Origin of the sequence: Escherichia sp. MOD1-EC6842 (assembly GCF_002965705.1) — a bacterium.
In the GTDB taxonomy this organism is placed as follows: Bacteria; Pseudomonadota; Gammaproteobacteria; order Enterobacterales; family Enterobacteriaceae; genus Escherichia; species Escherichia ruysiae.
In genome coordinates this window covers 286,512-517,197 of sequence record NZ_PTRF01000001.1, presented here as the reverse complement: position 1 = coordinate 517,197, position 230,686 = coordinate 286,512, and the positions used below count along the sequence as shown (strand labels likewise).

The 230,686-nt window shown below is 50.1% G+C and carries 225 protein-coding genes, 2 tRNA genes, 1 other RNA gene, 2 pseudogenes and 1 other annotated feature (1 of these 231 running past the window's edge); of the genes and pseudogenes, 118 read left to right on the top strand and 112 right to left on the bottom strand.

Annotation, left to right across the window (positions count from 1 at the left end; genetic code table 11):
- Both pntB and pntA read right to left on the bottom strand, forming a co-directional pair.
- Window positions 1-549 carry the beginning of a Re/Si-specific NAD(P)(+) transhydrogenase subunit beta gene (pntB, locus tag A7Z29_RS02735; protein ID WP_000014065.1) on the bottom strand. Its footprint begins 840 nt before the window's first position, so the window shows 549 of its 1,389 coding nt (coding positions 1-549); the start codon lies at window positions 547-549; its stop codon lies off the left edge, out of view.
- Window positions 550-559: 10 nt separating this feature from the next.
- Window positions 560-2,092: a Re/Si-specific NAD(P)(+) transhydrogenase subunit alpha gene (pntA, locus tag A7Z29_RS02730; RefSeq protein WP_001219379.1), complete on the bottom strand. Its 1,533-nt coding sequence runs from the start codon at window positions 2,090-2,092 to the stop codon at window positions 560-562.
- A gap of 511 nt (window positions 2,093-2,603) precedes the next feature.
- Here pntA and ydgH point away from each other — a divergent pair.
- The 3 genes from ydgH (at window position 2,604) to folM (ending at window position 5,874) form a co-directional block, all read left to right on the top strand.
- Window positions 2,604-3,548: a DUF1471 family protein YdgH gene (gene ydgH / locus A7Z29_RS02725; RefSeq protein ID WP_085460704.1), complete on the top strand. Its 945-nt coding sequence runs from the start codon at window positions 2,604-2,606 to the stop codon at window positions 3,546-3,548.
- Between the two features lie 184 nt (window positions 3,549-3,732).
- Window positions 3,733-5,115, top strand: a complete 1,383-nt coding sequence (locus tag A7Z29_RS02715; protein WP_000412364.1) for an amino acid permease — start codon at window positions 3,733-3,735, stop codon at window positions 5,113-5,115.
- A gap of 36 nt (window positions 5,116-5,151) precedes the next feature.
- Complete coding sequence (folM, locus tag A7Z29_RS02710; RefSeq protein WP_105289749.1) at window positions 5,152-5,874, top strand: dihydromonapterin reductase; 723 nt, start codon at window positions 5,152-5,154, stop codon at window positions 5,872-5,874.
- Here folM and A7Z29_RS02705 read toward each other — a convergent pair.
- Window positions 5,871-6,206 carry a GlpM family protein gene (locus A7Z29_RS02705; RefSeq protein ID WP_000524882.1) on the bottom strand — a complete coding sequence of 112 codons (336 nt, stop codon included), beginning with the start codon at window positions 6,204-6,206 and terminating at the stop codon, window positions 5,871-5,873. The genes folM and A7Z29_RS02705 overlap by 4 nt on opposite strands.
- 128 nt (window positions 6,207-6,334) lie before the next feature.
- Between A7Z29_RS02705 and rstA the strand changes: the two genes are divergently transcribed.
- The 3 genes from rstA to tus all read left to right on the top strand — a co-directional run bounded on the left by rstA (window position 6,335) and on the right by tus (window position 9,363).
- Window positions 6,335-7,054 carry a two-component system response regulator RstA gene (gene rstA / locus A7Z29_RS02700; RefSeq protein ID WP_001092492.1) on the top strand — a complete coding sequence of 240 codons (720 nt, stop codon included), beginning with the start codon at window positions 6,335-6,337 and terminating at the stop codon, window positions 7,052-7,054.
- A gap of 3 nt (window positions 7,055-7,057) precedes the next feature.
- Complete coding sequence (rstB, locus tag A7Z29_RS02695) at window positions 7,058-8,359, top strand: two-component system sensor histidine kinase RstB (RefSeq protein WP_000732532.1); 1,302 nt, start codon at window positions 7,058-7,060, stop codon at window positions 8,357-8,359.
- Between the two features lie 74 nt (window positions 8,360-8,433).
- Window positions 8,434-9,363 (top strand): DNA replication terminus site-binding protein, encoded by a 930-nt coding sequence (tus, locus tag A7Z29_RS02690; RefSeq protein WP_105289748.1) that lies wholly within the window; start codon window positions 8,434-8,436, stop codon window positions 9,361-9,363.
- On the opposite strand, the gene fumC is transcribed toward tus, so the two are convergent.
- A complete protein-coding gene (gene fumC, locus A7Z29_RS02685) occupies window positions 9,360-10,763 on the bottom strand; it encodes a class II fumarate hydratase (RefSeq protein WP_105279402.1) in 1,404 nt (467 codons plus the stop codon). The genes tus and fumC overlap by 4 nt on opposite strands.
- A gap of 142 nt (window positions 10,764-10,905) precedes the next feature.
- Window positions 10,906-12,552, bottom strand: coding sequence for a class I fumarate hydratase (gene fumB / locus A7Z29_RS02680; RefSeq protein WP_000066634.1), 1,647 nt, complete (start codon window positions 12,550-12,552; stop codon window positions 10,906-10,908).
- A gap of 198 nt (window positions 12,553-12,750) precedes the next feature.
- On the opposite strand from fumB, the gene manA reads away from it, so the two are divergent.
- Both manA and A7Z29_RS02670 read left to right on the top strand, forming a co-directional pair.
- A complete protein-coding gene (gene manA, locus A7Z29_RS02675; RefSeq protein WP_105289747.1) occupies window positions 12,751-13,926 on the top strand; it encodes a mannose-6-phosphate isomerase in 1,176 nt (391 codons plus the stop codon).
- Window positions 13,927-14,025: 99 nt separating this feature from the next.
- Entirely contained in the window at window positions 14,026-15,534 is a 1,509-nt protein-coding gene (locus A7Z29_RS02670) for a YdgA family protein (protein ID WP_001043388.1), read from the top strand.
- 44 nt (window positions 15,535-15,578) lie between these two features.
- On the opposite strand, the gene uidC is transcribed toward A7Z29_RS02670, so the two are convergent.
- The 6 genes from uidC to malI all read right to left on the bottom strand — a co-directional run bounded on the left by uidC (window position 15,579) and on the right by malI (window position 23,166).
- Window positions 15,579-16,844, bottom strand: coding sequence for a glucuronide uptake porin UidC (uidC, locus tag A7Z29_RS02665; RefSeq protein ID WP_001227039.1), 1,266 nt, complete (start codon window positions 16,842-16,844; stop codon window positions 15,579-15,581).
- 38 nt (window positions 16,845-16,882) lie between these two features.
- A complete protein-coding gene (gene uidB, locus A7Z29_RS02660) occupies window positions 16,883-18,256 on the bottom strand; it encodes a glucuronide transporter (protein WP_105289746.1) in 1,374 nt (457 codons plus the stop codon).
- Complete coding sequence (gene uidA, locus A7Z29_RS02655) at window positions 18,253-20,064, bottom strand: beta-glucuronidase (RefSeq protein ID WP_105289745.1); 1,812 nt, start codon at window positions 20,062-20,064, stop codon at window positions 18,253-18,255. The genes uidB and uidA overlap by 4 nt, the downstream gene beginning before the upstream one ends.
- Window positions 20,065-20,439: 375 nt before the next feature.
- Complete coding sequence (gene uidR, locus A7Z29_RS02650) at window positions 20,440-21,027, bottom strand: DNA-binding transcriptional regulator UidR (RefSeq protein ID WP_000369705.1); 588 nt, start codon at window positions 21,025-21,027, stop codon at window positions 20,440-20,442.
- Between the two features lie 231 nt (window positions 21,028-21,258).
- Window positions 21,259-22,026, bottom strand: coding sequence for a 7-alpha-hydroxysteroid dehydrogenase (gene hdhA, locus A7Z29_RS02645; RefSeq protein WP_000483367.1), 768 nt, complete (start codon window positions 22,024-22,026; stop codon window positions 21,259-21,261).
- Between the two features lie 111 nt (window positions 22,027-22,137).
- Complete coding sequence (gene malI / locus A7Z29_RS02640; protein WP_000179525.1) at window positions 22,138-23,166, bottom strand: mal regulon transcriptional regulator MalI; 1,029 nt, start codon at window positions 23,164-23,166, stop codon at window positions 22,138-22,140.
- Window positions 23,167-23,341: 175 nt separating this feature from the next.
- On the opposite strand from malI, the gene malX reads away from it, so the two are divergent.
- From malX to add, 3 genes are all read left to right on the top strand, one after another.
- Complete coding sequence (gene malX / locus A7Z29_RS02635) at window positions 23,342-24,934, top strand: PTS maltose transporter subunit IICB (RefSeq protein WP_105289744.1); 1,593 nt, start codon at window positions 23,342-23,344, stop codon at window positions 24,932-24,934.
- A 9-nt stretch (window positions 24,935-24,943) separates the two neighbouring features.
- Complete coding sequence (gene malY, locus A7Z29_RS02630; RefSeq protein ID WP_105289743.1) at window positions 24,944-26,116, top strand: bifunctional maltose regulon transcriptional repressor/cystathionine beta-lyase MalY; 1,173 nt, start codon at window positions 24,944-24,946, stop codon at window positions 26,114-26,116.
- A gap of 83 nt (window positions 26,117-26,199) precedes the next feature.
- Complete coding sequence (gene add, locus A7Z29_RS02625; protein WP_105289742.1) at window positions 26,200-27,201, top strand: adenosine deaminase; 1,002 nt, start codon at window positions 26,200-26,202, stop codon at window positions 27,199-27,201.
- A 67-nt stretch (window positions 27,202-27,268) separates the two neighbouring features.
- Here add and A7Z29_RS02620 read toward each other — a convergent pair whose 3' ends face one another.
- Window positions 27,269-28,309, bottom strand: a complete 1,041-nt coding sequence (locus tag A7Z29_RS02620) for an oxidoreductase (RefSeq protein WP_001282509.1) — start codon at window positions 28,307-28,309, stop codon at window positions 27,269-27,271.
- Window positions 28,310-28,546: 237 nt separating this feature from the next.
- On the opposite strand from A7Z29_RS02620, the gene blr reads away from it, so the two are divergent.
- From blr to gstA, 12 genes are all read left to right on the top strand, one after another.
- A complete protein-coding gene (blr, locus tag A7Z29_RS02615; protein ID WP_032155957.1) occupies window positions 28,547-28,672 on the top strand; it encodes a division septum protein Blr in 126 nt (41 codons plus the stop codon).
- 272 nt (window positions 28,673-28,944) lie between these two features.
- On the top strand, window positions 28,945-29,160 hold the full coding sequence (gene ydgT / locus A7Z29_RS02605; protein WP_000126621.1) for a transcription modulator YdgT: 216 nt from the start codon (window positions 28,945-28,947) through the stop codon (window positions 29,158-29,160).
- A gap of 86 nt (window positions 29,161-29,246) precedes the next feature.
- On the top strand, window positions 29,247-29,687 hold the full coding sequence (locus tag A7Z29_RS02600) for a DUF2569 domain-containing protein (protein ID WP_105289741.1): 441 nt from the start codon (window positions 29,247-29,249) through the stop codon (window positions 29,685-29,687).
- A gap of 76 nt (window positions 29,688-29,763) precedes the next feature.
- On the top strand, window positions 29,764-30,345 hold the full coding sequence (gene rsxA / locus A7Z29_RS02595) for an electron transport complex subunit RsxA (protein WP_000133182.1): 582 nt from the start codon (window positions 29,764-29,766) through the stop codon (window positions 30,343-30,345).
- Entirely contained in the window at window positions 30,345-30,923 is a 579-nt protein-coding gene (gene rsxB / locus A7Z29_RS02590; RefSeq protein ID WP_000991800.1) for an electron transport complex subunit RsxB, read from the top strand. Before rsxA ends, rsxB begins: the two co-directional genes overlap by 1 nt.
- Entirely contained in the window at window positions 30,916-33,042 is a 2,127-nt protein-coding gene (rsxC, locus tag A7Z29_RS02585; protein WP_105289740.1) for an electron transport complex subunit RsxC, read from the top strand. Before rsxB ends, rsxC begins: the two co-directional genes overlap by 8 nt.
- Window positions 33,043-34,101 carry an electron transport complex subunit RsxD gene (gene rsxD, locus A7Z29_RS02580; RefSeq protein WP_032225245.1) on the top strand — a complete coding sequence of 353 codons (1,059 nt, stop codon included), beginning with the start codon at window positions 33,043-33,045 and terminating at the stop codon, window positions 34,099-34,101.
- Between the two features lie 3 nt (window positions 34,102-34,104).
- A complete protein-coding gene (rsxG, locus tag A7Z29_RS02575) occupies window positions 34,105-34,725 on the top strand; it encodes an electron transport complex subunit RsxG (RefSeq protein WP_000920784.1) in 621 nt (206 codons plus the stop codon).
- A 3-nt stretch (window positions 34,726-34,728) separates the two neighbouring features.
- Window positions 34,729-35,424 (top strand): electron transport complex subunit RsxE, encoded by a 696-nt coding sequence (gene rsxE / locus A7Z29_RS02570; protein ID WP_001289640.1) that lies wholly within the window; start codon window positions 34,729-34,731, stop codon window positions 35,422-35,424.
- Window positions 35,424-36,059 carry an endonuclease III gene (nth, locus tag A7Z29_RS02565; RefSeq protein WP_001030339.1) on the top strand — a complete coding sequence of 212 codons (636 nt, stop codon included), beginning with the start codon at window positions 35,424-35,426 and terminating at the stop codon, window positions 36,057-36,059. Before rsxE ends, nth begins: the two co-directional genes overlap by 1 nt.
- 609 nt (window positions 36,060-36,668) lie before the next feature.
- Entirely contained in the window at window positions 36,669-38,171 is a 1,503-nt protein-coding gene (gene dtpA, locus A7Z29_RS02555) for a dipeptide/tripeptide permease DtpA (RefSeq protein WP_000100947.1), read from the top strand.
- 105 nt (window positions 38,172-38,276) lie between these two features.
- The gene (gstA, locus tag A7Z29_RS02550) at window positions 38,277-38,882 is read left to right on the top strand and encodes a glutathione transferase GstA (protein WP_000765735.1); all 606 of its coding nucleotides are present in this window, start codon (window positions 38,277-38,279) and stop codon (window positions 38,880-38,882) included.
- A gap of 38 nt (window positions 38,883-38,920) precedes the next feature.
- On the opposite strand, the gene pdxY is transcribed toward gstA, so the two are convergent.
- From pdxY to anmK, 5 genes are all read right to left on the bottom strand, one after another.
- Window positions 38,921-39,781 carry a pyridoxal kinase PdxY gene (gene pdxY, locus A7Z29_RS02545; protein ID WP_000789746.1) on the bottom strand — a complete coding sequence of 287 codons (861 nt, stop codon included), beginning with the start codon at window positions 39,779-39,781 and terminating at the stop codon, window positions 38,921-38,923.
- 60 nt (window positions 39,782-39,841) lie between these two features.
- Complete coding sequence (gene tyrS, locus A7Z29_RS02540) at window positions 39,842-41,116, bottom strand: tyrosine--tRNA ligase (protein ID WP_001516333.1); 1,275 nt, start codon at window positions 41,114-41,116, stop codon at window positions 39,842-39,844.
- A gap of 128 nt (window positions 41,117-41,244) precedes the next feature.
- Window positions 41,245-41,901 (bottom strand): pyridoxamine 5'-phosphate oxidase, encoded by a 657-nt coding sequence (gene pdxH, locus A7Z29_RS02535; RefSeq protein WP_001282324.1) that lies wholly within the window; start codon window positions 41,899-41,901, stop codon window positions 41,245-41,247.
- Between the two features lie 58 nt (window positions 41,902-41,959).
- Window positions 41,960-42,283, bottom strand: a complete 324-nt coding sequence (gene mliC / locus A7Z29_RS02530; RefSeq protein ID WP_000734947.1) for a C-type lysozyme inhibitor — start codon at window positions 42,281-42,283, stop codon at window positions 41,960-41,962.
- 90 nt (window positions 42,284-42,373) lie between these two features.
- Window positions 42,374-43,495, bottom strand: coding sequence for an anhydro-N-acetylmuramic acid kinase (gene anmK / locus A7Z29_RS02525; RefSeq protein ID WP_105289739.1), 1,122 nt, complete (start codon window positions 43,493-43,495; stop codon window positions 42,374-42,376).
- 274 nt (window positions 43,496-43,769) lie between these two features.
- On the opposite strand from anmK, the gene slyB reads away from it, so the two are divergent.
- Window positions 43,770-44,237 (top strand): outer membrane lipoprotein SlyB, encoded by a 468-nt coding sequence (gene slyB / locus A7Z29_RS02520; RefSeq protein ID WP_000597203.1) that lies wholly within the window; start codon window positions 43,770-43,772, stop codon window positions 44,235-44,237.
- 46 nt (window positions 44,238-44,283) lie between these two features.
- On the opposite strand, the gene slyA is transcribed toward slyB, so the two are convergent.
- On the bottom strand, window positions 44,284-44,718 hold the full coding sequence (gene slyA / locus A7Z29_RS02515) for a transcriptional regulator SlyA (protein ID WP_016158207.1): 435 nt from the start codon (window positions 44,716-44,718) through the stop codon (window positions 44,284-44,286).
- Window positions 44,719-44,918: 200 nt separating this feature from the next.
- Here slyA and A7Z29_RS02510 point away from each other — a divergent pair, with 200 nt between their 5' ends.
- Genes A7Z29_RS02510 through A7Z29_RS02500 form a run of 3 tightly spaced genes read left to right on the top strand, consistent with a single transcriptional unit; the run spans window position 44,919 to window position 48,027 of the window.
- Window positions 44,919-45,155, top strand: coding sequence for a DUF1656 domain-containing protein (locus A7Z29_RS02510; protein ID WP_000671001.1), 237 nt, complete (start codon window positions 44,919-44,921; stop codon window positions 45,153-45,155).
- A gap of 2 nt (window positions 45,156-45,157) precedes the next feature.
- The gene (locus A7Z29_RS02505) at window positions 45,158-46,015 is read left to right on the top strand and encodes an efflux RND transporter periplasmic adaptor subunit (RefSeq protein ID WP_032225250.1); all 858 of its coding nucleotides are present in this window, start codon (window positions 45,158-45,160) and stop codon (window positions 46,013-46,015) included.
- Window positions 46,015-48,027, top strand: a complete 2,013-nt coding sequence (locus tag A7Z29_RS02500) for an FUSC family protein (protein WP_105289738.1) — start codon at window positions 46,015-46,017, stop codon at window positions 48,025-48,027. Before A7Z29_RS02505 ends, A7Z29_RS02500 begins: the two co-directional genes overlap by 1 nt.
- On the opposite strand, the gene sodC is transcribed toward A7Z29_RS02500, so the two are convergent.
- The 3 genes from sodC to A7Z29_RS02485 all read right to left on the bottom strand — a co-directional run bounded on the left by sodC (window position 48,028) and on the right by A7Z29_RS02485 (window position 49,813).
- Complete coding sequence (sodC, locus tag A7Z29_RS02495; RefSeq protein WP_000819796.1) at window positions 48,028-48,549, bottom strand: superoxide dismutase [Cu-Zn] SodC; 522 nt, start codon at window positions 48,547-48,549, stop codon at window positions 48,028-48,030.
- Between the two features lie 79 nt (window positions 48,550-48,628).
- Window positions 48,629-49,525, bottom strand: coding sequence for an aldo/keto reductase (locus tag A7Z29_RS02490; protein ID WP_000250650.1), 897 nt, complete (start codon window positions 49,523-49,525; stop codon window positions 48,629-48,631).
- A gap of 48 nt (window positions 49,526-49,573) precedes the next feature.
- Window positions 49,574-49,813, bottom strand: a complete 240-nt coding sequence (locus A7Z29_RS02485; protein ID WP_032225257.1) for a DUF1289 domain-containing protein — start codon at window positions 49,811-49,813, stop codon at window positions 49,574-49,576.
- A gap of 102 nt (window positions 49,814-49,915) precedes the next feature.
- Here A7Z29_RS02485 and nemR point away from each other — a divergent pair, with 102 nt between their 5' ends.
- The 5 genes from nemR to A7Z29_RS02460 all read left to right on the top strand — a co-directional run bounded on the left by nemR (window position 49,916) and on the right by A7Z29_RS02460 (window position 57,598).
- Window positions 49,916-50,515: a DNA-binding transcriptional regulator NemR gene (gene nemR, locus A7Z29_RS02480; RefSeq protein ID WP_032225259.1), complete on the top strand. Its 600-nt coding sequence runs from the start codon at window positions 49,916-49,918 to the stop codon at window positions 50,513-50,515.
- 38 nt (window positions 50,516-50,553) lie between these two features.
- Window positions 50,554-51,651: an N-ethylmaleimide reductase gene (nemA, locus tag A7Z29_RS02475; RefSeq protein WP_000093630.1), complete on the top strand. Its 1,098-nt coding sequence runs from the start codon at window positions 50,554-50,556 to the stop codon at window positions 51,649-51,651.
- 80 nt (window positions 51,652-51,731) lie between these two features.
- Window positions 51,732-52,139: a lactoylglutathione lyase gene (gene gloA, locus A7Z29_RS02470; RefSeq protein WP_001237802.1), complete on the top strand. Its 408-nt coding sequence runs from the start codon at window positions 51,732-51,734 to the stop codon at window positions 52,137-52,139.
- Between the two features lie 102 nt (window positions 52,140-52,241).
- Window positions 52,242-52,889, top strand: coding sequence for a ribonuclease T (rnt, locus tag A7Z29_RS02465; protein WP_001282285.1), 648 nt, complete (start codon window positions 52,242-52,244; stop codon window positions 52,887-52,889).
- Window positions 52,890-52,981: 92 nt separating this feature from the next.
- The gene (locus A7Z29_RS02460; RefSeq protein ID WP_105289737.1) at window positions 52,982-57,598 is read left to right on the top strand and encodes an ATP-dependent helicase; all 4,617 of its coding nucleotides are present in this window, start codon (window positions 52,982-52,984) and stop codon (window positions 57,596-57,598) included.
- 50 nt (window positions 57,599-57,648) lie between these two features.
- On the opposite strand, the gene grxD is transcribed toward A7Z29_RS02460, so the two are convergent.
- Window positions 57,649-57,996, bottom strand: a complete 348-nt coding sequence (gene grxD / locus A7Z29_RS02455; RefSeq protein WP_000108172.1) for a monothiol glutaredoxin 4 — start codon at window positions 57,994-57,996, stop codon at window positions 57,649-57,651.
- Window positions 57,997-58,330: 334 nt separating this feature from the next.
- Here grxD and mepH point away from each other — a divergent pair, with 334 nt between their 5' ends.
- Both mepH and sodB read left to right on the top strand, forming a co-directional pair.
- The gene (mepH, locus tag A7Z29_RS02450; RefSeq protein ID WP_000101173.1) at window positions 58,331-59,158 is read left to right on the top strand and encodes a peptidoglycan DD-endopeptidase MepH; all 828 of its coding nucleotides are present in this window, start codon (window positions 58,331-58,333) and stop codon (window positions 59,156-59,158) included.
- 127 nt (window positions 59,159-59,285) lie between these two features.
- Window positions 59,286-59,867 (top strand): superoxide dismutase [Fe], encoded by a 582-nt coding sequence (gene sodB / locus A7Z29_RS02445; RefSeq protein ID WP_000007278.1) that lies wholly within the window; start codon window positions 59,286-59,288, stop codon window positions 59,865-59,867.
- Between the two features lie 145 nt (window positions 59,868-60,012).
- On the opposite strand, the gene A7Z29_RS02440 is transcribed toward sodB, so the two are convergent.
- Together A7Z29_RS02440 and cydH are read right to left on the bottom strand one after the other, a co-directional pair.
- Window positions 60,013-61,182, bottom strand: a complete 1,170-nt coding sequence (locus A7Z29_RS02440; RefSeq protein ID WP_000701028.1) for an MFS transporter — start codon at window positions 61,180-61,182, stop codon at window positions 60,013-60,015.
- 165 nt (window positions 61,183-61,347) lie between these two features.
- Window positions 61,348-61,437, bottom strand: a complete 90-nt coding sequence (cydH, locus tag A7Z29_RS02435; RefSeq protein WP_000102278.1) for a cytochrome bd-I accessory subunit CydH — start codon at window positions 61,435-61,437, stop codon at window positions 61,348-61,350.
- A gap of 297 nt (window positions 61,438-61,734) precedes the next feature.
- Here cydH and purR point away from each other — a divergent pair, with 297 nt between their 5' ends.
- A complete protein-coding gene (gene purR, locus A7Z29_RS02425) occupies window positions 61,735-62,760 on the top strand; it encodes an HTH-type transcriptional repressor PurR (protein WP_000190978.1) in 1,026 nt (341 codons plus the stop codon).
- On the opposite strand, the gene punR is transcribed toward purR, so the two are convergent.
- Window positions 62,757-63,689: a DNA-binding transcriptional activator PunR gene (gene punR, locus A7Z29_RS02420; RefSeq protein WP_000269487.1), complete on the bottom strand. Its 933-nt coding sequence runs from the start codon at window positions 63,687-63,689 to the stop codon at window positions 62,757-62,759. The two genes, purR and punR, sit on opposite strands and share 4 nt — an antisense overlap.
- Window positions 63,690-63,801: 112 nt before the next feature.
- Here punR and punC point away from each other — a divergent pair, with 112 nt between their 5' ends.
- Both punC and cfa read left to right on the top strand, forming a co-directional pair.
- The gene (gene punC, locus A7Z29_RS02415) at window positions 63,802-65,013 is read left to right on the top strand and encodes a purine nucleoside transporter PunC (protein ID WP_105289736.1); all 1,212 of its coding nucleotides are present in this window, start codon (window positions 63,802-63,804) and stop codon (window positions 65,011-65,013) included.
- Between the two features lie 289 nt (window positions 65,014-65,302).
- Window positions 65,303-66,451, top strand: a complete 1,149-nt coding sequence (gene cfa, locus A7Z29_RS02410) for a cyclopropane fatty acyl phospholipid synthase (RefSeq protein WP_000098889.1) — start codon at window positions 65,303-65,305, stop codon at window positions 66,449-66,451.
- A gap of 48 nt (window positions 66,452-66,499) precedes the next feature.
- Here cfa and A7Z29_RS02405 read toward each other — a convergent pair whose 3' ends face one another.
- Window positions 66,500-67,126 carry a riboflavin synthase gene (locus A7Z29_RS02405; RefSeq protein WP_000493959.1) on the bottom strand — a complete coding sequence of 209 codons (627 nt, stop codon included), beginning with the start codon at window positions 67,124-67,126 and terminating at the stop codon, window positions 66,500-66,502.
- Window positions 67,127-67,341: 215 nt separating this feature from the next.
- Here A7Z29_RS02405 and mdtK point away from each other — a divergent pair, with 215 nt between their 5' ends.
- Window positions 67,342-68,715 (top strand): multidrug efflux MATE transporter MdtK, encoded by a 1,374-nt coding sequence (mdtK, locus tag A7Z29_RS02400; RefSeq protein WP_085460687.1) that lies wholly within the window; start codon window positions 67,342-67,344, stop codon window positions 68,713-68,715.
- A gap of 38 nt (window positions 68,716-68,753) precedes the next feature.
- Here mdtK and A7Z29_RS02395 read toward each other — a convergent pair whose 3' ends face one another.
- On the bottom strand, window positions 68,754-70,010 hold the full coding sequence (locus A7Z29_RS02395; RefSeq protein WP_105289735.1) for an AIDA repeat-containing protein: 1,257 nt from the start codon (window positions 70,008-70,010) through the stop codon (window positions 68,754-68,756).
- A gap of 307 nt (window positions 70,011-70,317) precedes the next feature.
- Here A7Z29_RS02395 and A7Z29_RS02390 point away from each other — a divergent pair.
- From A7Z29_RS02390 to A7Z29_RS02375, 4 genes are all read left to right on the top strand, one after another.
- A tRNA-Val gene (locus A7Z29_RS02390) sits at window positions 70,318-70,394 on the top strand.
- A 4-nt stretch (window positions 70,395-70,398) separates the two neighbouring features.
- Window positions 70,399-70,475 (top strand) — tRNA-Val (locus A7Z29_RS02385).
- A 106-nt stretch (window positions 70,476-70,581) separates the two neighbouring features.
- The gene (locus tag A7Z29_RS02380; RefSeq protein WP_085460685.1) at window positions 70,582-70,887 is read left to right on the top strand and encodes a monooxygenase; all 306 of its coding nucleotides are present in this window, start codon (window positions 70,582-70,584) and stop codon (window positions 70,885-70,887) included.
- Between the two features lie 125 nt (window positions 70,888-71,012).
- Window positions 71,013-72,617 carry an FAD-NAD(P)-binding protein gene (locus A7Z29_RS02375; RefSeq protein WP_105289734.1) on the top strand — a complete coding sequence of 535 codons (1,605 nt, stop codon included), beginning with the start codon at window positions 71,013-71,015 and terminating at the stop codon, window positions 72,615-72,617.
- Here the strand turns inward: A7Z29_RS02375 and ydhT are convergent, their stop codons facing one another.
- The 7 genes from ydhT to fumD form a co-directional block, all read right to left on the bottom strand.
- Window positions 72,618-73,430 (bottom strand): protein YdhT, encoded by an 813-nt coding sequence (gene ydhT, locus A7Z29_RS02370; protein WP_105289733.1) that lies wholly within the window; start codon window positions 73,428-73,430, stop codon window positions 72,618-72,620. It abuts the gene before it with no gap.
- A 3-nt stretch (window positions 73,431-73,433) separates the two neighbouring features.
- Window positions 73,434-74,219 (bottom strand): thiosulfate reductase cytochrome B subunit, encoded by a 786-nt coding sequence (phsC, locus tag A7Z29_RS02365; protein WP_105289732.1) that lies wholly within the window; start codon window positions 74,217-74,219, stop codon window positions 73,434-73,436.
- Window positions 74,216-74,884 carry a 4Fe-4S dicluster domain-containing protein gene (locus tag A7Z29_RS02360; RefSeq protein ID WP_001602609.1) on the bottom strand — a complete coding sequence of 223 codons (669 nt, stop codon included), beginning with the start codon at window positions 74,882-74,884 and terminating at the stop codon, window positions 74,216-74,218. The genes phsC and A7Z29_RS02360 overlap by 4 nt, the downstream gene beginning before the upstream one ends.
- Before the next feature lie 63 nt (window positions 74,885-74,947).
- Entirely contained in the window at window positions 74,948-75,598 is a 651-nt protein-coding gene (locus tag A7Z29_RS02355; protein ID WP_123058396.1) for a YdhW family putative oxidoreductase system protein, read from the bottom strand.
- A gap of 12 nt (window positions 75,599-75,610) precedes the next feature.
- Window positions 75,611-77,713: an aldehyde ferredoxin oxidoreductase gene (locus tag A7Z29_RS02350; protein ID WP_001273487.1), complete on the bottom strand. Its 2,103-nt coding sequence runs from the start codon at window positions 77,711-77,713 to the stop codon at window positions 75,611-75,613.
- 20 nt (window positions 77,714-77,733) lie between these two features.
- Complete coding sequence (locus tag A7Z29_RS02345; RefSeq protein WP_001070270.1) at window positions 77,734-78,360, bottom strand: ferredoxin-like protein; 627 nt, start codon at window positions 78,358-78,360, stop codon at window positions 77,734-77,736.
- Between the two features lie 456 nt (window positions 78,361-78,816).
- Complete coding sequence (gene fumD, locus A7Z29_RS02340) at window positions 78,817-79,026, bottom strand: fumarate hydratase FumD (protein ID WP_000528337.1); 210 nt, start codon at window positions 79,024-79,026, stop codon at window positions 78,817-78,819.
- A gap of 354 nt (window positions 79,027-79,380) precedes the next feature.
- Here fumD and ynhH point away from each other — a divergent pair, with 354 nt between their 5' ends.
- The 3 genes from ynhH (at window position 79,381) to lpp (ending at window position 81,542) form a co-directional block, all read left to right on the top strand.
- Window positions 79,381-79,575, top strand: coding sequence for a protein YnhH (gene ynhH / locus A7Z29_RS23565; protein ID WP_242664678.1), 195 nt, complete (start codon window positions 79,381-79,383; stop codon window positions 79,573-79,575).
- Window positions 79,576-79,582: 7 nt separating this feature from the next.
- A complete protein-coding gene (gene pykF, locus A7Z29_RS02335) occupies window positions 79,583-80,995 on the top strand; it encodes a pyruvate kinase PykF (RefSeq protein WP_010346010.1) in 1,413 nt (470 codons plus the stop codon).
- Between the two features lie 310 nt (window positions 80,996-81,305).
- Window positions 81,306-81,542 carry a murein lipoprotein Lpp gene (lpp, locus tag A7Z29_RS02330; protein WP_000648420.1) on the top strand — a complete coding sequence of 79 codons (237 nt, stop codon included), beginning with the start codon at window positions 81,306-81,308 and terminating at the stop codon, window positions 81,540-81,542.
- A 63-nt stretch (window positions 81,543-81,605) separates the two neighbouring features.
- Here lpp and ldtE read toward each other — a convergent pair whose 3' ends face one another.
- The 10 genes from ldtE to ydiJ all read right to left on the bottom strand — a co-directional run bounded on the left by ldtE (window position 81,606) and on the right by ydiJ (window position 92,572).
- Entirely contained in the window at window positions 81,606-82,607 is a 1,002-nt protein-coding gene (gene ldtE, locus A7Z29_RS02325) for a L,D-transpeptidase LdtE (protein ID WP_105289730.1), read from the bottom strand.
- Window positions 82,608-82,755: 148 nt separating this feature from the next.
- The gene (sufE, locus tag A7Z29_RS02320) at window positions 82,756-83,172 is read right to left on the bottom strand and encodes a cysteine desulfuration protein SufE (protein WP_000279732.1); all 417 of its coding nucleotides are present in this window, start codon (window positions 83,170-83,172) and stop codon (window positions 82,756-82,758) included.
- Window positions 83,173-83,184: 12 nt separating this feature from the next.
- Window positions 83,185-84,405, bottom strand: a complete 1,221-nt coding sequence (gene sufS / locus A7Z29_RS02315; protein WP_105289729.1) for a cysteine desulfurase SufS — start codon at window positions 84,403-84,405, stop codon at window positions 83,185-83,187.
- A complete protein-coding gene (gene sufD, locus A7Z29_RS02310) occupies window positions 84,402-85,673 on the bottom strand; it encodes a Fe-S cluster assembly protein SufD (RefSeq protein ID WP_000908092.1) in 1,272 nt (423 codons plus the stop codon). The genes sufS and sufD overlap by 4 nt, the downstream gene beginning before the upstream one ends.
- Window positions 85,648-86,394: a Fe-S cluster assembly ATPase SufC gene (gene sufC, locus A7Z29_RS02305; RefSeq protein ID WP_000948879.1), complete on the bottom strand. Its 747-nt coding sequence runs from the start codon at window positions 86,392-86,394 to the stop codon at window positions 85,648-85,650. The genes sufD and sufC overlap by 26 nt, the downstream gene beginning before the upstream one ends.
- A 9-nt stretch (window positions 86,395-86,403) precedes the next feature.
- On the bottom strand, window positions 86,404-87,891 hold the full coding sequence (gene sufB, locus A7Z29_RS02300) for a Fe-S cluster assembly protein SufB (RefSeq protein WP_024212343.1): 1,488 nt from the start codon (window positions 87,889-87,891) through the stop codon (window positions 86,404-86,406).
- Window positions 87,892-87,899: 8 nt separating this feature from the next.
- Window positions 87,900-88,268 (bottom strand): Fe-S cluster assembly scaffold SufA, encoded by a 369-nt coding sequence (gene sufA, locus A7Z29_RS02295; RefSeq protein WP_000367172.1) that lies wholly within the window; start codon window positions 88,266-88,268, stop codon window positions 87,900-87,902.
- A gap of 552 nt (window positions 88,269-88,820) precedes the next feature.
- Entirely contained in the window at window positions 88,821-89,009 is a 189-nt protein-coding gene (locus tag A7Z29_RS02290) for a YdiH family protein (protein WP_001296104.1), read from the bottom strand.
- 99 nt (window positions 89,010-89,108) lie between these two features.
- Complete coding sequence (gene menI / locus A7Z29_RS02285) at window positions 89,109-89,519, bottom strand: 1,4-dihydroxy-2-naphthoyl-CoA hydrolase (protein ID WP_000637977.1); 411 nt, start codon at window positions 89,517-89,519, stop codon at window positions 89,109-89,111.
- Window positions 89,516-92,572, bottom strand: coding sequence for a D-2-hydroxyglutarate dehydrogenase YdiJ (gene ydiJ, locus A7Z29_RS02280; protein WP_105289728.1), 3,057 nt, complete (start codon window positions 92,570-92,572; stop codon window positions 89,516-89,518). The genes menI and ydiJ overlap by 4 nt, the downstream gene beginning before the upstream one ends.
- 388 nt (window positions 92,573-92,960) lie before the next feature.
- On the opposite strand from ydiJ, the gene ydiK reads away from it, so the two are divergent.
- The 9 genes and pseudogenes from ydiK (at window position 92,961) to A7Z29_RS02235 (ending at window position 102,226) form a co-directional block, all read left to right on the top strand.
- Window positions 92,961-94,073 carry an AI-2E family transporter YdiK gene (gene ydiK / locus A7Z29_RS02275; protein WP_085460676.1) on the top strand — a complete coding sequence of 371 codons (1,113 nt, stop codon included), beginning with the start codon at window positions 92,961-92,963 and terminating at the stop codon, window positions 94,071-94,073.
- A gap of 186 nt (window positions 94,074-94,259) precedes the next feature.
- Window positions 94,260-94,367: antisense sRNA RprA (gene rprA / locus A7Z29_RS02270), an RNA gene on the top strand.
- Window positions 94,368-94,501: 134 nt separating this feature from the next.
- Window positions 94,502-94,858 (top strand): YdiL family protein, encoded by a 357-nt coding sequence (locus A7Z29_RS02265; RefSeq protein WP_105289766.1) that lies wholly within the window; start codon window positions 94,502-94,504, stop codon window positions 94,856-94,858.
- Window positions 94,859-94,957: 99 nt separating this feature from the next.
- A complete protein-coding gene (locus tag A7Z29_RS02260) occupies window positions 94,958-96,172 on the top strand; it encodes an MFS transporter (RefSeq protein WP_105289727.1) in 1,215 nt (404 codons plus the stop codon).
- 226 nt (window positions 96,173-96,398) lie between these two features.
- A pseudogene (locus tag A7Z29_RS02255) lies at window positions 96,399-97,653 on the top strand (MFS transporter).
- A gap of 11 nt (window positions 97,654-97,664) precedes the next feature.
- A complete protein-coding gene (gene ydiB, locus A7Z29_RS02250) occupies window positions 97,665-98,531 on the top strand; it encodes a quinate/shikimate dehydrogenase (RefSeq protein WP_105289725.1) in 867 nt (288 codons plus the stop codon).
- 30 nt (window positions 98,532-98,561) lie between these two features.
- Window positions 98,562-99,320, top strand: a complete 759-nt coding sequence (aroD, locus tag A7Z29_RS02245; protein WP_105289724.1) for a type I 3-dehydroquinate dehydratase — start codon at window positions 98,562-98,564, stop codon at window positions 99,318-99,320.
- Between the two features lie 145 nt (window positions 99,321-99,465).
- A complete protein-coding gene (locus A7Z29_RS02240) occupies window positions 99,466-101,061 on the top strand; it encodes an acyl CoA:acetate/3-ketoacid CoA transferase (protein ID WP_105289723.1) in 1,596 nt (531 codons plus the stop codon).
- A gap of 13 nt (window positions 101,062-101,074) precedes the next feature.
- Window positions 101,075-102,226 (top strand): acyl-CoA dehydrogenase, encoded by a 1,152-nt coding sequence (locus tag A7Z29_RS02235; RefSeq protein ID WP_000347836.1) that lies wholly within the window; start codon window positions 101,075-101,077, stop codon window positions 102,224-102,226.
- A gap of 42 nt (window positions 102,227-102,268) precedes the next feature.
- Here the strand turns inward: A7Z29_RS02235 and A7Z29_RS02230 are convergent, their stop codons facing one another.
- On the bottom strand, window positions 102,269-103,180 hold the full coding sequence (locus A7Z29_RS02230; RefSeq protein WP_105289722.1) for an AraC family transcriptional regulator: 912 nt from the start codon (window positions 103,178-103,180) through the stop codon (window positions 102,269-102,271).
- Between the two features lie 315 nt (window positions 103,181-103,495).
- Here A7Z29_RS02230 and A7Z29_RS02220 point away from each other — a divergent pair, with 315 nt between their 5' ends.
- Genes A7Z29_RS02220 through fadK form a run of 5 tightly spaced genes read left to right on the top strand, consistent with a single transcriptional unit; the run spans window position 103,496 to window position 108,556 of the window.
- Window positions 103,496-104,260 carry an electron transfer flavoprotein gene (locus A7Z29_RS02220; RefSeq protein ID WP_000692164.1) on the top strand — a complete coding sequence of 255 codons (765 nt, stop codon included), beginning with the start codon at window positions 103,496-103,498 and terminating at the stop codon, window positions 104,258-104,260.
- Window positions 104,261-104,279: 19 nt separating this feature from the next.
- Window positions 104,280-105,218: an electron transfer flavoprotein subunit alpha gene (locus tag A7Z29_RS02215; protein ID WP_105289721.1), complete on the top strand. Its 939-nt coding sequence runs from the start codon at window positions 104,280-104,282 to the stop codon at window positions 105,216-105,218.
- Between the two features lie 55 nt (window positions 105,219-105,273).
- Window positions 105,274-106,563 (top strand): FAD-dependent oxidoreductase, encoded by a 1,290-nt coding sequence (locus tag A7Z29_RS02210; protein WP_001278489.1) that lies wholly within the window; start codon window positions 105,274-105,276, stop codon window positions 106,561-106,563.
- A complete protein-coding gene (locus tag A7Z29_RS02205; protein WP_085460667.1) occupies window positions 106,560-106,853 on the top strand; it encodes a ferredoxin family protein in 294 nt (97 codons plus the stop codon). The genes A7Z29_RS02210 and A7Z29_RS02205 overlap by 4 nt, the downstream gene beginning before the upstream one ends.
- A gap of 56 nt (window positions 106,854-106,909) precedes the next feature.
- Window positions 106,910-108,556 (top strand): medium-chain fatty-acid--CoA ligase, encoded by a 1,647-nt coding sequence (fadK, locus tag A7Z29_RS02200; protein ID WP_105289720.1) that lies wholly within the window; start codon window positions 106,910-106,912, stop codon window positions 108,554-108,556.
- Window positions 108,557-108,611: 55 nt separating this feature from the next.
- Here the strand turns inward: fadK and ppsA are convergent, their stop codons facing one another.
- Window positions 108,612-110,990, bottom strand: a complete 2,379-nt coding sequence (gene ppsA, locus A7Z29_RS02195; protein WP_105289719.1) for a phosphoenolpyruvate synthase — start codon at window positions 110,988-110,990, stop codon at window positions 108,612-108,614.
- 331 nt (window positions 110,991-111,321) lie between these two features.
- On the opposite strand from ppsA, the gene ppsR reads away from it, so the two are divergent.
- The 3 genes from ppsR to hemP all read left to right on the top strand — a co-directional run bounded on the left by ppsR (window position 111,322) and on the right by hemP (window position 113,681).
- Window positions 111,322-112,155 (top strand): posphoenolpyruvate synthetase regulatory kinase/phosphorylase PpsR, encoded by an 834-nt coding sequence (ppsR, locus tag A7Z29_RS02185; protein WP_000368057.1) that lies wholly within the window; start codon window positions 111,322-111,324, stop codon window positions 112,153-112,155.
- Window positions 112,156-112,311: 156 nt separating this feature from the next.
- Window positions 112,312-113,358 (top strand): 3-deoxy-7-phosphoheptulonate synthase AroH, encoded by a 1,047-nt coding sequence (gene aroH / locus A7Z29_RS02180; RefSeq protein WP_085460665.1) that lies wholly within the window; start codon window positions 112,312-112,314, stop codon window positions 113,356-113,358.
- Window positions 113,359-113,489: 131 nt separating this feature from the next.
- Window positions 113,490-113,681, top strand: coding sequence for a hemin uptake protein HemP (gene hemP / locus A7Z29_RS02175; RefSeq protein WP_085460664.1), 192 nt, complete (start codon window positions 113,490-113,492; stop codon window positions 113,679-113,681).
- A 3-nt stretch (window positions 113,682-113,684) separates the two neighbouring features.
- Here the strand turns inward: hemP and selO are convergent, their stop codons facing one another.
- From selO to thrS, 14 genes are all read right to left on the bottom strand, one after another.
- Window positions 113,685-115,121, bottom strand: coding sequence for a protein adenylyltransferase SelO (gene selO / locus A7Z29_RS02170; protein ID WP_085460663.1), 1,437 nt, complete (start codon window positions 115,119-115,121; stop codon window positions 113,685-113,687).
- Window positions 115,122-115,183: 62 nt separating this feature from the next.
- The gene (locus A7Z29_RS02165) at window positions 115,184-115,897 is read right to left on the bottom strand and encodes an EAL domain-containing protein (protein ID WP_024165138.1); all 714 of its coding nucleotides are present in this window, start codon (window positions 115,895-115,897) and stop codon (window positions 115,184-115,186) included.
- Between the two features lie 243 nt (window positions 115,898-116,140).
- Window positions 116,141-116,605: a C40 family peptidase gene (locus A7Z29_RS02160; RefSeq protein ID WP_001209788.1), complete on the bottom strand. Its 465-nt coding sequence runs from the start codon at window positions 116,603-116,605 to the stop codon at window positions 116,141-116,143.
- Between the two features lie 77 nt (window positions 116,606-116,682).
- Window positions 116,683-117,432 (bottom strand): vitamin B12 ABC transporter ATP-binding protein BtuD, encoded by a 750-nt coding sequence (gene btuD, locus A7Z29_RS02155; protein ID WP_000029447.1) that lies wholly within the window; start codon window positions 117,430-117,432, stop codon window positions 116,683-116,685.
- Window positions 117,432-117,983: a bifunctional thioredoxin/glutathione peroxidase gene (btuE, locus tag A7Z29_RS02150; RefSeq protein WP_001154183.1), complete on the bottom strand. Its 552-nt coding sequence runs from the start codon at window positions 117,981-117,983 to the stop codon at window positions 117,432-117,434. The genes btuD and btuE overlap by 1 nt, the downstream gene beginning before the upstream one ends.
- Before the next feature lie 62 nt (window positions 117,984-118,045).
- Complete coding sequence (btuC, locus tag A7Z29_RS02145) at window positions 118,046-119,026, bottom strand: vitamin B12 ABC transporter permease BtuC (protein ID WP_000956541.1); 981 nt, start codon at window positions 119,024-119,026, stop codon at window positions 118,046-118,048.
- 100 nt (window positions 119,027-119,126) lie between these two features.
- Window positions 119,127-119,426 (bottom strand): integration host factor subunit alpha, encoded by a 300-nt coding sequence (gene ihfA, locus A7Z29_RS02140; RefSeq protein ID WP_001229265.1) that lies wholly within the window; start codon window positions 119,424-119,426, stop codon window positions 119,127-119,129.
- A gap of 4 nt (window positions 119,427-119,430) precedes the next feature.
- Window positions 119,431-121,818, bottom strand: a complete 2,388-nt coding sequence (gene pheT / locus A7Z29_RS02135; protein WP_000672315.1) for a phenylalanine--tRNA ligase subunit beta — start codon at window positions 121,816-121,818, stop codon at window positions 119,431-119,433.
- Between the two features lie 14 nt (window positions 121,819-121,832).
- Entirely contained in the window at window positions 121,833-122,816 is a 984-nt protein-coding gene (gene pheS / locus A7Z29_RS02130; protein WP_000018588.1) for a phenylalanine--tRNA ligase subunit alpha, read from the bottom strand.
- A gap of 210 nt (window positions 122,817-123,026) precedes the next feature.
- Window positions 123,027-123,151, bottom strand: a sequence feature (Phe leader region).
- Window positions 123,101-123,145, bottom strand: coding sequence for a pheST operon leader peptide PheM (pheM, locus tag A7Z29_RS23360; RefSeq protein WP_001386830.1), 45 nt, complete (start codon window positions 123,143-123,145; stop codon window positions 123,101-123,103). It overlaps the preceding feature by 45 nt.
- Before the next feature lie 116 nt (window positions 123,152-123,267).
- Window positions 123,268-123,624, bottom strand: a complete 357-nt coding sequence (rplT, locus tag A7Z29_RS02120; protein WP_000124850.1) for a 50S ribosomal protein L20 — start codon at window positions 123,622-123,624, stop codon at window positions 123,268-123,270.
- A gap of 52 nt (window positions 123,625-123,676) precedes the next feature.
- Entirely contained in the window at window positions 123,677-123,874 is a 198-nt protein-coding gene (rpmI, locus tag A7Z29_RS02115) for a 50S ribosomal protein L35 (protein ID WP_001124225.1), read from the bottom strand.
- Window positions 123,875-123,966: 92 nt separating this feature from the next.
- Complete coding sequence (infC, locus tag A7Z29_RS02110) at window positions 123,967-124,509, bottom strand: translation initiation factor IF-3 (RefSeq protein WP_001700733.1); 543 nt, start codon at window positions 124,507-124,509, stop codon at window positions 123,967-123,969.
- A gap of 3 nt (window positions 124,510-124,512) precedes the next feature.
- On the bottom strand, window positions 124,513-126,441 hold the full coding sequence (gene thrS / locus A7Z29_RS02105) for a threonine--tRNA ligase (RefSeq protein WP_001144207.1): 1,929 nt from the start codon (window positions 126,439-126,441) through the stop codon (window positions 124,513-124,515).
- A gap of 300 nt (window positions 126,442-126,741) precedes the next feature.
- On the opposite strand from thrS, the gene yniD reads away from it, so the two are divergent.
- Window positions 126,742-126,849, top strand: a complete 108-nt coding sequence (gene yniD, locus A7Z29_RS02100) for a small membrane protein YniD (RefSeq protein ID WP_001142445.1) — start codon at window positions 126,742-126,744, stop codon at window positions 126,847-126,849.
- 59 nt (window positions 126,850-126,908) lie between these two features.
- Here yniD and A7Z29_RS02095 read toward each other — a convergent pair whose 3' ends face one another.
- On the bottom strand, window positions 126,909-127,667 hold the full coding sequence (locus A7Z29_RS02095) for a DUF481 domain-containing protein (protein ID WP_085460662.1): 759 nt from the start codon (window positions 127,665-127,667) through the stop codon (window positions 126,909-126,911).
- Window positions 127,668-127,953: 286 nt separating this feature from the next.
- Between A7Z29_RS02095 and pfkB the strand changes: the two genes are divergently transcribed.
- The 3 genes from pfkB (at window position 127,954) to A7Z29_RS02080 (ending at window position 130,241) form a co-directional block, all read left to right on the top strand.
- On the top strand, window positions 127,954-128,886 hold the full coding sequence (pfkB, locus tag A7Z29_RS02090) for a 6-phosphofructokinase II (RefSeq protein WP_085460661.1): 933 nt from the start codon (window positions 127,954-127,956) through the stop codon (window positions 128,884-128,886).
- A gap of 98 nt (window positions 128,887-128,984) precedes the next feature.
- Window positions 128,985-129,275 (top strand): type V toxin-antitoxin system endoribonuclease antitoxin GhoS, encoded by a 291-nt coding sequence (gene ghoS / locus A7Z29_RS02085; RefSeq protein ID WP_000896963.1) that lies wholly within the window; start codon window positions 128,985-128,987, stop codon window positions 129,273-129,275.
- Window positions 129,276-129,380: 105 nt separating this feature from the next.
- Complete coding sequence (locus A7Z29_RS02080; protein ID WP_000267674.1) at window positions 129,381-130,241, top strand: fructosamine kinase family protein; 861 nt, start codon at window positions 129,381-129,383, stop codon at window positions 130,239-130,241.
- A gap of 40 nt (window positions 130,242-130,281) precedes the next feature.
- On the opposite strand, the gene A7Z29_RS02075 is transcribed toward A7Z29_RS02080, so the two are convergent.
- Window positions 130,282-130,818: a YniB family protein gene (locus tag A7Z29_RS02075; protein ID WP_000222184.1), complete on the bottom strand. Its 537-nt coding sequence runs from the start codon at window positions 130,816-130,818 to the stop codon at window positions 130,282-130,284.
- 146 nt (window positions 130,819-130,964) lie between these two features.
- Here A7Z29_RS02075 and hxpB point away from each other — a divergent pair, with 146 nt between their 5' ends.
- The 3 genes from hxpB to tcyP all read left to right on the top strand — a co-directional run bounded on the left by hxpB (window position 130,965) and on the right by tcyP (window position 133,910).
- On the top strand, window positions 130,965-131,633 hold the full coding sequence (hxpB, locus tag A7Z29_RS02070; protein ID WP_000106829.1) for a hexitol phosphatase HxpB: 669 nt from the start codon (window positions 130,965-130,967) through the stop codon (window positions 131,631-131,633).
- A gap of 162 nt (window positions 131,634-131,795) precedes the next feature.
- Window positions 131,796-132,386, top strand: coding sequence for a metal-dependent hydrolase (locus tag A7Z29_RS02065; RefSeq protein WP_010345892.1), 591 nt, complete (start codon window positions 131,796-131,798; stop codon window positions 132,384-132,386).
- Window positions 132,387-132,518: 132 nt separating this feature from the next.
- Window positions 132,519-133,910: a cystine/sulfocysteine:cation symporter gene (tcyP, locus tag A7Z29_RS02060; protein WP_001010734.1), complete on the top strand. Its 1,392-nt coding sequence runs from the start codon at window positions 132,519-132,521 to the stop codon at window positions 133,908-133,910.
- Between the two features lie 45 nt (window positions 133,911-133,955).
- Here the strand turns inward: tcyP and cedA are convergent, their stop codons facing one another.
- Entirely contained in the window at window positions 133,956-134,219 is a 264-nt protein-coding gene (cedA, locus tag A7Z29_RS02055; protein ID WP_001241547.1) for a cell division activator CedA, read from the bottom strand.
- Window positions 134,220-134,401: 182 nt separating this feature from the next.
- On the opposite strand from cedA, the gene katE reads away from it, so the two are divergent.
- Window positions 134,402-136,663 (top strand): catalase HPII, encoded by a 2,262-nt coding sequence (gene katE, locus A7Z29_RS02050; protein WP_085460660.1) that lies wholly within the window; start codon window positions 134,402-134,404, stop codon window positions 136,661-136,663.
- A gap of 46 nt (window positions 136,664-136,709) precedes the next feature.
- On the opposite strand, the gene chbG is transcribed toward katE, so the two are convergent.
- From chbG to osmE, 7 genes and pseudogenes are all read right to left on the bottom strand, one after another.
- Window positions 136,710-137,468: a chitin disaccharide deacetylase gene (gene chbG / locus A7Z29_RS02045; RefSeq protein WP_105289718.1), complete on the bottom strand. Its 759-nt coding sequence runs from the start codon at window positions 137,466-137,468 to the stop codon at window positions 136,710-136,712.
- Between the two features lie 12 nt (window positions 137,469-137,480).
- Window positions 137,481-138,833 (bottom strand): 6-phospho-beta-glucosidase, encoded by a 1,353-nt coding sequence (gene celF, locus A7Z29_RS02040; protein ID WP_105289717.1) that lies wholly within the window; start codon window positions 138,831-138,833, stop codon window positions 137,481-137,483.
- 119 nt (window positions 138,834-138,952) lie between these two features.
- Entirely contained in the window at window positions 138,953-139,795 is an 843-nt protein-coding gene (chbR, locus tag A7Z29_RS02035) for a transcriptional regulator ChbR (protein ID WP_000983663.1), read from the bottom strand.
- Between the two features lie 7 nt (window positions 139,796-139,802).
- Window positions 139,803-140,149 (bottom strand): annotated as a pseudogene (gene chbA, locus A7Z29_RS02030) (PTS N,N'-diacetylchitobiose transporter subunit IIA).
- A 50-nt stretch (window positions 140,150-140,199) separates the two neighbouring features.
- Window positions 140,200-141,558 carry a PTS N,N'-diacetylchitobiose transporter subunit IIC gene (gene chbC, locus A7Z29_RS02025; protein ID WP_105289716.1) on the bottom strand — a complete coding sequence of 453 codons (1,359 nt, stop codon included), beginning with the start codon at window positions 141,556-141,558 and terminating at the stop codon, window positions 140,200-140,202.
- A gap of 81 nt (window positions 141,559-141,639) precedes the next feature.
- A complete protein-coding gene (gene chbB / locus A7Z29_RS02020) occupies window positions 141,640-141,960 on the bottom strand; it encodes a PTS N,N'-diacetylchitobiose transporter subunit IIB (protein ID WP_000412169.1) in 321 nt (106 codons plus the stop codon).
- A gap of 300 nt (window positions 141,961-142,260) precedes the next feature.
- Entirely contained in the window at window positions 142,261-142,599 is a 339-nt protein-coding gene (osmE, locus tag A7Z29_RS02005; RefSeq protein WP_001039038.1) for an osmotically-inducible lipoprotein OsmE, read from the bottom strand.
- 200 nt (window positions 142,600-142,799) lie between these two features.
- On the opposite strand from osmE, the gene nadE reads away from it, so the two are divergent.
- Window positions 142,800-143,627 (top strand): ammonia-dependent NAD(+) synthetase, encoded by an 828-nt coding sequence (nadE, locus tag A7Z29_RS02000; protein WP_000175015.1) that lies wholly within the window; start codon window positions 142,800-142,802, stop codon window positions 143,625-143,627.
- Window positions 143,628-143,856: 229 nt separating this feature from the next.
- Window positions 143,857-144,744, top strand: a complete 888-nt coding sequence (cho, locus tag A7Z29_RS01995; RefSeq protein ID WP_085460658.1) for an excinuclease Cho — start codon at window positions 143,857-143,859, stop codon at window positions 144,742-144,744.
- On the opposite strand, the gene ves is transcribed toward cho, so the two are convergent.
- The 7 genes from ves to astC form a co-directional block, all read right to left on the bottom strand.
- Entirely contained in the window at window positions 144,704-145,279 is a 576-nt protein-coding gene (ves, locus tag A7Z29_RS01990; protein ID WP_010345878.1) for an environmental stress-induced protein Ves, read from the bottom strand. The genes cho and ves overlap by 41 nt on opposite strands.
- A gap of 202 nt (window positions 145,280-145,481) precedes the next feature.
- Complete coding sequence (gene spy / locus A7Z29_RS01985) at window positions 145,482-145,967, bottom strand: ATP-independent periplasmic protein-refolding chaperone Spy (RefSeq protein WP_001228965.1); 486 nt, start codon at window positions 145,965-145,967, stop codon at window positions 145,482-145,484.
- Window positions 145,968-146,296: 329 nt separating this feature from the next.
- Window positions 146,297-147,265 carry a succinylglutamate desuccinylase gene (gene astE / locus A7Z29_RS01980; protein ID WP_000368470.1) on the bottom strand — a complete coding sequence of 323 codons (969 nt, stop codon included), beginning with the start codon at window positions 147,263-147,265 and terminating at the stop codon, window positions 146,297-146,299.
- Window positions 147,258-148,601 carry an N-succinylarginine dihydrolase gene (gene astB, locus A7Z29_RS01975; protein ID WP_085460657.1) on the bottom strand — a complete coding sequence of 448 codons (1,344 nt, stop codon included), beginning with the start codon at window positions 148,599-148,601 and terminating at the stop codon, window positions 147,258-147,260. The genes astE and astB overlap by 8 nt, the downstream gene beginning before the upstream one ends.
- Window positions 148,598-150,076, bottom strand: a complete 1,479-nt coding sequence (gene astD / locus A7Z29_RS01970; protein ID WP_000177302.1) for a succinylglutamate-semialdehyde dehydrogenase — start codon at window positions 150,074-150,076, stop codon at window positions 148,598-148,600. Before astD ends, astB begins: the two co-directional genes overlap by 4 nt.
- Window positions 150,073-151,107, bottom strand: a complete 1,035-nt coding sequence (astA, locus tag A7Z29_RS01965; RefSeq protein WP_000989448.1) for an arginine N-succinyltransferase — start codon at window positions 151,105-151,107, stop codon at window positions 150,073-150,075. The genes astD and astA overlap by 4 nt, the downstream gene beginning before the upstream one ends.
- Window positions 151,104-152,324 carry a succinylornithine/acetylornithine transaminase gene (gene astC / locus A7Z29_RS01960; RefSeq protein ID WP_000082024.1) on the bottom strand — a complete coding sequence of 407 codons (1,221 nt, stop codon included), beginning with the start codon at window positions 152,322-152,324 and terminating at the stop codon, window positions 151,104-151,106. Before astC ends, astA begins: the two co-directional genes overlap by 4 nt.
- A 444-nt stretch (window positions 152,325-152,768) precedes the next feature.
- On the opposite strand from astC, the gene xthA reads away from it, so the two are divergent.
- The 9 genes from xthA (at window position 152,769) to ynjE (ending at window position 161,115) form a co-directional block, all read left to right on the top strand.
- Window positions 152,769-153,575 (top strand): exodeoxyribonuclease III, encoded by an 807-nt coding sequence (xthA, locus tag A7Z29_RS01955; protein ID WP_000673949.1) that lies wholly within the window; start codon window positions 152,769-152,771, stop codon window positions 153,573-153,575.
- Between the two features lie 166 nt (window positions 153,576-153,741).
- Window positions 153,742-154,452 carry a TVP38/TMEM64 family protein gene (locus A7Z29_RS01950; protein WP_010345873.1) on the top strand — a complete coding sequence of 237 codons (711 nt, stop codon included), beginning with the start codon at window positions 153,742-153,744 and terminating at the stop codon, window positions 154,450-154,452.
- A 4-nt stretch (window positions 154,453-154,456) separates the two neighbouring features.
- Entirely contained in the window at window positions 154,457-155,134 is a 678-nt protein-coding gene (ydjY, locus tag A7Z29_RS01945; RefSeq protein WP_085460656.1) for a lipoprotein YdjY, read from the top strand.
- A gap of 14 nt (window positions 155,135-155,148) precedes the next feature.
- On the top strand, window positions 155,149-155,856 hold the full coding sequence (locus A7Z29_RS01940) for a TVP38/TMEM64 family protein (protein ID WP_085460655.1): 708 nt from the start codon (window positions 155,149-155,151) through the stop codon (window positions 155,854-155,856).
- Window positions 155,856-156,404 (top strand): carboxymuconolactone decarboxylase family protein, encoded by a 549-nt coding sequence (locus A7Z29_RS01935; protein ID WP_000524100.1) that lies wholly within the window; start codon window positions 155,856-155,858, stop codon window positions 156,402-156,404. The genes A7Z29_RS01940 and A7Z29_RS01935 overlap by 1 nt, the downstream gene beginning before the upstream one ends.
- A gap of 9 nt (window positions 156,405-156,413) precedes the next feature.
- A complete protein-coding gene (locus A7Z29_RS01930) occupies window positions 156,414-157,580 on the top strand; it encodes an ABC transporter substrate-binding protein (protein ID WP_085460654.1) in 1,167 nt (388 codons plus the stop codon).
- Entirely contained in the window at window positions 157,553-159,088 is a 1,536-nt protein-coding gene (locus tag A7Z29_RS01925) for an ABC transporter permease family protein (protein ID WP_000224949.1), read from the top strand. The genes A7Z29_RS01930 and A7Z29_RS01925 overlap by 28 nt, the downstream gene beginning before the upstream one ends.
- The gene (locus A7Z29_RS01920) at window positions 159,088-159,741 is read left to right on the top strand and encodes an ATP-binding cassette domain-containing protein (RefSeq protein ID WP_085460653.1); all 654 of its coding nucleotides are present in this window, start codon (window positions 159,088-159,090) and stop codon (window positions 159,739-159,741) included. The genes A7Z29_RS01925 and A7Z29_RS01920 overlap by 1 nt, the downstream gene beginning before the upstream one ends.
- Window positions 159,742-159,807: 66 nt before the next feature.
- Window positions 159,808-161,115: a thiosulfate sulfurtransferase YnjE gene (gene ynjE / locus A7Z29_RS01915; protein WP_085460652.1), complete on the top strand. Its 1,308-nt coding sequence runs from the start codon at window positions 159,808-159,810 to the stop codon at window positions 161,113-161,115.
- An 8-nt stretch (window positions 161,116-161,123) separates the two neighbouring features.
- Here the strand turns inward: ynjE and A7Z29_RS01910 are convergent, their stop codons facing one another.
- Window positions 161,124-161,744: a CDP-alcohol phosphatidyltransferase family protein gene (locus A7Z29_RS01910; protein ID WP_000886996.1), complete on the bottom strand. Its 621-nt coding sequence runs from the start codon at window positions 161,742-161,744 to the stop codon at window positions 161,124-161,126.
- An 86-nt stretch (window positions 161,745-161,830) separates the two neighbouring features.
- Here A7Z29_RS01910 and nudG point away from each other — a divergent pair, with 86 nt between their 5' ends.
- A complete protein-coding gene (gene nudG, locus A7Z29_RS01905; RefSeq protein WP_000781860.1) occupies window positions 161,831-162,244 on the top strand; it encodes a CTP pyrophosphohydrolase in 414 nt (137 codons plus the stop codon).
- Here nudG and A7Z29_RS01900 read toward each other — a convergent pair.
- A complete protein-coding gene (locus A7Z29_RS01900; RefSeq protein WP_000091758.1) occupies window positions 162,204-162,476 on the bottom strand; it encodes a YnjH family protein in 273 nt (90 codons plus the stop codon). The two genes, nudG and A7Z29_RS01900, sit on opposite strands and share 41 nt — an antisense overlap.
- A gap of 322 nt (window positions 162,477-162,798) precedes the next feature.
- Here A7Z29_RS01900 and gdhA point away from each other — a divergent pair, with 322 nt between their 5' ends.
- The gene (gene gdhA, locus A7Z29_RS01895) at window positions 162,799-164,142 is read left to right on the top strand and encodes an NADP-specific glutamate dehydrogenase (protein WP_000373051.1); all 1,344 of its coding nucleotides are present in this window, start codon (window positions 162,799-162,801) and stop codon (window positions 164,140-164,142) included.
- A gap of 72 nt (window positions 164,143-164,214) precedes the next feature.
- On the opposite strand, the gene topB is transcribed toward gdhA, so the two are convergent.
- The 3 genes from topB to A7Z29_RS01875 form a co-directional block, all read right to left on the bottom strand.
- Window positions 164,215-166,170 carry a DNA topoisomerase III gene (gene topB / locus A7Z29_RS01890; protein ID WP_105289715.1) on the bottom strand — a complete coding sequence of 652 codons (1,956 nt, stop codon included), beginning with the start codon at window positions 166,168-166,170 and terminating at the stop codon, window positions 164,215-164,217.
- Between the two features lie 4 nt (window positions 166,171-166,174).
- Window positions 166,175-167,218 (bottom strand): selenide, water dikinase SelD, encoded by a 1,044-nt coding sequence (gene selD / locus A7Z29_RS01885; protein WP_010345861.1) that lies wholly within the window; start codon window positions 167,216-167,218, stop codon window positions 166,175-166,177.
- Window positions 167,219-167,334: 116 nt separating this feature from the next.
- A complete protein-coding gene (locus tag A7Z29_RS01875; RefSeq protein WP_000339273.1) occupies window positions 167,335-167,886 on the bottom strand; it encodes an NAD(P)H nitroreductase in 552 nt (183 codons plus the stop codon).
- 161 nt (window positions 167,887-168,047) lie between these two features.
- Between A7Z29_RS01875 and sppA the strand changes: the two genes are divergently transcribed.
- From sppA to pncA, 3 genes are all read left to right on the top strand, one after another.
- Entirely contained in the window at window positions 168,048-169,904 is a 1,857-nt protein-coding gene (gene sppA / locus A7Z29_RS01865) for a signal peptide peptidase SppA (RefSeq protein ID WP_001259799.1), read from the top strand.
- A 166-nt stretch (window positions 169,905-170,070) separates the two neighbouring features.
- Entirely contained in the window at window positions 170,071-171,087 is a 1,017-nt protein-coding gene (ansA, locus tag A7Z29_RS01860; protein ID WP_001170164.1) for an asparaginase, read from the top strand.
- Window positions 171,088-171,097: 10 nt separating this feature from the next.
- On the top strand, window positions 171,098-171,739 hold the full coding sequence (pncA, locus tag A7Z29_RS01855; RefSeq protein WP_085460649.1) for a bifunctional nicotinamidase/pyrazinamidase: 642 nt from the start codon (window positions 171,098-171,100) through the stop codon (window positions 171,737-171,739).
- A gap of 156 nt (window positions 171,740-171,895) precedes the next feature.
- Here pncA and A7Z29_RS01850 read toward each other — a convergent pair whose 3' ends face one another.
- Both A7Z29_RS01850 and msrB read right to left on the bottom strand, forming a co-directional pair.
- Window positions 171,896-172,168, bottom strand: coding sequence for a YeaC family protein (locus A7Z29_RS01850; RefSeq protein ID WP_010345857.1), 273 nt, complete (start codon window positions 172,166-172,168; stop codon window positions 171,896-171,898).
- Window positions 172,169-172,209: 41 nt separating this feature from the next.
- Window positions 172,210-172,623, bottom strand: a complete 414-nt coding sequence (gene msrB / locus A7Z29_RS01845; RefSeq protein ID WP_001284610.1) for a peptide-methionine (R)-S-oxide reductase MsrB — start codon at window positions 172,621-172,623, stop codon at window positions 172,210-172,212.
- A 341-nt stretch (window positions 172,624-172,964) separates the two neighbouring features.
- On the opposite strand from msrB, the gene gapA reads away from it, so the two are divergent.
- Together gapA and A7Z29_RS01835 are read left to right on the top strand one after the other, a co-directional pair.
- Complete coding sequence (gene gapA, locus A7Z29_RS01840; protein ID WP_000153502.1) at window positions 172,965-173,960, top strand: glyceraldehyde-3-phosphate dehydrogenase; 996 nt, start codon at window positions 172,965-172,967, stop codon at window positions 173,958-173,960.
- An 83-nt stretch (window positions 173,961-174,043) separates the two neighbouring features.
- On the top strand, window positions 174,044-174,928 hold the full coding sequence (locus A7Z29_RS01835; protein WP_010345855.1) for a D-hexose-6-phosphate mutarotase: 885 nt from the start codon (window positions 174,044-174,046) through the stop codon (window positions 174,926-174,928).
- 49 nt (window positions 174,929-174,977) lie between these two features.
- On the opposite strand, the gene yeaE is transcribed toward A7Z29_RS01835, so the two are convergent.
- Window positions 174,978-175,832: a methylglyoxal reductase YeaE gene (yeaE, locus tag A7Z29_RS01830; protein ID WP_105280390.1), complete on the bottom strand. Its 855-nt coding sequence runs from the start codon at window positions 175,830-175,832 to the stop codon at window positions 174,978-174,980.
- An 89-nt stretch (window positions 175,833-175,921) separates the two neighbouring features.
- Complete coding sequence (mipA, locus tag A7Z29_RS01825; protein WP_000163784.1) at window positions 175,922-176,668, bottom strand: scaffolding protein MipA; 747 nt, start codon at window positions 176,666-176,668, stop codon at window positions 175,922-175,924.
- 435 nt (window positions 176,669-177,103) lie between these two features.
- Here mipA and yeaG point away from each other — a divergent pair, with 435 nt between their 5' ends.
- The 5 genes from yeaG to yeaK all read left to right on the top strand — a co-directional run bounded on the left by yeaG (window position 177,104) and on the right by yeaK (window position 184,285).
- Window positions 177,104-179,038: a protein kinase YeaG gene (yeaG, locus tag A7Z29_RS01820; RefSeq protein ID WP_001019882.1), complete on the top strand. Its 1,935-nt coding sequence runs from the start codon at window positions 177,104-177,106 to the stop codon at window positions 179,036-179,038.
- Window positions 179,039-179,160: 122 nt separating this feature from the next.
- Window positions 179,161-180,444, top strand: coding sequence for a YeaH/YhbH family protein (locus A7Z29_RS01815; RefSeq protein ID WP_000219690.1), 1,284 nt, complete (start codon window positions 179,161-179,163; stop codon window positions 180,442-180,444).
- 280 nt (window positions 180,445-180,724) lie between these two features.
- Complete coding sequence (locus A7Z29_RS01810) at window positions 180,725-182,068, top strand: sensor domain-containing diguanylate cyclase (protein ID WP_105289714.1); 1,344 nt, start codon at window positions 180,725-180,727, stop codon at window positions 182,066-182,068.
- Window positions 182,069-182,248: 180 nt separating this feature from the next.
- Window positions 182,249-183,739: a diguanylate cyclase DgcJ gene (gene dgcJ / locus A7Z29_RS01805; protein WP_010345844.1), complete on the top strand. Its 1,491-nt coding sequence runs from the start codon at window positions 182,249-182,251 to the stop codon at window positions 183,737-183,739.
- 42 nt (window positions 183,740-183,781) lie between these two features.
- Window positions 183,782-184,285: a mischarged aminoacyl-tRNA deacylase gene (yeaK, locus tag A7Z29_RS01800; RefSeq protein WP_000138047.1), complete on the top strand. Its 504-nt coding sequence runs from the start codon at window positions 183,782-183,784 to the stop codon at window positions 184,283-184,285.
- Here the strand turns inward: yeaK and yoaI are convergent, their stop codons facing one another.
- Window positions 184,286-184,390, bottom strand: a complete 105-nt coding sequence (gene yoaI, locus A7Z29_RS01795) for a small membrane protein YoaI (RefSeq protein ID WP_077629632.1) — start codon at window positions 184,388-184,390, stop codon at window positions 184,286-184,288.
- A 169-nt stretch (window positions 184,391-184,559) separates the two neighbouring features.
- On the opposite strand from yoaI, the gene A7Z29_RS01785 reads away from it, so the two are divergent.
- The gene (locus tag A7Z29_RS01785) at window positions 184,560-185,006 is read left to right on the top strand and encodes a DUF441 domain-containing protein (RefSeq protein WP_000460713.1); all 447 of its coding nucleotides are present in this window, start codon (window positions 184,560-184,562) and stop codon (window positions 185,004-185,006) included.
- On the opposite strand, the gene A7Z29_RS01780 is transcribed toward A7Z29_RS01785, so the two are convergent.
- Window positions 184,990-185,784 carry an AraC family transcriptional regulator gene (locus A7Z29_RS01780; protein ID WP_105284788.1) on the bottom strand — a complete coding sequence of 265 codons (795 nt, stop codon included), beginning with the start codon at window positions 185,782-185,784 and terminating at the stop codon, window positions 184,990-184,992. The two genes, A7Z29_RS01785 and A7Z29_RS01780, sit on opposite strands and share 17 nt — an antisense overlap.
- Window positions 185,785-185,880: 96 nt before the next feature.
- On the opposite strand from A7Z29_RS01780, the gene nimT reads away from it, so the two are divergent.
- On the top strand, window positions 185,881-187,062 hold the full coding sequence (nimT, locus tag A7Z29_RS01775; protein ID WP_032225336.1) for a 2-nitroimidazole transporter: 1,182 nt from the start codon (window positions 185,881-185,883) through the stop codon (window positions 187,060-187,062).
- A gap of 54 nt (window positions 187,063-187,116) precedes the next feature.
- Entirely contained in the window at window positions 187,117-187,464 is a 348-nt protein-coding gene (locus tag A7Z29_RS01770; protein WP_010345838.1) for a DUF488 domain-containing protein, read from the top strand.
- Window positions 187,465-187,485: 21 nt separating this feature from the next.
- Here the strand turns inward: A7Z29_RS01770 and A7Z29_RS01765 are convergent, their stop codons facing one another.
- Window positions 187,486-187,740 carry a putative hemolysin gene (locus A7Z29_RS01765; protein ID WP_032225338.1) on the bottom strand — a complete coding sequence of 85 codons (255 nt, stop codon included), beginning with the start codon at window positions 187,738-187,740 and terminating at the stop codon, window positions 187,486-187,488.
- Between the two features lie 184 nt (window positions 187,741-187,924).
- Between A7Z29_RS01765 and A7Z29_RS01760 the strand changes: the two genes are divergently transcribed.
- The 3 genes from A7Z29_RS01760 to yoaJ are packed head-to-tail and all read left to right on the top strand — an operon-like array spanning window position 187,925 to window position 189,158.
- On the top strand, window positions 187,925-188,950 hold the full coding sequence (locus A7Z29_RS01760; RefSeq protein WP_105289712.1) for a sensor domain-containing diguanylate cyclase: 1,026 nt from the start codon (window positions 187,925-187,927) through the stop codon (window positions 188,948-188,950).
- A gap of 32 nt (window positions 188,951-188,982) precedes the next feature.
- Window positions 188,983-189,081 (top strand): YoaK family small membrane protein, encoded by a 99-nt coding sequence (locus tag A7Z29_RS01755; RefSeq protein WP_032225340.1) that lies wholly within the window; start codon window positions 188,983-188,985, stop codon window positions 189,079-189,081.
- Between the two features lie 2 nt (window positions 189,082-189,083).
- Window positions 189,084-189,158: a protein YoaJ gene (gene yoaJ / locus A7Z29_RS01750; protein ID WP_001386836.1), complete on the top strand. Its 75-nt coding sequence runs from the start codon at window positions 189,084-189,086 to the stop codon at window positions 189,156-189,158.
- 57 nt (window positions 189,159-189,215) lie between these two features.
- On the opposite strand, the gene A7Z29_RS01745 is transcribed toward yoaJ, so the two are convergent.
- From A7Z29_RS01745 to dmlR, 5 genes are all read right to left on the bottom strand, one after another.
- Window positions 189,216-189,464, bottom strand: coding sequence for a GlsB/YeaQ/YmgE family stress response membrane protein (locus tag A7Z29_RS01745; RefSeq protein ID WP_000512152.1), 249 nt, complete (start codon window positions 189,462-189,464; stop codon window positions 189,216-189,218).
- A gap of 147 nt (window positions 189,465-189,611) precedes the next feature.
- Entirely contained in the window at window positions 189,612-189,794 is a 183-nt protein-coding gene (locus A7Z29_RS01740; protein ID WP_000513737.1) for a DUF1869 domain-containing protein, read from the bottom strand.
- Between the two features lie 3 nt (window positions 189,795-189,797).
- Window positions 189,798-190,157 carry a DUF1971 domain-containing protein YeaR gene (gene yeaR / locus A7Z29_RS01735; RefSeq protein WP_000939314.1) on the bottom strand — a complete coding sequence of 120 codons (360 nt, stop codon included), beginning with the start codon at window positions 190,155-190,157 and terminating at the stop codon, window positions 189,798-189,800.
- 172 nt (window positions 190,158-190,329) lie between these two features.
- A complete protein-coding gene (gene leuE / locus A7Z29_RS01730) occupies window positions 190,330-190,968 on the bottom strand; it encodes a leucine efflux protein LeuE (protein WP_000457214.1) in 639 nt (212 codons plus the stop codon).
- Between the two features lie 132 nt (window positions 190,969-191,100).
- Window positions 191,101-192,018 carry a DNA-binding transcriptional regulator DmlR gene (dmlR, locus tag A7Z29_RS01725; protein ID WP_032225515.1) on the bottom strand — a complete coding sequence of 306 codons (918 nt, stop codon included), beginning with the start codon at window positions 192,016-192,018 and terminating at the stop codon, window positions 191,101-191,103.
- Window positions 192,019-192,120: 102 nt separating this feature from the next.
- Between dmlR and dmlA the strand changes: the two genes are divergently transcribed.
- The 4 genes from dmlA to yeaX all read left to right on the top strand — a co-directional run bounded on the left by dmlA (window position 192,121) and on the right by yeaX (window position 197,243).
- Window positions 192,121-193,206 (top strand): multifunctional D-malate/3-isopropylmalate/tartarate dehydrogenase, encoded by a 1,086-nt coding sequence (gene dmlA, locus A7Z29_RS01720; protein WP_105289711.1) that lies wholly within the window; start codon window positions 192,121-192,123, stop codon window positions 193,204-193,206.
- A gap of 249 nt (window positions 193,207-193,455) precedes the next feature.
- Complete coding sequence (yeaV, locus tag A7Z29_RS01715; protein WP_000987501.1) at window positions 193,456-195,066, top strand: BCCT family transporter YeaV; 1,611 nt, start codon at window positions 193,456-193,458, stop codon at window positions 195,064-195,066.
- Window positions 195,067-195,097: 31 nt separating this feature from the next.
- A complete protein-coding gene (gene yeaW / locus A7Z29_RS01710) occupies window positions 195,098-196,222 on the top strand; it encodes a carnitine monooxygenase, oxygenase subunit YeaW (RefSeq protein WP_000067839.1) in 1,125 nt (374 codons plus the stop codon).
- A gap of 55 nt (window positions 196,223-196,277) precedes the next feature.
- Window positions 196,278-197,243 (top strand): carnitine monooxygenase reductase subunit YeaX, encoded by a 966-nt coding sequence (yeaX, locus tag A7Z29_RS01705; RefSeq protein ID WP_105289710.1) that lies wholly within the window; start codon window positions 196,278-196,280, stop codon window positions 197,241-197,243.
- Between the two features lie 54 nt (window positions 197,244-197,297).
- Here yeaX and rnd read toward each other — a convergent pair whose 3' ends face one another.
- The 5 genes from rnd to A7Z29_RS01680 form a co-directional block, all read right to left on the bottom strand.
- The gene (gene rnd / locus A7Z29_RS01700; RefSeq protein WP_123058395.1) at window positions 197,298-198,413 is read right to left on the bottom strand and encodes a ribonuclease D; all 1,116 of its coding nucleotides are present in this window, start codon (window positions 198,411-198,413) and stop codon (window positions 197,298-197,300) included.
- A gap of 81 nt (window positions 198,414-198,494) precedes the next feature.
- Window positions 198,495-200,180 (bottom strand): long-chain-fatty-acid--CoA ligase FadD, encoded by a 1,686-nt coding sequence (gene fadD / locus A7Z29_RS01695; RefSeq protein ID WP_010345823.1) that lies wholly within the window; start codon window positions 200,178-200,180, stop codon window positions 198,495-198,497.
- 204 nt (window positions 200,181-200,384) lie between these two features.
- The gene (gene yeaY / locus A7Z29_RS01690; RefSeq protein ID WP_105289708.1) at window positions 200,385-200,966 is read right to left on the bottom strand and encodes a Slp family lipoprotein YeaY; all 582 of its coding nucleotides are present in this window, start codon (window positions 200,964-200,966) and stop codon (window positions 200,385-200,387) included.
- Between the two features lie 39 nt (window positions 200,967-201,005).
- On the bottom strand, window positions 201,006-201,701 hold the full coding sequence (gene tsaB / locus A7Z29_RS01685) for a tRNA (adenosine(37)-N6)-threonylcarbamoyltransferase complex dimerization subunit type 1 TsaB (protein ID WP_001220989.1): 696 nt from the start codon (window positions 201,699-201,701) through the stop codon (window positions 201,006-201,008).
- Between the two features lie 57 nt (window positions 201,702-201,758).
- The gene (locus tag A7Z29_RS01680; protein WP_105289707.1) at window positions 201,759-203,669 is read right to left on the bottom strand and encodes an ATP-dependent DNA helicase; all 1,911 of its coding nucleotides are present in this window, start codon (window positions 203,667-203,669) and stop codon (window positions 201,759-201,761) included.
- A gap of 131 nt (window positions 203,670-203,800) precedes the next feature.
- Between A7Z29_RS01680 and A7Z29_RS01675 the strand changes: the two genes are divergently transcribed.
- Window positions 203,801-204,145, top strand: a complete 345-nt coding sequence (locus A7Z29_RS01675; RefSeq protein WP_024165131.1) for a RidA family protein — start codon at window positions 203,801-203,803, stop codon at window positions 204,143-204,145.
- 441 nt (window positions 204,146-204,586) lie between these two features.
- Complete coding sequence (locus A7Z29_RS01670) at window positions 204,587-204,886, top strand: DUF1889 family protein (protein WP_001111983.1); 300 nt, start codon at window positions 204,587-204,589, stop codon at window positions 204,884-204,886.
- Window positions 204,887-205,072: 186 nt separating this feature from the next.
- Here A7Z29_RS01670 and A7Z29_RS01665 read toward each other — a convergent pair whose 3' ends face one another.
- The gene (locus tag A7Z29_RS01665; protein WP_000457334.1) at window positions 205,073-205,252 is read right to left on the bottom strand and encodes a YoaH family protein; all 180 of its coding nucleotides are present in this window, start codon (window positions 205,250-205,252) and stop codon (window positions 205,073-205,075) included.
- Between the two features lie 73 nt (window positions 205,253-205,325).
- On the opposite strand from A7Z29_RS01665, the gene pabB reads away from it, so the two are divergent.
- The 4 genes from pabB to A7Z29_RS01645 all read left to right on the top strand — a co-directional run bounded on the left by pabB (window position 205,326) and on the right by A7Z29_RS01645 (window position 210,545).
- The gene (gene pabB, locus A7Z29_RS01660) at window positions 205,326-206,687 is read left to right on the top strand and encodes an aminodeoxychorismate synthase component 1 (RefSeq protein WP_105289706.1); all 1,362 of its coding nucleotides are present in this window, start codon (window positions 205,326-205,328) and stop codon (window positions 206,685-206,687) included.
- Window positions 206,688-206,690: 3 nt separating this feature from the next.
- The gene (locus A7Z29_RS01655) at window positions 206,691-207,269 is read left to right on the top strand and encodes a CoA pyrophosphatase (RefSeq protein WP_032225358.1); all 579 of its coding nucleotides are present in this window, start codon (window positions 206,691-206,693) and stop codon (window positions 207,267-207,269) included.
- A gap of 183 nt (window positions 207,270-207,452) precedes the next feature.
- Window positions 207,453-208,817 (top strand): L-serine ammonia-lyase, encoded by a 1,365-nt coding sequence (gene sdaA / locus A7Z29_RS01650; RefSeq protein ID WP_105289705.1) that lies wholly within the window; start codon window positions 207,453-207,455, stop codon window positions 208,815-208,817.
- Window positions 208,818-208,946: 129 nt separating this feature from the next.
- The gene (locus A7Z29_RS01645; protein WP_010345817.1) at window positions 208,947-210,545 is read left to right on the top strand and encodes an EAL domain-containing protein; all 1,599 of its coding nucleotides are present in this window, start codon (window positions 208,947-208,949) and stop codon (window positions 210,543-210,545) included.
- Between the two features lie 3 nt (window positions 210,546-210,548).
- On the opposite strand, the gene yoaE is transcribed toward A7Z29_RS01645, so the two are convergent.
- The gene (gene yoaE / locus A7Z29_RS01640) at window positions 210,549-212,105 is read right to left on the bottom strand and encodes a CNNM family cation transport protein YoaE (RefSeq protein ID WP_105280380.1); all 1,557 of its coding nucleotides are present in this window, start codon (window positions 212,103-212,105) and stop codon (window positions 210,549-210,551) included.
- On the bottom strand, window positions 212,093-212,251 hold the full coding sequence (locus A7Z29_RS23560; RefSeq protein WP_272941839.1) for a protein YoaL: 159 nt from the start codon (window positions 212,249-212,251) through the stop codon (window positions 212,093-212,095). Before A7Z29_RS23560 ends, yoaE begins: the two co-directional genes overlap by 13 nt.
- 317 nt (window positions 212,252-212,568) lie before the next feature.
- Between A7Z29_RS23560 and manX the strand changes: the two genes are divergently transcribed.
- From manX to mntP, 5 genes are all read left to right on the top strand, one after another.
- Window positions 212,569-213,540 carry a PTS mannose transporter subunit IIAB gene (gene manX, locus A7Z29_RS01625; protein ID WP_000150530.1) on the top strand — a complete coding sequence of 324 codons (972 nt, stop codon included), beginning with the start codon at window positions 212,569-212,571 and terminating at the stop codon, window positions 213,538-213,540.
- A 62-nt stretch (window positions 213,541-213,602) separates the two neighbouring features.
- A complete protein-coding gene (manY, locus tag A7Z29_RS01620; protein ID WP_000406930.1) occupies window positions 213,603-214,403 on the top strand; it encodes a PTS mannose transporter subunit IIC in 801 nt (266 codons plus the stop codon).
- Window positions 214,404-214,415: 12 nt separating this feature from the next.
- On the top strand, window positions 214,416-215,267 hold the full coding sequence (gene manZ / locus A7Z29_RS01615) for a PTS mannose transporter subunit IID (protein ID WP_024165130.1): 852 nt from the start codon (window positions 214,416-214,418) through the stop codon (window positions 215,265-215,267).
- A gap of 54 nt (window positions 215,268-215,321) precedes the next feature.
- On the top strand, window positions 215,322-215,780 hold the full coding sequence (locus A7Z29_RS01610) for a DUF986 family protein (RefSeq protein WP_000156263.1): 459 nt from the start codon (window positions 215,322-215,324) through the stop codon (window positions 215,778-215,780).
- Between the two features lie 416 nt (window positions 215,781-216,196).
- Complete coding sequence (gene mntP, locus A7Z29_RS01600; RefSeq protein ID WP_024165129.1) at window positions 216,197-216,763, top strand: manganese efflux pump MntP; 567 nt, start codon at window positions 216,197-216,199, stop codon at window positions 216,761-216,763.
- Here mntP and rlmA read toward each other — a convergent pair.
- The 5 genes from rlmA to mgrB form a co-directional block, all read right to left on the bottom strand.
- Entirely contained in the window at window positions 216,760-217,569 is an 810-nt protein-coding gene (gene rlmA / locus A7Z29_RS01595) for a 23S rRNA (guanine(745)-N(1))-methyltransferase (protein ID WP_105289704.1), read from the bottom strand. The genes mntP and rlmA overlap by 4 nt on opposite strands.
- Before the next feature lie 165 nt (window positions 217,570-217,734).
- Window positions 217,735-217,944, bottom strand: coding sequence for a transcription antiterminator/RNA stability regulator CspE (gene cspE, locus A7Z29_RS01590; RefSeq protein ID WP_001062678.1), 210 nt, complete (start codon window positions 217,942-217,944; stop codon window positions 217,735-217,737).
- A 39-nt stretch (window positions 217,945-217,983) separates the two neighbouring features.
- Window positions 217,984-218,100 (bottom strand): DUF2627 domain-containing protein, encoded by a 117-nt coding sequence (locus A7Z29_RS01585; RefSeq protein WP_032141266.1) that lies wholly within the window; start codon window positions 218,098-218,100, stop codon window positions 217,984-217,986.
- Between the two features lie 666 nt (window positions 218,101-218,766).
- On the bottom strand, window positions 218,767-219,054 hold the full coding sequence (locus tag A7Z29_RS01575; protein WP_001006853.1) for a YebO family protein: 288 nt from the start codon (window positions 219,052-219,054) through the stop codon (window positions 218,767-218,769).
- A 74-nt stretch (window positions 219,055-219,128) separates the two neighbouring features.
- A complete protein-coding gene (gene mgrB / locus A7Z29_RS01570; RefSeq protein WP_000714530.1) occupies window positions 219,129-219,272 on the bottom strand; it encodes a PhoP/PhoQ regulatory lipoprotein MgrB in 144 nt (47 codons plus the stop codon).
- Window positions 219,273-219,429: 157 nt separating this feature from the next.
- On the opposite strand from mgrB, the gene A7Z29_RS01565 reads away from it, so the two are divergent.
- Window positions 219,430-219,669: a YobH family protein gene (locus A7Z29_RS01565; protein WP_001211004.1), complete on the top strand. Its 240-nt coding sequence runs from the start codon at window positions 219,430-219,432 to the stop codon at window positions 219,667-219,669.
- Between the two features lie 141 nt (window positions 219,670-219,810).
- On the opposite strand, the gene kdgR is transcribed toward A7Z29_RS01565, so the two are convergent.
- Entirely contained in the window at window positions 219,811-220,602 is a 792-nt protein-coding gene (kdgR, locus tag A7Z29_RS01560; RefSeq protein WP_001262205.1) for a DNA-binding transcriptional regulator KdgR, read from the bottom strand.
- 176 nt (window positions 220,603-220,778) lie between these two features.
- Between kdgR and A7Z29_RS01555 the strand changes: the two genes are divergently transcribed.
- Entirely contained in the window at window positions 220,779-222,152 is a 1,374-nt protein-coding gene (locus A7Z29_RS01555; protein WP_024212376.1) for an MFS transporter, read from the top strand.
- 45 nt (window positions 222,153-222,197) lie between these two features.
- Here A7Z29_RS01555 and htpX read toward each other — a convergent pair whose 3' ends face one another.
- From htpX to msrC, 4 genes are all read right to left on the bottom strand, one after another.
- Window positions 222,198-223,079, bottom strand: coding sequence for a protease HtpX (gene htpX / locus A7Z29_RS01550; RefSeq protein WP_000984500.1), 882 nt, complete (start codon window positions 223,077-223,079; stop codon window positions 222,198-222,200).
- Between the two features lie 191 nt (window positions 223,080-223,270).
- Window positions 223,271-225,319: a carboxy terminal-processing peptidase gene (gene prc, locus A7Z29_RS01545; protein ID WP_105280378.1), complete on the bottom strand. Its 2,049-nt coding sequence runs from the start codon at window positions 225,317-225,319 to the stop codon at window positions 223,271-223,273.
- A 19-nt stretch (window positions 225,320-225,338) separates the two neighbouring features.
- The gene (gene proQ / locus A7Z29_RS01540) at window positions 225,339-226,037 is read right to left on the bottom strand and encodes an RNA chaperone ProQ (RefSeq protein WP_000431365.1); all 699 of its coding nucleotides are present in this window, start codon (window positions 226,035-226,037) and stop codon (window positions 225,339-225,341) included.
- Window positions 226,038-226,133: 96 nt separating this feature from the next.
- On the bottom strand, window positions 226,134-226,631 hold the full coding sequence (gene msrC, locus A7Z29_RS01535) for an L-methionine (R)-S-oxide reductase (protein ID WP_001043872.1): 498 nt from the start codon (window positions 226,629-226,631) through the stop codon (window positions 226,134-226,136).
- A gap of 129 nt (window positions 226,632-226,760) precedes the next feature.
- Between msrC and yebS the strand changes: the two genes are divergently transcribed.
- Entirely contained in the window at window positions 226,761-228,044 is a 1,284-nt protein-coding gene (gene yebS, locus A7Z29_RS01530) for a membrane integrity lipid transport subunit YebS (RefSeq protein ID WP_001207287.1), read from the top strand.
- Window positions 228,013-230,646, top strand: a complete 2,634-nt coding sequence (yebT, locus tag A7Z29_RS01525; protein ID WP_105289703.1) for a lipid-binding membrane homeostasis protein YebT — start codon at window positions 228,013-228,015, stop codon at window positions 230,644-230,646. The genes yebS and yebT overlap by 32 nt, the downstream gene beginning before the upstream one ends.
- Window positions 230,647-230,686: the final 40 nt, after the last annotated feature.

Here is a 230,686-nt window from a genome sequence, read left to right as displayed (position 1 = left end):
GCTTTCAGTGCGAACAAACACAATCAGCAGCAGGAAGGAAACAACCAGTGCCGCCAGGTTCATTTTGTGACGGTTTGGCAGCATCAGCGGTTTAGACGAAATTTTACCGCACAGCTTACCGAACGCCACGACTGACCCCGTGAAGGTTACCGCACCGATGAAGATGCCGAGGAACACTTCCGTCAGGTGAATATTCACCAGAATCGGCGCCATTTCCGCGTCGTGATGCAGATAGCTGTTAAAACCAACCAACACCGCCGCCAGACCAACGAAGCTATGCAGGATCGCCACCAGTTCCGGCATTTCGGTCATTTCAACCTTCTTCGCCAGACGGATACCAATCGCCCCACCGATGACCATTGCCAGTAAGATCCAGCCAACGTTGCCAGTATCCGGTCCAAAGATAGTTGCAATTAAAGCAATCGCCATCCCGGCGATACCGAGGTTGTTACCCCGGCGAGACGTTTCATGTTTTGAAAGCCCGGCCAGACTGAAGATAAACAGGATCGCGGCAACAATGTATGCAGCTGTAACTAATCCTCCAGACATATGTTACCCCTTAGTTTTTGCGAAACATTTTCAGCATACGCTGAGTCACGGTGAAGCCACCGAAAATATTAATGCTGGCTATAAGCACCGCGATAAAACTAAGGAAGCTAACCCAGCCGCCCTGGCCAATCTGTAAAAGTGCTCCGACAACAATAATCCCTGAAATCGCATTGGTGACCGACATCAATGGCGTATGTAGCGCGTGCGAAACATTCCACACCACGTAATAGCCCACAACGCACGCCAGCGCGAACACGGTGAAGTGTCCGAGGAACTCTTTCGGTGCAACATTCGCCAGCCAACCGAAAAGGATAATTGCCAGCGCCATCAAGGCGTATTTACGCCACGGCGAACAGGCACATTTTTCCTCGGTTTTGACTTCCGGTGCTGCTTTTTGTGCCGCCTGCGGCTGAGCTGATACCTGAATCGGCGGTGCCGGCCAGGTAATTTCGCCCGCACGGATCACGGTCACGCCGCGAATCACCACATCATCAAAATCAACAGTAATGTTGCCGTCTTTCTCTTTGCACAACAGTTTCAGCAGATTGACGAGGTTGGTGCCATAAAGCTGTGAGGATTGCGTCGGCAGACGCCCCGGAAGATCGGTATAACCAATGACTTTGACGCCATTTTCCGTAGTGAATATTTGCCCCGGCACGGTGTATTCACAGTTACCGCCGTTTTGTGCTGCCAGATCGACAATCACACTGCCCGACTTCATGGAGTCCACCATTTCACGGGTAATCAGTTTCGGTGCCGGTTTGCCTGGAATAAGCGCAGTGGTAACAATGATATCGACGTCTTTTGCCTGCGCGGCAAAAAGCTCCATTTCCGCTTTGATGAACGCTTCCGACATCACTTTGGCATAGCCATCGCCGCTGCCTGCTTCCTCTTTAAAATCCAGTTCAAGGAATTCCGCGCCCATACTCTGAACTTGTTCTTTCACTTCCGGACGAGTATCGAACGCACGCACAATTGCGCCGAGGCTGTTTGCTGCACCAATGGCCGCCAGACCAGCAACACCCGCACCAATCACCATGACTTTTGCCGGCGGCACTTTACCTGCCGCAGTGATTTGTCCGGTAAAAAAGCGACCAAACTCATGAGCTGCTTCGACAATAGCGCGATAACCTGCGATATTCGCCATCGAACTTAACGCGTCCAGCGACTGGGCGCGAGAAATACGCGGTACGGAGTCCATCGCCATCACGGTGACGTTACGTTCCGCAAGTTTTTGCATTAGCTCCGGATTCTGCGCAGGCCAGATAAAACTTACCAGCGTTGTACCTGGATTCAGTAGTGCAATTTCATCATCTAACGGTGCATTGACCTTCAGAATGATCTCTGACTGCCAGACGTTATTCCCTTCTACTATTTCAGCGCCCGCTTGCACAAACGCTTTATCGTCAAAACTCGCCAGTTGACCCGCGCCGCTCTCTACCGCGACGGTAAAACCTAGTTTCAGCAACTGTTCCACTGTTTTTGGCGTTGCTGCAACACGGGTTTCATTGGTTAACCGTTCTCTTGGTATGCCAATTCGCATGATATTCCCTTCCATCGGTTTTATTGATGATGGTTTGCCTGTGTTTCAAGTACACAAGCCGCTCATGAACGAGCTAAATGTTACTCCGTTAAAATAAATTAGTAACAAACGTCTATAACGTACTGAAAATAATGCCTGTGATCTAGCGCCAAAAATCAGTATCTCGGCGTTAACTCGAAAAATATTAACGATTCAGCCTTGATAGTGGGATAAACACCATAGAACACAGGATAAGGGGCGATAATTGTCTTCGATAGCCAGGTAAAACATGAGATCACCCCGTCGCAAGCCGCCAGTTAACATTAAATTAACTTATACAATTCAGCCATTTTATGTTACTGCGGTTACTTTTTAATCACAGATGGTTATTCGAACAGGTTTAAAATCAAATCAAGAAGTCTGATATGAAAAATCACGCAGACAGTTACACCGTTTAAATGCAATAATCAGCCACGTTTCTCGTTAATAACAATACCAGTACCTGGTTTGCGCAAGGCGAAGGATTATTTTTATGAAGCTTAAGAACACCCTCCTGGCGTCGGCACTGCTTTCTGCTACGGCATTCTCCGTTAACGCAGCAACAGAACTGACACCGGAGCAAGCGGCAGCGGTTAAACCTTTTGACCGTGTAGTGGTTACCGGACGTTTCAATGCCATTGGCGAGGCGGTCAAAGCCGTATCCCGCCGCGCTGATAAAGAAGGCGCAGCCTCTTTTTATGTTGTCGATACGTCAGATTTCGGTAACAGCGGTAACTGGCGTGTGGTCGCTGACCTCTATAAAGCCGATGCTGAAAAAGCAGAAGAAACAAGTAATCGCGTAATTAACGGTGTTGTCGAACTGCCGAAAGATCAGGCTGTTCTGATAGAACCCTTTGACACGGTCACTGTCCAGGGCTTCTATCGTAGCCAGCCAGAAGTCAATGACGCCATCACCAAAGCGGCGAAAGCAAAAGGCGCATACTCTTTCTATATTGTTCGTCAAATCGATGCCAACCAGGGCGGTAACCAGCGCATTACGGCCTTCATCTATAAAAAAGATGCTAAGAAACGCGTAGTACAAAGCCCGGATGTGATCCCGGCGGATTCCGACGCGGGACGTGCAGCCCTGGCGGCCGGTGGCGAAGCTGCGAAGAAAGTTGAAATCCCAGGCGTTGCCACTACTGCATCACCAAGTTCCGAAGTCGGTCGCTTCTTTGAAACCCAGTCATCAAAAGGCGGGCGTTACACTGTCACGCTACCTGACGGCACTAAAGTAGAAGAACTGAACAAAGCGACCGCAGCGATGATGGTGCCGTTCGACAGCATTAAGTTCTCAGGTAACTACGGCAACATGACCGAAGTCTCCTACCAGGTTGCTAAACGTGCCGCGAAGAAAGGGGCTAAGTATTACCACATCACCCGCCAGTGGCAGGAACGTGGCAATAACCTGACCATCAGCGCAGACCTGTATAAATAACTATTCAGTATCACGATAAGGCGGCTTTATGCCGCCTTTAGCATTTTTAGCCACAAATTTTCCCCTAACCATTGCATGACGATACATCTCTTCGTAAAATCCCGCGCCTTAGTGACAAACACCATTTTTATGCGTTTTGTCCTAATATTTATTCTTCCAAACACGTTTTGATCACTGGATACAGATGGAAAAGAAACTGGGACTGAGCGCGCTCACTGCGCTGGTATTAAGCTCAATGCTGGGCGCAGGTGTTTTCAGTCTGCCGCAAAATATGGCGGCGGTAGCCAGCCCGGCAGCATTATTGATCGGCTGGGGTATCACCGGCGCAGGGATTTTATTACTGGCCTTCGCTATGCTGATCCTGACGCGTATTCGTCCCGATCTTGACGGCGGTATCTTTACCTATGCCCGTGAAGGGTTTGGCGAACTGATTGGTTTCTGCTCCGCATGGGGATACTGGCTGTGCGCAGTTATCGCCAACGTCTCCTATCTGGTGATCGTCTTTTCCGCATTGAGTTTCTTCACCGATACGCCGGAATTGCGCCTGTTTGGCGATGGCAATACCTGGCAATCGATTGTCGGTGCATCCGCCTTATTATGGATTGTTCACTTTTTGATCCTGCGCGGTGTGCAGACCGCTGCCAGTATTAACCTGGTGGCGACGCTGGCAAAATTATTACCGCTAGGTCTGTTTATTGTTCTGGCGATGATGATGTTCAAACTGGACACCTTCAAACTCGACTTCACTGGCCTTGCACTTGGTATACCGGTATGGGAACAGGTGAAAAACACAATGTTGATCACACTGTGGGTATTCATTGGCGTGGAAGGTGCAGTGGTGGTTTCTGCGCGAGCGCGTAATAAACATGATGTCGGCAAAGCAACACTTCTGGCGGTACTTTCCGCGCTGGGCGTTTATTTACTGGTAACTCTGCTTTCGCTGGGGGTGGTAGCACGCCCTGAACTGGCTGAAATCCGTAATCCCTCTATGGCCGGCCTGATGGTGAAAATGATGGGGCCGTGGGGTGAGATTATCATCGCTGCCGGACTGATCGTTTCCGTTTGCGGCGCGTACTTAAGCTGGACCATTATGGCGGCAGAAGTCCCCTTCCTGGCTGCCACTCATAAAGCATTCCCGCGCATTTTTGCTCGCCAGAATGCGCAAGCTGCGCCGTCTGCCTCACTGTGGCTGACCAACATCTGCGTGCAAATTTGCCTGGTACTCATCTGGCTAACCGGTTCCGATTACAACACATTGCTCACCATCGCCTCAGAAATGATTCTGGTGCCCTATTTCCTGGTTGGCGCGTTCCTGCTGAAAATCGCTACCCGTCCACTGCATAAAGCAGTAGGTATCGGTGCCTGCATTTATGGCTTATGGTTATTGTACGCCTCTGGCCCAATGCACCTGCTGTTGTCCGTCGTTCTGTATGCACCTGGGCTTCTGGTGTTCCTGTACGCGCGTAAAACGCATACACATGATAATGTACTGAATCGTCAGGAAATGGTGTTAATTAGCATGTTGTTAATTGCCGCAGTTCCGGCGACCTGGATGCTGGTGGGATAACGTTCGTCCCATCGTTGGATAGCAAAGGAGATAACGATGGGTAAAACCCACCCCTTGCCAATATTAATTACTGGCGGAGGCCGTCGCATTGGCCTCGCCCTCGCCTGGCATTTCATTAATCAAAAGCAACCGGTGATTGTCAGCTATCGGACGCGCTATCCTGCCATTGATGGACTGATTAATGCGGGTGCGCAATGTATTCAGGCTGATTTTTCAACCAACGACGGTGTGATGGCGTTTGCCGATGAGGTACTAAAAAGCACCCATGGCCTGCGTGCTATTTTGCACAACGCCAGCGCGTGGATGGCTGAAAAACCAGGTACGCCACTGACTGACGTGCTGGCCTGCATGATGCAAATCCACGTTAATACCCCATACCTTCTTAACCACGCTCTGGAAAGATTACTGCGTGGGCACGGACACGCCGCCAGCGATATCATTCACTTTACCGATTATGTGGTGGAGCGCGGAAGCGACAAACATATTGCCTATGCTGCGAGCAAAGCGGCGCTGGATAATATGACACGCTCGTTTGCCCGCAAGCTGGCACCGGAAGTGAAAGTGAATTCTATCGCGCCATCGCTGATCCTGTTTAATGAGCATGATGATGCTGAATATCGTCAACAGGCGCTGAATAAATCACTGATGAAAACCGCACCAGGCGAGAAAGAAGTGAGCGACCTGGTCGATTATTTACTCACCAGTTGCTTTGTTACCGGACGCAGTTTTCCGCTTGATGGCGGTCGACATCTGCGTTAATGCAGCTTCATCCAGCATATAATCAACACCCATGCGCTTATTCCCCAGCACGCAACGGAACCCACAAAAGCGGCGGGCAAGCGCATTATTCCGGTGAAATACCACAGCGACGCCAGGTAAATAAAATAGGGAATAATCGACCACATGCTGAAAATGATAGTTGCGCGTAAGGCTTCAATGCCGCGTTCGCTGGCAACAATATAATGCGCAATAAGCGCAAAGGTCGGAAAAAGCGGAATCAGCCCGGCGATATAGTAATTTTTCGTTTTTGCTAATACACCAATTAACACCACCACCAGCGCACCAAGCGCGGCTTTGATTACCAGCCCCATCTTTTTACCTTAACACTTCCATAACAAGTCATCCGTAGAATACCTGATGAAAACTTGTTTAGGAACGATTGATAGTAAGTAAAAACAACGCGGTGTATTGTGACGTTTTTATATCTACCGTGAATAATATGAACACTATCGTATTTGTGGAAGATGACGCGGAAGTCGGTTCACTGATTGCCGCGTATTTGGCGAAACATGATATACAGGTAACCATTGAACCTCGCGGCGACCATGCAGAAGAAACAATTCTGCGGGAAAATCCGGATTTGGTGCTCCTCGATATCATGCTACCAGGCAAGGACGGCATGACTGTCTGTCGTGATTTACGCACTAAATGGAGCGGGCCTATAGTTCTGCTGACATCTCTCGATAGTGATATGAACCACATTCTGGCTCTGGAAATGGGCGCCTGCGACTATATTCTCAAAACAACGCCCCCCGCAGTCCTGCTGGCGCGGTTACGTTTACATTTGCGTCAGAACGAGCAAACCACGCTGACCAAAGGTATACAAGAAGCACCTCTTACTCCTTATAAGGCATTGCATTTCGGCACGTTAACCATCGATCCCATTAACCGTGTAGTTACGCTTGCTGACTGCGAAATTTCACTCTCTACCGCCGATTTTGAACTGCTCTGGGAATTAGCCACCCACGCGGGGCAAATTATGGACAGAGATGCGTTGTTGAAAAATTTACGCGGCGTCAGTTACGACGGTCTGGATCGTAGCGTGGACGTGGCTATTTCGCGGTTAAGAAAAAAACTGCGCGATAACGCTGCCGAACCTTATCGCATTAAAACCGTGCGAAACAAAGGCTATCTGTTTGCGCCTCATGCGTGGGAATAAGCGATGAAAAAACTGTTTATCCAGTTTTATCTTCTACTGTTTGTCTGCTTTCTGGTGATGTCCCTACTGGTTGGGCTGGTGTACAAATTTACCGCCGAACGCGCGGGCAAACAGTCGCTGGATGATTTGATGAACAGTTCTCTATACCTGATGCGTAGCGAATTGCGCGAGATCCCCCCACACGACTGGGGAAAAACGCTGAAAGAGATGGATTTAAATCTCTCTTTTGATCTGCGCGTCGAACCGTTGAGTAAATATCATCTCGATGAAATCTCCATGCATCGACTGCGTGGCGGCGAAATTGTCGCCCTGGACGATCAGTACACATTCTTACAGCGTATACCGCGCAGCCACTACGTGCTGGCAGTCGGTCCCGTGCCTTATCTTTATTACCTCCATCAAATGCGATTACTGGATATCGCGCTGATCGCTTTTATTGCCATCTCCCTCGCCTTTCCCGTGTTTATCTGGATGCGTCCGCACTGGCAGGACATGTTAAAACTGGAAGCAGCGGCGCAACGATTTGGCGATGGGCATCTCAATGAACGTATTCACTTTGATGAAGGTTCGAGTTTTGAACGGCTTGGCGTGGCGTTTAACCAGATGGCGGATAATATCAACGCCTTGATTGCCAGTAAAAAACAGCTTATTGACGGTATCGCCCACGAACTGCGAACGCCGTTAGTGCGCCTGCGTTATCGACTGGAGATGAGCGAAAATCTGAGCGCAACAGAATCTCAGGCGTTGAATCGCGATATCAGCCAACTGGAAGCCTTAATTGAAGAGTTGCTGACTTATGCCCGACTCGATCGCCCGCAAAATGAGCTCCATCTTAGCGAACCAGACCTGCCGTTGTGGCTGTCAACGCATTTGGCCGACATTCAGGCACTAACTCCCGATAAAACGGTACGGATAAAAACCATCATGCAAGGTCATTATGCGGCGTTGGATATGCGCTTGATGGAGCGCGTGCTGGATAACTTGCTCAATAATGCCCTGCGCTACTGCCATTCAACAGTCGAAACCAGCCTGCTACTGGCAGGAAACAAAGCGACATTAATTGTTGAAGATGATGGTGCAGGGATTGCACCACAGGATCGAGAGCATATCTTTGAACCCTTTGTTCGCCTCGACCCCAGCCGTGACCGTGCAACCGGCGGCTGCGGGCTGGGACTGGCAATTGTCCACTCAATTGCACTGGCAATGGGCGGCACGGTTAATTGTGACACCAGCGAACTGGGCGGCGCCCGCTTCTCGTTTAGCTGGCCGTTATGGCACAACATTGCGCAATTTACCTCTGCCTGACGCTACGCGCACGGTGGTCAAGTCGTCGCCACTGTGCTATAACATAAGTATGTTGTAACTAAAGTGGTGATTTTATGGCTCGTTACGATCTCGTAGATCGACTCAATACTACCTTTCGCCAGATGGAGCAAGAACTGGCCGCATTTGCCGCTGAGCTTGAACAGCACAAGTTGCTGGTTGCCCGGGTATTCTCTTTACCGGAAGTCAAAAAAGAGGATGAGCATAATCCGCTGAATTGCATTGAAGTTAAGCAACATCTCGGCAAAGAGGCGCAGGCGCTCGCGCTACGTCATTTCCGCCATTTGTTTATTCAGCAACAGTCTGAAAATCGCAGCAGCAAGGCCGCTGTTCGTCTGCCCGGCGTGTTGTGTTATCAGGTTGATAACTTTTCACAAGCGGCGCTGGTAAGTCATATCCAGCGCATCAATCAACTTAAAACCACTTTCGAGCATATCGTCACGGTTGAGTCAGAACTTCCTACGGCGGCGCGTTTTGAATGGGTGCATCGCCATTTGCCGGGGCTGATCACACTGAACGCTTACCGCACCCTCACCGTTCTGCATGACCCCGCAACTTTACGTTTTGGCTGGGCGAATAAACATATCATTAAGAATTTGCATCGTGATGAAGTGCTGGCGCAGCTGGAAAAAAGTCTGAAATCACCCCGCAGCGTCGCACCGTGGACGCGTGAGGAGTGGCAGGGAAAACTGGAGCGTGAATATCAGGATATTGCTGCCCTGCCACAGGACGTGAAGTTAAAAATCAAACGTCCGGTAAAGGTGCAGCCGATTGCCCGCGTCTGGTACAAGGGAGATCAAAAACAGGTACAACACGCCTGCCCTACGCCGCTTATTGCACTGATTAATCGGGATAATGGCGCGGGCGTACCGGACGTTGGCGAGTTGTTGAATTACGATGCCGACAATGTGCAGCACCGTTATAAACCGCAGGCGCAGCCGCTTCGTTTGATCATTCCACGGCTGCACCTGTATGTTGCAGATTAACGCCCGGATTTCATGCTGCCGACCATCTGTTCTGGTCGTACCCAGCTGTCAAACTCGGCTTCGCTAAGATAGCCCAGCGCAAGGGCTGCAGCTTTTAAGGTCAGCCCTTCTTTATGCGCTTTTTTTGCAATCTCGGCGGCTCTGTCATAGCCAATGTGGGTGTTGAGTGCGGTCACCAGCATCAGCGATTCATTGAGTAATTGATTGATTCGCTCACGATTCGGCTCAATCCCCACCGCACAGTGTTTGTTAAAACTTTCCATGCCATCTGCCAGCAAGCGTACCGATTGCAGGAAATTGTGGATAACCATCGGGCGGAAGACGTTCAGTTCAAAGTTTCCGGAAGCGCCACCCATGTTGATAGCCACGTCGTTCCCCATCACCTGACAGCAAAGCATGGTTAACGCTTCACACTGCGTTGGGTTCACTTTCCCAGGCATGATTGAACTGCCCGGCTCGTTTTCCGGGATTGAGATTTCACCAATTCCGCAGCGAGGGCCAGATGCCAGCCAACGAACGTCATTGGCAATTTTCATCAGTGACGCAGCCAACCCTTTCAAGGCGCCGTGCGCCTGAACCAGCGCATCACAGGTCGCCAGAGCTTCAAATTTGTTCGGCGCGGTAACAAACGGCGCGCAGGTAATTACCGAAAGTTCATCCGCAACGCGACGCGCATATTCCGGATGAGTGTTCAGCCCCGTCCCTACTGCTGTACCACCCAGCGCCAGTTCCGCCACGTGCGGCAGACTGTACTCGATATGTTTGAGATTATGCTCCAGCATCGCTACCCAGCCAGAAATCTCCTGCCCCAGCGTCAGCGGCGTGGCGTCCTGCAAGTGGGTACGACCAATTTTGACGATATCGGCAAATGCACGCGATTTTTCACTCAGCGTCTGTGTCAGGGTTTTAAGCTGCGGAATGAGTTGCTTGCGCAGCGCCAGCAGCGCCGCAACGTGCATCGCCGTCGGAAAGACATCGTTGGAACTTTGGCTTTTGTTCACGTCGTCATTAGGGTGAACTTTACGTTCCATCCCGCGCACGCCGCCGAGCAATTCGCTCGCGCGGTTAGCCAGCACTTCGTTCATATTCATATTGCTTTGCGTACCGGAACCGGTCTGCCAGATAGCCAGCGGAAATTCATCGTCATGCTGTCCCGCCAGCACTTCATCTGCCGCCTGACGAATGGCACTCGCTTTCTCTTCAGACAGCAAGCCTAAATCTTCATTAACTTTTGCCGCTGCGCGCTTGGTTAGCGCCAGCGCATGAATCAGTGAGGTTGGCATTTTCTCCGTCGAAATGCGGAAATGCTCCAGCGAGCGTTGAGTTTGTGCGCCCCACAGCTTATCTGCCGGGACATCGATCGCACCCATCGAATCTTTTTCGCTGCGTACTGTTTTCATGGACTGCTCCTCACCTGATTAATTTTTTCTTTCTGTTTTGCTTACGTTAAGCAACTTTTAGCTCACTCATTATTTACTATTTGATAACAAATGTTTGGTCTTTCGTGCCATGTAAAAAAGCCGCCCCGAAGGGCGGCTCTGTTTATTTCACGCAGCGGGTGCACTGCGTGAGCTGTATCTGCTGGAAGAAGTCATTTCCTTTATCATCCACAAGAATAAACGCCGGGAAATCTTCCACTTCAATTTTCCAGATCGCTTCCATTCCCAGTTCAGGATACTCAACACATTCCAGACTCTTAATACTGCCCTGCGCCAGCACTGCCGCCGGGCCGCCAATACTGCCGAGGTAGAAGCCACCGTGTTTTTTACAGGCATCCGTCACCTGCTGGCTGCGGTTGCCTTTCGCCAGCATGATCATACTTCCGCCCTGCGCTTGCAGTTGATCGACATAAGAATCCATCCGTCCGGCGGTCGTTGGGCCAAGAGAACCGGAAGCATAACCTTCTGGCGTTTTTGCCGGACCCGCGTAGTAAATCGGGTGATCTTTGATGTATTGCGGTAGCCCTTCGCCGTTGTCCATGCGCTCTTTCAGTTTGGCGTGGGCAATATCACGACCGACGATAATCGTGCCGTTAAGCGATAAGCGCGTAGAAACGGGATACTGCGACAACTGTGCGAGGATCTCTTTCATCGGACGGTTAAGGTCAACGCGCACCGCTTCGCCTTCTCCCGCTTTGCGCAGCTCTTCCGGGATATATTTGCCTGGATTATGTTCCAGTTTTTCGATCCAGATCCCCTGACGGTTGATCTTCGCTTTGATATTACGGTCAGCAGAACAGGAGACGCCCATTCCGACCGGGCAGGATGCACCATGACGCGGCAGGCGAATCACGCGGATGTCGTGAGCGAAGTATTTACCACCAAACTGCGCGCCCAGTCCAAGATTTTGCGCTTCGATCAGCAATTCTTTTTCCAGCGCCACATCGCGGAACGCCTGACCGTGCTCATTCCCTTCCGTTGGCAGTTCGTCATAGTATTTAGCGGAAGCCAGTTTCACCGTTTTAAGGTTAGTTTCCGCAGACGTTCCGCCAATAACGAACGCAATATGATACGGAGGACACGCCGCCGTACCCAGCGTGCGCATTTTCTCAACCAGGTAATTTTTCAGTTTCCCCGGCGTCAATAACGCTTTGGTTTCCTGATAGAGATACGTCTTGTTTGCCGAACCGCCACCTTTGGCGATACAGAGGAATTTGTACTCGTCGCCATCAACAGCATAAAGATCGATCTGCGCTGGCAGATTGGTGCCGGTATTCACCTCTTTATACATATCCAGCGGCGCATTTTGCGAGTAGCGCAGGTTATCTTCGATATAGGTGTTATAGACACCGCGCGCCAGCGCCGCTTCGTCACCGCCACCGGTCCATACGCGCTGCCCTTTTTTACCAACGATAATCGCGGTGCCAGTGTCCTGACAGGTTGGCAGAACGCCTTTTGCCGCGATATCGGAGTTACGCAGGAATTGAAGCGCCACATATTTATCGTTTTCGCTGGCTTCCGGGTCACGCAAAATGTCGGCCACCTGCTGTTGGTGAGCCGGTCGCAGCATAAATGACGCATCATGAAACGCCTGACGCGCCAGCAGAGTTAACGCTTCGGGTGCGACTTTCAAAATCTCCTGCCCTTCAAATTCAGATACGCTAACGTGTTCGCTGGTCAGCAGGTAATACTCGGTATCATCTTTTTTGAGTGGGAAAGGAGCCTGATAATGAAAGGGTTTGTTTGACATTGTTCTCTCACTTACTGCCTGGTTTGGTTATGCTCTGGGCGGGTGTTCCGTTGCCCTGTTAAAAGCGAGTAACAATATCCTACACACTTTTTTAACAAAAACTGAGACAAGTACGACTTTTTGCGGCTCCAGGTTACTTCCCGTAGGATTCTTGCTTTAATAGCGGGATTAATTTCCACATTTAAACAGGGATTGATCATGCAAAAACTCATTAACTCAGTGCAAAACTATGCCTGGGGCAGCAAAACGGCGTTGACTGAACTTTATGGTATGGAAAATCCGTCCAGCCAACCGATGGCCGAGCTGTGGATGGGGGCACATCCGAAAAGCAGTTCCCGTGTGCACAATGCTGCCGGAGATATCGTTTCACTGCGTGATGTGATTGAGAGTGACAAATCGACTCTGCTTGGAGAGGCCGTTGCCAAACGCTTTGGCGAACTGCCTTTCCTGTTCAAAGTATTATGCGCAGCTCAGCCGCTCTCCATTCAGGTTCATCCGAACAAACGCAATTCTGAAATCGGTTTTGCTAAAGAAAATGCCGCAGGTATTCCGATGGATGCCGCCGAGCGTAACTATAAAGATCCTAACCACAAGCCGGAGCTGGTTTTTGCCCTAACACCATTTCTCGCGATGAACGCGTTTCGTGAGTTCTCCGAGATTGTCTCCCTGCTCCAGCCTGTCGCGGGCGCGCATCCGGCGATTGCTCACTTTTTACAGCAGCCCAGTGCCGAACGTTTAAGCGACCTGTTCGCCAGCCTGTTGAATATGCAGGGTGAAGAAAAATCCCTCGCGCTGGCGATTTTAAAATCGGCCCTCGGCAGCCAGCAGGGTGAACCGTGGCAAACGATTCGTTTAATTTCTGAATTTTACCCGGATGACAGCGGTCTGTTCTCCCCGCTATTGCTGAATGTGGTGAAACTGAACCCTGGCGAAGCGATGTTCCTGTTCGCTGAAACACCGCACGCCTACCTGCAAGGCGTGGCGCTGGAAGTGATGGCGAACTCTGATAACGTGCTGCGTGCGGGTCTGACGCCAAAATATATTGATATTCCTGAGCTGGTTGCCAACGTGAAGTTCGAAGCCAAACCAGCTAACCAGTTGTTGACCCAGCCGGTGAAGCAAGGTGCAGAACTGGACTTCCCGATTCCAGTGGATGATTTTGCCTTCTCGCTGCATGATCTTAGTGATAAAGAAACCACTATCAGCCAGCAAAGTGCCGCCATTTTGTTCTGCGTTGAAGGTGAAGCAACTCTGTGTAAAGGTTCTCAGCAGTTACCGCTTAAACCGGGTGAATCAGCGTTTATTGCCGCCAACGAGTCACCGGTGACAGTGAAAGGCCACGGACGTTTAGCCCGTGTTTACAACAAGCTGTAAGAGCTTACTGAAAAAATTAACATCTCTTGCTAAGCTTATTAAAGGCTTATAACACTTCAGGCGGCCAGTCCGCCTGATTTCATTTTATGGATAATCACTATGAATAAATCGCTGGTAGCGGTAGGCGTCATTGTTGCGCTCGGCGTAGTCTGGACAGGCGGCGCATGGTACACAGGCAAGAAAATAGAAACCCATCTCGAGGACATGGTCGCGCAGGCGAATGCGCAACTTAAACTGACGGCTCCTGAATCCAACCTGGAAGTGAGTTATCAAAACTATCATCGCGGCGTGTTCAGCAGCCAGTTACAGCTGGTGGTGAAGCCCGTTGCCGGGAAAGAAAATCCGTGGATTAAAAGTGGTCAGAGCGTCATCTTCAACGAATCGGTTGATCATGGTCCCTTCCCCCTGGCCCAGCTTAAAAAACTGAACCTGATCCCGTCGATGGCGTCGATTCAAACCACGCTTGTCAACAACAATGTGAGCAAGCCACTGTTTGATATGGCAAAAGGAGAAACACCTTTTGAGATTAACTCCCGCATTGGTTACAGCGGTGATTCCAGCTCAGATATCTCTCTCAAGCCACTGAATTACGAACAAAAAGATGAAAAAGTCGCCTTTAGCGGCGGCGAGTTCCAGTTAAATGCTGACAGAGACGGCAAAGCTATCTCCCTTTCCGGGGAGGCACAAAGCGGCCGGGTGGATGCGGTTAACGAATACAACCAGAAAGTGCAGTTGACCTTTAATAATCTGAAAACCGACGGTTCCAGCACACTGGCAAGTTTTGGTGAGCGCGTGGGTAACCAAAAACTGTCACTGGAAAAAATGACCATTTCGGTAGAAGGCAAAGAACTGGCACTGCTGGAAGGCATGGAGATCAGCGGTAAATCAGACCTGGTCAATGACGGTAAAACGATCAATAGCCAACTGGATTACTCGCTAAACAGCCTGAAAGTACAGAATCAGGATCTGGGCAGCGGCAAGCTGACTTTAAAAGTTGGTCAGATTGATGGCGAAGCCTGGCACCAGTTTAGCCAGCAATATAACGCGCAAACCCAGGCTCTGCTGGCACAGCCAGAGATTGCCAACAATCCCGAACTTTATCAGGAGAAAGTGACGGAAGCCTTCTTTAGCGCCCTGCCGCTGATGTTGAAAGGCGATCCGGTGATAACTGTCGCTCCGTTAAGCTGGAAAAACAGTCAGGGTGAAAGTGCGCTGAATCTGTCGCTGTTCCTGAAAGATCCGGCAACGACTAAAGAAGCGCCGCAGACACTGGCTCAGGAAGTTGATCGCTCGGTTAAGTCTCTGGAGGCAAAACTAACCATTCCGGTCGATATGGCAACTGAGCTGATGACCCAGGTAGCGAAGCTGGAAGGTTATCAGGAAGATCAAGCGAAAAAACTGGCAAAACAGCAAGTTGAAGGCGCGTCAGCAATGGGTCAAATGTTTCGTCTGACCACCTTGCAGGACAATACCATCACCACCAGCCTGCAATATGCTAACGGTCAGATCACGTTAAACGGGCAGAAAATGCCGCTGGAAGATTTTGTTGGTATGTTTGCGATGCCGGCATTAAACGTTCCGGCTGTACCGGCAATACCGCAGCAGTAATTCACAGCCCAAACGCCGGAGATTTTTCTCTCCGGCGTTATTTCTTACTTCAACATAAAGTCATACTGAATACTCATTTTCACATCCCAGTAATTCAGGCGATCGCCCAGATTACTGCCATCGCGCTTTTCCCGCCCTTTATCGGCAGCAAGAAAGAAATTCATCCCTTGTAACGGCCCTTCGCTGACCCGATAGTTCATACCACCTAAGATACCCGCGCCTTCAATCCGCACATCTCGTTTACTGGATTCATAGCCGCGAGTCACAATCGGTGCAAATGTCAGCGTAAATTGCGGAGTTACACGGTAGTTGACACCTAATTGCCAGGACTGCATTCCTTCACGGTTACGATCAAGACTTAATGAAAAGGGATAGCCAATGTCGGTATCCACCACGGCACCATTCATTGCATGGCGCAAATAACCACCACTGCCAAATACGCTTCCCCACGGCGCATTCCAGGTCAATTGTCCACTAACCAACGCCGTTTCATTGGGCTGGCTGGTATTACGACTTAAACCTTCGAGCTGCGCGTAAAAGCCGAGCAACTCCCCTTTCAACGTATAATTCGGGTCGAGCGGTATGCTTTTCTCAAGAATACTTTGTATCTGATTGGAAACATCTTTCTGTACCGATGCCCCCAGAGAATAGCGACTGGTATTATCATGCCAACTGGCGGCTAAAAAAGAACGTGCGCGATGTTTATCGTATTTTCCCGTCTGGCTGTTATACACCCCTTCATCACGAATACCGGTTGTTGAATCAGTCCATAAAAATACTCGTGAACGCCACATTCCCCACAGATCAATATTTGGCGTTAAAGCCCAATAACCTAATGCTCCTTCAGAAACAGTCGGTAATGTACGTTGCGAACTGCCAGCCATTAACGGAATACGATAAGGTAAGCTACCATAACTATAATCCGTCCCGAAGCGACCTAATTTAAGCAGGCTATTTTCACTGGGTTTTATTTTTACTGCCCCCAGGGCAAAGCCAAAACTTTTATCACCATCAAGATACCACCGGGTACTCATATCAGCACGAGCACCTAATTTATAAACATAATACGCCCCGCCTTCAACGCCAATAATATTGGAATAATAACCACTATTGAAATCGAGCAATCCTCCCTGTACCCATGCGTAAATGTCTCTTCCCGCGCCAGCACTGGGCTTATCAGCCCTGCGCAATTCGTTTTTCAGTCTGATGCGTAGTCCCGCTTCATCGTCAGCCAGTTGCGCCGCGTAAGCAGAGGTAAGGCCAGAGGCAGCCGTCAGGCAAATAACGGCCATGGCCACTATTTTTCTCATAGTTGCACCTTTGATGTTCTGATTATTTTTATTGAATATTAATTAGTGATATCGCTGATTAATTGCTGCTGCACTTTTTTACGATTATCAATTTCAACCACGATTTCTTTGAATTTTTTATCCGTGAGCGGATAAAACCAGATAATGACGAATGCCAGTAGCATAAATCCGCAAGGTATTAAGGCTATTGATGTGCGGATGCCCATAATAACTTCCGGCGTTTGCGCCTGATTGGCGATATATCCGCTTAATCCCAAAATAAAGGCGGGAATTGAACCGCCTATTGCCTGGCCGCATTTGCGGGTAAATGAGAATAGCGAATAGGTAAGCCCTTCAATTCGCACGCCGGTCAGGTATTCACCGTATTCTACGGTATCAGCTTCCAGCGCCCACATCACGGTCATGGTAACGCCCTGACCAATTGAAGCGATGGCTAACGCGACCAACGCCACTGGCAGCGACCAGACGGAAACCCAGAAGAACAGCAAATAACCGCAGGTCCCCAGCAGAGCGCCAATCAGGAAAGTATTCTTTTTACCGATCCTGGCGACCATTCCTGGCACCAGCGGTGCCGACGCCACTGTACCGACCAGGTTTTGCACCAGTACCAGTACAGTAAACAGACCGGTGTCATTCAGCACATAGCGAACATAGAACAACGACGATGCGCTGACCGCGAAGGTCGAAATCAGCACACACAGTGCACCGATGCACAACATAAACAGCGGACGATTCCGTTTCAGCGTTTGCAGACTGATCTTCAAGGACGGCTGCGCCACGATACGTACCACATTCTCACGCGTCGATTTGAAGCAGATGAAGTAAAGCACCATACCGGCAATTGCCAGTACAATCGTCCAGAAATGGTACACCGACACCATCTCCTCCGGGCTGGAGTTTTTAATGCTCGGTCCTATCAGAAAAGCCAGACAGACAAATGTCAGCGAAGCGGCAATTCCTCGAGCCGCGCCCAGACGGGCGCGGGACTGCGGTTGTTGGGTCATCGCGGTAGCAAGTGAACCATAAGGAATATTCACCAGGCTGTAGCAAAGCCCGAGACCCATGTAGGTCAAATATGCATACACAACTTTGCTGCTATGACTCCAGTCGGTCGGCACCCAGAATACCAGCACGCTGAAGATCATTAACGGCGCAGTACCGAAGAGTAAAAACGGGCGGAATTTTCCCCAGCGGGTATTCATACTGTCCACCACTCGTCCGGCAAAGACGTCGGCGAAGGCATCGAATACCCGCACCAGTAACAGCATGGTGCCCGCCGCAGCGGCACCGACGCCAGCGACGTCGGTGTAGTAACTCAACAGGAAGAGCGCCCCCATTGCGAAGGCGAAGTTATTGGCGACGTCACCGAGGCTGTAGCCGACGATGGTGCGCCAGGAGAGTTGTTGATTCATTGTTTGCCTCCCTGCTGCGGTTTTTCACCGAAGTTCATGCCAGTCCAGCGTTTTTGCAGCAAGAAAGCCGCCGACTTCGGTTTGCTGTCGCGGGTGAAGATCCCTTTCTTGTTACCGCCAACGCGCAAAATGCCCTGCGAGGTTGCAAAATCGGCGAAATTCCATACCTGTTCACCGACGACGGCGCTGACGCGATCAAAGACGCGGTGATACATATCCAGCCATGCACACTGATACTCTTCACTCCACATGTCGGTGTACATCGAGTGCAGACCGGCTAACGTATCCACGCCGTATTCGGTGATGATAATCGGCTGATGCAGTTTCTCCTGCCAGGCCAGAAGTTCTTTTTCCAGTACCTTCTCTGCCGTTTCCAAATCGCCGCTTTGTACATACCAACCGTAATAACGGTTAAGACACAGCACATCGAAGAGATCGCTGATGGTATCGGTGTGAGCGTCACAGAACATCACATTGACGCAAGTGATCGGACGCGTTGGGTCGAGTTTACGCGTTGCTTCCGCCAGTGGCGCGAAATATTCCCGTGCACCTTGCGGGCGGGTATCCGGTTCATTGGCAATGCTCCACATCACCACGCTAGGATGGTTTTTGTCACGCGCAATCAGTTCTTTAATCGCCTGTAAGTGCGCCTGCTGGGTTTCCCCGTTGACCGCCTCTTCGCTGTAGAGTTCTTTCGGCTTGTTGCCCGCTTCGAAACCAATGCCTAAAGAGAGGTTAAAGCCGACAGCTGCAGTTTCATCAATCACCACAATGCCATGTTCGTCTGCCCAGTCGAGCATCTCTTCAGCGTAAGGGTAATGCGAGGTACGGTAAGAGTTGGCTCCAATCCAGTCCATTAATGCGTGGTCGTGCACCATCAGCACGTTATCGAATCCTTTGCCGCGTAAATCTGCATCTTCATGGCGACCAAAACCAGTGAAGTAAAACGGTTTGTGGTTGATCAGGAACTGTTCGCCACTCACTGCCACTGACCGGATACCGACGCGCAGTGGATAGATGTCGCACTCTGTCTGGCTTTTGGCTGTGACGTACAGTTCATAGAGATAACCTTCACCCGGTTGCCAGAGGTGCGGATTCACCACTTGCAAGGTTCCGTTGTTGCCTTGTCCTGTTGCAACAACCTGTTGATCCGCATCACGCAGTTCAACGCTGACATCACCATTTGCCACCACCTGCCAGTCAATAGACGCATGGTTACAGGCTTGCGCTACATGCGTCACCACGGTGATATCGTCTACCCAGGTGTTCGGCGTGGTGTAGAGCATTACGCTGCGATGGATCCCGGCGTAGTTAAAGAAATCATGGAAGTAAGACTGCTTTTTCTTACCGTTTTCGTCGGTAATCACCATTCCCGGCGGGATAGTCTGCCAGTTCAGTTCGTTGTTCACACAAACGGTGATACGTACACTTTTCCCGGCAATAACATATGGCGTGACATCGGCTTCAAACGGCGTATATCCCCCCTGATGCTCCATCACTTCCTGATTGTTTACCCACACTTTGCCGTAATGAGTGACCGCATCGAAACGCAGCACGATACGCTGGCCCGCCCAACCTTTAGGTATAAAGACTTCGCGCTGATACCAGACGTTACCCACATAATTACGAATATCCGCATCGGCGAACTGATCGTTAAAACTGCCCGGCACAGCAATTGCCCGGCTCTCTTGTAATGCGCTTTCCCACCAACGCTGATCAATTCCACTGTTTTCGCGATCCAGACTGAATGCCCACAGGCCGTCGAGTTTTTTGATTTCACGGGTTGGGGTTTCTACAGGACGTAACATAAGGGACTCCTCATTAAGATAAAAATACTGGTCAACCTTTAATCTGATTAGTTAACCAATTTTGAGATGTACACAGTTATCTGTGAGAAACCCATGGAAGAGAAATGGAAATAAAAAGAACTGACACCGCGATCAAAAAACCAAAAACTGCAATACCCACAGCGTGATACGGATCGATCGCATTAATCTTTAAAACAGCGTTGACAGAAGCCACAAAATAAGCAATCGAACGTTCATTCGAATGAGTTTTAAATGATAAATTCACGTGCCATATGGCTACTGTGTATGTGTTAACGGTGGTTTGGTGACGAAACGGAAAGAGTTTCTATGCAGGATTAAGCGGGCCAGTCTTCACCGACCCGCGAAAAGACAGAATCAGGATGCAGTTAAAATACCACCAATCATCGCGCGTAATCCCCGGGCGAATGACGCTTCACACGCCAGGTCTTCGGCTTCGATATCGGCCAGTACGCCATAGGTCAAATCCAGCAGTAAGCGAGAGGTCATTGCCGTGTTGATGTCAGGGTTTATCTCACCTTTTTGCTGGGCATCACGCATACGCTGGGCGATAAACTCCGTAATCGTCAGATGCTTATTCTTAAGCATGGCGGCGACCTGTGGATTGCGCATCCCTTCCGCCATAATCTCGACCACCAGCGCCCGCTGTCCAAAGGCTTCATGAGTGAGAGAAACTATCGACTCGACCATATAGTCAACGAAATGAATCCCTTCGATAGGTTCGCGGAAGCGGATCACCGCTCTCTCCTGATCCTGAAGGATAATCGCCTGAATTAAGGCTTCTTTAGAAATGAAATGGTGATAGAGCGTTCCTGGGCTTATGCCGCAAGATTTACAGATGGCTTTCATCGAGGCACTGTGAAATCCATTTTCTGAAAAAATCTCTCTGGCAGCATTGAGGATCCGGGTCCGTGTCGGTTGTGCTTCAGTCTGCATGTTATCCATCGTTAAACCATTATAGTTAGCGTGAATAAGTAGTTTACTGCTTTGCCATGCAAGCGCCTAACATTGCAGGTCAAATGTGCGAAGCCCCCCGCATTCGAGTATTATTCACACGATAATTGGTCAACCAGCAATCAAAATATGGCAACCAGTAGCGAGATGGATGCACTTTTCTGATAACCCATCAGCATCAGAAAACAACGCTGAGTTGCGTTGTTTTCTGGTTTATTTGAATTAATTGAGTTCCTGTACCCCACCGCCAGAGACAGTGAGAATTTGTCCACTTATCCAGCCGGCTGCGGGTGAACACAAGAACAACGCCGCATTAGCAATATCTTGCGGTTGGCCCAGACGTCTGATTGGCGTGTGTTGCAACATTTTTTGTTCGATTTCTGGTGTAATAACGGATTTGAGGGCATCCGTTAATATTGCTCCCGGCGCAATACCATTCACCCGAATATTTTTTTCACCCAGGTCAAACGCCATATTCCTGACCAGATGACTGGCCGCAGCTTTAGATGACGCATACGAGGTCATGTTTTTATTTTTATTTTCTGCCGCCATGGAAGTGATAGTCAGAATAACGCCACCGCCATTTTTTTCCATTTCTGGCGCAATGAGTTGTGAAAGATGGAAAAAAGAAAAGACATTCAGTTCATAAGCGCGGCGAAAATCCGCCATTGGCATATCAAATGGCTTAGGACCACCGCCACCGGCGTTGTTAACCAGAATATCAACTTTACCCAGTTTACTGATGGCAAAGTCTGCCAGAGCGGATAATTCCTGTTCGGACGTAATATCACAGCGCCACGCAAATGCCTGACCACCCAGTTGTTGAATTTCATCTACAACATGATTAGCTGCATCGGCGTTAATATCGCTGACAACTACAGATGCACCTGCTGTCGCGAATGTAATGGCGATTTCTTTACCAATACCTGCACCCGCACCGGTGATGATGGCACATTTTCCGTCGAGTCTCAGGTTGTCAGAATTAAACACATAAACCTCCTGTGAACTTCAGTAAAAATAAAAGGCACCGCCTGTGTGCCACATTTTTTATCATTAACCTTGAGGAAAGGACACTACCAGGTATAGCAGATAAAGAGAGGATTATTTCGCCGCAATGAGCCGGGCGGGGATAATAAGATTACGTGAATGCGTCTCTTCATGGGTGATTTTTTGCATCATGCGATCTGCAAGTGTTGTACCAAGTTCCCGCGCAGGTGTACTTGCCCAGGTAACGGGTATGTCATCAAGTGTGGTTTGCGTCGCATCGGTAAATGCCGCCAGCGAAACCTGTTGCTCAAAGTAACGATCGACTCCGCTCTCCCCGCTTTGCCGCCCTGCTTTCAGCAAACCAAACCATGCCCCCATCGCAATAGTTTCGTTATAGCAAACCACGGCGCTGATAGTCGGGTTACGGCGCAAAAGTGCTGTGATAGCTTCCGCAGCTTGTTTCTGGCTGGAAGTGCACTCCAGTACCCAATCGCTGTGAAACGGCAGGCCAAATTTTAATAATGTCGCGCAATATCCCCCCACCCGCTCCGCGCGGGTTAATGAGGAACTTTGCCCTCCCAACCAGGCGATACGCTGATGTCCATTGCGAATGAGATGCTCCGTCAATAACTGCGCAGCCTGCATGTTGTCCGGGCGAACAGTATCGACATCATCAAGATAACTGGCACGGGAAGCGAAAATCACCGGGATACCTTTTTCTTCTGCCATCCGCCGCAGGCCATCGCTGCTTCCCGCCGCACCGGCAATCACTACACCATCGACGCCCTGGTTGAGCAACAGTGAGAACCGCTGTGCCAACTGCTCGCCGTCTTTACCGCCGTGAAGCAAAAAAACCATCCGCCCCTGCGCCTCCAGAGCTTCCGTCAATCCGGCCGTTAATTCAGCGTAAAATGACGTAGATAAATCACGGACGATCAAACCAATGACGCCGCTTTGCCCGCCGCGCAGTGCCGACGCCTGGCGATTGCGCACAAATCCCAGCTCTTCAATCGCTGCGTTAACCCGTTCCCCCGTAGCGGTAGATATTCGTCCTTTCCCGCTAAGTACCAGCGAAACGGTACTGACCGACACGCCCGCAGCCAGCGCAACATCATGAATGGTGATTTTTTTGGCGGTAGCCATACAGATGACCTACTCCCTGATTTTTGTGACAGATAAAACGTTTTACCTTTAATTTATCTTATACCCGCTATTATCGTCGCGTAATGTGATTTATGCCTCACTAAAGTTTGATAAAACGTTTTATCTTCTCGCGCAATTTATTGAATCCAGACTGTTCTTAACAAGGAGTCGTTTTATGACGGCGAAAACAGCACCGAAAGTCACGCTGTGGGAATTTTTCCAGCAGTTAGGCAAAACCTTTATGTTACCCGTCGCATTACTGTCGTTCTGCGGCATTATGTTAGGGATTGGTAGTTCCCTTAGTAGCCATGATGTCATCACCCTCATCCCGGCATTGGGTAACCCCGTGTTGCAGGCTATATTTACCTGGATGAGTAAAATTGGCTCGTTCGCTTTTAGCTTTCTGCCGGTGATGTTCTGTATTGCGATCCCGCTAGGGCTGGCGCGCGAGAACAAAGGCGTAGCGGCGTTCGCTGGTTTCGTGGGTTATACGGTAATGAACCTGGCGGTTAACTTCTGGTTGACCAATAAAGGCATTCTGCCAACCACCGATGCAGCTGTTCTGAAAGCCAATAACATCCAGAGCATTCTTGGGATCCAGTCGATCGACACCGGGATCCTCGGTGCGGTGATCGCCGGTATTATCGTCTGGATGCTGCATGAGCGTTTTCATAATATCCGCCTGCCGGATGCGCTGGCATTCTTCGGCGGTACGCGCTTCGTGCCAATTATCTCCTCGCTGGTGATGGGGCTTGTCGGTCTGGTGATTCCATTAGTCTGGCCGATTTTTGCCATGGGTATTAGCGGCTTAGGTCATATGATCAACAGCGCGGGTGATTTCGGACCTATGCTGTTTGGTACGGGTGAACGTCTGCTATTGCCGTTTGGTCTGCATCACATTCTGGTGGCATTAATTCGCTTTACTGACGCGGGCGGCACGCAGGAAGTCTGTGGACAAACCGTCAGCGGCGCACTCACCATCTTCCAGGCGCAATTAAGCTGCCCGACCACTCACGGTTTCTCTGAAAGCGCCACGCGTTTCCTCTCCCAAGGTAAAATGCCTGCGTTCCTCGGCGGTCTGCCAGGTGCTGCATTAGCCATGTATCACTGTGCTCGCCCGGAAAACCGTCATAAAATTAAAGGCCTACTGATTTCTGGCCTGATCGCCTGTGTTGTTGGCGGCACCACCGAACCGCTGGAGTTCTTGTTCCTGTTCGTAGCGCCAGTTCTCTACGTCATCCACGCGCTGTTAACCGGCCTCGGCTTCACCGTCATGTCTGTGCTCGGCGTCACCATCGGTAATACCGATGGCAATATCATCGATTTTGTGGTGTTCGGTATTTTGCATGGCCTGTCGACTAAGTGGTACATGGTGCCAGTGGTGGCGGCAATCTGGTTTGTCGTTTACTACGTCATCTTCCGTTTCGCTATCACCCGCTTCAATCTGAAAACACCGGGTCGCGACAGTGAAATCGCCAGCTCAATCGAAAAAGCCGTTACCGGTGCGCCGGGTAAATCGGGTTACAACGTTCCGGCAATCCTCGAAGCCTTAGGCGGTGCCGACAATATTGTCAACCTGGATAACTGCATTACCCGTCTGCGTTTGTCTGTGAAAGATATGTCGCTTGTTAATGTGCAGGCGCTAAAGGACAATCGGGCAATTGGCGTAGTACAACTTAATCAACATAACCTGCAGGTTGTTATCGGGCCGCAAGTTCAGTCAGTAAAAGACGAAATGGCTGGTCTGATGCGTACTGTTCAGGCATAAGGATAAAATATGTTCGATTTTTCAAAGGTCGTGGATCGTCATGGGACATGGTGTACACAGTGGGACTATGTCGCTGACCGTTTCGGCACTGCTGACCTGTTACCGTTCACGATTTCAGACATGGATTTTGCCACCGCCCCCTGCATTATCGAGGCGCTTAATCAACGTCTGATGCACGGTGTATTTGGCTACAGCCGCTGGAAAAACGATGAGTTTCTCGCGGCTATTGCCCACTGGTTCTCCACCCAGCATAACACCGCCATTGATACGCAGTCGGTGGTTTATGGTCCTTCTGTTATCTATATGGTGTCGGAATTGATTCGCCAGTGGTCTGCTGTCGGTGAAGGTGTAGTGATCCATACCCCAGCTTACGACGCATTTTACAAAGCCATCGAAGGTAATCAGCGCACCGTGATGCCCGTTGCTTTAGAGAAACGAGCAGACGGCTGGTTTTGCGATATGACCAAACTGGAAGCGGTGTTGGCAAAACCGGAGTGTAAAATTATGCTCCTGTGTAGCCCACAGAACCCCACCGGTAAGGTCTGGAGTTATGACGAACTGGAGATAATGGCAGACCTGTGCGAGCGGCATGATGTGCGTGTTATCTCCGATGAAATCCATATGGATATGGTATGGGGCGAGCAACCGCATATTCCCTGGAGTAACGTGGCGCGCGGAAACTGGGCGCTGCTGACCTCTGGCTCAAAAAGCTTCAACATACCCGCTCTGACCGGAGCCTACGGCATCATTGAAAATAGCGATAGTCGCGAGACGTATTTATCGGCACTGAAAGGTCGTGATGGATTGTCCTCACCAGCCGTACTGGCGCTTACCGCCCATATTGCCGCCTATCAACAAGGCGCGCCGTGGCTGGATGCCTTACGTGTCTATCTGCAAGACAATCTGACATATATCGCAAATACGATGAATGCAGCGTTCCCGGAACTCAACTGGCAGCTCCCACAATCCACTTATCTGGCCTGGCTTGATCTACGTCCGTTGAATATCGACGACAACGCATTGCAAAAAGCCCTGATTGAGCAAGAAAAAGTAGCGATCATGCCGGGATATACCTACGGTGAAGAGGGTCGTGGCTTTGTTCGTCTCAATGCCGGATGCCCGCGTTCAAAACTGGAAAAAGGTATTGCCGGTTTGATTAACGCCATCCGAACTGTACGCTGATTACGATTGCGCAATCGTAGATTTTTACCCAGTTTTGTTTTTATAATGGTGCGCACTTTTATATACAGAAAAAGAGTGCGACCATGATTGATACCACCCTGCCATTAACCGATATCCATCGCCACCTTGATGGCAACATTCGTCCCCAGACCATTCTTGAACTTGGCCGCCAGTATAATATCTCGCTTCCTGCACAGTCCCTGGACACGTTGATCCCTCACGTTCAGGTCATCGCCAACGAACCCGATCTGGTTAGCTTTCTGACCAAACTTGACTGGGGCGTTAAAGTTCTTGCCACGCTCGACGCCTGCCGTCGCGTGGCGTTTGAAAATATAGAAGATGCTGCCCGTAATGGCCTGCACTATGTTGAACTGCGTTTTTCGCCGGGTTATATGGCGATGGCGCATCAGTTGCCTGTCGTAGGCGTCGTTGAAGCAGTCATTGATGGCGTACGTGAAGGTTGCCGCACCTTTGGCGTGCAGGCGAAACTTATCGGAATTATGAGCCGAACCTTTGGCGAAGCCGCCTGTCAGCAAGAGCTGGAAGCATTTTTAGCTCATCGCGATCAGATTACCGCACTGGATTTAGCCGGTGATGAGCTTGGTTTCCCGGGGAGTCTGTTCCTTTCTCACTTCAATCGCGCGCGTGATGCAGGCTGGCATATTACTGTCCATGCGGGCGAAGCCGCCGGGCCAGAAAGCATCTGGCAGGCTATTCGTGAACTGGGGGCGCAGCGTATTGGACATGGCGTAAAAGCCATTGAAGATCGGGCGCTGATGGATTTCCTCGCTGAACAGCAAATTGGTATTGAATCTTGTCTGACCTCAAATATTCAGACCAGCACCGTAGCGTCTCTGGCGGCACATCCGCTGAAAACGTTCCTTGAGCATGGTATTTGTGCCAGCATTAACACTGACGATCCAGGCGTACAGGGCGTGGATATCATTCACGAATATACCGTTGCCGCGCCGGCTGCTGGGTTATCCCGCGAGCAAATCCGCCAGGCGCAGATTAATGGTCTGGAAATGGCTTTCCTCAGTGCAGAGGAAAAACGCGCACTGAAAGAAAAAGTAGCGGGGAAATAAGAACATGCCTGATAAGACGCGTAAGCGTCGTATCAGGCATTAAACTCATCAAGAATGTCTACATTATTTACGCCAGACACAGCGTCGCGCGATGTTTGGCGGATTCAATGCCCAGCTCAATCAGCTCCATCACCTGGATTGCCTGACTTGCCGGAACCGGATTTTCTCCATCGCCATTCAACGCATCTCGAATAGCAGCATAGTAAGCCGGATAATTTCCCGGCACCGTCAGCAGTGTTTCTTCGACACGTTCTTCACCTTCAACGCGGGTAAGTACGCCGTCACGCATATCGTAGCCCCAATCCTCTTGTGGCAGACGCTCGCCATTTTTCAAGCGTTCTTCCTGTGGATCGAGGCCATATTTAATATAGCTGCCGCGAGAGCCATGAACGATATAACGCGCCGACTCTGCCGCCGCCAGCATAGTGCCGTGTAAAATAACCCGCCGTTGTGGATAGGACAAAATGGCGTGGAAATAATCGGTCGACTGCGCTCCTGGACGTAACTGTGCTAAATCCACGGTCATGCTGACAGGTAAGCCAAACAACGTAATGGCCTGATCGAGCAGATGCGGTGCCAGATCGTACCAGATACCGCTGCCAGGACCGCCCTGTTCACGCCAGCGATCGCGTACCTGCGGACGGAAACGATCAAAATGTGACTCAAAGTAAGCAACCTCACCCAGCACACCTTCCGCAAGTAATCCTTTCAGCGTCAGAAAATCACTGTCCCAGCGACGGTTATGAAACACGGACAACACGCGTCCAAGGCTTTTTGCCAGCGCATCCAGTTCTCGCGCTTGTGACAGTGTCACGGTAAAGGGCTTATCAACGACTACGTGTTTACCCGCTTCCAGCGCCGCTTTTGCTAACGGAAAATGAGTATCGTTGGGCGTAGGAATGACAATCAGGTCAATATTGGGATCATTAAAGAGATGCTTCGGTTCAGAGACAACCGTAACCGTTGGCCAGTCGGCCTTTACTTTTGTTTCGTCACTGCTGGAGATAACTGCCAGCTCCAGCCCGGGCGTGCCCGCAATCAGGGGCGCATGGAAGGTTTTACTCGCATAACCGTACCCAATCAACCCAACACGGATGTTGTCGCTCATGTCATTGCCTCTCATTGAAGTATGATTGCTATTTGACACTATCCTTTACCCTCTCTCAACAGTTTAATAACCTGCCAGCAATAAGGGATGTTATTTAACTTAAGTCAAAAAAATAGCTAATTTTCCGAAGGAAAAAGATAAATATCGCAAAAACATCAGTAAAAATCTTGCTGGCGCAATTATTGCTAAGTAACATTTACGGCCTTAGTTAATGGATCAACATAGATGTGGGCAGTAATGAATCGTCTTATTGAATTAACAGGTTGGATCGTTCTTGTTGTTTCAGTCATTCTTCTTGGCGTGGCGAGTCACATTGACAACTACCAGCCGCCAGAACAGAGTACCCAGGTGCAACACAAGTAATCTCTGCGTTTGCAAGACAACATGCAGCCATTCGGGTGCATGTTTTAACTTGACAGGTATTTAAACCAGGAATTTATTATCTTGCTCGATGGAGTTGACGATTGTCAGGAATAGTAAAGCGCGTTACTCTTTTATTAGCAGTATTTCATCCCTGAATATTTGCCATCAGCACATTCTTATTATTGTTATTGCAAAAGCGTTCACCGCTGGTGAAATTTTATCATAACATATAATACCTACCACTTTGGTATTAGTTATTTTATGGATCTTTTATGACTGCTCAGGAATACTTATTAAAGTTTCGTAAAATCAATTCTCTCGAAAGTCTGGAAAAACTCTACGACCACCTTAATTACACCCTGACGGACGATCAGGATATTATCAATATGTATCGCGCAGCCGATCACCGCCGTGCTGAACTGGTCTCTGGCGGTCGATTGTTTGACCTTGGCCAGGTTCCAAAGTCCGTCTGGCACTATGTTCAATAAAGAAAGTAGCGATTGGTTATAAAAGCCTTATAATAACGCCCCTAAAATTAGATTTGCCTGTTTGCTGTCGCTATTCTGGAGAACGTATGATCACCACAACGCCACAACGTATTGGAGGCTGGTTGCTTGGGCCATTGGCCTGGCTGTTAGTCGCCCTATTGAGTACGACGCTGGCGTTGTTGCTGTACTATGCAGCGTTATCCTCTCCTCAAACATTTAAAACGCTCGGCGAACAAACACTGACGACGCAAATCTTATGGGGCGTTTCGTTTATTACCGCTATTGCCATGTGGTATTACACCTTGTGGTTAACTATCGCGTTCTTTAAACGCCGGCGTTGTGTTCCTAAACACTATATTATCTGGTTACTGATTTCCGTATTACTGGCGGTTAAAGCCTTTGCGTTTTCGCCAGTTGAAGATGGTGTCGCCGTTCGCCAGTTGCTGTTTACTTTGCTGGCAACCGCATTGATCGTCCCCTATTTCAAACGCTCGTCGCGGGTGAAAGCGACGTTTGTGAATCCGTAATAACCTTACAGTTAACCTGTTGTCGCCTGCTCTGGATTAACGGATAATAGGCGGCTTTTTTATTTCAGGCCGAAAAATGACTGACTACCTGTTACTGTTTGTCGGAACTGTACTGGTCAATAACTTTGTACTGGTCAAGTTTCTGGGGCTTTGCCCGTTTATGGGCGTTTCCAAAAAGCTGGAAACCGCAATGGGCATGGGGCTGGCAACAACATTTGTGATGACGCTGGCGTCTATTTGCGCCTGGCTTATCGACACGTGGATTTTGATCCCGCTCGATCTGATTTACCTGCGCACCCTGGCCTTTATTCTGGTGATTGCTGTAGTCGTGCAGTTCACCGAGATGGTGGTACGTAAAACCAGCCCGGTGCTTTACCGACTGCTGGGGATTTTTCTACCGCTTATCACCACCAACTGTGCGGTGCTCGGCGTGGCATTGCTGAATATCAATCTCGGACACAATTTCTTGCAGTCGGCACTGTACGGTTTTTCTGCTGCTGTCGGCTTCTCGCTGGTGATGGTGCTTTTCGCCGCCATTCGCGAACGCCTTGCTGTGGCTAATGTCCCGGCACCTTTTCGCGGTAATGCCATTGCTCTCATTACCGCAGGTCTTATGTCTCTGGCCTTTATGGGCTTTAGTGGTTTGGTGAAGTTGTAATGAATGCTATCTGGATTGCCGTTGCCGCCGTGAGCCTGCTGGGTCTGGCGTTTGGCGCCATTCTGGGTTATGCCTCCCGCCGTTTTGCGGTGGAAGACGATCCGGTCGTTGAGAAAATTGACGAAATCTTACCGCAGAGCCAGTGTGGGCAGTGCGGTTATCCTGGCTGTCGCCCCTATGCCGAAGCCATCAGCTGCAATGGTGAAAAAATCAACCGCTGCGCCCCTGGCGGCGAAGCTGTAATGCTAAAAATTGCCGAACTGCTTAATGTCGAGCCGCAGCCGCTGGATGGCGATGCGCAAGAGTTGACGCCTGCGCGGATGGTGGCGGTTATTGATGAAAATAACTGTATTGGCTGCACCAAGTGCATTCAGGCGTGTCCGGTAGACGCCATCGTTGGCGCTACCCGTGCCATGCATACGGTAATGAGTGAGCTCTGTACGGGCTGCAATTTATGCGTTGACCCGTGCCCGACGCACTGCATCTCGTTGCAACCGGTCGCAGAAACGCCTGACTCCTGGAAATGGGATCTGAACACCATTCCCGTGCGCATTATTCCCGTGGAACACCATGCTTAAGTTATTCTCTGCATTCAAAAAAAATAAAATCTGGGATTTCAACGGCGGCATCCATCCACCGGAGATGAAAACCCAGTCCAACGGTACTCCCCTGCGCCAGGTTCCACTGGCGCAGCGTTTTGTCATTCCACTGAAACAGCATATTGGCGCTGAAGGTGAGCTGTGCGTTAGCGTCGGCGATAAAGTATTGCGCGGCCAGCCGCTTACCCGTGGTCGCGGTAAAATGCTGCCAGTTCACGCGCCAACGTCTGGCATTGTTACGGCTATTGCGCCCCATTCTACGGCTCATCCTTCAGCCTTAGCTGAATTAAGCGTGATTATTGATGCCGATGGTGAAGATTGCTGGTTCCCACGTGACGGCTGGATCGATTACCGCTCACGCAGTCGGGAAGAATTAATTGAACGCATTCATCAGTTTGGCGTCGCAGGGCTGGGTGGTGCGGGCTTCCCGACAGGCGTTAAATTGCAGGGCGGCGGCGATAAAATCGAAACCTTGATTATTAATGCAGCCGAGTGCGAACCGTATATTACCGCCGATGACCGTCTGATGCAGGATTGCGCAGCTCAGGTGGTGGAAGGCATTCGCATTCTTGCGCATATCTTACAGCCGCGCGAAATTCTTATCGGTATTGAAGATAACAAACCGCAGGCGATTTCCATGCTTCGCGCGGTGCTGGCGGACTCCCACGATATTTCTCTGCGGGTGATTCCAACCAAATATCCTTCCGGCGGCGCCAAACAGTTAACGTACATCCTGACCGGGAAACAAGTGCCGCACGGCGGTCGCTCGTCGGATATCGGCGTGTTAATGCAAAACGTTGGCACGGCTTACGCAGTAAAACGCGCAGTAATCGATGGTGAACCGATTACCGAGCGCGTGGTGACGCTGACCGGAGAAGCGATTGCACGTCCAGGCAACGTCTGGGCGCGTCTGGGTACGCCGGTGCGTCATTTATTGAACGATGCCGGATTCTGCCCTTCTGCCGATCAAATGGTGATAATGGGCGGCCCACTGATGGGCTTTACCTTACCGTGGCTGGATGTACCGGTAGTTAAAATCACCAACTGCCTGTTAGCTCCGTCCGCCAGTGAACTGGGCGAACCGCAGGAAGAACAAAGCTGCATCCGCTGTAGCGCCTGTGCCGATGCCTGCCCTGCGGATCTTTTGCCGCAGCAGTTGTACTGGTTCAGCAAAGGTCAACAGCACGACAAAGCCACCACGCATAACATTGCCGACTGCATTGAATGCGGTGCCTGCGCGTGGGTTTGCCCGAGTAATATTCCCCTGGTGCAATATTTCCGTCAGGAAAAAGCCGAGATTGCCGCCATTCGTCAGGAAGAGAAACGCGCCGCAGAAGCTAAAGCGCGTTTTGAAGCTCGTCAGGCACGCCTGGAACGCGAAAAAGCGGCGCGTCTTGAACGACATAAGAGCGCAGCAGTCCAACCGGCAGCCAAAGACAAAGATGCGATTGCTGCCGCACTGGCACGTGTGAAAGAAAAACAAACTCAGGCCACGCAACCGATTGTGATTAAAGCGGGTGAACGCCCGGATAACAGCGCGATTATTGCGGCACGGGAAGCCCGTAAAGCACAAGCCAGAGCAAAACAGGCAGAATTGCAGCAAACTAACGACACCGCAACCGTTGCTGATCCACGTAAAGCGGCAGTAGAAGCCGCAATTGCTCGAGCTAAAGCACGCAAGCTGGAACAACAACCTGCTAACGAATTGCCGCAGGAACAGGTTGACCCGCGCAAAGCCGCCGTCGAAGCCGCTATCGCCCGCGCTAAAGCACGCAAGCTGGAGCAGCAGCAGGCAAACGCAAAACCAGAAGAACAGGTTGACCCGCGCAAAGCCGCCGTTGAAGCTGCTATCGCCCGCGCCAAAGCACGCAAGCTGGAGCAGCAGCAGACAAACGCAGAACCAGAAGAACAGGTTGACCCGCGCAAAGCCGCTGTCGAAGCTGCTATCGCCCGTGCCAAAGCACGCAAGCTGGAGCAGCAGCAGACAAACGCAGAACCAGAAGAACAGGTTGACCCGCGCAAAGCGGCAGTTGCTGCGGCTATCGCCCGCGTTCAGGCCAAAAAAGCCGCTCAGCAAAAGGTTGTAAACGAGGACTAAATGGTATTCAGAATAGCTAGCTCCCCTTATACCCATAACCAGCGCCAGACATCGCGCATTATGTTGCTGGTACTGATCGCAGCCGTGCCCGGAATCGCTGCGCAACTTTGGTTTTTTGGCTGGGGTACTCTCGTTCAGATCCTCCTGGCGTCGGTCAGTGCACTTTTAGCCGAAGCTCTTGTGCTGAAACTGCGCAAACAGCCTGTTTCCACAACCTTAAAAGATAATTCGGCGCTTTTAACAGGGCTGTTACTCGCCGTAAGTATTCCGCCCCTCGCACCATGGTGGATGGTCGTGCTGGGTACGGTGTTTGCGGTGATCATCGCTAAACAGTTGTACGGAGGTCTGGGGCAAAACCCGTTTAACCCGGCGATGATTGGCTATGTGGTCTTACTGATCTCCTTCCCGGTGCAGATGACCAGCTGGCTGCCACCGCATGAAATTGCGGTCAACATCCCTGGCTTCATCGACGCCATACAGGTTATCTTCAGCGGTCATACTGCCAGCGGCGGTGATATGAACACGCTACGCTTAGGTATTGATGGCATTAGCCAGGCAACGCCACTGGATACGTTCAAAACTTCTGTCCGCGCCGGTCATTCGGTTGAGCAGATTATGCAGTATCCGATCTACAGCGGTATTCTGGCGGGTGCTGGTTGGCAATGGGTAAACCTCACCTGGCTGATTGGCGGCGTGTGGTTGCTATGGCAGAAAGCGATTCGCTGGCATATTCCGGTCAGCTTCTTAGTAACGCTGGCGTTATGCGCAACGTTGGGCTGGTTGTTCTCACCAGAAACACTGGCATCACCGCAAATTCACCTGCTGTCTGGCGCGACCATGCTCGGCGCATTCTTTATTCTGACCGATCCGGTGACCGCTTCTACGACCAATCGTGGTCGTCTGATTTTCGGTGCACTGGCGGGCTTATTAGTCTGGTTGATCCGCAGTTTCGGCGGCTATCCTGACGGCGTGGCTTTTGCTGTCTTGCTGGCGAACATCACGGTTCCTCTGATCGATTACTACACGCGTCCGCGCGTCTACGGCCATCGCAAAGGATAAACCATGCTGAAAACTATCCGAAAACACGGTATTACACTGGCGCTGTTTGCTGCGGGTTCAACAGGTTTAACGGCGGCCATCAACCAGATGACCAAAACGACGATTGCTGAACAGGCCAGCCTGCAACAAAAGGCGTTATTTGATCAGGTGTTGCCAGCCGAACGCTATAACAATGCGCTGGCGCAGAGTTGCTACCTGGTGACGGCACCAGAGTTAGGTAAAGGTGAGCATCGGGTTTACATCGCTAAACAGGATGACAAGCCGGTAGCCGCCGTTCTGGAAGCGACCGCGCCGGATGGCTATTCCGGTGCGATTCAGCTACTGGTCGGAGCCGACTTTAACGGCACGGTACTTGGCACTCGCGTGACAGAACATCACGAAACGCCAGGGCTTGGCGATAAAATCGAACTGCGCCTTTCAGACTGGATCACCCATTTTGCGGGTAAAAAAATCAGCGGTGCTGACGACGCGCACTGGGCGGTGAAGAAAGATGGCGGTGATTTTGACCAGTTTACTGGGGCGACTATTACGCCTCGCGCGGTGGTGAATGCGGTAAAACGCGCCGGATTGTACGCTCAGACGTTACCGGCACAACTTTCTCAACTTCCTGCCTGTGGAGAATAAACCGTGAGCGAAATTAAAGATGTTATTGTTCAGGGGTTATGGAAGAACAACTCCGCACTGGTTCAGTTGCTTGGCCTCTGCCCACTGCTGGCGGTCACGTCCACTGCCACCAACGCTCTGGGTTTAGGGCTTGCGACGACACTGGTGCTGACGCTTACCAACCTGACTATCTCGACGCTGCGTCACTGGACGCCAGCTGAGATCCGTATCCCCATTTACGTCATGATCATCGCCTCGGTGGTCAGCGCCGTACAGATGCTGATCAACGCCTACGCCTTCGGCCTGTATCAATCGTTAGGGATTTTTATTCCACTGATTGTCACTAACTGTATCGTTGTGGGTCGCGCTGAAGCCTTCGCCGCCAAAAAAGGTCCGGCGCTTTCGGCTCTTGATGGTTTTTCGATAGGCATGGGCGCAACCTGCGCAATGTTTGTGCTGGGTTCACTACGCGAAATCATCGGCAACGGAACGTTGTTTGACGGTGCCGATGCGCTGTTGGGTAACTGGGCAAAAGTATTGCGGGTGGAGATCTTCCACACTGATTCCCCTTTCCTGCTGGCAATGTTACCACCAGGCGCATTTATTGGTCTGGGACTGATGCTGGCAGTGAAATATCTGATTGATGAAAAAATGAAAAAGCGCCGCGCTGAAGCAATCGCCGAACGCGGCTTGCCGAACGGTGAAACAGGGAATGTCTGATGAACAAAGCAAAACGCCTGGAGATCCTCACACGTCTGCGTGAGAACAATCCTCACCCCACAACCGAGCTTAATTTCAGTTCGCCTTTTGAATTGCTGATTGCCGTACTGCTTTCCGCTCAGGCCACCGATGTCAGCGTTAATAAGGCGACGGCGAAGCTCTACCCGGTGGCTAATACGCCTGCGGCAATGCTCGAACTGGGTGTTGAAGGCGTAAAAACGTATATCAAAACTATTGGGTTATATAACAGCAAAGCGGAAAATATCATTAAGACCTGCCGTATCTTACTGGAACAGCATAATGGCGAAGTTCCGGAAGATCGCGCGGCGCTGGAGGCCTTACCCGGCGTTGGACGTAAAACAGCTAACGTGGTGTTGAATACCGCTTTCGGTTGGCCGACCATCGCTGTAGATACCCACATTTTCCGGGTCTGCAACCGCACCCAATTTGCGCCAGGAAAAAATGTCGAGCAGGTTGAGGAAAAATTGCTGAAAGTGGTTCCGGCAGAATTTAAAGTCGATTGCCACCACTGGTTAATCCTTCATGGGCGTTATACCTGCATTGCCCGCAAGCCGCGCTGTGGCTCCTGCATTATTGAAGATCTTTGTGAATACAAAGAGAAAGTTGACATCTGACACAAATAGATGGTGGCGTCTACCCATCCATTACCTTTCCTTATCTTCTTCAAAAACATCCCTCTAACGTTAATGATGCCGCCTCGCTGCGGCATCATCAGGCAATCCGTTTGTGAATAACCAAAAATGCAGGTTAATTGTTTTTTTAATAGCGAAATTTTCTATCTATTCGTGATCAAGATCACACTGATACTGAAATGTAAAAAGAATGCATTTTAAAAGTTAAATTTGACAAAGCATTGATTCAATCCGTCCTGAAACCTACAAAACATTACACTGGCTATTTTTCAGATAATGGACTATCCCACTACATAAAACACCTTATAGCAGAACATATCGCCAAACTGGAATTATTACCCTGTCTCAGTAGTGAAAAAATCTGCCTTTACGTTTTTTGAAAAATTTAACGCTGGATAACATTTCCCGGAGCCGATGAATTCTCCACGTCAGTTATATGTAACAGATTATTACAAAGGACTTGTCTGAAAGTGCAAGATAGTGAACATTACCTGCCGTTTCCCCTCCCACTATAACAATTGCGCGTATGTTTTTTAGACATCACGCGAGAAAGCACCCCCGTTAATATGGGATGTAAAAAAAGAGGTAAAAGTGTCCACTGCAAACCAAAAACCAACAGAAAGCGTCAGTTTGAACGCTTTCAAACAACCGAAGGCGTTCTATCTCATCTTCTCGATTGAGTTATGGGAACGTTTTGGTTATTACGGCCTACAAGGAATTATGGCTGTCTACCTGGTTAAACAACTGGGTATGTCTGAAGCGGATTCAATCACCCTTTTCTCTTCCTTTAGCGCCCTGGTTTATGGTCTGGTCGCTATCGGCGGCTGGTTAGGTGACAAGGTACTGGGTACTAAACGCGTTATTATGCTTGGTGCTATTGTACTGGCCATTGGTTATGCGCTGGTTGCATGGTCTGGTCACGACGCCGGTATCGTCTATATGGGTATGGCGGCTATTGCCGTAGGTAACGGCCTGTTTAAAGCCAACCCGTCTTCGCTGCTCTCTACTTGCTATGAGAAAAACGACCCGCGTCTGGACGGTGCATTTACCATGTACTACATGTCCGTCAACATCGGTTCTTTCTTCTCTATGATTGCAACCCCATGGCTGGCTGCCAAATATGGCTGGAGCGTCGCGTTCGCCCTTAGCGTAGTAGGTCTGTTAATCACTATCGTTAACTTCGCCTTCTGCCAACGCTGGGTTAAGCAGTACGGCTCAAAACCTGACTTTGAACCAGTCAACTACCGTAACCTGCTGCTGACCATTATTGGTGTTGTAGCCCTGATCGCAGTTGCAACCTGGCTGCTGCACAACCAGGAAGTAGCACGTATGGCGCTGGGCGTTGTTGCCCTGGGTATCGTGGTTATCTTCGGTAAAGAAGCGTTCGCCATGAAAGGTGCTGCGCGTCGTAAAATGATCGTCGCCTTCATCCTGATGCTTGAAGCAATCATCTTCTTCGTGCTGTACAGCCAGATGCCGACGTCGCTGAACTTCTTTGCGATTCGTAACGTTGAACACACTATTCTTGGTCTGGCCGTCGAGCCAGAGCAGTATCAGGCGCTGAACCCATTCTGGATCATCATTGGTAGCCCGATTCTGGCCGCTATCTATAACAAGATGGGCGATACCCTGCCGATGCCGACCAAGTTTGCAATCGGTATGGTGATGTGTTCTGGTGCGTTCCTGATCCTGCCGCTGGGTGCGAAATTCGCGTCTGACGCCGGTATCGTTTCTGTAAGCTGGCTGGTAGCTAGCTACGGCCTGCAAAGTATCGGTGAACTGATGATCTCTGGTCTGGGTCTGGCGATGGTTGCACAGCTCGTTCCGCAGCGTCTGATGGGCTTCATTATGGGTAGCTGGTTCCTGACCACTGCCGGTGCAAACCTGATTGGTGGTTATGTTGCGGGTATGATGGCTGTTCCGGATAACGTAACCGATCCGCTGATGTCGCTGGAAGTGTATGGTCGCGTGTTCTTGCAGATTGGTGTCGCCACTGCCGTTATTGCTGTGCTGATGCTGCTGACCGCGCCGAAACTGCATCGCATGACCCAGGACGATGCTGCAGACAAAGCGGCGAAAGCTGCCGTAGCGTAAATTTCAGGGAAACTCTTTTACAAGCCGCTAACTTTTCGTTAGCGGCTTTTTTTTTGTTCAGCAACGCACTACCATACTTTAAACCACAGCCAAAAGGAGTTACCGATGAAACTGTTCTACAAACCGGGCGCCTGCTCTCTTGCTTCCCATATCACCCTGCGTGAGAGCGGAAAGGACTTTACGCTCGTCAGTGTGGATTTGATGAAAAAACGTCTCGAGAACGGTGATGATTACTTTGCCATTAACCCTAAGGGACAGGTTCCTGCGTTGCTACTGGACGATGGTACTTTGCTGACGGAAGGCGTAGCAATTATGCAGTATCTTGCTGACAGTGTTCCCGACCGCCAGTTGCTGGCATCGGTAAACAGTATTTCTCGCTATAAAACCATCGAATGGCTGAACTATATCGCCACCGAATTGCATAAAGGGTTCACACCACTGTTCCGCCCGGATACCCCGGAAGAGTATAAACAGGCTGCCCGTGCACAACTGGAGAAAAAGCTGCAGTATGTTAACGACGCGCTGAAAGATGAGCACTGGATATGCGGGCAACGTTTCACCATCGCTGACGCCTATCTGTTTACGGTTCTGCGCTGGGCATACGCGGTGAAACTGAATCTGGAGGGTTTAGAGCACATTGCAGCCTTTATGCAGCGTATGGCTGAAAGACCGGCGGTGAAAGCCGCGTTGACGGCGGAAGGCTTGCAGTAATCGTCATCGGCCCACAGGAAGCTGTGGGCCGAGGTATTTCAGAGCTTCGTTGCGCTGAAATAGTGTTCCGGTTTAGCTATACGATCTTGCGCGGCAACCACCTGCAGTTCATATTCCTGCATTGCTTTGGTGGTTACCATAATTTCGTATACTGCCGCCGTCACGTGTTCCAGTGCCTCCTGCAGCGTTGCCCCCTGCAACAATTTCACCAGCAGTAAACCGCTCGTCACATCACCAACACCTACCGGCTGGCGCATACCGAAATCGACCAGCGGACGGCTGATATGCCAAGCTTCATCAGCAGTAACCAGCAGCATTTCAAAACGTTCGCGGCTGTAGCCCGCACGTGCAAGGTGTTTAACCAATACGATTTGTGGCCCTTGCGCAATAAGCTCACGCGCAGCGTTAACGGCCTCTTCGACGTTATGTACTGGATGTTCACAAAGAATTTCCAGCTCGACCAGATTCGGCGCGATGATATCGCTGGCTGGCATACCGTGACGGACATGAAATTCCGCCACGCCTGGCGCAACGATGCAACCTTTTTCCGGGTGCCCCATTACGGGATCGCAAAAATATTTCGCTTGTGGATTCGCCGCTTTTATCTGACGGACAATACCGAGGATATGTTCGCCCTGCTCCGCCGATCCCAGATAACCACTGAGTACGGCATCACAGGTGTGTAATTTATCAATGGCGGCAATGCCCTGCACAATTTCGGTTAAATGGCTGGGCGGCATCACACAGCCAGTCCATTTGCCGTATTGAGTATGATTAGAAAATTGAACGGTATTCAGCGGCCAGACATTCGCGCCCAGGCGGCGCATTGGAAACTCTGCCGCACTGTTACCCGCATGACCATAAACAACGTGAGACTGGATAGCGAGAATATTTTTCATTGTGCTCCCTGTATAAAAATCAGGGGAGTGATTTCTCACTCCCCCTTTCCACTTAGTGCATTATTTCCAGCAAATCAGACAGTAATTCTTTTTGCCGCGACGCAGTAAGGTATAACGGCCAAACAGGCGATCTTCTTCTTTAAAGAAGTATTCAGGATCGGACTGTTTTTCACCGTTAATGGTGATGGCATTGGAGGCAATAGTTTTACGCGCCTGACCACGGGAAGGTTGCAGTTCAGAATCGACCAGCGCCTGCATCAGATCAGCGCCTTTTTCCATTTCAACCATCGGTACGCCGTCCTGCGCCAGCTGTTCAAAGTCCGCTTCGCTAAGCGCACTCAAGGAACCGCTGAACAGACATTCGGTAATACGTTTCGCGGCTTGCAAACCTTCTTCACCGTGAACCAGACGCGTCACCTGCTCCGCCAGCACATACTGGGCGCGCGGTGCTTTGCCGCTGTTTTTATCTTCTTCTTCCAGGGCGTTGATCTCTTCAATGCTCATGAAAGTGAAGAACTTCAGGAAGCGGTAAACGTCGGCATCAGCGGTGTTGATCCAGAACTGGTAGAACTTGTACGGACTGGTCTTCTTCGGATCCAGCCATACTGCGCCGCCTTCAGTTTTACCAAATTTGGTGCCGTCAGCCTTGGTGATCAGCGGAACGGTCAGGCCAAACACCTGATTCTGATGCAGGCGACGGGTCAGATCGATACCAGAGGTGATGTTACCCCACTGGTCAGAACCGCCAATCTGCAACGTAACACCATACTGTTTATTCAGACAGGCAAAGTCATAGCCCTGCAACAGGTTGTAAGAAAACTCGGTGAACGAAATACCCTGATCTTCACGGTTGAGACGCTGCTTAACCGCTTCTTTGTTGATCATCTGGTTAACGGAGAAGTGCTTACCGATATCGCGCAGGAAAGTCAGCACATTCATATTGCCGAACCAGTCATAGTTGTTCGCGGCGATAGCAGAGTTTTCTCCACAGTCGAAATCGAGGAACGGGGCAACCTGCTTGCGGATTTTGTCCACCCACTCCTGAACAGTTTCTTCGGTGTTCAGCTTACGCTCGGCAGCTTTGAAGCTTGGGTCGCCAATCAGACCTGTCGCGCCGCCTACCAGCGCAACCGGCTTGTGGCCCGCCTGCTGGAAGCGTTTCAGGCATAACAATGGAACAAGATGCCCCAAATGCAAGCTGTCAGCGGTAGGGTCGAAGCCGCAATAGAGCGCGATCGGGCCTTGCGCCAGTCGCTCTGCTAACGCTTCTTCGTCCGTCACCTGGGCCACCAGCCCCCGCTCTTGCAATTGTTTAATCAAGTTACTGCTTGCCATCAAAATCTCCATGTATATAACGACTGCACCTTTGCCGGTACACGACTTTTCGCCAGATGCGAAAGAGACATAGAATAAAGTGCCGGAATCAGGAGTGCCAGCGATTAAAGCAAGATTTTTGCATCTTTTCAGGGTGCGAGACGATCGATTTTCCACGCCTCATTTTCACGCTGGTACAAAAAGCGGTCATGCAGACGATGCTCACCGCCCTGCCAGAACTCAACCTGCTCAAGACTTACGCGGAAACCGCCCCAGAAACTCGGTAAAGGGACATCGCCCTGCTGAAACTTCTGCTTCAGCTCAAGAAATTTGCTCTCAAGGATCCCTCGCGCAGAGATACGGCTGGACTGCTTAGATACCCACGCGCCAATCTGGCTATCGCGCGGACGACTATGAAAATATTTCATCACTTCGAGAGTCGAAAGACGCTCCGCTTTACCGGTCACCATTACCTGGCGCTCAAGAGTATGCCACGGGAAAAGCAGGCTAACGCGCGGGTTATTTTCGATTTGATGCGCTTTGCGACTGCCGAGATTGGTGTAAAACACCATCCCTTTTTCGTCGTAATGTTTGAGTAACACGATGCGCTGATAAGGCTGACCATGTTCATCAACGGTTGCGACGACCATCGCGGTGGGGTCAACCAGTTTGGCTTCACAGGCCTGGGAGAGCCAGCGTTCAAAAAGGGTTAAAGGATCGGCGGGAAGATCGCGGCGGCGTAAACCGCCTTTGGTGTATTCACGGCGCAGATGCGCGATTTGCTGCAATTCGTCGTTATCAGACATGGTTTTCTTTACGGATTGTCAGTGGGTGACGCTATTGTGCGCCGCCCCTGGAAAAATCTCAACGCTGCGGATTTTGTAACTGACAGTTATTCAAGACGATGCGGTCACGCTTATAGACCGTTGCCTCATCACCTTTTGACCAGAAAACATAAATGCCATCGGTATAACGTGCGCCAGAGGCTGAAATGCCCTGTTTAAGGTGAATTAATTGATTGTCGTAGACAAAACTGACTTCCTGACGCGGATTATTCAGTTTTACCGTCAACGGTTTTTCATCACACTGGTATTCCAGCGTATCAGTTTGCATACGTTCAACCAGTTGATTAAACGCGCCACAGCCAGTGAGAAGCACCGGCAAACAGATCAGTAACAGTTTTTTCATAAACACATCCCGAAGACTTTCCTGGTCCGGAGAGCAAAACGCTCTCCTCAACTTCCAAGTGTAACGGCAGACGCAGTAGGAAAAATTCAGTTAACTCTGATATCGCGGGTTTGCAGGGAAAATTGCGCCCAGCACCGTCGCCTCGCTTGCGCCGGTGACCGAAGGCAGGTTGCCGGGTAGCCCCGCCAGCGTCCGCCAGGCAAGCCACGCGAAGGCCAATGCTTCCATGTCATCACCACTAATGCCGACGGCGTCAGTGGTGGTCACTTCGGTTCCTGGCAGCAAGGCAGCAAGTCGCGTCATCACCAATGGATTACGGCTTCCGCCACCACAGACCATCAAACGATCGCAGCCGCCACTCAATAATACCTGTTCAGAAATGGTCACGGCAGTAAGTTCCGCCAGCGTCGCCTGGACATCGCGCGCATCAACACCCGGGAAATGGCGCACATGCCGTTCCAGCCAACCGTAGTTAAAGTATTCGCGTCCGGTGCTTTTCGGCGCGGATTGGGAAAAATACGCATCACTAAGCATATTCTGCAACAGTGGCAAAATAACTTTACCCGCCCGCGCCCACTCAGCGTCTTTATCGTAAGGTTTCCCGGCCTGACGCCAAATCCACGCATCCATCAACATGTTACCCGGCCCAGTATCGTACCCCCCCACCGGCTGCCCTGGAATCAACAACGACAAATTGGCGATACCACCAATGTTGAGAACCATTCGCCGCTCTGTCGGATGAGCCAGCAATGCGTGATGAAACGCTGGCACCAGCGGCGCACCCTGACCACCTAAGGCGATATCGCGACGGCGAAAATCACCAACGACAGTAATTCCAGTGCGCGCCACAATTTGATTGTTATCACCAATCTGTAGAGTATGCGGTGCAACGCCAGTAGGTTCGTGCCAGACAGTCTGTCCGTGACACCCGATGGCGACGATATCTTTTGGCTGCAAATTTTCTTGCTTGAGCAGTGCGTTAACGGCATCGGCAAACAAACGACCAAGTTGAGTATCCAGTTGACCGAACTGAGAAAGCGTAAGCTGCTGCCCCTGACAAATATCCAGTACTGCTTGTTTAAGTGATGGGGGAATCGGCCAGCTCAAACTTGCCAACTGCGCCACCCTGTGTTCATCGATAGTCGCCAGTACAACATCGACACCATCCAGGCTAGTACCTGACATTACGCCAATAAAGCGGCCTGATTTCATAGTTCATCCTTTTTCAACCTGTCGTTTGCGCTCCACTCAAACACAAACCTCTCACGAATTCCATGCATGAGCGCCGATTTTTACCATTACCAGGAAAACATTATATTCATATCAATAATTACTATGAATGTTTTGTTTATACTTGGTTAACCGTATTCTAATTATGATTCCATCATGTTTTAGTGGAACATGTAATCATAGTTATACCAATGCCATTTACTTTGGCCATGAGGGATGCTTGTGAGGCGTTTCATGGTAATCAGGAGATTTTTCAATGATTAAGCGCGTACTGGTTGTATCAATGGTAGGTCTGTCTCTTGTCGGTTGTGTTAATAACGATACCCTTTCTGGCGATGTCTATACCGCCTCTGAAGCGAAGCAAGTGCAGAATGTCAGCTATGGCACAATCGTTAATGTACGACAGGTACAAATTCAGGGCGGTGATGATTCCAACGTTATCGGCGCAATTGGCGGTGCGGTTCTCGGTGGCTTCCTTGGGAATACCGTTGGTGGCGGAACTGGGCGTTCTCTGGCAACTGCGGCAGGCGCTATCGCAGGTGGCGTAGCGGGTCAGGGCGTGCAGAGCGCAATGAACAAAACTCAGGGTGTGGAGTTGGAAATTCGTAAAGATGATGGCAACACCATTATGGTGGTACAGAAACAGGGCAATACCCACTTCTCTCCGGGACAACGTGTTATCCTGGCCAGCAACGGTAGCCAGGTGACTGTCTCTCCGCGCTAAATAAGTTGACGTGTGGTCAGGTCACTGACCACACGCCTTCTTCATTTCACCCTTTGGCCTGCAGCTCAGTAATATTATGCTCAAGTTTTGCAATGAGCTTAATCAACTGTTCTACTTCCTCTGCGGAAATTCCATGCAATATTTCCGCCCGGGTTTTGTTAATAACCGCTTCCATTTCGCTAATCAGCGGCTCCGCTTTTTCCGTCAGTTTAATACGTTTAGCCCGACGATCGCTGGCGCAAGTTTGACGCGAAATTAACCCTTTTTCTTCCAGTTGGTCCAGCGTACGAACCAGTGAAGGCTGCTCAATGCCGATCGCTTTTGCCAGTTGAATTTGCGACTGGTCTGGAGGTAACTGATGGATATTGTGCAACGTTACCCAATGGGTTTGCGTTAACTCCAGCGGTTTCAGGCGATGGTCTATCAGAGCACGCCATATGCGCACCAACCGTGCCAGATCAGAACCTAGTGGCGATTCCAATTTCATCTCCTTATAATTAGCTTGCTAAGATATTATACAGCTTTTAGAATAGTGTGCAGCAATTGTATTGCTAAAACAAATGTATTGCTGCATTTGCTTACCGTCAGACATGCTTTTCAGAAATTGCGCGTAACTTTTTCGCACTTAAAGAATATTTATTAATCTAACGCAATATATTCGGTCGTAAAGGAATCTATTTTGTGAAGTTTATGCTTAATGCAACGGGATTGCCCTTACAAGATCTGGTGTTCGGTGCGTCCGTCTATTTTCCTCCGTTTTTCAAAGCGTTCGCGCTTGGATTTGTCCTCTGGCTTGTTATACACCGCCTGCTTCGCGGCTGGATCTACGCCGGTGACATCTGGCATCCCTTGTTAATGGATTTATCGCTGTTTGCGATTTGCGTTTGCCTTGCTCTGGCAATACTGATTGCGTGGTAACTATGTCAATTAAAACAATTAAGTATTTCTCAACAATTATTGTAGCGGTTGTTGCGATTCTTGCCGGATGGTGGCTATGGAACTATTACATGCAGTCACCGTGGACACGCGACGGAAAAATACGCGCAGAACAGGTTTCTATCACGCCTCAGGTGTCTGGACGTATTGTTGCGATGAATATAAAAGACAACCAGTTGGTTAATGCTGGTGATATTTTACTCACCATCGATAAAACGCCCTTCCAGATAGCCGAACTGAACGCCCAGGCTCAGTTAACGAAAGCGCAATCTGACCTCGCCAAAGCCAATAACGAAGCTAATCGTCGCCGTCATCTCTCACATAATTTTATCTCTGCCGAAGAGCTGGATACCGTTAACCTCAATGTTAAAGCGATGCAGGCCAGTGTTGATGCCGCACAGGCGACGCTTAAACAGGCACAATGGCAACTGGCACAAACGGAAATTCGCGCTCCGGTGAGTGGATGGGTAACTAATCTCACTACCCGCATCGGCGACTACGCCGACACCGGAAAGCCCCTGTTTGCCCTGGTAGATAGCCATTCGTTTTACGTCATTGGTTATTTTGAAGAAACCAAATTGCGCCATATCCACGACGGTGCACCAGCGCAAATTACACTCTATAGCGATAACAAAACGTTACAGGGTCACGTTTCCAGTATCGGTCGGGCGATTTATGATCAGAGCATTGAAAGTGATTCCAGCCTGATTCCGGATGTGAAACCTAACGTCCCCTGGGTGCGTCTCGCCCAACGCGTTCCCGTCCGCTTTGCTCTGGATAATGTTCCCAGCGATGTCACGCTGGTATCCGGTACAACATGTAGCATCGCCGTAGGTCAATAATGAACGCATCGTTATGGTCCTTGCGCAATTTGCCCTGGTGCAGGGCCTCGCTGGCGCAATGGCGTTATGCGTTACGCAATACCATTGCCATGTGCCTGGCGCTGACGGTTGCCTATTATTTAAATCTCGATGAACCCTACTGGGCGATGACCTCGGCTGCGGTGGTAAGCTTTCCCACCGTTGGCGGTGTCATCAGCAAAAGTCTCGGACGCATCGCTGGTAGTTTGCTGGGAGCCATCGCGGCACTGATTCTTGCCGGGCATACGCTTAACGAGCCGTGGTTTTTTCTATTGAGCATGTCGGCGTGGCTTGGCTTTTGTACCTGGGCTTGCGCGCACTTCACGAATAACGTGGCGTATGCCTTCCAACTGGCGGGCTACACTGCGGCCATTATCGCCTTTCCGATGGTCAATATCACGGAAGCAAGCCAGTTATGGGATATCGCTCAGGCACGCGTTTGCGAAGTCATCGTCGGTATTCTCTGCGGTGGCATGATGATGATGATCCTGCCGAGTAGCTCCGACGCCACTGCGCTTTTAACCGCGTTGAAAAACATGCATGCCCGTTTACTGGAACATGCCAGCTTGCTCTGGCAGCCTGAAACAACCGATGCCATTCGCACAGCACATGAAGGAATCATTGGGCAAATATTAACCATGAATTTGCTGCGCATTCAGGCGTTCTGGAGTCACTATCGTTTCCGCCAGCAAAATGCACGCCTGAATGCGCTACTCCACCAGCAATTACGCATGACCAGCGTCATCTCCAGCCTGCGACGTATGTTGCTCAACTGGTCATCAACGCCCGCCGCCACACGTGAAATTCTCGAACAGTTGCTGACGGCGCTTGCCAGTTCGCAAACTGATTTTTACACCGTCGCACGTATCATTGCCCCACTGCGCCCAACCAACTTAGCCGACTATCGGCACGTCGCCTTCTGGCAGCGACTACGCTATTTTTGCCGCCTTTATCTGCAAAGCAGTCAGGAACTACATCGTCTGGAAAGCGGTACAGATGATCGTGCCAGACTCCCACGAACAGCCGGCCTGGCACGTCATACCGATAACGCCGAAGCTATGTGGAGTGGACTGCGCACATTTTGTACGTTGATGATAATTGGCGCATGGAGTATCGCTTCGCAATGGGATGCCGGTGCCAATGCATTAACACTGGCAGCAATTAGCTGCGTACTCTACTCCGCCGTCGCGGCACCGTTTAAGTCACTGTCGCTACTTATGCGCACGCTGGTATTACTTTCGCTATTTAGCTTTGTGGTTAAGTTTGGTCTGATGGTTCAGATTAGCGATCTGTGGCAATTTTTGCTGTTTCTCTTCCCGCTACTGGCGACGATGCAACTTCTCAAATTACAGATGCCAAAATTTGCCGCGTTGTGGGGACAACTGATCGTATTTATGGGTTCGTTCATCGCTGTCACTAATCCCCCGGTGTATGATTTTGCTGACTTTCTTAACGATAATCTGGCGAAAATTGTTGGCGTGGCGCTGGCGTGGTTAGCGTTCGCCATTCTGCGACCTGGATCTGATGCCCGTAAAAGTCGTCGTCATATTCGCGCACTGCGCCGGGATTTTGTCGACCAACTAAGCCGCCATCCAACCCTGAGTGAAAGCGAATTTGAATCGCTCACTTATCACCACGTTAGTCAGTTGAGCAACAGCCAGGATGCACTGGCTCGCCGTTGGTTATTACGCTGGGGCGTGGTGCTGCTGAACTGTTCACATGTTGTCTGGCAATTGCGGGACTGGGAATCGCGTTCCGATCCGTTATCGCGAGTGCGGGATAACTGTATTTTTCTGTTGCGGGAAGTAATGAATGAGCGTGGCGTTCAGCAAAAATCACTGGCGGCCACACTTGAAGAATTACAGCGGATATGCGACAGCCTTGCCCACCATCATCAACCCGCAGCCCGTGAGCTGGCGGCGATTGTCTGGCGTCTGTACTGCTCGCTTTCGCAACTTGAGCAAGCGCCGCCGCAAGGTACGCTGACCTCTTAATTACTTAATGACACCACAGGCATAGCGTTCACCGCCACCGCCCAGCAGTTTTGGTTGATCGGACATATTATCGCCGCCAACGTGGATCATCAGCGCCTTGTCTTTGATTTCATCAAGTGATTTCAGACGAGGCGCAATGACGGCATCGGTTGCTTTACCGTCATTGTTAACCACCAGTGCCGGCAGATCGCCTAAGTGTCCTGCACCTTCTGGCCCTTCATGCTTACCAGTATTTTGTGGATCAAGATGCCCGCCTGCGGATTCTGCGGCGCTGGCTTTGCCATCTTTCATTGCTGGCTGGCAGCTTCCTTTGGCATGAATATGGAAGCCATGCTCACCGGGTGGTAATGCTTTCAGATCGGGTGAAAACTCCAGACCTTTATCGGTTTCAGTAATTGTTACACTACCGATTGACTGCCCAACCCCTTGCGACGTGACGAGGTTCATCTCGACTTTTTCACTGGCAGCTTGTGCGCCGGTTGCAACAACCAGCGCCAGAATGGCCAGACTAAAACGTTTCATAGGACCTCCGTTCAATGTGCATACCCGTTAAGTGTAAACCAGTGACACATATTTGAACGGCGGCTATTCCTAAAAGTGTTTACGGTACGTCGTAACCCAGTGCCGCTTTACGGATACGGAACCATTGTTGGCGGGTCATTTTCAATGTTTCCGCTTCGACAGCAGCCCGCACGCGCTCAATTTTACCGGAGCCGATAATCGGCAGCGGCTGTGATGGCAGACGCAATATCCAGGCATAAACCACCTGCTCGATAGAGCCCGCGTTTAATTCTTCCGCCACCACAGCAAGTTCATCACGTAGCGGCCTGAAATAATCATCATTAAACAGACGACCACCGCCAAGACAAGACCAGGCCATCGGGCGAATACGCAGTTGTTGCAGTTGGTCGAGCGTGCCATCCAGCAGTAACGGCTGATGCACCGGGGATATTTCCACCTGATTAGTGGCAAGGGTAAACGGCAAGCGCGATTGCAACAGAGCAAATTGCGCAGGCGTGAAGTTGGAGACGCCAAAATGGCGTACTTTTCCGCTCTGATGCAGATGTTTAAACGCATCTGCCACTTCATCGGCATCCATTAGCGGGTCGGGGCGATGGATCAGCAGCAGATCCAGATGATCGGTCGCAAGATTAATCAGCGACTGTTCGGCGCTCTTAATGATGTGGTCGCGGTCAGTGATGTAATGACCAATGACGTTTTCTTCACGCGCGGTCGTCGCGATACCGCATTTACTGACGATTTCCATCCGTTCACGCAGGTGAGGCGCCAGTTTCAACGCCTCGCCAAACGCCGCTTCGCACTGATAGCCACCATAAATATCAGCGTGATCTACAGTAGTCACGCCGAGATCCAGATGCTCTTCAATAAAACTGACTAACTGGCGGGCGGACATATTCCAGTCCATCAATCGCCAGTAGCCCATCACAAAACGGGAAAACTCCGGGCCTTGCGGCGCAATAGTAATACGCTGAACCATAATCGCTTCCTCTTATCAGATATGAGAGGAGTATACGCAAGATTAGGCTCAAAAGAGTGATGGTTGCTCAGGTTCGTCTGATGGCGCTGGCTTATTCGCGCGTAATTTACGCATAAGTCGTTGCCGACAAAGGCGCAACACTTCTTGTTTTTCGCCATCGCTCATTTTATTCCAGTTAAAACGCTCATCCCGGCTACGATAACAGCCACGGCAAAATCCGCGTTCATCGGACTGGCAAATTCCCCGGCACGGGCTCTGGACGGGAAAGAACTCTAATTGCTCCGCCACTTCGCCCTCCTAAGATAAGATTATTACCACTATTGAAGCTGTTAATGCCCAAAGTAGCAACTTTACTTGCACTAGACCGACCGGTCTACTACACTCGAACACATGAACAAACACACCGAACATGATACTCGCGAACACCTCCTGGCTACGGGTGAGCAGCTTTGCCTGCAACGTGGATTCACCGGGATGGGATTAAGCGAGTTACTGAAAATCGCTGAAGTGCCGAAAGGGTCGTTCTATCACTACTTTCGCTCTAAAGAAGCGTTTGGCGTTGCCATGCTTGAGCGTCATTACGCGGCGTATCACCTGCGACTAGCGGAGTTGCTGCAATCCGGCGAAGGTAACTACCGCGACCGCATACTGGCTTATTACCAGCAGACACTTAACCAGTTTAGCCAGCATGGAACTATCAGCGGATGCCTGACAGTAAAGCTCTCTGCCGAAGTGTGCGATCTGTCAGAAGATATGCGCAGCGCGATGGATAAAGGCGCTCGTGGCGTGATCGCCCTGCTCTCTCAGGCACTGGAAAATGGCCGTGCCAGCCACTGTTTAACCTTTTGTGGTGAACCGCTACAACAAGCGCAAGTACTTTACGCGCTGTGGCTGGGCGCCAATCTGCAGGCCAAAATTTCGCGCAGTTCCGGGCCGCTGGAAAACGCGCTAACACATGTAAAAACCATTATTGCGACGCCTGCCGTTTAGCAGGCATTTTTTTCATCACCAGACGACCGGGAGCCTTTATGTCATCTGAAAAACTGTATTCCCCACTGCAAGTGGGCGCGATCACGGCGGCAAACCGTATTTTTATGGCCCCTCTGACACGTCTGCGCAGCATTGAGCCGGGTGACATCCCTACTCCGTTGATGGCGGAATACTATCGCCAACGTGCCAGTGCCGGCTTGATTATTAGCGAAGCCACTCAAGTTTCCGCTCAGGCAAAAGGGTATGCGGGCGCACCTGGTATTCATAGCCCGGAGCAAATCGCGGCATGGAAAAAAATCACCGCTGGTGTTCATGCTGAAAATGGTCATATCGCCGTACAGCTTTGGCATACGGGGCGCATTTCTCACGCCAGCCTGCAACCTGGCGGCCAGGCTCCGGTAGCACCTTCGGCACTTAGTGCGGGAACGCGTACTTCTCTGCGCGATGAAAATGGTCAGGCGATCCGCGTCGAGACATCTATGCCGCGTGCACTGGAGCTGAAAGAGATTCCGGGGATCGTCAATGATTTCCGTCAGGCCATTGCTAACGCGCGTGAAGCCGGTTTTGATCTGGTAGAGCTTCACTCCGCTCACGGTTATTTACTGCATCAGTTCCTGTCGCCTTCTTCAAACCATCGTACCGATCAGTACGGCGGTAGCGTGGAAAATCGCGCACGTCTGGTACTGGAAGTTGTTGATGCCGGGATTGAAGAATGGGGTGCCGATCGCATTGGCATTCGCGTTTCGCCAATCGGTACTTTCCAGAATACGGATAACGGCCCGAATGAAGAAGCCGATGCACTGTATCTGATTGAACAACTGGGCAAACGCGGCATTGCTTATCTGCATATGTCCGAACCTGACTGGGCAGGCGGCAAACCATATACCGAGGCTTTCCGCGAAAAAGTACGCGCCCGTTTCCACGGCCCGATTATCGGGGCTGGTGCATATACGGTAGAAAAAGCGGAAACGCTGATCGGCAAAGGGTTAATTGATGCGGTGGCATTTGGTCGCGACTGGATTGCGAATCCGGATCTGGTCGCTCGCCTGCAGCGCAAAGCCGAACTTAACCCACAGCGTGCCGAAAGTTTCTACGGCGGCGGCGCAGAAGGTTATACCGATTACCCTACGCTGTGATCTAACATTGCGAGCGGCGCAAAGCCGCCGCTATACTAAAACAACATTTTGAATCTGTTAGCCATTTTGAGGATATAAAGATGCGTCTTCTTCACACCATGCTGCGCGTTGGCGATCTGCAACGCTCCATCGATTTTTATACCAACGTGCTGGGCATGAAACTGCTGCGTACCAGCGAAAACCCGGAATATAAATACTCACTGGCGTTTGTTGGCTACGGCCCGGAAACCGAAGAAGCGGTGATTGAGCTGACCTATAACTGGGGCGTGGATAAATACGAACTCGGCACCGCTTATGGTCACATCGCCCTTAGCGTTGATAACGCCGCTGAAGCGTGCGAAAAAATCCGTCAGAACGGCGGTAACGTGACCCGTGAAGCCGGTCCGGTAAAAGGCGGTACTACGGTTATCGCATTTGTGGAAGATCCGGACGGTTATAAAATTGAATTGATCGAAGAGAAAGACGCCGGTCGCGGTCTGGGCAACTAATCTCCTGCCGGGCGTGCACTCATCACGCCCGCATCTTTACTGCATCGGCAAGTAATATTTGTCATAATGCGCGCTGCAATTTATCCGTATTAAGAGAATCAGATGTCCGATAACGCTCAACTTACCGGTCTGTGCGACCGTTTTCGTGGTTTTTATCCTGTTGTGATCGATGTTGAAACAGCCGGATTTAACGCCAAAACCGATGCGCTGCTTGAGATTGCCGCCATCACCCTGAAAATGGATGAACAAGGCTGGCTGATGCCGGACACCACATTACATTTCCACGTCGAGCCGTTTGTCGGCGCTAATTTGCAACCAGAAGCCCTCGCCTTCAACGGCATTGACCCGAACGATCCCGATCGTGGCGCGGTCAGTGAATACGAGGCACTGCATGAGATTTTCAAAGTTGTACGTAAAGGCATTAAAGCGAGCGGCTGTAACCGTGCCATTATGGTGGCGCACAACGCCAATTTCGACCACAGCTTTATGATGGCCGCCGCAGAACGCGCCTCACTGAAACGTAACCCGTTCCACCCTTTCGCCACTTTTGACACTGCTGCACTGGCCGGGCTGGCGCTCGGACAAACCGTATTATCAAAAGCCTGCCAGACCGCTGGCATGGAGTTTGACAGCACTCAGGCACACTCCGCGCTGTACGATACCGAACGCACCGCTGTGCTGTTTTGTGAAATCGTCAACCGCTGGAAACGTCTGGGAGGTTGGCCGCTGCCTGCCGCCGAAGAGGTGTAATCGAGTCGATGCCTGATGACATGCAATGAATCAGGCATCTATAGTGAGGCTATTCCACGCATCATGCATGATATTCACGGGGAATAGCGTTAATGGCAGATAATCCAAACCTTTCATCGTCGCTGCCGGACGTTTTTTCACCGGCGACCCGCGACTGGTTTCTTCGCGCCTTTAAACAGCCGACCGCTGTTCAGTCACAAACCTGGCATGTGGCGGCACACGGTGAACATGCGCTGGTGATTGCACCGACAGGTTCCGGAAAAACGCTGGCCGCTTTTCTCTACGCCCTCGATCAACTCTTCCGCGAAGGCGGAGAACATGCAAGCGAAGCGCATAAGCGTAAAACCTCGCGCATCCTCTATATTTCACCAATTAAAGCCTTAGGCACCGACGTTCAACGCAACTTACAGATCCCGTTACAGGGTATTGCGGATGAGCGGCGGCGGCGTGGCGAAATGGAAGTCAACATTCGTGTGGGTATCCGCACTGGCGATACTCCCGCACAAGAACGCAGCAAACTGACCCGTAATCCGCCGGATATTCTGATAACCACGCCCGAATCACTCTATCTGATGCTGACCTCCCGCGCACGCGAAACGCTACGCGGCGTCGAAACGGTAATTATTGATGAAGTCCACGCGGTAGCGGGCAGTAAACGTGGTGCGCATCTGGCGTTAAGTCTGGAGCGGCTCGATGCGCTGCTCCACACCTCAGCACAGCGAATTGGCCTTTCTGCCACTGTGCGCTCAGCCAGCGATGTGGCAGCATTTCTTGGTGGCGATCGCCCGGTTACGGTAGTCAACCCGCCCGCAATGCGCCATCCGCAGATACGAATTGTCGTGCCGGTCGCCAATATGGATGATGTCTCATCGGTCGCCAGCGGCACCGGCGAAGACAGCCATGCCGGCCGGGAAGGCTCCATCTGGCCATATATTGAAACGGGTATCCTTGATGAAGTGTTGCGCCATCGCTCGACCATTGTCTTTACTAATTCACGCGGGCTGGCGGAAAAACTGACGGCACGATTAAATGAGCTTTACGCCGCACGCTTACAGCGTTCCCCGTCTATCGCCGTTGATGCGGCCCATTTCGAGTCGACCTCCGGCGCAACCTCTAACCGTGTACAAAGTAGCGACGTTTTTATTGCCCGCTCACACCACGGCTCCGTCTCTAAAGAACAACGAGCAATCACCGAACAGGCGCTGAAATCGGGTGAATTACGCTGCGTGGTCGCAACCTCCAGTCTCGAACTGGGGATTGATATGGGCGCGGTGGATCTGGTGATTCAGGTGGCAACGCCGCTTTCTGTTGCCAGTGGGTTACAACGCATTGGACGTGCCGGACACCAGGTAGGAGGTATCTCCAAAGGGCTGTTTTTCCCCCGAACCCGGCGTGACTTAGTCGATTCCGCAGTCATTGTAGAGTGTATGTTCGCAGGCAGGCTGGAAAACCTGACACCACCGCATAATCCACTCGACGTTCTGGCGCAGCAAACTGTTGCCGCTGCGGCGATGGACGCATTACAGGTGGACGAATGGTACGCCCGCGTGCGCCGTGCCGCACCGTGGAAAGATCTACCGAGGCGCGTTTTTGACACCACGCTGGATATGCTTTCCGGGCGCTATCCTTCTGGTGATTTTTCCGCTTTTCGCCCAAAACTTATCTGGGATCGGGAAAGTGGAATATTAACTGCGCGTCCAGGCGCCCAACTGCTGGCGGTGACCAGCGGTGGCACCATTCCGGATCGTGGCATGTACAGCGTGTTATTACCGGAAGGTGAAGAACAGGCCGGATCTCGTCGGGTAGGAGAACTGGATGAAGAGATGGTGTATGAATCGCGGGTGAATGACATTATCACCCTCGGTGCTACCTCCTGGCGGATCCAGCAAATTACCCGCGATCAGGTGATTGTGACGCCTGCGCCCGGACGCTCCGCCAGACTTCCCTTCTGGCGCGGCGAAGGAAACGGACGTCCGTCTGAATTAGGCGAGATGATCGGCGATTTTCTCCATTTTCTGGCGGATGGCGCGTTCTTTTCCGGGAGTATTCCCCCGTGGCTGGCGGAAGAAAATACGCTCGCCAATATTAAGGGACTGATTGACGAGCAGCGCAAAGCAACGGGCATTGTTCCTGGCAGCCGTCATCTGGTTCTCGAACGGTGCCGTGATGAAATTGGCGACTGGCGTATTATTTTGCACTCTCCCTATGGGAGACGCGTGCATGAACCCTGGGCGCTGGCGATTGCAGGACGAATACATGCACTATGGGGCGCTGACGCCTCAGTAGTTGCCAGTGATGACGGCATTGTTGCGCGCATTCCTGACACCGATGGTAAATTGCCTGACGCCGCCATTTTCTTGTTTGAACCAGAAAAATTGCTGCAAATTGTCCGCGAAGCGGTAGGCAGCTCGGCTCTTTTCGCCGCTCGTTTCCGTGAATGTGCCGCGCGGGCATTGCTGATGCCCAGCCGCACGCCGGGGCATCGCACGCCACTGTGGCAACAACGACTACGAGCCAGCCAGTTGCTGGAAATCGCCCAGGGTTATCCTGATTTTCCGATCATTCTCGAAACCCTACGTGAATGCCTGCAAGATGTTTATGATCTTCCCGCGCTGGAACGTTTGATGCGTCGCCTGAACGGTGGCGAAATACAAATATCCGATGTAACGACTACTACGCCCTCGCCTTTCGCCGCCAGTTTATTGTTCGGCTATGTCGCGGAATTTATGTACCAGAGCGACGCCCCGCTGGCAGAGCGCCGGGCATCCGTACTGTCGCTGGACAGCGAGTTACTGCGCAATCTACTCGGTCAGGTCGATCCGGGTGAATTACTCGACCCGCAGGTCATACGCCAGGTGGAAGAAGAGTTACAGCGGCTAGCGGCTGGCAGAGAAGCGAAAGGTGAAGAAGGTTTGTTTGACCTGCTACGCGAACTGGGGCCAATGACCGTTGAGGATCTGGTACAACGGCATACAGGCAGCAGTGAAGAGATTGAGACGTATGTGGAAAACCTTCTCGCGGCAAAACGAATCTTCCCGGCGATGATTGCAGGTCAGAAGCACCTGGCCTGCATGGATGACGCAGCCAGGCTACGAGACGCCCTCGGTGTACCATTGCCGCACTCACTACCCGAAATCTACCTGCACCGCGTAAATTACCCGCTTCGCGATCTCTTTCTGCGCTATCTCCGGACTCATGCTCTGGTCACGGCGGAACAACTTGCCCGTGATTTTGGCCTCGGTATTGCCATTGTCGAAGAGCAACTTCAGCAACTGCGCGAACGGGGGCTGGTGATGAATCTGCAACAAGACGTCTGGGTGAGCGACGAAGTTTTCCGTCGTCTGCGCTTACGCTCGCTGCAGGCTGCCAGAGAAGCGACGCGTCCAGTTCCGTCTACAGTCTATGCGCGATTGCTGCTGGAACGTCAGGGCGTGTTGCCCGCTACCGATGGCAGCCCGGCGCTTTTTGCCGCAACGTCTACAGGCGTTTATGAGGGGGTGGATGGTGTCATGCGGGTGATCGAACAACTTGCCGGTGTTGGTTTACCCGCCTCGCTCTGGGAAAGCCAGATCCTGCCAGCCCGCGTGCGCGACTATTCGCCAGAAATGCTCGATGAACTGCTGGCAACCGGCGCAGTTATCTGGTCGGGGCAAAAAAAACTGGGCGATGATGACGGTCTGGTGGCTCTGCATTTGCAGGAATATGCCGCAGAATCGTTAACACCAGTAGAAAATGATCACGCAAAACGTTCAGCGATTCAGCAAGCGATTATCGCGGTTCTGGCTGACGGCAGCGCCTGGTTTGCGCAACAAATCGCTCAACGGGTAGGCGAGAAAATCGGTCAACCGGTAGATGCTTCGCCCCTGCAAGAAGCGTTATGGGAGCTGGTCTGGCAAGGCGTCATTTCCTGCGATATTTGGGCACCGTTACGCGCCCTCACCCGCAGCAGTACCAGCGCGCGTCCCTCAACTCGCCGCAGTCACCGGACCCGGCGTGGACGTCCTGCCTATACGTCGTCCATCTCGCCACTGGTATCTTACAACACGCCGAAGCTGGCTGGACGCTGGTCGTTATTACAGGTGGAGCCACTGAACGATACTGAAAGGATGCTGGCGCTGGCGGAAAATATGCTCGACCGCTACGGCATCGTCAGTCGTCAGGCGGTGATAGCCGAGAATATCCCTGGCGGATTTCCATCAATGCAAACACTTTGTCGAAGCATGGAAGACTCCGGGCGAATTATGCGTGGTCGTTTTGTTGAAGGTCTTGGCGGCGCGCAATTTGCTGATCGCCTGACTATTGACCGATTGCGCGATCTGGCGACACAAGCCACGCAGACGCGGCACTATACGCCAGTGGCGCTCTCTGCCAACGATCCGGCTAATGTGTGGGGAACTCTCCTGCCCTGGCCTGCACATCCGGCAACGCTGGTTCCAACGCGTCGGGCGGGTGCGCTGGTGGTCGTTTCTGGCGGCAAATTGTTACTCTATCTGGCGCAAGGTGGCAAAAAAATGCTGGTCTGGCAGGAAAAAGAGGAATTACTCGCCCCAGAGGTTTTCCAGGCGCTGACTACCGCACTGCGTCGCGAACCACGGCTGCGCTTTACGCTGACAGAAGTGAATGATCAACCCGTCCGGCAAACGCCGATGTTTACGCTGCTGCGTGAAGCGGGATTTTCAAGTTCGCCACAAGGGCTGGATTGGGGATAGATAAAGCACTGACGGATGCTTGTTTGCATCCGTCAGTATTGCAGGACGGATTACTCCGCGTCCGGCTCTTCAGACTTGTATTTAGCGGCAGTTTCTTTGATCAGCTGTTGCAGTTCGCCGCGCTGATACATTTCGATCACGATATCACAGCCGCCTACCAGTTCGCCGTCAACCCACAGTTGCGGGAAAGTCGGCCAGTTAGCGTATTTCGGCAGTTCCGCACGAATGTCCGGATTTTGCAGGATATCAACATAGGCAAAACGTTCGCCACATGCGGCAAGCGCCTGGACTGCCTGGGCAGAGAAACCGCAGCTCGGCAGTTTCGGTGAACCTTTCATGTACAGCAGGATCGGGTTTTCAGCAATCTGGCGTTGGATTTTTTCGATAGTGGTGCTCATTGTCTTGCTTCCTCAAACTTCTTTACGGCAGTAATCTGACATTGTAGCGGGTCAGTGCGGCAACGGAAAATAACATTTTCATCACGCTTTTGCTATTTTATCCCTTTGCTCTATATGTTGCATTTCAAATATTCTTTTCTTCTCTGGCACGCAGCAACGTGGTGTTTTTATAACCATTTTTAGCTTTGCCTGCTGCATTTTTTTGCGCTCGCCGACGAAACGTATTTTTTAACAATAAAAGCTATTAACTTTCTCTTCTTCTATGCATTAGAATCATCAAGTTTTGTAAATCAGACGCAGGCATGATAGACCTGCCTTAACAGAGGGACGCTCAGTGGCGCGGATAAACCGTATTTCGATCACGCTCTGTGCTTTACTTTTTACCACCCTGCCTTTAACGCCTATGGCACATGCTTCAAAGCAAGCCAGGGAGAGTTCTGCTACCACTCACATCACCAAAAAAGCAGATAAAAAGAAAAGCACGGCAACCACCAAAAAGACCAATAAAGCCAGCCAGAAAACAGCGAAAAAAGCCGCCAGTAAAAGTACTACTAAAAATAAAACTGCTTCTTCCGTTAAAAAATCCTCCATTACAGCTTCTAAAAACGCCAAAACTCGCAGCAAACAAGCCGTCAATAAAACGGCGTCAGTCAGCTTTACGGAAAAATGCACCAAACGTAAAGGCTATAAGTCACGTTGTGTGAAAGTCAAGAATGCCACACAGGGAACCATCGCCGACGCGCATAAAGCCAAAGTACAGAAAGCCACAAAAGTGGCTATGAATAAGCTGATGCAGCAAATTGGCAAACCATATCGCTGGGGCGGCAGCTCACCGCGTACCGGTTTTGATTGCAGCGGACTGGTTTATTACGCGTATAAAGATCTGGTGAAGATCCGTATTCCACGCACGGCTAACGAAATGTATCACCTGCGTGACGCCGCGCCGATCGATCGCAGCGAACTGAAAAACGGCGACCTTGTCTTCTTCCGCACTCAGGGGCGCGGAACCGCCGATCACGTTGGCGTGTATGTCGGCAACGGCAAATTTATTCAGTCACCACGCAGTGGTCAGGAAATTAAAATCACTTCGTTAAGTGAAGATTACTGGCAACGCCACTATGTTGGCGCTCGTCGGGTGATGACCCCAAAAACACTTCGCTAAAACTTTACCCTGTTGTTACGGCAACAGGGTAAGTTCATCTTTTGTATCACCTTTTAATTTGCTACCCTATCCATACGCACAATAAGGCTATTGTACGTATGCCAATTAATAATAAAGGAGAGTAGCAATGTCATTTGAATTACCTGCACTACCATATGCTAAAGATGCTCTGGCACCGCACATTTCTGCGGAAACTATCGAGTATCACTACGGCAAACATCATCAGACTTATGTCACTAACCTGAACAACCTGATCAAAGGTACTGCGTTTGAAGGTAAATCACTGGAAGAGATTATTCGCAGCTCTGAAGGTGGTGTATTCAATAACGCCGCTCAGGTCTGGAACCACACTTTCTACTGGAACTGCCTGGCGCCAAACGCGGGTGGCGAACCGACGGGTGAACTGGCTGAAGCTATCGCCGCTTCTTTTGGCAGCTTTGCCGATTTCAAAGCTCAGTTTACTGATGCTGCGATCAAAAACTTTGGTTCTGGCTGGACCTGGCTGGTGAAAAACAGCGATGGCAAACTGGCTATCGTTTCCACTTCTAACGCAGGTACTCCGCTGACCACCGATGCGACTCCACTGCTGACCGTTGATGTCTGGGAACACGCTTATTACATCGACTATCGCAATGCACGTCCGGGTTATCTGGAGCACTTCTGGGCGCTGGTAAACTGGGAATTCGTAGCGAAAAATCTCGCCGCATAATCACTGATGGCAAATGCAGCATTGCCTGATGCGCTACGCTTATCAGGCCTACGCGGATGAGGCATTAACACCACATCCGGCAAGATAAATCGCACTTTGCCTGCAAACTGTAACGCAGAAGGTTATCCTTCTGCGTTTTTGTTTATTAGCTGTTGGCAACGCAAACTGCTTCAGGTTGTTTTCTGGCTGACATAAATACCAGCAACAATGCCAGCCCCGCGACAATCGCCCCCATCACCGGCACAAAACTGTATCCCAGACCACCGGAAATCACTGCACCACCGGCTGCGGCACCCAGCGCATTTCCAAGGTTAAAGGCACCAATATTTACTGATGAAGACAAACCCGGCGCTTCGCTGGCAACGCGCATTACACGCATCTGCAACGGTGGTACAACCGCAAAGGTTGCAGCGCCCCACACCACCATGCTAATAGCCGCGCCAAACTCATTTCGCGCCAGGAACGGGATCGCGAGCATAATCACCATCAGCAGCAGCAAAAAGCCTTTCAACGTGCCGTTAACTGAACGATCTGCAAGTTTGCCGCCGAGAAAGTTACCGATAGAGAATCCGACACCAATCAGCACCAGCATTGCCGTGACGAACACCGGCGTTGCGTGAGTGATACTTTGCAGTACCGGAGAAATATAGGTGTAGAGGGTGAACATTGCGCCAGCGCCCAGCACCGTCGTCAGCAATGCAGACAGCACCTGTGGACGCAACAGTACCGCCAGCTCTTTTTTCACGTCAGGCCGCGCCCCTGCGCCACCTTTAGGTAAAGAGAAGAACAGGCTCACCATTGAAATCACACCCAGCCCCGCCGTTGCCAGAAATGACATACGCCAGCCAATAGTTTCCCCAAGCCAGGTTGCCGCCGGAACGCCACCGATATTCGCCAGTGTTAAGCCCATAAACATAGTTGCAACTGCGCTGGCCTGTTTATGTTTTGGCACCACGCTTGCTGCCACGACAGACCCCAGACCAAAAAACGCCCCGTGATTCAGGCTGGTTAAAATGCGTGAAAGCATCAGCGTCATATAGTCCGGTGCGATGGCAGAAAGTACGTTACCGAGCGTGAAAATCGCCATCAGGAAAATCAGCGCACTACGGCGGGCACGATGAGAAAGCAGAAGCGTCATCAATGGCGCGCCAACCATCACGCCAACCGCATAGGCGCTGATTAACATTCCGGCAGCGGGAATCGAGACATCCACACCACGCGCAATAACGGGCAACAAGCCCATTGGCGAGAATTCCGTTGTCCCGATACCAAATGCGCCAATTGCCAGTGCCAGCAACGGATAGTTAATTTTCATGCCTAATCTCCACCTCTTCGCGTCATCACGCGATGTTCATCAAAGTGGCGAAAGCATGACATCAATCACAAAAGAATGAAAATAACAAAAAGAGAAAACACTTTTGCCATTTTGCTAACAAAGAGGAAGGAGATGTGAGGGAGAACGCGCTCCCTCGAGGGGAAATCAGTGCAGTGCGGCAGTCAAACCCACGGCCACGATCAAACCAAGAACGATAATGGTTGTTACCAGTGAAAATTTAAGGTCGGTGCTCATCAAGTTTTCTCCTTTTTATTACCCCACAAAAAGTGATATTACGCATTTTTACATACTGTGATGAAAAAATCTCCCGTCATTTATAATGATAAGTGTTTTTACTACTTCCCCTTTTCATCAAGATCGGCCAAAATTCCACGCTTACATTATTTGCGTACTGGCCATTGACCCCTTCCTGACGCTCTGTGTCATTTTCCCGGCGTACCGCAACACTTTTGTTGTGCGTAAGGTGTGTAAAGGCAAACGTTTACCTTGCGATTTTGCAGGAGCTGAAGTTAGGGTCTGGAGTGAAATGGAATGGCAACAATAAAAGATGTAGCGAAACGAGCAAACGTTTCCACTACAACTGTGTCACACGTAATCAACAAAACACGTTTCGTCGCTGAAGAAACGCGCAATGCTGTGTGGGCAGCGATCAAAGAATTACACTACTCCCCTAGCGCGGTGGCGCGTAGCCTGAAGGTCAACCACACCAAGTCTATCGGTTTGCTGGCGACCAGCAGCGAAGCGGCCTATTTCGCCGAGATCATTGAAGCGGTAGAAAAAAATTGCTTCCAGAAAGGCTACACGCTGATTCTGGGCAATGCGTGGAACAATCTTGAGAAACAGCGGGCTTATCTGTCGATGATGGCGCAAAAACGCGTCGATGGCCTGCTGGTGATGTGTTCGGAGTATCCGGAACCGTTGCTGGCGATGCTGGAAGAGTATCGCCATATCCCGATGGTGGTGATGGACTGGGGTGAAGCAAAAGCAGACTTTACCGATGCGGTTATCGATAACGCTTTTGAAGGCGGTTACATGGCCGGGCGCTATCTGATTGAACGCGGTCACCGCGAAATTGGCGTTATTCCTGGTCCTCTGGAGCGTAACACCGGTGCAGGTCGTTTGGCGGGCTTTATGAAAGCGATGGAAGAAGCCATGATCAAAGTGCCGGAAAACTGGATTGTGCAAGGTGACTTTGAGCCTGAATCAGGTTATCGCGCCATGCAGCAAATCCTGTCGCAACCGCACAGACCTACCGCAGTGTTCTGTGGCGGCGATATTATGGCGATGGGCGCGCTCTGTGCCGCTGATGAAATGGGGCTGCGCGTCCCGCAGGATGTTTCGCTGATCGGTTATGATAACGTGCGCAATGCTCGCTACTTTACCCCGGCACTGACCACTATCCATCAGCCAAAAGATTCGCTGGGTGAAACGGCGTTCAATATGCTGTTGGATCGTATCGTCAACAAACGCGAAGAACCGCAGTCAATTGAAGTTCATCCACGATTGATTGAACGTCGCTCCGTGGCTGATGGCCCGTTCCGCGACTATCGTCGTTAATCATCCGTTGCGGGAGTTTCTTCCGGCTCCCGCAGCCACTCCTTATTCAGCGTCTCACTATCGCCGAGATACTCAAGCAACCAGGTTAAAGCAGGCGACATATCATTCTGCTGCCAGGTCAGACAACATGCTGAATCAGGGAATGGATTTTCCAGTTCTAGAGCTACCCACTTCCCCTCATTAAGCCACGGTTTGGCGAAATGTGTCGGCACCATACCGATGCATAACCCAGCCGAAATACACGTTGCCGATGATTCCCAGTCCGGTACAACAAGGCGCTTTTGGTTATCCAGCAGCCAGGTAATACGTTTTGGTAGCGTCCGCGAGGTGTCTTCGCGCACCAGCGATGGCCAGTTGCGCAACGTATCATCGCTGAATGGCCCATTCATTGACGCAAGCGGATGATGACGGGCAACAACACAACTCCAGCTCAACATCCCCATATCACGGAAGGCGTAACGACCGCCCACCGGAATCGCTCGTGTCGCGCCAATCGCCAGTTCCACGCGCCCGTCAGAAAGCGCATCCCAGACACCATTGAATACTTCCTGAAATACCAGAAGTTCAACGTCATCAAAATGGCGATAGAAATCAACGATCATCTGCCGTGTACGTTCTGGCCTGACGATATTATCCACCGCAATGGCTAACTGACCGCGCCAGCCGTTCGCAATCTGCTGACATTGCTGGCGAGTGATCTGCATTTTTTTGACAACAGAGCGCCCTTCTTTGAGAAACCACGCCCCGGCAGCGGTCAGTTCCACATCACGATGACGCCGTTCAAAAAGCGGCACCGCCAGCCACTCTTCCAGCTGACGCACGGTATAGCTGACCGCTGAAGGAACGCGATGCAACTCCTGAGCCGCAGCACTAAAACTGCCATTACGCGCTACCGCATCAACCACTTCGAGAGAATACTCAGACCACATAGTTTGCCTGCAAAATTTTTGAAACCAGTCATCAAATATTACCGTTTCACAACAGGAATTTCACTCCCTACACTTTGCGACGGTGTTTAATTGAGAAATTTAGAGAATATACATGCAACCTGGGAAAAGATTTTTAGTCTGGCTGGCGGGTTTGAGCGTACTCGGTTTTCTGGCAACCGATATGTATCTGCCCGCTTTCGCCGCCATTCAGGCCGATTTGCAAACGCCTGCGTCTGCTGTCAGTGCCAGCCTTAGTCTGTTCCTTGCCGGTTTTGCCGCAGCCCAACTTCTGTGGGGGCCGCTCTCCGACCGTTATGGTCGTAAACCGGTGTTATTAATCGGCCTGACAATTTTTGCGTTAGGTAGTCTGGGGATGTTATGGGTGGATAACGCCATCACTCTGCTGGTATTACGGTTTGTGCAAGCGGTTGGTGTCTGTGCCGCCGCAGTTATCTGGCAGGCGTTGGTGACGGATTACTATCCTTCACAAAAAGTGAATCGTATTTTCGCCACTATCATGCCATTAGTGGGACTCTCTCCTGCCCTTGCTCCTCTTTTAGGTAGCTGGCTGCTGGTTCATTTTTCCTGGCAGGCGATTTTCGCCACCTTGTTTGCCATTACAGTGGTGCTGATTCTGCCCATTTTCTGGCTTAAACCCACGACTAAAGCACGTAACGATAGTCAGGATGGACTGACCTTTACCGATCTGCTGCGTTCAAAAACCTATCGCGGCAACGTGCTGATTTATGCGGCCTGTTCAGCCAGTTTCTTTGCCTGGCTGACCGGTTCACCGTTCATCCTTAGCGAGATGGGCTACAGCCCGGCAGTCATTGGTTTAAGTTATGTACCACAAACCATCGCGTTTCTGATTGGTGGTTATGGCTGCCGCGCAGCATTGCAGAAATGGCAAGGCAAACAATTATTACCGTGGCTGCTGGCGCTGTTTGCTGTCAGTGTCGTGGCGACCTGGGCTGCTGGCTTCATTAGCCATGTTTCGCTGGTCGAAATCCTGATCCCATTCTGTGTGATGGCTATTGCCAACGGCGCAATCTACCCGATTGTTGTCGCCCAGGCGCTGCGCCCCTTCCCACATGCGACCGGCCGCGCTGCAGCATTGCAGAACACACTGCAACTGGGACTGTGCTTCCTCGCAAGCCTTGTGGTTTCCTGGCTCATCAGCGTTAGCACACCACTGCTCACCACCACCTGCGTGATGTTATCGACCGTGGTACTGGCTTCTCTGGGTTACATAATGCAACGTTGTGAAGAACCTGGTTGCCAGAATCATGGCAATGCCGAAGTCGCTCATAGCGAATCACATTGATCTATATCGACATCTTTATACTTAGGCTGCTAACAAAATTTTGTTGTATGATTGAAATTAGCGGCCTATACTAATTTCCAGTTGTTAAGATTACGATAAATATTATGTTTTTACGGGGACAGGAGCGTTCCCGGATTGCTATGGATGGTCATTTCGGCAAGGGTTCCTCCTTTCCCTCTGTTCTACGTCGGATTATAGACTCGCGGATTTTCTGCGAGATTTCTCACAAAGCCCAAAAAGCGTCTACGCTGTTTTAAGGTTCTGATCACCGACCAGTGATGGAGAAACTATGAGTTCATCGTGTATAGAAGAAGTCAGCGTACCGGATGACAACTGGTACAGAATCGCCAACGAATTACTTAGCCGCGCAGGTATAGCCATCAACGGTTCTGCCCCGGCGGATATTCGTGTTAAAAACCCCGATTTTTTTAAACGCGTTCTGCAGGAAGGATCGTTGGGGTTAGGCGAAAGTTATATGGATGGCTGGTGGGAATGTGACCGACTGGATATGTTTTTTAGCAAAGTCTTACGCGCAGGTCTCGAAAACCAACTCCCCCATCATTTCAAAGACACTCTGCGCATCGCAGGCGCTCGTCTTTTCAATTTGCAGAGTAAAAAACGTGCCTGGATAGTCGGCAAAGAGCATTACGATCTGGGTAATGACCTGTTCAGCCGTATGCTTGATCCCTTCATGCAGTATTCCTGCGCTTACTGGAAAGATGCCGATAATCTGGAATCTGCCCAACAAGCGAAGCTTAAAATGATCTGTGAAAAATTGCAGTTGAAACCAGGGATGCGCGTACTGGATATTGGCTGCGGCTGGGGCGGACTGGCGCACTACATGGCGTCTAACTATGACGTAAGTGTGGTGGGTGTCACCATTTCTGCTGAACAGCAGAAAATGGCTCAGGATCGCTGCGAAGGTCTGGATGTCACCATATTGCTGCAAGATTACCGTGACCTGAACGATCAATTTGACCGCATTGTTTCAGTGGGAATGTTCGAACACGTCGGGCCGAAAAATTACAATACCTATTTTGAGGTGGTTGATCGCAATCTGAAACCGGAAGGTATTTTCCTGTTACATACTATCGGCTCGAAAAAAACCGATCTGAATGTTGATCCGTGGATTAATAAATATATTTTCCCGAACGGTTGCCTGCCCTCTGTGCGCCAGATCGCTCAATCCAGCGAACCACACTTTGTGATGGAAGACTGGCATAACTTTGGCGCCGATTACGATACCACGCTGATGGCCTGGTATGAACGATTCCTCGCCGCATGGCCGGAAATTGCGGATAATTACAGTGAACGCTTTAAACGGATGTTTACCTATTATCTGAATGCTTGCGCTGGTGCTTTCCGCGCCCGTGATATTCAACTCTGGCAAGTGGTGTTCTCTCGAGGAGTCGAAAACGGTCTTCGGGTTGCACGCTAAATGTTATTCTATCGCCCCCGTTTGGGGGCGATATCATATTTCAGTCCGTTATTGATTCAACGCCTTTTCCCGCATCGCCAGCACACGTTCTACCGTATCTACCACTGCCTGAGTTTGTGGATCGATTTCAATATTGACGCGTGCACCGAGTTTTTTCTTACCGAGAGTGGTACGTTCCAGCGTTTCTGGAATTAAATGCACGCAGAAACGTGTTGACGTTACTTCGCCGACGGTCAGGCTAATACCGTCGATTCCGATAAATCCTTTGTACAGGATATATTTCATCAACTGACTATCCTGCACTTTAAACCAGATCTGGCGATTATTTTCAGAGGTTAATATTTTCGCTACTTCAGCGGTGGTCATAATATGACCCGACATTAAATGCCCGCCAATTTCATCACTGAATTTAGCCGCACGCTCTACGTTTACCCAATCCCCAACCTGTAAATCGCCAAGATTAGTAATGCGTAACGTCTCTTTCATCAGATCAAAACTGATATGGTTACCGTTGATTTCCGTCACGGTCAGGCAACAACCGTTGTGTGCCACAGACGCACCGGTCTCCAGACCATCCAGCATATAGTCAGGTAACTCAACCACATGAGTACGAAAATTTGGTTTCTCGTCAATCGACACCAGTTTTGCAGTGCCCTGCACTATCCCCGTAAACATACTTACAACTCCTGAAATCAGTTAAGGCATTCTGTTCAGCACAATAGCAGGTGGGAAACACCCTTACCAGTAAAGGGGGCTGAATGGTTATTTTTTCACTGGAGAATTAATAAATCCTCGCTACAATAGACTGAATTTCCCCTGCTTCTTCTTTTTGCTGCCCATTCAGGCGGCTTTTTAGTCTCTCATATAACAACAATATAAAAGGTGTTCACGTGCAGAAGTATATCAGTGAAGCGCGTCTGTTATTAGCATTAGCAATCCCGGTGATTCTCGCGCAAATCGCCCAAACAGCGATGGGTTTTGTCGATACTGTCATGGCGGGCGGCTATAGCGCCACCGACATGGCGGCGGTCGCCATTGGTACATCTATCTGGCTCCCGGCTATTCTTTTCGGTCACGGACTGCTGCTTGCGTTGACGCCAGTGATCGCGCAATTGAATGGTTCTGGTCGCCGTGAACGCATAGCGCATCAGGTACGACAAGGTTTCTGGCTAGCCGGCTTTGTCTCGGTGCTCATTATGGTGGTTCTGTGGAATGCGGGTTATATCATCCGCTCCATGCAAAATATCGATCCGGCGCTCGCCGATAAAGCGGTAGGTTACCTGCGTGCACTGCTGTGGGGTGCTCCGGGCTATCTGTTCTTTCAGGTCGCGCGTAACCAGTGTGAAGGGCTGGCAAAAACCAAACCTGGGATGGTGATGGGTTTTATTGGCCTGCTGGTGAACATTCCGGTTAACTATATCTTTATTTATGGTCATTTCGGAATGCCTGAACTCGGTGGCGTCGGTTGTGGTGTAGCGACGGCGGCTGTGTATTGGGTGATGTTCCTCGCCATGGTTTCTTATATTAAACATGCCCGTTCCATGCGCGATATCCGCAACGAAAAAGGCACCGCGAAACCCGATTCCGCCGCATTGAAACGACTGGTGCAGCTTGGTCTACCTATCGCGCTGGCGTTGTTCTTTGAAGTGACACTGTTTGCTGTAGTGGCGCTGTTGGTATCTCCGCTCGGTATTATCGATGTGGCAGGCCACCAGATTGCACTGAACTTTAGTTCACTGATGTTCGTGCTTCCAATGTCGCTGGCCGCAGCGGTAACCATCCGTGTAGGTTATCGTCTGGGCCAGGGTTCAACGCTGGATGCACAAACAGCCGCGCGGACAGGACTTATGGTTGGCGTTTGTATGGCGACTCTGACCGCAATTTTCACGGTTTCACTGCGGGAACAGATTGCCCTGCTGTATAACGATAATCCAGAGGTCGTAACGCTGGCGGCACATTTAATGTTGCTGGCGGCGGTGTATCAGATTTCTGATTCCATACAGGTTATCGGCAGTGGGATTTTGCGTGGTTATAAAGATACGCGGTCGATTTTTTATATTACCTTTACGGCGTATTGGGTATTAGGCTTGCCGAGCGGCTACATTCTGGCGCTGACCGATCTGGTGGTTGAGCCAATGGGGCCAGCAGGTTTCTGGATCGGCTTTATTATTGGCCTGACTTCTGCCGCTATTATGATGATGCTGCGTATGCGTTTCCTGCAACGTCTGCCATCAGCCATCATTCTGCAACGCGCAGCTCGCTAAAAAACAAGGCGCAACCTTCACAGATTGCGCCTTCGTTTTTATTCGGGCTGGAGCGTTGCGCCAATCCTGTCTTCGTCAGGTTGCAGTTTAAGCGCACTGCAAATTGGTTGCCGACTGGCATCCGTTATCTCAACGAGGATATTGCCACTAACTTCCCCTTTCACATTGATGAAGTCAGGTGAAATTTCTTTCGCGCTGGTTTGCAGGCAAATCGTTCCCTCTCCGTGCAGGCGTTTCACTTTCAGTTGCACATGTGTTGCCGCAGAAGTGATCAGCCACACTTTTCCGCCATCGAGATTGACGTTGCCAACATTTAAAGTGACGTTGTCACCTTTTACCGTACTGCCATCGAGAATCAACACGCCACCCTGCTGTACCGTAACCGTTGATTGTTGCAGATCTGCACCATAGCCAATAATCATTGAAGCACCGTCCAGAACGGCAACACTCCCGGTCAGTTCAACCGGTGCTCGATCTTCTTCTACAACAAAATTTTCGTCCGCGCTGGTGGGTGACATCAGGATCACCGTCCCACCTTGTATGACCGCGTTTTCCAGCGTACCAGCATGCACTTCAGCCCGACCACCAGCATTAACGGCCAGGTTTTGCGTCTTACCGGAACTATAAAGCTGAAGGCCATCCGTCCCCAGACGGTAAATGGCTCCATTTTCAACAATGGTATTATCGTCTTCACCACCGAGATTATTCATGGTGCCACCAGCAAGCAACGTATCACTGGCTTTCCCCGCCAGCATAAAGACACCGCCCTGATTAATCTCACAATTGCCGGCTTCCCCCCCCGGATACACCAACAATTCACCGCCATCATCCACTATTGCTGATGAAGCCGTCCCGTTGACCAATAAACCACCAGCCTGATCGAGAATAATTTTTTCTGCCCGATGACCTTCCAGTACGCGCAAATTTCCGCCATTCTCCAGCAACAAACCGCAGGCATAGCCCTTATCAACGCTAAATTCACCTTCGGGATGGCGACCATTAACAGTAGCGAGCGTTGAGAGGCTAATTGCTCCACCGTCAGATTGAACAATATCTGTGGCAATTGCACCGTCACTGACCGATAGCGTGCCATTGTTGCCATATTGTGTGCCTTTGGCGATCCCACCCGTTTCCACTTTCAGCCAACCCGCATCTGTCACTACGGTGTTTTCTGCTCTTCCGCCTGTCTCAACGAGCAACTCACCGTCAGTAAGTTGAGTCGCGCCAATGACCTCGCCGGTCTTAACAATTTGCACTTTCCCGTCGCTCATCAAGTTTTTTGCATCAGATCCCATGATTTATTCCTTTGCTGCATCTGTGTGCCCTTATCGCTACCTAAGTGTAAAGGCTACGGAGGATTTATCCACGATAGAATTGATTTGCTGGCAAACGACTCGGTTTATATCCTGATGCGCGAGATAGTGGGTTGTGTCAGATGTAAATGCGATCCTGAATAAAAATCGCCCTTGCAAATCAACAAAATATAGCCAATTTGCTTAAAAGCTCTGCAAACGGTCGAAATACCGCAGAAAATTACGTTTTGCCTCTTGCCACCTTCCCACTCTGCCGCTAATATTCGTCCCCGTTGTCACCTACAACGTTGCGTTCATAGCTCAGTTGGTTAGAGCACCACCTTGACATGGTGGGGGTCGTTGGTTCGAGTCCAATTGAACGCACCATCCTGCGTCCGTAGCTCAGTTGGTTAGAGCACCACCTTGACATGGTGGGGGTCGGTGGTTCGAGTCCACTCGGACGCACCAGATTTCTTAATCTGGTCTTCTCCCTTTTCCCTCTGTTTCTTCTCTGTATCCAATACGTTAAAAGATTTACACTGTCTTCGTATGCATTATCAGAAGGAGAATCGCTATGGCAACTTTGTTACAACTTCATTTTGCTTTTAATGGCCCATTTGGCGACGCAATGGCTGAGCAGCTTAAACCGCTTGCCGAGTCGATTAATCAGGAACCTGGTTTTCTGTGGAAGGTATGGACGGAAAGTGAAAAGAACCGCGAAGCCGGTGGGATCTACCTTTTCACTGATGAAAAAAGCGCCCTTGCCTATCTGGATAAACATACTGCCCGTCTGAAGAACCTCGGCGTTGCAGAAGTTATCGCCAAAGTTTTCGATGTCAATGAGCCACTGAGTCAAATCAATCAAGCAAAACTCGCCTGACAAGTCTCCATGAAGGGCGGTTAGCGCCCTTTTCATCTCTGTCTGAAATTTCCCAAATTCTAAAAATATCAACCAAACTTATCTGATAACACTAAATTCAAAAGAATACATTCAGGTAAGTAACAATGAAAAAAATTGCCATTGTGGGTGCCGGACCAACAGGGATCTACACTCTCTTCTCGCTTTTACAGCAACCAACGCCGCTTTCTATTTCCATCTTCGAACAGGCTGACGAGGCCGGTGTCGGAATGCCGTACAACGACGAAGAAAACTCTAAATTAATGCTGGCAAATATTGCCAGCATTGAAATACCGCCGATTTATTGTACGTATCTCGAATGGCTACAAAAGCAAGATGCCAGCCATCTACAACGTTACGGCGTTAAAAAAGAAACCTTGCACGATCGTCAGTTTTTACCGCGTATTTTGCTGGGAGAATATTTCCGCGATCGATTTTTACGATTAGTAGATCAGGCGCGACAGCAAAAATTTGAAGTGGCTATTTATGAATCATGCCAGGTTACCGATCTGCAAATTACAGACGCTGGCGTCATGCTCGCTACAAATCAGGATTTACACACAGAGACGTTTGATTTAGCGGTAATAGCCACCGGTCACGTCTGGCCTGATGAAGAAGAAGCAACCCGAACGTATTTTCCCAGCCCGTGGTCGGGTCTGATGGAAGCAAAGATCGATGCCTGTAACGTGGGCATTATGGGAACATCCTTGAGCGGACTGGATGCGGCAATGGCAGTGGCTATTCAGCATGGTTCGTTTATTGAAGAAGATAAACAACGAGTTATCTTTCAACGTGATAGCAACAGTGAAAATCTGCACATTACGTTGATGTCGCGCACGGGCATTTTACCGGAAGCCGATTTCTATTGCCCCATCCCCTACGAACCGTTACGCATCGTCACAGAACAGGCCTTAAATACAGAAATAGAAAAAGGTGCAGAAGGCCTGTTGGATCGGGTATTCAAATTGATACAGCAAGAAATTAATTCTGCCGATCCAGACTGGAGCCAACGCATAGCGTTAGAGCGCCTCAATGTCGATACCTTTGCGCAAACCTGGTTTGCCGAGCGTAAACAGCATGACCCTTTTGGCTGGGCGGAAGAAAACTTAGCCGAAGTCGAGCAACATAAACGGCAAAAACATACCGTCCCCTGGCGTTATGTCATTCTGCGTTTGCATGAAGCTGTACAGGAAATTGTGCCGCATCTGAATGAACACGACCATAAGCGATTCAGTAAAGGTCTTGCCAGAGTCTTTATCGATAATTATGCGGCAATCCCTTCAGAATCTATAAGACGATTACTGGCCTTACGCGAAGCGGGGATCATTCATATTCTCGCCCTCGGTGAGGACTACAAGATGGAAAACAACGAAACGCGCACAATTCTGAAAACAGCGGATAACAGCTACTCGTTTGATGTTTTTATTGATGCCCGAGGTCAACGTCCACTCAAAGTGAAAGAGATTCCTTTCCCTGGGCTACGCGAACAATTGCAGAAAACAGGCGAGGAAATCCCTGATGTTGGTGAAGATTATACGCTACAGCAACCTGAAGAAGTTCGTGGTCGCGTGGCGTTCGGTGCTTTACCCTGGCTGATGCACAACCGGCCTTTCGTCCAGGGACTTACGGCTTGTGCAGAAATTGGCGAGGCTATGGCGCAGGCCATTGTAAAACCTGCATCCCGTGCACGTCGGCGTCTTTCGGTTGATTAATCAGCACTCAACAAACTGATGCTGTGCATTGAGACGATAGCGGACTCCGGCACGGATATTGTTTTCACCTTCAATGGCGACGGCGAAGCGCACTCTTTCGCCATCATGATATGCCAGTGCGGCGCTGCCACCAGGCCCGAGGACAATCGAGTCAACCACGCCCGTACTGACTACTGTTGAGTTAGCACCGCTGGCAATGATGTGAACATTATCACCGCTGTTAGCAATTTTCGCGTTTGCGCCAAAGCTGGCAATTTGTACCAGATCGCCATTACTGGCGACATGACACCTTTCACCTGGAGTACAGACGCGTACTCTCATCCCGGCATTTGCAATACGACTACCATCTCCGGCACTGCTGATTCGAGTCGAGTTACCCGCCACTGCCACGCGGGCACGCTCGCCTGAGCTGCCAATATGGCTGTTAAAACCCACACTAGCCATCCGTACGCTGTAGCCCGTGCTGGCAATTTGCGCCGCATAACCTGCTGTAACTATTCTGGCGTTATCGTCGCAACACCCGACGCGTGCGTTATCCTCGGCACTGGAGAACTGGCGGCAAAATGTCGGTTCCTCTGGTTCTGTGACCAGTTTTTGCATAGAAAAAACTTCCTGGCGGGCAAAGTTTTCGTCTGTCAGCCATTTGTTCCATGCATACTCAACCAGACTATCTGCCCAATCCGTATACCCTTCGTCGATCAGCGCATGGTGAACATCGGCATAGCTGCCGTCCTGCGGAAAATGGCGCAAAAACCAGCGGTATATGACCGCTCCTACACGCCACTCTCGCAGGTTCTCTCGCGTAATGATCATACGTTAATGTCGGTGATAGCCATCGATCATACATTTAAAGGTTTCGTGCGGAGTACGCCCCGTGGTGCAAAGATAAAGATGACCGAAGATAAAAAAGAGGCTTATAAATGCCAGAGCAAAATGCGCCTGCAATAACCAGTATCTTACGCCAGGAAACACATCTCCCACGGCTTGCGGATAGAGACACAGCAGCCCCGTCAATAGTAACAACGGCAGCAATCCATACATGACACCAACATAGGCGACCTGCTGTAAGGGATTAAATTTAGACTGTGTTGTTGCCGGGAAAGGATGTTCTTCCCCCTGCATAATACCAAACAAATAAAATCGCGTTTGTTTTGCCGCTCGCTCCAGCCAACCCTGACGACGAATGCGATAGTGGTGACCATTACCCCCAACGGCATTGATCAGAACAAAGCCGAGCCAGCATGCGAGTAACAAAAATCCGCAAACTTCATGCACCGCAACCAGACTTTTAACCGCAGTTGCGCCCACCAGCGCAAAGTGATTTATCAGCCCACTTGCCAGCAACAATACAAAGAGTAACGCATTCGACCAGTGCCATAATCTGACCGCTTTGCTGTAAAGATAAATCTTCTCACCATAATCAGTGACTGATTTCTTCACGCCACGAGCACGAAGCAAGGCATGCAGCCCCAGCACCAACCACATCCCAACCAGCAATACTCCGGCAATGATCAACCACACGGGCCAAAATTCCGGAGTGAACTGTGGCACATAGTTCGTCAACTGGCTCTGAAACTGTTCAGCATGTTGCGACGGGTTCATACATTTTCCTTTTTAATCAAATGTTGACCGAACCGGCGATACAGATGCGGTTTCCCGGCACCTGGTAGCTGATATTGATAGTATTTATTTTCCTGCAACCACGCCTGAATTTCTGGACTATCTTCGCGACCAAAGATCAATGCGTGCTCCGGGCAGGCGCTGACGCAAATGGGCGGAAAGCCTTTTGCCAGTCGGGACTCAGCGCAGAAATCACATTTATCTGCCACTTTAGTGACAGGGTTAAGGTAGCGAACCTGGTACGGACAAGCGCCAATGCAATAACTGCAGCCAATGCACTGCGATTTTTCTACCCGCACGATCCCCTGCTCATCACGCCACGATGCCCCCGTCGGGCAAACGTCGATGCACGGAGCATCTTCGCAGTGCTGACATGACTGGCGAAAAAAGTGATACTGCGTTTCGTTGTCGTTATCGGTGACTGGAATATGTGCTATCGATAAACGGCTTCCCTGAGCGGGGACGTGGTTAGTTTTACGGCATGCGCGGGCGCAAATATTACAGCCATTGCACCGTGACTCGTCATGAATCATGGCATACCGAACTTCCTTTTCTTGCCTCGTGTTCGCTAACAGAGAAGACGCAGAACCAGTAAAAAAGATTACTGTTCCCATCCCCAGAACAAATTTGCGTCGAGTGAAGGACATCTGATTATCCCCTAATGCAGTGGCTGCAACTGTCCACCCTATCCATGACATCTCCCTGAAATTTCAGGGGTTCTGAAACTGCTCTACCTCGAACCATTCGCATAAGCCATACGCCTTGCCATAGGTCATAAATCGCTCGCTAAACAAGTACAACACCGCCGTCGATGACTCCACCTGCCGTATATCAGCATATTCAGGTGCAATATCCATCGCGGCGATCGCGGCTTCGATCTGCGCTTCCTGGAAGTAATATGGCGCTTGCATCAGCATGGCGACTTTGTAAGGACGAGGATACGTCTGGCACTCAAAACGAACGGCGTGTGCAATGGCGCGACAAATGTCCTGCTCCACAACTTGCAAAGACATCGCCGCGTAGTTTTCACTCATGGCCTGCGTTGAGTAATAGTAATCATCCTGGCTTCCCGTCATACACGCGATATCCGCGTAGTCTCCGTTCTGCTTAATGTTTTCCAGCAAAACTGACAGTTCCTCTTCTGCAACCGAATAGGGCGGCGAGAGAAACACGGCGCGCGCCACCAGCTGCCCAGCCGCAGAATGCTGGCGAATGAACTCTGCCAGGATTTCAGCAGGTTCTTGTTCTGTGATGTCTTCACTTACCGTATCAACGGGGTGACGCATCCCCTGCAACCATTGCCGCTTCGCCTCATCAACTTCGCTGATGCCGGGTAGAGGCAGCTCATCCTGATGGCTCATCTCACCTATTCCTTACGCCGGAAGCAGATTGTGTGCAGCCAGATCGGTGGCAATATCTTCCAACCCCAGACGCTGCAACGTTTCACGTGTCGGACAACCGAGTTGTGGATCCCAGCCCATTTCCTTGTAGAACATCGTGAGAGACGCGTACATATCGTCGCGATCCATTTTGTCAGTTCCTTCGGTAAAGACCGGGATCTGCGGATCCTTGTCGAATACCCAGGAGCAAATAAGATCGTGCTCATTACGCATATCTTTGGTTTGCATCAGTTTTACCGTGTAAGCACGATGCAGTGTAAAGATACGTTCAGCGGCTAAATCTAATTTTTCCTGGGTCATCTCTTCACCGGTGATCGCTTTGAAGAATTTGGCTTCTAAAGCAAGGTCACCACGGTAATTACGGCTCTTCAGCGGCGAAACGGTCATTGGCCAGACCCAGTTGCACAGGGTGACGGCGTTATGCAAACAGACCCGCAACAGTGACCATTTGGCATATTTAATTTTTGCGTCATTGATCGGCGTGTAGTTTTTGGTTTCGTCGTAAGCATCTTCAGAGCCAAAAAGCTCTTTCGCCACTTCACGCTGCAATTTCAACGGCAGACCGGAACCAATAAAGTTAATGTGGGTGTGCGTCATGCAATCGCGGTTGAACATGCAGTTAACAATGGAACCAACTTGCGCCGAGGCTTCATTAGCATGGTGAACCGGATAGCCAAATGGTGACCAGAGTTTATTTTTCGCGTAACCCCAATACTCTTCGCCCAAATTCCAGCGTTCCGCAATGGCATATGAGCCATCAGCCAGGTGGCTCAACTCACCCACGCGATGCGCCAGACGGTAGTAAAAATCTTTGATGAAGTTAACGTCACCCGCTTCCAGCTGATCCCAGCGAATTTCCGCATACTCTTCAGCAGGCAGAACGCGTTTGAACACGCCTTTGCTGTAGCAATACGAAAAATCTCGATGTAGCTGCCCGTAGTTACACCACAGACCATAGTCATCAAACAGATTCAGACCAACCAGATTACCAATGACACGACCATCGTCTTTATCTTCAAAATCTTTCGGCCCGTTCGGGAAGATGGTGGTATGGACAAAGTTTGCTACACAAGTGTTACCGCCGGTGCTGGGCACGCCGAACTCTTTGACCCGAGGAATGTTCATCTGGGTCATACAACGAATTGGGCAAGAGTGGCAGCCGCTCATTTTTACCGTGTATTTCTCTGCCGCCGGACCTAAGTCAAAAACGGATTTATAGGTGCGAAAACCGACCGTGTTCTGATTTCCCGGCGGGATCTCTCCTGTTTCAATCGGGCCGCCTTCCGCCGCTCCCCAGAACAAACCTTTACGCGCCGTCCAGCGAGACTTGGGATCGGAGTACTCCGCCCACGATTGCGGTGTACTTGGCACCACATGGTTGTTATTAGCCCCGATAAGTTCGGTCATCATGTAGTCATTGAGACGTTTCATTTCCTGACGATCGGCAATGTTGACCCCCTTAGTCCCTTCAACTGCGATCGCCTTGAGGTTTTTCGACCCCATTATTGCGCCAGTTCCCGCGCCACCGCTGTGATTACGGCTATTCAACATGCCAGAGAGCGGCACAAGGTTTTCACCAGCCTGACCAATAGCTGCCACACAGGTTTCCGGGCTGGTCAAACGACAAATTTCTTCCGTCGTGGCTCGCGTCCCTTTACCCCATAGGAAATCTGCTTTTTCAAGGGTAACTTTGTCATCTTTAATATTCAGCCAAACCGGTGATTTCGCTTTCCCTTCGATAATAATGACGTCGTATCCAGCGAATTTCATTTGCGCGGCAAAAAAGCCGCCCATATGGGCATCGACGACTAAATTTCCTTTGGTAAAAGTGGAAAGTGAGGTGATATTTACGCGAGAACTACAGGGTGCACCAGAGCCAGTTAATGGCCCTGTAGCGAAGACTAATTTATTCGCTTCATCGAAAGGTTTAGTGCCAGCCGGCACTTCGTCATACATAATTTTGTAGCCGAAGCCCATGCCACCGACAAAACTTTTAAACTTACTGGAATCTTCGAGGGTAATATTTCCTGTCGTGAGATTGACTCTTAATATATTACCTGTCCAACCGTTAGCCATGATTTTTTCCTTTGCAAGATTCACACAGTAATATCTTTCCACTCGATAATTTTTAACGCCCCTGTTGGGCAGGCATTTGCGCATTCACCGCATAGCACACATTTCGAGGATTTTTTACTTTCGGTATTTACGGTAGCCATCATCCACGGACATGCTGTAGTACAGGCGCTACAACCAATACAACGTTTATGATCGACGACAATACAGCCTTCTTCCTGCTGCCAGGTAATCGCGCCAATCGGGCAAACGTTCATGCATTGCGGATCTTTGCATTGACGACAGGTGTCAGCGGTATAGTTCAGATCGCCATACAGGCCACCGCCTGACCCTATTCCATTGTCGCCAAAGAAATAATTGCGATGAATTTTGATGCGGGAGAAAAAAGTGCCCACTGAGCCATCATTGAAGTTAGTACAAGAGATTTCACAGCGATGACAGCCTGTGCATCTCGCTCGCTGAGTCACCAGCACCCCTTTTGGGGTATTTATCAACCCAACCGTGCCGCTATCAATATCTTCCTGTTTGCAACCCAAAAGTGACAGTAACGCAGGGGCAATTGTTAAACCAGCAAGGCCTTTTCCTGATATACGCAAGAATTCTAATCGCGTTAAGCCAATATCTAATAGTGGACGTCCAACCGGGTTCATTTATTTCGCATCCTCTTCGCAAACACAGTGCTGACAATTCAGCAGCCTGATATTAAGCATTCAACTAATACGCTGCTGACTCTGTCCCCAACACCAGATATTTTCCCTAACCCGATAGTGTATGAGAAAAGATTTAACGCCGATAAACTAATCCTTTATGGTTAGGAGAAAAAATAATGTGATTATTCTGAGCTCTTAACATTGATCGTTATCAATTAAAATCACAAAGTGAAAAATTAAAAGTGGACTGATATTTATTATCATCTGAAATTAATTTCATTTAAGCGACAATTATTTGTGATATTCATTCCAGAAAATAAAAATAATATTATCGTTATACACTTTAATACATATCGCAACTGATATAATTTCATCAGTTGCTATTTATGAAAATTAGCTGTGACTGCGATTGAAAGAAACGTATCAGGATGAAGCGTTGCACTTCATCCTGAACGATCATTTTACCAGCGCGTTAATGACGGTTTCCATCGCCTGTTTTTCCAGTTCACTACGTTGAATGCGTTTATTGGCTAAAGCCGTGCGTAATACGCCAGCGATGACAATATGTTTTGGTTCCTGTCCCAAATCGCGCATTTCCAGCACAACTTTACCGACTACCCTGCACATCTCGCGGTACAGTTCGTCATCTTTTGTTCGATTTCCCATTCTTTATACCTATTTATCATGCCAACTATCAGCATATATCAATCTAATCAATTAAACAAAAACCAAATAAAATCATATAAATAACGCGATAAATTATTTTGACTGTAGCGATTGAGCGATGGTGTATTTATACACCTGATGAACATACACTCCTCCCCACTCTGGCGACCTCACCTCCAGATGTTGCGCAAACAACGAAGTTTTTGCGTAATCTTTTCCCAGGAACGTTAAATCTTTGATAACAATTTATTGTCTGGCGACTTGTATATTTTTTGAAACGCTGTTTTTGTTTTCCTTTTGGATTAATTTCAGCGTATAATGCGCGCCAATTGACTCTTGAATGGTTTCAGCACTTTGGACTGTAGAACTCAACGACTCAAAAACAGGCACTCACGTTGGGCTGAGACACAAGCACACATTCCTCTGCACGCTTTTTCGATGTCACCTATCCTTAGAGCGAGGCACCATCACTTTCGTAATACCGGATTCGCTTTCCGGCAGTGCGCCCAGAAAGCAAGTTTCTCCTATCCTTCTCAACTTAAAGACTAAGACTGTCATGAAAAAGACCAAAATTGTTTGCACCATCGGACCAAAAACCGAATCTGAAGAGATGTTAGCTAAAATGCTGGACGCGGGCATGAACGTCATGCGTCTGAACTTCTCTCATGGTGACTATGCAGAACACGGTCAGCGCATTCAGAACCTGCGCAACGTGATGAGCAAAACAGGTAAAACTGCCGCTATCCTGCTCGATACCAAAGGTCCGGAAATCCGCACCATGAAACTGGAAGGCGGTAATGACGTTTCTCTGAAAGCAGGCCAGACCTTTACTTTCACCACTGACAAATCTGTTATCGGCAACAGCGAAATGGTTGCGGTAACTTATGAAGGTTTCACTTCTGACCTGTCCGTCGGCAACACCGTACTGGTTGACGATGGTCTGATCGGTATGGAAGTTACCGCCATTGAAGGTAACAAAGTTATCTGTAAGGTACTGAACAACGGTGACCTGGGCGAAAACAAAGGTGTGAACCTGCCAGGCGTTTCTATTGCCCTGCCGGCACTGGCTGAAAAAGACAAACAGGATCTCATCTTTGGTTGCGAACAAGGCGTAGACTTTGTTGCTGCTTCCTTTATCCGTAAGCGTTCTGACGTTATCGAAATCCGTGAGCACCTGAAAGCGCACGGCGGCGAAAACATCCAAATCATCTCCAAAATCGAAAACCAGGAAGGCCTCAACAACTTCGACGAAATCCTCGAAGCTTCTGACGGCATCATGGTTGCACGTGGCGACCTGGGTGTAGAAATTCCGGTTGAAGAAGTTATCTTCGCCCAGAAGATGATGATCGAAAAATGTATCCGCGCACGTAAAGTCGTTATCACTGCGACCCAGATGCTGGATTCCATGATCAAAAACCCACGTCCGACCCGCGCAGAAGCCGGTGACGTTGCGAACGCCATCCTCGACGGTACTGACGCAGTAATGTTGTCTGGTGAATCCGCAAAAGGTAAATACCCGCTGGAAGCTGTTTCTATCATGGCAACCATTTGCGAACGTACCGACCGCGTGATGAACAGCCGTCTCGAGTTCAACAACGACAACCGTAAACTGCGCATTACCGAAGCTGTTTGCCGTGGTGCGGTTGAAACTGCTGAAAAACTGGATGCTCCGCTGATCGTCGTAGCAACTCAGGGCGGTAAATCTGCTCGTGCAGTGCGTAAATACTTCCCGGATGCAACCATCCTGGCGCTGACCACTAACGAAAAAACTGCACATCAGCTGGTGCTGAGCAAAGGCGTTGTGCCGCAGCTGGTTAAAGAGATCACTTCTACTGATGATTTCTACCGCCTGGGTAAAGAACTGGCTCTGCAGAGCGGTCTGGCGCACAAAGGTGACGTTGTAGTAATGGTTTCCGGTGCACTTGTACCGAGCGGCACTACCAACACCGCATCTGTTCACGTCCTGTAATATTGCTTTTGTGAATTAATTTGTATATCCAAGCGCCCTGATGGGCGCTTTTTTTATTTAATCGATAACCAGAAGCAATAAAAAATCAAATCGGATTTCACTATATAATCTCACTTTATCTAAGATGAATCCGATGGAAGCATCCTGTTTTCTCTCAATTTTTTTATCTAAAACCCAGCGTTCGATGTTTCTTTGAGCGAACGATCAAAAATAAGTGCCTTCCCATCAAAAAAATATTCTCAACATAAAAAACTTTGTGTAATACTTGTAACGCTACATGGAGATTAACTCAATCTAGAGGGTATTAATAATGAAAGCTACTAAACTGGTACTGGGCGCGGTAATCCTGGGTTCTACTCTGCTGGCAGGTTGCTCCAGCAACGCTAAAATCGATCAGCTGTCTTCTGACGTTCAGACTCTGAACGCTAAAGTTGACCAGCTGAGCAACGACGTGAACGCAATGCGTTCCGACGTTCAGGCTGCTAAAGATGACGCAGCTCGTGCTAACCAGCGTCTGGACAACATGGCTACTAAATACCGCAAGTAATAGTACCTGTGAAGTGAAAAATGGCGCACATTGTGCGCCATTTTTTTTGCCTGCTAATTACTGCTATTGCGTCGCGCGTAACATATTTCCCTGCTCAGGCTCGCCATTTTGAGCTGACTCAACTGCGGGCGAGTTGCTGACATGTGCCGTTCCATTGCCTACCGCGACCGGATATCCCGCCCGACGATATAAAGCTTTATCCACCAGCTTCTGATCAACAGCCTGATTATCTTTGAATTGCGTAAAGCCAACAGGCAGTTTGTACGGCATCGTCTGAACGTTCTGCTGTTCCTCTGCCGACAGGGGGCGATGTACTTCCACATAACGCATTCCGTTCGGTTCTACAGAGTATTTCACCGGTTCGTTGATCACTTTCACCGGCGTCCCCGTCCGCACGCTGGAGAACAAGGCTTTAATATCCGGTGCGTTCATACGAATACAGCCCGAACTGACGCGCAAACCGACGCTGTCCGGCGCACTGGTGCCATGAATGAGATATTCGCCATTGCCGTGCGCCAGGCGCATTGCGTAGCGTCCTAGTGGGTTATTTGGCCCGGCAGGAACGACTGGCGGCAATTTTATGCCACGCTCCAGCGAACGCTGCCGAATACCAGCGGTCGGTGTCCAGGTAGGGTTAGGGATTTTCTGCCCAACCCGCGTTTCCATCACTGGCGTTTCCAGCCCCTGCAAGCCAATGCCTATCGGGTAGACCTGCACGATATTTTCTCCTGGCGGATAATAATAGAGACGCAGCTCGGCAAGGTTAACGATAATCCCCTGACGCGGCGCATCAGGTAATAACAGTTGTGAAGGAATCGTTATCGTCGTACCTGGTTTTGGCACCGGGGCGATCGTGTTATTGGCTTCCAGAATCAACATTGCCGCAGTATCAAAACGTCGGGCAATGGCCTGAAGGTTTTTATCCCCCTCTTGCACCGTATACGTTTGATTTTGCCCAACCAGTCGGCTGCCGGTTGGTGGGAGCGGATAATCTACCGCCCAGGCAGCGTGTATGGCGCTAAACGCGCCGATAAGGGTCAGTGTAAGCAGAGACGCGCGTTTCATTGTAAACCTCCTGTATTTGCCGGAGACTCACGCTAAGACGTCGGATGGTGCTTTTGCTTACCTGAAGCCGAAACACTCCTGTGCTGGTCAGAGTAAACATCGACCATCTGGCAATGTGAGTCATCCAGATGAAAGCTGTTCCTTTAGTTTAGCTAAGTGCAGCGGCTTTAGCGCGGATTGCACGAATCATCGCTTCCAGACCTTGTGAACGAGATGGGGTGAGATGCTGAGCAAGCGCCATTTTTTCAAACCACGGGCGCACGTCAAAATTAACAATATCCTGCGGCGTCATCTGGTCATAGAGAATAAAAACAACCGCAATAAGCCCTTTCACAATGGCGGCATCGCTGTCGCCCTGCAATTCAATAATTCCCTGCGCATTCTGGCGCATTACAATCCATACCTGACTCTGACAGCCCTGAATACTATTTTGCGGGTTTCTGTCTTCATCGCGTAATTCCGGCAGACGCTGACCCAGTTCAATAATGTAGAGATATTTCTCTTCCCAGTTGGCGCAGCGTAAAAAATTACGCAGCAATTTTTCTTTATCCGGCAATACAGCCATAGAGCCTCCCTGTTATCCCAGCAGACGATGAATGCGTTGCAATCCTGTCACCAGACGATCCACTTCTTCATGGGTGTTATACATAGCCAACGACGCCCGACACATAGCCGGAACGTTATAAAACGCCATCAACGGCATCGCGCAGTGATGGCCGGTACGCACAGCGATACCGTAGTTATCAAGAAAACTGCCAACATCATAGGCATGATGTTTACCGAGATTAAAGGCGATAACGCCAAGTCTGTCCGGTGGCCCATACAGAGTGAGATCCGGCACCGTTGTCAATTGTGACAGCGCGTAATGCATCAGATTCTGTTCGTACTCAGCAATGTTGTTAAGCCCCAGAGCTGATACATACTCCAGCGCCGCACCAAGACCAATAATGCCCCCCGTATTGGGCGTGCCGGCCTCAAACCGCCACGGCGCTTTGGTCCAGGTAGTACCTTCGCTAAGGCTGACGGTGGCAATCATAGACCCGCCCCCTTCCCACGGCGGCATCTCCTGCAACAAGGCTTCTTTAACATAAAGAATGCCAATGCCGGTGGGGCCATACAGTTTATGCCCGGAAAAAACGTAGAAGTCGCAATCCAGCGCCTGCACATCCACCGGATGATGCATCACTGCCTGAGCGCCATCCACCAGCACTTTTGCGCCATGCTGGTGCGCAAGTGCGATCATTTCCGGCAGCGGATTTTCCGTCCCCAGCACATTAGACACGTGAGTAATCGCCAGCAGGCGGGTTTTCTCATCAAACAGATTAGGCAACGTCTCAAGTTGCAGCGTGCCGTCCGGATTAAGCGGGATCACCCGCAGCTCTGCGCCAACGCGCGCGCAAAGCATCTGCCAGGGAACAATGTTAGCGTGGTGTTCCATCTGACTGATGATGATGTTATCGCCTGCCCGCACGTTGCTATTGCCCCAGCTATTGGCGACCAGATTGATCCCTTCCGTCGTGCCACGGACGAACACCAGCTCTTCCGCCGAACGGGCATTGATAAACAGCGATGCACGCTTACGCACGTTCTCCATTTTCTCGGTCGCCTGGGCGCTTAACGTATGAATACCGCGATGCACCGCCGCGTAGCCGTGACGATAAAACTCAGCCTCGGCGTCAATCACCTGGCTCGGTTTCTGCGCACTGGCGGCGCTGTCGAGATAAGCCAGCGGCAAACCGTTCACCTCACGCGAGAGCACCGGAAAATCGGCCCGTACCTTCTCAACGGAAAAAGTCATCTTGCACCTCCCGGCAGCCGTTGGCCGATTCGAGCCAGCACCTGCTGTTTAAGACCCTCATCGCGCAAGGCTTCCGTCAGTTCGGCGGCAAAGGCATAGATGATCATCTGCTGGGCATCCTGCTGATTGATCCCGCGAGAACGCAGATAGAACATTTGCTCATCATCAATACGCCCGACCGTTGCGCCGTGGCTGCATTTCACATCATCGGCATAAATTTCCAGTTGCGGTTTGGTATCCACTTCCGCCAGCTTGCCCATCAGCAGATTATTATTGGTCATCTGGCCGTCAGTCTTGATGGCATACTGCGCGACATTAATCAAACCATTAAATACCGCGCGCCCTTTGTCGCTGACGATAGTTTTGTGCAACTGGCGGCTGTTACAAAAACCTTTATTGTGTTCCAGCCAGGTGCGGGTATCGCACACTTCATTTTTCACCGGCATCGCCAGGCTATTAATCCGCAGCGTACTGTTTTCGCCATTAAGTTGCGTACTGGTGTTGTGCCGTAACACTGCGCCACCAAGCAGAAAACTGTGGCTAGATGCGGTGGCATCGTCTGCCAGCAGCAAATCGTTATGGGCAAAGTGGTGACTGACCGGGTTTTCAAACGCCAGCTTGATATGCTGCAAGTGGGCGTTCGCTGCGACGTTAATAGTGAAGCGCGCGCCGGTAAAATGGCGGGCATCATTAAGGCTGACAAAATGTTCAATCACTGTCGCTTCCGCGCCTTCCGCCAGTTCCAGATGATGGCGATAATGGGCAGTGTTCACCTCTTCACCTGCCACGCCCTGGGTAATATGCATTAACAGCAATGGCTTTGCAGGCCGTTGACCGCGCTTCACCGCAATATGCGTAACGCTTTGCGCCAGGCTTTCCGTCAGATGCAGAAACACTTCTGGCTGAATAGCATCGGGCAGCCCCTGGCGTTCGTCGTTTATGCTCACGTCATATCCGCTGCCTTCAGTTGCATCGCTAAGTGCTGGCATGTAACGTCCATCGACAAACACCAGTCGCACGGCGTCTAACGTTATGGCTAAGGCATCACGCTGCTGTGGGGATATCTCCCCCGTAATGCTGACAAACTGGCTATTGGTCAGCCCTTCCAGCGGCGTATATTTCCAGTGCTCATGTTTACGGGTCGGCAGACCGGTACGCAGCAATTGTTGTAAATGCTGCTGCGCTTGCGGGGAGCGTTTTGCCCCTTCAGCCTCAAACAAGTGATGCCACTGTTGCAGCACGTTACTGCTGTTCACTAAGCCAGCCATAACCCTGCTCCTCCAGTTGTTTGACCAACGTGAAATCGCCGGATTTCACAATTCGCCCCTGATACAGCACGTGGACGTAATCAGGCTTGATGTAGTCAAGAATGCGTTGGTAGTGCGTCACGATGATGAATGAACGCTTGCCATCACGCAGCGAGTTCACACCATCGGCAACCACTTTTAATGCGTCGATATCCAGCCCGGAGTCCGACTCATCAAGAATGCATAACTCCGGCTCCAGCACTGCCATTTGCAAAATATCGTTGCGCTTTTTCTCGCCACCGGAAAAACCAACGTTAACCGAACGGGTTAATAAATCTTCCGGCATCTTCAACAGGGCGATTTTCTCTTCCATCAAATCCTGAAAATCGAAGCGGTCGAGGGTTTCCTGACCGCGATAACTACGCACCGCATTGAGCGCCGTTTGCAGGAAAAACTGGTTACTGACGCCAGGGATTTCCACTGGATACTGAAAAGCCATAAAGATCCCTTCGCCTGCACGATCTTCCGGCGACAGTTCAAGCAAATCTTTGCCTTTAAACTCCACCGTGCCGCCCGTCACTTCATAATCTTCGCGCCCGGCAAGCGTTGCCGATAAGGTACTTTTGCCCGAACCGTTTGGCCCCATAATGGCGTGAACTTCGCCAGGACGAACGTCGAGGCTTAATCCACGCAGAATAGCTTTATCTTCCACGCTGACGTGTAAATCTTTAATACTTAACATGTTTATTCCTTATCCGACGCTGTGTTCAAGACTGATGGCGAGGAGTTTTTGTGCTTCAACGGCAAATTCCAGCGGCAGTTCCGAGAACACGTCTTTGCAGAAACCGTTAACAATCATCGAGATGGCGTCTTCTTCGCTGATCCCGCGTTGCAGGCAGTAAAACAGCTGATCTTCACCAATACGCGATGTCGTTGCCTCGTGCTCCAGTTGTGCGCTGTTATTGCGACATTCGACATACGGGAAGGTATGCGCCCCGCAATTAGCGCCAATCAGCATTGAGTCGCACTGAGTGAAGTTGCGCGCATTGGTTGCCGTCGGCATGATTTTCACCAGGCCGCGATAGCTGTTCTGGCTGTGTCCGGCAGAGATCCCTTTCGAGATAATGGTCGATTTGGTGTTCTTACCGATGTGGATCATCTTGGTGCCGGTATCAGCCTGCTGATGACCGCTGGTCAGCGCCACTGAGTAAAACTCACCAATGGAGTTATCGCCGCGCAAAATGCAGCTTGGGTATTTCCACGTAATCGCTGAACCGGTTTCCGATTGCGTCCACGACATTTTGCTGTTTTCGCCTTCGCACAGAGCACGCTTGGTGACGAAGTTGAGAATACCGCCGGTGTTGTTATCGCCAGGGAACCAGTTTTGCACCGTGGAATATTTCACCTCGGCGTTTTTATGGATGATGACTTCCACCACCGCCGCGTGTAGCTGGTAGCTATCACGCACTGGTGCGGAGCAGCCTTCAATGTAGCTGACGTAGCTGTCTTCGTCGGCTACCAGAATGGTGCGCTCAAACTGCCCGGTTTTTTCTGCGTTAATGCGAAAATAGGTGGAAAGTTCCATCGGGCAGCGCACGCCTTTAGGTACATAAATAAACGTACCGTCGGAAGCCACCGCTGCATTGAGCGCGGCAAAAAAGTTGTCATTCCCAGGCACCACGGTGCCGAGATATTTCTTCACCAGCTCCGGGTGCTCATGAATCGCTTCGCCAAAGGAACAGAAAATGATCCCCTGCTCCGCCAGTTTTTCGCGATAAGTGGTGGCAACCGAAACAGAATCGAAAATGGCATCCACCGCCACCTCTTTGCCTTCCCGCACCGGTACGCCCAACTGCTCAAATGCCGCTTCAACCTCTTTACTTAAAAAAGCGTTTGCGCCGGTTTGTTGCACCGCGCCCGGTTCAGAAACACAGGTGTCATCGCAGTTACCACATGAAGGCGCGGAGTAATAGCTATAATCCTGATAATTCAGCTTATCGTAGTGCGCCTTCAACCAGTGCGGCTCTTCCATCTCCAGCCATGCGCGAAAGGCGTTGAGACGAAACGCCAGCATCCACTCCGGTTCATTACGCTTCGCCGAGATTGCGCGCACCACCTCTTCGTTTATGCCCTTAGCCAGCTCATCAGTGGCTAACTGGGTGAAGAATCCTTCTTTATAATTCAGCGAGCCGCCAGTCCAGGTTTTGACATCGTCAGTTGCTTCAGTATTACGAGACATAGTACCGCCTATACCCCGAAGCTTTCGCCACAGCCACATTCATTCTGGGCTTTCGGGTTGTGAAATTTGAATATCTGATTGAGTCCTTCGCGAACGAAATCGACTTCCGTGCCATCAATAAACGGCATTGCTTGTAGCGGGACATACAGCTTCGCGCCGTCGTGTTCAAACAGCAGATCGTCTTTGTCCGGCTCGCTAACACTGTCGAGTACATAGCCAAAGCCCGCGCAACCCGTTTGCTTCACGCCTAAGCGCACGCCGACCATACCTGGCTGCTTTGCCACCAGCTCGCGGATGTGCACCGCCGCTGCGGGTGTCAGCGTTAAGCCTTGCCAGGCGAAATCCTGTGGATTAAAGGTTCCTGAATGCATGTCCATCGATTTACCTCACTTCATCGCTTTCAGCGTATAACAGCATGTTAGTGATAATGATTATCAGTTCAACCCGGCAAACGCAGGGGCTTTACCGTAAAACATGCTTTTTGCCTGCATTTAATAAGCATAGACCCTGATGTGCGGCTTAACAGGCACGCTAAGAATTAGGTATCTCATTGTTAGTTAATGATTATTACCGGAGGGCATTTAAGACTGTGATGGAAAAGAAAAAGTTGTATTGAAAATGACTATTTAAGAGATAGGTAAAAAAGTGGCTCGTTCAGAAATAAGAAAACCCTTAAGTCTGTGCTACACAGGCTTAAGGGTTTCTACCCCATCCGGCGCTTATCTCCGGCACTCACAGTGGCTTAGCTCTTGAAGGGGCGATAAGAATAATCTCATAAAGCTAAGCCAGCGTTTTAACACAACCTGCGATTTGTATTCTTTTTGAACAAAATCAAGCGGGTAAAAATGGGAGAAGTCAGAAGAAAGTCGTCAGACCTGGACTGGAGTTAATCCAGGTCGATGGGGCACACTAACTGCGTTCAGCCAGAATCAATGCACGCCCAAACGCCAGGCAAAGTAGATTTCTTCTTTTAATTCAGCAGAAGAGAGAGTAAGCAGATCAGCGAATTCAAGTTCTAGTTGTTTCAGACGTTTGAGATATTGGGCAGGTGAAAGATTGCTCTGGTCACGGCGTAAAAATTCAATGGCCAGTTGGGTGGGATCAAGTTGAGTAGACATAGCATCCTCGCTTTTAGACAAGACCTGCACAGTATACCACCGTTTACTGTGCAGATAATAACCAAAGGCAATATGCGTCACACTTTTCTGGTGACAACGTCACAAAATAGCGGTCGTCAATCGTGACGAACAGCACAAACGCTCTTTCTCATCGAATATTTCAATCTGCCAGACCTGATGACGTGAACCAAGATGCAGCGGCTTGCAAACGCCGCGAACTCGCCCTTCTCGCGCTGATCGAACATGGTTAGCATTGATTTCCAAACCAACGACTTTTTGCTCACCTTCGGTACATAAATAACCGGCAACGGAGCCAATACTTTCGGCCAGCACCACGGACGCACCGCCATGCAGCAGCCCGAAAGGTTGCTTTGTCCGCGAATCTACCGGCATTGTCGCTTCCAGAGTGTCATCACCAATATGTTCAAAGCGAATATCCAGCAATCCCACCATGTTTCCATCACCCATGGCATTCAGTGCTTCCAGGGTGATTTTACGTTTCCATATCATTTAATAATCTCCAGTAATGCCTGCACAGGATGGCGTACCCCCGTACCTTCAACCCGTTTTACCTGACTACGGCAGGAATATCCGGTCGCCAGACAGCGATTTCGCGGCAGACGTTGCATCGCCTGATGCCAGGATAACTCATAGATCCCAAGCGAGTTTTTATGATTTTTCGCTTCATGTCCGTAAGTCCCCGCCATACCGCAGCAACCCACACTGACATTTTCCAGCTTCGCGCCAAAACGGGCAAATATCGCGGCCCATTGTGCTGGCGCGCCCGGCAAGGCGGTGACTTCGGTACAGTGACCAAAGAAATACCACGGTTCACCGCTGACCGCAGCCACTGGCTGTGACTCAAGTACGCTTGCCAGCCATTCATTCGCCAGCAGAACGTTAAACTCGCCGCGTTCCTCGCCGAGAGTGAGTTTGTATTCGTCGCGATAACAAAGTACCAGCGCCGGATCGACACCCACCATTGGCATTCCCAGCTTCGCCATACGGTTGAGGAAATCCGCCGTCTTTTTCGCCGTCTTCGCAAAACGATTGAGGAATCCTTTGATGTGCTGGGCTTTACCATTTGGTGAAAATGGCAACAGTACCGGCTGGAAACCTAATTTCTCGACCAGACGGACAAAATCTGCCACCACTTGCGCATCGTAATAGCTGGTGAAGGGGTCTTGCACCACCAACACCGTGCGCGCTTTTTGCTCGACATTGAGAGCTTCAAGCTGTTCCAGCGTCATGTTTGCCGAGCGATGCCCCACCATTTGTTGTTGCAGCGACGGCACCGAAAGCAGCGGCAAGTCGACCATGCCGATATGTTTTTTCGACAGTTTGCGAACCAGAGGCTGGTTAATGAAGAAGTTAAAGGTCTTCGGCGCTCGCGCCATCAGCGGCGCATAACTTTCGACCGTCGCCACAAGATGGTCGCGCAGCGGGCGTAAATAACGGGTGTGATAGAGTTGCAGGAAACGAGAGCGGAACTCCGGCACGTCAATTTTGATGGGGCACTGGGTCGAACAGGCTTTACAGGCCAGACAGCCTGACATCGCCTCTTTCACTTCATGGGAGAAGTCATATTCGCCTTTATTTGCGTGCCAGCTATTGCGCGTGCGGGCAATTAACGTCCGCAAACTGGCTCGCGATTCCGGCAGTTCTTGTTCCAGTTTTAGAGGATCAACACCACGGTCAGCCAGCAAACGTAGCCATTCACGCACCAGCGTTGCGCGCCCTTTCGGTGAATGAATCCGGTTCTGGGTGATCTTCATCGACGGGCACATGGGGCTGCGGGCATCAAAGTTGAAGCATAAACCGTTGCCGTTACACTCCATCGCACCGCGCCACTGCTGGCGTACCGCGATGGGGATCTGCCGATCAAATGTACCGCGCTTTACCGCGTCCACTTTCATCATCGGCGCGTCGAGACCTTCTGGCGGGCAAATCTTTCCTGGGTTGAGTCGGTTATGCGGGTCAAATGCCGCTTTCACTTTGCGCAGTTCTGCAAAAAGTTCCTCACCGAAAAACGCCGGGCTGTATTCGGCGCGAAAACCTTTGCCGTGCTCGCCCCACAACAAACCACCGTATTTCGCAGTCAGCGCCACCACGTCATCAGAAATTTGCTTCATCAACATCTCTTGTTGCGGATCGCACATATCCAGCGCCGGACGAACGTGCAAAACCCCCGCATCGACGTGACCAAACATACCGTAGCTTAAGCCGTGACTGTCGAGCAGCGCGCGAAATTCAGCAATATAATCCGCCAGGTGTTCTGGCGGCACGCAGGTATCTTCGGCAAACGGAATTGGCTTAGCGGCGCCTTTAGCATTGCCAAGCAGGCCAACAGCTTTTTTGCGCATCGCATAGATACGTTCAACACCCGCCAGCTCGCGGCACACCTGCCAGCCAATGACACCTGCTTGCTGACTAGCGATAAGTTCGTCCAGCCGCGTACAGAGTGCATTTACCCGCTCGTCAATCAGCGCCTCATCATCACCAGCAAATTCCACAATGTTCAGTCCGAGCATCTCTTTCTCGGGCACATCGGTAATCAACTCACTGACGGAATGCCAGACGATATCTTCCCGCGCAAGGTTCAGCACTTTAGAATCCACCGTCTCAACTGAAAGCGCGCGCGCCTCAACCATAAACGGCGCGTTACGCAGCGCGGAGTCAAAAGAGTCATATTTGACGTTCACCAGACGGCGCACTTTCGGCAAGCGAGTAATATCCAGTCGCGCTTCGGTAATAAAGGCCAGCGTCCCTTCTGAACCCGTCAGAATGCGCGTCAGGTCGAACTCGGTCATCTCATCGTTAAAGACATGACGCAGATCGTAACCGGTAAGAAAGCGGTTAAGTTTGGGAAATTTGTCGATGATTAACTGCCGTTGCTGACGGCAGCGTTGATAAACCGTTTTATAGATACGCCCGATAGCTGTATTGGTTTTGCCCAGCGTTTCCGCCAGCTCGACGGGTAAAGGTTGCGTATCGAGAATATCCCCCCCCAACAACACCGCCCGCACGCCGAGCACGTGATCTGACGTTTTACCATAGACCAGCGATCCCTGACCGGATGCATCGGTATTGATCATCCCGCCGAGCGTTGCCCGGTTGCTGGTCGAAAGTTCTGGTGCAAAAAAGTAGCCGAACGGTTTCAGATACTGGTTAAGCTGATCTTTAATAACCCCCGCTTCAACGCGCACCCAGCCCTCTTCAGGGTTAATTTCGATGATGCGGTTCATATGACGGGACATATCAACAATAATCCCCTGGTTGAGCGCCTGACCGTTAGTGCCGGTGCCGCCACCGCGCGGGGTGAAGATCAACGATGAATAGCGTTCCTGCGCAGCCAGACGGGCGATTAATGCCACATCTGCGGTCGAACGCGGAAATACCACTGCGTCGGGGAGAAGTTGGTAAATACTGTTGTCGGTCGACATTGTCAGACGATCGGCATAACTTGTCGCCGTATCGCCGGTAAAACCCTGTTGCTCCAGCTCTTGCAAAAAATTAAGCACCAGTTGAACGACGCCGGGTGCCTGGGAAATCTGTGGAATCATTATATTGACCCTTTCCTGCGGTCTGTGATGTAGGTCGATACACAGTTCTTTCAGGCTGCTGCAATAGCGCACTGAAAGGTGATGTATGTTTACTCTATGGATTTCGAGTTGCGGGAAGGCGGCAAGCGAGTGAACGCCAGGAACTTACAAAAGTAAGTGACTGGGGTGAACGAACGTAGCCGCAGCACATGCAACTTGAAATACGACGAGTAAACCGTTTGCGTGTTGCCTGAATTGTTGTACCACATTTTTTTCTTACACGCCCATCAGAATTAAGGGCAGAATCGGCCTGTTAAAAACCGCTGAAATTGCTCATCATTATGCAGGTGAGTTTCGCGTGTTCACGTCGCGTCGACGATTTGACGCACAAAAAAGGTGAAAAGTAGTTATGGTAAATGTTCGTCAGCCCAGGGATGTCGCACAAATTCTGCTTTCGGTGCTGTTTTTAGCCATCATGATTGTGGCATGTCTGTGGATTGTTCAACCCTTCGTTCTCGGCTTTGCGTGGGCTGGTACGGTGGTTATCGCTACCTGGCCGGTATTGTTACGCTTGCAAAAGATCATGTTTGGTCGCCGTTCGCTCGCCGTTCTGGTGATGACGCTGTTATTAGTGATGGTGTTTATCATCCCTATCGCCTTATTGGTTAACAGTATCGTCGATGGCAGTGGGCCGTTGATTAAAGCCATTTCCAGCGGCGACATGACGTTACCCGATCTGGCGTGGCTTAATACCATTCCGGTGATTGGTGCGAAGCTGTATGCAGGCTGGCACAATTTGCTGGATATGGGGGGTACGGCGATCATGGCGAAAGTCCGTCCTTATATTGGCACCACCACCACCTGGTTTGTTGGGCAGGCGGCGCATATCGGGCGCTTTATGGTGCATTGTGCATTAATGCTTCTCTTCAGCGCCCTGCTGTACTGGCGCGGTGAACAGGTAGCGCAAGGCATTCGCCATTTTGCAACTCGTCTGGCAGGCGCTCGCGGTGATGCCGCAGTCCTGCTGGCGGCGCAGGCTATCCGCGCGGTGGCGCTGGGTGTAGTGGTAACAGCGTTGGTGCAGGCGGTACTTGGCGGTATCGGTCTGGCGGTATCCGGCGTTCCTTACGCAACGCTGCTGACGGTGTTAATGATCCTCTCCTGCCTTGTCCAGCTTGGCCCGCTGCCAGTGTTGATTCCGGCGATTATCTGGCTCTACTGGAGCGGTGATACCACCTGGGGCACGGTATTGCTGGTGTGGAGTGGTGTGGTTGGCACACTGGATAACGTGATTCGCCCGATGTTAATTCGCATGGGCGCCGATTTACCGCTGATCCTGATCCTCTCCGGGGTTATCGGTGGTTTGATTGCCTTCGGGATGATTGGTCTGTTTATTGGTCCGGTTCTGTTAGCCGTTTCCTGGCGTCTGTTTGCTGCGTGGGTGGAAGAAGTCCCGCCACCGACTGACCAGCCGGAAGAAATTCTCGAAGAACTGGGCGAAATTGAAAAGCCGAATAAGTAACTCTCTCATCAGGCGGCTCTGCCGCCTGATTGTTAACCATCGCTAATTGATATTTCATTTCTCAACCTCGTATTTCCCTGCTTACCTCCATTCAGCTGGTAGTACCTGTCGCAAATTCTTTACAGTTTTTAAACTAATGAGACGAATCTGATCGACGCAAAAAGTCCGTATGCCTACTATTAGCTCACGGTTATAAATCAACATATTGATTTATAAGCATGGAAATCCCCTGAGTGAAACAACGAATTGCTGTGTGTAGTCTTTGCCCATCTCCCACGATGGGCTTTTTTTAACATTTTTCCGTTTTCTTACCTCGCCATTCATTCTTTCCAATAATGTTGCACAAGATACTGTGACTCTCTTCAAGCCGTTAGCAGGCTGATAATGTTATTTATATTTTATTCTATTTTTTGATGCAGCCATTACCTATGAACGCTTATGAACTCCAGGCACTACGCCATATTTTTGCCATGACTGTTGATGAATGCGCGACCTGGATTGCCCAGACAGATGACAGCGAAAGCTGGCGGCGGTGGGAAAATGGCAAAAGCGCCATTCCTGATAGCGTCGTTGAAAAATTGCTGGCTATGCGTCAGCAAAGAAAAAAACATCTTCACGCCATCATAGAGAAAATAAATAACCGCATCGGCAATAACACCATGCGTTTTTTCCCTGACTTAACCGCGTTTCAACGTGTCTATCCTGACGGCAATTTTATTGACTGGAAGATTTATCAATCAGTAGCCGCTGAGTTATATGCGCACGATCTTGAACGCCTTTGTTGATATTTTAACGGGAATCAACAGTCATCATTACAAAAATAATGAACGGATATTGACGCAATATCGCCACATTTTTTAAAGCACAGTTGCTAAGTGGATCTTATGAAAAATCCCTATCTCCCTACCGCGCTGGGGTTGTATTTCAATTACCTGGTGCATGGTATGGGCGTCATTTTGATGACCCTGAATATGGCCTCGCTGGAGACGCTTTGGCATACCAATGCGGCAGGTGTCTCGATTGTTATCTCATCATTAGGCATTGGTCGACTAAGCGTCCTGTTTCTTTCTGGCTTATTATCCGATCGCTTCGGTCGCCGACCGTTTATCATTCTCGGTATGTGCTGCTATATCGCCTTCTTTTTTGGCATCCTGCACACCAATAACATCATTATCGCTTATGTTTTTGGCTTTCTGGCCGGAATGGCAAACAGTTTTCTCGATGCAGGTACTTATCCCAGCCTGATGGAAGCCTTTCCTCATTCACCGGGTACAGCCAATATTTTAATTAAAGCGTTTGTTTCCTGCGGACAATTTTTATTGCCGTTAATCATTAGTTTATTGGTATGGGCCGAACTGTGGTTTGGTTGGTCTTTTATGATTGCCGCAGGCATTATGATTATTAACGGTCTGTTTTTATACCGCAGTACCTTTCCACCGCATCCGGGTCGTCGCTTACCGGCAGTAAATAAAACAACCACTTCTGCGGGGCATCGCTGCTCAATAATCGATTTAGCCAGTTATACCTTATATGGCTATATATCAATGGCAACGTTTTATCTGGTCAGCCAGTGGCTGGCACAATACGGGCAATTTGTCGCTGGCATGTCATACACAATGTCGATCAAATTACTCAGCATCTACACCGTGGGATCGCTGCTTTGCGTATTTATTAGTGCACCGCTCATTCGTAAAGCGATTCACCCGACAATATTGTTGATGCTGTACACGTTTATCTCATTTATTGCCCTGCTCACCGTTTGCCTGTATCCCATATTTTATGTGGTAATAACATTCGCTTTCGTTATTGGTTTTACCTCCGCTGGAGGCGTTGTACAAATTGGCCTGACGTTAATGGCTGAGCGTTTTCCCTACGCTAAAGGTAAAGCAACCGGGATTTATTACAGTGCGGGAAGTATTGCGACCTTTACCATTCCGTTGATTACGGCTCATCTATCACAAAGAAGTATTGCCGATATTATGTGGTTCGATACTGGCATCGCTGCCGTCGGTTTTTTACTGGCGCTGTTTATTGGCTTACGCAGCCACAAGAAAACACAACATCCATCGCTAAAGGGAAATGTCGCCACGGGCGGGTAATGCAATATTCTTTTCAGGACATGCAAGATCTTACGGATAAATTAATCTTTCTGCGCTAATTAAGGGAAATCACGATCCAAAACAAACTATCTCATGCAATATACCTGGAAACATAAACTTTATGCCATGTATCCGGAGAAAATCATCTTCAGTATAGTGATTATGTAAACCGTCGAAGAACAATACGTACGGTAACAAAATTATCTTTCAGCAAGGAGCTGTGAAAATGTCTCAAAATAAGGCTTTCAGCACGCCATTTATCCTGGCTGTTCTTTGTATATACTTCAGCTATTTCCTGCACGGCATTAGTGTTATTACACTTGCACAGAACATGTCATCTCTGGCAGAAAAATTTTCGACTGATAATGCTGGTATTGCTTATTTAATTTCCGGTATTGGTCTGGGTCGCCTGATCAGTATTTTATTCTTCGGTGTAATCTCCGACAAATTTGGTCGGCGCGCAGTCATATTAATGGCAGTAATAATGTATCTACTGTTCTTCTTTGGTATTCCCGCTTGCCCGAATTTAACGCTCGCTTACTGTCTGGCAGTGTGCGTAGGTATCGCTAACTCGGCGCTGGATACCGGTGGTTACCCGGCGTTGATGGAATGCTTTCCGAAAGCCTCCGGGTCGGCGGTAATACTGGTTAAAGCAATGGTGTCATTCGGGCAAATGTTCTATCCAATGCTGGTGAGTTATATGCTGCTGAATAACATCTGGTACGGCTATGGGCTGATTATTCCTGGCATCCTGTTTGTACTGATCACGCTGATGCTGTTGAAAAGCAAATTCCCCAGCCAGTTGGTGGACGCTAGCGTTGCCAATGAATTGCCGATAATGAACAGTAAACCGTTAGTCTGGCTGGAAGGTGTTTCGTCGGTACTGTTCGGTGTTGCCGCATTCTCGACCTTTTATGTGATTGTGGTGTGGATGCCCAAATATGCAATGGCATTTGCCGGCATGTCGGAAGCCGAAGCATTAAAAACCATCTCTTATTACAGTATGGGTTCGCTGGTCTGTGTCTTTATATTTGCCGCGCTACTGAAAAAAATAGCACGCCCCATCTGGGCTAACGTATTTAACTCTGCACTGGCAACGGTAACTGCCGCCATTATATATCTCTACCCTTCTCCGCTAGTGTGTAATGCCGGAGCCTTTGTTATCGGTTTCTCAGCGGCTGGCGGCATTTTACAACTCGGCGTTTCGGTCATGTCAGAGTTTTTCCCCAAAAGCAAAGCCAAAGTCACCAGTATTTATATGATGATGGGTGGATTGGCTAACTTTGTTATTCCGCTGATTACCGGTTATCTGTCAAATATCGGCCTGCAATATATCATTGTTCTCGATTTTACTTTCGCACTGCTGGCCCTGATTACCGCAATTATTGTTTTTATCCGCTATTACCGCGTTTTCATTATTCCCCAAAATGATATCCGGTTAGGTGAACGTTATTTTAAACACAATTCAGCACAGAGGTTAAAGGAGTGAATTATGGATGTTACTGCTAAATACGAATTGATTGGGTTGATGGCCTATCCTATCCGCCACAGTTTATCGCCTGAAATGCAGAATAAAGCCTTAGAAAAAGCGGGATTGCCATTTACCTATATGGCCTTTGAAGTGGATAACGATAGCTTTGCCGGAGCAATTGAAGGATTAAAAGCCCTCAAAATGCGCGGCACCGGTGTGTCGATGCCGAACAAACAACTGGCGTGTGAATATGTTGATGAATTAACGCCTGCGGCGAAACTGGTGGGCGCCATCAATACCATCGTTAATGATAACGGCTACCTGCGTGGTTATAACACCGACGGCACAGGCCATATTCGCGCCATAAAAGAGAGCGGTTTTGATATCAAAGGAAAAACGATGGTGCTGTTAGGTGCCGGTGGCGCCTCAACGGCGATTGGCGCGCAGGGTGCGATTGAAGGGTTAAAAGAAATTAAACTCTTTAACCGTCGGGATGAGTTTTTCGATAAAGCCCTCGCCTTCGCGCAACGGGTCAACGAAAACACCAATTGCGTCGTCACAGTGACGGATCTCGCCGATCAGCAGGCCTTTGCCGAGGCGCTGGCTTCTGCCGACATTTTAACCAACGGCACTAAAGTGGGTATGAAACCCCTTGAAAATGAATCATTGGTTAATGATATCAGTCTGTTACATCCAGGACTTCTGGTCACCGAATGCGTATATAACCCGCATATGACGAAGTTATTGCAGCAGGCGCAACAAGCAGGTTGCAAAACGATTGATGGATACGGCATGTTGTTGTGGCAAGGGGCTGAACAGTTCACGTTATGGACTGGCAAAGATTTCCCTCTGGAATACGTTAAACAGGTCATGGGGTTCGGCGCCTGACAGGCTGACCGCGTGCAGAAAGGGTAAGAAATGAAAACCGTAACTGTAAAAGATCTCGTCATTGGCACGGGTGCACCAAAAATCATCGTCTCGATGATGGCGAAAGATATCGCCAGCGTGAAATCTGAAGCTCTTGTCTATCGTGAAGCGGACTTTGATATTCTGGAATGGCGCGTGGATCACTTTGCCGACCTCACCTGTGTGGAGTCGGTCATGGCGGCGGCAAAAATTCTCCGTGAGACCATGCCAGAAAAACCGCTGCTGTTTACCTTCCGCAGTGCCAAAGAAGGCGGCGAGCAGGCGATTTCCACCGAGGCTTATATTGCACTCAATCGTGCAGCCATCGACAGCGGCCTGGTTGATATGATCGATCTGGAGTTATTTACCGGCGATGATCAGGTTAAAGAAACCGTCGCCTACGCCCACGCGCATGATGTGAAAGTTGTCATGTCCAACCATGACTTCCATAAAACGCCGGAAGCCGAAGAAATCATTGCCCGTCTGCGCAAAATGCAGTCCTTCGACGCCGATATTCCTAAGATTGCGCTGATGCCGCAAAGTACCAGCGATGTGTTGACGTTGCTTGCCGCGACCCTGGAGATGCAGGAGCAGTATGCCGATCGTCCAATCATTACCATGTCGATGGCAAAAACTGGCGTAATTTCCCGTCTGGCTGGTGAAGTTTTCGGTTCGGCGGCAACCTTTGGCGCAGTAAAAAAAGCCTCTGCGCCAGGGCAAATCTCGGTAAATGATTTGCGCACGGTATTAACTATTTTACATCAGGCATAAGCAATAATATTTCGGCGGAAATACCCTCCCCCGCCGAAATAAAAAAAGTATTTTTAACCGTATTTTATAAAAATATTTCGTGAGTCTCTGTGCGCTAATTCTCCATCTGGCGTAGGGAAAATCACACCTGAATCAGGAATTAACAATGAAACCTGTAAAACCACCTCGTATTAATGGACGAGTGCCGGTCCTGTCGGCACAGGAAGCGGTGAATTATATTCCCGACGAAGCAACACTTTGTGTGTTAGGCGCTGGCGGCGGTATTCTGGAAGCCACCACGTTAATTACTGCTCTTGCTGATAAATATAAACAGACTCAAACGCCACGTAATTTATCAATTATTAGCCCTACGGGGCTTGGCGATCGTGCCGACCGTGGTATTAGTCCGCTGGCGCAAGAAGGTCTGGTGAAATGGGCATTATGCGGTCACTGGGGACAATCGCCGCGTATTTCTGACCTTGCAGAACAAAATAAAATTGTTGCCTATAACTATCCACAAGGTGTACTCACCCAAACATTGCGCGCCGCCGCTGCCCACCAGCCAGGAATTATTAGCGATATTGGTATCGGTACATTTGTTGACCCTCGCCAACAAGGCGGAAAACTGAATGAAGTGACCAAAGAAGAGCTGATTAAACTGGTCGAGTTTGATAATAAAGAATATCTCTATTACAAAGCGATTGCGCCGGATATCGCTTTTATTCGCGCTACCACCTGCGACAGCGAAGGCTACGCCACTTTTGAAGATGAGGTGATGTATCTCGACGCATTGGTTATTGCCCAGGCGGTGCACAATAACGGCGGTATTGTGATGATGCAGGTGCAGAAAATGGTTAAGAAAGCCACGCTGCATCCTAAATCTGTCCGTATTCCGGGTTATCTGGTGGATATTGTGGTGGTCGATCCGGACCAAACCCAACTGTATGGCGGTGCGCCGGTTAACCGCTTTATTTCTGGTGACTTCACCCTTGATGACAGCACCAAACTTAGCCTGCCCCTAAACCAACGTAAATTAGTTGCGCGGCGTGCATTATTCGAAATGCGCAAAGGCGCGGTGGGAAATGTCGGTGTCGGTATTGCCGACGGCATTGGCCTGGTCGCCCGTGAAGAAGGATGTGCTGATGACTTTATTCTGACGGTGGAAACGGGTCCGATTGGCGGTATTACCTCGCAAGGTATCGCCTTTGGCGCAAATGTTAATACCCGCGCCATTCTGGATATGACGTCCCAGTTCGATTTTTATCACGGCGGTGGTCTGGATGTTTGTTATTTGAGTTTTGCCGAAGTCGACCAGCACGGCAACGTTGGTGTGCATAAATTCAATGGCAAAATCATGGGCACCGGCGGATTTATTGATATCAGCGCCACCTCGAAGAAAATTATTTTCTGTGGCACGTTAACCGCAGGAAGTTTAAAAACAGAAATTGCCAACGGCAAATTAAATATTATCCAGGAAGGACGGGTGAAGAAATTTATCCGTGAACTACCGGAAATCACGTTCAGCGGAAAAATCGCTCTCGAACGGGGACTGGATGTTCGTTATATCACCGAACGTGCCGTCTTCACGCTGAAAGAAGACGGTCTGCATTTAATCGAAATCGCCCCTGGTGTCGATTTGAAAAAAGATATTCTCGACAAAATGGATTTCACCCCAGTTATTTCACCAGAACTCAAACTGATGGATGAGAGATTATTTATCGATGCGGCGATGGGTTTTGTCCTGCCTGAAGCGGCTCATTAACAGGAGTATAATGATGGATTTTTCTTTAACTGAAGAACAAGAACTGCTGCTGGCCAGTATTCGCGAACTGATTACGACTAACTTTCCGGAAGAGTATTTCCGCACCTGCGATCAAAACGGTACATATCCGCGTGAGTTTATGCGGGCGCTAGCGGATAACGGTATTTCCATGCTTGGCGTGCCGGAAGAGTTCGGCGGCATCCCTGCGGATTACGTCACCCAAATGCTGGCGCTGATGGAAGTGTCAAAATGCGGTGCTCCGGCGTTTTTGATTACCAACGGTCAGTGTATTCACAGTATGCGCCGCTTCGGTTCTGCGGAGCAGCTACGCAAAACGGCAGAAAGCACACTGGAAACGGGTGATCCCGCCTATGCCCTGGCGTTGACGGAGCCAGGCGCAGGCTCAGACAACAACAGTGCCACTACCACTTACACGCGTAAAAATGGCAAGGTTTATATTAACGGACAGAAAACCTTTATTACCGGTGCGAAAGAGTACCCGTATATGCTGGTGCTGGCGCGCGATCCAGAACCGAAAGATCCGAAAAAGGCCTTCACCCTGTGGTGGGTCGACTCCAGTAAGCCCGGCATTAAGATTAACCCGCTGCATAAAATCGGCTGGCATATGCTCAGCACCTGCGAAGTCTATCTCGACAACGTGGAAGTTGAAGAGAGCGACATGGTGGGCGAAGAAGGAATGGGGTTCCTCAATGTGATGTACAACTTTGAGATGGAACGCCTGATCAACGCCGCGCGCAGCACCGGCTTTGCCGAGTGTGCCTTTGAAGATGCCGCCCGCTATGCCAACCAGCGTATCGCTTTTGGTAAGCCGATTGGGCATAACCAGATGATCCAGGAAAAACTGGCACTGATGGCGATTAAGATCGACAACATGCGCAATATGGTGCTGAAAGTGGCATGGCAAGCTGACCAGCATCAGTCATTGCGCACCAGCGCGGCGCTGGCAAAATTGTACTGCGCACGTACCGCGATGGAAGTCATTGATGATGCGATTCAAATCATGGGTGGTCTGGGCTATACCGATGAGGCGCGCGTCTCCCGCTTCTGGCGCGATGTTCGCTGTGAACGTATCGGCGGCGGTACAGACGAAATTATGATTTACGTTGCAGGTCGGCAGATTCTGAAAGATTACCAGAATAAATAATCTCCAGGCGGCGCAGCTTCTTACAAAACTGCGCCGCCTGATTTATCCGGCAAGACTTACGGGTTGAGGAAATTCAGATAAGATTTCTTGTTCCGCAAAACAGTTTTTAAATTGCCTGCGGTAATCGCTGGGCGAACAGCCGACATGGCGCAAAAACAGTTTGGCAAAGTGATCGACATTTTCATAACCCACACGCCAGGAGATCTCTGCCTGTGATAATTCAGTATTGGTGAGTGACCATTTCGCTTCCGTCATACGCCGTTGAATAACATAGTTAATAGGGGAAATGCGATACTCTTTGGTAAATTCATGGCAAATATAACTGACGCTGGCACGAAATTTTTTCGATAACTGTTCCAAAGTGATTTTTTCGCGATAATTATTATTCAGATAGAAAAGAATATCTTTAATCAGCACATCTTTTTTAATATACCCTTGCTCCGAACGATACGCATTTTTAAAATTTTCGTAGTAGAGAATTGCTAATGTATAGGCAAAAGCGTCCCATAATGAAGATGTCTGATTATTTTTACTTTGCGGCAAAATAACGCTTAGCTCATTAAATAAGGTTTTAATGACCTCTTTTCCCTGCCCTGCGACAATTACCGGGCAAGAATGCGGTTGCAGAAGCTGGTTTTCCTCTGCCCCCTGAAACTGAAAGCCATATAGTGCACAGGTACAGGTCGTAGCAGGATCGTTGACATCAGAAGCCACCGCATGAAGTCTGCCGCGTTCTATCACCACAATGTCATCGGCATGGGCTACATACAACGAGGAGTCAATGGTAAACCTTGCCACGCCTTTCTTGACATAAATCAGCTCAGTTTCATTGTCATGAACGTGATGTCCAGACTCCCATTTTGGATCATCGCTAAATGCAAAACGTGAAAGCCGTGGCGTTTTTCCAGCGACAAACAGCGTTTCGCTGACATTATCAAAACAGCGTTGATACATGACAACCTCCCTATTCCATGAGCAAGCAAAAGCAATATATGCCGGATAAAATACGGCGTGTATTACGGTTATACAACCGCGTTTAGCGAGAGCTAAACAAGATTATTTACACCGAATGCAAGATTGTACGGTCACGGCATAACAATATTGCCGCTCACTGCACTTTTGTTTTAGCGATCGCATTTTTTTTGCAAGATTGTTGGCAAGGAAAACAGCTTGCTCCGTCGAAAACGCCTTCCTGCTATCGCACACTATTTTCAGGCCATTTTTACCTTCCATCGGAGATGGTTCCGTATGCGACCCACAGGAGAAATCATGAAAATAATAACCTGCTTTAAGCTGGTGCCTGAAGAACAGGACATTGTTGTCACTCCCGAATACACCCTTAATTTCGACAATGCCGACGCCAAAATCAGCCAGTTCGATCTCAATGCCATTGAAGCTGCAAGCCAGCTTGCAACAGATGACGATGAGATAGCCGCGCTGACCGTTGGCGGTTCGTTATTGCAGAACTCGAAGGTGCGCAAAGACGTGTTATCACGCGGGCCACACAGCCTGTATATGGTGCAGGATGCCCAACTTGAACACGCGCTGCCCGTCGATACCGCAAAGGCGCTGGCAACCGCAGCAGAAAAAATCGGCTTTGATTTACTGATCTTTGGCGAAGGTTCCGGCGATCTCTATGCCCAGCAGGTTGGTCTGCTGGTAGGGGAAATCTTGCAACTTCCGGTGATTAATGCAGTGAGTGCCATTGCGCGTCAGGGCGATACATTGGTGGTTGAACGCACACTCGAAGAGGAAGTTGAAGTTATTGAACTCTCGCTTCCCGCCGTACTTTGCGTCACGTCTGATATCAACGTTCCACGTATCCCCTCCATGAAAGCCATTCTCGGTGCAGGCAAAAAACCGGTGAACCAGTGGCAGGCGAGTGACATCGGCTGGAGCCAGACCACGCCACTTGCTGAACTGACCGGCATTCGCGTACCGCCGCAAACAGAACGTAAACACATCATTCTCGATAACGATTCGCCGGAAGCGATTGCCGAGCTGGCGGAACACCTGAAGAAAGCCCTGAACTAAAGCCAACGGAGAAGAAACGATGAGTCAATTAAACAGCGTCTGGGTCTTTAGCGATAACCCTGATCGTTATGCTGAACTGTTTGGCGGTGCGCAGCAATGGGGGCAACAGGTGTATACCATTGTGCAAAATGCCGACCAGGCGCAGGCGGTTATGCCTTATGGCCCAAAATGTATTTATGTTCTTGAGCAAAACGATGCGCTGCAACGCACTGAAAATTACGCTGAAAGCATTGCTGCCCTGCTTAAAGATAAACACCCCGCTATGTTGCTGATGGCCGCGACGAAACGCAGTAAAGCTCTGGCAGCACGGTTAAGTGTGCAACTGAATGCGGCGCTGGTGAACGATGCCACGGCGGTGGATATTGTCGATGGTCTCATTTGCGCCGAACACCGTATGTATGGCGGGCTAGCGTTCGCTCAGGAAAAGATCACCAGCCCGCTGGCGATAATTACCCTTGCGCCCGGTGTTCAGGAACCGTGCACGAGCAATGCTTCTCATCAATGCCCGTTTGAAACGGTGCCTTACGTTGCCCCGCGTCATGAAATTCTCTGTCGCGAACGCCGTGCGAAAGCGGCAAGCAGTGTGGATCTGAGTAAAGCAAAACGCGTGGTCGGCGTCGGTCGCGGTCTGGCGGCGCAGGATGACCTGAAAATGGTTCACGAACTGGCGGCGGCGCTGAATGCTGAAGTCGGCTGCTCACGCCCGATTGCCGAAGGCGAGAACTGGATGGAACGTGAACGTTATATCGGTGTCTCCGGGGTGTTGCTGAAATCCGAACTCTACCTGACGCTGGGGATCTCCGGGCAGATCCAGCATATGGTCGGCGGCAACGGCGCAAAAGTGATTGTCGCCATCAATAAAGATAAAAACGCGCCAATCTTTAACTATGCCGACTACGGTCTGGTGGGCGATATCTACAAAGTCGTCCCCGCCCTGATTAGCCAGTTGAGCCGCTAATTCCCCTTTCAACCACATCTCCCGCTGTAAACGCAGCGGGAAGGGAGCATAACGCATGTCGGATGACAAATTTGATGCCATTGTGGTCGGTGCGGGCGTTGCCGGTAGCGTCGCCGCACTGGTGATGGCGCGAGCCGGGCTGGATGTCCTGGTAATAGAACGTGGCGATAGCGCCGGATGCAAAAATATGACTGGCGGGCGTCTTTATGCCCACACGCTTGAGGCTATTATTCCCGGCTTTGCTGCATCTGCACCGGTTGAACGCAAGGTCACACGCGAGAAAATCTCTTTCTTAACCGAAGAAAGCGCCGTTACCCTCGATTTTCACCGTGAGCAACCGGATGCCCCGCAGCAAGCGTCTTATACCGTATTGCGCAACCGCCTCGATCCGTGGCTGATGGAACAAGCAGAACAGGCGGGTGCGCAGTTTATCCCGGGCGTTCGCGTCGATGCCCTGGTTCGTGAGGGAAACAAGGTCACTGGCGTTCAGGCCGGGGATGATATTCTCGAAGCGAATGTGGTCATATTGGCCGATGGCGTTAACTCAATACTTGGTCGTTCGCTGGGCATGGTTCCCGCCTCCGATCCGCATCATTACGCTGTTGGTGTTAAAGAGGTCATTGGCCTCACGCCAGAACAAATCAACGATCGCTTTAACGTCACCGGCGATGAAGGTGCCGCCTGGCTGTTTGCCGGTTCCCCTTCTGACGGCCTTATGGGCGGTGGATTCCTCTATACCAACAACGATTCCGTATCGTTGGGTCTGGTCTGCGGATTGGGTGATATCGCCCATGCGCAAAAAAGCGTGCCGCAAATGCTGGAAGATTTTAAACAGCACCCTGCCATACGTCCGCTGATTAGCGGTGGCAAACTGCTTGAATATTCCGCGCATATGGTGCCGGAAGGTGGTCTGGCGATGGTGCCACAACTGGTTAACGACGGTGTGATGATCGTCGGTGACGCCGCCGGTTTCTGCCTCAATCTTGGCTTTACAGTTCGCGGAATGGATTTAGCCATCGCATCGGCACAGGCTGCTGCCACAACGGTGATTGCCGCCAAAGAACGCGCGGATTTCTCCACCAGCAGCCTGGCGCAATACAAACGTGAGCTGGAACAGAGTTGCGTCATGCGCGATATGCAGCATTTTCGTAAAATCCCGGCGCTGATGGAAAACCCGCGCCTGTTTAGCCAATACCCACGAATGGTCGCTGACATCATGAACGATATGTTCACCATCGACGGTAAACCTAACCAGCCGGTACGCAAAATGATCATGGGACACGCGAAGAAAATTGGGCTGGTCAACTTGCTTAAAGATGGCATTAAGGGAGCAACCGCACTATGAGCCAGAATGCTACGGTTAATGTTGACGTCAAATTAGGCGTCAATAAATTCCATGTTGATGAGGGACATCCGCACATCATTCTGGCGGCAAATCCCGATATCAATGAATTTCGTAAATTAATGAAAGCCTGCCCGGCCGGACTTTATAAGCAGGATGACGCAGGAAATATTCATTTTGATTCTGCCGGTTGTCTGGAGTGCGGCACCTGTCGGGTGCTTTGCGGCAACACTATCCTTGAACAATGGCAATACCCTGCTGGCACTTTCGGTATTGATTTCCGCTACGGTTAATCACGCATCCCACAGGCCCGCCCGTCGGGCCTGACGTTTTGTTTCGAGATTCCAAAATGAAAGTAACATTAACGTTTAACGCGCAGCGTCGTGCAGCCTATCGGCAGCAAGGGTTATGGGGTGATGCTTCGCTGGCTGACTACTGGCAGCAAACTGTGCGAGCGATGCCTGACAAAATAGCTGTGGTCGATAATCATGGTGCATCGTACACCTATAGCGCGCTCGATCAGGCCGCAAGCTGTCTGGCAAGCTGGATGCTGGCGAACGGTATTGAAGCCGGCGATCGCGTCGCATTTCAACTGCCGGGCTGGTGTGAATTTACCGTTATCTATCTTGCCTGCCTGAAAACCGGTGCGGTATCCGTGCCGCTGTTACCTTCCTGGCGAGAAGCGGAACTGGTGTGGGTGCTCAATAAGTGCCAGGCCAAAATGTTTTTTGCCCCGACGTTGTTTAAACAAACGCGTCCGGTAGAGTTAATCCTGCCGCTGCAAAATCAGCTTCCACATCTGCAACAAATTGTCGGCGTGGACAAACTGGCTCCCGCCACATCGTCTCTCTCGTTACGCCAGATTATTACCGATAATACCCCGCTGACGACGTCGATATCGGTTCACGGCGATGAATTAGCGGCAGTGCTGTTTACCTCCGGAACTGAAGGTATGCCAAAGGGCGTGATGCTGACACATAATAATATTCTCGCCAGCGAGCGGGCATATTGTGCGCGGCTGAATCTGACATGGCAGGATGTTTTTATGATGCCTGCGCCACTGGGTCATGCGACAGGTTTTCTGCATGGCGTAACGGCGCCGTTTTTGGTAGGCGCACGGAGCGTATTGTTAGATATTTTCACCCCTGAAGCCTGTCTCTCGCTACTTGAGCAACAACGTTGCACCTGTATGCTCGGCGCAACGCCGTTTGTCTATGACCTTTTGAATTTACTGGAGAAACAGCCCGCAGATCTTTCTGCGCTGCGTTTCTTCCTTTGCGGTGGCACCACGATCCCCAAAAAAGTGGCGCGAGAATGCCAACAACGCGGCATTAAATTGTTAAGTGTTTATGGCTCCACAGAAAGCTCGCCGCACGCGGTGGTGAATCTCGACGATCCGTTGTCACGCTTTATGCATACCGATGGTTACGCTGCCGCTGGCGTGGAAATCAAAGTCGTCGATGACGCACGCAAGACCTTACCGGCCGGTTGTGAAGGTGAAGAGGCCTCGCGTGGCCCCAATGTGTTTATGGGTTATTTTGATGAACCTGAATTAACCGCCCGCGCGCTGGATGAAGAAGGCTGGTATTACAGCGGTGATCTCTGCCGCATGGATGAGGCTGGCTATATAAAAATAACCGGACGTAAGAAAGATATTATTGTCCGTGGCGGCGAGAATATTAGCAGCCGTGAAGTGGAAGATATATTGTTGCAGCATCCCAAAATTCATGATGCCTGCGTGGTTGCGATACCCGATGAACGCTTAGGCGAACGCTCGTGTGCTTATATTGTATTAAAATCGCCACATCATTCATTATCTCTGGAAGATGTGGTAGCATTTTTTAGCCGTAAACGGGTCGCGAAATATAAATACCCTGAGCATATCGTGATAACTGAAAAGTTACCCCGCACTGCATCCGGTAAAATACAAAAATTTTTACTCAGGAAAGATATTATTCAGCGATTAACCGAGGGTCATTGCGGAATTACTGAATAAGATTCGTATCCGCGAATAGCTAGCCCCGGCGACAATATGCTGCCGGGGCTATATTTTATTTCTTCAGTTCAGCCAGACTTAACCAGGTTTGCACTACAGTGTCTGGGTTCAGAGACAGGCTGTCGATTCCCTCTTCCATCAACCATGCTGCAAAGTCTTCGTGGTCAGATGGCCCCTGACCGCAAATCCCGACGTATTTGCCCTGTTTCTTCGCGGCACGGATTGCCATCGACAACAGTGCTTTCACGGCATCGTTGCGCTCATCGAACAGTTCAGACACCACGCCGGAGTCACGATCCAGGCCAAGCGTCAGCTGCGTCATGTCGTTTGAGCCGATAGAGAAGCCGTCGAAATATTCGAGGAACTGTTCTGCCAGCAAGGCGTTGGACGGAATTTCACACATCATGATGATCTTCAGACCGTTCTCACCACGTTTCAGTCCCTGACGCGCCAGTTCTTCAACCACCGCTTTCGCCTGGTCAACGGTACGCACGAACGGGATCATGATCTCAACGTTGGTTAACCCCATGTCGTTGCGCACACGTTTCACCGCTTCACACTCCAGCGCGAAGCAGTCGCGGAAGCTATCAGAAACGTAGCGACCGGCGCCACGGAAGCCCAGCATCGGGTTCTCTTCATGCGGCTCGTAACGTTCGCCACCGACCAGGTTAGCATATTCGTTGGATTTAAAATCAGAGAGACGGACAATGACGCGCTTCGGATAAAACGCTGCGCCCAGCGTCGCGATCCCTTCAGTCAGACGACCAACGTAAAATTCACGCGGAGAATCAAAGCCTTTCATCATCTCGCGGATTTCGTTTTGCAGCTGCGGTTCCTGGTCGTCAAACTCAAGCAGTGCACGCGGGTGAACGCCAATCATGCGGTTGATGATAAATTCCAGGCGCGCCAGACCTACGCCTTCATTTGGCAAGCAGGCGAAGTCAAACGCACGATCCGGGTTACCGACGTTCATCATCACTTTCAGCGGCAGATCCGGCATGGTTTCCACGCTGGAGCTTTTCACGCTAAATTCCAGCAACTCGGCATAAACGTAACCGGTATCGCCTTCAGCACAAGAAACAGTGACATTCTCACCGTCTTTCATCCGTTCGGTCGCATCGCCGCAGCCAACCACCGCCGGAATACCCAGTTCGCGTGCGATGATCGCCGCGTGACAGGTACGACCGCCACGGTTGGTGACGATGGCTGATGCTTTCTTCATGATCGGTTCCCAGTCCGGGTCGGTCATGTCAGTGACCAGAACGTCACCGGGTTCGATGCGGTTCATTTCGCTGATGTCATGAATGACTTTCACCGGCCCCGCGCCAATGCGATGACCGATAGCACGGCCTTCGGCGATAATCTTGCCCTGTGAATGCAGCGTATAACGTTCCATGACCTGGCCGCGTGAACGCACGGTTTCCGGACGCGCCTGCACAATAAACAGTTTGCCGGTGTGGCCGTCTTTCGCCCACTCAATATCCATCGGGCGACCGTAGTGTTTCTCAATTTGTACGGCCTGTTTTGCCAGCTCCTGCACTTCTTCATTGGTCAGCGAGAAGATGTCACGTTGTTCCTGCGGTACGTCTTCAATTTTAACTTGTTTGCCGTGTTCCTGGGTCGGCGCGTAGACCATGCGGATTTTTTTCGACCCCATGGTACGGCGCACGATAGCCGGGCGATTCGCCGCCAGCGTCGGTTTATGCACGTAAAATTCATCCGGGTTAACCGCGCCCTGCACAACCATCTCACCGAGCCCCCATGCGGAAGTGATAAACACCACCTGGTCGAAACCGGATTCGGTATCAATGGAGAACATCACGCCAGAGGACGCGAGGCCGGAACGCACCATCCGCTGAACACCGGCGGAGAGCGCGACGCCACGGTGATCGTACCCCTGGTGAACGCGATAAGAGATGGCGCGATCGTTAAACAGGGAAGCAAAGACATGCTTCACTGCCACCAGTACGGCGTCAAAACCCTGAACGTTGAGGAAGGTTTCCTGCTGACCGGCGAAGGAGGCGTCCGGCATGTCTTCTGCGGTGGCGGAGGAGCGCACCGCAAAAGAGGCGTTTTCGTCATCGGCGGAAAGCTGTGCATAGGCTTCGCGGATGGCGTTTTCCAGCTCAGGCTGGAAGGGAGTGTCGATAATCCACTGGCGGATTTGCGCACCTGCTTTCGCAAGCTGGGTAACATCGTCAATATCCGTTTTATCCAGCAGTTCATAAATGCGCTGGTTTACGCCGCTTTGATCCAGAAACTGGTTAAACGCATCGGCGGTTGTGGCGAAACCATTCGGAACGGAAACGCCCATTCCGGAAAGGTTAGTAATCATTTCACCCAGGGAGGCATTTTTGCCCCCAACCCTGTCTACATCATTCATGCCGAGTTGGTTATACCAAAGCACCAGCGGTGACGAGCCATTGTTGGACATCGAACAATCCTTTTGTGATAAATGAACGGTTTGAGAAACACATTTCTGCGCATTTATCTTTGCATATTTAACCGGATGAAAAAAACGGTGAATCGTTCAAGCAAATATATTTTTTTACTTTTTAAGACTGATCCCAGCGTTGCGCAAATCTGTTATCTTCGATAATTCCCACATAAACCATCGGTATAAACGAAACCGAAAAATGAAATGCTGTTTTCATAAAAAATAAAATTGAAGGTTCATTTTATAAACCCGGCATAACGTTCTACGCTTCTGTGCATTTTTAATTTATGCTTTCATAGAATTATGTCTGCATCACAGGAAGAACAAAATGGATAATGCTGTTGATCGCCACGTTTTTTATATTTCTGATGGTACGGCAATAACTGCGGAGGTATTAGGACACGCAGTGATGTCGCAATTTCCTGTTACTATCAGCAGCATTACGCTGCCGTTTGTCGAAAATGAGAGCCGTGCACGGGCGGTGAAAGACCAAATAGACGCGATTTATCAGCAGACAGGTGTGCGCCCGCTGGTCTTCTACTCCATCGTGTTGCCGGAAATTCGCGCCATCATTTTGCAAAGTGAAGGCTTTTGCCAGGATATCGTTCAGGCGCTGGTTGCCCCGCTACAACAAGAGATGAAACTGGACCCAACGCCGATTGCTCACCGTACTCACGGCCTGAATCCCAATAATCTGAATAAATATGATGCACGTATTGCGGCGATTGATTACACCCTCGCCCACGATGACGGTATTTCGTTGCGCAATCTGGATCAGGCACAGGTGATCCTGCTCGGCGTTTCTCGCTGCGGTAAAACTCCCACCAGTCTGTATCTGGCGATGCAGTTTGGTATCCGCGCGGCAAACTACCCCTTTATTGCCGACGATATGGACAACCTGGTGCTACCCACGTCGCTCAAACCGCTACAGCATAAACTGTTCGGGCTGACCATCGACCCAGAGCGTCTGGCGGCTATTCGTGAAGAACGTCGGGAAAACAGCCGCTATGCCTCGCTTCGTCAGTGCCGGATGGAAGTCGCGGAAGTAGAAGCGTTGTACCGTAAAAATCAGATCCCGTGGATCAACAGTACCAATTATTCGGTAGAAGAGATTGCCACCAAGATCCTCGATATCATGGGTCTTAGCCGCCGAATGTACTAGAGAACTAGTATAAGAGTTCGTTTTTTTGTTATTATGCCGCCAATTGAGCGAAGTGTTGCCTGCCTCGCACTTGAAATCAGCAAGGATTGGTTTATCGTGATGCGCATCACTTCTTGGCATCCCTGCCGTTGAAGCAACAAATTTCTGAGACTTGTAATGAACAGAACTGACGAACTCCGTACTGCGCGTATCGAGAGTCTGGTAACGCCCGCCGAACTCGCGCTACGGTATCCCGTAACGCCTGGCGTCGCCAGCCATGTCACCGATTCCCGCCGTAGAATTGAAAAAATACTGAATGGTGAAGACAAGCGACTGTTGGTCATTATTGGCCCCTGCTCGATCCACGATCTTACCGCTGCAATGGAGTACGCCACCCGTCTGCAGGCACTGCGCAACCAGTACCAGTCACGGCTGGAAATCGTAATGCGCACCTATTTTGAAAAACCACGAACCGTTGTCGGCTGGAAAGGATTAATTTCCGACCCGGATTTAAACGGCAGCTATCGCGTAAATCACGGCCTCGAACTGGCGCGTAAGTTACTGTTACAGGTAAATGAGCTGGGCGTCCCCACCGCGACCGAATTTCTCGATATGGTGACCGGTCAGTTTATTGCCGACTTAATTAGCTGGGGCGCGATTGGCGCACGCACTACCGAAAGCCAGATCCACCGCGAAATGGCGTCCGCGCTCTCATGCCCTGTAGGCTTTAAAAATGGTACTGATGGCAACACGCGTATTGCCGTGGACGCGATTCGCGCGGCGCGCGCCAGCCATATGTTCCTCTCGCCAGATAAGAACGGCCAGATGACCATCTACCAGACCAGTGGCAACCCGTATGGGCACATTATTATGCGTGGTGGCAAAAAACCAAATTATCATGCCGATGATATCGCCGCCGCCTGCGATACGTTGCACGAATTTGATTTACCAGAACATCTGGTGGTGGATTTCAGCCACGGCAACTGTCAGAAGCAGCACCGCCGTCAGTTAGAAGTTTGTGAGGATATTTGCCAGCAAATCCGCAATGGCTCTACGGCGATTGCCGGAATTATGGCGGAAAGTTTCCTGCGTGAAGGTACACAAAAAATTGTTAGCAGTCAGCCACTCACCTACGGTCAGTCAATTACCGATCCATGTTTAGGCTGGGAAGATACTGAACACCTGATCGAAAAACTCGCCTCTGCGGTAGATACCCGCTTCTGAATGCGTGCCCATTCCGTCGGGAATGGGCATTTCTACTCAATATCTTGTCTTATCAATGAATTATTACTTGCCCTGGCGCAAGATTGTATTGATAATAAGAATCATTGTTATACCAATTATTATTAGTTTTTATGAGCTATACGGACAGCAGCAGACTCACGCCTAAAACGGATGCAAATCAGAAGATCTCTTCCCCACAGCCTGTTCGACGGATTACCAGCCAGACACTGTTAGGTCCGGATGGCAAACTGATCATTGATCATGACGGACAAGAATATCTGCTCCGTAAAACACAGGCTGGCAAGCTGCTGCTGACAAAGTAGCGTTTAACTCGAACAGCTGACTTCCAGTCGTTTGCCCCAGTCCGGTGGGCGGCTGACATAATCATCATCTCTGTCGCTGAAAGGATTTCGCAACGCCTCATGCAGGCGGTGTAATTCCGTCATATCGCCCTGTTCCGCCGCCTCAATGGCTCGTTGTGCCAGCCAGTTGCGCAACACCAGCGCCGGATTGACGCTTTGCATAAGTTGCTGACGTTCGCTGTCGGTGACGTTATCTTGCTGCAAACGCGCCCGATAACGGGCAAACCAGTCATCAAATGCCGCACGATCAATAAACTCATCACGCAGTGGCGATGCCGGACTGCGCTGTTCAACCAGGCTAAGGATGCGGAATGTACGGGTATAGTCGCTGCGCTCTCGCGCCATCAGACTGAATAATTCATTCAGCAGCGCGTTATCCTCTTTCTGCTCCGTCATAAAGCCCAGCTTCTGCCGCATACGTTGTCCGTAATGCGTCAACAGAACCTGTTGATAGCTGTCCAGCGCCGTATTGAGCGCATCTACAGAAATAAATGGCGACAATGTCTGTGCCAGACGCTGTAAATTCCACAACGCGACGGCAGGCTGATTATCAAAACTATAACGCCCCTGATGATCCGAGTGGTTACAGATAAAGCCAGGCTCGTAATCATCGAGGAAGCCGAACGGGCCGTAATCGAGGGTCAGGCCGAGAATCGACATGTTGTCAGTGTTCATAACACCATGAGCAAAACCGACTGTCTGCCAGTTAGCCATTAACGACGCGGTACGTGCGACAACATCGGTAAACCAGAGACGGTATTTATCCTCATCATCCTGAAGATGTGACCAGTAATGTCGGATGGCAAAGTCAGCCAACTGGCGAACCTTTTCCGGCTCGCGGCGATAGTAAAAGTGTTCGAAGTGACCAAATCGCAGATGGCTTTGTGCCACGCGCATTAACATCGCGCCTGATTCTACCGTTTCCCGATAAACTGGCGTATCGCTGGTAACAATGCTTAAAGCGCGCGTCGTAGGAATACCCAGATAATGCATCGCCTCACTGGCGAGACTTTCACGAATCGTAGAGCGCAATACCGCCCGTCCATCGCCCATTCGCGAATAAGGCGTCAGCCCCGCCCCTTTCAGATGCCAGTCCATTGTTGTGCCATCGGCGAGTTGTTGCTCACCGAGAAGAATGCCACGCCCGTCACCCAACTGGCCCGCCCAGACGCCAAACTGATGACCGCTGTAGACCTGCGCCAGTGGCGACATGCCAGGTAGTAATGTTTCTCCCCCCCACACGCCGGCGCCACTTTCAAACAGCGACGAGGGAATACCCAGCGTGTTAGCCAGTTCTGCATTATGCCAAATCAGCCGGGCGTTATTTAAAGGCGTGGGGGAAAGTGCTGTATAGGTTGCTGGCAATTCATCGCGCCAGCGGGTAATAAAAGACAGGGTCATAGATCCTCCTGTCTGATAGTGTAGACGGTTACCCTCATCTTAAACACCAGCAAACAAAAGGGTTATCGCTGAACCAGCGTTGTTACCTGACTTACGGGAACTGCAGGCCATAAGCATCCTTGTAGGGCATGAAAACCATACGGTGTGATTCGCGCCAACATTCCTGGGGTATCGATACCTGCCGCAATGATATAGCTGCAACAAGGCGAAATTTGCGTATGAATAGCACGAATAAATGGTGCGAAGGATGTATTAGCTATTTGTTGCTGAACAAAGCCTTTATCCAACATAACTCGAGTGAAAAGACCATCAAATATTGCTTTCATGGTGCTGTTACCCGCACCTAAATCCCCCAACACCAATGGACAAATTTGAGATAAGCGCAAGAGATTACAATTATCTTTCCCCTCATTAAGTTGTGGATAATTTTCATTAATCCGCAATTCAATAAAAGGAAATTTTAATAGTTGGTCTGCGTAATTATTAGCACCTAATAATAATTTTGCTACTTGTGGCGTTAAATTAATCCATGCAAAAATTTTGTGTTGAATAAAAAAATGTTGGCATGATTTAAGTAATTCTAACTGCTCGGCAAATAGCTGCCAATGCTGTTCCTCAGAAAGCTGCGCCATAACCCGCGTCGTCGGGATGCGAACCATACCGTCTTCACTGGAGAAATGGGTTATTATTTCAACCCCAACAAGATTTTGCCGGCTATCTCTTATCGGCAGGAAATAGCAATCAGAATGATAAACATTATCTAGTAAAATCTTCATGGTAATCGCCCTTCTCCAGAAATATTTTTACAAATCCGGCTAAAAAGGATGAGGCCATAAAGTATAAAAAAAACAGAAGGGATAACTTTCATTTGTTCCTTGTTAACCACTTTTTCATGGGTCCTTTTTTAGATTATTCTAATTATAAACGAATATTCCATTTACGGAATTTTTGTCTGAAAAATACTACGGCATTCAGAAGTAAAAGGACGGTGATGTATCATCACCGTCCTTTTCGACATACTAGATTCGTCTCGCTTGCCAGAAATTTTTCTGCCAGTAGACATTATCAAGGGAAGAGCGCATCACCCCTTTACTGGTAGAGGCGTGAATAAATTGGTTGTTGGTATCATAAATACCCACATGTAAACCATTTTGCCCAGAGCCGGTTTTGAAGAAAACCAGATCGCCTGGCAGCAACTCGTCTTTATCAATTTGAGTACCGATAGAGGCCTGTTGCTTTGTTTCACGCGGCAACTGCAAATCGAAACGATCGCGCATCGTTACGACCACAAAGCCTGAGCAGTCAACCCCGCGACGACTCATACCACCATAACGATAAGGTGTACCATGCCAGCTTTGTAGTTGATCGTTCAAACCAGCAATCACGGTAATAGAGTCAGAAAGTCTGGCGTTTGGTGGCGGCGCTTTATGGTGACTACACCCGACCAGAAACAGTGCTGTGATTAAAATAAGGCAGAAACGCATTCCGTACGAATCCTCTGTTTTTTATTCTTGCATTAATTTAGCGTCGAAATTACCCGATTTTCAAGATGCTATTGTTATCAGGCTGTCGAAATCAGCATTCTGTGACCTTCAATGTCCAGACGGCGGAAATTCATCCCATAGGCCTGCGCCAGGTTCGGCGGTGTCAGAACGTCCTCCCTGCGTCCACTGGCCAATAATTTTCCACCTTTTAGCAGCCATGCCCGATGCGCGTGACGCAATGTGTGATTGAGATCGTGACTGCTCATCACAATCGCTAGCCCTTGCTGGCACAGCGCGCTCAGAATTTTGTCTAACGCACTTTGTTGCGCAACGTCAAGGCTGTTCATCGGCTCATCAAGAAGCAGTAATTGGCCTGCGGGATTGGCTTGTGGTGTGATTTGCAGCACTACCGCAGCAAGACGTACACGTTGCCATTCACCGCCGGAAAGTTGATTAGTGCTGCGTCCGAGTTTGTCATCAAGAGCCAGCGCCCCGGCGACATCGTTTAACAGGTCGCTACGCGTTTTATCATGCTGATGCAGGGTCAGGTAATGCCAGACCGGCATAGCAAATGGCGGTGTTTGTTGCTGTGAAAGATAGGCGCGATGCAGCGCGAGTTTTGTTGCGGACCATACTTCCAGTGGTTGCCCCGCGAACTGAATGCTTCCCTTACCGCCGGTCATTCCGGCCATTCGCGCCAGCAAGGTACTCTTACCCGCGCCGTTCGGCCCCACCAGATGCAGGATCTCCCCTGCCCGAACCTCACCCGAAAGCGGCCCCAGGCGGGTTGATTCCGCTACATCCTGCAACTGCATCACAATAGACATTATTTTGCCAACGCCAGTTTAATGCTTTCCATCACAATGGGATCTTCCGGCGTCATATCCGGGGAAAAACGCTGGATGACTTTGCCATCTCTGCCTACCAGGAATTTCTCAAAATTCCACAAAATATCATCAGGGTACAGCGGTGCACGACCTTTGCTGACCATGCGCGCATAGAATCCGCTTTCTTCCGGCGCGACTGCGGTCGGCGCTGCGGCAATCAATTTTTGATACAGCGGATGGCGTCCTTCGCCATTAACTTCAATCTTACTGAACATCGGGAACGTCACCCCCCAGGTGGTGGTGCAGTAAGTTTTAATCTCTTCATCGCTGCCCGGTTCTTGCTCCAGAAACTGGTTGCACGGGAATCCCAGCACCACAAAACCTCGATCGGCCCAGGCTTTCTGAATATTCTCCAGCTGCTCATATTGCGGCGTTAAGCCACACTTTGAGGCGACATTGACAATCAACAGTACATTACCGGCATATTTCTCCAGCGTGGTCACTTCACCGTCGATATCCTTCACTACAGTGGTCAGAATGGAATCTTGCATCGTGTCTCCTGGATGTGGTCAGTAAAAATCTTAGCTTTTAATCATAGACCGTCTTTTTGCGGCTAACGTCCTGCTTTTAACAATAGCCAGATAAACACCGGTGCGCCCAACGTAGCGGTGACTACACCAATTGGCAGCTCGGCGGAAATCAGTGCCAGACGAGCGACAATATCGGCGAGTAGCAATGCCGTAGCGCCTGCCAGAGCACAGCCAGGAAGTAAAACACGGTGATCGGTTAACCCACACAGCCGCAGAATATGCGGGATCACCAGACCAATAAATCCAATAGCACCAGCAAGCGCCACACTGACGCCGACCATCCAGCCGGTCGCTGCTACCAGCACATTGCGCCAGAACCAAAGAGGCAACCCCAGCTGTCGCGCCGAGACCTCGCCAAGAGCTAACATATTCATCGGTCTGGACTGACAGCAAATCCACAACAACACCGGGATCAACGCCACCATCAACCAGCTTTGCCGCCAGTCAACACCGCCAAAGCCGCCCATCATCCAGTACATTAACTGGCGCAAATCAACCGATGTGGAAAAGTAAATGGCCCACGTCATTAATGCGCTACAGATAATCCCTAATGCAACTCCCGCCAGCAATAATCGGCTGGTCGAAAGATGACGGCGGGCAAAACGCAGGAGAATTAAAGTGATAATGAGTGCACCAGCAATGGCACAAAGCCCCAGCGCCCACTCAGGTAATTGCCCTTGCCCCAGCAATACAGCGGCGATAAGCCCTACACCTGCACCATTAGAGACGCCGAGTAACCCTGGTTCTGCAAGCGGGTTTTCAAATAGCGCCTGCATTACTGCGCCGGATAACGCCAGCGCAGCACCAACCAGCAATACAGCCAGCGTGCGTGGAAGACGTATTTGCCAGACAAAAAGCTCGCCTCGTGGAGTAAACCAGTCAGTTGGCGAGATCCATTGTTCACCAGCACAGAGGCTTAAAAGAAGCGCCAGCAGCATTAATATTGACAGGCTAAATAACCAGCGTACATTTTGTCGCTGTTGTTGGCGGGCAAGTGTCAGCATGGTATCCGTTCTGCTGAAGAGTCATTTCGTTGATTTTACGGTGACTCGCCAGTAGTGAAAAGAAAAAAGGCCGCAGAGCGGCCTTTTTAGTTAGATCAGATTACTCGTCTTTGGGCGAAGCGTTTTCGACACGGCTCTTTAACTTCTGTCCGGGTCTGAAGGTCACCACGCGCCGTGCTGTAATGGGAATATCTTCGCCCGTTTTCGGGTTACGTCCCGGGCGTTGATTCTTATCACGCAGATCGAAGTTACCAAAACCAGAGAGTTTCACCTGTTCGCCGTTCTCCAGAGCGCGACGGATCTCTTCGAAAAACAGTTCAACCAGTTCTTTGGCATCCCGCTTGCTAAGCCCAAGCTTATCAAACAGATATTCTGACATTTCAGCTTTTGTAAGCGCCATAGGTTCAATCCCTCAATGATGCCTGGAATCGCTCTTTTAATGCCTCTACACATTTGGCGACGGTAGCGGCAATCTCCTCTTCTTCAAGTGTACGGCTGGTATCTTGTAGGATCAGGCTAATGGCGAGGCTCTTATACCCCTCCGCAACACCCTTACCACGGTACACGTCAAATAAGTTTACGCCAACTACCTGATTTACGCCAACTTTCTTACATTCGGATAAAATATCCGCAGCAGGAACGTTTTCTGCGACCACAACGGCGATGTCACGACGGTTCGCCGGGAAGCGAGAAATCTCGCGCGCCTGAGGCACCACGCGGTCTGCGAGCTTGTTCCACTCCAGTTCGAACACCAGAGTGCGACCGTTAAGATCCAGTTTACGTTCCAGTTCAGGATGAACAACCCCAACAAAACCAATACGTTCACCTTTCAGATAAATCGCTGCGGATTGTCCCGGATGCAGTGCCGGATTCGCTTCTGCACGGAACTCAACGTCAGCCAGTTTACCGGTCAGGTCGAGTACGGATTCAAGATCGCCTTTCAAATCATAGAAATCAACGGTCTCTTTTGCCAGGTTCCAGTGCTCTTCGTAACGGTTACCGCAAATAACACCAGCTAACATCAGATCCTGACGAATGCCCAACGGTGCCTGAGTATCTGGTACGAAACGCAGACCGCTTTCAAAAATGCGCACGCGGTTTTGCTGACGGTTCTGGTTGTACACCACGGTTGCCAGCAGGCCAGTCCACAGAGAAAGACGCATTGCCGACATTTCAACGGAAATCGGGCTAGGCAGCAACAAGGCTTCAACGCCTGGATGGATCAGCTGCTGAACTTTCGGATCAACGAAGCTATAGGTGATCACTTCCTGATAGCCTTTGTCGTTGAGCAGCGTTTTCACGCGCTTGAGTGACAAGTCAGCTTCACGGTGAGTGCCCATAATCAGGCTTGCCTGTACCGGTTCATCCGGGATGTTGTTGTAGCCGTAAACACGCGCCACTTCTTCGACCAGATCTTCTTCAATCTCCATGTCGAAACGCCAGCTCGGCGCAACTGCCTGCCACTCGTCCTTACCTTCGGTCACTTCACAGCCGAGACGGCGCAGAATGTCGGTCACCTGCTCATCTGCAATATGATGGCCAATCAGACGATCCAGTTTGCTGCGACGTAAAGTGATGGTCGCACGCTTCGGCAGCGTTGCTTCGTTAGTGATATCGATTACCGGACCAGCTTCACCGCCACAGATGTCAATCAGCAGACGGGTCGCACGTTCCATCGCTTTGTGCTGCAGTGCCGGATCAACACCACGCTCGTAACGATGAGACGCATCGGTATGCAGACCATGACGACGAGCACGACCGGTGATAGACAGCGGGCTGAAGAAAGCACATTCCAGCAGGACGTTTTGCGTTTCTTCATTTACGCCAGAGTGTTCGCCACCGAAGATGCCGCCCATCGCCAGCGCCTTGTTGTGATCGGCAATGACCAGGGTGTCAGCATTCAGCTTCGCTTCAGTACCGTCAAGCAACACCAGCGTTTCACCCTCTTTCGCCATCCGCACCACAATGCCGCCTTCAATACGATCTTTATCGAAAGCGTGCATCGGTTGACCCAGTTCGAGCAGCACATAGTTGGTCACGTCAACTACCGCATCAATGGAACGAATACCGCAGCGACGCAGTTTTTCTTTCATCCACAGCGGGGTTGGCGCTTTAACATTAATACCTTTTACAACGCGACCAAGATAACGCGGGCAGGCTTCCGGCGCTTCTACTGCAATCGGCAGCGTGTCGTCGATGGTCGCACCAACCGGAACGATTTCCGGTTCAATCAGCGGTAGTTGATTCAGCACAGCCACGTCACGCGCAACACCAATGATGCCTAAGCAGTCGGCACGGTTTGGCGTAACGCTGATTTCGATGGTGTTATCATCAAGTTTCAGGTATTCGCGGATGTCGGTGCCAATTGGCGCATCCGCTGGCAGTTCGATAATGCCGTTGTGATCGTCAGAAATCCCCAGCTCAGAGAAGGAACACAGCATCCCTTCAGACGGTTCACCACGCAGTTTCGCCGCTTTAATTTTGAAATCGCCCGGCAGTACAGCACCAATGGTCGCTACCGCCACACGCAGACCCTGGCGGCAGTTTGGCGCACCGCAGACGATATCAAGCAGACGATCGCCGCCGACATTAACTTTGGTCACACGCAGTTTGTCCGCATTCGGATGCTGGGCACACTCAACCACTTCACCAACAACCACGCCGTGGAAGCTACCGGCAACCGGTTCTACACCGTCAACTTCCAGACCCGCCATGGTGATTTGATTCGCCAGCGCGTCGCTATCAATCGCCGGGTTCACCCATTCGCGTAACCACAGTTCACTGAATTTCATAATCTATTCCTGCCTTATTTAAACTGTTTGAGGAAACGCAGATCGTTTTCGAAGAATGAACGCAGGTCGGTGACGCCGTAACGCAACATAGTCAGACGCTCCATTCCCATCCCGAAGGCGAAACCAGAGTAAACTTCCGGGTCGATGCCAACGTTACGCAGCACGTTCGGATGCACCATCCCGCAGCCCAGTACTTCCAGCCATTTACCGTTTTTACCCATGACGTCCACTTCTGCAGAAGGTTCGGTAAACGGGAAGTAGGAAGGACGGAAGCGAATCTGCAAATCTTCCTCAAAGAAGTTACGCAGGAAGTCGTGCAGCGTGCCTTTCAGGTTGGTAAAGCTGATGTTGGTATCAACAATCAGGCCTTCCATCTGATGGAACATCGGCGTGTGGGTCTGGTCGTAGTCGTTACGATAAACACGTCCAGGCGCGATGATACGAATCGGCGGCTGCTGAGCTTTCATGGTGCGGATCTGTACACCAGAAGTCTGGGTACGCAGCAGACGGGTCGCATCAAACCAGAAAGTGTCGTGGTCAGCGCGCGCCGGGTGGTGACCAGGAATATTCAGAGCATCGAAGTTATGATAATCGTCTTCGATTTCCGGTCCGGTCGCCACGGTAAAGCCAAGCTCACCGAAGAAACTTTCGATACGGTCAATGGTCCGAGTCACCGGATGCAGACCGCCGTTTTCAATACGGCGACCAGGCAGGGAGACATCAATAGTTTCCGCTGCCAGGCGCGCATTCAGCGCCGCGCTTTCCAGTTCGGCTTTACGCGCATTCAACGCCTGCTGCACCTGCTCTTTCGCTTCGTTGATAACCGCACCGGCTGCCGGGCGTTCTTCTGGCGGCAGTTCACGCAGGGTCGTCATCTGAAGGGTTAAGTGCCCTTTTTTACCCAAATATTCGACGCGCACATTGTCTAACGCGGCAACATCTGACGCCTGGCTAATGGCCGCCTTCGCACTGGCAACCAGTTCTGCGAGATGTGACATGGTTTTCCTCATTGTGTCAGTGGTGACACTGGTTCGTTGGACTTAGAGCCTATCCCATCAGGCTATTTTACTTGCCATTTTGTCCTGGGCAGTGCTCGAAAGCCTCACGTACTGAAAAGTACGCTCCGGTTTCTCCGCACTGTCCGTGTCCAGAATGGCGGCGATAATTACGCCTGATGAGACAAGCTTTTTATTCTTCAAAACGCGCATACAAAAAAAGCCTCCACTGGGAGGCTTTCAGGCGCTGTTTTCCGTTTCTCTTCTCACGCGCTAGCCTCCTGGTGTCAGGTGCTAAAGTAAAAAAAGAAGCGGAAAATAGCAGCATTCATTGCTTGCGTTACCTTTTGGTACTCTTCAAAAGACCTTTATTGAAAAGGCATTGACGATAAAAGTCAATGTTCTGATGGTGTTGAAACGAAAAGAGGGAGACTAGCTCCCTCTTCCAACTGGCTTATGCCAGAGCTGCTTTCGCTTTTTCAACCAGAGCGGTGAACGCTACTTTGTCGAATACAGCGATATCAGCCAGGATCTTACGGTCGATTTCAACAGAGGCTTTTTTCAGGCCATTGATGAATTTGCTGTAAGAAATACCGTTCTGACGTGCTGCTGCGTTGATACGCGCAATCCACAGTTGACGGAACTGACGCTTACGTTGACGACGGTCACGGTAAGCATACTGACCAGCTTTGATAACAGCCTGGAAGGCAACGCGGTATACGCGAGAACGCGCACCGTAGTAACCTTTAGCTTGTTTCAAAATTTTCTTGTGACGTGCGCGTGCAATAACACCACGTTTTACGCGAGCCATATGTGCTCTCCTGTATCTATATTCTAATTAAAAAGTTAAAAACGTTAACGGCTTATGCGTACGGCAGGCACGCGATTACCAGACCCAGATCGCCTTTGGAAACCATGGCTTTCGGACGCAGGTGACGTTTACGTTTGGTCGCTTTTTTGGTCAGAATGTGACGCAGGTTAGCGTGCTTGTGCTTAAAACCACCTTTACCGGTTTTTTTGAAGCGCTTAGCAGCACCGCGTACGGTCTTAATTTTTGGCATTTTAATAACTTCCACTTCGCATTGTTGATAAACAGAAACAAAGGCGAATCACCCTGTGAGCCGAAGCTCACAGGAATAATTACTTGATGGCCTTACTGTTTCTTCTTAGGAGCGAGCACCATGATCATCTGGCGGCCTTCGATCTTCGTTGGGAAGGATTCGACCACTGCCAGTTCTTGCAAATCGTCTTTCACGCGATTAAGCACTTCCATACCGATTTGCTGGTGCGCCATCTCACGACCACGGAAACGCAGTGTGATTTTGGCTTTGTCACCCTCTTCCAGAAAGCGAATCAGGCTGCGGAGTTTTACCTGATAGTCGCCTTCATCTGTACCAGGACGGAATTTGATTTCCTTAACCTGGATAACTTTTTGCTTTTTCTTCTGTTCCTTAGAAGACTTGCTCTTTTCATAGAGGAATTTGCCGTAATCCATGATACGACAAACCGGCGGCTCGGCGTTAGGGCTGATCTCGACTAAGTCTACTCCGGCTTCTTCTGCTTTCTCCAGAGCTTCTCTCAGACTCACAATACCAAGCTGCTCGCCTTCCAGACCTGTTAAGCGAACTTCCTGGGCGCGAATTTCGCCATTGATACGGTTAGGGCGCGCCGTTTGAACTCGTTTTCCGCCTTTAATACCTTATTCCTCCAATTGTTTAAGACTGCGGCTGCGAATCTCTTGTTGCAGCTTCTCGATCACTTCATTTACGTCCATGCTTCCCAGGTCTTTACCACGGCGGGTGCGAACGGCAACTTTGCCAGATTCCACCTCTTTATCACCACAGACCAGCATATATGGGACGCGACGCAAAGTGTGCTCGCGGATTTTAAAGCCAATCTTCTCATTTCTCAAGTCTGCTTTAACACGAATGCCCGCATTTGATAGTTTTTGCGTCAATTCGTTAACGTATTCAGACTGAGAATCGGTAATGTTCATGATAACAACCTGCACTGGCGCAAGCCAGGTCGGGAAGAAACCAGCGAACTCTTCGGTCAGGATACCAATGAAACGTTCCATTGACCCCAGAATTGCGCGGTGAATCATTACCGGAACCTTACGCTCGTTGTCTTCGCCTACATAGGAGGCGCTCAGACGAGACGGCAAGGAGAAGTCCAGCTGTACTGTACCGCACTGCCATGCACGATCGAGGCAGTCATACAGGGTAAATTCAATTTTCGGACCGTAGAAAGCGCCTTCACCCAGTTGATATTCAAACGGGATGTTGTTTTCTTCCAGCGCAACCGCCAGATCCGCCTCAGCACGATCCCACATTTCGTCGCTACCAATACGTTTTTCAGGACGAGTGGAAAGTTTGACCACGATTTTTTCGAAGCCAAAAGTGCTGTACATATCATAGACTAAACGGATACATCCGTTAACTTCATCGCGAATTTGTTCTTCAGTACAGAAGATATGCGCGTCATCCTGGGTAAAACCACGTACACGCATCAGGCCATGCAGAGAACCTGACGGCTCGTTACGATGGCAGCTACCGAACTCGGCCATACGCAGCGGCAGATCGCGATACGACTTCAGCCCCTGGTTGAAAATTTGTACGTGCCCCGGGCAGTTCATCGGCTTAATGCAGTATTCACGGTTCTCTGAAGACGTGGTGAACATCGCATCTTTGTAGTTGTCCCAGTGACCGGTTTTTTCCCACAGGACGCGGTCCATCATGAACGGACCTTTTACTTCCTGATACTGGTACTCTTTCAGTTTAGAACGAACGAACACTTCCAGTTCGCGGAAGATTGTCCAGCCGTCGTTGTGCCAGAATACCATACCCGGTGCTTCTTCCTGCATATGATACAGGTCAAGCTGCTTACCGATTTTACGGTGATCGCGTTTAGCGGCTTCTTCCAGGCGCTGCAGGTAAGCGTTGAGGGCTTTTTTATCTGCCCACGCAGTACCGTAAATACGCTGCAACATTTTGTTGTTGCTGTCGCCGCGCCAGTAAGCGCCTGCCGTTTTCATCAGTTTGAAATGATGGCAGAAACGCATATTCGGTACGTGCGGACCACGGCACATATCGACATATTCTTCATGGAAATAGAGGCCTGGCTGGTCATCATGGGCAATATTTTCGTCCAGGATGGAGACTTTATAGCTCTCGCCGCGTTTAACAAACGTTTCACGCGCTTCGTGCCAGCTGACTTTCTTCTTAATGACGTCGTAGTTTTTCTCAGCAAGCTCATGCATCCGCTTCTCGAGTGCTTCGACATCTTCCTGGGTTAACGTGCGGTCAAGATCAACGTCGTAATAGAAACCGTTGTCAATAACCGGGCCGATTGCCATTTTGGTATGCGGCCAAAGTTGTTTAATCGCGTGCCCTAACAGGTGCGCGCAGGAGTGACGAATGATCTCCAGACCTTCTTCGTCTTTTGCGGTAATGATCGACAGTTGTGCGTCGTTTTCAATCAGATCGCAAGCATCAACCAGCTCACCATTTACGCGCCCTGCGATACAGGCTTTCGCCAGACCTGGACCAATGTCCAGCGCAACATCCATGGGACTGACAGCGTGGTCGTAATGGCGTTGGCTGCCATCAGGAAGAGTAATAACAGGCATGTTATATCCTTATTTGCAGTGGTGACCCATACGCAAGATCACATACAAAGATTCATATGAAATTTACCAAAAAGGTTTGGGCTGATTCCCGCTTCACTCTGCGAAATATGTCACAACATGCTGATTAGCGATGCCAGACCTACACCCACTTTCTGATAATACCGTCTGGCAGTTTACACGGTATTTGTTATCGGGCAAAGCGGCAATCATCATGATCGAAATGATATAAATCAATACAGGCAACGCCTGCCCATTTTGTTACACTCGCTTATTGACCACTCGAAATACGCAGGAAAACACATGCCGACAAAACGTTTTGACAAAAAACACTGGAAGATGGTGGTGGTGCTACTGGCTATTTGTGGCGCTATGCTGTTACTGCGTTGGGCGGCAATGATTTGGGGTTGAATGGTAGAACGCTATTAGCTAACGAAAAAGCCAGACCGCTCGTCGCGGCCCGGCAGTAATTACATTTTATATCCCAGCGATAACGTTGTTCGGCGATCGGTATGTTCTGGAGCCGATTCAGGCGGTTCAGAGTTCCATGTAACGTTGTACGCCACCTTCAGACCGAAATGTTCATTAATAGCCACATTTAACGCGCTTTCCGAGTTCAGTGTCGTATCTTCTGCGCCAAAGACGGAAACGCCCTGGGTAATTTTCGCGTTGTCGGTCAACTGCCACGCGTAAGCCCCTGAAGCATAACCCAGCGGCTGGGTTTTACTGGAATTGTCGGTATATTTGTCGTAACGCACGCCAGGACCGAATTCAAAGCGGAAGCTGTGTACCGGGCCATTCAAAAACTGGCGACCATAACCCGCAGTCAACACATCGCGTTCGCGATAACCGTTATAGCGGTCTGTCAGCCAGCTTGCCTGACCAAATAAATAGTCATAGTCAGTTAAATTAAAACGGCTACGCCCGCCCGCCGCATATTTTTCCGAAGAACGCTCATCGTTAGAAGAAGTATTACTGGCATTCCCCCACAGCGACCAGGCAGTAGAATGCCCATACCAGGTCATAGTGGTATCAGCCGTTAGTGAAGAACTTTTCGTGTTACCTGATTGTGCAAGGTAGCCTGCATTCAGATTACCTTCAAAAGGTTTTTTGGCGCTGGCAGGATCGTCCATGACAGTAAAAACGGAATCATCGGCAGCTGCATTCAGAGACGCAAACATACCCCCCGCCAACATAACGATGGCAGGAACTGTCTTCAAAAGCTTCATTTATTAAAAGTCCGTACAACAAAAAAAGAGACCATCGCGGTCCCGGAAACTTTCTTAAGGATCAAAGAGTAGCGTCCCTGGAAAGGTGACAAATTATAAAAAGGAGTGAAAAACTTAGCAACGACTTCTTATTTCATTTTTTGAATAAGCACATTACGAAAACAAATATTTATTTATATATCTTCATCTTATTAATTTCATATAAATATCCAATAAATCATATTGTTAATTTCTTCACTTTCCACTGATTCAGTGCCAGACTGAAATCAGCCTATAGGAGGAAATGATGGTACGTATCTATACGTTGACACTTGCGCCCTCTCTCGATAGCGCAACAATTACCCCGCAAATTTATCCCGAAGGAAAACTGCGTTGTACCGCACCGGTGTTCGAGCCCGGTGGCGGCGGTATTAACGTCGCCCGCGCCATTGCCCACCTTGGTGGGAGCGCCACGGCAATCTTCCCGGCTGGCGGAGCGACTGGCGAACATCTGGTTTCACTGCTGGCTGATGAAAATGTCCCGGTTGCGACTGTCGAAGCAAAAGACTGGACCCGCCAGAATCTGCACGTACATGTGGAGTCTACAGGTGAACAGTACCGATTTGTCATGCCTGGCGCGACATTAAGTGACGATGAATATCGTCAACTTGAAGAGCAAGTTCTGGAAATTGAATCTGGAGCCATTCTGGTCATAAGCGGAAGCCTGCCCCCAGGTGTGAAGCTGGAAAAATTAACTCAGCTTATTTCAGCTGCGCAAAGACAAGGGATTCGCTGCATCGTCGACAGTTCTGGCGAGGCTTTAAGTGCAGCCCTGGCCATTGGCAACATTGAACTGGTTAAACCTAACCAGAAAGAGCTAAGCGCACTGGTTAACCGCGAACTCACCCAGCCTGATGATGTACGCAAAGCCGCGCAGGAAATCGTTAATAGCGGCAAAGCCAAACGGGTTGTCGTTTCCCTTGGCCCGCAGGGCGCGCTGGGGGTGGACAGCGAAAACTGCATTCAGGTTGTGCCACCACCGGTGAAAAGCCAGAGTACCGTCGGTGCAGGTGACAGCATGGTCGGCGCGATGACGCTGAAGCTGGCAGAAAATGCCTCTCTTGCAGAGATGGTTCGTTTTGGGGTCGCTGCGGGCAGCGCCGCCACGCTCAATCAAGGAACTCGTCTGTGCTCCCATGACGATACGCAAAAAATTTACGCTTACCTTTCCCACTTATAGAGATATTCCCCCAATCATTGGGGGAATCACCATAAACCTGTCGACAACGCGTTTCTCCGACTATGCTAAAAAATCACGTGATAACAAAGAGGTGAATTATGGCTGGTGGCGATCTTGTCCGTTATGTCATTACTGTCATGTTGCATGAAGACACATTAACTGAAATTAATGAGTTAAATAACTTTCTGACACGCGACGGTTTTTTACTGACCATGACGGATGATGACGGAAATATCCATGAGCTGGGAACGAACACCTTTGGGCTTATCAGTACTCAAAGTGAAGATGAAATAAGAGAGCTGGTTGCCGCACTCACCCAAAGCGCCACAGGCAAAGACCCAGAGATCATGATCACCACCTGGGAGGACTGGCATAGCAACAGAAAATAAATGGTTTTTGGGCAATAATCAGTCTGTGGTGTGCGTTAGCTCGTGTTTTTGCACCGCATTCCTGCGCTAACCTTATGATCTGGCAGACAACATGGGAGAGACATCATGTGGCAGGCAATCAGTCGTCTTTTGAGCGAGCAGTTAGGTGAAGGCGAAATCGAACTGCGTAATGAACTGCCTGGCGGAGAAGTCCATGCCGCATGGCATTTACGCTACGCAGGACGTGACTTTTTCGTCAAATGTGATGAAAGGGAACTGCTTTCCGGTTTTACCGCCGAAGCCGACCAGCTGGAATTACTGTCGCGCAGTAAAACGGTCAGCGTGCCTAAAGTCTGGGCTGTTGGCGCTGACCGCGACTACAGTTTTTTGGTGATGGACTATCTCCCGCCCCGCCCGTTGGATGCACATAACGCATTTATTTTAGGACAGCAAATTGCGCACCTGCATCAATGGAGTGACCAGCCGCAATTTGGCCTCGATTTCGATAACGCACTTTCCACTACTCCACAACCCAATACCTGGCAACGTCGCTGGTCAACGTTCTTTGCTGAACAACGTATTGGCTGGCAACTGGAACTGGCAGCAGAAAAAGGGATCGCCTTCGGCAATATCGACTCCATCGTCGAGCATATTAAGCAACGCCTGAGCTCTCATCAGCCACAGCCATCACTGTTACACGGCGATTTATGGTCTGGAAACTGCGCTCTGGGCCCGGAGGGGCCGTATATATTCGACCCTGCTTGTTACTGGGGCGACAGAGAGTGCGATCTGGCGATGTTGCCACTGCATACCGAACAGCCGCCACAAATCTATGACGGCTATCAGTCCGTTTCACCGCTACCGGCAGATTTCCTCGAACGTCAACCAATTTACCAACTCTACACGTTGCTTAACCGTGCAAGGTTGTTTGGCGGGCAGCATTTGGTTATTGCCCAGCAGTCACTGGATAGATTGTTAGCTGCGTGATGTGGATTGATGATAATGGCCGCTCCATGCGGCCTTTTACTTAAATAAATCCAAGCAAAGAAAAGAACACATACCCCGCAGCAATACAAATTACCGGCAGGATATAGAGTGAGAAAATCTGTAAGAAAATAGTATGGTGTGGCACAACAATGCGTGACTCAATCTGTTCACGCGTTAACCCCTCTTCCCCTTTAGCCTTCTCCAGAATGAGTTGATCCTCAACACCTTCGCGCAAAAAGCGCGCCTGGCGGCTCATACGGGCACCAGAGTCTTGCAGCGCAAGCCCCACAAATATCAGGATGAAAATCACCCAAAACATAACGTTCACGCCACCATTAAAATTGGGCGTCGGTGAGTTGTACCAGAACAGATTCAGAAAAGGCGTATTCGCCTGCATCATATCGATCATGACATGCGCAAAGTCGAGCATTACAGCATTGATACCTTCCTGGGATTCTTGCCGGACATTCATAAACTTCAGCAAGGAAATTAACGTGGAAACAAGTGTCGGTATAAAAATCACCCAACCCAAAATCCTTTTCAAAACAGCAATGCGTCCAGCTTGTTGATACGTCATGAGTTCTCCTTGATTAAGACGCGTCGTTTCAATTAGTTTACCTGTAGATATCTGTTTTCGCCCATTCTTTAAAGGCGATATGATAGGCGCTTAATCATAAGCACTGCTTAATACCTTACACATAATGCTCTAAAGGAGAGGTTGTAATGTCAACCCCGCGTCAGATTCTTGCTGCAATTTTCGATATGGATGGATTACTTATCGACTCAGAACCTTTATGGGATCGAGCCGAACTGGATGTGATGGCAAGCCTGGGGGTAGATATCTCCCGTCGTAACGAGCTACCGGACACCTTAGGTTTACGCATCGATATGGTGGTTGATCTGTGGTATGCCCGGCAACCGTGGAATGGGCCGAGTCGCCAGGAGGTAGTTGAACGGGTTATTGCCCGTGCCATTTCACTGGTTGAAGAGACGCGACCATTACTGCCTGGTGTGCGTGAGGCCGTTGCGCTATGCAAAGAACAAGGATTATTGGTAGGTCTGGCCTCCGCATCACCTTTGCATATGCTGGAAAAAGTGCTGACCATGTTTGACTTACGTGACAGTTTCGATGCCCTCGCCTCCGCCGAAAAGCTGCCTTACAGCAAGCCGCATCCACAAGTGTATCTCGACTGTGCAGCAAAACTGGGCGTTGATCCTCTCGCCTGCGTGGCGCTGGAAGACTCTGTAAACGGCATGATCGCCTCTAAAGCGGCACGTATGCGTTCTATCGTCGTCCCCGCGCCCGAAGCGCAAAATGATCCCCGTTTTGTGTTGGCGAACGTAAAACTTTCCTCTCTCACCGAATTGACCGCGACCGACCTCCTCGGCTAATAAAATCGGGCAGTGCCATAACTGCCCCTGGCTTTTTATCTGAATTTTTATTCAACTGGCGGATTTATCATCATTTTGTGATAAAGAGTTACACCGTCACCACTTCCGCGCACTGTATAAAAATCCTATACTGTACGTATCGACAGTTTAGTGAGTTTTATCATGACGGCGGAAGGTCACCTTCTCTTTTCTATTGCTTGTGCGGTATTTGCCAAAAATGCCGAGCTGACGCCCGTGCTGGCACAGGGTGACTGGTGGCATATTGTCCCTTCCGCGATCTTAACGTGTCTGTTACCGGACATCGACCACCCAAAATCGTTTCTTGGGCAGCGATTAAGGTGGATATCAAAACCCATTGCCCGCGCATTTGGACACCGTGGATTTACCCACAGTTTGCTGGCTGTATTTGCCCTGCTGGCAACCTTTTATCTCAAGGTGCCGGAAAGCTGGTTTATTCCGGCTGATGCACTGCAAGGTATGGTGCTGGGTTATTTGAGTCATATTCTTGCCGATATGCTGACACCGGCTGGTGTTCCCCTGCTCTGGCCGTGTCGCTGGCGCTTTCGCCTGCCAATTCTGGTGCCACAAAAGGGCAATCAGCTGGAACGTTTTCTCTGCATGGCATTATTTGTCTGGTCGGTGTGGATGCCCCATTCCCTGCCTGAAAACAGCGCGGTTCGTTGGTCATCGCAAATGATCAATACCTTGCAGATCCAGTTTCATCGCCTTATTAAGCACCAGGTTGAATACTAAAAAGGCAAAAATCACCTTTCTGGAATAAGCAATTCCATTTGAATATAAGAGCCAGCTCACAGTTCTGTTAATCTTGCGCCAACACTATGACTGTTACACAGTGATAGAAATAATAAGATCAGGAGAACGGGGATGAACTTTCCATTAATTGCGAACATCGTAGTGTTCGTTGTTCTGCTGTTTGTGCTGGCTCAGGCCCGCCACAAACAGTGGAGTCTGGCAAAAAAAGTGCTGGTGGGTCTGGTGATGGGCGTGGTCTTTGGCCTTGCTCTGCATACCATTTATGGTTCTGACAGCCAGGTACTTAAAGATTCTGTACAGTGGTTTAACATTGTCGGTAACGGCTATGTTCAGCTACTGCAAATGATCGTTATGCCGTTAGTATTCGCCTCTATTCTGAGCGCGGTTGCTCGCCTGCATAACGCATCTCAGTTAGGAAAAATCAGTTTTCTGACCATCGGTACGCTGCTGTTTACCACGCTGATTGCGGCGCTGGTCGGTGTGCTGGTGACTAACCTGTTTGGTCTGACTGCTGAAGGTCTGGTTCAGGGTGGCGCTGAGACTGCTCGCCTGAACGCTATTGAAAGCAACTATGTCGGTAAAGTCGCAGATTTAAGTGTTCCGCAACTCATTCTGTCTTTTATCCCGAAAAATCCGTTTGCCGATCTGACCGGTGCGAATCCGACATCAATTATCAGCGTGGTAATTTTTGCGGCATTCCTGGGTGTAGCTGCGCTGAAACTGCTGAAAGATGATGCGCCGAAAGGTGAACGCGTCTTAACAGCTATCGACACACTGCAAAGCTGGGTGATGAAACTGGTTCGCCTGGTCATGCAACTCACCCCTTACGGCGTGCTTGCGCTGATGACCAAAGTGGTTGCCGGTTCCAACCTGCAAGACATCATTAAGCTGGGTAGCTTCGTTGTCGCGTCCTACCTGGGTCTTATCATTATGTTTGCGGTGCATGGCATTCTGCTGGGTATTAATGGCGTCAGCCCGCTGAAATACTTCCGCAAAGTGTGGCCGGTGCTGACATTTGCTTTCACCAGCCGTTCCAGTGCTGCGTCTATTCCACTGAACGTTGAAGCACAAACGCGTCGTCTGGGTGTTCCTGAATCTATCGCCAGTTTTGCCGCCTCTTTCGGGGCGACCATTGGTCAAAACGGCTGTGCCGGGTTGTATCCGGCAATGCTGGCCGTAATGGTAGCGCCAACGGTGGGTATTAACCCGCTGGATCCGATGTGGATTGCAACTTTGGTCGGTATTGTTACCGTCAGTTCTGCCGGTGTTGCAGGTGTTGGTGGTGGTGCGACATTCGCCGCGTTGATTGTTCTGCCAGCAATGGGCTTGCCGGTAACGCTGGTGGCTTTGTTAATCTCCGTTGAACCGCTTATCGATATGGGTCGAACTGCATTGAACGTGAGCGGCTCAATGACCGCAGGTACGCTGACCAGCCAGTGGCTTAAGCAAACCGATAAGTCCATTCTGGACAGCGAAGACGACGCCGAACTGGCACACCGTTAATCCTGGTTTATAACGCAAAACGCCTGTCCTTCGACAGGCGTTTATTTATTCTTCGATCTCATTTTCCTGGCGCACCTGATTAGCCCAACGCTGAGCCGACTCCGGCACATTAAACGCAGGTGAGCGCAAGAATGATTCCCCAACCAGCACAAACGCAACATATTTGCCACGCAGCATCCAGACATCGCGAAACGAATCCATCTTAATCGCATGTTCTGGCGGCGCAGGTTCCGTGCGAGGAACATAGCTAATAATCGGGCGGTTTTGCTGACGTAGCGGTTTCTTCATTACTGGCTTCACTAAACGCATATTAAAAATCAGAAAAATTGTAGTTTAGCTGATTTACCCCCCGTCCGTCCTGCTTTGCGTATATTCCCGAATACCTTCTCTGGCACCGCTTCCAGAGCGAGATCACCCTGATGGTCTATAGTTAGAGGGTTTTTTGACCAAAACAGCGGCCCTTTCAGTAATGAATTAAGGAGACGAGTTCAATGTCGCAACATAACGAAAAGAACCCACATCAGCACCAGTCACCACTACACGACTCCAGCGAAGCGAAACCGGGAATGGACTCACTGGCACCTGAAGACGGATCTCATCGTCCAGCGGCTGAACCGACCCCGCCAGGCGCACAACCTACCGCCCCTGGGAGTCTGAAAGCTCCTGATACGCGTAACGAAAAACTAAACTCTCTGGAAGACGTACGCAAAGGCAGTGAAAATTATGCGCTGACCACTAATCAGGGCGTGCGCATCGCCGACGATCAAAACTCCCTGCGAGCCGGTAGCCGTGGTCCAACGCTGCTGGAAGATTTTATTCTGCGCGAGAAAATCACCCACTTCGACCATGAACGTATCCCGGAACGTATCGTTCACGCGCGTGGGTCAGCCGCTCACGGTTATTTCCAGCCATATAAAAACTTAAGCGATATAACCAAAGCCGACTTCCTGTCAGATCCGAACAAAATTACCCCGGTGTTCGTGCGTTTCTCTACCGTTCAGGGTGGCGCAGGTTCGGCAGATACGGTGCGTGATATCCGTGGTTTCGCCACCAAGTTCTATACCGAAGAAGGCATTTTTGATCTTGTGGGTAACAACACGCCTGTCTTCTTTATTCAGGATGCACACAAATTTCCGGACTTTGTTCATGCGGTAAAACCAGAACCGCACTGGGCAATTCCGCAAGGGCAAAGCGCCCACGACACCTTCTGGGATTATGTTTCCCTGCAACCAGAAACGCTCCACAACGTGATGTGGGCGATGTCAGATCGCGGAATACCACGCAGTTACCGCACCATGGAAGGCTTCGGCATTCACACCTTCCGCCTGATTAACGCCGAAGGTAAAGCAACCTTTGTGCGTTTCCACTGGAAACCACTGGCAGGTAAAGCCTCGCTGGTTTGGGATGAAGCGCAGAAACTTACCGGACGTGATCCAGACTTCCACCGCCGCGAACTGTGGGAAGCCATTGAAGCAGGCGACTTCCCGGAGTATGAACTGGGCTTCCAGTTGATCCCCGAAGAAGATGAATTCAAATTCGACTTCGACCTGCTTGACCCAACGAAACTCATCCCGGAAGAGTTAGTCCCCGTTCAGCGCGTCGGCAAAATGGTGCTTAACCGTAACCCGGATAACTTCTTTGCCGAAAACGAACAGGCAGCTTTCCATCCTGGTCATATTGTCCCCGGTCTGGATTTCACCAACGATCCGCTGTTGCAGGGGCGTTTGTTCTCCTATACCGATACACAAATCAGCCGTCTTGGCGGGCCGAATTTTCATGAAATTCCGATTAATCGCCCTACCTGCCCGTACCACAATTTCCAGCGTGACGGTATGCATCGGATGGGAATCGACACTAACCCGGCGAATTACGAACCGAACTCGATCAACGATAACTGGCCGCGCGAAACGCCGCCGGGGCCAAAACGCGGTGGATTTGAATCATACCAGGAGCGCGTGGAAGGCAATAAAGTGCGGGAGCGCAGCCCATCATTTGGCGAATACTATTCGCATCCGCGCCTGTTCTGGTTAAGTCAGACGCCGTTCGAGCAACGCCATATTGTCGATGGTTTCAGCTTTGAGTTAAGCAAAGTTGTACGACCTTATATTCGTGAACGCGTCGTTGACCAGTTGGCGCATATTGATCTGACTCTGGCGCAGGCGGTAGCAAAAAATCTCGGTATCGAACTGACTGACGATCAGCTGAATATTACGCCGCCACCTGACGTAAACGGGCTGATAAAAGATCCTGCGTTGAGTCTGTATGCCATTCCTGATGGTGATGTGAAAGGTCGTGTGGTAGCGATTTTGCTTAATGATGAAGTGAGATCGGCAGACCTTCTGTCAATCCTCAAGGCGCTGAAAGCTAAAGGCGTTCATGCCAAACTGCTTTATTCGCGGATGGGTGAAGTGACTGCCGATGACGGTACGGTGCTGCCAATAGCCGCTACCTTTGCCGGGGCACCATCGCTGACGGTCGATGCGGTGATTGTCCCTTGCGGCAATATCGCCGATATTGCCGACAACGGCGATGCAAACTATTACCTGATGGAAGCCTACAAACACCTTAAACCGATTGCGCTGGCAGGAGACGCACGCAAGTTTAAGGCGACAATCAAGGTTGATGACCAGGGTGAAGAAGGGATCGTGGAAGCCGACAGCGCCGACGGTAGTTTTATGGATGAACTATTAACGCTAATGGCAGCGCACCGCGTATGGTCACGTATTCCTAAGATTGATAAAATTCCGGCGTAAATATGAATAAAGTCACTCCCCCAGGGGAGTGACTTTACAAACTTCCTTACACATCAAGATAACTACCCAACCGATAACCTCGCTCGGCAATGGCATACTTCAACGATGCTGATGTCAACACTTCCAGCTCCGTTAACCGTGGAAAGCAATAAGCACTCTGGCGAATTGTATTATCGACAAACGCCGGATGGCACATTACTTCCAACGAACGTTCACCGCGATGGCTGGAATCATCCAGCACTTGCAGAAACAGTGACTCGCTAATCTCTTCACCATAGAACGCGCTACTGAAGCCCTGCGAACTGCGCAATTTAGCGGGTAAATCACCATCGCTAAATAACGGCTGACGGTCGATGCGCAACGCAATCCCCTCTTCAGCCGCAAACTTTGCCACAATCGGGAAAATCTGCGGGAACATATGCACATGATGATGGCTATCAAGATGTGTAGGTTTGCGCCCAAATAGCTCAATGAAACGCAGATACTGACAGGCAAGTTCCTGAGCAATTTCCTTTAGCGGTAAAGCATCTTCTTCCGCCAGTTGCCAGATCCACTTCCCCAGCACGCCTTCGCGGGTTAAACCCGGCATTGCAGTCAGCGGCTTGCCCATGGTGAGAACAAAATGAATCCCAACTGCCAGGCTCGGTTCATCACGACTCAACTGCACCGCATGGTCGATAGCTTCACCATTCACCAGCGCCGTCGTTGACGTGACAATACCGTTTCGACAGGCCTCGATAATGCCGTAGTTCTGACCTTTGCTTAAGCCAAAATCATCGGCATTAACAATCAGTAAGCGTTCCATAATCAGCCCCGGTTAATGTGTTTTTTTGAGTTCTGCTATGCAGTCGGCAAAATTTGGCAGCCATTTCTCATGCGCCAGAATCATCTCACGCGCCAGCAACTCAGCATCGCGATCGGAATGCACCAACGGGCTAAGGTTTAGCGCCAGTAACACATCGTTAAATTCCCCGCTAAGTGCTGCGTTGCTGGCCGCAATCTCGAAGCCTTTGATGGTGTGAATCAGCCCCATCACTTTGTCATCGAAATGCGTAATGCGCGGATGTGGAGTCGCGCCATCGCGCCCCAGCGTGCAGGTCATTTCTACCGCCCAGTCTGCCGGAATATTATCAATATGCCCATGATGCGGGATATTAACGTAATGTTCCGTTTGCTTGTCGTTGTAGATAGCGTTAATGACTTCGCACGCTGCATCAGAGTAATAAGCTCCACCGCGCTGCTCCAGCTCTTTCGGTTTCACTTTCAGATCCGGGTTTTTATACAGATCAAAGAGTTGCTTCTCGACTTTCTGTACCACCTGCGCACGCGCGCCGCCTTTGTAATACTCACCCATTTCAATCGCCAGCATCTCTTTTTGCTTGAAGTAATAAAGCAAATAGGAACACGGCAACAGGTTCAGTGCCCGAATTAAGCCTTCGCTAAACGGCAGATCGAAAATGTTTTTTACGCCAGACGCTTTTAACTGCCCTGACGCCACGCCGTCGAGCAATTCGGCAAAACGTGATTTGCCATTTACCAACACATCCTTAATAAACACCATGTGGTTCAGGCCGAACAGATCGATAGATAAATCATCGTTCTCATTCAAGGCTAAAACATCGCCGATAAACATTTTCATGCCAATCGGAATATTACATACGCCGATAAAGCGTTTAAATCCGCTATGACGATAAACCGCTTCAGTGACCATTCCCGCCGGGTTAGTGAAGTTGATCACCCACGCATTCGGACAAAGTTCTTCGACATCTTTTACGATGTCAAAAATCACAGGAATGGTGCGCAGACCTTTAAACAGGCCACCCGCACCATTAGTTTCCTGGCCAAGATAACCATGACTTAACGGAATACGTTCATCCAGTTCGCGTGCTGGTAATTGACCTACGCGCAGTTGGGTAGTGACAAAATCAGCCCCTTTCAGCGCCTCACGACGATCAAGCGTTTTATAAAGTTTAATCGGTACACCAGCGTTATCGATCATTCGCTGGCAGAGATCAAAGATAATATCCAGTTTTGCCTTACCACCTTCGACATCCACCAGCCATAATTCAGTCACTGGCAATTCGTGATAACGCTTAATAAACCCTTCCAGCAGTTCCGGGGTATAACTACTCCCGCCACCAATAGTGACGACTTTTAATTTCTGGCTCATAATTTCTCCCTTCATCAGGAAATACTGATATTCTTCATACCTGCCTCTACGTCAGGAATATCCCGGTCTCCCCAGGATAAATAAGGCACGCATGTAAATTTAATGATCAGTGACAATAGCTACTGATTAAATTCAGTCAATTTCTTACGATAACTATTTGGTGTAAAAGATGTTAGTTTCTTAAACGTTTTAATAAACAGGCTTGGGCTACTATAACCGGCTTCAAATGCAATATCAGTCACAGAATAGTTGGTCATTTCCAGTTGTTTTTTGGCAAAGTTAATGCGGATTTCATTAATAATCTGCATCGGCGTTTTGCCATAATATCGCTGAGTCGCACGCGTCAAATACTCCTGCGATTTAGCCGATAACATCACCATATTTTCCAGCGCATTTTCACTGAACTGCGCTTTATCATGCATCTTTTCAACCGTACTTTTTAACCACTGTGGCACATCATCAATAACCTGTTCTTCGCGGTAATGACGTAAACGGTTAATGACATAAAAAGTGACTATCTCAACAAATTCTTCCAGACCGGTTTCGCTGAAATTCAATGAAGAAATCACAGTTTCCACATAGGTAAGAAAAGTATTATTAGTTCGGTAAACCTGTGAAGCAACAAAGCAATAAGGCAACAACGGCAAATAATGCTGTTCAAAAAAACGTTTACTGATCCCAACGTTCAATATGCGCGTGGCACCAAACTCATAAAAACTTTGATGGTGTGATCCTAACGGAATAAAAACAAAATCGCCCCGTTCCAGCAACACGCGCTTACCGTTAATCTCCTGGAAATAACGACCAGTTAAAACCAGGGTAAATTCATAATAGTCATGCTGATGCAATCCAGTAATACTTTCCGTTTTATTGTAGATAAACACATGGAAATTTTTGCCATTAAACAACTGCTGTTCACGGGCAGTGGCAATTTCCGGCGCATTAATCACTGGCTGCATCATCGACTCCTTATGCCTTCAGTTTTTCATGAAGCTCAATTAATTCGGTAATCAGTTCACGTGCAAGCATGGAAGTCATTAAATGGTCCTGGGCGTGAACCAGCACCAGACTCACTTTCATCTTGCCTTCGCCCGCGTCGCCTTCAATCAGTTTCGTCTGTACCAGATGCGCTTCATTCAAGGCCATCCGCGACTCATCATGGCTTTTGCCGCTGCAAAATCACCCTGCTTCGCCTGCTTCAGCGCCGCATACGCCAGGCTGCGCGCTTGTCCGGAGTTGATGATAAGCCCCATCACCACTTCTTCCAGTTCCTCAGCTTCCGTTTGCGTATCAGGAATATTATCGAGATCCATCATACATCGTTCCTCTCTATTCTTACCGGCACGATTGCCCGTACCGGCATCGATTAAAATTTCAGGGCGTTAGCAATATCTTCTTCGCTCTCTTCTTTATCAATCACGTTCTGCGCTTTGTTTGCCACCACGACAAATGGCAGATATATCAGCGTTGCGATGCCAAGGTTGAAGAGTGCGACCAGCAATGCGGCGACGCTACCGTTAGTATTAAAGAAGGCTCCCAGACCGGTTGGCATGGTCCACGGTGCAATGTTAGTCACCGGTGGGATGATGCCCATGTAGTACGCCGCCAGAGTAATTGCCGCCAGAATCGGTTGCACCAGAACAAACGGGATAAACATCACCGGGTTCATGATAATCGGCAGACCAAACAGAATCGGTTCGTTAATCTGGAAGATGCCCGACGGCAGCGCCAGTTTTGCCACCTGACGATAATCAGCACGGCGAGAAGCGATAAAGATTGCCAGGATCAGGCCTAAGGTTGCACCGCTGCCACCGAGGAAAATAAAGGAGTCCAGCATCGGCTTGGCCCAGATATGGAAGGTCTTACCGGCTGCCAGCGCCGCTTCGACGGAGCCATATTGTTGATAGGTGGCGATGTTTTCCAGCGCCCACGGCGTCATAATGCCGTTGTCCAGCGCGGTCAGCGCCAGTGCGCCGTGAATACCGAAGAACCACAGCAGCGGAACAAAGATCACATACGCCCAGCCGACCACGCTACCCAACGATGCCAGCGGCGTCGAGATGGTATCCATAATAATCTGATGGAAGTTAGTGCCCCAGGTATTCAGCGCCCAGGCAATAATCCCCATCACAGAAAGAATAATAAAGCCGGGAATTAATGCTGAGAAAGAACGTGAGACCGATGTCGGTACACTGTCGGGTAATTTAATCACCCAGTTGCGGTAGACAATAAAGGTAAACATTTCTGCCACCACCAGGCCGATAATAATCCCGGAGATGATATTCGCGCCACCTAACCAATTAGCGCCGACCGCGTAAACTTCACCGACACTATAAGGCGTGACGGTCATAAATGCCGCAACGGATAACAACCCTGCCGCGAGCGCATCGACTTTACGCTCTTCTGCCAGCGCCATACCGATAAAAAACGGCGCCATTAGAGACATAATCCCTAATGTTCCGTTGTATACGTTTCCGCCAATACCTTTCAGGCCATTAAGTGTTTCAATGGTTGAAGCGTCGAGGCGAATACCTAAGGAGTAAAAAAACGACCCCTCCCCAAAGCTCAGAAAAACGTTATTGATTAATACAAACATGGCCCCCGCAAGGGTTAACGGCATTAAGCGAATAAAACCGTTTTTGATTGCATTAACGTGTGGCTGTTTTCCTATTTTGACTGCAAAAGGGAGGAGTACCTTTTCAAGCGATGCAATAACATTACTCATAGAAAAATACCCTTAAAAACCGCAATTAAAGTATTGCGGTATAGATTTATGAAATAACTCTTTGACGGAAAAATTTAAAAATTAATTTGCTGCGGCTTTTTTAATTGCTGCAACTGCAGCCTTAAGCACGCCTAAACCATCGACTTTGCCATATAACAGTGAATCAATGACTTCAACGGGTTTGTTGGGTAACAAACGCTGGATTTCGGGCAACATATAAGCAATCTGCGGCCCTAATAACACGACATCGGCATTCTGACCTTTTTCACCCGCCAGTGTTTCCGGAAATGCTTCAATAATGACCGGAACTTCATATTTTTCTGCCTGTGCGCGCATTTTTGATACCAGTAAAGAGGTAGACATGCCCGCAGAACAAAACAGATAAATGTGTTTCTTTTCCATAAAACTGCCCTCATCAACGATTATCTGTCAGCCAGACACTCCGCAAGCCTTCACCTGCTTCCATGCTCTGGGTAACTTGCGAAACCAACATGACTTTTTTTGGTGGCTGAAAAGAGTATACGGTATTGACCTGAACGATAGTATTTCTTTGACCATACAAATTGTCTCTCCTTGACCTGTTGTTATGACCTCCTTCACATTTCGGTTAAATAATTCGCGACAATAAATAAGAACACGGGGCAAATAAAAACCGGCGCAATGGCCGGTTTCCGGTGTAACTCAAGCTTTCAGGCGAAGAAATTACTTCGCTGCTTGTGGATCGGTGTCGTATTCGGCACAGGTCTGATAGCCAGAGTTGATAACATGTCCGGTATCATCTAAGGCGACAAAATAGGTTTCTGCTTTACCATCACGTTGACCCAGGATATAGGTCTGGCAAGTACCACGAGCATGGATCATGCTCACTTCAGACGAAGGTTTACCCGCAATTTGTGCAACCTGCGCCCGGCTCATGCCTTTTTTGACGTCTTTCACCACAGGCTGTACAAACTGGTCTTTGGTACGATCATACGCCGTACAACCTGCCAGCATGGTTAATACCGCCGCTGCACCCAGAATTCCTGCCATATTCTTGTTCATATTCCGTCCTCTTGTTTATCAGCGTGTTAGATAAGCCTGGAACACATCGGGGGCTTTTTCAAGCCTGTGAACGAAACGGCTCCGCTTTCAGAGGATTCCTGTATGACGTTTTAACCGCCATTCAACCTGCTGTCGCTTGTCGTTTCAGTAGCAACGGGTTAGCTTTAAGGAAGTTTTATTTTTCTGTCTGGAGGGGTTCAATGACATTGCAACAACAAATAATAAAGGCGCTGGGCGCAAAACCGCAGATTAATGCCGAAGAGGAAATTCGCCGCAGCATCGATTTTCTGAAAAGCTATCTGCAAACCTATCCGTTCATTAAATCACTCGTACTTGGTATTAGTGGTGGTCAGGACTCCACTCTTGCCGGGAAACTGTGTCAAATGGCAATTAACGAGCTTCGTCAGGAAACGGGCAACGAGGCACTGCAATTCATTGCCGTGCGCCTGCCCTACGGTGTTCAGGCTGATGAACAGGATTGTCAGGACGCCATTGCTTTTATTCAACCGGATCGCGTATTAACCGTGAATATCAAGGGCGCGGTATTGGCCAGCGAACAGGCGCTGCGCGAAGCAGGTATTGAATTAAGCGATTTCGTTCGCGGCAATGAAAAAGCGCGTGAGCGGATGAAAGCGCAATACAGCATTGCAGGCATGACCAACGGCGTCGTGGTTGGCACCGATCATGCGGCAGAAGCCATTACCGGATTCTTTACTAAATACGGTGACGGTGGTACTGACATTAACCCGCTATACCGTCTGAACAAGCGTCAGGGTAAACAGTTACTGGCGGCATTAGGTTGCCCGGAACATCTCTATAAGAAAGCACCCACCGCCGATCTGGAAGATGACCGTCCTTCCCTGCCGGATGAAGTGGCGCTTGGCGTCACTTATGACAACATTGATGACTATCTGGAAGGGAAAGCCGTGCCCGAACAGGTCGCCAGAACAATAGAAAACTGGTATCTGAAAACCGAACATAAACGCCGTCCGCCAATTACCGTTTTCGATGATTTCTGGAAAAAGTAATAATTTGCACATAATGGCTTGTACGCAAAAACGTACTTTGTTCATGCCGGATGCGGCGTGAACGCCTTATTCGACCTACAAAACTTCGCAAATTCAATTCATTGCAGGGGGCGAGTCGGCATGATAAGCGTAGCGCATCAGGCGGTATTACTTTTGTCATCGACCCGCCTCTTTTTTAATCGTTTCCCGCCTGTTACACTGGATAGATAACCAGCACCTGGAGTCAACAGTGGTACGGCGTTTAACTTCCCTGCGGCCAGAATTTGAAGCGGCGGCAATCTACGAATATCCCGAACATTTACGTTCATTCCTTAATGACTTACCCACCCGACCAGGGGTGTATCTGTTTCATGGCGAAAGTGACACCATGCCGCTCTATATCGGCAAAAGCGTTAATATCCGCAGCCGGGTGCTTTCTCATTTACGCACTCCGGATGAAGCCGCCATGCTGCGGCAATCCCGGCGAATTAGCTGGATCTGCACCGCAGGCGAAATCGGTGCGCTACTCCTTGAAGCGCGATTAATTAAAGAACAACAGCCACTGTTTAATAAACGCTTGCGCCGTAATCGCCAGCTCTGTGCCCTGCAACTGAATGAAAAGCGTGTCGATGTGGTGTATGCCAAAGACGTGGATTTTTCTGCCGCAGCAAACTTATTCGGCCTGTTTGCCAACCGTCGTGCGGCTTTACAAGCATTACAGACCATCGCCGATGAACAAAAACTTTGTTATGGCTTGCTCGGGCTGGAACCGTTAAGTCGCGGGCGCGCTTGTTTTCGTTCGGCGCTAAAACGTTGCGCCGGGGCGTGCTGCGGTAAAGAGAGCCATGACGCTCATGCGCTACGTTTGCGTCAGTCTCTGGAGCGTTTGCGGGTTGTTTGTTGGCCATGGCGAGGTGCGGTGGCGCTGAAAGAACAGCATCCGGAAATGACGCAATATCATATTATTCATAACTGGCTGTGGCTGGGTGCCGTTAATTCGCCGGAAGAGGCAGCAACGTTAATTCGCACACCAGCCGGGTTTGATCACGACGGTTATAAAATCCTCTGTAAACCTCTGCTTTCCGGTAACTATGAAATTACTGAACTTGATCCGGTGAATAGCCTGCCAGCCAGTTAATTTCACTGAACAGCAGTTTGCCTTGCGGTTGCAAAAGCCGCAGGGTGTGCCTTCCGTCGTACCAGCACGCGCCCTGGTCGGTAGTCAACAGCTTGTCGCCTAGTTGCCACGCTCCGCTAATTACAAACACCACCCCACCGCGTGAGCCAAAAGTGGTGAACGTGCGATCGGCAATTCTGACTTTCGCCTTACAGGCATCAAGGCGCGTCATAATGTTGAAATCCATCGACATCTGACCTTCAGTCAGTTTCGCTTTTACCACCTGATCCGCAGCGAAAGCAAAAGGCTGTAGCGGTTTTAAGGTATGGCTAAAACGGTTAGTGCTTTCAAGGAGCATCTCACCGCCTTCCAGCAGCGTCACGCTCCTTTCCATTCCCGGAAACAAAGAAAACTCACCATTTGCCGCAATGGAAGCAATGCTGGCACGCCAGTAAAAATCACGTTTTGCCGGAGGAAAGCTACAGATTTCACGAGTTTCACCGGCAGCGTTTCGCCACAGGTTCACCGACATTTTACGCATATCAAAGTATTCCATACTCGCTCCCGGCATGCTCTTTTCATTGTTATCGTTCAGGCAACCGTGGATTGTTATCGGCAACTCGGGTGATTTACCTTAGTGGTGATTAGACTTTTTTTGCAAAAGTTGAAGAACAGAAAAGAAAACCGCCGATCCTGTCCACCGCATTGCTGCAAGGTAGTGGACAAGACCGGCGGTCTTAAGTTGTCAGGCTGAAAGATTATTCAGCAGTTGCAGGCATTTTACCTTTTGCCGCAGGGCGTTCTGTCAGACGCTTCTCAAAATTAGCATTAAATTGCTTTTTCTGCTCCGGCGTCAGGATGTTGTAAATCTTGTTCTGGGTTTCCAGGTGCGCCAGCATGTTAGCTTTGCGCTGTTCTTCCATTTTTGCGATCTGCGCTTCAGCTTTCGCTTTGTCGAAGGTATCGCTGGCAATAATGTCATGCATTGCGCGGCGTTCTTCCAGCGGCGGGCGTTTCATCTGGTCACGCTGACCTTTCATGATTTCGCGAATCTGCTGTTTCTGCGCGTCGGTCAGGTTCAGATCTTTAAACATCATGTCGTGATGCGGACCGAATTTACCTTTATGGTGCATCATCGGCTTCGCGTCAGCCGGTGCTGCAGTAGTGGTATCGGCGGCATGGGCCAGGTTAGCCGCGCCAAAAGCCAGGGTAGAGGCAACAAACAGTGCAGTTAATTTACGCATATTCTATATCCTTCCTTTCAGTTATTTATTACGGCTTTCTTAAGTAGCGTGCCGTGTTGACGAGATTAACTTTACTGACTTTAGCGTCAATTAATCAGAGCAACGGTAAAACAATGAAAGTGTAAAAAACACTTTTGCGCCAATTATGGAGAAAAAAAGAAAATTTGATGGAGAGTGATGATGAAATATTACAACACACTGATTTTGCAGAAATTATGAAGAACTATACCTGATGACTGGTGATAAATAAAGCAAATAACCAGGATTAATCCGCATTATTTCATTAAAAAGCCAGTAAATACCCGCAGAATGATTTCTGCGGGCAAGTATTAGGTTATTTTTTCCAGCATTAATCCCGCACGTAATCCCGTCGCCACCAATGGATTAGGGAATAACACATACTCAACATCATGAGTCACAGTAAAGTGTTCCTCACCATCCTGCGCCAACAACGTTCCTTTCTTAAACGGCGTGAAGTTCAGCGTCTCGCTTGCCATATGCAGTTCGAAGGATGATGAGTGGCGGGTAATTTGCGAAACGACCCGATAGCGTAGCGGCGACTTTCTCTCAGTACCGACACTCACGCCAGATAACAGCGCAGCAATCGCGCTGGCGGTGGGTGAAAACTGGCGAAGATCGTTTTTGCCAAATGGCAATGCTTTACCAAGTTCCAGCGTACACGCCAGTGCACCGAAATGTTCGGCACTAAAATGGGTAAACGTGCCCCCCGGCGCCTGGTGAAACACCAATGCCTCCAGCCCTGCCGCACCCAGCCATGTCAGAAAGTTTTCGTCCCAGGGAATATTACGTTGCGGTAAAACACCAAACCGTGGGTGATACGAACCACGAATCGCGGTATGCAGATCAAGATGCCAGCGGACAGACTCTTTACCCTGTTCATAAAAATCTTCCAGACACTGTTCCAGTTCGCGCGCACGGCACGTTTCGCCGCTTTCGGCAAATCGCTGCCAGCGTCCGCCAAACATGCGATTCATATCACTATGGCAATAACGTGTTCCTTGCTTCAGCGCCGGGGGATTTCCAAGGATCGCCAGTAACCGCCAGCGTAGAGGGATCTCGCCGTGGAGAATCGCGCCAAGCAAAGCATCAAGCATTTCTACCGGCGCGGTTTCATTACCGTGTATTCCCGCAGAAATCACCAGCGCACCTTGCGGTGGCGTTAACGGCGTCAGTTCCAGCACACCATCACCCAGCCAGCGCCAGCGAATACCGTTGCTTTCCCTCTCACTCATGGCTGGTTTTTTGCCCGTTAAGGTCAGGGCAAGAAAATTATCCATTGCTCCCTCCCTCACGCTGAAACGGATAAACCGAACCGAGATTCAGTAAACGGGTCAGCGAATCCAGGGCTTCCCTTCCTTCACGCAGCAATTGCGGGTCGGCAAGATCGGCGGCAGTAAGACGATCGCGATAGTAGCGATCCACCCAGTCATTGAGCGTATTAAACAAGGTATCGTTCATCATCACAGCCGGGTTTACCGTCTGATATTCTTCTGCCGTCAGCACCACACGCAACCGCAGGCACGCCGGGCCTCCGCCGTTTGCCATGCTTTCGCGTAAATCAAAAACTTTCAGCTCGCTTATCGGGTTATCGGCAGCAAGCAATTCATTGAGATAACGCCATACTCCAGCATGTTCCCGACACTCCTGTGGCAGCACCAACACCATCGAACCATCATCACGGCTCAGTAACTGGCTGTTAAACAGATAAGTCGAGACAGCATCCGCTACGGAAACCTGTGCCGCCGGAACTTCTATCACCATAAAACCGTTCACCCGCGCGCGCAGGTTTGCCAGTAATTGCGCCTGGTGGGCGAACGCCTGCTGATGGCAAAACAGCACCTGGCGGTTGCTCACCGCAATGACATCATTATGAAAAACCCCCTGGTCGATGACGTCCGGATTTTGCTGGGCGAAAATCACCTGCTGCGGATTCACCTGATTCAACCTGGCGACCGCCTCACTGGCTTCGCGGGTTTGCCGCGCCGGATAACGGGAAGGTCGCGTGCCATTGCCCTCTTCTCGGCCATAGACGAAAACCTGTATACCCGGATCACCATAGTTACCACCGAGCCGATTGTGGTTTGCCGCCCCCTCATCCCCCAGCATCGCCACCTGCGGCAGAGCAGAATGAACGGTGAACTTCTCTTCATCGTTAAAAATCGCTTTTAACAGCGACTCGGTGACGGGCGCTTCCAGCGAACGGTGAAATTTGTTGTTCAGGTTGGCGACGGTCAGATGCACTTTGCCATCCAGCGTATCAGCGGATGGCGCTACCGTGGCTGCATTCGCTACCCACATTGGCGAAGCGGAACTGACGCTGGAAAGCCAGTGCGGAGCCTGACGGGCAACCTTTTCCAGAACGTGTTCATCGCTGCCGCTAAATCCCAGTTGACGCAAAACCGGGATAAACGGTCGCTCGTGCGGCGGGATCACCGCCTGCGGGAATCCCGCATCAGCAAGGGTTTTCATTTTCAGTAAGCCCTGTTTCGCCGCCAGTCGCGGGTTAGACACCTGAAAACGGTGGCGGGTAGAGGCTTCATTGCCAAACGACAGCCCCGCGTAATGATGCGTCAGCCCCACCAGCCCGTCGAAATTCACTTCCCGGGCGTTCATGGCACCACCTCATCGGAAAAATCAAGCCCGGGATTAAGCGTAGTGGGCAGCGTTAATGAAGATGATTCAAGACTTGCCATCGGCCAGGCACAATAATCAGCGGCGTACCAGGCACTTGGTCGGTGGTTGCCGGAAGCGCCAACGCCACCGAATGGTGCAGTACTGGCAGCGCCGGTAAGCGGTTTGTTCCAGTTGACGATCCCCGCCCGCGCTTCCAGTAACAGTTGATCGAACTTTTCCCGCTCCGGTGACACCAGCCCGCAAGAGAGGCCAAAGCGAGTGTTATTCGCCATCTTAATCGCCTCATCAAAGGTGTCATAACGCCAGACGCGCAATAGCGGCCCAAACACTTCTTCATCCGGCACGCCAGCAATGCCCGTCATTTCGATGATCCCCGGCGTCAGCAACGATGTTCCTGCGCGCAGTAAGCGTGGTGCAAGCAGCGTTCGTCCCCCCATTGCTTCCAGTTCCTGCCAGGCAGAAACAACCTGCTGCGCGGCCTGCTCTGATATCAGCCCGCCAATAAATGGCTGTGGTTCGTCATCCCAGTTACCTGGCGTTAACCGCTGGCTGACGGCAACCAGGCGAGCAAGGAACGCATCGCCCTGCGCCCCGCGTTTAAGCATTAAACGGCGGGCGCAAGTGCAGCGTTGCCCGGCAGTGACAAATGCTGACTGAATAGTCAGATGCACTGCGGCGTCGATATCCGCCACGTCATCAATAATCAGCGGGTTATTGCCGCCCATTTCAAGGGCGAGGATTTTTTCCGGCTGACCAGAAAGCTGGCGATGCAACTGGTAGCCCGTGTTGGCGCTGCCGGTGAACAGCAAACCGTCGAGGTCTTCCAGCGCACTCAGCGCCTGACCCGTTTCGCGCCCACCCTGCACCAGATTCAACACCCCCGACGGCAAGCCTGCCTGCTGCCATAAGCGCATTACCACCTCGCCACTCCACGGTGTCAGTTCGCTGGGTTTAAAGATAATTGTGTTGCCTGCCAGCAGCGCCGGAACGATATGCCCGTTCGGCAAATGCCCTGGGAAATTGTACGGTCCAAACACGGCCAGTACGCCGTGCGGGCGATGGCGCAAACTCGCCGCACCGTCTGGCATTTCGCTGCGCTGCTCGCCCGTGCGCACGTGATACGCCTTGATTGATATCGCGATTTTATTAATCATCGCCGTCACTTCGGTTGCCGCTTCCCAGCGCGGCTTACCCGTTTCTCTGGCAATAATCGCCGTTAATTCGGCTTTATTGCTTTCCAGCAGTCCGGCAAAGCGTTCAACTCTTACCTGACGATCGCCAAAGGAGAGCCGCGCCCAACGCGGAAACGCGGCGCGTGCAGCACGACAAGCCAGCTCCACCTGAGCGGCATCGGCATCATTGCCTTGCCATAATACGTCGCCCGATACCGGATTATGCTTCACGCGAAGTGCGCCCTGCCCCGTCACCCAGTCGCCGTTGATCCATAAAGTCATGTTGTTTTCTCCTCTGCGCACAGGCGCACCAGACGAACGCGTTCCCCGGCGTGGCACTTGAGAGCGTCCAGTTGTGCGGCGGTTAAAATCAAACGCTGGGTTGCCGGATCGGCACGCACCAGTACCACGCGGAAATGGTGATAATTTTCATTGGCGACCAGACAGGCCGGGAAATCCCCCTGCGCTGGCTGCCCTTCCGCTACTTCCACCAGCCGACTTTTGCGGATGGCGCGAACGCGGTCGATGTCACACTCCAGCGTCGGCCCACCGTCGAAGATATCGATATAGTTACGGTAGCGAAAACCTTCTTTTTCCAGCACCGCACGCGCGGGGGCTGTTTGCGGATGCACCTGGCCGATAACGTCCTGTGCTTCCTGGGATAAAAAGTCCGTATAGATCGGATGTTTTGGCATCAGTTCAGCGATAAACGCCTTTTGACCAGTACCGCAGAGAAAATCAGCGCGGCTAAAATCCATCGAAAAGAAGCGTTTACCGAGGCTTTGCCAGAACGGCGAATAGCCGTGTTCGTCAATCACGCCGCGCATTTCGGCGACCACTTTGTCGTTAAACTTGTCACGAAAAGCCGCCATAAACATAAAGCGCGATTTCGACAGCAAATAGCCATTGCCCTCTTTGCGCCACTCCGGGTCGAGAAACAGCGTGCATAACTCACTGCTTCCGGTGTGATCATTACTGAGAAACAGCGTCGGTAGCGCGTTATAGACATTCAACTCTTTCGAAGCGTGAACCAGCGTACCGACGCGATAGTTGTACCAGGGATCGTTCAGCCCGACAGCCACCTCAATGGCACAAATACCCGCCACGGTGCCTGTCTCGCTCTCTTCCAGCACGAACACATAACCTTGCTCGCTTTCGGGTAATTCGCCCTGCCAGGTTTTAATGGATCTGTCGATACGCGCCGAAAGCGTGGCTTCATTGGCAGGGAGTGACGTCAGGCCACCGCCCGTTTTACCTGCAAGCTGCATTAAGGCTGCGACATCGGTACGCTCAACGGGACGGATGACCATCATGATGAACCCCGGCTAACAAAGTGTTCGCAAGTAGCGGCAAAGCGATCCAGGCCGGTTGTCACCTCTTCTTCGCTGACGTTGAGCGCCGGTGCAAAACGCACCACGTTGCCACCCGCAATCAGCACCATCACGCCTGCTTTCGCCGCCTCCTGAGAGATCAGTTTCGCTTGTCCGGCGTAATCCGCATTCAGCACACAGCCAATCAACAGACCTAATCCGCGAATTTCACTGAACAAACCGCAGCGATGATTAATGGTATTAAGACGCTCAACAAACCAGTCGTGACGCCGTTTGACACCAGTAAGCATCTCTGGCGTGTTGATGAGATCAAGCACTTTACCCGCCACCGCCGAGGCCAGCGGATTACCACCATAAGTGGTGCCGTGAGTGCCAACGGTCATCACCCGGCCGCACTCTTCGGTTGCCAGCAGCGCACCAATCGGGAAACCGCCGCCCAGGGCTTTAGCGGTGGTCAGCAGATCGGGCGTCACCCCGTAGTGCATATAGGCATACAGTTCACCGGTGCGCCCGACGCCGGTTTGTACCTCATCGAAAATCAGCAATGCATTGTGGCGATCGCATAACTCACGCAATCCCTGCAAAAATGCCTTGCTGGCTGGCACCACGCCGCCTTCGCCCTGTACTGGCTCGACGATCACCGCGCAGGTGGAGTCGTCAATCAGCGCACTGGCAGAATTAATATCGTTATACGCGGCGTGGCGGATATCCGGCGGCAGTGGCGCGAAATCCTGTGAATAGGCTGGCTGCCCGCCCGCACTAACGGTAAACAGCGTGCGCCCGTGGAAAGCATTTTTAAACGCCACGATGCCGCTCTTATGGCTACCGTAGCGGTCGTGAGCGTATTTGCGCGCCAGCTTCAGCGCCGCTTCGTTAGCCTCCGCGCCGGAGTTACAAAAGAACACGCGATCGGCAAACGTCGCGTCAATGAGCTTTTTCGCCAGCCGTAATACCGGCTCGTTGGTGTAACCATTACCGGTATGCCAGAACTTACTCGCCTGCTCGTTCAGCGTCTCCCGCAGTTCCGGATGCGCATGACCCAGTGCGTTCACTGCAATGCCACCCGCGAAGTCGATATACTCTTTCCCCTGCTGATCCCACAAGCGCGAACCTTCGCCACGTACCGGAATAAACGGTGCCGGAGCGTAAACAGGTATCATCCATTCATCAAAATTTTCACGCGTAATTGGCTGAGACATAGCGACCCCTACAGTAAATAAATGGTTATTTATATGTTAATAATAAGTGACGATTACGCTGTAAATGTAGATTGCAGGGTTCGTGCCAGCCAGTGGTAAAAGTGCATAAACGGCGGCAGTTAACTGGAAATCAAGGCGTTACAACCCAGCGATATGCACCTGAAGTGCATATAAAGTGAATACGTTTGCGATACTGATGAATAAAAAGAATAAAAAACGAAATGTTATGCAGAAGTAAAATATAATTCTGGAATTGTGATCGTTGACGAAATTTACTGGAAATTACTGCGCCATTCTGACGCAGCCGCACCAAAAACGGGCATTTTTTGCGCCATCGTTGGCATCATTAACAACCATCGATCAAATCACTTAACAACAGGCAGTAAGCGCGGCGAATTTCTGCTAACATCCACGCACTCTTTATCTGAATAAATGGCAGCGACTATGAAATTTGTCTCTTTTAATATCAACGGTCTGCGCGCCAGACCACACCAGCTTGAAGCCATCGTCGAAAAGCACCAACCGGATGTTATTGGTCTGCAGGAGACAAAAGTTCATGATGATATGTTTCCGCTCGAACAAGTGGCAAAGCTTGGCTACAACGTCTTTTACCACGGGCAGAAAGGCCATTATGGCGTGGCGCTGCTGACCAAAGAGACGCCGATTACTGTGCGTCGCGGCTTCCCCGGCGACGGCGAAGAGGCTCAACGACGAATTATTATGGCGGAAATTCCCTCGCCGCTGGGTAATGTCACCGTAATCAACGGTTACTTCCCGCAGGGCGAAAGCCGTGACCATCCGATTAAATTCCCGGCGAAAGCGCAGTTCTATCAGAACCTGCAAAACTACCTGGAAACCGAACTCAAGCGTGACAATCCGGTGCTGATTATGGGCGATATGAATATCAGCCCCACCGACCTCGATATCGGCATTGGTGAAGAGAACCGCAAACGCTGGCTGCGTACCGGTAAATGCTCTTTCCTGCCGGAAGAACGCGAATGGATGGAGAGACTGATTAACTGGGGTCTGGTGGATACTTTCCGCCATGCGAACCCGGAAACGGCAGATCGCTTCTCGTGGTTTGATTACCGCTCAAAAGGTTTTGATGATAACCGTGGTCTGCGCATTGACCTGCTGCTCGCCAGCCAGCCGTTGGCGGAATGCTGCGTAGAAACCGGCATTGATTATGAAATCCGCAGTATGGAAAAACCGTCAGATCACGCCCCGGTGTGGGCGACCTTCCGCCGCTAATTTCTCTGTTCTCCTGACTCGCTCTGGGTCAGGAGAATTAACCTTGAGAAAAATCAACAAACTGTCAGTAATGATTTGTTGCCTGCCGTCCTTTGTTATACCGTCACTGCGTTTTTAGTTGTCTGACCACTTCTCTATTATCAAGTTTGATATAGGAAACTCCACGATGAACGCTGAGCGTAAATTTCTTTTTGCCTGCCTTATTTTTGCGCTGGTCATTTACGCTATCCACACTTTCGGTTTATTCGATCTGCTCACCGATTTACCCCACTTGCAGACACTCATTCGCCAGAGCGGATTTTTCGGTTATAGCCTCTATATTCTGTTATTCATCATCGCCACCCTCTTTCTGTTGCCGGGTAGCATACTGGTGATCGCCGGTGGAATAGTCTTTGGCCCGCTCTTAGGGACGTTTCTTTCACTAATTGCCGCCACGCTGGCCTCATCATGCTCCTTCCTGTTGGCGCGCTGGCTGGGGCGTGATTTACTGCTGAAATACGTTGGTCATAGCCACACTTTCCAGGCCATAGAAAAAGGTATTACGCGTAACGGTATCGATTTTCTTATTTTGACCCGCTTAATCCCGCTATTTCCTTACAATATTCAAAATTATGCTTATGGATTAACCGCCATCTCCTTCTGGCCTTATACCCTTATTTCGGCATTAACTACTCTGCCCGGAATAGTAATTTATACCGTAATGGCAAGCGATCTCGCCAGTGAAGGCATTACGCTGCGCTTTATTTTAAAACTCTGTCTGGCAGGACTGGCGCTGTTTATTCTCGTCCAGTTCGCCAGACTCTACGCCCGACACAAACACGTGGATCTGTCTGCTTCGCGCCGCAGCCCACTAACTCACCCCAAAAATGAAGGATAGAACGATGTTGCAACATTATTCAGCGTCATGGAAAAAAGGACTGGCTGCACTGTGTTTACTGGCAGCCGCAGGGCTTAGTGGCTGCGATCAAAAAGAGAACACCGGAGCAAAAGTGGAATACGACGGGCTTTCCGCCAGCCAGCCACTGCGTGTCGATGCCAATAACCATACGGTCACCATGTTAGTGCAAATTAATGGCCGTTTTCTGACAGACGATACCCGCCACGGCATTGTGTTTAAAGATGGCTCCAACGGACATAAATCGCTGTTTATGGGTTATGCGACCCCGAAAGCATTTTATGAAGCCCTGAAACAGGCCGGTGGTACACCGGGCGAAAACATGACGATGGATAATAAAGAAACGACTCATGTCACAGGCAGCAAACTGGATATTTCGGTCAACTGGCAAGGGGCGGCAAAAGCGTATTCCTTTGATGAAGTGATTGTCGATAGCAATGGCAAGAAACTGGACATGCGCTTTGGCGGTAATTTAGCAGCGGCAGAAGAGAAGAAAACTGGCTGCCTGGTGTGTCTCGATAGCTGCCCGGTCGGTATCGTCAGCAATGCGACATACACTTATGGGGCAGTGGAAAAACGCGGTGAAGTGCAATTCAAAGGTAATGCGTCGGTTCTCCCGGCAGATAACACGCTGGCAACGGTTACCTTTAAAATCGCCGAATAAAACCAGGATAAAGGATGATGAAAATGCAATCGCGTAAAATCTGGTACTACCGTGCCACCATCATCATCCTGTTGATCGCTTCGCTGCTGGCATGGGCGCTGCTTCCTGGCGCCCATGAGTTTATCAATCGCAGCGTTGCGGCGTTTGCCGCCGTCGATCAACAGGGTATAGAACGCTTTATTCAGTCTTACGGCACACAAGCGGCTGTGGTCTCGTTCTTCTTGATGATCTTACAGGCCATTGCCGCGCCGCTGCCTGCGTTTTTGATAACCTTTGCCAATGCGTCGCTGTTTGGCGCATTCTGGGGCGGCTTGCTGTCTTGGACCAGTTCGATGGCGGGCGCGGCGCTGTGCTTTTTTATCGCCAGAGTGATGGGCCGCGAAGTGGTGGAAAAGTTAACCGGCAAAACCGTGCTTAACAGCATGGACGGCTTTTTTACTCGCTACGGCAAACACACCATCCTGGTATGTCGGTTATTGCCTTTTGTCCCTTTCGATCCTATCAGCTATGCTGCCGGATTGACTTCAATACGTTTTCGCTCGTTTTTTATCGCCACCGGGCTTGGTCAGCTACCCGCAACCATCGTCTATTCCTGGGCGGGCAGCATGTTAACGGGAGGCACATTCTGGTTTGTCACCGGGCTGTTTATTCTGTTTGCCCTGACCGTGGTGATATTTATGGCGAAAAAAATATGGCTTGAACGCCAGAAGAGGAATGCCTGATGGGTTTACCGCCGCTTAGCAAAATTCCTTTGATTTTACGTCCGCAGGCGTGGCTGCATCGTCGCCATTATGGCGAGGTGCTAAGTCCTATTCGCTGGTGGGGGAGAATTCCGTTTATCTTTTATCTGGTGTCGATGTTTGTCGGCTGGCTGGAGCGCAAACGCTCACCGCTCGATCCGGTGGTGCGATCGCTTGTCAGCGCACGCATTGCACAAATGTGTCTGTGTGAATTTTGCGTAGATATCACCAGTATGAAAGTCGCGGAGCGTACCGGCAGCACTGACAAACTGCTGGCGGTGGCTGACTGGCGGCAAAGCCCGCTGTTCAGCGATGAGGAGCGGCTGGCGCTGGAATACGCCGAAGCCGCGAGCGTTACACCGCCAACGGTCGATGATGCCCTGCGTACCCGACTGGCTGCCCATTTTGACGCTCAGGCGCTCACCGAGCTGACAGCATTGATCGGCCTGCAAAATCTGTCAGCCCGTTTTAACTCTGCCATGGACATTCCCGCTCAGGGGCTGTGCCGTATTCCTGAAAAACGTTCTTAAGGAGAGATGATGCGCCATTGTGTGTGGTTGCTGGGATTGTTATCGCTGTTTTCTTTGGCAACACATGCCAGTGACTGGCAGGAAATCAAAAACGACGCCAAAGGGCAAACCGTCTGGTTTAACGCCTGGGGCGGCGATACCGCAATTAACCGCTATCTCGACTGGGTTAGCGGCGAGATGAAAACCCATTACGCTATAAACCTGAAGATTGTCCGTCTGGCGGATGCCGCAGACGCAGTAAAACGCATTCAGACCGAAGCCGCAGCCGGGCGCAAAACAGGCGGTTCGGTGGATCTGCTCTGGGTGAACGGCGAAAACTTCCGCACCTTAAAAGAGGCCAATTTATTACAAACGGGCTGGGCGGAGACTCTACCCAACTGGCATTACGTCGATACGCAACTGCCGGTACGGGAAGATTTTTCTGTACCTGTCGAAGGTGCAGAATCTCCGTGGGGTGGCGCACAACTGACGTTTATCGCCCGCCGCGATGTTACGCCACAGCCACCACAAACGCCGCAAGCATTGCTGGAGTTTGCCAAAGCCAATCCCGGCACGGTTACTTATCCGCGCCCACCAGACTTCACAGGCACGGCGTTTCTGGAACAGTTGCTGATTATGCTGACGCCAGACCCCGACGCATTAAAAGCAGCGCCGAACGATGCGACTTTCGCCCGGATCACTGCGCCCTTGTGGCAATATCTTGATGCACTGCATCCGTATTTGTGGCGCGAAGGAAAGGATTTTCCGCCCTCGCCTGCACGGATGGATGCCCTACTAAAAGCCGGTACATTGCGCCTGTCGCTAACCTTTAACCCCGCTCATGCCCAACAAAAAATAGCCAGCGACGATTTGCCAGCAAGCAGTTACAGCTTCGGCTTTAGCGAGGGGATGATTGGCAACGTGCATTTCGTCACCATTCCTGCCAACGCGAATGCCAGTGCTGCGGCGAAAGTTGTCGCCAACTTCCTGCTCTCACCCGATGCGCAACTGCGTAAAGCAGATCCTGCTATCTGGGGCGATCCTTCGGTTCTCGATCCACAAAAACTGCCTGACACGCAGCGTGAAACATTGCAATCAAGAATGCCGCAGGAGCTGCCACCGGTACTGGCTGAACCGCACGCGGGTTGGGTAAATGCGCTGGAACAAGAATGGCTACGCCGTTACGGTACGCATTAATCTTTTTGCTGTGGGCGATGGTGGCGGTGATTTATGCACCGCTGATCCCTGCTGCTTTCACGCTGATAGCGCCAGCCTTGTCGCTGACGCACTGGCAGGCGTTATTTGCCGACCCGCAGTTACCGCAGGCATTACTGGCGACGCTGGTTTCGACGACTATCGCGGCGGTCGGGGCGCTGTTGATTGCCCTGCTGGTGATTGTGGCGCTGTGGCCTGGCGCAAAATGGCTGCGTATGTGCGCCCGTCTGCCGTGGCTGCTCGCCATTCCCCACGTGGCTTTTGCCACCAGCGCCCTTCTGCTCTTTGCTGACGGCGGTCTGCTTTACGACTATTTCCCGTATTTCACTCCACCAATGGACAAATTGGGTATTGGGCTGGGTTTCACTCTGGCGGTGAAAGAAAGCGCATTTCTGCTATGGATCTTGTCAGCCGCGCTAAGTGAAAAACGGCTGCTACAGCAGGTTATAGTGATGGATTCACTGGGCTACAGCCGCTGGCAATCCCTGAACTGGCTGCTGTTGCCCTCCGCCGCTCCTGCGCTGGCAATGGCGATGCTGGCAATTGTCGCATGGACGCTGTCGGTCGTGGATGTGGCAATTATCCTCGGGCCAGGTAATCCACCGACGCTGGCAGTAATAAGCTGGCAGTGGTTAACCCAGGGCGACACCGATCAACAAATGAAAGGCGCGCTCGCCAGCCTGCTGCTGATGCTGTTACTCGCCGCCTGTGTTTTGCTGGGCTATCTGTTATGGCGCACCTGGCGGCACACCATTCCCCGTGAAGATGGCGTTCGCAAGCCGGCTGCGCCTTTACTGCCCGGCTATACGCTGGCGTGGTTTTTACCCTTAACCGGTGTGCTCTGTGTGGTTCTGCTGGCGATCCTCGCAGATCAGTCGACTAACAATCACGTGGCGCTGCTCAATAGCCTGACGATGGGACTGGTAGCGACGTTCATCGCTTTGATCCTGTTACTGCTATGGCTGGAATGGGGGCCACAGCGTCGCCAGTTGTGGTTATTGTTGCCCATTTTATTACCGGCACTGCCATTAGTGGCAGGCCAGTACACGCTGGCATTATGGTTGAATCTGGATGGTAGCTGGACGGCGGTGGTCTGGGGGCATCTGTTGTGGGTGATGCCGTGGATGCTGTTTATCCTGCAACCTGCCTGGCGGCGTATTGACTCACGGTTAATTTTAATTGCGCAGACGCTAGGCTGGTCGCGTGCCAAAATCTTCTTTTACGTGAAATGTCCTCTTATGCTACGCCCTGCGCTAATTGCATTCGCTGTCGGATTTTCAGTGAGTATTGCGCAATATATGCCGACGCTGTGGCTCGGTGCGGGACGTTTCCCGACGCTGACGACAGAAGCGGTGGCGTTAAGCAGCGGCGGCAGCAACGGTATTCTCGCCACCCAGGCTTTATGGCAACTGCTATTACCGCTTATTATTTTTGCCCTGACCGCCCTGCTTGCAAAATGGGTAGGTTATGTTAGACAAGGACTCCGCTAATGCTCTGCGTGAAAGATGTTTCGCTACGTTTGCCAGGAACCTGCTTACTAAAGGACGTCAACTTTACGGTCACTAAAGGTGACATTGTCACGTTAATGGGGCCGTCTGGCTGTGGGAAATCTACGCTGTTTTCCTGGATGATTGGCGCGCTGTCCGGGCAGTTTTCTTGTACAGGTGAGCTTTGGCTCAATGAGCAACGCCTCGATAGCCTGCCGACTGCACAGCGCCAGATTGGTATCCTTTTCCAGGATGCGCTGCTATTTGACCAGTTCAGCGTCGGGCAAAATTTGCTGCTGGCGCTACCGGCGACACTAAAAGGTGTTGCAAGGCGCAATGCCGTGAATGATGCGCTTGAGCGTGCGGGACTTGGTGATACTTTCCATCAGGATCCGACAACTCTGTCTGGTGGTCAGCGGGCACGGGTAGCTCTGCTACGCGCCCTTCTCGCCCAACCCAAAGCATTATTACTCGATGAACCGTTCAGCCGTCTTGATGTGGCTCTGCGCGATAATTTTCGCCAGTGGGTGTTCAGCGAAGTTCGCGCCCTGGCGATCCCCGTCGTTCAGGTAACTCACGATCTCCAGGATGTTCCTCCTGATAGTTCTGTTCTGGATATGGCGCAGTGGTCAGAAAATTACAACAAACTGCGATAACGCAAAGTTTTTCTCAATACATCAGTTCAGAATGGCGCACTCAAAACTACAATGTCGGGATTTTCGATGAAACGTGTTTCTCAAATGACCGCGCTGGCAATGGCTTTAGGGCTGGCTTGCGCTTCTTCGTGGGCCGCTGAACTGGCGAAGCCTCTTACTCTTGACCAGCTTCAACAACAAAATGGCAAAGCGATAGATACTCGCCCCAGCGCGTTTTATAACGGCTGGCCACAAACTTTAAATGGCCCTTCCGGTCATGAACCTGCCGCCTTAAACCTTTCTGCAAGTTGGCTCGACAAAATGAGCGCCGAACAGCTCAACGAGTGGATCAAGCAGCATAACCTGAAAACCGATACGCCAGTGGCGTTATACGGTAATACTAAAGACGTCGAAGCCGTCAAAACGCGACTGCAAAAAGCAGGCTTTACGCATATCTCCATCCTGAGTGACGCGCTAAGCGAACCTTCCCGCCTGCAAAAATTGCCGCACTTTGAGCAACTGGTTTACCCGCAATGGCTGCATGACCTGCAACAAGGTAAAGAGGTTACGGCAAAACCTACCGGTGACTGGAAAGTCATTGAAGCAGCCTGGGGCGCACCAAAGTTTTACCTTATCAGCCATATTCCCGGCGCTGACTACATCGATACCAACGAAGTTGAAAGCGAACCGCTGTGGAACAAAGTTTCCGATGAGCAACTGAAAGCGATGCTGGCAAAACACGGCATTCGCCATGACACCACGGTCATTCTGTACGGGCGAGACGTTTACGCAGCAGCACGTGTGGCGCAGATTATGCTGTACGCAGGCGTGAAAGATGTACGCCTTCTGGACGGCGGCTGGCAAACCTGGTCCGATGCGGGGCTGCCCGTTGAGCGCGGTACGCCACCGAAAGTGAAGCCGGAACCTGACTTCGGCGTGAAGATCCCGGCGCAACCGCAACTGATGCTCGATATGGAGCAGGCACGTGGACTGCTGCATCGTCAGGATGCTTCACTGGTAAGCGTTCGTTCATGGGCTGAATTTATTGGCACCACCAGCGGCTATGACTACATCAAGCCAAAAGGTGATATCCCAGGTGCTCGTTGGGGTCATGCGGGCAGCGATTCAACGCATATGGAAGATTTCCATAACCCGGACGGCACCATGCGTACTGCAGATGACGTTGCGGCAATGTGGAAAGAATGGAATATCCTGCCAGATCAACAAGTCTCGTTCTATTGCGGCACCGGCTGGCGCGCCTCAGAAACCTTTATGTATGCGCGCGCAATGGGCTGGAAGAATGTCTCCGTTTACGATGGCGGCTGGTATGAATGGAGCAGCGATCCGAAAAATCCGGTAGCAACCGGTGAACGCGCCCCGGACAGTAGCAAATAACACGGCAATTACTGACGCTGAAGCGACTTCAGCGTCAGATACCCACTCCACACTCGCGTAAATGTTGTCATCCAGCACAGCGCGCCAAATACCCACGCCAACCACGGGAAATACGCCGGAAAGAGACAACTTAAAACAAACAGCAAAATCGTCTCGCTGCCTTCAGTCAACCCGCCCAGATAGTAAAACGATTTGTGCGCATAACCGGGGTTATCAATCTGATGTTTCGCCGCCAGCGCAGCAAATGCGAGAAAACTGCTGCCCGTGCCGATAAACGCAAACAACAGCCAGCCTCCGGCCAGCGCGTTTTGTTCTGGTGCGGCGAGAATAAACCCGAACGGCACCAGCGCGTAAAAGAGAAAATCGAGAGAAATATCAAGAAAACCGCCTGCGTCAGTTAACCCTCTGCGCCTCGCCAGCGCGCCGTCCAGTCCATCAAGCAACCTGTTGAGCAAAATGGCAATCAGCGCCGCCAGATACCATCCCAGTGCCAGAAACGGCAAGGCCAGCACGCCGATGGCAAACCCCACTAACGTTAAACCATCTGGCGTTATACCGGGTCTATCAAGAACCCGCACACACTGATGCAACAACGGTTTAATTCGCGGATGAAGATGGCGGTCTAACACAGGTACTCCTTACATATAAAGCCCTTCTGATCGGGCAACACTGCGGATATTATGACATTTTTCCTGTATTCGACCGTGGGTAATTTATGAAAATGATTGAAGTTGTTGCCGCCATTATCGAACGGGATGGCAAAATTTTACTCGCACAACGCCCCGCCCATAGCGATCAGGCGGGGTTATGGGAGTTTGCCGGTGGCAAAGTCGAGGCGGATGAAAGTCAGCCACAGGCGCTGGTACGGGAATTGCGCGAAGAACTGGGCATTGACGCAACGGTTGGTGAATATGTTGCCAGCCATCAGCGGGAAGTGTCTGGCCGGATTATCCATCTTCATGCCTGGCACGTACCGGACTTCCACGGTACGTTACAGGCACACGAACATCAGGCGCTGGTCTGGTGTCTGCCAGAGGAAGCATTGCAATATCCGCTGGCTCCTGCTGATATTCCACTACTTCATGCGTTTATGGCTTTACGCGCCGCCAGACCAGCGGATTGGTGCTAATGGTTTTGTCATCCCGCTGGCATTGCAGCAGTATCCCCTCCGCTTTAATCACTGCGCCCTCCGAATAATTTTGATCCTGATAAACGCAGCACTGGTTACAGGGCTGCGCCGATTTCCCGCCAGAACTAAACACCTCCGACGGCACATTCACTTCCACATCCGGACGGTATTGCGGGTTAGCCAGCGCAAATAATGGAAATACCAACGCTACGGCGAGTAATGTTCGACTCACAGGAAACTCCTTATTTTTCGTTGCCTCTGGTACTGATAACGGTTACCAGGCGGAAAAACTTTAGCATCTGGTAGCCGGATGCGGCGTGAACGCCTTATCCGCCTACGCTCCACTCTTGAAAATGCGCCCGTTTTTTCAGGTCTGATAAAACGCACCTGACATTAGGTGACTTTTATAACTACCACACATTATTAATTTGCTTTCCGGTGTCATTTTTTTCTTGCTTACCGTCACATTCTTGATGGTATAGTCAAAAACTGCAAAAGCACATGACATAAACAACATAAGCACAATCGTATTAATATATAAGGGTTTTATATCTATGGATCAGACATATTCTCTGGAGTCATTCCTCAACCATGTCCAAAAGCGCGACCCGAATCAAACCGAGTTCGCGCAAGCCGTTCGTGAAGTAATGACCACTCTCTGGCCTTTTCTTGAACAAAATCCAAAATATCGCCAGATGTCGTTACTGGAGCGCCTGGTTGAACCGGAGCGCGTGATCCAGTTTCGCGTGGTGTGGGTTGATGATCGCAATCAGGTACAAGTTAACCGTGCCTGGCGTGTCCAGTTCAGCTCCGCCATCGGCCCGTATAAAGGCGGTATGCGTTTCCATCCGTCCGTAAACCTCTCCATTCTTAAATTCCTCGGCTTCGAACAAACCTTTAAAAATGCCCTGACTACCCTGCCGATGGGCGGCGGTAAAGGCGGCAGTGATTTCGATCCAAAAGGGAAAAGTGAAGGCGAAGTGATGCGTTTCTGCCAGGCGCTCATGACCGAACTGTACCGTCATCTGGGTGCAGATACCGACGTTCCGGCGGGCGATATCGGCGTTGGTGGTCGTGAAGTCGGCTTTATGGCGGGGATGATGAAAAAGCTCTCCAACAATACCGCCTGCGTCTTCACCGGCAAGGGGCTATCTTTTGGCGGCAGTCTGATTCGCCCGGAAGCGACCGGTTACGGTCTGGTTTATTTCACTGAAGCGATGCTGAAACGCCACGGTATGGGTTTTGAAGGAATGCGCGTTTCCGTTTCTGGCTCCGGCAACGTCGCCCAGTACGCTATCGAAAAAGCGATGGAATTTGGCGCTCGCGTGGTTACCGCATCAGATTCCAGCGGCACCGTGGTTGATGAAAGCGGATTCACGAAAGAGAAACTGGCGCGTCTTATCGAAATCAAAGCCAGCCGCGATGGTCGCGTGGCAGATTACGCCAAAGAATTTGGCCTGGTCTATCTCGAAGGCCAACAGCCGTGGTCTGTGCCGGTGGATATCGCCCTGCCATGCGCGACCCAGAACGAACTGGATGTAGATGCCGCGCACCAGCTTATCGCTAATGGTGTTAAAGCGGTGGCGGAAGGGGCAAATATGCCAACTACCATCGAAGCGACTGAACTGTTCCAGCAGGCAGGCGTACTGTTTGCACCGGGCAAAGCGGCTAATGCTGGCGGCGTCGCGACATCGGGGCTGGAAATGGCGCAAAACGCTGCACGTCTGGGCTGGAAAGCCGAGAAAGTTGATGCGCGTTTGCACCATATTATGCTGGATATCCACCATGCCTGTGTTGAACACGGTGGTGAAGGTGAGCAAACCAACTACGTGCAGGGCGCGAATATTGCAGGCTTTGTGAAGGTTGCCGATGCGATGCTGGCGCAGGGCGTAATTTAAGTCATCAGGTGTTTGCGCCGGATGCGGCGTGGACGCCTCATCCGGCCTACAAAAATCTACTGCATCAGACCTTTATGTTATCGCTCCACTGCCCGCGTCTTCTGATGGCGGGCTTTTTTTCACCGCTCGCTTGCGTGGTGAAGCCTTTTTCTTCTCTTCTCCACTACCCGGTGCCACTATGCCGCGAAACTGCCGCACCGGCGTACGTTTTGCCTGATCAATCAATTGGTAAAGCGTCCCCACCAGCGGCTGCATAAAGTCCTGGTAGCGACACTGCTTTTCGCTGATTTGCGTCAGCACCGATTCCCAGTGTGCCGTCATGTCCGGTCGCGTCGCCATCTCTGGCAGCGAATGGAATAACGCTTTTCCGGCGTCGGTGGAGTGGATATAGCGCCCTTTTTTGGTCAGGAAACCACGCTTGAACAGCAGTTCAATAATCCCGGCACGAGTTGCTTCCGTCCCCAGTCCATCGGTCGCACGAAGGATCTTTTTCAGATCTTTGTCCTGCACAAAGCGCGCGATCCCGGTCATCGCTGAAAGCAGCGTTGCATCGGTAAAATGACGTGGTGGCTGAGTTTGCCGCTCTACCACTTCACCTTTTTCACACAATAACTCATCGCCTTTCGCTACCACCGGCAGCGGTGTACCATCGTTTTCTTCATCACGCTCTTTGCTGCCTAACAGCGTGCGCCAGCCTGCTTCAGCAAGAAAACGGGCTTTAGCGACAAATTTGCCTTTGGCAATGTCCAGTTCGATAACACATTTGCGGAACACCGCATCCGGACAGAACTGCATCAAATACTGACGGGCAATCAGGTTATAGACCTTCGCTTCGTTCTCCGTCAGGTTGATGGCAGAACTCCGCGCGGTCGGGATGATGGCGTGGTGCGCATCGACCTTTTTGTCATCCCAGCAGCGATTACGTAAATCTGGATCAACCACCGGCTGCGGTAACAAGCCCGGCGCATGAACGCTGATGGCATTCATTACCGCCTGACGTCCGGCAAAATGTTCTTCCGGCAAATAACGACAATCGGAACGCGGATAAGTGATCAGTTTGTGCGTTTCGTACAGCTTCTGGCAGATATCAAGTACGTTCTGCGCACTCAGACCAAAGCGTTTTGCTGCTTCAATCTGCAACGCCGAAAGTGAAAACGGCAACGGCGCGGATTCTGATTCCCGTTTATCGTTATAACTGGTGACAATCGCCGGTTGATCGCTGATGCGGTTAACCACATGCTCCGCCAGTGGACGATGCAGCAAGCGCCCTTCTTCATCCTGGTACGGCTCACACGCTTCGCTCGGTTGCCAGATAGCGGTAAATCGCTCATCGGCAGGCGTCACGATATGCGCTTTGACCTCAAAGAAATCTTTCGCCACGAAGTTTTCAATTTCTTCGTCGCGGCGCACCACCAGCCCGAGCACTGGCGTCTGCACGCGTCCAACGGAAAGTACGCCCTGATAACCCGCATTGCGACCGAGAATGGTGTACGCGCGGGTCATATTGATGCCATACAGCCAGTCGGCACGCGCTCGCGCCAGCGCAGAAACGCATAGCGGTACAAACTCGCTATTGGAACGAAGACGATCGATCGCCCGTTCAACCGCCTGCGGGTTCAGGTCGTTAATCAAGCAACGCTGCACCTGCTGACGCTTTTCCGGTGCCAGTTGCAGGTAGTCCAGCACTTCATCCACCAGCAATTGCCCTTCACGATCCGGGTCCCCGGCATGAACGATTTCGCTGGCTTCATGCAAAAAGCGTTTGATGACATTAAGTTGTTTGGTCACGGAGGGTCGGGGCTGTAATTGCCACTTTTCCGGGACAATCGGCAAATCCGCAAGATTCCAGCGCGCATAGCGGCTGTCGTAGGCGTCTGGCTGCGCCTGCTCAAGCAGGTGACCAATACACCAGGTCACCACCTGACCGTTACCGCACTCGATAAAGCCATCGCCTTTACGGTGCGGTTTGGGCAGGACATCAGCAATAGCGCGCGCCAGACTCGGTTTTTCGGCAATAAATAACCGCATTGAATTAACGGATCTCAACCATGGCACGACCAGCGCGCGCAGGCACCAGTTCGCCAATCGCCGTCAGTTCGATACCAAATTCAGCAGCGGTAGCTTTTACTTCGTTTTCAGCCTCTGGCATCACCGCCAGCAGCAGACCGCCGGAGGTTTGCGGATCGCACAGCAGATCGCGCACTTCACGCGGCATTTCACCCATCAGATGACCATAGCTGGCAAAGTTGCGTTCGGTGCCGCCAGGTACTGCACCCAGCTTAATGTACTCTTCCACGCCCGGCAGTTTCGGGATCGCGTCATAGTCGACACGTGCCTGTACGCCTGCGCCCTGACACATTTCGCTCAAATGCCCCAGCAGACCAAAACCAGTCACGTCAGTCATCGCTTTTACGCCTTCGATGTTGGCAAAGGACGCGCCTGCGATGTTCATCCGGCACATCACTTCCGTCGCCAGCCCCTGATGTTCCGGTTTCAGCAGTGATTTTTTCTCCGCAGTGGTAAGAACGCCAATCCCCAACGGTTTCGTCAGGAACAGTTTACATCCGGCTTGTGCGGTACTGTTTTTCTTCACCCGCTCAGTTGGAACGATCCCCGTGACCGCCAGACCGAAAATCGGTTCCGGCGCGTCGATGGAGTGACCGCCAGCCAGCGCAATACCCGCCTGACGACATGCGTAGCGACCACCTTCGGTGACTTCGCGGGCAATTTCCGGGGACAGTTTGTTAATCGGCCAGCCGAGGATCGCAATTGCCATAATCGGTTTTCCGCCCATCGCGAAGATATCGCTGATGGCGTTAGTCGCGGCAATGCGGCCAAAATCGAAAGGGTTATCAACGATCGGCATAAAGAAGTCGGTGGTGCTGATAACGCTGGTGCCATTGCCCAGATCGTATACCGCCGCATCGTCGCGGGTTTCGTTACCCACAAGCAAATTCGGATCAACAAACTTCGCCTGTTCGCTGTGCAGGATGGTTTCCAGCACTTTTGGGGAAATTTTACAGCCGCAACCGGCTCCGTGGCTGTATTGGGTCAAACGAATCGAGTTCTCGCTCATGGACATCTCCTGTCAATGCAATCCGGGTATGGTAACCCTCATTCCGTGAAGTGATAAGTGAGAGTGTCTGAATTACTGCGCCTTTGCTCACAATCCACACAGTTTTGCCGTTTTTATCAAAAATAAGTCACAAACGGTGTCGGGTCCGGAATGTTTATCGACGTTGACGCTTTCAGTTGTGGCGTACCGAGATAGAGAAATCCGACAATTTTATCCTGCTCGCGACAGCCGAATGCGTCACGCACCACCGGGCTTTCAGTTAATGCGCCACTGCGCCAGATGCCGCCAAAGCCCTGGGCAACCGCCGCCATTTGCATTGCCATAACCGCGCAACCCGCCGACATTTCCTGCTCCCAGCGCGGGACTTTATGATTTTCTTCGCATTTCGCCACCACCGTTATGATGAGCGGCGCCCGGAACGGCGCATTACGCGCTTTGTCGATTGCTTTTTCATCGTTACCGGCAGCAATCGCCCCCTGCTCCAGAACGGCACTGAAACGCTCACGCCCTTCCCCTTCAATCACAAAGAAATGCCACGGTTGCATGGATTTATGGTCTGGCGCACGCATACCCGCGCGCAGGATATTTTGCAGTTGCTCACCCGTTGGCGCTGGCTCAGCCAGACGGGAGGCGCTACGGCGGTTGATCAATAGTTCGAGTGCATCCATTTGATTAACTCCTGTCATGATGTTTATTCACAAAATTAACACGAGAGTGGATTTTGTTACAGCACAGTCCATGATTCCTGCTGACAAGTGCCGGTTGGGTCATTACGATAACCACATCACTTGCACCTGTAACAGGTGTAACTTTTAGTCTGGGAGAATACATGCGAACCCTTTGGCGATTTATTGCCGGATTTTTTAAATGGACGTGGCGTCTGCTGAATTTCGTCCGTGAAATGGTACTTAACCTGTTCTTTATTTTTCTCGTGCTGGTTGGCGTGGGGATCTGGATGCAAGTCAGCGGTGGTGATTCGAAAGAAACCGCCAGCCGTGGCGCACTGCTGCTTGATATTTCTGGTGTGATCGTCGATAAGCCCGACAGTTCGCAGCGGTTTAGTAAGTTAAGTCGTCAGTTGCTTGGTGCCAGTTCCGATCGTCTGCAGGAAAACTCGCTGTTTGACATTGTAAACACCATTCGCCAGGCGAAGGACGACCGCAATATCACCGGTATCGTGATGGATCTGAAAAACTTCGCGGGCGGCGATCAGCCTTCCATGCAGTACATCGGCAAAGCTCTGAAAGAGTTTCGTGACAGCGGTAAACCGGTTTATGCCATTGGCGAGAACTACAGTCAGGGGCAGTATTATCTTGCCAGTTTCGCCAATAAAATCTGGCTTTCCCCGCAGGGTGTGGTCGATCTGCATGGCCTTGCCACCAACGGTCTGTACTACAAATCGTTGTTGGATAAGTTAAAAGTTTCCACTCATGTGTTTCGCGTAGGTACGTATAAATCTGCCGTTGAACCGTTTATTCGTGATGATATGTCACCGGCAGCCCGCGAAGCTGACAGCCGCTGGATTGGTGAGCTGTGGCAAAACTATCTTAATACCGTTGCCGCTAACCGCCAGATCCCTGCCCAGCAGGTATTCCCTGGGGCGCAAGGTTTGCTTGATGGTTTAACCAAAACTGGCGGCGATACCGCGAAGTATGCGCTGGATAACAAACTGGTGGATGCGCTGGCGTCAAGTGCCGAAATCGAAAAAGCCCTGACCAAAGAGTTTGGCTGGAGTAAGGCTGATAAAAATTATCGCGCTATTAGCTATTACGATTACGCATTGAAAACGCCGGCAGATAGCGGTGACGGCATTGGTGTAGTGTTTGCCAATGGTGCAATTATGGATGGCGAGGAAACTCAGGGGAATGTAGGCGGTGATACCACTGCGGCACAAATCCGCGATGCTCGTCTTGATCCAAAAGTGAAAGCAATTGTTCTGCGCGTTAATAGCCCTGGTGGCAGCGTTACGGCTTCTGAGGTGATCCGCTCTGAACTGGCAGCAGCCAGAGCAGCGGGCAAACCTGTGGTTGTGTCAATGGGCGGCATGGCGGCATCCGGTGGCTACTGGATCTCCACTCCGGCTAATTACATTGTGGCTAACCCCAGCACCCTGACCGGCTCTATTGGTATTTTCGGCGTGATCACCACCGTAGAAAATAGTCTGGATTCGATTGGTGTTCATACTGATGGTGTCTCAACTTCACCGCTGGCGGATGTTTCTATCACCAAGGCACTGCCGCCGGAAGCGCAGCAGATGATGCAGTTAAGCATTGAGAATGGCTATAAACGCTTTATCACGCTGGTTGCTGATGCGCGTCATTCGACGCCGGAGCAGATTGATAAAATCGCCCAGGGCCACGTCTGGACCGGTCAGGATGCAAAAGCTAACGGCCTGGTCGATAGCCTCGGTGATTTCGATGATGCGGTCGCAAAAGCGGCAGAACTGGCAAAACTGAAGCAGTGGCATCTGGAATATTACGTCGATGAACCGACCTTCTTCGACAAAGTGATGGACAACATGTCAGGTTCTGTCCGGGCGATGTTGCCAGATGCGCTTCAGGCCATGTTACCTGCCCCGCTGGCCTCGGTAGCCTCTACCGTGAAAAGCGAAAGCGACAAGCTGGCTGCCTTTAACGATCCGCAAAACCGTTATGCGTTTTGCCTGACCTGCGCCAACGTGCGTTAAGTCTTGTACTGAGTGGTCGACAGATCGTCGGCCACTTATTTTTTACGTCTACGAATCCCCCTTCCCGCTGTTTCGCCCCATATTTCCTTATCCGCATAGTATCAGGTGCGCTCCCCCTGCCTCACGTATATACTTTTGCTCTTTCGATATCATTCATATCAATATCATGCAAAAGAAATCAATTTACGTTGCCTACACGGGCGGGACCATCGGGATGCAGCGTTCCGAGCAGGGTTATATTCCGGTGTCAGGTCATCTACAACGCCAGCTGGCGCTGATGCCGGAGTTCCATCGCCCGGAGATGCCAGATTTCACTATTCATGAATATACGCCGCTGATGGATTCTTCTGATATGACGCCGGAAGACTGGCAGCATATTGCTGAAGATATTAAAGCGCACTATGACGACTATGATGGTTTTGTCATTCTGCACGGCACCGATACGATGGCCTATACCGCCTCTGCGCTGTCGTTCATGCTGGAGAACCTCGGCAAACCGGTCATTGTGACAGGGTCACAAATTCCATTAGCCGAGTTACGCTCTGACGGACAAATTAATTTGCTGAATGCGTTATACGTTGCGGCAAATTATCCCATCAATGAAGTGACGCTCTTTTTTAATAACCGTCTGTATCGCGGTAACCGCACCACCAAAGCCCATGCCGATGGTTTTGATGCCTTTGCATCCCCGAATCTTCCTCCATTGCTGGAAGCGGGTATTCACATCCGTCGTTTAAATACGCCACCCGCACCGCACGGCGAAGGTGAACTGATCGTTCATCCAATCACGCCACAACCGATTGGCGTGGTAACAATTTATCCGGGGATTTCTGCTGACGTTGTGCGCAATTTCCTCCGTCAACCGGTGAAAGCGTTGATTTTGCGCTCATATGGCGTGGGCAATGCGCCCCAAAACAAAGCCTTCCTGCAAGAATTACAAGAGGCCAGCGATCGCGGTATTGTGGTGGTCAACCTGACACAATGTATGTCCGGTAAAGTGAACATGGGCGGTTATGCTACCGGTAATGCCCTCGCCCATGCCGGCGTTATTGGCGGCGCGGATATGACTGTAGAAGCCACATTAACCAAACTGCACTACCTGCTTAGCCAGGGACTGGATACCGAAACCATTCGCAAGGCCATGAGCCAAAACCTGCGCGGCGAACTGACGCCGGATGATTAAGGAGACTGCAATGCCCCATCGAGCCCTGTTACTGGTCGATTTACAAAATGATTTCTGTGCTGGTGGCGCGCTCGCCGTACCGGAAGGTGACAGCACAGTGGATGTTGCTAACCGCCTGATTGACTGGTGTCAGTCGCGCGGAGAAGCGGTTATTGCCAGTCAGGACTGGCACCCGGCTGATCATGGCAGCTTTGCCCGCCAGCACGGTGTAGAACCTTATACGCAGGGACAACTCGACGGCCTGGCGCAAACATTCTGGCCTGAACACTGTGTGCAGAACAGTGAAGGCGCACAATTACATCCGTTACTGAATCAAAAAGCGATCGCAGCCGTGTTCCATAAAGGCGAAAACCCTTTAGTTGACAGTTACAGTGCTTTTTTTGATAACGGCCGTCGGCAGAAAACCGCGCTTGATGACTGGTTGCGCGATCATGAAATCAATGAATTGATCGTTATGGGTCTGGCGACCGACTATTGCGTGAAGTTTACCGTGCTGGACGCATTGCAGGCAGGTTATAGCGTGAACGTGATTACCGATGGCTGTCGCGGCGTGAATATCCAGCCACAGGACAGCGCGCACGCGTTTATGGAGATGTCAGCGGCTGGGGCAACGCTATATACACTGGCGGACTGGGAAGAGACGCAGGGATAATTTTACGCTGGCCTACAATTCTGTACTGTCGTTGTAGGCCAAATAAAGTGCGGCAGCGGTGCCTCTGGCATGTTGGTTGTTAAATCAAACAACCAACACGTGACAGTAAAGATTATCCCCTCCCTTCGTAAACGCGCTACAAAGGGGACAATTCATTCACTTAAACATGGCAATTGGTTTTGCCGTGATACCAAAATCTTCTTTCAACTGTTGTTTGCTCTTCATGACCATCTGGCCGTTCGTATCAATAGTCATATGCTGCGCATCGGTATTGTTACGGGCTTGCCACAGCATCACCAGTTGCAGACAGTTCTCTTTTTGTTCTTCCGTCAAGGCAACACCGTCTGGCCATTTACCCAGTTCAACGGCTGTCGATAAACGCTGGTAAACCTCAGGCGTCATGCTGTTGATTATTTCATCAAGATTCATAATTTTCCCGCTCCTGTGGAATAAGTTGCTGAATCGTTTTTTCAACCGTTGATTTCTTCGCCATTTTCGCCATCAGTAAAACGCAATGATGCCGAGTTAACACAATAGCGTTCGCCTGTGGGTTGTGGGCCGTCGGGAAAAACATGCCCCAGATGAGCATCACAGTTTCCACAACGAATTTCTATCCGCTGCATTCCATGTGACAAGTCTTTGATATAACGGATTGAATCTTCACTCACCGGCTCATAAAAACTGGGCCAGCCACAGCCTGAATCATACTTGGTTTGAGAATGAAACAGAGGGGCGTCGCAGATCAAACAGTGGTAAATGCCGTCGCGCTTATTATGCAATAAACGTCCAGTAAATGGCGGCTCCGTCCCGTGATTCTGTGTCACGTAAAACTGCATCTCGGACAAATTTTTTTTCAGTTCTTCTGCCGAAGGTTTGTTAGCCATTTGCTCACATCTCACTTTAATCACGCTCACATTACGTGACTTATTCTAACAAAACATTAACACCAACTCGCAAAATTTTGTTCTAAACTTGATCTCAACGAAATGGCAGCACTTAAAACGTGATAAAAATCACATTTTTATCGTAATTGCCCTTTAAAATTCGGGGCGCCGACCCCATGTGGTCTCAAGCCCAAAGGAAGAGTGAGGCGAGTCAGTCGCGTAATGCTTAGGCACAGGATTGATTTGTCGCAATGATTGACACGATTCCGCTTGACGCTGCGTAAGGTTTTTGTAATTTTACAGGCAACCTTTTATTCACTAACAAATAGCTGGTGGAATATATGACTATCAAAGTAGGTATCAACGGTTTTGGCCGTATCGGTCGCATTGTTTTCCGTGCTGCTCAGAAACGTTCTGACATCGAGATCGTTGCAATCAACGACCTGTTAGACGCTGATTACATGGCATACATGCTGAAATATGACTCCACTCACGGTCGTTTCGACGGCACCGTTGAAGTGAAAGACGGTCATCTGATCGTTAACGGTAAAAAAATCCGTGTTACCGCTGAACGTGATCCGGCTAACCTGAAATGGGACGAAGTTGGTGTTGACGTTGTCGCTGAAGCAACTGGTCTGTTCCTGACTGACGAAACTGCTCGTAAACACATCACCGCTGGTGCGAAAAAAGTGGTTATGACTGGTCCGTCTAAAGACAACACTCCGATGTTCGTTAAAGGCGCTAACTTCGACAAATATGCTGGCCAGGACATCGTTTCCAACGCTTCCTGCACCACCAACTGCCTGGCTCCGCTGGCTAAAGTTATCAACGATAACTTCGGCATCATCGAAGGTCTGATGACCACCGTTCACGCTACTACCGCTACTCAGAAAACCGTTGATGGTCCGTCTCACAAAGACTGGCGCGGCGGCCGTGGCGCTTCTCAGAACATCATCCCGTCCTCTACCGGTGCTGCTAAAGCTGTAGGTAAAGTACTGCCAGAACTGAATGGCAAACTGACTGGTATGGCGTTCCGCGTTCCGACCCCGAACGTATCCGTAGTTGACCTGACCGTTCGTCTGGAAAAAGCTGCAACTTACGAGCAGATCAAAGCTGCCGTTAAAGCTGCTGCTGAAGGCGAAATGAAAGGCGTTCTGGGCTACACCGAAGATGACGTAGTATCTACCGATTTCAACGGCGAAGTTTGCACTTCCGTGTTCGATGCTAAAGCGGGTATCGCTCTGAACGACAACTTCGTGAAACTGGTATCCTGGTACGACAACGAAACCGGTTACTCCAACAAAGTTCTGGATCTGATCGCTCACATCTCCAAATAAGTTGAGATGACTTTGTGATCTAAAAAGAGCGACTTCGGTCGCTCTTTTTTTTACCTGATGAAATGAAGTTAAAGGACTGCGTCATGATTAAGAAAATTTTTGCCCTTCCGGTCATCGAACAAATTTCCCCTGTCCTCTCCCGTCGTAAACTGGATGAACTGGACCTTATTGTGGTCGAACATCCCCAGGTAAAAGCCTCTTTTACATTACAGGGCGCACACCTTCTCTCGTGGAAACCTGCGGGTGAAGAAGACGTCCTGTGGTTGAGCAATAACACTCCGTTCAAAAATGGCGTCGCCATTCGCGGTGGCGTGCCGGTTTGCTGGCCGTGGTTTGGTCCGGCAGCACAACAAGGTCTGCCTGCGCACGGTTTTGCCCGTATTCTGCCGTGGACGCTGAAATCGCATAGTGAAGATGCCGATAGCGTGACACTGACTTTCGAACTGACGCAAAGCGACGAGACAAAAAAATACTGGCCGCACGACTTTACGCTGTTAGCGCATTTCCGCGTGGGTGAAACCTGTGAAATCGATCTTGAAGCGCACGGCGAATTTGAAACCACCTCTGCTCTGCATACTTACTTTAACGTGGGTGATATTGCTAAGGTAAGCGTCAGTGGTCTGGGCGATCGCTTCATTGATAAAGTGAACGATGCGAAAGAAGATGTACTGACCGACGGTATTCAGACCTTCCCTGATCGTACCGATCGCGTGTATCTGAATCCGCAAGATTGCAGTGTGATTAATGACGAAGCGTTGAATCGTACTATTACCGTTGGTCACCAGCATCATCTGAACGTCGTCGGCTGGAACCCTGGCCCGGCACTTTCAGTCAGCATGGGCGATATGCCGGATGATGGCTACAAGACCTTTGTTTGTGTAGAAACAGCTTACGCTTCAGAAACTCAAAAAGTGACTAAAGAGCAACCCTCCCATCTGGCACAATCCATTCGCGTTGCCAAACGTTAATTTGTGCTAGTTTATGTGCCGGGTGCGATGCATCCGGCATTTCCCAACATCACACCATATCCAGCGAAGTTTTGCCTTTTGGTGCCGGATACGCGTTGTCCAGCATGGCTAATTCCTCTGACGAAAGCACAATCTCAAGCACAGCTGCATTTTGTTGAACATGGGCGATAGTTGCCGCTTTTGGAATCGCCATCACGCCCTGATGGCTGATTACCCACGCCAGCAACACTTGCGCGGCAGTGGCATTGTGAGCATGAGCTATTTCGTTGACCACTGCGTTTTTTAGCAAACCATTACGTAAGCGCCCGGCCTGCGCCAACGGACTGTAAGCCATCACTGGCATTTGCTGTTGTTGGCACCAGGGGAGTAGATCATACTCAATCCCTCGCGAGCCGAGATGATAAAGCACTTGATTAGTGGCACACTGATTTCCACCCGGCACCTGCCAGAGCTCCTGCATGTCAGAATAATCAAGGTTAGAAACGCCCCAGCGGCGGATTTTTCCCTGGGCGATCAATTTTTCCATTGCTGCGACAGTCTCTTCAAAAGCGAAACTGCCAGACCAGTGTAATAAGTAAAGATCGAGATAATCAGTATTGAGGCGGCGTAAACTGGCTTCACATGCGTTAATCGCTTTTTGTCCGCCAGCATTCCACGGATAGACTTTAGAGACGAGAAAGACTCTATCACGCAGACCGGTTAATGCTTCACCGACCACCTTCTCGGCACCGCCATCGGCATACATTTCGGCGGTATCAATGAGGGTTAAACCGAGGTCAATGCCCGCGCGTAGTGCAGCCACTTCGGTTTTGCGCTGGCTGGCGTTTTCGCCCATATACCATGTTCCCTGCCCTACGGCTGGCAGTGAGACATCGCCACTGAACTGAATCATTTTTTGTTGCATTGTTTCCTCCCGGTTTTTGCACCACCGTAATGCAAAACAGGGCGTGACGCCCTGTTTTTATGCACAAAATGCCCTGGAAAGATGCATTATCAGAATTTGTAGGTGATCCCGGTAGAAATCAGACCAGTCCAGGATTTATCCACCATCGGGCTGTCAGTAACTTCATCAGACAGGCGGGTGTAGCGTGCGGTGCCGTAAACACTCCAGTCGCCGAGGAAGTTGTAGCTGGCACTCAGCTCCAGGTAAGGACTCCAGCTGTCATTCGGGTTATAGCCACGCAGACCGCTGCGAGCGGACTCTTTGCGCGATACGCCATAATAGTATTCGTTCTGGTTTTCGCTGTTCCACTGCACACCGATACCCGGAGTCACGGTCAGGCCGCCGTTGGTGTAACGGTACAACCAGGCCATATCCCACACGATACCGTTGCTGTTATCCAGTGTGTCTCCTGCCAGGGTGGTACGCAGATAACCGTACTGGGTAAAGTGTGCGTAGGACAGACCAGCCATCATAGTGCTCTTACGGTCATCCAGGTGGCGCATTTGGTGATCACCACTGTCTTTGGCTTTGAAGTAGAGCGGCGACCAGTAAGCGGTAATTGAAAGTTTATCCGTTGCGTCATTCCACAGGTAGTAACCACCACCTAAGCCACGGAACCAGAAGTTATCGCCTTCATAGTTGATTACTGGTACTGGGTAAACATCGGTATCGTAATCTTTATAGGGGTGTTCAACGACACCTACGCCTGCGCCCAGGGAAAAATTACCTTCAGCGTGCGCTACGCCTGCAGACGTTGCGATAAGCACTCCAAGTGCCAGAAGTTTGAGTTTGGTCACAATTAATCATTCCTTAAACAAATGTTTAGCGGGCGACAAAGTTTACCCGTCAATACATCGAAACCCAACCTTTTTACATTTTCATTTCTAAAGGTAACTGTTTAATTTTCCTGACGCTGATGACATCGGGCTTACACCTGAATGAATTTTGCGTTACTGGCGGCAATATTCTTTACATTAATTATGCAATTTTTATGGATGAGTTGTTGATATGCCATTGAAATCCAGAAAGCCATGCAGGCAAGTTTTCCAATTGCCATCTACGCTTAATTTTGAAGGTGTATCACCGGGCACGTTGTTCTCACAGTCGGTAAGATGGCATGAGAGTTGCTGTGTTTTAGCAAGCGACGTCGTTCAGTTTACCTCTTCCGGGAGCCTCTACTATTCATATGAACGGCTCTTAACCTGTGCTAAAAAACGAAAGGACGGCATACCATGAATATATTCGATCACTATCGCCAGCGATATGAAGCTGCCAAGGACGAAGAGTTCACACTGCAGGAGTTTCTTACCACTTGTCGGCAAGATCGCAGTGCTTATGCCAACGCGGCTGAGCGGCTATTGATGGCTATTGGTGAGCCGGTCATGGTCGATACGGCCCAGGAACCCAGACTTTCTCGGCTCTTTTCCAACCGGGTCATTGCACGTTATCCGGCGTTTGAAGAGTTTTACGGCATGGAAGACGCGATTGAACAGATTGTCTCTTATCTGAAACACGCGGCTCAGGGGCTGGAAGAGAAGAAACAAATCCTGTATCTGCTGGGGCCTGTAGGTGGGGGTAAATCATCGCTTGCTGAGCGACTGAAATCATTAATGCAGCTCGTGCCTATTTATGTATTGAGCGCCAATGGTGAGCGTAGCCCGGTCAACGATCATCCATTCTGTCTGTTCAATCCACAGGAAGATGCGCAGATTCTGGAAAAAGAGTATGGCATTCCTCGCCGTTATCTCGGCACCATCATGTCGCCGTGGGCTGCGAAGCGTCTGCATGAGTTTGGTGGTGACATCACAAAATTCCGGGTTGTGAAGGTCTGGCCGTCTATTCTGCAACAAATTGCCATCGCCAAAACGGAACCGGGCGATGAGAATAACCAGGACATCTCCGCGCTGGTAGGGAAAGTCGATATTCGGAAGCTCGAACACTACGCGCAAAACGATCCGGACGCCTATGGTTATTCCGGTGCGCTGTGCCGTGCAAACCAGGGGATCATGGAATTTGTCGAGATGTTTAAAGCACCGATCAAAGTGCTGCATCCCCTGTTGACCGCCACCCAGGAAGGTAACTACAACGGGACGGAAGGTATCTCCGCCCTGCCATTTAACGGGATTATTCTCGCTCACTCGAACGAATCCGAATGGGTCACTTTCCGTAATAACAAGAACAATGAAGCCTTCCTCGACCGTGTCTATATCGTGAAGGTTCCGTATTGCTTACGCATTTCCGAAGAGATCAAAATCTACGAGAAACTGCTTAATCATAGTGAACTGACTCACGCCCCATGCGCGCCTGGCACGCTGGAAACGCTGTCTCGTTTTTCCATTCTTTCGCGCCTGAAAGAGCCGGAAAACTCCAGCATTTATTCAAAGATGCGCGTTTACGATGGCGAAAGCCTGAAAGATACCGACCCGAAAGCCAAGTCGTATCAGGAATATCGTGATTACGCAGGCGTCGATGAAGGGATGAATGGTCTGTCCACGCGTTTCGCGTTTAAGATCCTCTCGCGCGTGTTTAACTTCGATCACGTAGAAGTGGCGGCTAACCCGGTTCATCTGTTCTACGTCCTGGAACAGCAGATTGAGCGCGAGCAGTTCCCGCAAGAGCAGGCAGAACGCTATCTGGAGTTCCTGAAAGGTTATCTGATCCCGAAATATGCCGAGTTTATCGGTAAAGAGATCCAGACAGCTTATCTCGAATCCTATTCCGAATATGGGCAAAACATTTTCGACCGTTATGTCACCTATGCGGATTTCTGGATCCAGGATCAGGAGTATCGCGACCCGGATACCGGTCAGTTGTTTGACCGCGAATCTCTTAACGCCGAGCTGGAGAAAATCGAAAAACCGGCGGGGATCAGCAATCCGAAAGATTTCCGCAACGAGATTGTCAACTTTGTGCTGCGCGCCAGAGCGAATAACAGCGGACGCAATCCGAACTGGACCAGCTACGAAAAACTGCGCACGGTTATCGAGAAAAAAATGTTCTCCAATACCGAAGAGTTGTTGCCGGTCATTTCGTTTAACGCCAAAACCTCAACCGACGAGCAGAAGAAACACGACGATTTTGTCGACCGTATGATGGAAAAAGGCTACACCCGTAAACAGGTGCGTTTACTGTGCGAATGGTATTTGCGCGTACGTAAATCGTCTTAACACAATGGCCCGGTGCACATGTTACCGGGCCGACAATGACAGCGAACCGTAGGCCGGAAAAGCAAAGCGCATCCGGCAATACAGGTGCAACATACTGTTGGCAAATGCAGTACGGGGGGCATATGACCTGGTTTATTGACCGGCGTCTGAACGGCAAAAACAAAAGCATGGTGAATCGCCAGCGTTTTTTACGCCGTTATAAAGCGCAAATTAAACAGTCGATCTCCGAGGCCATCAATAAGCGTTCGGTGACCGACGTCGACAGCGGCGAGTCCGTTTCTATCCCAACGGAAGATATTAGCGAACCGATGTTTCATCAGGGGCGTGGAGGCCTGCGCCATCGCGTTCATCCGGGCAATGACCATTTTGTACAGAATGACAGAATTGAACGTCCCCAGGGCGGCGGAGGTGGCTCCGGCAGTGGTCAGGGTCAAGCCAGCCAGGACGGTGAAGGTCAGGATGAATTTGTCTTCCAGATTTCGAAAGACGAATATCTCGACCTGCTGTTTGAAGATTTAGCCTTACCAAATCTGAAACAAAACCAGCAACGCCAGTTGACCGAATATAAAACGCATCGGGCAGGCTACACCGCTAACGGCGTTCCTGCCAATATCAGCGTGGTGCGTTCATTGCAGAACTCACTGGCGCGGCGTACCGCGATGACCGCAGGCAAGCGACGGGAACTTCATGCTCTGGAAGAAAATCTGGCCATCATCAGCAACAGTGAACCTGCGCAATTACTGGAGGAGGAACGGCTGCGCAAAGAGATTGCCGAATTACGCGCCAAAATTGAACGCGTTCCATTCATCGACACCTTCGATTTACGTTACAAGAATTATGAGAAACGCCCCGATCCCTCCAGTCAGGCCGTAATGTTTTGCCTGATGGACGTTTCCGGTTCGATGGATCAATCCACCAAAGATATGGCCAAACGTTTTTATATATTGCTGTATCTGTTTCTCAGCAGAACATACAAGAACGTCGAAGTCGTTTACATCCGCCACCATACCCAGGCGAAAGAAGTTGATGAACATGAGTTTTTCTACTCACAGGAAACTGGCGGCACCATTGTTTCCAGTGCCCTGAAACTGATGGATGAGGTGGTGAAAGAGCGTTATAACCCGGCGCAGTGGAATATCTATGCTGCACAAGCGTCAGACGGCGATAACTGGGCTGATGACTCTCCGCTTTGCCATGAGATTCTGGCGAAAAAATTGTTGCCCGTTGTTCGTTATTACAGCTATATCGAAATTACCCGCCGCGCTCATCAAACATTGTGGCGGGAATATGAGCATCTGCAATCTACTTTCGAAAACTTTGCGATGCAGCATATACGCGATCAGGATGATATTTATCCCGTGTTCCGCGAGCTATTCCATAAACAAAATGCAACGACTAAAGACTAAAATAGTCAGCCGGGTCATTGTTACCTGGCTGATTTTTAGCTCACTGTAAATTAATTCATTTATTACATACATTACCTTACAATTGTTTTAAATATGTCAGCATCAGCTTTACAGAATTTAGTTCCATAAAAAAATCATTCGGAAAAAATGATTCTGTTAACACGCTTTTTTTCAGGGGTATTCTTTAATTATTTTTTCATCGGCAAAGAAATTTGATCCTGGTCAAAACTATATATCTCTGCCATCAATAAAATCCAGCACTCACATTGCTCTCCTTTTTATGGTTCCTATGGGTACACAAAAATTAAAAGCACAAAGCTTTTTTATTTTCAGCTTGTTACTGACATTAATTTTATTTTGCATCACCACCTTATATAATGAAAACACCAATGTAAAACTCATCCCACAGATGAATTACCTGATGGTTGTTGTGGCTTTATTTTTCCTCAACTCCATCATCTTTCTTTTCATGCTAATGAAATATTTCACTAATCGTGATATTTTTCCAACACTCATTTTAAGCCTTGCTTTTTTAAGTGGTCTTTTCTATTTAACTGAAACTATTTTCATTATTCATAAACCTATCAATGATAACATCCTTATTCAGACGAAGGCGAATGATGTTTCCATATTATATCTATTTCGCCAGCTAAGTTTTATTTTCTTAACCGCACTGGCTCTCTACTGTTATGGACGAAATAGCATCCTGGCGAACAACAAGAAAAAAACCTGTATCTTGTTGCTGGCGCTGATACCTTTTATATTTTTCCCTTTTCTGGCACATAACCTGAGCAGCTATAATCCTGACTACTCTTTATATGTCGTAGATTACTGTCCGGATAGTCATACGGCGAGCTGGGGAATTAACTACACCAAGATTTTGGTTTGTCTGTGGGCGTGTTTACTGTTTTTTATTATCATGCGTACACAATTAGCAAGCGAGATGTGGCCGTCAATTGCATTATTATGTCTGGCATCGCTCTGCTGTAACTTGTTACTACTGACTCTGGATGAATATAATTATACCATCTGGTATATCAGTCGTGGCATTGAGGTTTCGAGTAAACTGTTTGTTGTCACCTTCTTGATATATAACATATTTCAGGAACTACAACTTTCCAGCAAACTGGCGGTTCATGATGTACTAACCAATATTTATAACCGTCGTCACTTTTTCAACAGTGTAGAGTCATTACTCTCTCGCCCTGTTGTGAAGGATTTTTGTATTATGCTGGTAGATATTAACCAGTTCAAACGCATAAATGCTCAATGGGGTCATCATGTGGGCGATAAAGTTCTGGTTTCAATTGTCGATATTATCCAGCAAAGTATTCGCCCCGATGACATCTTCGCACGTCTGGATGGTGAAGTGTTTGGCTTGATATTTACCGAATTGAATACCGCCCAGGCAAAAATTATCGCCGATCGGGTGCGTAAAAATGTCGAGCTCCTGACCGGTTTTAGTAATAGATATAATGTCCCTGAACAAATGACCATCAGCATTGGCTGTGTTTTTTCCACGGGTGATACGCGTAATATCTCGCTTGTCATGACAGAAGCAGATAAAGCGTTACGTGAGGCGAAAACCGATGGCGGTAACAAAGTGATTATTCATTATATTTGAGTGCAAAATTATTCACAGCCATGCATTTTGCGTGGCTTTGGCATACAATTTATTACCAATACCCCTAAATTTCCCCTCCCCAGCGGCGCAGAGATGAGTATAATTAGCGCCCCTGTACCAGGCCGCAATCGAACTTTATCTGGTTTTCTCGTTTCACTAACCGAAGGAGTGCCATTTATCATGAAATTGCACCATAGAATGCTCCGGCATTTTATCGCCGCAAGTGTCATTGTGCTGACATCTTCCTTCCTTATTTTTGAACTTGTCGCCAGCGACAGGGCAATGAGTGCTTATTTGCGCTATATCGTCCAGAAAGCAGACTCCTCCTTTCTCTACGACAAGTATCAAAATCAGAGTATTGCCGCACATGTGATGCGCGCGCTTGCTGCTAAACAGTCTGAGGTGTCGCCAGAACAGCGACGGGCCATCTGTGAGGCTTTTGAGTCTGCCAACAATACCCATGGCTTAAACCTGACTGCCCATACTTATGCAGATTTACACGGAACATTGCAGACTGCATCCACTGACTGCGACACAATTGTCGAAGCAGCGGCGCTATTACCGGCATTTGATCAGGCGGTGGAAGGTAACCGCCACCAGGATGATTACGGTTCCGGCCTTGGGATGGCCGAAGAGAAATTTCACTATTATCTCGATCTCAATGATCGCTATGTCTATTTTTATGAGCCGGTAAATGTTGAATACTTCGCGATGAATAACTGGTCCTTCTTGCAGTCAGGAAGCATTGGTATTGATCGTAAAGATATTGAAAAAGTGTTTACCGGTCGCACCGTATTATCGAGCATTTACCAGGATCAGCGTACTAAACAGAACGTGATGAGTTTGCTGACGCCCGTCTATGTTGCCGGGCAATTAAAAGGTATTGTGTTGCTGGATATTAGTAAAAACAATCTGCGCAATATTTTTTATACTCATGATCGCCCTCTCCTCTGGCGTTTTCTCAATGTTACGCTAACCGATACAGATTCGGGACGCGACATTATTATCAATCAGAGCGAAGATAATCTGTTTCAGTATGTCAGTTACGTCCATGACTTGCCTGGCGGCATTCGTGTTTCGTTATCCATTGATATTCTTTACTTTATTACATCATCATGGAAAAGCGTTGTATTCTGGCTGCTGACAGCATTGATATTACTCAACATGGTACGGATGCACTTCCGCCTGTACCAAAACGTGACTCGTGAAAATATCAGTGATGCGATGACCGGACTGTATAATCGCAAAATATTAACGCCTGAACTTGAGCAGCGTTTGCAGAAACTGGTGCAATCCGGTTCTTCGGTGATGTTTATTGCAATTGACATGGACAAGTTAAAGCAAATAAATGACACCCTCGGTCATCAGGAGGGGGATTTAGCCATTACGTTATTAGCTCAGGCGATTAAACAGTCGATTCGTAAAAGCGATTATGCTATCCGTCTCGGTGGCGATGAATTCTGTATCATTCTTGTCGATTCGACGCCGCAAATTGCAGCACAACTGCCTGAACGTATCGAAAAACGTCTGCAACATATCGCGCCGCAGAAAGAGATCGGCTTCTCTTCCGGTATTTACGCGATGAAAGAAAACGATACGCTGCATGATGCATATAAAGCTTCCGATGAGCGTTTATATGTCAATAAGCAGAACAAAAACAGCCGTTCATGATAATCTTCTGTGGTTGTTTGCTTGTAATCCCAGGAGCGTGAAATGACTGAAATGGCTAAAGGAAGCGTGACGCATCAGCGGTTAATCGCTTTATTATCACAAGAAGGCGCTAACTTCCGCATCGTTACCCACGACGCGGTGGGTAAATGCGAAGCGGTGTCAGAAATTCGTGGCACCGCTTTGGGTCAGGGTGCTAAGGCACTGGTGTGTAAAGTCAAAGGTAATGGCGTAAATCAGCATGTTCTGGCGATCCTCGCTGCCGATCAACAGGCCGACCTTAGCCAACTCGCCAGCCATATCGGTGGGTTGCGTGCTTCGCTGGCCAGCCCGGCTGAAGTCGATGAACTTACAGGCTGTGTCTTCGGTGCTATCCCTCCATTCAGCTTCCATCCAAAACTCAAACTGGTCGCCGACCCGCTACTTTTTGAGCGATTCGATGAGATCGCCTTCAATGCGGGTATGCTGGATAAATCCGTTATTTTGAACACCGCAGATTATTTACGCATTGCACAACCAGAGCTGGTCAAATTCCGTCGTACTACGTAACTAGCTGCTCCGTTCAATAAGCAGAACAGACAGCACCAGCACAACTGCAATGGCAAAAAACGATGACGTGATAATCAGTGTCTCAACGAGCATTTGATCGTTCATGGTCTTATCCCAGGAGATACCTGTTTTCACGTTATTGTTAGCACGCACAAATGGCAATTTGATGACAATTTGCCTGATTTTTTATGCATAGCACGTAATTGTTCTCTGCTTCCTCTCATCAGCAGGCGTAAAGTAGGCAGGTTTATTATTTTTTGGCAAGGAAACCACGATGTTTGATGTCACTTTGCTGATCCTGCTCGGGTTAGCTGCGCTGGGCTTTATCAGCCACAACACCACTGTCGCTGTTTCAATTCTGGTGTTGATCATTGTCCGCGTCACACCGTTAAGCACCTTTTTCCCGTGGATCGAAAAACAAGGACTGAGTATCGGGATAATCATTCTGACTATCGGCGTAATGGCTCCTGTAGCCAGCGGGACACTGCCACCCTCGACACTTATTCACTCGTTTCTGAACTGGAAATCGCTGGTGGCAATTGCAGTAGGCGTTATTGTCTCCTGGCTTGGCGGACGCGGCGTGACCTTGATGGGCAGCCAGCCGCAACTGGTTGCCGGGCTGCTGGTGGGCACGATTTTAGGCGTGGCGCTGTTTCGCGGTGTGCCGGTCGGTCCGCTTATTGCCGCAGGTCTGGTCTCCCTGATCATCGGGAAACAGTAGTTAATCCCGCAATATATCGGCCTGGGGTTTGCCCCAGGCCTTTCTTAAACATGGTAATAAAAGCCGTTGTTGAATCATACCCCAGCATATGCGCCACTTTCTGAACACTATCGCCGTTCACTAACCTCTGAAGTGCCAGAATGAGCTGCAACTGATGACGCCACTGACGAAAGCTCAACCCCGTCTCTTTAACTATCAATCTGGCGAGATTGCGTTCACTCATCGCAAAAAAATTTGCCCATTGCCCCAATGTCCCCCATTCAACGGGCTCTTTTGCCATCGTATCCACCATCACGCGGATTTTGGGGTGTGAAGAAACAGGTAACTGCAACTGTTGTTGCGGTTGCTGAGGAAGTTCATCAAACAGCACCTGAATTAATCTGCGCGTCATTGGTTCAGCACGTTGAGCTGCTGTTCTTTTTGCCAGCGTTAAAATTAATTCACGACATAAAGGCGCAATTTTCAGCGTGCAACATTTGCCCGGCATTATCACCGCACTGGATTCAATAAATAAAAAACAAAGCTCGGCATTCGCTGTTACCTGATTACTATGCTCCACACCACCGGGAATCCATACTGCATATTGTGGCGGCACCATCCACAGCGCATTTTCCACCGTACAGGTAATGGCTCCACGCAGCGCCAGTATCAGTTGTCCTTTGCGGTGCTGATGTACAGGACTGGTCAATTCATCCTTTCCGGCATGAATACAAAATGCGACCGCCGTTTCATGGTGAAGATCGGGTTCATAACCATTGAGATTTAACCTGTGCATCATTTTGTCCGAATTTAGCGATAATTTGTCATTTTAGCTTGATTCAACATAGCAATAAAAACGCTAAGGTACAGCCTCGCTTGTAACAATGAGATATCTATGATCCGTTCAACTTCATTAAGCGGCAAAAACAGGATTGTCCTGATAGCCGGCGTTCTAATGATTGCCACCACACTCCGTGTTACCTTCACCGGCGTAGCACCGTTACTGGATACCATTCGTTCCGCTTACTTACTGACGACGGCGCAAACAGGGTTACTGACGACCTTACCTTTATTAGCCTTTGCCCTGATATCCCCTCTTGCCGCGTCGGTGGCTCGTCGTTTTGGTATAGAGCGCAGTCTGGTGGCTGCATTACTTTTGATTTGTGCTGGCATAGCAATTCGCTCTCTTCCTTCGGCTTACTTATTATTTGGCGGTACGATTATCATTGGCTGTGGGATTGCATTAGGGAATGTCTTGCTACCTGGTCTCATTAAACGCGATTTTCCCCATTCCGTCGCCAGACTTACCGGCGCATATTCCCTGACGATGGGCGCTGCAGCGGCTCTGGGGTCAGCTCTGGTGGTGCCGCTGGCTTTGAACGGTTTTGGCTGGCAGGGCGCGTTGCTTATGCTGATGTGTTTTCCTCTGCTGGCTCTATTTATATGGCTGCCGCAATGGCGTAATCAACAACATGTGAATTTGAGTACCTCACGCGCCTTACATACCCGGCGTATCTGGCGTTCGCCGCTTGCCTGGCAAGTGACGTTGTTTCTCGGTATCAACTCACTGGTCTATTACGTGATTATCGGCTGGCTTCCGGCGATCCTCATCAGCCACGGCTACAGCGAGGCACAGGCAGGTTCGCTGCATGGTTTGTTGCAATTAGCTACTGCAGCTCCCGGTTTGCTGATCCCACTTTTCTTACATCATGTGAAAGATCAGCGCGGTATTGCCGCTCTGGTCGCCTTAATGTGCGCAGTGGGTGCGGTTGGGCTCTGCTTTATGCCAGCACACGCTGTCACCTGGACTCTGCTTTTCGGTTTTGGTTCCGGGGCAACAATGATACTTGGACTAACGTTTATCGGACTGCGAGCAAGCTCTGCGCATCAGGCTGCTGCTCTTTCGGGTATGGCACAATCCGTCGGGTATCTGCTGGCAGCTTGTGGGCCGCCGCTAATGGGCAAAATACACGATGCTAACGGTGACTGGTCCACGCCACTGATTGTTGTCGCAATTCTTTCACTGCTGATGGCGATTTTTGGACTTTGCGCCGGAAGAGACAAAGAAATTCATTGATGTTCGGTGCTATAGTGACGACGCAAATCATGCGTGAAAGGGAGAACAAACACGATGAATATTCAGTGTAAACGCGTTTATGATCCGGCTGAACAGAGCGATGGTTATCGCGTACTGGTCGACCGTCTCTGGCCGCGTGGTATCAAGAAAACAGACTTAGCACTTGATGAGTGGGACAAAGAGATCACGCCGTCAACGGAACTACGCAAAGCCTTTCACGGCGAAGCGATCGATTTTAAAACCTTTCGCGAACAATATATTGCAGAACTGGCGCAACACGAGCCAGAAGGGAAGCGGCTGGCGGAAATCGCCCAAAAACAGCCGCTGACCCTGCTCTACTCAGCAAAAAATACCACGCAAAACCATGCGCTGGTGCTGGCCGACTGGCTGCGAAGCTTGTGATTTTAGCCTGGCATCCGGCGGTTATTTTTCACCCGCCGGATGATCCCGTCGCCATAATGCCCATTCATCAATCGTTTCACCGCCCGCTAATTTGCAATTGTTGCTGACCCCTTGCGATGTCTGCACGGGAATGAGCGTACCGCCTTTCTGTTGGCAGTAGACCGACGCCGGATTCGCCATCCCAACATGCGGCGGTTTTGGTGCATCGGGTTGAGAAGTGGTTGAACATCCCGCAAGAATTAACAGGCAAGGCAGAGTAAAACTGATAATTTTCATTCGTTGATCTCACACGTTTATCTACGCCTTAGAGTATCGCGGTATCGTTTTGTTTTACAGCACTATTTATTTTACATTCACTTAAAATATATTACGGCTAGTTTCATCTTCTTTGATGATGTTTTATCATGCCTGCAAAGATTAAATAATCAGCATTTTACCCGCCGTATCCTGGAGTTCTTTCGTGTCAGATCAGATTATTGCCCGCGTCTCGCAGTCACTCGCCTCAGAACATTCTCTGGAAAGTCTGGTTCGGCAACTTCTGGAGATGCTGGAAATGGTCACCGACATGGAATCGACCTATTTGACAAAGGTGGATATTGACGCGCGTCTGCAACATATCCTGTTTGCCCGTAACAGCCAGAAAATGCACATCCCGGAGAATTTTACCGTCTCGTGGGATTACTCGTTGTGCAAACGCGCCATTGATGAAAACTGTTTTTTCAGCGATGAAGTTCCCGACCGTTGGGGTGACTGCATTGCGGCACGCAATCTCGGTATTACCACATTCCTGAGCACACCAATTCACTTACCGGATGGATCATTCTATGGCACGCTTTGCGCCGCCAGCAGTGAAAAGCGCCCGTGGAGTGAACGCGCAGAGCAGGTTTTGCAGCTATTCGCCGGACTGATTGCACAATATATTCAAAAAGAGGCGCTGGTTGAGCAATTACGTGAAGCCAATGCCGCTCTGATTGCGCAATCTTACACCGACTCTTTGACCGGCCTGCCGAATCGGCGGGCGATTTTTGATAATCTGACGACGCTTTTTTCCCTCGCACGACATCTGAAACGTAAGGCAATTATTGCTTTTATCGACCTGGATAACTTCAAATTAATCAACGACCGATTTGGCCACAATAGTGGCGATCTGTTTCTTATTCAGGTTGGCGAGCGCCTCACCAGGCTACATCAGAATGGCGAGATTATTGGTCGTCTTGGCGGTGATGAATTTTTGGTCGTTTCCCTGGCTAATGAAAACGCCGATATCCAGTCACTGCGTGAGCGTATCCAACAGCAAATACGTGGAGAATATCACTTGGGTGATATTGACCTGTTTTATCCTGGAGCCAGTCTTGGCGTAGTAGAAGTGGATCCTGAAACCACCGATGCCGACAGTGCTCTACATGCTGCCGATATCGCGATGTATCAGGAGAAAAAACACAAACTGAAACCCCCTTTTGTCGCGCATTCAGACAGGCACTCCTGAGGCGTATTCACATCCTTTTCTTTGGTGGTAACATGCGAATCGGTATTGTTTTTCCCGTCGTGATCTTTATTACGGCAGTCGTATTTTTAGCGTGGTTTTTTATTGGTGGCTATGCGGCCCCAGGGGCATAAAGATGAAAAAAACAACGATTATTATGATGGGCGTGGCGATTATTGTCGTTCTTGGCACCGAGCTGGGATGGTGGTAATACCGCGTCGATAAAATAGCAAAGGCTGCCTGTAGGCAGCCTTTGTACTTTTCAGTATTAACTTTTGACTTTTCTGTAGATAAACAGCACGACAAGCGCACCAATCACGGCAACCACAAAACTACCAAAGTTGAAGCCATCGACTTTGCCAAAACCAAACAGTGTACTGATCCATCCACCAACTACGGCACCGATAATTCCCAGCAGGATGGTCATAAAGAATCCACCACCATCTTTACCAGGCATGATCCACTTCGCCAGAATACCGGCAATAAGTCCAAAAATAATCCATGACAGAATGCCCATTGTTTCCTCACTTATCTGTTTTGCATTAGCGGGTTAGTCGCTGATAAAAAGCATAGCACAACATAAGAGAGGCAAGAATTGTGATATGTGTCACAGAGCATTTTTTTTACAATGGCGCAGAATTAGCGCCATCTACATTAGCAATAATTACCAACCACAAACATCATGCTCATTTTCCGTGTCATAAGAGCGCACGGTATTGACGAGATCTTTGATCACTTCAGCCGCCACTTCTGGCACCAGTAATGTCATCGGCGTCTCTGTTTCGTAATCGACAGAAACGCCATTACTGTTATTGGTGACGGTTACGGTATACGTTGCTTTGCCCATAATTCATTTCCCGCTATGAATGACTTTCCGCTGTTTTGCACCTTCCATCAGGACTTCAGGAGCAACGAAGAAGTCGATGTTAAAATAAGTATCGTCAGTCATGGCTTCAATATTGTGCCACTTTTCCGGCGGGAACACTGCGAATTGACCTGCTTCGATGAGGATCACCTGATCAGGTTCTGCGCTGTGTTCATCAGCATAGCCGAGATATTTGACCGCCCCATGCATAACGGACAGGCGTGGATAAACACCCGGACGCGTTCCTTTATCAAGATGACGTTCGAATATTCCGGCAGGCGCAGTTTGTTTATTCCAGAAAGGTGTTGAGCGCGTATGAATGTAATTTTGTGGGATTTGCAGCATCCTTTTCCCTCCTTCGGTAAATGTGCTGAAAACCATTTATTCCAGCCGTTTCAGGGTACGCCTGATAATTTGCATTTTAAATACCATTTATTGGTTACTTTTTAGCACCATATCAGAGAAGAATCAGGGAGGATTACAGATGGGAAGCCCGCGACAACGCGGGCTGAAAGCATCAGGATTGCAGCGTCGCCAGTCGGGCAGCGAAACCCACGAACATCAAACCAATCAGTGAGTTGCCCACTTTAGCCAGTTTCTTTTTGGTACGAATGTACTGCGTGACAAAAGCACCTGAAATAATCAGGAAGCTCAAATAACAGAAGCTTACCAGTTCCAGCGTTGTCGCCAGAATAAAGAATGAAATCCCCGTATGTGGCGCATTAACATCGATAAACTGTACGAAAAACGACACATAGAACAAAATGGCTTTTGGATTGGTCAGACTCAAAATTAACGCACGCTTGAAAATAGCGCCATATTGAGGTTCATCTGATTTGGCCTCGCTATTTTTACCCTTCAGAGTTGCGTAAAGAATTTTACTCCCCAGATAGAGCAAATAAAACGCGCCAAGATAACGTACAATATTGAATAATATCGGTGTGGTCTTAATTAAGGTTGCTACACCGGCCCACGCCAGAAACATCAATACTGCATCGCCAATAAATACACCACAGGCCGCAAGATAACCGCCTTTCACTCCACTACTAACGCTATTTTTAAGCACAAACAGGGTATTCGGCCCTGGCACCAGCACGATAAAAATGGCCCCAACCAGATAGGTCCAGTAATTCAGAACCCCATATTCTGCGAACACATTAACCTCTTTAATTCTCTTTGGATCATGCGCGATTAAAGGTGAATATGCTAACCAATCCGCAACGGCTTAGAAAGGAGAAAATCAGGTTTTAACCTGACAACAACCTGAGAATAGAGTAAAAAATTGCACTCATTCCAGTGAAAAATTCGGGTAATGATTTGCAAAATATTGGCGCAAAAACTCTACCGTAATCCGTACTTTTGCGGATGTCGCCAGCCTTGAGACATAAACAGCCCAGACATTTGCTGGTTGATAATATTCAGGTAAAACCTGTACCAGATGCCCACTGGCAATATTTTCACTAACGTCCCACCAGGAGCGCAGCGCAATTCCCTGCCCATCGAGACACCACTGATGGACAATTTCACCATGATTAGACGACATCGGTCCGGTGACTTTAATGGCATGGTGACCTTCTTTATTGCGCAATTGCCAGACACCAAACGGATGATCGCGCTCTTTTATGACCAGGCAGGGTAACGCAGAAAGATCCGTTAAATGTTTCGGTGCACCATATCGCGCAATAAACCCCGGCGATGCGCAGAGAATACGGTAATTGGTCGCCAGTTTGCGGGCAATTAAGTTAGGTGCAATGTCGTCGCCAATACGAATATCCAGATCGACCCCTTCATTGACCAAATCGACCAACCGGTCTTCCACATCAAAACGTAACTCCAGTTGCGGATACGCTTTCGCAAGTGCTGACAGTGCCGGAGCTACCACCTGCCGTCCAAAACCAAAACTGCTGATAATACGCAGCATTCCCTGCGGCACCTGGCGCACGTCGGAAAGCTCATCCATCATCTGCCCGACATCCTGCAAAATCCGCTGCGCCCATTCATAAATCCGCTCGCCTTCCTCCGTAATGGTGACGCGACGGGTGGTGCGGTGTAATAGCACCACGTTCAAGGTTTGCTCCAGCAAGGCGATGCGCTTGCTGACGAAAGCCGGTGAAACGCCCAGTTCTTCCGCCACGGCAGCAAAACCGGCCCGGCGAGCCACCAGCATAAAGACGCGCAAATCGTTCAGCAGCGGTAAATTATTCATGATTCGTGTTTTATGTTTCACCAGTTGCGGGGATTAATTCCTGATCAGTCAATTATAGGATGGTGGAGTTGTCAATTTTGCTGATCAGGAAGTGAGAACCTAATGATGAAAACGATGCGTATTGCTGCGATCCCTGGAGACGGGATTGGCAAAGAAGTCCTTCCTGAAGGGATTCGTGTGTTACAGGCTGCTGCTGAACGCTGGGGCTTTGCCTTAAGTTTTGAGCATATGGAGTGGGCAAGTTGCGAGTATTACATCCATCACGGCAAAATGATGCCGGACGACTGGCATGAACAACTCAGCGGTTTCGACGCTATCTACTTTGGTGCCGTCGGCTGGCCGGACACCGTTCCGGATCATATTTCGTTATGGGGATCGCTGCTGAAATTTCGCCGCGAGTTTGATCAGTACGTTAACCTGCGCCCGGTACGCCTCTTTCCCGGCGTTCCCTGCCCACTGGCGGGTAAACAGCCTGGCGACATCGATTTTTACGTGGTGCGCGAAAATACGGAAGGCGAATACTCGTCTCTGGGCGGTCGACTGAATGAAGGAACGGAACATGAAGTTGTCATCCAGGAATCGGTATTTACCCGCCGTGGCGTCGATCGCATTTTGCAATATGCTTTTGAGCTGGCACAAAGCCGCCCGCGCAAAACCCTGACTTCTGCCACGAAATCTAACGGTTTAGCCATTAGTATGCCGTACTGGGATGAGCGAGTAGAAGCAATGGCAGAAAATTACCCGGAAATCCACTGGGACAAGCAGCATATTGATATTCTCTGCGCGCGCTTTGTGATGCAGCCGGAACGCTTTGATGTGGTGGTAGCATCTAATTTATTTGGCGACATTCTTTCCGATCTTGGCCCAGCCTGCACCGGTACGATTGGTATTGCGCCTTCAGCCAACCTGAATCCGGAGCGCACTTTCCCGTCGCTCTTCGAGCCAGTCCACGGTTCCGCGCCAGATATCTACGGTAAAAATATTGCCAACCCTATCGCGACGATTTGGGCCGGGGCAATGATGCTGGATTTCCTTGGCAATGGCGATGAGCGTTTCCAGCAAGCGCACAACGACATTCTGGCAGCGATTGAAGAAGTGATTGCTCACGGGCCGAAAACACCCGATATGAAAGGTAATGCCACCACGCCACAGGTTGCCGACGCGATTTGCAAAATTATTTTGCGTTAAGGTCAAACCAGTTTATTTGAACCGCGTCACTGACGCGGTTTTTTTATTCGTTCTTTACAGTAAATAACCTGCGTCATTTCACCTTTTATTGTTTCCGTTTCGTGTTTTATGGCTTTCCGTATTCTTAATTGTTTAATTTATGTAACATGCAAATAATCAATTTGTTAAACACAACAAAAGTTCATTACCCTGCAAATAATTACAACTGGCAAAAGCCAGCGACGGGCTTTTATGCCCAGGAGATGACTCATGATGAGCAATGTTAAGAAAAAAGATTTGCCGCTGATTAGCATCAGCCTGGTGGCCATTCTTTTCATCGCAGCCACATTAAGCCTTTTTCCGCAACAGTCGGCCGACGCGGCCAACGCAATATACAGTTTAGTTACCCGCACGCTGGGTTCCGCCGTACAGGTATTAGTTTTGCTGGCAATGGGGCTGGTAATTTATTTAGCCACCAGCAAATACGGCAATATTCGTCTTGGCGAAGGTAAACCGGAATACAGTACGCTCTCCTGGCTGTTTATGTTTATTTGCGCCGGATTAGGTTCCTCCACGCTTTATTGGGGCGTAGCGGAGTGGGCCTATTATTATCAAACGCCGGGTTTAAATATCGTGCCGCGTTCACAGCAGGCACTGGAATTTAGCGTTCCCTACTCCTTTTTCCATTGGGGCATCAGCGCCTGGGCAACTTATACGCTGGCCTCATTAATCATGGCTTACCACTTTCATGTGCGGAAAAATAAAGGGCTGAGTCTTTCCGGCATTATTGCTGCTATTACCGGCGTTCGCCCGCAAGGCCCATGGGGAAAACTGGTGGACTTAATGTTCCTGATCGCCACTGTCGGCGCACTGACCATTTCCCTTGTTGTCACCGCAGCAACCTTTACCCGTGGGCTTTCCGCGCTGACCGGTTTACCCGATAACTTCACCGTGCAGGCATTTGTGATCCTGCTTTCCGGCGGCATTTTTTGCCTAAGCTCGTGGATAGGTATCAACAACGGTTTACAACGTCTGAGCAAAATGGTCGGCTGGGGCGCGTTCCTGCTGCCATTGCTGGTTTTGATTGTCGGTCCAACCGAGTTTATTACCAACAGCATCATCAATGCCATCGGCCTGACCACACAAAACTTCTTACAGATGAGCTTATTTACCGATCCGCTTGGCGATGGTTCATTTACCCGCAACTGGACCGTTTTCTATTGGCTGTGGTGGATCTCTTACACCCCCGGCGTGGCAATGTTTGTCACCCGCGTATCACGTGGTCGTAAGATCAAAGAAGTTATCTGGGGGCTGATCCTCGGTAGCACCGTCGGCTGCTGGTTCTTCTTCGGCGTGATGGAAAGCTTCGCCATTCATCAGTTTATCAAAGGGATAATCAACGTTCCGCAGGTGCTGGAAACGTTGGGCGGTGAAACGGCTGTTCAACAAGTTCTGATGTCGTTGCCAGCCGGTAAATTGTTCCTTGCCGCTTATCTGGGCGTGATGATTATTTTCCTCGCCTCGCATATGGATGCGGTGGCCTACACCATGGCGGCGACCAGCACGCGAAATCTTCAGGAAGGTGATGATCCAGACCGTGGGCTGCGTCTTTTCTGGTGCGTGGTAATCACCCTGATCCCGCTTTCAATTCTGTTCACCGGCGCATCGCTGGAAACCATGAAAACTACCGTCGTACTTACAGCCCTTCCCTTTCTCGCCATTTTACTGGTGAAAGTGGGCGGATTTATTCGCTGGCTGAAACAGGATTACGCCGATATTCCGGCTCATCAAATTGAACATTATCTCCCGCAGACACCGGTTGAAGCCCCGGAAAAAACGCCAGTGCTCCCTGCGGGAACCGTATTCAAAGGCGACAACTGAGCGCCATCATCCTAACGATAAAGGTATCCCTATGAGCAATCTGAGCCCTGACTTTGTACTACCCGGAAATTTTTGCGCTAACCCACAGGAAGCGTGGACCATTCCTGCCCGCTTTTATACTGATCAGAACGCCTTTGAACATGAAAAAGAGAACGTCTTCGCCAAAAGCTGGATTTGCGTCGCTCACAGTAGCGAGCTGGCGAATGCCAATGATTACGTAACGCGTGAGATCATTGGCGAAAGCATCGTGCTGGTACGCGGCCGTGATAAGGTTTTGCGCGCGTTCTATAACGTTTGCCCGCACCGTGGTCATCAATTATTGAGCGGTGAAGGAAAAGCGAAAAATGTGATTACCTGCCCATATCACGCCTGGGCATTCAAACTCGATGGCAACCTGGCTCATGCGCGTAACTGTGAAAACGTCGCCAATTTCGATAGTGACAAAGCGCAACTGGTTCCGGTGCGTCTGGAAGAATATGCCGGATTCGTCTTCATCAACATGGATCCCAACGCCACCAGCGTAGAAGATCAGTTACCAGGCCTGGCGGCAAAAGTGCTGGAAGCCTGCCCGGAAGTCCACGATCTGAAACTGGCGGCCCGCTTTACCACCCGCACGCCTGCCAACTGGAAGAACATTGTCGATAACTATCTTGAGTGCTACCACTGTGGTCCGGCGCATCCAGGTTTCTCAGACTCCGTTCAGGTTGATCGTTACTGGCACACCATGCACGGCAACTGGACGCTGCAATACGGTTTCGCCAAACCGTCCGAACAGTCGTTTAAATTTGAAGAAGGTACAGACGCTGCGTTCCACGGTTTCTGGCTGTGGCCGTGCACTATGCTGAACGTGACGCCAATCAAAGGGATGATGACGGTCATTTATGAATTCCCGGTGGATTCTGAAACTACCCTGCAAAACTACGATATCTACTTCACCAATGAAGAGCTAACCGATGAGCAAAAATCGCTGATTGAGTGGTATCGCGATGTGTTCCGTCCGGAAGATTTACGTCTGGTTGAAAGCGTACAGAAAGGGCTGAAATCGCGTGGCTATCGTGGTCAGGGGCGCATCATGGCCGACAGTAGCGGTAGCGGAATTTCCGAACACGGTATCGCCCATTTCCATAATCTGCTGGCGCAGGTGTTTAAGGACTAATGACATCGGCGGCGGTATTTTCCGCCGCCGGGCTGATTTTTGATGGAGTACAGCAATGTCAGACTATCAAATGTTTGAAGTACAGGTGAGCCAGATTGAACCGCTTACCGAACAGGTGAAACGCTTCACGCTGGTGTCAACCGATGGCAAACCGCTGCCTGCGTTCACCGGCGGAAGTCACGTCATTGTGCAGATGAGTGATGGTGATAACCAGTACAGCAATGCTTATTCACTACTAAGTTCGCCACTCGACACCTCTTGTTATCAGATTGCCGTTCGGCTGGAAGAGAACTCGCGCGGCGGTTCGCGCTTTTTGCATCAGCAGGTAAAAGCGGGCGATCGATTGACCATCTCGACACCCAATAACCTGTTTGCTCTGGTTTCCACGGCTCGAAAGCATCTGTTTATCGCGGGCGGTATTGGTATCACCCCTTTCCTGTCGCACATGGCAGAGTTGCAGCACAGCGACGTCGACTGGCAGCTACATTACTGCTCGCGAAATCCAGAAAGTTGCGCATTTCGTGATGAATTAAACCAACATCCGCAGACTGATAAGATTCATTTTCATCACTCATCGATCGGAACGCGACTCGAATTAGTGCGATTATTGGCGGATGTCGCCCCTGGCACACACATTTATACCTGTGGCCCCGAAGCTCTGAATGACGCGGTGAGAAGTGAAGCAGCGCGTCTGGGCATCTCCGCCGATACGCTGCACTTTGAGCAGTTTGCTATTGAAGACAAAACCGGCGATGCCTTTACGCTGGTACTCGCCCGTTCCGGGAAAGAGTTTGTAGTACCAGAAGAGATGACCATTTTGCAGGTCATTGAAAATAACAAAGCGGCAAAAGTGGAATGTTTATGTCGTGAAGGGGTATGCGGAACCTGTGAAACAGCAATTTTGGAAGGTGAAGCCGATCATCGGGACCAGTATTTTAGCGATGAAGAGCGCGCCAGCCAGCAGAGTATGTTGATCTGTTGTTCGCGCGCGAAGGGTAAACGACTGGTGTTGGATCTGTAGTTTATCCGAAGCCGGATGCGGCGCTGGTTGCGCCTTGTCCGGCTTACGAACGTTTTACTGCGGATATTCCTGCAATAAATTATGTAATGCTTCCGCCATCAACTCACCACGCCAGCCGGAAATCAGCTCAGGCAAATTGTTCTGCGGTTTTAATTTCCAGTGCCAGTTCAGCAGTTGGTTGATTTGCCGACGCGATGCCAGCAATTCGACGCTGATCTTGTGCGTTTCGCTCACGTCAGTAATCAGCGACTTAATCGCTTTAAACGCTTTGCGATAACCGGGCATATCCATCAGGTTAAGCATTGGCTGCGGTAAGGCCTCTTCCGGCAATGCCTGCGCTTTCTCTACCAGCGCCAGCAGCGTTTTGCCGTGGAAGCGAATTTCGCTACCGGATAAACCCAGACTGTCCAGCTCACCCAGACTCCCTGGCATATAACGCGCTACCGACCACAAGTGTTCTTCACGCACGACAAAGTTCACCGCCAGATCGCGCTCCCGCGCCTTGCGCAATCGCCAGTCGGCTAACAGTTGCAAACAAGCCAACTGGCGTGTGCGTAACTGCCAGGCATTGGTGATATCACGCCAGGCATCTTCCGGCGCAACGACTTCCTGACGACGCATTTGCATCAGGCGGCATTCATCCAGCGCCGCAGGTAGCCAGCCAGAGGCTTCGGTTTCAACCATCAGCTTTGCGGTGATCGGTAACAGATACCAGACATCCGCCGCCGCGTATTCGCACTGACGTTCGGTTAACGGTCTGGCGAGCCAGTCGGTGCGCGATTCGCTCTTGTCCAGCGTAACACCGGAATACTCTTCCACCATGGAGGCAAAACCCCATGACATCGGGCGTCCGCAGAATGCGGCGAGGATTTGCGTGTCAATCAGGGGTTGAGGTAATTCGCCAAAGACATTGAGGAATACTTCCAGATCTTCACTGCCCGCATGGAGAAATTTGGTGATGGAAGGATCGCGCAAGATTGCCTTTAGCGGTGACCAGTCGCTGATCCCAAGAGGATCGATTAGCGCCAGATGCTCGCCATCAAAAAGTTGAATCAACCCCAGTTGCGGGTAATAGGTGCGCGTACGTACAAATTCAGTATCCAGGGCTATCGCCGGAAAGGCACGGACGGCTTCACACAAAGAAGCCAGCGCATCGTCCGTGGTAATCATTTGGTAATTCAAATTGTATTCTCTTTAGTGGGCGTCAAAAAAAACGCCGGATTAACCGGCGTCTGACGACTGACTTAACGCTCAGGCTTTATTGTCCACTTTGCCGCGCGCTTCGTCACGTAATTCTCGTCGCAAAATTTTTCCGACATTAGATTTCGGTAACTCATCACGAAATTCCACCAGCTTCGGTACTTTGTAGCCCGTAAGCTGACGGCGGCAAAAGGTCACCAGTGACTCTTCAGTGAGCGACGCGTCTTTTTTCACCACAAAGATTTTCACCGCTTCACCACTGGAGCCAGAAGGTACGCCAACAGCCGCCACTTCCTGTACGCCTGGGTGCTGCATGACCACATCTTCAATCTCGTTGGGATAGACGTTAAAACCGGAAACCAGAATCATGTCTTTTTTACGATCGACAATGCGCAGGAATCCTTCTTCATCCATTACCGCAATATCGCCAGTGTGTAACCAACCGTTTTTGATGATTTCATCGGTGGCATCCGGACGCTGCCAGTAGCCCAACATCACCTGAGGACCTCTGACACAAAGTTCGCCCGGTTGCCCCGGTGGTACTTCGTTATCGTCATCATCCACCAGTTTGGCCTCCGTCGATGGCACCGGTAATCCAATGCTACCGCTGTGATAATCAATATCATACGGGTTAACGCTCACCAGTGGCGCACACTCGGTTAAGCCATAACCTTCCAGCAGATATTGTCCGGTCAGTTTTACCCAGCGTTCTGCCACCACTTGCTGAACGGGCATCCCGCCGCCTGCGGACAAATGCAAACTGGAGAAATCCAGTTGCTGGAACTCTTTATTGTTCAGCAACGCGTTGAACAAAGTGTTAACACCGGTAATAGCGGTAAACGGATATTTCGCTAACTCTTTCACCAGCCCCGGAATATCGCGTGGGTTGGTTATTAATAAGTTCTGCCCGCCCAGTTCAATAAACAGCAGGCAGTTAATGGTTAGTGCAAAGATGTGATACAGCGGCAGCGCCGTTACCACCAGCTCTTTACCCGGATGCAGCAGCGGCCCATAGGTCGCGTTAACCTGTTCCAGATTCGCCAGCATATTGCGGTGAGTCAGCATCGCGCCTTTCGCCACACCTGTGGTGCCACCGGTGTATTGCAGGAAAGCTAAATCTTCCGGCACCAGTTCAGGTTTGACGTACTGCATCCGGTAGCCGTTATGCAGGGCGCTACGAAATGAAATGGCATCTGGCAGATGGTATTTCGGCACCAGACGTTTGATGTATTTAACAACGAAGTTAACTACCGTGCCTTTTGCCGTGGAAAGCTGATCGCCCATACGAGTCAGAATAACGTGCTGGACGGCGGTTTTATCGACCACTTTTTCCAGGGTATGGGCAAAGTTAGACACAATGACAATCGCCGATGCGCCGCTATCGTTAAGCTGATGCTCAAGTTCGCGTGGGGTATACAACGGGTTAACGTTTACGACGATCATCCCGGCACGCAAAATACCAAACAGCGCCACCGGATATTGCAATAAGTTAGGCATCATCAGCGCAACGCGATCGCCCTTCTTCAGCCCCAGCCCTTGTTGCAAATAAGCGGCAAACGCGCGACTGCGTTCTTCCAGTTTGCGGAAGGTCATCACCTCCCCCATATTCACAAACGCTGGCTTGTCGGCGTAGCGCGCGACCGACTGCTCAAACATATCCACCAGAGATTGATAACGGTCAGGGTTGATCTCCGTCGGAACATCGGCGGGATAACGGTTAAGCCAAACCTTCTTCAATTCTTCACCTCTAAAATGCGTGTTCGTCGTCATCGCAACCCCAAGTGATATACATGCCGTTAACATAATATTAACTCATCATACCAGCTTGATAATTACCCAACGAAAAGGTTGCGAGGCGCGTCACTATTTATTTTTATCGTTACTGTAAGAATGCAGAAACAGCGGACCAGCCGCTGTTTCTTTTTCTTTAAAAACAAGCAATTATTCAGTTACAACTGTTTGTACTCTCGCGGGGCCAGGATTATACCAGCCCCATCCGCCGTAGCCATAGGGCCAGCCACGACCGCCATAAAACCACGGATCAATCGGCTGAGGCGGCATAATCACCTGCTGGGTTAAATGCCAACGTTTATAACCCGTTACCTGCATCACCATAAATTTATAGGGCGTGTTGCCGATTTTGCCGTCAACCGTACCGGTGATTGGCCCAACAACTGTGACCAGTTGTCCACGGAAATCCACCGGGTCCAGAAAACCGTTCACATCTGCATAAATGCGACCGCGAGAAGGTTCTCCCAGCGTCGGCCTGGCTCCGCTGTCCAGCGGTACGGTAGCAATTTCCAGGCGGGTTTTCCCTTGCTGGTTTTGTACCGCGACCACTTTGCCACCAAAACGCGCCTCCTGACCAACGTACAGCTGCAGCGCACTCATCACCCGAACTAAATCTTGTTGCGGCGTGGGACTGCTGCCTTTAATGGCGTCCGGCACAGTGACACAACCGCTCAGCATTAGCGCAAACGTACCTGCCAGTATGCCTTTGATAACATTCTTTTGAACCGCCATGATGCGACTCCTTTTTTTCTCAGGGCATACTCTTAAGATTCATTCTTTGCCCGGAAGTTTCTTCCAGGCGACGTTGTTACGTAAATAAACTGGCTCGGCATGTTCCACCGCTACCGTTTTACCCTCGGTAAACATCTGGCAGGCAATCGGCAGCATATCTTCTGCGGCGGGCAGTAACACTTCGCCATCGCGCAAAACCAGCCCGCTATCTTTACCGAGATCCGGCCAGGCTTGCCAGCCCGTTCCCACCGTCACCCATTCTCCGGAAAGCTGCTGCATCCGCTCATGAACGAGTTCTGGTTTGAGTACGGCTTCGGTTTCTTCACCGTGCCAGACACCGTTTTCATCACGCTGATATTCGGCCCAGTAAACTTCGCCCATTCGCGCGTCAATGGCTGCCAGCACGCGGGTTGCGCCGTTTTTGCGCCACGCCCCTTGCGCCATCGTCATTAGCGTGGAGACGCCAATCATCGGCAGCTCCGCGCCAAGCGCCAGCCCTTGCGCAATGCCAATACCGATGCGCACGCCGGTAAAGCTACCAGGGCCACGTCCGTAAGCCAGAGCGTTTATGTCAGTCAGGGAAGTTCCGCTGGTGGTCAGGATATCCTGCACCATCGGTAAGATTCGTTGAGTATGTTCACGAGGGCAAAGCTCAAAATGAGCGTTGACAGTACCGTCGTTCCACAGGGCGACAGAGCAGGCCTCTGTCGCGGTATCGATAGCCAGAATTCGCATGGGTCTTCGTGCTTAGATCAATAAAAAGGCGCGCATCATACCATACTCAATAACAAATTACCTGGAGGATGGTATCGCAAGGAAACGAACCGCACGGGCAATGTCACGGGTACGCGGTGCGGGCGGGAGGCTGGCGAGGAACGTCGCACCGTAAGGGCGCATCACCAGCCGATTGTCACAAATCACCAGCACACCGCGATCGTCGGCGTCGCGAATCAGTCGCCCTACGCCCTGTTTAAGAGTAATCACCGCATCCGGTAGCTGCACTTCATCGAACGGGTCTCCGCCACGCAAACGGCAATCTTCCATGCGCGCTTTTAACAGCGGGTCATCTGGCGAGGTAAACGGCAACTTGTCGATAATCACCAGCGACAGCGTATCGCCGCGCACGTCCACCCCTTCCCAGAAACTGCTGGTCGCCACAAGAAGCGCGTTACCGGCACTGACAAATTGCTGCAACAGTTGCCCTTTGCTGGTTTCCCCCTGCAACAAAACGGGAAGCGTCATGGTAGCGCGGAACTGCTCGGCCAGATCGCGCATCATGGCGTGCGAGGTACAAAGCATAAAACAACGACCGTTATTGGCTTCGATGATCGGTCGCAGCATTGCCGCCAGTTGCCGTGCGGAACCTGGTTGATTGGTTTGCGGCAGGTTGCGCGGTACACAGAGTAACGCCTGGCGGCTGTAATCAAACGGGCTGGGTAACAACAACGACTCCGCCTGTTCTATCCCAAGCCGCGAGGTGAAATGATGGAGATCATCATTCACCGACAATGTTGCTGAGGTGAAGATCCAGCTACCGGGCTTTTGCGCCATTAACTCTTTGAATTTATCCGCCACGCTGAGCGGCGTGAGAGCCAGAGTAAAATGGCGCGAAGTGCATTCGTACCAGTAGCTGTAGCCCGGCTGATTGATCTCTTTTAGCCGCTTCAGTCGAGTGCGATATAACGTGGCGCGCTCAAATGCCGCATCCAGCAAGGCGGAACGCCCCAGTGACAGTTTCGCCACGTCGTAACAAAGTTCCAGGGTGTCATCGAGCAGTAAAAATGCCCGCTGAATTTGCGGATTAGCTAACAGCTCACGCAGGTTACCGCGATAACCTGGCTCACCGAGTTGCAGACGAAAATCCTGCGCACTCTGGGCAAGACGGTCAGCGCACTTTTGTAACTGCTGAGTGTCTTTTAATTCGGTGCGATAGGCGATGGTGATGTCTTTTGCCAGATCGAGCAATTGTCGACTGGAGAGTGATTGCCCAAAATACTGGCTGGCAATGTCCGGCAACTGGTGGGCTTCGTCGAAGATCATGACGTCTGCTTCCGGGATCAGTTCGCCAAAACCACTCTCTTTCACCACCATATCCGCCAGAAAAAGATGATGGTTTACCACCACCACATCGGCATCCATCGCTTTTTTGCGTGCTTTGACCACAAAGCAATCTTTATACATCGGGCAGTCACTGCCTAGGCAGTTGTCGTTGGTGCTGGTGACCAACGGCCATGCCTGTGAATCTTCCGCGACACTGACGCAGGTGCTGATATCGCCATCGACTGTTTGATTGGACCAGGAGCGCAGCAGGATCACATCGCTTAAAATTTGTACCGGCAGATCGCCGCCCGCCAGCGCCTGCTGTTCGAGACGTTCGAGGCAGAGATAGTTTGAGCGCCCTTTCAGCAGCGCCACGTTGCCCGTGTATTTCAATGCCTTTGAGACCGTTGGCAAATCACGGCTGTAGAGCTGATCCTGCAACGCTTTTGAGCCGGTCGAGATAATGACTTTCTTTTTTGCCCGCAGCGCAGGGGCAAGGTAAGCGTAGGTTTTGCCCGTACCGGTTCCCGCTTCCACCACCAGCGGCTGGCTTTTTTCTATCGCCCCAGCGACGGCTACCGCCATCTGTCGCTGTGGTTCACGCGGCTTAAAGCCAGGTATCGCTTTCGCCAGTTGACCGTCTGGTGCAAAATCGTCCGTCACACTACCCCCTGTTGATTTGAACAGGGATTATGTCAGGCCAGGTTGCTTTTCGCCAGCTGAAGTGGTGACGGCGACCTTACATTGTGGCAGTCTTTGCAGCACAAAAATGGAATGATGATGAGGACAAAATGATGACTATCGTTCGTATTGACGCCGAAGCCCGCTGGTCTGATGTGGTGATCCACAACAACACGCTCTACTACACCGGCGTACCGGAAAACCTTGACGCCGATGCGTTTGAGCAGACCGCGAATACGCTGGCGCAAATTGACGCGGTACTGGAAAAACAGGGCAGCAATAAGTCGAGTATTCTGGATGCCACGATTTTCCTGGCCGATAAAAACGACTTCGCTGCAATGAATAAAGCCTGGGACGCCTGGGTTGTCGCGGGTCACGCGCCGGTGCGCTGCACGGTGCAAGCGGGATTGATGAACCCGAAGTATAAAGTTGAAATTAAAATTATTGCGGCGGTTTAATTCCGGAAGATAATTATATCAAGGCAAAAATCACACGATAATTTATCGAAAAACTGGTCGATCATGAACAAATCGGCCAGTGCTTAAGGTCTTACTTTAAATGGGTAGTACCCTGGATGATAATTTATTTTTATGATTCCTGCTGTATTTATACAAAAATGATATTAATCGCAAAAATCAAACCATTATGTTAATCACTTGATTAACTTACGCTGCTTTTCTTTCTTGCCCTTCCTTGCCTGAACAACTTGGCTGCGGTACTACGATTTGCTGTTAATTTTCGGCACATCACTAGATAACCCGCCATGACCTGCTACCTTTAAAATACCTGAATGTCAACAGGTTAACTAATGAGATATCGTTATAATCCTTTTGATATTAGGCGCAATTTAATGTCATATATAGCCTTATCGATCACGTGGTTAATTTAAGGACAAGAATATGCCTGCTGTAATAGATAAAGCCCTGGATTTTATTGGTGCCATGGATATATCAACACCAACCCCCAGCTCTATGAATGAAAGTACGGCGAAGGGAATATTTAAATATTTGAAAGAACTGGGAGTACCCGCGAGTACCGCCGATATTACTGCGCGAGCCGAACAGGAAGGCTGGAATCCTGGATTCACGGAAAAAATGGTGGGATGGGCAAAAAAAATGGAATCTGGCGAACGCGTGGTGATTAAAAATCCAGAATACTTCTCGTCCTATATGCAGGAAGAGCTTAAAGCACTGGTATAAGTTAAATCTCTACCAGCCCAAATGAGCCAGGACGCTTTTTTATCACATAAAAGCGTCCTTTTTTTCTAACCATCAAAAACACTACTTAATTCATTCAACCAGTACAGCCCCTCAATTTTCTGGTTCAAACGCTACGGGCCAAAGGGTTCGCTTGTCATAATGCGCCCTGTTGAAACTAACATTGTATTACTCGTCTTCATCCTCAAAACGCGCCACAATCCGCTCGCCGGAATGGTTGGCGCGTAACTCTTCAGCTACCAGTGCGATTGCCTGACCGCTGCTCATCCCCTGTGCCATCAGTTCCTGAATACGCTCAACGGCTTTTTGCTGCTGTTCATGGGTGAGTGAAGGTAAACCTGCAAACATTGTTAACTCCTGCTAAATTGTTGGCGCTAATTATTTCATGCTACCCGGCACATAGCCAGTAGAGTCAGGACTGATGAAGACGTTATCTCCCGCTGTGATTACTTTACCCTGGCGTCAGGACGCCGCTGAATTTTATTTTTCCCGCTTAAGCCACCTGCCATGGGCGATGCTTTTGCACTCTGGCTATGCCGAGCATCCGTATAGCCGCTTTGATATTGTGGTGGCAGACCCGATTTGCACCTTAACAACTTACGGCAGTGAAACTGTTTTGTGTAAAGGCGAAACCCGCACAACAACCGCTGACGATCCGTTAACAGTACTCCAGCAGGCGCTGGAGCGTGCAAACATTCACCCGTCGCATAACGATGACTTGCCATTTCAGGGTGGCGCGCTGGGTTTATTTGGTTACGATCTGGGTCGCCGTTTTGAGTCACTGCCAGAAGTGGCGCAGAGAGATATCGACCTGCCTGATATGGCGGTAGGTATTTACGACTGGGCACTGATTGTCGACCACCAGCGCCAGGCTGTTTCTTTGCTGAGTCATGATGATGTCAATGCCCGTCTGGCCTGGCTGGAAAACCAGCAAATCACACCACAGGGTGATTTTGCGCTAACCTCAGCCTGGCAATCTAATATGAGCCGCGAACAGTATGGCGAAAAATTTCGTCAGGTGCAGGAATATTTGCACAGTGGCGACTGTTACCAGGTGAATCTCGCCCAGCGTTTTCAGGCTACCTATTGCGGTGATGAATGGCAGGCATTCGTTCAGCTTAATCAGGCCAATCACGCGCCGTTTAGCGCATTCCTGCGTCTGGAACAAGGCACAATTTTAAGCCTCTCGCCAGAGCGTTTTATTCTTTGTGATGACGGTGAGATCCAGACCCGTCCAATTAAAGGCACACTGCCACGTCTGCCCGCTCCTCTGGAAGATAGCAAACAGGCAGAAAAACTGGCGAACTCGCCAAAAGATCGCGCTGAAAACCTGATGATTGTTGATTTAATGCGTAATGATATTGGTCGCGTTGCGGTGCCTGGTTCAGTAAAAGTGCCGGAACTGTTTGTGGTGGAACCTTTTCCCGCTGTGCACCACCTGGTGAGCACCATTACAGCTCAACTACCCGAACAACTTCATGCCAGCGATCTGCTGCGCGCAGCTTTTCCTGGTGGCTCAATAACCGGGGCTCCGAAAGTACGGGCAATGGAAATTATCGATGAACTGGAACCGCAGCAACGCAACGCCTGGTGCGGAAGCATTGGCTATTTGAGCTTCTGTGGCAATATGGATACCAGCATCACTATCCGCACGCTGACTGCCATTAACGGTCAAATTTACTGTTCTGCGGGCGGCGGTATTGTCGCCGATAGTCAGGAAGAAGCGGAATATCAGGAAACTTTTGATAAAGTTAATAGGATATTACGCCAACTGGAGAAGTAAGACGTGGACTACCGTAGCCTGACGCTTGATGATTTTTTATCGCGCTTTCAACTTTTACGCCCGCAAATAAACCGGGAAACCTTAAATCATCGTCAGGCTGCCGTGTTAATCCCTATCGTTCGCCGATCGCAGCCGGGGTTATTGCTCACACAGCGTTCTATTCATCTGCGCAAACACGCCGGACAGGTGGCGTTTCCTGGTGGTGCAGTAGATGACACTGATTCGTCAGTTATTGCCGCTGCGTTGCGCGAAGCCGAAGAAGAGGTTGCTATCCCCCCTTCCGCCGTCGAAGTTATCGGCGTGCTGCCGCCCGTCGATAGCGTAACGGGCTACCAGGTAACGCCAGTGGTCGGCATTATCCCGCCTGATTTACCTTATCGAGCCAGTGAAGATGAAGTTTCCGCAGTGTTTGAAATGCCGCTCGCCCAGGCATTACATCTGGGTCGTTATCACCCGTTAGATATCTACCGCCGTGGTGATTCACATCGGGTATGGCTTTCCTGGTACGAACAGTATTTTGTATGGGGAATGACCGCAGGCATAATTCGTGAGCTGGCGCTGCAAATTGGTGTGAAATCCTGACTATACTTATCTTTACATCTACAAAACACTACTTGAGACAATCATCGCAATATTAGTTAAATCGCGGTTTTTGATTAGTTTAATTCATGTGAATAGTTAAGCCTGTCGCCGCGTTCCCTCTTACACTATGCGTTGTTATTAGTTCGTTACTGGATGTCCAGTCACCTTGTCAGGAGTATTATCGTGATTAGTCTATTCGACATGTTTAAGGTGGGGATTGGTCCCTCATCTTCCCATACCGTAGGGCCTATGAAGGCAGGTAAACAGTTCGTCGATGATCTGGTCGAAAAAGGCTTACTGGATAGCATTACCCGCGTTGCCGTGGACGTTTATGGTTCACTGTCGCTGACGGGTAAAGGCCACCATACCGATATCGCCATTATTATGGGTCTTGCAGGTAACGAACCTGCCACCGTGGATATCGACAGTATTCCCGGTTTTATTCGCGACGTAGAAGAGCGCGAACGCCTGCTGCTGGCGCAGGGACGGCATGAAGTGGATTTTCCGCGTGACAACGGTATGCGTTTTCATAACGGCAACCTGCCGTTGCATGAAAACGGTATGCAAATCCATGCTTATAACGGTGATGAAGTCGTCTACAGCAAAACTTATTATTCCATCGGCGGCGGCTTTATCGTCGATGAAGAACATTTTGGTCAGGATGCCGCAAACGACGTGAGCGTGCCGTATCCGTTCAAATCCGCCACTGAGCTGCTGGCGTACTGTAATGAAACTGGTTATTCCCTTTCCGGTCTGGCAATGCAAAACGAACTGGCGCTGCACAGCAAAAAAGAGATCGATGAATATTTTGCTCATGTCTGGCAAACCATGCAGGCATGTATCGATCGCGGAATGAATACCGAAGGCGTATTGCCTGGCCCGCTGCGTGTTCCACGCCGTGCGTCTGCCCTGCGCCGGATGCTGGTTTCCAGCGATAAACTGTCTAACGATCCGATGAATGTCATCGACTGGGTAAATATGTTTGCGCTGGCGGTAAACGAAGAAAACGCCGCCGGTGGTCGCGTGGTAACTGCACCAACCAACGGAGCCTGCGGCATCGTTCCGGCAGTGCTGGCTTACTATGACCACTTTATTGAATCGGTCAGCCCGGACATCTATACCCGTTACTTTATGGCGGCCGGGGCAATTGGCGCATTATATAAAATGAATGCCTCTATTTCCGGTGCTGAAGTGGGTTGTCAGGGCGAAGTGGGTGTTGCCTGTTCAATGGCTGCTGCGGGTCTTGCAGAACTGTTGGGCGGTAGCCCGGAACAGGTTTGTGTGGCGGCGGAAATTGGCATGGAACACAACCTTGGTCTAACTTGTGACCCGGTTGCAGGTCAGGTTCAGGTGCCGTGCATTGAACGTAACGCCATTGCCTCTGTGAAAGCGATCAATGCCGCACGCATGGCCTTACGCCGCACCAGTGCACCGCGCGTCTCGCTGGATAAGGTCATCGAGACAATGTACGAAACAGGTAAGGACATGAACGCCAAATACCGTGAAACCTCTCGCGGCGGTCTGGCAATTAAAGTCCAGTGTGACTAATACTTTTCTTTCGCCCATCTGCAACGGATGGGCGAATTTCTCTCGCTTTCTCGTCTGCTGTAAATTTCCCCACTACACTTCCACTGTTGCGTCAGGCGTTTGTTGCCATGCGCTTACAGGGCGGCCCGCATGCAAAAAGCACAACGGATCATTAAAACCTATCGCCGTAATCGAATGATTGTTTGTACAATTTGCGCACTTTTTACGCTTGTAGCGACACTAAGCGTGCGGTTTATTTCACAGCGTAACTTAAATCAACAGCGGGTGATCCTCTTCGCCAATCACGCTGTTGAAGAGCTGGATAAAGTCTTGCAGCCCCTTCAGGAAGGACGCGAGCTTTTACTTCCGTTGATTGGCCTCCCCTGCTCAGTCGCTCATTTGCCTCTACGCAAACAGGCCGCAAAACTGCAAACCGTGCGTTCTATTGGTCTGGTTCAAAACGGTACGCTCTATTGCTCCAGTATTTTTGGCTATCGAAATGTCCCTGTTTATGATATTCAAGCCGATTTGCCTGCCCCACGGCCTCTTCTGCGTCTTTCCACCGATCGCGTGTTGATTAAAGGTAGCCCAGTGCTGATCCAGTGGTATCCCTTGTCATCACATAGCGGTGATGGCGTTCTGGAGATGATCAACATTGGGTTATTGACGACGATGTTACTGGAGCCGCAGTTGCCGCAAATTAGAAACGCCAGCCTGACGGTGGCCGATCGCCATTTACTCTATGATGACGGTCTGGTTGATTCTTTACCTCCGCTTAATGGCAATGAACGTTACCAGGTTTCATCGCAAAATTTTCCTTTTACCATTAGCGTCAGCGGACCTGGTGCGACGCAACTGGCGTTGCATCATCTTCCCAGTCAGCTCCCGCTGGCTGTACTGTTGAGTTTACTGGTGGGTTATGTTGCATGGCTTGCAACCGCACACAGAATGAGTTTTTCGCGCGAAATTAATCTTGGCCTTGCGCAACATGAGTTCGAGCTATTCTGTCAACCTTTACTAAACGCACGTAGTCAGCAATGTATTGGCGTAGAGATATTGCTGCGCTGGAATAACCCACGTCAGGGTTGGATCTCGCCGGATGTGTTTATCCCTATTGCGGAAGAACATCACCTGATAGTGCCGCTTACCCGTTATGTGATGATGGAAACCATCCGTCAAATCCACGTTTTTCCAATAAGCAACCAGTTTCACATTGGGATTAACGTCGCCCCCAGCCATTTTCGCCGTGGCGTGCTGTTGAAAGATCTTAATCAGTACTGGTTCAGTGCTCACCCGATTCAGCAACTCATCCTTGAAATAACCGAGCGCGATGCCTTACTGGATGTTGATTATCGGATTGCCCGCGAACTGCATCGTAAAAACGTCAAACTGGCGATTGATGATTTCGGCACCGGCAACAGTTCGTTTTCCTGGCTGGAAACGTTACGCCCTGACGTCCTGAAAATTGATAAGTCATTCACCGCTGCAATTGGTTCAGACGCGGTTAACTCGACGATAACCGATATCATCATTGCGTTGGGGCAAAGACTGAATATTGAACTGGTGGCGGAGGGCGTAGAAACGCAAGAACAGGCAAAATATTTACGCCGTCATGGGGTGCATATTTTACAAGGATATTTGTACGCGCAACCAATGCCGCTGCGTGATTTCCCAAAATGGCTGGCGGGCAGCCAACCGCCGCCCGCCCGGCATAATGGGCATATCACGCCCGTTATGCCATTTCGTTAATGATTATTCGTCTTCGTCGTGAGCCAGTTGCTCTTTAACAATACGAACCAGGTCAACACGATAATCGTTAGCTTCAACAATGGTAATATGCAACGGCCCTACGTTAATCACATCGCCCGCACGCGGGATGTGACCATTTGCAGAAATCACCAGACCTGCGACCGTCGCGATATCATCGTCATCAGCAAGGTGCTCAACATCAAGCGCCTGCTGTAAGGCGTGGAGGTCTGTACCACCTTTTACCAGCCAGCCGTCGCCGTCGGTAATGATTTCCGGCGTTTCATCAGCATCCGGGAACTCACCTGCAATGGCTTCCAGCACATCCAGAGGCGTAACCAGACCTTGCACCACACCAAACTCGTTGGTCACGATCACAAAACTACCGCGAGCGCGACGCAGCACGCCCAGCAGATTGATCGGATCGAGGGTTTCCGGAACGATAATCGCCGGAGACGCCGAAGCAATCGCCGCTACATCAACGCCCTCTTCCAGTGCCACCAGCAGTTCTTTCGCACGCACGATACCGATGATTTCATCCAGTTCTCCGCGACATACCGGGAACAGGCTATGTGGCGAAGAAAGCAACTGCTCACGGATTTCATCGACACTAAGGTTAGCGTCAACCCAGCTGATTTCTCCGCGCGGCGTCATAATCCCGCGCAGAGAGCGCGACGCCAGAGTCAGTACACCGTTAATCATGTATCGCTCTTCTTCGGCAAACGCACCTTCCGGCACCGGGATCGGCATCGGGTTATCCGCATCATGCTGCACATTCGCCTGACGTTTACCGCCCATCAAACGCAGGATGGCATCAGCAGTACGTGCACGCAGCGGTAAAGCCGACTGGTGACGAATAAAGTTACGGCGCGCAATTTGGTTAAATACTTCGATAATGATCGAGAAGCCAATCGCGGCATACAGGTAACCTTTCGGAATGTGGAAACCAAAGCCTTCTGCTACCAGACTCAGACCAATCATTAACAGGAAGCTCAGACAGAGCACCACTACCGTTGGATGCTGGTTAACGAATCGCGTCAGCGGTTTCGATGCCAGCAACATGACTGCCATCGCAATCACCACCGCTGCCATCATCACCGGCAGATGGTTGACCATCCCTACTGCAGTAATCACCGCATCCAGCGAGAAGACGGCATCAAGGATGACAATCTGTGTTACGACCACCCAGAAACTGGCATAGCCTTTGCCATGACCAGAATCATGATCGCGGTTTTCCAGCCGTTCATGTAGCTCCGTTGTCGCTTTAAACAACAAGAATATCCCCCCGAGCAACATAATCAGATCGCGGCCGGAGAAGGAAAAATCCATCACGGTAAATAGCGGTTTGGTCAGGGTGACCATCCATGAAATCAGCGATAACAGTCCCAGACGCATGATCAGCGCCAGCGACAGCCCCAACAAACGTGCTTTATCACGTTGTTTTGGCGGCAGTTTATCGGCAAGAATGGCGATAAAAACCAGGTTATCGATACCCAGCACGATTTCAAGAACGACAAGCGTGAGTAGCCCCGCCCAAATCGAGGGGTCCATTAAGAATTCCATGACAAGCTCCTGCTTAAGGAATAGCTATTCGGCGCCAGAAATAATGCAGGCGTAACGACAAAATGCAAACAAAAGGTGCGGCAAAAAATGCCAGAAAGGCAGGCGCTGAAAGGCCTGATGCTGAAATGACGTCGGTGACGATCCATACTGCGGGCTGCTGCCCCATACTCCTTGATTGTTAAACGGGAGTTAAACATATCAGAGAGAACTCTGATTTGGCAAAGATTTACCTTCCTTTGCAAACGAATGTAACGAGGGTATTTTACCTTTCGGAATTTTGCTAATCCAAAGTTAAATTACGGATCCTCATCACATAAAATATTTTTTTCGCTATCTAAAATAAATCGCGAAACGCAGGGGGTTTTTGGTTGTAACCCTTATCTGAATCGATTCGATTGTGGACGACGATTCAAAAAATACATCTGGCACGTTGAGGTGTTAACAATAATAAAGGAGGTAGCAAGTGACCATTGCTATTGTTATAGGCACACATGGTTGGGCTGCAGAGCAGTTGCTTAAAACGGCAGAGATGCTGTTAGGCGAGCAGGAAAACGTCGGCTGGATCGATTTCGTTCCAGGTGAAAATGCCGAAACGCTGATTGAAAAGTACAACGCTCAGTTGGCAAAACTCGACACCACTAAAGGCGTGCTGTTTCTCGTTGATACATGGGGCGGCAGCCCGTTCAATGCTGCCAGCCGTATTGTCGTCGACAAAGAGCATTATGAAGTGATCGCAGGCGTTAACATTCCAATGCTGGTGGAAACGTTAATGGCTCGTGATGATGACCCTGGCTTTGATGAACTGGTGGCGCTGGCAGTAGAAACAGGCCGTGAAGGCGTGAAAGCACTGAAAGCCAAACCGGTTGAAAAAGCAGCGCCAGCACCCGCCGCCGCCGCACCAAAAGCGGCTCCAACTCCGGCAAAACCAATGGGACCAAATGACTACATGGTTATTGGCCTTGCGCGTATCGACGATCGTCTGATTCACGGTCAGGTCGCTACCCGCTGGACCAAAGAAACCAATGTCTCCCGTATTATCGTTGTTAGTGATGAAGTGGCTGCGGATACCGTTCGTAAGACACTGCTCACCCAGGTTGCACCTCCGGGCGTAACAGCACACGTGGTTGATGTTGCCAAGATGATCCGTGTCTACAACAACCCGAAATATGCTGGCGAACGTGTAATGCTGTTATTCACCAACCCGACAGATGTTGAGCGCCTCGTTGAAGGCGGCGTGAAAATTACCTCTGTTAACGTTGGCGGTATGGCATTCCGTCAGGGTAAAACCCAGGTGAATAACGCGGTTTCGGTTGATGAAAAAGATATCGAAGCGTTCAAAAAACTGAATGCGCGTGGTATCGAACTGGAAGTCCGTAAGGTTTCCACCGATCCGAAACTGAAAATGATGGATCTGATCAGCAAAATCGATAAGTAACGTATTGTGTTGATTATCACTCAGTTTTCACACTTAAGTCTTACGTAAACAGGAGAAGTACAATGGAGATTACCACTCTTCAAATTGTGCTGGTATTTATCGTAGCCTGTATCGCAGGTATGGGATCAATCCTCGATGAATTTCAGTTTCACCGTCCGCTAATCGCCTGTACCCTGGTGGGTATCGTTCTTGGCGATATGAAAACCGGTATTATTATCGGTGGGACTCTGGAAATGATCGCACTTGGCTGGATGAACATCGGTGCCGCAGTTGCGCCTGATGCCGCTCTGGCTTCCATCATTTCTACCATTCTGGTTATCGCTGGTCATCAGAGCATCGGTGCCGGTATCGCGCTGGCAATCCCGCTGGCCGCTGCGGGTCAGGTGCTGACCATCATCGTTCGTACCATCACCGTTGCTTTCCAGCACGCTGCGGATAAGGCGGCTGATAATGGCAACCTGACGGCAATTTCCTGGATCCACGTTTCTTCTCTGTTCCTGCAAGCGATGCGTGTGGCTATCCCGGCCGTGATTGTTGCGCTGTCTGTAGGCACCAGTGAAGTTCAGAACATGCTGAACGCCATTCCGGAAGTGGTGACTAATGGTCTGAATATCGCCGGTGGCATGATCGTGGTGGTTGGTTATGCGATGGTTATCAACATGATGCGTGCTGGATACCTGATGCCGTTCTTCTACCTCGGCTTCGTAACCGCAGCATTCACCAACTTTAACCTGGTTGCTCTGGGTGTGATTGGTACTGTTATGGCAGTGCTCTACATCCAACTTAGCCCGAAATATAACCGCGTAGCCGGTGCGCCTGTTCAGGCTGCTGGTAACAACGATCTCGATAACGAACTGGACTAACAGGTGAGCGAAATGGTTGATACAACTCAAACTACCACCGAGAAAAAACTCACTCCGAGTGATATTCGTGGCGTCTTCCTGCGTTCTAACCTCTTCCAGGGTTCATGGAACTTCGAACGTATGCAGGCACTGGGTTTCTGCTTCTCTATGGTTCCGGCGATTCGTCGCCTCTATCCTGAGAACAACGATGCCCGTAAACAGGCGATTAAACGTCACCTCGAATTCTTTAACACCCAACCGTTTGTGGCGGCGCCAATCCTCGGCGTAACCCTGGCGCTGGAAGAACAGCGCGCTAACGGCGCAGAGATCGACGACGGTGCTATCAACGGTATCAAAGTAGGTCTGATGGGGCCGCTGGCAGGCGTGGGCGACCCGATCTTCTGGGGTACGGTACGTCCGGTATTCGCGGCGCTGGGTGCCGGGATCGCAATGAGCGGCAGCCTGTTAGGTCCGCTGCTGTTCTTTATTCTGTTTAACCTGGTACGCCTGGCAACCCGTTACTACGGCGTAGCGTATGGTTACTCCAAAGGTATCGATATCGTTAAAGATATGGGTGGCGGCTTCCTGCAAAAACTGACGGAAGGGGCGTCTATTCTCGGCCTGTTTGTCATGGGGGCATTGGTTAACAAGTGGACACATGTCAACATACCGCTGGTAGTCTCTCGCATCACCGACCAGACGGGTAAAGAGCACGTTACCACTGTCCAGACCATTCTTGACCAGTTAATGCCAGGCCTGGTGCCGCTGTTGCTGACTTTCGCCTGTATGTGGCTGCTGCGCAAAAAAGTTAACCCTCTGTGGATCATCGTTGGCTTCTTCGTCATCGGTATCGCTGGTTACGCTTGCGGCCTGCTGGGACTGTAATACTGTTGTACACTACCGGGGCCTATTGGCCCCGTTTTTTTATCTGGAGGATTAATGACAATCACGGATCTGGTACTGATTCTGTTCATCGCCGCACTCCTGGCCTTTGCGATATACGATCAGTTCATCATGCCCCGACGCAACGGCCCCACCCTGCTGGCAATTCCTTTGCTCCGGCGCGGTCGCATCGATAGCGTTATCTTCGTCGGGCTGATTGTCATTCTTATTTATAACAATGTGACCAACCATGGCGCACAAATAACCACCTGGTTATTAAGTGCACTGGCGCTAATGGGCTTTTATATTTTCTGGATCCGGGTTCCGAAAATCATTTTTAAACAGCAAGGTTTTTTCTTCGCCAATGTCTGGATTGAATATCGCCGAATTAAAGCGATGAACTTATCGGAAGATGGCGTACTGGTGATGCAATTAGAACAGCGCCGTTTATTAATCCGCGTTCGAAATATCGACGATCTGGAAAAAATTTATAAACTTCTCGTGTCAACTCAATAAGTTATAGATTTAGCCGAAGCTATGTTTAGTGTATTTTTAATAACCAGACATAGCTTAGGCTATATTATTCCTTCTCTTATTTGTTATTTATTTTAACGTTTTATTGATATATAAATCTAAATGAAAATCGTTATCAATAATACAATACAATAATATATCCCAACAGTTGTTTTATATTCTCAAAATATGTTAAGGTTGCGCCCTCATTTGGGGAGTAGCCGATTTCCAGATTCCGGAAATGTACGTGTCAACATACTCGTTGCAAAACGTGGCACGTACGGACTGAACACCTTCAGTCAGGCGAGACCATATGCACATCAATCGCTATGTCTGCATGGGCGCTTCTTGTCGTTCATGTGTGCATGTTTGCTGGGGGCGGTGATGTGTTTTATGGATACCCCGGTCAGGACGTTGTCATGAATATCACTGCTACTGTTCTTCTTGCTTTTGGTATGTCGATGGATGCCTTTGCTGCATCAATCGGTAAAGGTGCCACCCTCCATAAACCGAAATTTTCTGAAGCCCTGCGCACTGGCCTTATTTTTGGTGCCGTTGAAACGCTGACGCCGCTGATTGGCTGGGGTATGGGCATGTTAGCCAGCCGTTTTGTTCTCGAGTGGAACCACTGGATTGCGTTTGTACTGCTGATATTTCTCGGCGGGCGAATGATTATTGAGGGTTTTCGTGGTGGAGACGATGAGGATGAAGAACCGCGTCGTCGTCACGGTTTCTGGTTGCTGGTAACTACCGCAATTGCCACCAGTCTGGATGCCATGGCGGTTGGTGTTGGTCTGGCCTTCCTGCAAGTTAATATTATTGCTACTGCGCTGGCGATTGGCTGCGCCACCTTGATCATGTCAACATTAGGTATGATGGTAGGTCGCTTTATCGGTTCAATTATTGGCAAAAAAGCGGAAATTCTTGGCGGGCTGGTGCTTATTGGCATTGGCGTCCAGATCCTCTGGACGCACTACCACGGCTAATTTGTTCGTTGCCAGACGTGAATATTAAAGTCCGTCTGGCAATCAAATTCTTCTTTTGCCGCCAGCGTTTGCCAGACTTCTGGCTTGGCGCGCCAGGCAAACGGTGTCATCTGTAACAACGCAACGGCCTCATCTCCGCGCAGGCGCATCGGATAACACAATTCATCGCTCTGCTGTAATGTAAAACCTTCCAGTTGTTCCGTATGGAGCGCATGTAGATGTACTTCGTCGTAAATCAGCCCCTTCAGCTCCATTAAATGTCGTGGTCCCGGGGTAGCGGTAATGACCCATCCTCCCGGTTTGACCACGCGCGCTAATTCTTCTGCTTTGCACGGCGCGTAGATACGGACAACGGCATCCATACTGGTCTCAGAAAACGGCAGACGATGGCTGGACGCGACACAAAAGGTGACCTGCTGATAGCGTTTTGCAGCAGCCTTAATCGCGACCTTAGAGACATCCAGACCAAAAGTAGTCACACCCGGCAATGCCTCGGCAAAAGCATGAGTGTAGTACCCTTCCCCACAGCCAATATCCAGTATTGCCGTTGCGTGCTCATCAAGACAATCACACAACTGAGCAACTATCGCATCACGAAGCGGCTGATAATGCCCGGCATCTAAAAATGTACGCCGCGCTTGCATCATTTCCGCACTATCACCCGGATCGCGGGATCGTTTATGCTGAACGGGCAGCAAATTAACATATCCCTCTTTCGCCATATCAAATTGATGCCGTTTGGGACAGATATAGCTGTTTTTTTCAAGCGATAGCGGCTGATGACAAAGTGGACAGGAAAACGACATGACAACTCCGGCAGGATACTAAAGGCCGCAAGTGTAACGCGAATTGCGCGACGGGCAAATATCCGCAGGCAAGAGCGCGAATAAAACAAAGTAAAAAGCCTCGCATTTGGACGAGGCTTGATAGCGAGATTGAAGCGCGTTTACACTTCAGATCAGTGGTTTCGATCAGATTGCTGTTACGTTAACAGCTGCCGGACCTTTCTGGCCGTCCTGAATTTCGAACTCAACGTTCTGGCCTTCGGCCAGAGTTTTGAAGCCATTACCCTGGATAGCGGAAAAGTGTACGAATACATCTTTGCTGCCATCAGCCGGAGTAATGAAGCCAAAACCTTTAGACTCGTTGAACCACTTAACCTGACCTTTAATCTTTGCCATTTGAAAAATTCCTTAGATTGTTTTCTTCGCCCGCAGGCATTACAGAGATAAAACTGACACATTACTGCATGAGGCACTAATATAAGGCTCGGCAGAGAAGCGGTATTCAACGACAACGTGTTTACTCAGGACTTCTTTACTGAAAATGCCACACATAAACAGAACTGTACCTCGTTTAACCCGAAACTGTTATCACATACAACGTTAATTATGGCAAGCCATTTTTAAACATGTCTCGATCAGCCGCACAAATCTCGATACGCCTTCCACTTTTTTGCACATTTATGCAACGGAATACATGTCGATATATCGATGCACTTAACCATACCATTACAAACAGATACTTGATCTGATGTAGTTTCTAACATAGTTCAATAAGTTCAGTTCTTCCAGAGCAGCACTACAACTTATTACGCAATGCGAGCGATATCACTTTTTATGATATATAACGAATAAAATATTATATAAATTCACTCCATAAAACAGTCAGTTAACAACAAACTCGAGTACAATAAAGAAACTATACTTAAGGCATATTATTATTTTAAAATAAGAAAAATTGATGAAATACTAAAAAGTGAGAAGAGAAACGTTTCGCTAATAAACAATACCGTGATTGATCACAATTCCGATGTAAACATCCCAATAACTTAGCGGGGTAAATATCTTTTTCCGATATCGATGTTATGAAATAAATAACACGATAAATAATTGAAGTCAGACCAGAGTATTAATTTAAATCAATTGCACCACTATAGTGCATATATGAATGATAAGATGAGTAACCCGTTAACACCAGGGTTACTCAAATTTGAGGACGGATTACCGTTCAGCTACCAGGCGGATGATATCGTCATCTTCAGCCGCTTTTTGGTTCTCTGCAGCACTGGTATCTGTTTTTTCAGGTTCGCTTGCTTCGCACAAACGACGTAACAGCGCATTTTGCCGTTTTTGCTGATCCAGCAATGCCTCAAGAAGTTCAATCTGTTCGTTAGTCCGTGAACTGGCACGGTTGATGAAAAACCACAAGATGAGCCCAATAGCGAGAACTACCACCGATACAACCAAAGACGCAATGTTCATCACGCCTGAATTTACAACTTCGTTCATTTCACCACCTCTAAGTAGAGGCGCCATTCTACCACTGCCACACAGGAAGGAAATCTACCGTTGAAAAAATGATATCACCACGGGATAAATTGATTGATGGTACAAATTCCGTTGAAAAATTGTACGTCCTGATCGCACATCATATTGAACACCTGCGCCCATAGCAGCAAGCAAGCCAGCACAGCGACAACCAGAACGCCCCATCGAAACTTTTTCACTCCAGTCTCCGTTTAAACTACCTTATGTCATTAAACTATCATGCGTTAGTTAAACAGCGCCTAACTATGTCGATATTCGTGCTTTTTCGGAACTATACGCTTGCTTCAGCCCATATTACCGCTACGATTAGGCGAACAAAAAAGAGATGAGGTCATAATGCGATTCATTATTCGCACAATTATGTTGATAGCACTGGTATGGACAGGATTATTACTAAGCGGATATGGCGTTCTGATTGGAAGCAAGGAAAATGCCGCTGGGTTAGGTTTACAATGTTCCTATCTGACCGCCAGAGGCACCAGCACGGTACAATACCTACACACTAAAAGTGGGCTTTTCGGAATAACAGATTGCCCGCTGTTACGTAAAAGCAATAACGTTGTAGATAATGGCTAAAGGCATAAATAACTACTTAAACCGAAGATAAAAAGCACATTCATCGCCATAGCGTACTATGTTACGCCATTTGTAACTTTATTTAACCCACGCGAAATACAGAACCTGTCTGAATATTATACAGACAGGTTCTTCCTCTAATCAGAACGGATAGTCGTGATACCCCATTTGAGAGGAAATTTTACGCGCCGCCGTATGCAGCATAGTCACGTACTCCTGCAAACGCTCCTCAGAAAAACGCAGGGTCGGGAAGGAAATACTCAAACCAGCAATAACCACGCCAAAGCGGTCAAATACCGGAACTGCGATACAGCGCAGCCCCTCCTCCTGCTCTTCGTTATCTTCGCCATAACCTTGCTCACGTACCAGATCCAACACCGGTAATAACGCTTCTGTGCTGGTAATGGTACGATCGGTACTGCGTTTATACTCAACGCCCTCAAGGATTTGCTTCACTTCATCACGATCGCGCCAGGCCAGCAATACTTTACCAATCGCAGTACTGTAAAGCGGATTACGACGACCAACCCGAGAATACATGCGCAAATTGTACATAGAGTCAATTTTGTGGATGTAAACAATGCTGTCTTCATCCAGCGCACCAAGGTGGATGGTCTCTTTGGTCAGGCGGGAAAGCTCACGCATCTGGATATCTGCGCTACGAATAAGATCAACATTTTGTAACGCGCGGGCGCCCAGTTCAAACAATTTCAGGGTCAGCGAATATTTCTCTGACTCCCCTTCCTGCGCCACGTAGCCCAAGGTTTTCATGGTCTGTAAAAAGCGATAAACGGTGCTTTTTGACATCATGACGCGCTGTGACAGCTCGGTTATCCCTATTTCACGCTCTTCGCCCAGCGCCTGCAAAATGCCAAAAACTTTCAGTACAGAAGATACAGAATCAGGCTGTTTATCCAGATCTGCGTTAGCCATTTATCACCTCATTGCGAGTGTTTTATAAAAATCAGAACTGTTTTTTATTATAATTTCGTGCCAGGGTGGTCGCAATCCATCTTTTGCCGGTTAGTTACAATTCTGCGACATTCGCCGTGAATATCAGTGCTAGAATCATACCCCTGTTGATTATTACCAAAAGATATAAAATTCCTATGCCAAAAGTTCAGGCCGATGGTCTGCCGTTGCCTCAGCGATACGGCGCGATTTTAACCATTATTATTGGTATTTCGATGGCGGTCCTCGACGGCGCTATCGCTAACGTCGCCTTGCCAACAATCGCCACAGACCTTCATGCCACGCCAGCCAGCTCCATCTGGGTAGTGAACGCCTATCAAATTGCCATTGTCGTCTCTCTGCTCTCATTCTCGTTTCTGGGAGATATGTTTGGCTATCGACGTATTTATAAATGTGGACTGGTCGTTTTTCTGTTGTCTTCGCTGTTCTGCGCCCTTTCTGATTCGCTGCAAATGCTCACCCTGGCGCGTGTAATACAAGGTTTCGGCGGCGCAGCACTGATGAGCGTCAATACTGCACTTATCCGCCTGATCTACCCGCAGCGTTTTCTGGGTAGGGGGATGGGAATTAACTCGTTTATTGTTGCCGTCTCCTCGGCTGCCGGTCCGACAATTGCAGCGGCAATTCTTTCCTTTGCTTCCTGGAAATGGTTATTTTTAATCAACGTGCCGTTGGGTATTATCGCTCTGCTTCTGGCGATACGTTTTCTGCCACCTAATGGCTCGCGTTCCAGTAAACCTCGTTTTGACCTGCCCAGTGCAGTAATGAATGCGTTAACCTTCGGCCTGCTTATTACTGCGTTGAGTGGTTTCGCTCAGGGGCAATCGCTGACGTTGATTGCAGCAGAACTGGCGGTAATGGTTGTCGTGGGTATATTCTTTATTCGCCGCCAGCTTTCTCTTCCCGTACCGCTGCTACCGGTGGATTTACTGCGCATTCCGCTGTTTTCACTTTCTATTTGCACGTCTATTTGCTCTTTCTGCGCACAGATGTTGGCAATGGTTTCTCTGCCCTTTTACCTGCAAACCGTGCTTGGGCGCAGTGAAGTAGAAACGGGTTTACTCCTGACGCCGTGGCCGTTAGCTACCATGGTGATGGCACCGCTGGCAGGCTATCTGATAGAGCGCGTACATGCAGGATTACTTGGTGCTTTAGGTTTGTTCATTATGGCAGCGGGTCTGTTTTCACTGGTTCTGCTGCCCGCTTCTCCTGCAGATATCAACATTATCTGGCCAATGATCTTATGCGGCGCTGGATTTGGCTTATTTCAGTCCCCCAATAACCACACCATTATTACCTCCGCCCCTCGCGAACGTAGCGGTGGTGCCAGTGGCATGTTAGGTACAGCTCGTCTGCTTGGTCAGAGTAGCGGCGCGGCTCTGGTGGCTCTGATGTTAAATCAGTTTGGCGATAATGGTACGCACGTCTCGCTGATGACTGCGGCTATTCTGGCTGTGATTGCTGCCTGCGTCAGTGGGTTACGGATTACCCAGCCACGATCCCAGGCATAAAAAAAGCGCGTCGACCAGGACGCGCTTTTTAGCATTTACTTCATATTACTTCAGGTATTCACCGGTGCGCAGAGCTTCAATACGTTTATCCAGCGGCGGGTGAGTCATGAACAGCTCACTGAGCGATTTTGACTTACCGTTAATGCAGAAAGCCATCATGCTCGTTGCTTCTTGCGGCTCATAGCTGGTTTTAAGACGCTGCAGCGCGGCAATCATTTTTTCACGGCCAACCAGTTTCGCTGAACCCGCATCGGCGTGGAATTCACGATGACGCGAGAACCACATGGTAATAATGCTCGCCAGAATACCAAATACCAGTTCCAGCACCGTCGCGACTGCAAAGTAGATCAGCGGGTTACCGTTGCTCTCTTCACCTTCGTCACGGTTACCGCCCATGAAGCCAGCGGCCAGTTGCGCGAGAATACGAGAAATAAAGATAACGAAGGTGTTCACCACACCCTGAATCAGCGTCATCGTAACCATATCACCATTGGCAATGTGGCTAATTTCGTGAGCGATTACTGCCTCGGCTTCATCCGGGCTCATGTTTTGCAACAAACCGGTGCTGACAGCAACCAGAGAGGCATCACGGCGCGCACCGGTTGCAAAGGCGTTGATATCCGGCGCATGGTAGATAGCCACTTGCGGCATAGCAATTCCAGCCTGACGCGCCTGGGTTGCAACAGTATTGATCAGCCAACGTTCCCTTTCGTTACGCGGTTGCTCGATCACTTCCCCGCCAACAGATCGTAATGCCATCCATTTGGACATCAGAAGCGAAACGAAGGAACCACCAAAACCGAACAGCAAGGCCATAATCATCAGCCCCTGAACGCTGCTCGACTGTATCCCTGTCAGGCTCAGTACCAGCCCGAAAACGACCATCACGGCCAGGTTCGTTAGCAGGAAGAGCGCGATTCGCATCATAATTTTCTTTTTACCTCAGTTTAACAAAACGCAATATGCGATACCCACATCGTATGGGCTACGTGACTATTTTCAAGTCCGGATAGCGCGTAAGTCACCAGAAAGACACAACTTTACATTTTGTAGCATCTGATTTACGGCATCTTGCCACTGTTAAAAAATCAGGCACAATTTCTTGTGCCTGATTGATGTTACTTGACGGGGGCGGGCTGTTCCGCAGGTCTGGCTTTTTCCAGACGCGCCAAATCAAGCGCGATGTTCACTGTTTCATCCAGATACGGATCTGGCTCCTTGTAATCTTTTGGCAGATCGTCCAGTTTCTTCAACTCCGGTTTTCCTTCGCGTTTAAAGCGATCGTTCAACCGCGCCAGACGCATCGCATCATCTTCGTTATTCTCTTTTTCACGCACAGCGTAATTCAGAGAAACGATGTTGCGTTTGTCCTTCATGGCGTTGAAGCGAGCGATATCCTTCATGATGTTCTGGAACTCAGGATCCTTCGCGATACGCGCATTATGTTCCTTCAGCAACTCCGGTTCAAACGCCGTTAAGTCTCCAGATTTCACATAGGTTGCAGCGTCAATGCTATCCCACGGTAGCGCGTTATCTTCGAATTTCTCACCGGTTTCCGTCTCTTCATTGCCCGTAGGCATAATGATATCTGGCGTTACGCCTTTACGTTGCGTACTGCCGCCGTTAACGCGATAGAATTTCTGGATTGTGTACTGTACTGAACCCAACGCCGGCCATTCAGGACGTAACATCTGATCGTAGATACGGTTCAGAGAACGATACTGCTGGACTGTGCCTTTACCAAATGTCGGTTCACCCACAACCAGCGCACGACCGTAATCCTGCATGGCAGCAGCAAAGATTTCCGAAGCCGAAGCACTGAAACGGTCAACCAGCACCACTAACGGGCCTTTATAGAAAACCTGACCGTCGTTATCGCTATCTTCGCGAACCTTGCCGTTGTTATCACGAACCTGCACAATCGGACCTGATGGAATAAACAGCCCAGAGAGCGATACCGCTTCAGTCAGCGCCCCCCCGCCGTTGCTACGTAGGTCGATAATGACACTGCTGACATTTTGTTTTTCCAGTTTCTGCAGTTGAACTTTGACATCGTCCGTCAAGCCAACATAGAAGCCCGGAATATCCAGCACACCGACTTTTTCTTTACCGACAGTCTTCACAGACATTTTAACTGCACGGTCTTCCAGACGAATACGTTCACGCGTCAGCGTTACTGTCCGGGTCTTGGTCCCTTTACCCGCAGGCAGAATTTCCAGACGAACCTTACTGCCTTTCGGCCCTTTGATTAAGGCAACGACATCATCAAGACGCCAGCCGATCACGTCAACCATCGGTTTACCGGTTTGTCCGACACCGACAATTTTGTCACCAACGCTGATAGCTTTACTCTTCGCTGCTGGCCCACCCGCCACCATTGAATTGATAACGGTGTAGTCATCATCCATTTGCAGTACTGCGCCAATACCTTCCAGCGACAAACTCATTTCAGTATTGAACTGTTCGGTATTGCGCGGAGAAAGGTAGTTGGTATGTGGGTCGATTTCGCGTGCAAACGCCGTCATTGCCAGCGAGAAAACATCTTCGCTGTTGGTTTGCGCCAGACGACGAATAGCAAATTTGTAGCGGCGAGTCAGGGTTTCACGAATTTCTTTATCCGTTTTACCTGCCAGCTTCAGGCTTAACTCGTCGAATTTAACTTTACTGTCCCACAGCGCGTTTAACTCGGCCTCGTTTTTCGGCCAGGGTGCTTTGCTGCGATCCAGGTTATAGGAATCGTTGCCGGTAAAATCCATCGGCTTTTCCAGTACAGACAACGCATACTGGTAACGTTCGAAGCGGCGTTTTTGCGCCAGATTGTAGAGATCGTAGAAAACGTCAAGTTTGCCGGTGCGAAGTTCATCGCCCAACTCGGTTTTCTTTTTCGCAAATTGTTCGACATCGCTTGCCAGCAGTACATTGTGGCTGTAATCAAGCAAGTTCAGGTAGCGGTCAAAGATTTTGGCCGAGAACGCCTGATCGAGATCGAACTGACGATAATGGGAACGGGTGAAGCGCGACGTTACGCGCTCACTCACAGTCGCATGCTGCGTCTCTTCCTTTAATACCGGAATTTGATCAGCACGCGTAATATCTTCTACTGCGAAGGTCTGGCCTGCTATTGCAAGCAGGCCAGCTAACGCGGTAAGCCTAAAAAACATGTTCATGCCTGGCCCGGCCTCCGTTTCAGAACACCAGGTGTTCTGCGCGCACAATCAAAGACATACCCGAATTCAGTTGGACGCGGACGCCGTCTTTGGTGATTTCTAATACGGTGGCATCCATCGCGTTTTGACCAGCTTTCACCTTCAGGGCTTGTCCGACAGTCAGAGCTGAAATGTCAGAAACCGGGGTATGCTGTTCTTCGCGAGGTGCTTTTACTGTTTTTGGCGCTTTCTCAGCCGGTTTTTGCGCGCGAGGTTTGCGCTCGGCGCCTTCTTTACGGCGTTGCGCGGCAGGACGTGGTTTACGTTCGCGGCGTGGTGCATCTTCTTTCTCACCAGCAGCTGCGGCAGCTTCGCGTTTTTTCGCTTGCTGTTCAGCGCGCTGAGCCTGAACGCGTGCTTTCGCTTCTTCAAGCTGTTTGCGAGCATGTTCTACATGCTGCTCGTCCAGCTCACCGCATGGGTTGCCGTCAAGATCGACACGCGTTGCGCCGGGTTTAACACCGTAAAGGTAACGCCAGCTCGAAGTGTAGAGACGTAAAGCGGATCGCAGTTGCGTTTTGCTCAGGTTCATTTCCCCGGCAACACGATCGACCAAATCCTGAAAAATACCGATTTTCAGCGGACGCGCTTCACCTTCCGCACTGAAACAGTGGGGAAAACGTTCGGCCAGAAACGCGATTACTTCTTTACTGCTATTCAACTTAGGTTGATTTTCCATGAAATTTCCTGATTACAACGGACGTAGCCAACAAGCGCAGGCATGAACAGGCGTCATTATAATGACGCCATCAGTAAATGCTACGTTATCCGTTGATTATCCTGCGACGCTCGCAAAGAATTTTTTGTAATCCGTCATTGCAAGCACCTTTTCAAGCTGTGCCACAAGCTGACGTAAGCCTTGCTCGTCCTCGTCTGTAAAGCGACCGAAGACGGTACTGTCGATGTCGAGAACACCAATAATCTGATTTTTCACCACCAGCGGCAGGACAATTTCAGAATTACTCGCCGCATCACAGGCAATATGCCCATCAAAAGCGTGAACATCCTCGATTCGTTGTACTTGATTGCGGGCAACCGCAGTGCCGCACACGCCGCGCCCGACGGGGATCCGTACACAGGCAATTTTGCCCTGAAATGGTCCGAGCACCAGCGTATCGTCCTCAAGCAAATAAAAACCGGCCCAGTTTACGTCTGCCAGACGTTCGTATAACAACGCGCTGGTGTTTGCCAGCGTTGCCAGAAAACTGGTCTCTCCCGCCATCAGCGCGTTAAAGTCGCGATTTAAATCCGCGTAAAATTCTGTTTTGTTCATTATATAATCACTTGGTTGTCTTACCTGGAACTGCCAGCCTATTAAAATAAGCATTAAATGCGTTAATGCTCAAGATCATTCCCATCATGGGTTAAGATTAATGTTAATTCTTATTACATTTGGCACGTCATGGCACTTAACACCCCGCAAATTACGCCAACAAAAAAGATAACAGTGAGCTCAATCGGCAAGGAACTGCCGCGTGGTGATTATCAACGTTGCCCGCAATGTGACATGCTGTTTAGCCTGCCCGAGATAAATTCTCATCAAAGTGCCTATTGTCCGCGCTGTCAGGCCAAAATTCGTGACGGGCGTGACTGGTCGCTAACGCGCCTGGCGGCAATGGCGTTCACCATGCTATTGCTGATGCCGTTTGCCTGGGGCGAACCACTGTTGCATATCTGGCTGTTAGGTATTCGTATTGACGCCAACGTCATGCAAGGCATCTGGCAAATGACCAAACAGGGCGATGCGATAACGGGGGCGATGGTCTTTTTCTGCGTTATTGGTGCCCCACTTATCCTCGTCACATCTATTGCTTATTTGTGGTTTGGCAACCGACTGGGGATGAACTTACGCCCGGTACTGCTGATGCTTGAGCGACTAAAAGAGTGGGTGATGCTGGATATCTACCTGGTCGGCATTGGTGTTGCTTCTATAAAGGTACAGGATTATGCCCATATCCAGGCGGGTGTCGGCTTATTCTCTTTTGTAGCGTTGGTGATTTTAACGACGGTGACGTTGTCACATCTTAATGTTGAACAGCTGTGGGAGCGATTTTATCCTGAACGCCCTGCCACGCGCAGGGACGCGAAACTACGTGTTTGCCTGGGGTGTCACTTTACCGGCTATCCTGATCCGCGCGGTCGCTGCCCCCGCTGCCATATCCCGCTTCGCCTGCGTCGTCATCATAGTCTTCAAAAATGTTGGGCGGCGTTGTTGGCTTCAGTCGTCTTGTTGTTACCAGCTAACCTGTTGCCTATCTCGATCATTTATCTGAACGGTGGACGACAAGAAGATACGATTCTTTCCGGCATCATGTCGCTGGCAAACAGCAACATTGCGGTCGCCGGAATTGTGTTTATCGCCAGTATTCTGGTGCCGTTTACCAAAGTGATTGTGATGTTCACTTTATTATTGAGCATTCATTTTAAATGCCAACAAGGATTACGTACGCGAATACTGTTACTGCGAATGGTGACCTGGATTGGTCGCTGGTCGATGCTCGATCTGTTTGTCATTTCTTTAACTATGTCGCTGATCAATCGCGATCAGATCCTCGCTTTTACTATGGGACCGGCTGCGTTTTATTTCGGCGCAGCGGTTATTTTAACTATTCTTGCAGTGGAATGGCTGGACAGCCGCTTACTTTGGGATGCACATGAGTCAGGAAACGCCCGCTTCGACGACTGAAGCGCAGATTAAAACTAAACGCCGTATCTCACCTTTCTGGCTGCTGCCGTTCATCGCGCTAATGATTGCCGGCTGGCTGATTTGGGACAGTTATCAGGATCGGGGGAACACCGTCACCATCGACTTTATGTCGGCGGACGGCATTGTCCCTGGCCGCACACCTGTTCGTTATCAGGGTGTTGAAGTCGGAACCGTTCAGGATGTCAGCCTTAGCGATGATCTTCGTAAGATTGAAGTCAGGGTCAGCATCAAGTCCGATATGAAGGATGCGCTGCGCGAAGAGACGCAGTTCTGGCTGGTGACGCCAAAGGCCTCGCTGGCAGGTGTCTCCGGACTGGATGCGCTGGTTGGGGGTAACTATATTGGCATGATGCCAGGCAAAGGCAAAGAGCAGGATCACTTTGTCGCCCTCGATACCCAACCGAAATATCGGCTGGATAATGGTGATCTAATGATCCACCTACAGGCTCCCGATCTTGGTTCGCTGAATAGTGGTTCGCTGGTCTATTTTCGCAAGATCCCGGTGGGACGTGTCTACGACTATGCGATCAATCCCAATAACCAGGGCGTGGTGATTGATGTCCTGATTGAGCGGCGTTTTACCGATCTGGTGAAAAAAGGGAGTCGCTTCTGGAACGTTTCTGGCGTTGATGCCAATGTCAGTATCAGTGGCGCGAAGGTGAAACTGGAAAGTCTGGCTGCGCTGGTTAACGGTGCGATTGCCTTCGATTCGCCGGAAGAGTCGAAACCCGCCGAAGCGGAAGATACCTTTGGTTTGTATGAAGATCTCGCCCACAGCCAGCGTGGGGTAATCATAAAACTGGAACTGCCGAGCGGTGCCGGATTAACCGCCGACTCAACACCGTTAATGTATCAGGGTCTGGAAGTCGGACAACTGACGAAACTGGATTTAAACCCAGGCGGCAAAGTCACCGGAGAAATGACCGTTGATCCCAGCGTCGTAACGCTGTTACGGGAAAATACCCGCATCGAATTACGTAACCCGAAATTATCCCTCAGCGATGCGAATCTCAGCGCCCTGCTCACGGGCAAAACCTTCGAACTGGTGCCGGGCGATGGTGAGCCACGCAAGGAGTTTGTCGTTGTGCCTGGCGAGAAAGCCCTGCTGCATGAACCTGATGTTCTGACGCTGACCCTGACCGCGCCAGAAAGTTACGGTATTGATGCCGGTCAGCCACTCATTCTACATGGTGTGCAGGTCGGTCAGGTAATTGAACGTAAACTCACCAGCAAAGGCGTCACTTTTACCGTCGCCATTGAACCGCAGCATCGCGAGCTGGTAAAAGGCGACAGCAAATTCGTTGTCAACAGCCGTGTGGACGTGAAAGTGGGGCTGGACGGCGTCGAGTTTCTCGGTGCCAGCGCCTCTGAATGGATCAACGGAGGGATACGTATTCTGCCGGGCGATAAAGGCGAGATGAAAGCCAGCTATCCGCTGTATGCCAATCTGGAAAAAGCCCTGGAAAACAGCCTTAGCGATTTGCCCACCACGACCGTGAGTTTGAGTGCAGAAACATTACCAGACGTGCAGGCGGGATCGGTAGTGCTGTACCGTAAGTTTGAGGTTGGCGAAGTCATCACCGTGCGCCCACGGGCTAACGCCTTTGATATCGATCTGCATATTAAGCCGGAATATCGCAACCTTCTGACCAACAACAGCGTGTTCTGGGCAGAAGGCGGGGCGAAAGTTCAGCTTAATGGTAGCGGTCTGACCGTACAGGCTTCGCCACTTTCACGGGCGTTAAAGGGTGCTATCAGCTTCGATAACCTCAGCGGCGCCAGCGCCAGCCAGCGTAAAGGCGATAAGCGTATTCTTTATGCGTCAGAAACGGCGGCTCGTGCGGTCGGCGGACAGATTACGCTCCACGCTTTTGATGCCGGAAAACTGGCGGTCGGTATGCCAATTCGCTACCTCGGTATTGATATCGGGCAAATCCAGACGCTGGATCTGATAACCGCACGTAATGAAGTACAGGCAAAAGCGGTGCTCTATCCGGAATATGTCCAGACTTTCGCTCGCGGTGGTACACGCTTTTCGGTGGTCACACCGCAGATTTCGGCAACCGGCGTTGAGCACCTTGATACCATCCTCCAGCCGTATATCAATGTCGAACCCGGTCGTGGAAATCCTCGCCGCGACTTTGAATTACAGGAGGCTACCATTACCGACTCTCGTTACCTGGATGGCTTAAGCATTATTGTTGAAGCGCCAGAAGCCGGATCGTTAGGCATCGGTACACCGGTACTATTCCGTGGTCTGGAAGTGGGTACGGTCACTGGAATGACGCTGGGTACACTATCGGATCGGGTGATGATTGCGATGCGCATCAGTAAACGCTACCAGCACCTGGTGCGGAACAATTCCGTCTTCTGGTTGGCATCGGGCTACAGTCTGGACTTTGGTCTTACGGGCGGCGTAGTGAAAACCGGTACATTTAACCAGTTTATCCGTGGCGGGATCGCCTTTGCCACTCCGCCTGGTACTCCGCTGGCACCGAAAGCCCAGGAAGGCAAACACTTCTTGTTGCTGGAAAGCGAACCGAAAGAGTGGCGTGAGTGGGGAACCGCGCTACCCAAATAATGCGCACTGCTCCGGCGTACCTGCGCCGGAGCGTTTATGC

Coding starts and splice junctions, on each gene's coding strand:
- pntA (WP_001219379.1), bottom strand. CDS start 2,092: ATGCGAATTGGCATACCAAGAGAACGGTTAACCAATGAAACCCGTGTT.
- ydgH (WP_085460704.1), top strand. CDS start 2,604: ATGAAGCTTAAGAACACCCTCCTGGCGTCGGCACTGCTTTCTGCTACG.
- A7Z29_RS02715 (WP_000412364.1), top strand. CDS start 3,733: ATGGAAAAGAAACTGGGACTGAGCGCGCTCACTGCGCTGGTATTAAGC.
- folM (WP_105289749.1), top strand. CDS start 5,152: ATGGGTAAAACCCACCCCTTGCCAATATTAATTACTGGCGGAGGCCGT.
- A7Z29_RS02705 (WP_000524882.1), bottom strand. CDS start 6,206: ATGGGGCTGGTAATCAAAGCCGCGCTTGGTGCGCTGGTGGTGGTGTTA.
- rstA (WP_001092492.1), top strand. CDS start 6,335: ATGAACACTATCGTATTTGTGGAAGATGACGCGGAAGTCGGTTCACTG.
- rstB (WP_000732532.1), top strand. CDS start 7,058: ATGAAAAAACTGTTTATCCAGTTTTATCTTCTACTGTTTGTCTGCTTT.
- tus (WP_105289748.1), top strand. CDS start 8,434: ATGGCTCGTTACGATCTCGTAGATCGACTCAATACTACCTTTCGCCAG.
- fumC (WP_105279402.1), bottom strand. CDS start 10,763: ATGAAAACAGTACGCAGCGAAAAAGATTCGATGGGTGCGATCGATGTC.
- fumB (WP_000066634.1), bottom strand. CDS start 12,552: ATGTCAAACAAACCCTTTCATTATCAGGCTCCTTTCCCACTCAAAAAA.
- manA (WP_105289747.1), top strand. CDS start 12,751: ATGCAAAAACTCATTAACTCAGTGCAAAACTATGCCTGGGGCAGCAAA.
- A7Z29_RS02670 (WP_001043388.1), top strand. CDS start 14,026: ATGAATAAATCGCTGGTAGCGGTAGGCGTCATTGTTGCGCTCGGCGTA.
- uidC (WP_001227039.1), bottom strand. CDS start 16,844: ATGAGAAAAATAGTGGCCATGGCCGTTATTTGCCTGACGGCTGCCTCT.
- uidB (WP_105289746.1), bottom strand. CDS start 18,256: ATGAATCAACAACTCTCCTGGCGCACCATCGTCGGCTACAGCCTCGGT.
- uidA (WP_105289745.1), bottom strand. CDS start 20,064: ATGTTACGTCCTGTAGAAACCCCAACCCGTGAAATCAAAAAACTCGAC.
- uidR (WP_000369705.1), bottom strand. CDS start 21,027: ATGGATAACATGCAGACTGAAGCACAACCGACACGGACCCGGATCCTC.
- malI (WP_000179525.1), bottom strand. CDS start 23,166: ATGGCTACCGCCAAAAAAATCACCATTCATGATGTTGCGCTGGCTGCG.
- malX (WP_105289744.1), top strand. CDS start 23,342: ATGACGGCGAAAACAGCACCGAAAGTCACGCTGTGGGAATTTTTCCAG.
- malY (WP_105289743.1), top strand. CDS start 24,944: ATGTTCGATTTTTCAAAGGTCGTGGATCGTCATGGGACATGGTGTACA.
- add (WP_105289742.1), top strand. CDS start 26,200: ATGATTGATACCACCCTGCCATTAACCGATATCCATCGCCACCTTGAT.
- A7Z29_RS02620 (WP_001282509.1), bottom strand. CDS start 28,309: ATGAGCGACAACATCCGTGTTGGGTTGATTGGGTACGGTTATGCGAGT.
- blr (WP_032155957.1), top strand. CDS start 28,547: ATGAATCGTCTTATTGAATTAACAGGTTGGATCGTTCTTGTTGTTTCA.
- ydgT (WP_000126621.1), top strand. CDS start 28,945: ATGACTGCTCAGGAATACTTATTAAAGTTTCGTAAAATCAATTCTCTC.
- A7Z29_RS02600 (WP_105289741.1), top strand. CDS start 29,247: ATGATCACCACAACGCCACAACGTATTGGAGGCTGGTTGCTTGGGCCA.
- rsxA (WP_000133182.1), top strand. CDS start 29,764: ATGACTGACTACCTGTTACTGTTTGTCGGAACTGTACTGGTCAATAAC.
- rsxB (WP_000991800.1), top strand. CDS start 30,345: ATGAATGCTATCTGGATTGCCGTTGCCGCCGTGAGCCTGCTGGGTCTG.
- rsxC (WP_105289740.1), top strand. CDS start 30,916: ATGCTTAAGTTATTCTCTGCATTCAAAAAAAATAAAATCTGGGATTTC.
- rsxD (WP_032225245.1), top strand. CDS start 33,043: ATGGTATTCAGAATAGCTAGCTCCCCTTATACCCATAACCAGCGCCAG.
- rsxG (WP_000920784.1), top strand. CDS start 34,105: ATGCTGAAAACTATCCGAAAACACGGTATTACACTGGCGCTGTTTGCT.
- nth (WP_001030339.1), top strand. CDS start 35,424: ATGAACAAAGCAAAACGCCTGGAGATCCTCACACGTCTGCGTGAGAAC.
- gstA (WP_000765735.1), top strand. CDS start 38,277: ATGAAACTGTTCTACAAACCGGGCGCCTGCTCTCTTGCTTCCCATATC.
- pdxY (WP_000789746.1), bottom strand. CDS start 39,781: ATGAAAAATATTCTCGCTATCCAGTCTCACGTTGTTTATGGTCATGCG.
- tyrS (WP_001516333.1), bottom strand. CDS start 41,116: ATGGCAAGCAGTAACTTGATTAAACAATTGCAAGAGCGGGGGCTGGTG.
- pdxH (WP_001282324.1), bottom strand. CDS start 41,901: ATGTCTGATAACGACGAATTGCAGCAAATCGCGCATCTGCGCCGTGAA.
- mliC (WP_000734947.1), bottom strand. CDS start 42,283: ATGAAAAAACTGTTACTGATCTGTTTGCCGGTGCTTCTCACTGGCTGT.
- anmK (WP_105289739.1), bottom strand. CDS start 43,495: ATGAAATCAGGCCGCTTTATTGGCGTAATGTCAGGTACTAGCCTGGAT.
- slyB (WP_000597203.1), top strand. CDS start 43,770: ATGATTAAGCGCGTACTGGTTGTATCAATGGTAGGTCTGTCTCTTGTC.
- A7Z29_RS02505 (WP_032225250.1), top strand. CDS start 45,158: ATGTCAATTAAAACAATTAAGTATTTCTCAACAATTATTGTAGCGGTT.
- A7Z29_RS02500 (WP_105289738.1), top strand. CDS start 46,015: ATGAACGCATCGTTATGGTCCTTGCGCAATTTGCCCTGGTGCAGGGCC.
- sodC (WP_000819796.1), bottom strand. CDS start 48,549: ATGAAACGTTTTAGTCTGGCCATTCTGGCGCTGGTTGTTGCAACCGGC.
- A7Z29_RS02490 (WP_000250650.1), bottom strand. CDS start 49,525: ATGGTTCAGCGTATTACTATTGCGCCGCAAGGCCCGGAGTTTTCCCGT.
- nemR (WP_032225259.1), top strand. CDS start 49,916: ATGAACAAACACACCGAACATGATACTCGCGAACACCTCCTGGCTACG.
- nemA (WP_000093630.1), top strand. CDS start 50,554: ATGTCATCTGAAAAACTGTATTCCCCACTGCAAGTGGGCGCGATCACG.
- gloA (WP_001237802.1), top strand. CDS start 51,732: ATGCGTCTTCTTCACACCATGCTGCGCGTTGGCGATCTGCAACGCTCC.
- rnt (WP_001282285.1), top strand. CDS start 52,242: ATGTCCGATAACGCTCAACTTACCGGTCTGTGCGACCGTTTTCGTGGT.
- A7Z29_RS02460 (WP_105289737.1), top strand. CDS start 52,982: ATGGCAGATAATCCAAACCTTTCATCGTCGCTGCCGGACGTTTTTTCA.
- grxD (WP_000108172.1), bottom strand. CDS start 57,996: ATGAGCACCACTATCGAAAAAATCCAACGCCAGATTGCTGAAAACCCG.
- sodB (WP_000007278.1), top strand. CDS start 59,286: ATGTCATTTGAATTACCTGCACTACCATATGCTAAAGATGCTCTGGCA.
- A7Z29_RS02440 (WP_000701028.1), bottom strand. CDS start 61,182: ATGAAAATTAACTATCCGTTGCTGGCACTGGCAATTGGCGCATTTGGT.
- cydH (WP_000102278.1), bottom strand. CDS start 61,437: ATGAGCACCGACCTTAAATTTTCACTGGTAACAACCATTATCGTTCTT.
- purR (WP_000190978.1), top strand. CDS start 61,735: ATGGCAACAATAAAAGATGTAGCGAAACGAGCAAACGTTTCCACTACA.
- punR (WP_000269487.1), bottom strand. CDS start 63,689: ATGTGGTCTGAGTATTCTCTCGAAGTGGTTGATGCGGTAGCGCGTAAT.
- punC (WP_105289736.1), top strand. CDS start 63,802: ATGCAACCTGGGAAAAGATTTTTAGTCTGGCTGGCGGGTTTGAGCGTA.
- cfa (WP_000098889.1), top strand. CDS start 65,303: ATGAGTTCATCGTGTATAGAAGAAGTCAGCGTACCGGATGACAACTGG.
- A7Z29_RS02405 (WP_000493959.1), bottom strand. CDS start 67,126: ATGTTTACGGGGATAGTGCAGGGCACTGCAAAACTGGTGTCGATTGAC.
- A7Z29_RS02395 (WP_105289735.1), bottom strand. CDS start 70,010: ATGGGATCTGATGCAAAAAACTTGATGAGCGACGGGAAAGTGCAAATT.
- A7Z29_RS02380 (WP_085460685.1), top strand. CDS start 70,582: ATGGCAACTTTGTTACAACTTCATTTTGCTTTTAATGGCCCATTTGGC.
- A7Z29_RS02375 (WP_105289734.1), top strand. CDS start 71,013: ATGAAAAAAATTGCCATTGTGGGTGCCGGACCAACAGGGATCTACACT.
- ydhT (WP_105289733.1), bottom strand. CDS start 73,430: ATGATCATTACGCGAGAGAACCTGCGAGAGTGGCGTGTAGGAGCGGTC.
- phsC (WP_105289732.1), bottom strand. CDS start 74,219: ATGAACCCGTCGCAACATGCTGAACAGTTTCAGAGCCAGTTGACGAAC.
- A7Z29_RS02360 (WP_001602609.1), bottom strand. CDS start 74,884: ATGTCCTTCACTCGACGCAAATTTGTTCTGGGGATGGGAACAGTAATC.
- A7Z29_RS02355 (WP_123058396.1), bottom strand. CDS start 75,598: ATGAGCCATCAGGATGAGCTGCCTCTACCCGGCATCAGCGAAGTTGAT.
- A7Z29_RS02350 (WP_001273487.1), bottom strand. CDS start 77,713: ATGGCTAACGGTTGGACAGGTAATATATTAAGAGTCAATCTCACGACA.
- A7Z29_RS02345 (WP_001070270.1), bottom strand. CDS start 78,360: ATGAACCCGGTTGGACGTCCACTATTAGATATTGGCTTAACGCGATTA.
- fumD (WP_000528337.1), bottom strand. CDS start 79,026: ATGGGAAATCGAACAAAAGATGACGAACTGTACCGCGAGATGTGCAGG.
- pykF (WP_010346010.1), top strand. CDS start 79,583: ATGAAAAAGACCAAAATTGTTTGCACCATCGGACCAAAAACCGAATCT.
- lpp (WP_000648420.1), top strand. CDS start 81,306: ATGAAAGCTACTAAACTGGTACTGGGCGCGGTAATCCTGGGTTCTACT.
- ldtE (WP_105289730.1), bottom strand. CDS start 82,607: ATGAAACGCGCGTCTCTGCTTACACTGACCCTTATCGGCGCGTTTAGC.
- sufE (WP_000279732.1), bottom strand. CDS start 83,172: ATGGCTGTATTGCCGGATAAAGAAAAATTGCTGCGTAATTTTTTACGC.
- sufS (WP_105289729.1), bottom strand. CDS start 84,405: ATGACTTTTTCCGTTGAGAAGGTACGGGCCGATTTTCCGGTGCTCTCG.
- sufD (WP_000908092.1), bottom strand. CDS start 85,673: ATGGCTGGCTTAGTGAACAGCAGTAACGTGCTGCAACAGTGGCATCAC.
- sufC (WP_000948879.1), bottom strand. CDS start 86,394: ATGTTAAGTATTAAAGATTTACACGTCAGCGTGGAAGATAAAGCTATT.
- sufB (WP_024212343.1), bottom strand. CDS start 87,891: ATGTCTCGTAATACTGAAGCAACTGACGATGTCAAAACCTGGACTGGC.
- sufA (WP_000367172.1), bottom strand. CDS start 88,268: ATGGACATGCATTCAGGAACCTTTAATCCACAGGATTTCGCCTGGCAA.
- A7Z29_RS02290 (WP_001296104.1), bottom strand. CDS start 89,009: ATGTCTACTCAACTTGATCCCACCCAACTGGCCATTGAATTTTTACGC.
- menI (WP_000637977.1), bottom strand. CDS start 89,519: ATGATATGGAAACGTAAAATCACCCTGGAAGCACTGAATGCCATGGGT.
- ydiJ (WP_105289728.1), bottom strand. CDS start 92,572: ATGATTCCACAGATTTCCCAGGCACCCGGCGTCGTTCAACTGGTGCTT.
- ydiK (WP_085460676.1), top strand. CDS start 92,961: ATGGTAAATGTTCGTCAGCCCAGGGATGTCGCACAAATTCTGCTTTCG.
- A7Z29_RS02265 (WP_105289766.1), top strand. CDS start 94,502: ATGAACGCTTATGAACTCCAGGCACTACGCCATATTTTTGCCATGACT.
- A7Z29_RS02260 (WP_105289727.1), top strand. CDS start 94,958: ATGAAAAATCCCTATCTCCCTACCGCGCTGGGGTTGTATTTCAATTAC.
- ydiB (WP_105289725.1), top strand. CDS start 97,665: ATGGATGTTACTGCTAAATACGAATTGATTGGGTTGATGGCCTATCCT.
- aroD (WP_105289724.1), top strand. CDS start 98,562: ATGAAAACCGTAACTGTAAAAGATCTCGTCATTGGCACGGGTGCACCA.
- A7Z29_RS02240 (WP_105289723.1), top strand. CDS start 99,466: ATGAAACCTGTAAAACCACCTCGTATTAATGGACGAGTGCCGGTCCTG.
- A7Z29_RS02235 (WP_000347836.1), top strand. CDS start 101,075: ATGGATTTTTCTTTAACTGAAGAACAAGAACTGCTGCTGGCCAGTATT.
- A7Z29_RS02230 (WP_105289722.1), bottom strand. CDS start 103,180: ATGTATCAACGCTGTTTTGATAATGTCAGCGAAACGCTGTTTGTCGCT.
- A7Z29_RS02220 (WP_000692164.1), top strand. CDS start 103,496: ATGAAAATAATAACCTGCTTTAAGCTGGTGCCTGAAGAACAGGACATT.
- A7Z29_RS02215 (WP_105289721.1), top strand. CDS start 104,280: ATGAGTCAATTAAACAGCGTCTGGGTCTTTAGCGATAACCCTGATCGT.
- A7Z29_RS02210 (WP_001278489.1), top strand. CDS start 105,274: ATGTCGGATGACAAATTTGATGCCATTGTGGTCGGTGCGGGCGTTGCC.
- A7Z29_RS02205 (WP_085460667.1), top strand. CDS start 106,560: ATGAGCCAGAATGCTACGGTTAATGTTGACGTCAAATTAGGCGTCAAT.
- fadK (WP_105289720.1), top strand. CDS start 106,910: ATGAAAGTAACATTAACGTTTAACGCGCAGCGTCGTGCAGCCTATCGG.
- ppsA (WP_105289719.1), bottom strand. CDS start 110,990: ATGTCCAACAATGGCTCGTCACCGCTGGTGCTTTGGTATAACCAACTC.
- ppsR (WP_000368057.1), top strand. CDS start 111,322: ATGGATAATGCTGTTGATCGCCACGTTTTTTATATTTCTGATGGTACG.
- aroH (WP_085460665.1), top strand. CDS start 112,312: ATGAACAGAACTGACGAACTCCGTACTGCGCGTATCGAGAGTCTGGTA.
- hemP (WP_085460664.1), top strand. CDS start 113,490: ATGAGCTATACGGACAGCAGCAGACTCACGCCTAAAACGGATGCAAAT.
- selO (WP_085460663.1), bottom strand. CDS start 115,121: ATGACCCTGTCTTTTATTACCCGCTGGCGCGATGAATTGCCAGCAACC.
- A7Z29_RS02165 (WP_024165138.1), bottom strand. CDS start 115,897: ATGAAGATTTTACTAGATAATGTTTATCATTCTGATTGCTATTTCCTG.
- A7Z29_RS02160 (WP_001209788.1), bottom strand. CDS start 116,605: ATGCGTTTCTGCCTTATTTTAATCACAGCACTGTTTCTGGTCGGGTGT.
- btuD (WP_000029447.1), bottom strand. CDS start 117,432: ATGTCTATTGTGATGCAGTTGCAGGATGTAGCGGAATCAACCCGCCTG.
- btuE (WP_001154183.1), bottom strand. CDS start 117,983: ATGCAAGATTCCATTCTGACCACTGTAGTGAAGGATATCGACGGTGAA.
- btuC (WP_000956541.1), bottom strand. CDS start 119,026: ATGCTGACACTTGCCCGCCAACAACAGCGACAAAATGTACGCTGGTTA.
- ihfA (WP_001229265.1), bottom strand. CDS start 119,426: ATGGCGCTTACAAAAGCTGAAATGTCAGAATATCTGTTTGATAAGCTT.
- pheT (WP_000672315.1), bottom strand. CDS start 121,818: ATGAAATTCAGTGAACTGTGGTTACGCGAATGGGTGAACCCGGCGATT.
- pheS (WP_000018588.1), bottom strand. CDS start 122,816: ATGTCACATCTCGCAGAACTGGTTGCCAGTGCGAAGGCGGCCATTAGC.
- rplT (WP_000124850.1), bottom strand. CDS start 123,624: ATGGCTCGCGTAAAACGTGGTGTTATTGCACGCGCACGTCACAAGAAA.
- rpmI (WP_001124225.1), bottom strand. CDS start 123,874: ATGCCAAAAATTAAGACCGTACGCGGTGCTGCTAAGCGCTTCAAAAAA.
- thrS (WP_001144207.1), bottom strand. CDS start 126,441: ATGCCTGTTATTACTCTTCCTGATGGCAGCCAACGCCATTACGACCAC.
- yniD (WP_001142445.1), top strand. CDS start 126,742: ATGCCGACAAAACGTTTTGACAAAAAACACTGGAAGATGGTGGTGGTG.
- A7Z29_RS02095 (WP_085460662.1), bottom strand. CDS start 127,667: ATGAAGCTTTTGAAGACAGTTCCTGCCATCGTTATGTTGGCGGGGGGT.
- pfkB (WP_085460661.1), top strand. CDS start 127,954: ATGGTACGTATCTATACGTTGACACTTGCGCCCTCTCTCGATAGCGCA.
- ghoS (WP_000896963.1), top strand. CDS start 128,985: ATGGCTGGTGGCGATCTTGTCCGTTATGTCATTACTGTCATGTTGCAT.
- A7Z29_RS02080 (WP_000267674.1), top strand. CDS start 129,381: ATGTGGCAGGCAATCAGTCGTCTTTTGAGCGAGCAGTTAGGTGAAGGC.
- A7Z29_RS02075 (WP_000222184.1), bottom strand. CDS start 130,818: ATGACGTATCAACAAGCTGGACGCATTGCTGTTTTGAAAAGGATTTTG.
- hxpB (WP_000106829.1), top strand. CDS start 130,965: ATGTCAACCCCGCGTCAGATTCTTGCTGCAATTTTCGATATGGATGGA.
- A7Z29_RS02065 (WP_010345892.1), top strand. CDS start 131,796: ATGACGGCGGAAGGTCACCTTCTCTTTTCTATTGCTTGTGCGGTATTT.
- tcyP (WP_001010734.1), top strand. CDS start 132,519: ATGAACTTTCCATTAATTGCGAACATCGTAGTGTTCGTTGTTCTGCTG.
- cedA (WP_001241547.1), bottom strand. CDS start 134,219: ATGCGTTTAGTGAAGCCAGTAATGAAGAAACCGCTACGTCAGCAAAAC.
- katE (WP_085460660.1), top strand. CDS start 134,402: ATGTCGCAACATAACGAAAAGAACCCACATCAGCACCAGTCACCACTA.
- chbG (WP_105289718.1), bottom strand. CDS start 137,468: ATGGAACGCTTACTGATTGTTAATGCCGATGATTTTGGCTTAAGCAAA.
- celF (WP_105289717.1), bottom strand. CDS start 138,833: ATGAGCCAGAAATTAAAAGTCGTCACTATTGGTGGCGGGAGTAGTTAT.
- chbR (WP_000983663.1), bottom strand. CDS start 139,795: ATGATGCAGCCAGTGATTAATGCGCCGGAAATTGCCACTGCCCGTGAA.
- chbC (WP_105289716.1), bottom strand. CDS start 141,558: ATGAGTAATGTTATTGCATCGCTTGAAAAGGTACTCCTCCCTTTTGCA.
- chbB (WP_000412169.1), bottom strand. CDS start 141,960: ATGGAAAAGAAACACATTTATCTGTTTTGTTCTGCGGGCATGTCTACC.
- osmE (WP_001039038.1), bottom strand. CDS start 142,599: ATGAACAAGAATATGGCAGGAATTCTGGGTGCAGCGGCGGTATTAACC.
- nadE (WP_000175015.1), top strand. CDS start 142,800: ATGACATTGCAACAACAAATAATAAAGGCGCTGGGCGCAAAACCGCAG.
- ves (WP_010345878.1), bottom strand. CDS start 145,279: ATGGAATACTTTGATATGCGTAAAATGTCGGTGAACCTGTGGCGAAAC.
- spy (WP_001228965.1), bottom strand. CDS start 145,967: ATGCGTAAATTAACTGCACTGTTTGTTGCCTCTACCCTGGCTTTTGGC.
- astE (WP_000368470.1), bottom strand. CDS start 147,265: ATGGATAATTTTCTTGCCCTGACCTTAACGGGCAAAAAACCAGCCATG.
- astB (WP_085460657.1), bottom strand. CDS start 148,601: ATGAACGCCCGGGAAGTGAATTTCGACGGGCTGGTGGGGCTGACGCAT.
- astD (WP_000177302.1), bottom strand. CDS start 150,076: ATGACTTTATGGATCAACGGCGACTGGGTGACGGGGCAGGGCGCACTT.
- astA (WP_000989448.1), bottom strand. CDS start 151,107: ATGATGGTCATCCGTCCCGTTGAGCGTACCGATGTCGCAGCCTTAATG.
- astC (WP_000082024.1), bottom strand. CDS start 152,324: ATGTCTCAGCCAATTACGCGTGAAAATTTTGATGAATGGATGATACCT.
- xthA (WP_000673949.1), top strand. CDS start 152,769: ATGAAATTTGTCTCTTTTAATATCAACGGTCTGCGCGCCAGACCACAC.
- A7Z29_RS01950 (WP_010345873.1), top strand. CDS start 153,742: ATGAACGCTGAGCGTAAATTTCTTTTTGCCTGCCTTATTTTTGCGCTG.
- ydjY (WP_085460656.1), top strand. CDS start 154,457: ATGTTGCAACATTATTCAGCGTCATGGAAAAAAGGACTGGCTGCACTG.
- A7Z29_RS01940 (WP_085460655.1), top strand. CDS start 155,149: ATGATGAAAATGCAATCGCGTAAAATCTGGTACTACCGTGCCACCATC.
- A7Z29_RS01935 (WP_000524100.1), top strand. CDS start 155,856: ATGGGTTTACCGCCGCTTAGCAAAATTCCTTTGATTTTACGTCCGCAG.
- A7Z29_RS01930 (WP_085460654.1), top strand. CDS start 156,414: ATGCGCCATTGTGTGTGGTTGCTGGGATTGTTATCGCTGTTTTCTTTG.
- A7Z29_RS01925 (WP_000224949.1), top strand. CDS start 157,553: ATGGCTACGCCGTTACGGTACGCATTAATCTTTTTGCTGTGGGCGATG.
- A7Z29_RS01920 (WP_085460653.1), top strand. CDS start 159,088: ATGCTCTGCGTGAAAGATGTTTCGCTACGTTTGCCAGGAACCTGCTTA.
- ynjE (WP_085460652.1), top strand. CDS start 159,808: ATGAAACGTGTTTCTCAAATGACCGCGCTGGCAATGGCTTTAGGGCTG.
- nudG (WP_000781860.1), top strand. CDS start 161,831: ATGAAAATGATTGAAGTTGTTGCCGCCATTATCGAACGGGATGGCAAA.
- gdhA (WP_000373051.1), top strand. CDS start 162,799: ATGGATCAGACATATTCTCTGGAGTCATTCCTCAACCATGTCCAAAAG.
- topB (WP_105289715.1), bottom strand. CDS start 166,170: ATGCGGTTATTTATTGCCGAAAAACCGAGTCTGGCGCGCGCTATTGCT.
- selD (WP_010345861.1), bottom strand. CDS start 167,218: ATGAGCGAGAACTCGATTCGTTTGACCCAATACAGCCACGGAGCCGGT.
- A7Z29_RS01875 (WP_000339273.1), bottom strand. CDS start 167,886: ATGGATGCACTCGAACTATTGATCAACCGCCGTAGCGCCTCCCGTCTG.
- sppA (WP_001259799.1), top strand. CDS start 168,048: ATGCGAACCCTTTGGCGATTTATTGCCGGATTTTTTAAATGGACGTGG.
- ansA (WP_001170164.1), top strand. CDS start 170,071: ATGCAAAAGAAATCAATTTACGTTGCCTACACGGGCGGGACCATCGGG.
- pncA (WP_085460649.1), top strand. CDS start 171,098: ATGCCCCATCGAGCCCTGTTACTGGTCGATTTACAAAATGATTTCTGT.
- A7Z29_RS01850 (WP_010345857.1), bottom strand. CDS start 172,168: ATGAATCTTGATGAAATAATCAACAGCATGACGCCTGAGGTTTACCAG.
- msrB (WP_001284610.1), bottom strand. CDS start 172,623: ATGGCTAACAAACCTTCGGCAGAAGAACTGAAAAAAAATTTGTCCGAG.
- gapA (WP_000153502.1), top strand. CDS start 172,965: ATGACTATCAAAGTAGGTATCAACGGTTTTGGCCGTATCGGTCGCATT.
- A7Z29_RS01835 (WP_010345855.1), top strand. CDS start 174,044: ATGATTAAGAAAATTTTTGCCCTTCCGGTCATCGAACAAATTTCCCCT.
- yeaE (WP_105280390.1), bottom strand. CDS start 175,832: ATGCAACAAAAAATGATTCAGTTCAGTGGCGATGTCTCACTGCCAGCC.
- yeaG (WP_001019882.1), top strand. CDS start 177,104: ATGAATATATTCGATCACTATCGCCAGCGATATGAAGCTGCCAAGGAC.
- A7Z29_RS01815 (WP_000219690.1), top strand. CDS start 179,161: ATGACCTGGTTTATTGACCGGCGTCTGAACGGCAAAAACAAAAGCATG.
- A7Z29_RS01810 (WP_105289714.1), top strand. CDS start 180,725: ATGGTTCCTATGGGTACACAAAAATTAAAAGCACAAAGCTTTTTTATT.
- dgcJ (WP_010345844.1), top strand. CDS start 182,249: ATGAAATTGCACCATAGAATGCTCCGGCATTTTATCGCCGCAAGTGTC.
- yeaK (WP_000138047.1), top strand. CDS start 183,782: ATGACTGAAATGGCTAAAGGAAGCGTGACGCATCAGCGGTTAATCGCT.
- yoaI (WP_077629632.1), bottom strand. CDS start 184,390: ATGAACGATCAAATGCTCGTTGAGACACTGATTATCACGTCATCGTTT.
- A7Z29_RS01785 (WP_000460713.1), top strand. CDS start 184,560: ATGTTTGATGTCACTTTGCTGATCCTGCTCGGGTTAGCTGCGCTGGGC.
- A7Z29_RS01780 (WP_105284788.1), bottom strand. CDS start 185,784: ATGATGCACAGGTTAAATCTCAATGGTTATGAACCCGATCTTCACCAT.
- nimT (WP_032225336.1), top strand. CDS start 185,881: ATGATCCGTTCAACTTCATTAAGCGGCAAAAACAGGATTGTCCTGATA.
- A7Z29_RS01770 (WP_010345838.1), top strand. CDS start 187,117: ATGAATATTCAGTGTAAACGCGTTTATGATCCGGCTGAACAGAGCGAT.
- A7Z29_RS01765 (WP_032225338.1), bottom strand. CDS start 187,740: ATGAAAATTATCAGTTTTACTCTGCCTTGCCTGTTAATTCTTGCGGGA.
- A7Z29_RS01755 (WP_032225340.1), top strand. CDS start 188,983: ATGCGAATCGGTATTGTTTTTCCCGTCGTGATCTTTATTACGGCAGTC.
- A7Z29_RS01745 (WP_000512152.1), bottom strand. CDS start 189,464: ATGGGCATTCTGTCATGGATTATTTTTGGACTTATTGCCGGTATTCTG.
- A7Z29_RS01740 (WP_000513737.1), bottom strand. CDS start 189,794: ATGGGCAAAGCAACGTATACCGTAACCGTCACCAATAACAGTAATGGC.
- yeaR (WP_000939314.1), bottom strand. CDS start 190,157: ATGCTGCAAATCCCACAAAATTACATTCATACGCGCTCAACACCTTTC.
- dmlR (WP_032225515.1), bottom strand. CDS start 192,018: ATGAATAATTTACCGCTGCTGAACGATTTGCGCGTCTTTATGCTGGTG.
- dmlA (WP_105289711.1), top strand. CDS start 192,121: ATGATGAAAACGATGCGTATTGCTGCGATCCCTGGAGACGGGATTGGC.
- yeaV (WP_000987501.1), top strand. CDS start 193,456: ATGATGAGCAATGTTAAGAAAAAAGATTTGCCGCTGATTAGCATCAGC.
- yeaW (WP_000067839.1), top strand. CDS start 195,098: ATGAGCAATCTGAGCCCTGACTTTGTACTACCCGGAAATTTTTGCGCT.
- yeaX (WP_105289710.1), top strand. CDS start 196,278: ATGTCAGACTATCAAATGTTTGAAGTACAGGTGAGCCAGATTGAACCG.
- rnd (WP_123058395.1), bottom strand. CDS start 198,413: ATGATTACCACGGACGATGCGCTGGCTTCTTTGTGTGAAGCCGTCCGT.
- yeaY (WP_105289708.1), bottom strand. CDS start 200,966: ATGGCGGTTCAAAAGAATGTTATCAAAGGCATACTGGCAGGTACGTTT.
- tsaB (WP_001220989.1), bottom strand. CDS start 201,701: ATGCGAATTCTGGCTATCGATACCGCGACAGAGGCCTGCTCTGTCGCC.
- A7Z29_RS01675 (WP_024165131.1), top strand. CDS start 203,801: ATGACTATCGTTCGTATTGACGCCGAAGCCCGCTGGTCTGATGTGGTG.
- A7Z29_RS01670 (WP_001111983.1), top strand. CDS start 204,587: ATGCCTGCTGTAATAGATAAAGCCCTGGATTTTATTGGTGCCATGGAT.
- A7Z29_RS01665 (WP_000457334.1), bottom strand. CDS start 205,252: ATGTTTGCAGGTTTACCTTCACTCACCCATGAACAGCAGCAAAAAGCC.
- pabB (WP_105289706.1), top strand. CDS start 205,326: ATGAAGACGTTATCTCCCGCTGTGATTACTTTACCCTGGCGTCAGGAC.
- A7Z29_RS01645 (WP_010345817.1), top strand. CDS start 208,947: ATGCAAAAAGCACAACGGATCATTAAAACCTATCGCCGTAATCGAATG.
- yoaE (WP_105280380.1), bottom strand. CDS start 212,105: ATGGAATTCTTAATGGACCCCTCGATTTGGGCGGGGCTACTCACGCTT.
- A7Z29_RS23560 (WP_272941839.1), bottom strand. CDS start 212,251: ATGGATCGTCACCGACGTCATTTCAGCATCAGGCCTTTCAGCGCCTGC.
- manY (WP_000406930.1), top strand. CDS start 213,603: ATGGAGATTACCACTCTTCAAATTGTGCTGGTATTTATCGTAGCCTGT.
- manZ (WP_024165130.1), top strand. CDS start 214,416: ATGGTTGATACAACTCAAACTACCACCGAGAAAAAACTCACTCCGAGT.
- A7Z29_RS01610 (WP_000156263.1), top strand. CDS start 215,322: ATGACAATCACGGATCTGGTACTGATTCTGTTCATCGCCGCACTCCTG.
- mntP (WP_024165129.1), top strand. CDS start 216,197: ATGAATATCACTGCTACTGTTCTTCTTGCTTTTGGTATGTCGATGGAT.
- rlmA (WP_105289704.1), bottom strand. CDS start 217,569: ATGTCGTTTTCCTGTCCACTTTGTCATCAGCCGCTATCGCTTGAAAAA.
- cspE (WP_001062678.1), bottom strand. CDS start 217,944: ATGGCAAAGATTAAAGGTCAGGTTAAGTGGTTCAACGAGTCTAAAGGT.
- A7Z29_RS01585 (WP_032141266.1), bottom strand. CDS start 218,100: ATGTGTGGCATTTTCAGTAAAGAAGTCCTGAGTAAACACGTTGTCGTT.
- A7Z29_RS01575 (WP_001006853.1), bottom strand. CDS start 219,054: ATGAACGAAGTTGTAAATTCAGGCGTGATGAACATTGCGTCTTTGGTT.
- A7Z29_RS01565 (WP_001211004.1), top strand. CDS start 219,430: ATGCGATTCATTATTCGCACAATTATGTTGATAGCACTGGTATGGACA.
- kdgR (WP_001262205.1), bottom strand. CDS start 220,602: ATGGCTAACGCAGATCTGGATAAACAGCCTGATTCTGTATCTTCTGTA.
- A7Z29_RS01555 (WP_024212376.1), top strand. CDS start 220,779: ATGCCAAAAGTTCAGGCCGATGGTCTGCCGTTGCCTCAGCGATACGGC.
- htpX (WP_000984500.1), bottom strand. CDS start 223,079: ATGATGCGAATCGCGCTCTTCCTGCTAACGAACCTGGCCGTGATGGTC.
- prc (WP_105280378.1), bottom strand. CDS start 225,319: ATGAACATGTTTTTTAGGCTTACCGCGTTAGCTGGCCTGCTTGCAATA.
- proQ (WP_000431365.1), bottom strand. CDS start 226,037: ATGGAAAATCAACCTAAGTTGAATAGCAGTAAAGAAGTAATCGCGTTT.
- msrC (WP_001043872.1), bottom strand. CDS start 226,631: ATGAACAAAACAGAATTTTACGCGGATTTAAATCGCGACTTTAACGCG.
- yebS (WP_001207287.1), top strand. CDS start 226,761: ATGGCACTTAACACCCCGCAAATTACGCCAACAAAAAAGATAACAGTG.
- yebT (WP_105289703.1), top strand. CDS start 228,013: ATGAGTCAGGAAACGCCCGCTTCGACGACTGAAGCGCAGATTAAAACT.